We start from the raw sequence: 230686 nt of genomic DNA on the forward strand, positions 1-230686 counted from the left end.
TTTCACTGAATTGGTGCGTGTTAATGTATGAGGACGAAAAGTTGAAAGTGATATTAACTACTTGATTTTTATTCGTATAGTTAACCTGTTTGAGTTCTTATTAAAATACAGAACAACGTACTTTTTTCTTATTTTTGGAACGCCTATTGCACATTGGTGCACATAACAATACAAAAATAAGGAAATTTTATGCATTTAACACCTGAGGAAAAAAGGTGGCTGCCGTGGTTTGGCAAGACAGGTAAACTTGCCATGCGTAAGGCCTGTTGGTTTAACCGTAAACGTAAAGCTTCTCTCGAACAAACTTTTGAAAACATTGCGAACACCCGAGTCAAAATTCTCACAACTTGGGCCGAAAACCAATGGTCATTCCTGCATGATGCTTCGTTGTATTTATCGACCAAGTCTCCCCATGAATATCGGGATACCTTAAACCGATTATTAAACCGTAGTGCTGACTTATCTGAGCTGTTTATTGTCTCTGCACAAGGAGAGATCCTTGAATCCACTTTTCCATCACAGAAAAACAAGAAGGTCGTCTCAACCCAAGCTTTGAACGAAGGTTTAGCTCAGCCATTTTTGCATGGCCCTTACCGCGATTCAGTGACGCTCGCTATCGGTCCATCAAGCTCTCATTTTCATGATGAAGTGACCCTAATGTTCTATCAACCGATCGAATTAGCTGGCGGTGCCAAAGGGTGTTTGTGTGGGCGAATCCCCAATGATGTTATCGGTGACCTGATTCAACGCGAAGCTGGGCATATCTATAGTGAGTCGGGCGACAACTACCTGTTTATGGTCAAACCTCATTTTGACCCTACCATCAAACAAGGTGTTGCGCTTTCACGCTCTCGCTTTGAGGATAACCATTTTTCCCATGGTGAGAACTTGAAGGATGGCGTCAACACCAAATGGGGCGTAGTTAAAGTCAGTCGTCATACCGAATTTGAAATTGTGTTTAATGATCCTGCAACCAACAAGCTTCATCCAGGGGTAAGAGAAACCATTAACAATGGTCACAACTTATACATCGACTATCCGGGGTATTCTGATTACCGCCATATACCTGTGATTGGTAAGGGTGTGACGTTTACTATGCCTGGGTCCAAAGACCGTTGGGGAATGATGTGCGAATCTGATTTAGAAGAGGTTTATCGTCATCGTTCGGTAGCACAAAAACTCAGTCAACAGTTCGCGCTTAGTGTGTTTGGTCCTTTAGTGATTCCTTTTGTTCTTCACCTGTTTTACCCACTAGAAAACGTTCAGCTGATGTCAATTTCGATACTGCTTGGATTAATGGCGATGGGTTTATTCCACTTATTCAGTGCCAAGCCTATGGCGAATAATCTAGAGACGATGACACAGGTTATGCAGGTGCTCGCAGAAGGGGATGGAAACTTAACCCGCCGTTTAGATGCGAGCAAATTTAAGTCTGACGAAACCGGTGATTTGGGACGCTGGACCAACAGTTTTATCGATAGCCTTGAAGGGATTATTCAAGAGCTGGTTTTCGCCAGCAATGAAGTGAAAAACGTGTCGGAATCTATGTTTCGCCGCAGTCAGTTGCTGCTTACCAGCAGTGATATGACCGCCACTTCAATTACGGATATGCTCTCTCTCGCGGGAGTGCAGAGTCAGGAAATCAACAGCGCCAATGACACTGCGACTGAAATGCATGAACTTATGCAGCAAACGGTACATGCCGCGCAGCTTGAGTATCAAAAAGCGGCCGAAAGCGCTCAAGAGATTAAGAATATCGTTCAATCGTCGGCGCATACGGTCAATGAAGTGAACGAGGAGATGCAGAAAATCGGCAATATCGTCTCTGTTATTACCGAGATCACGGCGCAAACCAATTTACTAGCTTTGAATGCTGCTATTGAGGCCGCAAGAGCAGGTGAGCATGGCAGAGGCTTCTCTGTGGTTGCTGATGAGGTACGAGTGTTGGCAAACAAAACCTCTCAAGCCGCGAACAGTATTGGAGAACTGATGACTGCGTTACATACCCAATCAGAGCGAGCAGTGAGTTACATGCAAGAGGGCATTACCAACGTTGAGAACAGCACTCAGGTTGTCGATGAGTCTTCTCGCAGTGAACGCTTACAAACGTCTGTCACTGGATTGTTTACTTTGATTCAAGGCATCGCTCGTAATAGTGAAGAGCACAGACAAACTGCTGATGAAGCGCAATCTACTGTGGTGAAACTGCAAGAGGCTTCTTCACAGTTATCTCGCAGAACAACCTTAATGCAGAACTCGCTTCAGCGATTGGAACAATTGGTTGGGCGGTTTGAAGTTCGCAAAGCGTCATAAAAAAAGGCGGGGTATCCCGCCTTTGCTATTAAATTGGGTGTTGTGTTTTCAGCTCTTTTTGCCATGGCATCGCCAAGGCAGCAAAAATGACCAGAGCATACAGCATTGACCAGCCAAGACAGATAAACACGCCAGTGCAGAGAATCAAAGCAATAACAGCCAGTGCCTTTTGATACCCTTTCAGTAGCTTGTACGCTGCCAACATGGCTAACAAGTAGACTAAGACAAAGACACCATTGGCCAGTTTGAGAAAGAATTCCAAATCCAAATTCGACAGTTGACCGACTACACACGATAGCAGCAATATGCCGCCAATCAGCCAAGTTGCATTGGCTGGAACGCCGCGCTGAGAGAGTTGAGCCAGTGCGCTGTTAGGACGATATTCTCTGGCTTGCGCCCACACCATACGCGATAAACTCTGCGTGTATAGGTTGATACTGGCAAAACATGCAAAGAAGCCGATGATGCTGATTATGATTGCCATACGAGAACCAAAGAGCTTATCACTGAGCCAAGGAATAGAGGCGCTATCAAACTCAGGTGTACCAAAAGCTCCAAACTTCAAGATAATAACTGAACACGCCCAATAGGTTGCACCAGCCACGAAGCATCCGACCAGAATGGCAATCGGGAAATCACGTTGTGGATTTTTGAATTCTTCACCCATATGCGCAAAGGCTTCTATTCCCACAAAACACCAGAACATTACTCCTAGCGCAGCACCAATTGACCAAATGGAATCGATACTCAGTGCTGGCATTACTAAGTCGGTGCTTCCCACGTCTCCAATCCAGAGAAAGGATGCCACTAATGCAAAGATGCTCAATGCGATGGCCGTTTGTAATCGGCCAGAAGATTTTGTCCCTGCTAGGTTTACGCCAATAAGAAGTACTACCGTGAGCACTTGAGCCAAAATGGCATTATTGAACTGAGCAGGTAACAATTGCTGTAAAAAGCCCGCAGCTAAGGCGACAGCCGCGGGTACGCCTACAGGAATGACGCTTACAAATAGCCAGGCAACAGCACGCTCTAATCGGGCGTTATACGCTTTTCGAACGAAGTATGCAGTGCCTCCAGCGCTCGGGTATTTTTTCCCAAGCGCTGCGAAAGTTAAAGCAACAGGGCAAACAGCAACAAACAAGATGAGCCAGGCCCAAAGTGAAAAATGGCCCGCAATTCCGGCTGCAATGGCTGGGATCATAAACAATCCGGTACCCATTAATGTGGTCGATAGCTGACCGATACCAGAAAGCAAAGTGATCTCTTGTTTGAGTTGGTTCATGTTCTCATTCCCTGATTCTTATTATGCCGAAAGCTTACTCAAAACTGAGATGTGATGCATCTGGCAAAACGTTCTGCTTTAGCGTCAAAGTGACACTTTTTCATCGAATTTCCGCCATTTTGACGGTGAAACTCCTTTCATAAAGAGACTTCCCGTTAATTGTCAGTAGTCTAGCCATGCAATTTGTGTCAAATTAGCCATGAATCAACGGGATAAGTTGGTTACTTTTCAACGTTTTTTATTTGAGAAAAAACGTATGAGAAGCGAAAAGAATGGGAATGTACGATGGATAAATTTGACAGACAAATCATAGAGATATTGCAAGGGGATGCGAGAGCATCTGTGAGTGACATTGCCCGCGAAGTGAACCTTTCACGCTCTGCCGTTACGGCACGTATTAAGAAACTTGAACAAGACAAAGTGATTTTGGGCTATCACGCTCAAATCGCAGAGCCAGATCACACCAATAATGTCAGTGCCTATTTTGCGCTAAAATTTGATACCTCTGCGAGCCTACACTCCTGTGAGCTGTATGCTCACAAGATCTATCTGATCCCCGGTGTGAAGTGGTGCCATGCGATTAGTGGCGAAACCGATATGATGCTGTACGTTGAAGTGGAAAGCATGGCGAAGTTAAATGCGATTCGAGATGAATTGCAAAGCTACTCTCAACTGCGTCAATTGATAACGCATACGGTTTTAAAAGAACTGTTTAACACGGCTAAGTAGTTTTTGATGTCACAAATAAATCTCAACTTACTGCGGTCACTGAAGGTGTTGCTTGAAGAGTGTCATGTCAGTCAGGCGGCGACGAAGTTAAATATTACCCAGTCAGCTTTGAGTCGCCAGCTAAGTCAGCTGCGAGAGATGTTTGCTGACCCTTTGTTAGTCAGAGATGGCAACCAGTTAGTGCCCACGCCGAAAGCTGTCAGCTTGCTAAACAAACTAGAGCATTGGTTTGTTGAACTTGATGAACTGATGATTGAAGCAGAATTTGAACCAAGCGCTTGGAAAGGTGAATTTGTTTTCGCCTCCAGTGACTATGTCGCGCAATATCTGCTACCTGAAATGGTTGAAGCCATAACGGTTAAAGCGCCTAAAGTCTCAATTAAATACTGCCTTTGGCAGCCAAGTTTACTTGGAGAAATGGCAAACTCTGAAATTCAGCTCGCTTCCACTATGTCGCCTGAACCGCCTAAGGGCGTTTCTTCGTGGCAAATTGGCGAGGATTATCCGGTTTGCGTGATGAAGCAATCTCATCCGTTGTCAGAAAAAAGCATTTTGAGTGTGGAGGACATTTTAAGCTTTTCACACATCAAAGTGACCGGAGGAGGTGATAAAGACACCTATATCGATCAGGCGCTGGCTGAACTTAATCAGGTCAGGCATATCGGATTAAAAGTCCCGTTTTTTTCTGCAGCATTTCGCTCGTTATCTATGAGTGACTACTTAATGGTTGTTCCTGAGCATATCGCTCGCAACATGAAAAACCATTTTGATGTGGTATTTAAACCGCTACCGGTTAAGACTCCAAAACATAAATATTGGCTTCTTTGGCACCCTAAATTTGATAACGAACCTTCCCACGTCTGGGCTAGACAGCTTGTCTACGACATTATGAATCACTCTGAGTATTCGATAGGTTATGATTCAGAATCATAGCTAGGATGAAAAAAGATGATTTCAAATAATAATAAAAGACGAGTACGGTTAGGAACTAACTAGGAGAGTTCGAATGACAATAACAGTTTGGCTATCACTTTTTACTATTTGTTTGTTGGGGGCTATGTCTCCCGGACCTAGCTTGGCTATGGTTGCAAAGCACAGCCTTGCTGGCGGGCGTCGCAACGGTTTAGCAACGGCGTGGGCTCATGCTTTCGGCATAGGTATTTATGCGTTTATTACATTGATTGGATTGGCAGTGGTTCTTCACCAGTCGCCACTGCTGTTTAAAACCATCAGTTATGCTGGTGCTGGGTATCTGGCTTATTTGGGGTTCAACGCCATTCGCTCTAAAGGTGGTGTAGCAGCGAAGTTAGAATCTGGCGAAACGGTAAGTGCATGGCAATCTGCGCGTGAAGGTTTTTTGATTTCATTATTAAGCCCAAAGATTGCGCTGTTCTTTATCGCATTGTTCAGTCAGTTTGTTGCCGTTGGGCATGAGTTGAGTAGTAAAGCGATCATCGTCGTGACGCCGTTTGTCATTGACGGCTTGTGGTATACCTTTATTACCTTCTTGCTATCAAGCCCACTCATTCTCGACAAGCTACGTTCCAGAGCGGTATTGATTGATCGTTTGTCAGGGATTGTTTTGCTGCTGCTTGCTGCGCGAGTTCTGCTTACGGTGTAAGTTCAGCTCCCGTTATTTTCTAGCCATAAATACAAAGAACCCCTCAATGACGAGGGGTTCTTTGTTAATACTTCGAATGGGTGTTCACTTCTTCAAACTCACCATCGATGGTATTGCCGTAGGTCTGATTGTTCTGAGCCTGATAAAACGGACGACGATGCAGTTGATTTTGCAGTTTTTTGCCAGTGATGAGTGCTGCAATCGTCAATGGAATGACGAGCAACAAACTTAATGTCAGTGCGAAGAATCCAGTTATGAGCGTCAGTACGGTAATAAGAAATCTATTCATTGTCTGCTCCTGTTTTGATTGCCCCCATCTTAGCCCGGCACAGATGAATTAAACATGAACAAGCCATTCAGATAGATGATAAAGGCCCAACCCTTTAGAGAACAAAGGATTGGGCTAGAGTTGAGGAAGTGAGGAAGGTTATTCAGCGCCTACGGTTAACTCAGCACCACTTTTTTCTGTTTTCAAATCGGTCTTACTGTCGAGCAGGAACACTCGATCTGGACTGATTTGTTGTTCTTCCACCAAATACGCTTTGACCGCTTTTGCACGCTCTGCTGCGAGATTACTCAAACTGTTTTTATCGACGTTGGTCGCTTTGACTAACTGATTGTAGAGCCCCATATGAACAACAGTCTCAATTTGTTCTTTGGTCACTTCTGCGCCTTGGGCTTTTTCAGTCAGTTGCTGTTCGACCTTATCTCTTTCTTGGCGTATATCTAACTGCAATTGTTCCTCGGCAAGTTCTTCAAGTGCATCGACTAACGGTGCAGATTCGGTAATGCGGCTGGCACTGAATGGTTCAGGAAGTGTTTCCAGCCCACTATTGGCGAGTAGGGTTTTCTGCACATTCTGTTCAGCCAATGCATAGCTGTCGTCTGGAGCAGAGACAGAGCCTTCGACACTGACTTTAAGAATCGGTCTTTCCTGCAACGCTTGTGCAAGTTTACCTATGCGCTGTTTCTCTTCGTCATCTAAGGTTGCAATACCGGCTTGGAAAGTGACTTGATTCAACTCTTCATCTGTACCGACAAGATCAGCTAACAGTGAGAACGGAGCTGTCACGGCTTTAGTAATGATGTTGGCGAACGCTTTCAAAATCACACTACCAAAACTGAAGTCAGGATCATCCACTTCACCTGACACGTTAACACCCAAATCAATCACGCCGTGGCGATCTTGCAATATCGCAATCGCCAGAGTGATCGGCAGGCTGGTGGCAAGGCTGGAATCACTGGGTTTACCCAGTTGCAGCTGGTCGATAACAAGATGGTTTGTACCTTGAAGCTGGTTGTCATCTAAGCGGTAGTTCAGGTCGAGTGAAAGTTGGCCTTTATCGATGTAATAACCCGCGTAGGTTCCAGAATACGGATTGACGGAAGTCAGCTCAACGCTTCTAAACACTAAGGCAAGATCGAGGTAAGGCTTTTCAATCAGTGGGTTAATTTCACCTTTCAGCGTTACTGGTGCATATTTGTCAATTTTGCCAGCAATATCCACACTAGCTTTCGTTCCCGGAGTCGAAGACAGGTTCTTGATTGAACCTTCGAGTAGCTCAATACCGGAGGCAAAGTTAGGGGTTAGCGAGTTGTCAGCGAAAAACGCCGAGCCGTTGGCAAACTTAATCTGTTGAACTATGACCGACATAGGCTTGCTGCTGTTGCCTTTCGTGGTCACTGTCGCTTTGGTTGTCGCGGCTTTGTCAGTTGTGGCCGTTGAGGTATCACTCTGTTTAGTAACCACAATATCGCCAATGTTGGTGCGCTTATCTTCGGCAATCATTACTTTAGCGTATGGCGCATCGAGCAACACCGTTTTGATGATCAACTGGTTTTGTTTTGAACTAAAACGTAGTGAGTCCACAGACATTTTCTGCCATTTCACCAAAGGTTCTCGCTTGATGGTGTCACGCATCAAAAGATTGTTAACACTGAGCGAGCCGTCGAAATTAATGTCGTCTGCCCCACTGACGTTGTAATTTCCTTTGGTATTGAGTGCGCCTTTGGTTAAGCGAATATTCAGATAAGGGGTGAGATAAGGCTGTAGCTGTGTCAGATCCAGTGAATCAATGGACAAATTGCCATCCACTTTTAGTGCTTTCACATCTACGCTGCCTTGAGTTGCAAAAGAGCCTCTAGCGTTTTCTGGCTGCTGCTTGCTACTTGAGCTCACATTAAGAGTGACGTCATATTCGATAGGTTCGACTAAGTCGCTTTGAATCGTTTTAGTTGTTACTGTCATAGGGTGCACGCGCCAGTGCACATCTTGTGACTGAACTTTTTCCAACACATTGAAGTCCGAATCTGCCATTGAGAATTTCTCAAGTCGAACCTTCCACTGCGGTGTCGTTGATTCTTGGTTTACTGCCTGATTAGCTGAAGTATCCTGTTTAGGCGCAACACCGTTTGTTTGGGTTCTTGGCGTGAACAGTGCGGCTAAATCGAGTCCATTTTTGTCCAACATTGCGTCAAACCATAAGCCTTGCATTGAAATATCAGCGATATTGATCAGTTGTTCATCGCCGGACAGTTGGATATCACTGACAACCAATGAAGGCAGTTTTACCTTTTCAGATTGTTGATCATTAAAAACGAGATTGGAAAGCGAGAACTGTCCGTTCTGAGTTTGGTATGAAAGCGAGTCATTAACTTGTTTTGCATGGTAATTGGTCGAGAAGCTGACTGAACCGTCGCTCAATCGTGCTGCTATCAGTTCCTTTGCGAACGGCCAATATGGCGTTAGCGTCAGATCGCTGAGTGTCACATCACCTTTAATTTCAAATGGAGAAAGCTGAAATTGACCATTGAGAGCGAGCGGGCTTTGATCCGCACTCACTAACGAAAATTGGTATTGGTTAGCGTTTTCGGTCAGATTCAGTTTTCCATCTTGGTTAGCAGGCAGGCTCAGAGCGTAAGCCTGACTATCAATGTTGTTGAGCTTTAGGGAAATCTGTTGGTAATTTAAGTCAGCACCAGTAACGGAGTCTGCAAATCTGGCATCACCATCAGTGATAGCAACAGCGTTAACCTTGAATGCAGGGATCGTATTGGTGGCAGCCTCTTCAGAAGTATTATCTTCAGCTTGTGGTGGATTGTTGCTGGCTAATGTTTCGAGAATATCACTGAAGTTAAACGCATTATGTTCATTTACGCGTTGTACTTGGATTCCAGGCTGGACAAGAAACAGATGGTCTACAGTTGGCTTTAAGCTTAGTAAGCTTTGCCAAAAGTTAACTTCCACTTCCAGCAGTGCAAACTGGGTGAATGCTTGTTGTTGGTTTTGCTCAAGAATGGCGAAATTTTCAATCCGAGCTCTAAGCAGGAAAGGGTTAATCGAGACTCTCTCAAGTTGGACGTTGCGACCTAACAGTTGGCTAAGTTGCTTGGGTGCTTGCGACTGAATAACCGCAGGGGCAATAAGGCCGATAATGACGGCATAAGCCACATAGGTAAGTGCTAGATATGTTGAGGCTCTTAACCACTTCGGTGCCGATTTAAAACGAGCATAAAACACAGATATCGCTTGTTTCATAGATAGTATTAGCCTCTTTCTTGCTTAAGAAAATTCTCCCCAAAATATAGTTCGTTAGTTTAACTATATTTTTCCAAAAGAGTTAAGTTTGCTGGTGCAAATTTGCTTGTAAAACAGATGAAAAAAGCCGCTCATATCAGGGATAGAGCGGCAAAACGGGGGGATGTCATCAGAAGCAGTGGCTAAATGGGTCAGAAACCACTTCGTCAGTATCGGTTATTATTATGTTGTGGAGTCTAATTCTTACTTTTGTGGATATGTTTTGTAGCGCACACCCATCATCTGTTCCATACAATGAACCACTTGGCAGCTATAACCAAACTCATTGTCATACCAAACGTACAGAACGCATCGGTTATCTTGAGCGATGGTCGCAGCTCCGTCGACTACACCAGCGTAGCGTGAACCTACGAGGTCAGACGATACGATCTCTGTTGATTCTGTGTAATCAATTTGCGCTGACAGGGCAGAGTTCAATGCCATCTCTCTTAGATAAGTATTGAGCGCTTCTTTGTCTGTGCTCTTTTCTAAGTTCAGGTTAGCGATCGCCATGGAAACATTTGGCGTAGGAACGCGAATTGAGTTACCAGTAAGTTTACCAGCCAATTCAGGCAGCGCCTTTGCAACGGCTTTTGCAGCACCAGTTTCAGTCAGAACCATGTTCAATGACGCTGAACGACCACGACGTTCGCCGCTGTGGAAGTTGTCGATGAGGTTTTGGTCATTGGTGAATGAGTGCACGGTTTCAATGTGACCAGATACCACACCAAACTTATCATTCATCGCTTTCAGAATTGGTGTGATAGCGTTTGTGGTACAGCTTGCTGCTGAAATAATGGTGTCTTCAGGTTGAATAACGGATTCGTTAACACCGAATACTACGTTTTTAATATCACCTTTGCCCGGAGCTGTTAGCAATACTTTGCTTGCGCCTTTAGAGCTTAAGTGTTTGCTCAACCCTTCGCTGTCACGCCATACACCTGTGTTATCAACAACGAGTGCGTTGTGGATGTCATAACTGGTGTAATCAATCTCTTCAGGGGAGTTGGCATAGATAACTTTAATGAAGTTACCGTTAACAATGAGTGCTTTATGTTCGTTGTCGACAATGATGCTGCCGTTGAACTGGCCATGCACCGAATCTCTTCTTAGCAAGCTTGCGCGCTTTTCCAAATCACCCTGTTTACCACCGCGAACAACAATGGCACGCAGTCTTAGTGGGTAGCCTGGGCCACTTTTTTCAATCAGCAAACGAGCCAGTAATCGACCTATACGGCCAAAACCATAGAGAACCACATCTTTTGGTGTCGTAATCGTAGTGCCGTTTAAGCTACTGAGTAGGGCAGTTTGAAGAAAATCATCTAAGTTGTTTTCATCAGTGTGGTGCTGCCAATACTGGTGACCAAGTTGACCAATATCGATGCGACATGGCGATAAGTCTAAACCAGCTAAGCGCTGCAAAATCGGCATGGTTTGTTCTAGAGAGAGTGCGGTTCCAGTGTATCGGCGGGCAATGCGGTGGGTTTTAATGATGTCGATGGTAGCGGCGTTGATCAGTGTCTTACCATACAAAATAACTTCAACACCTTTTAAACGATAGAGCTGGCCGATTAATGGTGACATCGATTCTGCGATAGTTTGGCTGGTCTGCCAATCGAGTAGATGTTTTTCTGGACTCATTGCTGTAAACCTTTCACGTTATGGTTGAGCTGATACCCACAGTTTTTACTGCGTTTGGTATTGGGGATAAGTATTGTTATTTTTATGTGGCGGGATTGTAATGTCTGATAGGTTATTCTGCTAGAAAAAATAATGCCCATATTTTTAACTGTTAACTCGATCATTAATAGAGCTTTAATGTGCAATTTTAAGTGTTTGTACGTATTGACAGAAAGTGATTAAGGTAACTTATTTCGCGTCTATCTGTATTTATGTCAGATTTCTATTGAGGCAATACAGTTTGGTATTACATAAAAATTGGCTGCATATCATTTTATCTACGCAAAGAGTAAACATTAAAGGGGCGAAATGCCCCTTATGTTGATGATCTGATGGGATATGAATTTATCCGTGAGCGGCCACTTGAGGACGAGGGATTGCGACGTCTTTTCTGCTCGATAAAAGAGCCATAAATTCGTAAGGAGGGACTGGGCGAGAGTACAAATAGCCTTGGTACTCGTCACAGCCTTCGGTTGCCAACAAATAGAGCTGTTCATCATTGACAACGCCTTCAGCCGTGACCACTTTCCCCATATTGTGACCAAGTTGAATGATGGTTCGCACCAGCATGTGGTCATTGTGATTGGAGCAGCACTCATCGATAAATGACTTATCGATTTTCAAAACATCGATGGGGAGTTGTTTTAAGTAATTCAATGAAGAGTAAGCAACACCAAAATCATCAATGGCGACTCGGATACCTAAAGTACGTAAGTCGTGGCATGCATCGACCACTCGCTGTGGTTGCTGCATCAATGTGGTTTCAGTGATTTCCAGCTGTAATAACTGAGGATTGAGCTGGGAGTCTCTCAGTGCTTTGGTCACAACATGGAAGATGTCATCGTAGAGAAATTGCACGGTTGAAACGTTTACCGCGACGCAAATCGGATGGCCGAGTTGATCCCACGCTTTGGCTTGCTGACATGCGGTTTCAATCACCCAGCGTCCGATAGGGATAATTTGTTGGCTGCGTTCAGCAACTCCCACAAACTCGTCGGGAGGAATGATCCCCAAATCAGGATGTTTCCAACGGATTAAGGCTTCAGCCCCATGTACTAAATTGGTTTTGATATCGACTTTAGGTTGGTAATACAACGCCAACTGGCCTTTCTCGATGGCATCGCTCAACTCCCGCTCTATTTGGTAACTACGGACTGTTTCTCCAATCAAGTTCTCATCAAACCATTGAATGCTGTTCTTGCCTGCTTGTTTTGCTCTTTTAAGTGCAATATCGACGTTTCGACACCAGATATCTGTGTCGTATAAAGCGTCATCCAATGAAGCAATACCAACACTGATTGTCATGGTGTAACTGCGCTTGTCGAGATGATAGGCAGATTGACAGGCTTCTAAGATGTAAGTGGCCACTTGCTGAGAGTAAAAGTTTACATCGTACTTATCTTGCAATAGCACCGCGAACTCATCACCACTTAATCGGTAAATGTTGATACGGTTGAAATCCAAGTTGCTTAAGCGCTTTGCGAACTGAATTAACAATAAGTCGCCTTGTTGGTGGCCGAGTGAATCGTTGATCTGTTTGAAGTCATCAAGATCGAGTAACAGCAATGCAAACTTGGTTTTACTCGTTTCTCCCGCAATTTTGGCTATCGATTCTAAATCTTGTTTGAAGGCTTTGCGGTTGGATACTTGTGTCAGGAAATCGGTAAGGCTGTCTTTGCGATAGCGTTCAACTTGTTTGCCCAGTTTTTGTTTGTAGAAAGTGCCGCCAGTAGCAAATATGGCGATAGCGGAGAATTCAATTGACGCTTCGACGAACTCAGGTACCTGTGCACCTGCAACGTGCGGGACGTAAATCCCGAGAATGCTTAATGCGACGAAGATAGGCCACAGTGATCCGGGGAAAATCGCAATATAACAAAGTGGCACTAGTATAAAGGCTTGAGAGAGTACACTGATGTTCAGCGGCTCCAGATAGCTGCCTGCCAGCAGCAGGCCAAACGTCGTTACGGATAGTACGCGTTTAAACCAAATGTTACTCATAAAGTACGCAGCAAGCATACACAATGGATAGATGAAGTAGTAGCGTGCAAAGGTTTGATGTTCGGTTAGTAAGGTGTAGCTCACGGCACTGACTGCGATTAGAAATAAAATCGTAACCAGAAAGTGTTTTTGATCAGGATTGTTGTTCGCAGTTGTAGTGGACTTCATGAATTATCCTTTTACTTTTAATAACCACTAGATAAACGTATATCGGGACTCCTGAATTTCAGTGTAGCCACTGTTAAAGTCGAACATTGAGTTGCATGCAGGAAAAATGTTAATGACAGTTCAAAGTTGCATAGTGGTTTCACTTTTGAGACAAAATTGAGCGCCAAATAAAAAAATAGCCCTCCATCTGGAGGGCTATTTTTTAAGATTCGTTATGAATTTCACTTATTGGTTTTAACTCGTTGAGTGGTAACCAGTTAACCTTGACACCAGCTTGCAAAAACATATCTTGGCTCACCTTAATTTTATCTCCCCAGCGAGAGAGGAAATCCTCGGTCTGCTCCGGGCAGTGAACCGCTGATATACCAGTTTGGATAATCTTGGCTGCGCAGTTTGGACAAGGAAAATGTGTCACGTAAACTTCGCATCCGTCCAAGTCACGTTTAGCAAATAGAATGGCATTTTCTTCAGCGTGTAGAGTTTTGAGATATTTCATATCTCTGTCGTCTGTGTTTGCGCTGTCTGAAATACCATGTGGGTAACCATTAAAGCCCACAGAAACAATTCGATTTTGTTTTGTAATAACTGCCCCTACTTGTGTAGAAGGGTCTTTACTCCAAGAGCCAACAAGTTCTGCCATTTGGTAAAAACGTTGTGACCATTTCGAAATCATAGTGAGGCTTCCTCTGCTAAATCATAATTGATAATTGCGCTAGTTATCTGCTACTTGAAGCTAAGCTGGACGTTGAACAGTGCGCTGCGCTATCTGCTTGTTCTAGTCATCATGGCGACAAGTAGTTTGGTTGTAATAATACCCTGATTTTGTGTCTTTTAGTCTATAAAAAGATAAGAAACTAAAAGCTTCCAAGCCAGTTTGGAGAGGTAAGGCGATTGCACTTTTAAATCGGATGTAGATATCGCTCGTGCTGTTTGTGAGATATCTCTTACAAGACGTGTGAGATATTTGATTTAAATGCTTGAGATTAACGGTCGGCGTTCTTTATAACTTGTTGTAAATACTAATATTTTGTCTTCTATCAATAATCTCGTGAATATATTTGTTGTCCAGCGTACTTGTTACTCAATGCCGATGTCGTAATCTTAAGGTGTTGGCAGGATGCTGGCACGGAAATGGAAAAGCTCACGGATAGAGTATCTTCAGGACGAAGATTCGATTGTTCAGGATGAATAGTCGGCAAGGAAAGCAAAGGATATTAACGTTAAGTTCGAAATAGCTAGGATGGTTGTTTTAGAACGGTTAATAGACAACTTAAGGGACTAAGCGTCTGTCAGGATGACAGATTCAGGACACCGCTAGGATGGCGATGAAATGGAATGCGCTGAAGGAACCAGCAGATTATCAGGGAATAGATGCAGGGAGCACCTATTAGTAGCCGGATTGCTGCGAAGAGAATAGAACCCCGCTAAGTGAAAACTTAGTGGGGTTTTCTTTTTTGGGCATATTTAAAAATATCTTTTATCAAACGTGCCTAAAGTAAATTCTTTGTTGATTTTTATCTTCGACCGTTAAGTCTATTGCGTCTTTTGATGACAAATTTAATAATGTTTGCTCACATCACATAGCGCTGGGTGGAAAGTCCCTCGCTTTGTCGTTACCTATACATTTTGGGTGTCACTTTGGAAAAAACCTCGCTGTTTCTTATCAACACGCTCAAGTATCATCCTGAGCAATATCTGACTATTGGTGAGCTTTTAGAGTTACTTAGACGTCGTTCATATGGCGCACTGCTGATCATGTTGAGTCTGGCAGGACTTATTCCCGGTATTTCCTTCTTTGCGGCTGTCGCCGATTTCTTGCTTGGGTTACAGATTGCGTTGGGTTTCCATGCTCCTCGGCTTCCCAATATCATTCAAAAACAACGTATTCATCGTGAGAAAACGCTTAAGTTCACTCAAGAGGTAATGCCTTGGTTGGAGCGTATGGAAGAATATGTAAAACCGCGTTGGGAACCCCTATCCAGTGCGAATGCCCGCCGAGTGATTGGTGCGATGATTTGTGTGCTCGCCACCATTGCTATCCTACCTCTGCCATTTATTAACTTTTTGCCAAATTTCGCGATTATTTGTCTGGCATTGGGTATTATTGAGCGCGATGGTTTGTGTCTGCTGATCGGTAGCGCGATTGCCCTGATGGCGATGTGGATCAGCCAGATCATGGTGAGAATGGCGTGGAATTCACTGATGTTAGCGTTGTAATATCAGGTTCTGAAACAATAAAGAATGAGTATTAAAATGGAAGCAAAAGTAAAGTGGGTCGAAGATTTTAAGTTTTTAGGCCAATCTAACTCAGGCCATTCTGTTGTGATGGATGGCAATGGCGGTTCTACTGCTCCTAGTCCAATGGAAATGGTTTTGCTTGGGGCGGGTGGTTGCAGTTCTGTTGACGTTGTCGATGGGCTAAAAAAAGCGGAACAGAAAGTGACCGGTTGTGTGGCAAAACTTTCTGCTGAGCGCCGAGACACGGCACCACGCATCTTTACTAAGGTAAATATTCACTTTGTTGTGACGGGTGAAAACCTAGATGCCAAGATTGTTGAGAAAGTGACGGCAGATTCGCTGGAAAAATACTGCTCTGTCTGTCTTATGTTAGGTGAAGCCGTTGATATGACCCACAGTTGGGAAATCGTGGCGGCTTAATTTAAGCGTTATTGTTCAAGAGGCTGGGCCGTCTGCTCGGCCTTTTTTGTGTCTGCTGGAAAAACTCTGTGATGGTTTCTAAGCGGTTGTGTTTTGCTTGGCTATGATTAAAGAACCAATCATTGTTGAAAGATAAACATGGCGTTAAAAGGGACAATTTCAGAATGGTACATAGACAGAGGTTACGGCTATATCATTCCTGATTCAGGGGCGCTGAGGATCAAATTTCTTCTCTCGGAGGTAAAGAACTCAGTCAATATAGGTGAAATAAAACAGCCTGTTCGCTTCGTTATTGCTCAAGATGAAAATGGTAACCGCAGAGCCACTCATGTAGAAGGTGTTCGTTCTTTTCCTTGGGCGACGTTGATTGTTGTCTGGTTTGCCGCAACATTAGGCGGGTGTGTTTATTTTTGGCAGTATCCACTGCCCATTGTCTATTACTACCTCGGCGCTTCTAGCATTGTGCTAGTCGTCTATCTTCTGGATAAGCGCAACCAGAAACGAAACAAGGTTGTGACGGGGGAGTCTGCCTTGCTATTTCTCTCGCTGTTGGGTGGCTGGCCGGGGGCTGTTATCGGACAGTATTCGTTCAATTTACAGCCTAAATCCTTCACGTTTCAGCTGCTGCTTTTCTTTGTCATGTTACTGCATATCGCTTTCTTAGTGTGGAGTCTTACGCCCGAAGGTGGCGTCCAGCTTCGCGAATGGATTCGTTTGTTGTCACAACGTTAAACGAGTTAATGAGGAAATTTATCTTTTACACTTTTCTGTTTTTCACCGAGTAAAAAGGGGTAAGATTCTGATCCTAATCATCGGAGTAGGGTGTAGTAATGACAGAATTAGAAAAGATGGTGAATGGTCTCGATTTTGATAGCTTCGCTCCAGAAATAGTGGAACTCCGTAAAACCACAGCGCAACTTACACTGGACATCAATCAGTGTATTGACCAAGAAGAGCGTCTGTTATTGCAGTCAAAGTTGTTTGGCAAAATTGGCAGAAGCCTTGTTCAGCCACCCTTTCACTGTGAATTTGGCAAAACCATCTCTATTGGTGAAGAGACCTTCATTAATATGAACGTCGTAATGTTGGACAATGCCCCGATCACAATTGGCAATAATGTTTTAATTGGCCCTAACGCTCAGTTTTATACCCCAACTCATCCTTTGGATTACAAGGCGAGAAGACGCTGGGAAACCACTTGCAAACCGATTGTGGTTGAAGACGATGTTTGGGTAGGCGGTAATGTGGTCATTAATCAAGGTGTCACTATCGGTGCACGTTCGGTGATTGCTGCTAATTCTGTTGTCAATAGTGATGTTCCACCCGATACACTGGTGGGCGGTACACCTGCTCGTGTTATTCGCAAGCTGAATGTTGAATCCTAGATTTTGCCTTGGTATTGATGACAGCAAGAACACTGCGCTTGGGTTGAGTGAGGCATACACATCTTCTCTATTTTCACCATATGAATTACAGTGCGAGCTTGATTGGTACTTGGAGAAAGCTTTTGTCTCATCATAAACACACTCTATATGGTATTGCGGCCATTTTACTATGGGCATGCTTGATGGGGTTAACCCGCACTGTCGCTGAACAATTTGGCCCGATTGGTGGCGCAGCACTCATTTACACAGTGGCGTCACTGTTTTTGATGACTGTTATGGGGGTACCTAAACTCAGTTCTTTCTCTCCAAAGTACCTCATTATTGGTGGCGCCTTGTTCGTCAGTTATGAGATTTGTTTAGCGCTTGCACTTGGTATGGCAAATGACCGACATCAAGCGTTGCAAATGGCTGTCGTCAATTATCTTTGGCCTGCGTTAACTGTATTGTTAGCGGTGTTGATCAGCAGAAAGCCGGTTAATATTCTGGTTTATCCAAGTATTGCTTTAGCTTTTATTGGTGTCGCTTGGACAATTACAGGTGATGACGGTCTTTCTGTTTCGGCTATTGCAGCTAACGTTGCGACTAACCCAGTTACCTACTCCATGGCATTTATTGGCGCAATAATTTGGGCGGTTTACTGTAATGTGACCAAGAGTTTAGCCAACGGCCAAAATGCTATCACAGTGTTTTTTATCATGACGGCGATATCACTGTGGGTGAAGTACGCAATTAGTGATGAAAGTGCTTTGCAGTTTACCCTATCGTCAACAATGAACTTAGTGCTCACTGGCATTGTTATGGGGAGTGGCTATGCGTTGTGGAACGTGGCGATTCTGCGTGGAAACATGATGCTTCTGGCTACGCTGTCTTACTTCACCCCCGTGTTTTCGACATTACTTTCGTCTGCCATATTAGGTGTCGCTTTGGGCGTATCTTTCTGGCAAGGGGTAGTGATGGTCACTGTCGGTTCATTGGTCTGCTGGTGGGTGACCCGCAGTAAAAAGAACACCGAATCGAATGAGCCTTTGCTTAGTCAAAAGATTAGTCATGAAAATGAAGCTTAATACAGATTAGATGGTGAGAGATGAATAAAAAGAACCCCCGCAATAGCGAGGGTTCTTTTTTCTGTTCAAGTTAGCTTGCGATGTTCACGCTGAGCTGAAGATTAAACGGCAGCTTGGACAGCTTCTTGTGAAGTGTACGTCGAGTATGCTCAATATCTTCTACAGCAATCACGTTGTCTTCAGATTTGATGTCTACATCAACCCACAACTCACGACCAATTTTGGTTACTGCCGCAAGTTCTACCAATTGTTCCGACTCTTCACCAGCAGCTAGAACTCCTTGGTCGACTTTGTTACAAATCTCTTCACTTGGTGCCATCATGAAAATTTCACGTAGTGAAGACTTCAGCATTTCGAACGGTACTTTTAAGAAGTAGAACGACATTGCCAACATCATCATAGGGTCGGTATAGACCGCGTATTCAGCCAATGGTGATAGAGTCAAGAACCAAGCTAAGATGAAACCAACAGTTACCGCCACACTTAGCAAAGTATCCATTTTCCATTGTTTAACTTCGGCATCGATTAAGTCAGATGCAGTGCGTTTGTGTAGCTTAGTCATGTAAAACCATGCAATACCACAACCAATCACGTTAACAATACCGAATAGAGTCGCAATTGAAACGTCAACCTCACGACCACCAGTAAACATAGCAACCACTGCGCTATATAACGAAGAACACACGACAATTAAAATAACCGCACCTTTAACTGCAATTACCGCAGGCTCAAGAGCCGCGCGACCGAACTGGAATTCGTCATCAGACGGCTTTTGAATATATCGAGAAGCAATTAGCGACAAAATAGTTAACAGTAAGCTGACTAGTGAGTACATACCGTCAAACAAGATAACGAGTGAACTAACCAATAAGCCAACAACTAAACCACCCATAGCAAAGCCCGAAGAAATAAGGGCTGAAAGCGTCAGAATGCGTTTCTCGTTGATGTTTGTTTTAGCACACATAGGGGAAATACCAGTTGAAAATCTGCTGATATTTTGGCTTTTAAATAGGCTTTGACAATGTCTATTTGATTTTTTGAGCGGGCGATAATTGAGCTTTTATAAATTTATTTATATTTTACAATATCTTATGTAATATTTTTGGTGCCATTATTTTTGACACTGACTGGTTTAGTTGCATGAAGGTTAGAAATCAAACAGATAATCACTGATTTTATCTGCCAACCAGACCATCGCTGGGTTTTCAGCGGTTCCTGAGGTGCTGAACATACAGTAGTCTTCTTGGGTCAGCCCGTAGGTATGTTTAATCACGGAAAGGCGTTGCTCGCGAAGATAGTGACGGATCAACGGCTCTGGTAATACGCCCCAAGCGTTTTCAGTCAAGATAGTATTCAGAATGTATTCAAAGCTGGAAAAGCCGATATAACGACGGGAGAAGGGTTCAAGGCTCGGGTTATCTTTTTCATTCAGATATACCATTACTGCCTGCATTGATTTTCGAAGCTCTTCATCCGCCACACGTTTAAGTTTCGCAAGTGGGTGTGTCGCTTTACACACAGACATCATGCGGATCTTACCCAGTGGCTGGTATGTAATTCTTGGGTCGTCTAGTCGTTCGTAATCGACACCGAAGGCAAAATCTACTTGTTGTGTTGCCACCATATTGGCTAGGTCGCCACTGGAAGCCAAAAACAAGTTAAATGAAGTGTTGGGAAACAAGTTGTTCAGCTTGTGCGCGAGATCTTGCCATAGCGAATCAGGCAGAGAGTCATCACGGGCAATCCACATTTCAGCTGCAAACTCACTGGAAACCTGAGAACAGGTGCGACGAATTCGTGTCGCTGTGATCAGGACACTTTCGCAGTCTTTATAAATAGCTTTTCCGGCTTCAGAAAGCGTGACGTTGTTACCCGAACGTTGAAACAATTCAACGCCGAGTTCCTTTTCCAGCGCTTTAATCGACATACTTAACTTGGTTCGGTTGCACTCTAATTGGCGCGCAGCTTCTGAGACAGAGCCGGTATCAGCGATAGTACAAAAAGCTTCAAGTTGCGACAGGTTCATAGTGTGCTCAAGCGAATGAAAGTTAAGGAATCATATACAAAAAATGTCACTCTGCCTATCTGTGGCTGCTTGGATTTAGCCGTCGGCAGCATTTGCTAGTTTCTCCATTATTGAGGCAAAAATAGACAGCCAAATTAAGATTTGCGGAAGAATGTCAATTTCTTCAATAAGATTGCACGCTAACGCTAGGAACTAAACCTCATTTTGGTTTAATCTTGACGTAAATGCCGAAGACACGAAGTAACACGGAGGCCATGATGGCACACGATTGGGACGAATACGCACCTGACTGGGAAAAAGACGAAACGACAACCGTTTTTGCGCAAAACGTATTCCAACAACTTCAAAAATTGATAAACGTAGAAGGGAAGCACGTGCTGGATTTCGGTTGTGGGACAGGTTTGCTCACTCAACTGATTTCTCCATTGGCAAAAGATATCGTCGCATTAGATGGCTCTGAAGCCATGATTGAAGAACTTGATAAGAAAGAATTAAAGAATGTTGAACCCGTTGTTGATCACTTAACCCGTGGTTTGGTTGCTCAACACCCAGCGTTCCGCAAACAATTTGATTTGGTCGTTGCTTCTTCAGTGTGTGGTTTTGTTTCTGATTTCCAAGAAGTTGCGGTGATTATTCACTCTCTACTCGACAAAGATGGGCTTTTTGTTCACTGGGATTGGTTGGTTGACGATGCAGATCCAGAATATGGTTTAAGCCAATCAGACATTGAAAGTGCTCTGTCTAATGCTGGATTCTCCGAAGTGACTACTCGTATTGCTTTTGAAATCAATACGCCTCAGGGATTGAAACCAGTCATCATGGGCGTAGGGCGTAAATAAGCGCAAGCGCAGCTAATTGGTATTCGTTCATCGTTAGAAACCGTAGTGCAGTCACTGCGGTTTTTTTATCCCCTGCTGCTAGGCAAATCGGAGGAATATGAATGTGATTTTAGTTCAGGAACAATTCGTTGATGATTTTGCTTGTTCATCTTTTCTCCTCAGGTTAGATATTTTATTCACTGCAAATGTAATAATTCATCCATTACTCATCTCGCACCGCTCAATTTCGTTCGTTTTAACAACCATTGACGTGTGAAAGTGATTAAAATGCTTCAATTAGTTGCGATTCTGCCGAAATAGGGTGTATAGAATCCAATAGGATAAATAAAACAGAGAACATATGAATATTATTGGTATGGCCATCGGCGCATTAGGCTTGTCTTTCATCCTGATTTTTATATGGATGATTTCTCTTTCAGTTCGAAGAAAAAGGCTGGAAGAAGAAAAGAGAGAGCGAGAAGAAGCCTATCGTAAAGCGCTTGAGCGTACGCGAGAAGAAGAGCGCAAAGAACGTTTGTTTCAAGCGGAATCTGGTCATATTCCAACGATTTTGTATTTAGCAAAAGAAGCGGAAAGAAAGAACCTGAGAGAAGCGCTGTTCTGGTACGAGAAAGCTGCTCAGTTCGACAATATTAATGGTATGCATGGTGTCGTTCGTATCTGCAATAGAATGCGTGACGACATGATTTTGAGGGAAAAAAGTCGCTTCTGGCAGCTGTATATCGATGGTTTAGACGGCGATTTACAAGCCAAATATGAGACGGGGCGTGCGTTTATCTCTGGACGCGGGATTGAAGTGAACGTTGTTAAAGGCTTAGGCATGGTTCAGGAAGCGGCCGAAAGAAAGCATATTGAAGCCATTATCTTCATGGGTGACTGGTGTATTTCCAAAGACAACATTACGCCATCACCGGGCGATTCAACTTACTGGTACTCGAAAGCGGCAAAAAGAAACAGCTTAGAAGGCATGATGAAACTGGGGCTCAACTACCTGAAAGGTGTCGGTGTCCCTGCCAACCATGAAAAGGCTTGTTACTGGTTGGAGCGAGCTTCGGAAAAAGGTCATGCAGAATCAATGTACCACGCAGCAGAAGCATGGGTAGACCGAGGCGCAAACGGCAACTCCATCGCTTACATCTGGTTGTATCTGTCCGCTCACTTCGGTTATGAACCTGCAAGAACACTACGCGATAAAGTGGGTAGCAACATGGGTGTTAACTCGGTTGTCGGGTTACAAGCCTTAGCAAGACCGTTGCAAAAGAAAATCGCAACAGGGAAAGTTAACAAACACTCGATTATTCGCGCTCTGAACAAGCTGTATAAACGTCAAATTCCAGTACCTATGAAAGGTGAAGCTTTGGACGATAGTGAGATTGCAGAAAATGCGAGTGAGATGTTACGTGAGGAATTAGCGGCAATGGACGAGTTTGATGACTTGGGCTTAGAGCTTCAAGAGCAGATTGGAGACGTTGCAGATCCTCAAACTTCAGAGTTGCCTGTAAAACCTGACTTTACTAAGACAACAATGGACAAGCATTCTTAAACACTTCAGCTAACTACCTGAAGAAAGATTTAGAAACAAAAAGGCTCAGAGATATCTCTGAGCCTTTTCAATTATTCGTCCGAAATTAGAAGCCTTTGATGTTTTCTGCTTCTAGCTCGTTAAAGTAACGAACAGTTTTCACTTTCAATTCTTGTGTCGCATGATCATCACACACGATGATTGCTTTTGGATGAAGTTGCAGAGCACTTACTGTCCATAGGTGGTTTACACAACCTTCAACCGCAGCTTCAACTGCCAATGCTTTGTTGTGACCAATCGCTAGGATAAGCAGTTCTTCTGCGTCCAGTAGAGTACCCACACCGATAGTCAGTGCGTATTTTGGCACTTGGCTTACATCACCACCGAAGAAACGAGAGTTTGCAATACGAGTATCTTCAGTCAGTGTTTTGATACGTGTACGTGAAGACAGTGAAGATGCTGGCTCGTTGAATGCGATATGACCATCATTACCTACGCCACCCATGAACAGGTTGATTTTGCCGTAAGATTTGATTTTTTCTTCGTAACGTTTACATACCGCGTCGTGATCATCAGAAGTACCGTCTAGCAAGTTAATGTTTTGCTCTTGGATATCAACGTGGTTGAAGAAATTGGTGTACATGAATGTACGGTAAGATTCAGGGTGATCCGCTGGTAGACCTACATACTCATCCATGTTGAATGTCACAACATGCTTGAAGCTCACTTCACCTGCGTTATAAAGCTCGATTAGGGCTTTGTAAGTTTCAAGAGGAGTACTACCTGTTGGTAGACCTAGAACAAACGGACGTTCTGCAGTTGGTTTAAATGCATTGATACGCTTAACAATGTGCGCCGCTGCCCATTTGCCGACTTGTGCTTTGTTGTTCAGTGGGATAAGTCTCATGTTTCGCCCTTAATATTGGTAATTGTCTTCTCCCCCTCAATGCCTAAAGTGACGTTTGGTTGTCTGCGAACGTTGCCATTCAATCACAACACAGCTTTAAACACCTTGGGTTGCTTTATTAATTTGCATTATAAAATAAGTTTTCCGTATCTGCCATTGTTTTATGTCAAACTTTCATTTCATGGCCCTATTTGTGGCCTTTTAAAGCTAATAATTGTAGATTTGGAAGCGACTTTCTCAGTGTTACATAACTATGACTAAAAACATCACATAACAAAATTCACTTTTAAAATTAAGTGAAATTTTGATTCATAACTCATAGCAAGTTGGCGAAGAGAAAGTTCGTTACCCATAATTATTGTGCAAGGAAAGATTAAGGAGTAAACCAATGAAAAACGAACTTGATCCAACCAAAATACTTCATGCGTATGAGGCAATTATAGAACACGGTACGCCGACCGAGCATGGCAAAATCTATGAGGGTGTAGAGGCTTTTTCTGACTACGATGGATACAGTATTTACTTACGTGGGAATGGGGTAGAGCTCAAAGTTGGATTCCACAACACTTACCATCTCGAGTATGACCAAGAACATTTGAAAGAAACCTTTTTGAAAAAAGTCGCGATGTTAGCCAAGTAGACATGGAAAAGTAAAACACTCGATAGGAGCAGAATGCTTGAGATGTTCTTTGTTGTGATGGAATCTAACAAAATAAGGGGGAATGACTTTCTGAGCTTCAAACCAGATAAAGCGGAAAGCACAACATTGAGAATTTTGAATCTGGCGCAATGCACGACCGTAAAGGTGTTGAATTTGCGTTCATGTCGATAGCTTCAGCACGAGAATGTGCTGAAGCTTTCTATTAACCTTCTTCGGTTAAGCTAGGCTCGTCATCAGTGTCTGTGTAGTCATCTGATGAAGCGTCAAGTTTGTTGCGACCATTCAATGTATGGAAGCGTTTACGACCGCGAGCCAAACGCACGTATTTCAACCATGCTTTTTCGATTTTGCTTGCTGCTAATTCTGGATTATCCAACACTTTTAGAAATTGTTGTTCTTCCGCGTTTTCAGGTTGCAGAGTACCAGCTTCCAAGCCAGAAAGAGTTTCACCGTAAAGTGTTAGGATATCCTCTTCCGCAAGAGTGAAATCACCGGATTTCGCGAATCCGCGTGGGAACTTTTTCGTGTCGTAAAAACGTTTTTTTCCTAAACGAAATGCAGTCTCAAACATATCAACCTCGTGTAAATATGAGCTGCTACTATGTAGCTTTGGTTCACCGCGAAAGTTAGGCGCAAATTATATAAAAGAAAAACAAAAATTTTTTATCGTCATAATTGTACTTCCTTGTTAATCTTCGACTGTAAATTCAGAGGATTCTATATGGACGTAAAAGTCTTTCGTACTTTTCTTGAGTTGGCTCAAGTACGCCATTTTGGCCGTGCTGCTGAAAACCTATATTTAACTCAAGCGGCTGTAAGTGCACGTATTAAACAATTAGAAAGCTATTTCGACACGCAACTTTTCACTCGTGACCGCAACAACATTAAGTTGACGTCAGCAGGGGAGCGTTTGGTCAGTTATGCCGAGGTCATGGTGACGACCTTGCAGCAGGCTAAATTTGAACTTTCTTTAGAAAATGGTCAAGCGTTGCAATTGACGATTGGTGGTACGCCGAACATATGGGATGCGTATCTACAGAACTGTCTGAGTGTCGTAACCGATGCGTTTGGTGGCTACGCATTTATGGCTGAAGTGATGGGGCGTGAACAGCTTAGCCGACAGTTGTTGGAGCGCACATTAGATATGGCCTTTGCTTTTGATCAGATTAAGGCGGAAGAACTGAACTGCAAGAAAGTTGCAGATCTGGTTTTAGTGCTGGTCTCAACACAAAATGACACATTAGAGTCGGTATTTCAGAATCGCTATGTTTACGTCGACTGGGGCTCGCGCTTTGCGGCAGAGCATGCAGACAGACATCCTAAGGCGCCGGCGCCATTTTTACGCACATCAACAGCCCGTATTGCATTAGATTTCATTTTGGAGAAGGGTGGGAGTGCTTACCTTCCAACTTCTATTGTGGAGCCGTTTATCGCTTCCGGTGAGCTCTATTTAATTTCGGGAGTTGAAGAGTGGCATCGACCTGTTTACTTAAGCTACCGCAAAAACAGCTCTACTATAGAAGCAATTGGTCACGTTGAAGAGCTGGTGAAGAAGATTGATCCTCTCACTGCTTATAGTATTCAAAGAGCCGGAGAAGCGAGTTTGTAACTCCGTTTTTGCTTAGTGGATGAATAAACCAAGCGAGTAAATAAAACAAAGGCGAGCATTATCAGAGCTCGCCTTTTTAGTGTTTTGCAATCCGTCGATTACTTAGATGACTTACTTAGTAGACTGTCTACACTCAATTTGCCAGCACCTGAGATAGCTAGAGAAACCGATGCCGCCAGTAGCGCTAAGCCAAATTCGTAACCGCCGTTAGAGAGGAACAAACCGTTACTAATGTGTGTGCTTAGGATTGCGACCACCATGGTGAAAGCAAGAACCGCTGCTGCCGGACGAGTCAGCAAACCGATCAGAATGAACAAGCCGCCAAAGAATTCACCGCTACCTGCAAGGAATGCCATCAGCACGCCAGGTTCTAAACCAATAGATGCCATCCATTGACCTGTGCCCTGAAGGCCGTAGCCACCAAACCAACCGAAAAGTTTTTGAGAGCCGTGCGCCATAAAAATGATGCTAATAGGAAGACGCAAAGCAAGTGGAGCAAATCCAGCATTTGATGCTAGGAGTTTTTTAAGATCTGACATATTTAGATTCCTCAAAGTTCAAAACTTTCGAATAAGTTTTGATGTTGTCTGTAACTGTTGAAATGAAGTTTAGTAGATGATTGTGTATTTGATAATCGCTGTTGATTGACTTTGTTGTTTGAAAAATTCGAATGAACTTTTAGCCTAGTTACGCATCAATGAACAGTTTGTGGAGCATTCAGTTCCGAATATGGCTAGTGTTATGTTGAGAGCATCGTAAACTAATGTTGATTTCAAGATTAAGGATAGTTCATGTCGATAGTAGCGGAAGCCGTTCTAACTCAAGAGCAGTGCCAAAAGGCGCGACTAAGTCGAGACGCTCGTTTTGACGGTCAGTTTTATGTTGCGGTGAAAACCACGGGTATTTTCTGCCGCCCTATCTGTCCGGCTAACTTACCGAAAGAAGAAAATGTCGAGTATTTTCTAAACCAAGCACAGGCGCTTCAGGCGGGATATCGGCCTTGTTTGCGTTGTCGCCCAGACAGTGCGCCAAGCTCTTGGGCTTGGAAGGGGGTGGAAACCACCTTCATTCGCGCTCTATCTATGATTGACAGTGGTGAGCTGCAAAGTCATAAGCTTAGTGAGCTGTCAGATCGTTTAGGAATATCCGATCGTTACTTGCGTCAGCTCTTTCAAACACATCTCGGAATGTCTCCTAAGCAGTATGCGCAGTATCATCAACTGATGTTTGCCAAACAACTGCTACACAACAGCAAAATGTCGATAACCGATATCGGTTTTGCTTGTGGCTTTAACAGCACACGGCGGTTTAATGATGCTTTCAGTAAAGTATTGCAACTGGCGCCTTCTCAGGTACGTAAAGAACGCGCCACAATCACGGCTAAAAATCAGCTCTCACTGGCTTTTAGAGGGCCTTTTGATTGGGCACATATGTTGGCATTTTATCGTCTGAGAGCGATTCAGGAGCTAGAAACGGTTGATGACAACAGCTACGCTCGGCACGTTAGATTGGGCCAAGGAAAGGGCTGGTTTAAAGCTACGAAAAACTCAGAGACACACCTAGATGTTGAGTTTGAACTGGAATCTATGACGGATCTGCGGCAGTTGGTGGTGAAGCTCAGACGTTTGTTTGACTTAGATGTCGATATCGTCGCGGTTGAAACTCAAATAGAGCAGGCTGCTCCGGGGCTAATTAAAACTTCGGGTATTCGAATTCCGGGAGTATGGAATGTATGGGAAGCGGGTGTGAGAGCGATATTAGGTCAGCAGGTTTCGATTAAAGCCGCGATTGGGCAGCTTAATTTGCTGGTTGCTCATCTGAAACAACCAGATGAGAGTGCCGTTTTTCCATCACCTGAGCAGGTAGCCAATGCCGATCTTTCATTTTTGCGTATGCCTCAAAGCCGCAAAGATACCTTGAGTCGCTTTGCTCAATACATGCAAGACAATTTTGATGAAGACGTTGAGCATTGGCTCAAGCTAAAAGGCATCGGCCCATGGACAGTCAGTTATGCACGTCTAAGAGGGTTATCGGACAGCAACTGTTTTCTGGATACTGATCTGGTGGTTAAGAAGGCGCTAGCTGGATACCCGCAACTGAACAAACAACAAGTAGCGCCTTGGGGAAGCTACGCAACTTTTCACTGTTGGAACCAAATAACATGAACTACTACACCTACTATAAAAGCCCGCATGGACAGATGACGATACAAGCCAATGATACAGGCTTGCTCGGCGTTTGGTTTGAAATACAGACCACACAGCCGCAGGAGCTGGGCGCATACAGCGATGATCATGCTATTTTGAATCAAGCTAAGATTCAGCTAGAGGAATATTTTTCAGGCCGTCGCACTCAGTTTGACTTACCACTGGCAGCAAAAGGTACCGATTTTCAGCAGTCGGTTTGGCAAGCGCTCTGCAAAATTCCTTACGGAGAGACTTGGAGCTACCAGCAACTCGCGGATGAAATTGGTAATCCTAATGCGGTGAGGGCAGTCGGTTTAGCCAATGGCAAAAACCCTATTTCGGTCATCGTTCCGTGTCATCGCGTAATTGGTAAGAACGGTAAACTAACAGGCTATGCTGGTGGCGTTGAAACCAAGGAAAAATTGTTGCAGTTAGAACGATCCAAATAACAAGGTGTTCTAACTGCCACAGCGAAGTTCTTTCATTCGTTCAGAAGAAAATATTGAACAGCGAATGGTTAAGCATTAGATGCAAAGTAATACTCGCTGCATAACCTAAGATGATGACAGGTGCCCATTTCAAATGACCAAAGAAGGTATATTGACCATGGGCCGCCCCCATCAGAGCCACGCCAGCCGCAGAGCCAATAGAGAGCAAACTACCACCGACACCAGCGGTTAACGTCACTAGTAACCAGTTGCCCAGTGACATATAGGGCTCCATCGAAAGCACAGCGAACATCACAGGGATGTTATCTATGATCGAAGAGAGAACACCCACAGTTATATTGGCCCACATAGGATCCCACTGGGTATAAATCACTTCTGAAATCATGGTGAGATAGCCCAATAGACTCAGGCCGCCGACACACATGACGACCCCGTAGAAAAACAACAGCGTATCCCATTCTGCTTGTGAAATTCGTCTGAATACGTCAAAAGGCACTACCGAACCAATTCGTTTGAGTGCTGCTTCATCGTTGTTGGCGATTGCCTTAGCGGTTTTCTTCGCCAGAGAACCAGCCAAAGTTTTACGCAAGAAATAGCCGAAAAATTGCAGGTAAGCTAAGCCCATCATCATCCCCATCACTGGTGGGAAGTGGAATAAACTGTGGAAGCTGACCGCTGTGGCAATGGTAAGAACGAACAACAGTATGATGCGTCTAGCTCCCCGTTTTAACTCAACATGTTCATTGACGGTGTCGGGTGTCTCTTTAGGGACGAAGAAAGACATGATTAACGCTGGAACCATGTAGTTGACGATTGAAGGCAGAAACAGATTTAAGAATTGAGAGAAATTGACGTGCCCTGCCTGCCACACCATTAATGTGGTGATATCGCCAAAAGGGCTGAATGCGCCGCCAGCGTTTGCAGCGACAACAATGTTAATACAGGCGATATTGACAAATTGGCGATGATTTCCTCCCACTTTCAAAACCACGGCGCACATCAGAAGCGCCGTGGTCAAGTTGTCAGCAATCGGGGAGATAAAAAAGGCCAGCAAACCCGTGATCCAGAATAGTGTTCGATAGTTGAACCCTTTACTGACCATCCACGCCTTCAATGCATCGAAAAGCCGACGCTCTTCCATTGCACTGATGTAAGTCATCGCGACTAAAAGGAACAGTAACAGCTCTGCGTATTCCAAAAGATTGTATTCGAGCGCTTCACGAGCGATCTCAGTTGCCCCTTGTTGCTGATAAACATAGCCAATCATCGCCCAAATCAGACCCGCGGCAAGCAACACAGGCTTAGATTTTCTGAGCTTCAAATACTCTTCTAGCGTGACCAGAATATAAGCAAATACGAAGATAATGACAGCAGCGTAGCCAAAATAGGAGTGGGTCAAATTCAAACCATGACTAGCGCCACCAGACGCCATGCTTGAGGCAGAAAATAAAAGGGTGAAAAGGGCAAATAGCCAATGGGGCAAGCAACGCATTCTTTTCATTATGGATCCTCGCACTTTTTTACCGCGTTGTTGAAATGTTATGCCTCAGTGTAGAAAGGATTGTATGGCTAGAATGTGAACTCAGTAGATTCTGTTTATAGAGGTGCTTAATTAATAACCGGAGTGTGAAGTTGGGCAAATATTGATGGAATTCAGTGACGTGATAATGAAACAGCCCATCGATGGATGGGCTGATAAGCATTGTCAGTTTAGGTCGTTAATCTGGACTTACCACATGCCCAAAATTTTCCACCATGCGCCACCGACGAAGAAGAAGATCGGGATAACGATGAGTGAGAACACGAAACCAATCTTCCACCAGTTTTGTAGCGAATGGTAACCCGCACCAAACAGAATAGGAGCAGGGCCTGAAGAGTAGTGGGTGGTAGACATGTAAAGGTTACTGAAAATACCCAGAACAATAGCCGCCAGCATTGGTGGAGCACCTGCTGAAATAGCAATGGCTAGGAATGCTGAATACATCGCGCTGATGTGTGCCATTGCACTCGCCATTAAATAGTGGCTGTAGTAGTAAACCAGCAGCAAAATCGCGATGGTAGTGACCCATCCAAAACCAGATAAAGAGCTGCTTACGTAATCGCCAAACCATTTGATAAAGCCAAGGCTGTTCAGTTGCGCAGCCATCATTACCAACACGGCAAACCAAGTAATGGTGTGCCATGCTTCTTTTTCGCCAAGCACTGCATCCCAAGTGATAGTGCGAGTGATCAGCAAGAATACTAGACCTAACAGTGCGGTTACAGTTGCGTGTAAACCTAAAGTCGGACCAAGAACCCAAAGAGTAACCATGCCTAGGAAAGTAATGCCGACCATCCATTCCGCACGACTCATTGCGCCCATATCTGCAAGGTGCTGTTTTGCCAACGCGCGCATTTCTGGTGTTTTCTTCAGCTCTGGTGGGAACACGTAGTACATCACCAGCGGAATCAAGAACAGACATAATGCACTTGGAACGATAGCCGCTAACGCCCATCCACCCCATGTAATTTCAACGCCTTGTTCCTTAGCAAAGTTTGCAGCAAGTGGGTTACCCGCCATAGAAGTGAGGAACATAGCACAGGTGATCGCGTTACATTGGAAGATACATTGAACAAGGAATGCACCAATTTTGTTCTCCGTTCCTTTTTCAGGATCAGAGTCATATGCCGCTGCAACAGAACGGAAGAGAGGAGAGATGATACCGCCACAGCGAGCAGTAGTACTCGGTGTTGCTGGAGCAAAAAGAAGATCCGTCAGGACTAAACCGTAAGCAAGACCCAGCGAGTTGTGGCCCAGCTTCGAGATAAACCAGTAACCGACACGGCGTCCGAAACCTGTGCTGATGAAGCCGCGTGAAATAAAGAATGCCGCTGCAATCATCCAAATAGTCGGGTTGGCGAAACCGCTGAGCGCGGTTTTAATCGGCAGCACACCTAAAACGGTACAAGCGACCAGTCCGATTAAAGCCATTGCACCTAAAGGCAGTGGTGCAAGTATCAGGCTAAGAACGGTTACGACGAAAATAACCATCATTTGCCATGCGTTATCTGTTAAGCCATCTGGTACAGGAACGAACCATAAAATGACGCCGAGTAATGCCAGTAATAGCAATCTTGAGTTGGCTGAAGAAATCATAATTACCTCCTAAGTTTTCGCTATATATATCGCTTCAACAGAGGCATTTACTGTGTAAAATCAATTTCTAGTCATTCGTTTTTTGGTTAACTTCCAGCCTGGGTGTTGGTTCTGGTTTGCCTTGTAAACTGTTTGAAATTAGAAGTTTTAAATTCATAAAAACCATTAACTTCATTGCGGTGAGCTTGCTCGCATTTCTTATTTCAGGCTAATGCGCACGTTTGGCATTTGTTTCAGCGTCTAAGTGGAAAATACAATGACAGTACGCTTTATCTCGGACACATTTACTAAGCATTTATTCTGGTTGCTAAGTGCTGCGTTGTTACTTGTCGCAACTGGCTGGTGGATTTACAGTGCCTATCAACTGCAAGATGTGCTTACTCGCCAAATTTCGCTCCGCGCACAAGTTCAATCTCAGCAGTTGGCCAAAATGCCGAGTTTAATTGCCGCTGTCGAGCAAAACGATTCTCAACAGGTCAGTGCGCTCATTGAGACGTTTGATTCGGTAAGCGATGCGGATTTCATTACAGTGAGCAATCATGAGGGGATTCGATTGGCTCATCCTGTATCTGAGCGAGTTGGATTACCGGTTACGGGTGGTGATATCGATGATGCGCTTCTGCTCGGCAAATCATATCTTTCCTATGCTTCTGGTTCATTAGGACCTTCTGTTCGCTATATTTCTCCTATTTTCAATGCTGACCAACAGATCATCGGCATGATCAAGGTTGGGTATTTACTCAATACATTAGAGATGTGGAACAGCAAACGTCTGGCGGGATTATTGATGTTCGGTCTGTTTATCCTCGTTGTTTCTATTGGCTTAGCGGTGCGTTTCTCCACTTACGTGAAGCAGAACATGCAGCATATGGAGCCGTGGGAGCTAAAACAGACACTGGTGACGCAACAAGGGGTATTGCAAGCAACTCACGAAGGTTTGCTTGCAGTGAACAGCGATGGTCGAGTCTATGTCGCCAATGATTCGGCCAAGAAGCTGCTCGGTATTAACCAGAGAATGTTGACGGCTAACATTGATGACTGGGTGGATGACAGCGCTTTGTTTGCTTTATCCGGTGAAGACTTTCTCGATAGACTGGTGCGGATCAATGGTCAAAACTGCGTTATGACCCGTGTAACCATCCCTATGTCTCGCAGTGGCGAGCAAGGCGCGGTATTTAGTCTCCGTGCGTCAGAAGAGTTGCAAGCGTTATCCGAAACCCTCAGTCAGGTTGGACAATATATAGAGAGCTTAAGAGTGACTCGCCATGAGTATCAGAACAAGCTTTCTATTCTTGCCGGACTATTGCAACTTGGTCAGTATGAGCAAGCGTTGAATGTGGTGTTAAACCAGTCAAGAGCAGATCAACAAGGGCTTGATCAACTCAAGTCGTTTGCTCAATTCCCTCAGCTTTCCGCCTTGTTGCTGGCAAAATTAATCAAAGCAAAAGAGCGCAAGATAGAGCTATTGTTGCCAAATGACGAGCATTGGCAGCAGATGCCAGGCAAACTGACTCAGGATCAGCTTTGTTCCGTGGTGGGTAACTTGTTAGATAACAGCATGGACGCCGTGCAGGGACAAAACAACGGCAGAATCGAGTTGGAAATGTGGCAGTCGTCGTTTGAGTATGGTTTGTCTGTCACAAACAACGGCACTGAGATTACCCAACCTCTGGATGATCTAACCACATTAGGTTACACCACTAAAACGAATTCAAAAGAACACGGAATCGGGCTTTATTTAACACAATCCATCATCGAAGTCGCCAATGGACACATGGAGTTGGACAGTGACGCGCAAGCCACATCATTTACTTTGTATTTTCCCAAGAATAAGGAGGCCGAATGCTGAAAGTCATGATCGTTGAAGATGACAGTGAGATCGCAGCATTACATGCACATTTTATTGCTAAAGAGCCTTCACTGAAACTCGTTGGGATTGCCGTTTCATTTGGTATGGCAAGGGAGATGATGGAAATAGCCAAGCCAGATTTGGTCATCGTTGACAACTATCTGCCTGACGGACGAGGTGTCGATTTGGTTTATGAGTGGCTCAAGCTGGAGCACAAACCAGAGTGTATTTTAATTACCGCCGCCAATGATGCTCAAACGGTCAACTTAGCTCATCGCTATGGAGCGTTCGATTACTTAGTGAAACCGGTCGATTACCAGCGTCTATCTATGAGCCTTAACAAATTTATTCAGGTGCGCCAGCATTTATCTCAAGCTAATAAATTACATCAGAGTGAGTTGGATAGCTTGTTTTATCAAGCGCCAACTGCTCCTGAAGCAAACAACAGCACGGACGAGTTTACTCTGAAGCAGGTTGTTGCTCAGTTTGCTCATGCCCATGTGGAACAAACCGCCAGCAGTGTTGCTGAAATGATGAACATCAGTAAAAGCACGGCCCGACGCTATCTTGATAAAGCGGTTGATCGTGGTGAACTGACGGCATTTTTAGAGCATGGCAAAGTGGGCAGACCGACACGGGTCTATTGCCGACCTATTGGAATCAAGAAGTAATCAGATTCTAAAAGTAATCAACATAACAATAGCCAACAAAAAAGCCCCAAGTGCGAGAGCAACTTGGGGCTTTTTAGATTCACATCAGCTTATCTATGAAGATGAACTTCTTCTTCTTTTTCGCCTGCGTGTGGGTCGTTAAATCTTTCTACATCGAGCGCGTTTTCTGATTTCGCTACGATACAGCTAACACAACAGTCGCCAGTGATGTTTACCGCAGTACGGATCATATCCAGCAGACGGTCAACACCCATGATCAGAGCAATACCTTCCAGTGGCAGACCTACTTGGTTCAGAACCATTGCCAGCATAACCAGACCAACACCCGGAACACCCGCTGTACCGATAGAAGCCAGCGTTGCCGTCAGGATAACGGTTAGGTAATCACCCATAGTCAGGTCGATGTTGAAGGCTTGAGCGATAAACGCTGTCGCGACACCTTGCATGATTGCCGTACCGTCCATGTTGACCGTTGCACCAAGCGGAATCGTGAAAGAAGCCACTTTGTTATCAACACCGAGTCGGTATTTTGCTGTTTCCATCGTTACTGGAATGGTTGCGTTAGATGATGCTGTTGAGAAGGCAAACATCACTGCGTCTTCCATTTTCTTCAGGAAAGTAATTGGGCTTAAACCTGAAAAACTCTTTAGCATCACGCTGTAGGTGACTAGCCCGTGGATGAGCAACGCAGCTGACAGTACGAGGAAGTACTCAGCAAGGTTTACAATCGCACCTAAACCAAGGCCAGTAAACAGCTTCGCCATCAGGAAGAACACACCGTAAGGGGCGATGTTCATCAGCAAAGCGACCAGTTTCATGATCACTTCGTTCAGGTCGTTGAACATTGCTGCCACACGTTCACCAGCTTCGCCAGCTGCACTGATTGCAATACCAAATAACAGTGCAAATACGATGATTTGCAGGGTTTTGCCTTCTGCCATCGAGCTGATTGGGTTGGTTGGGAACATATCAATGATCACTTTACCCAATGATGGCGCTTCAGTTGCAGTAAAGGTGCTCGCAGCCGTCAGATCTGCACCTGCACCTGGTTGGAATACCGTGCCCATGAACAGAGCAAGGGTAATCGCAACTGCGGTGGTAATGATGTAAAACGCGAGCGTTTTACCACCCATGCGGCCTAGTGTAGTGATGTCTTTTAGAGAGCTTGTGCCACAAACCAGTGATACGAACACTAGAGGAACTACAAGCATTTTTAAGCTGGCGATAAAGATTTTGCCACCAACTTCGAACAGTCCGTTGACGATGTATGCGTCGACGAATGTATTGCCTTCAAACAAGGCTCGAATAATGAATCCAGTTAAAATACCAGCAACCATACCGATGATAACTCGGCTGGTTAAGGATAACGGCTTCTTGGTATCCATTGAGAACACTCCTTATAGTTATGCACTTCGATAATCATTTCGAAGAGGGCGGCAGGTTATCAGCCAAGGAGCGAAATCAAAAATCAAAAAAGGGAGTGAAATTTGCGAGTGTGATCACGGTCACTTCGCTGGCGGATGAAATTACTAAGATTTAACAAAAAATTAGAATTTTGAAACAATATTGTTTGCTTTTTGAGCATAAAGTGCAGTTTTTGTAAAATATATGCAATACGTTGTGTGGTATCTGGTGAGGAATTCGGCTTTTGGCTCGCGATATTGGTTGCTTAACTGAGCGAGATAATCTGCATAACTGCTTGAGTCAAATTCAATTTTTGTGAATTGAGCCGGCAAAGAGTCAAGCGAACCGAAGCCCGCTTGACGGCGTAGAGACTAGAGAAGCGGTAGATTAAGGTTGGCAGCGGTTTGTTCACCCATTTTTATTAGCGTATCTAATATGTGTTCACCATCCGCACGCAGCCCATTGTGTTCATATTGATTGGTGATCCACGCTTTGCTGTTTGGAATATGCTTAAGTGTTTCGCGGCTGATATCCATCTCTACAAACATATCATCGGCGTAGACAGCACAGCTCACTGGCACTGAGTTGTTTGCGAGAATTTGCGCATCATAAAGGTTCACCCAGTCTTCTTTTTCTGCCAATAGTTGAGCGGCTTCTTTCAGTGGCTTCAAGTTGGTGTAGCTGTCAAACATCCAAGGAAATACCATTTCTCCAGTAAAGAGGAAAGGTTGCCCAGTTTGATAATTGAACTGAGGGAACTCTTGTCTGACTCGATGCGCAGACCAAAGAGAAGCAAATCCCTGACAGTAAATAGACTCATGCAAAATCGCATAAATAGGATTGGTCTGGAAATTCTGCTCCATCATCATTGCTTGCAGAAATTCGTAACGTAGCGTCTCTTTGCCTTCAACCGTGATAAAGGCATTTTCCAATGTAAAGTAGGTAGGGATGAAGCTATCACTAACACCGAAATTAATCCCAATTTGCTGGAACTGTTCAACGGTAAAACGCTGACCTGTGGGTAGCATAACTTCATGTGTTAACAAGTGATCGGCAATACGTTGGCAGAGCTCTTGTGCTCTAGGAAATTGAGCAAAGAATGCCGCGTTTTTGTCTTGAGTACGCTGATAAGTTGCGCGATAAACATCATCCGCATGGCGCGAAATCGAAGGCACACCACCTGTGATGTATGAGCGCAGTAAACTTTCTGGAAAGAGCGACAGATATGTTAACGAACAGAAACCACCGAAGCTTTGACCTAATATCGCCCACTTATCCACGTTCCACTGCTTACGAATAAATTCTGCATCGCGGACAATATTATCTGCTCTGAAATGGCTGAGATATTGCGCTTGCTGTTCAGGGCTCATTCCTGCCAGTGTCTGATGGTTAATGACACTGCTGTTTCCTGTGCCGCGTTGATCCAGAAGAAGAATGCGAAATTGCTGTAACGCACGTTTCATCCAGCCGCTGGTGGCTGTTGCTCTCGGAGAGGGAAAGCCTGGCCCACCTTGAAAATAAACAAGCCACGGCTTGTGTTGATCATCACCGCGTGCGGATGTCACTGAGCGAGCAAACACTTCAATGGTTTGTTGGTCAGGATGCTGGTAATCAAGCGGAACAGAGAATGTATGCGGAGTGTAGAGAACTCCGTTATCGATAAAGCTATGAGCGTGTAGAGACATGGCTGATGATTTATCCTTTGGATTTGTTTTTGCGCACCTTAGCACAACTCCATCATCGGCATAACCGCTCTCAGATACAATTCGTATCTATTAATGAATATTGTTCAATCACCATCAGCCTAAAAAATAGCGCCAACAGGCGGCTGCCTATATTAGCGGCGCTATTGTGAAAGATTGAACAGTTGCTGTGAATGGAACTACGCCATCTCATGGCTGAATCGGGTCGACTCAAAACGGTTGAGCAAGCGATGAACAAAGTAGGTCACCAGCAGTGTCACCACAATCGCAAACAGAATGCTGCTTACACGGTAGAGAGCGCTGTAAACCAAGTCACCGCCTGGAGAAAGATACTGTCCAAATAAAATCCCAAGCGTAGTTAAGCCGCCAAAGCCTGCACCTGAACCGCTGGATTCTTTTACGTGCATGTAGCTGAAGATCATCGAACCGATCCAAAGCAGAGGAACAACGAAGAGTAGTAAATCTGACCAGTCATACAGCAGTATCTGCCCAAGCAAACCGAAGGTTACGCCCATCAATGTTCCCATCGCACGTTTACGCGCATAACCCATAGCGCCATTCCAGTTCATAGGAAAAAGCAGTAATACCGTTGTAGCTTGCGCGGATAGAGAGTCACTTAAATTGAACACTTGAAAGACAATAAATGACAAGGTGGCAATCGTCGCTCCCATGATCGCTTCGTGGCGCATGCGATGACTTTTCTTCGGTTCCGTTGGTCTTGGTGGTGGCTGTCTTGGCTCAACATCCGGAATCAAAAACGTCATTAAGTACGCGATGACAACGGAAAGCACACTTGCCAGTAAGTTGGTAAAAACTAAATTGTTGATGTCTGTCGTTGGGTAGCTGGCAAAGTGCAGCATGATACTCAAGCTGATGATGCTGTTTGCGCCAAACAGAAACAGGCTGCCCTTAGACATACAAGCAAATTTCACTAAGAACAGACCGAACGCAATGATAGTCATCATGCCCGGATGAGCACCGAACAGTCCGCCCAAAATGCCAATTTCCAAACCACAGACTACTGCCGCCGCGACAAGCTGGCGCGCGGCGTGAGCATTCATTACTGGCACCATACCCAGAAGCAGCATGGGTGTAACAGTGAAGAATACACCGTTATCCCAGCCAAAGATCTTACTGATGGTAAAACCAAGAGTTGCACCAGTGGCAATACGCAGGCACTGTCTGAGGTCGTTCGCAGACAGTGGGTGATCCCATAATCTCATGCCACCTCCTAATTAATAGATATAGTGGAGTGCACTAAGGAAGTGGATTTGTGCTCTCGCTAGTAATGCAAAGAGTGAGTTTTCTGGAATCAACTGTACCGTCGCACGTGCGCCAGAAGGCAATTGCTCTACTAGATTATTATCAATCGCTAAGTGAACGCGCATACGTTGTGCATCACGAACCCAACGGCTGGATGTGGTTGGCGTAGCAAGACTACCGTCAGCGGCGAACTGACCTGCACTCACACCTGCGTCTAATGTGCTGAGCTGAGCTTCAAACACTTGTCCCGGTTTGCTATCGAAAGCAATTAAGGCGCGGCTGTCTGATGCAAAGTGACGTAAGCTTTTTTCACGGAAATCGGCAATCACATCTACTTCATCAGCCACTAGCGCTACTAGTGGGCTACCAGCACTCGCATAAGTACCGTTTTCCAATTGTAGGTTAGTGACAATCCCATCATGTTCAGCAACCACTCGAGTGTATGAAAGGTTTAGCTTAGCTTTATCTAACTGGTTTTGAGCAACGCGAACCCTAACGTTGTTGTCACCGACCTCGCCACGATTAACTTGCAGTTGCTTCAAGCGAGCTTGCGCTGCTGATACGTTCGCTTGTGCGGCAACTGCTGCACTTTGCGCATCATCTTTCAGCTGCTGTGATGTGCCGTTACGAAGGAAAAGAGTATTCAGACGGTTTGCTTCGCGATGTTTTTGTTCTGCAACGATAACGCTTGCTTTCAAATCTGCTTGTGCAGCGGCAATGGATGCGTCTAATTGATCGTTGTTTTGCATGACTTGTTTGAGATTGAGTTCAGCTTGTTCAACCGCTAGTTGGTAAGTTTCAGGGTTGATTTCAAACAGTACATCACCTTTATGCACGGCTTGGTTGTTTTTGACATAGACGTTGGCAATTTGACCGCCGACTTGAGGGGCGATTTTGGTGACGACACGGGTTGCCATTGCTTGGGGTGTCAATGGCATCGTAAGGTCCGCTACGAGAAAATAGGCGAACACAAACACAAACCCGAAGCAGGAGTATTTAATCCAGCGAGCGAATTTTTGATCTGGGGTCATGATTTAAAACTTCTCTTTTATTCTAAGGTTTCTGACTTTTGACTAAGTGCTTCAAGCGCGCTTTGTGAGACTCTGTCGAGTATCGATGAAAGCATTTTTATCTCTTCATCACTGATGTTATTCAGTATCTGGCTACGAACTTCGACGATTTTTTCTTCCATCTGTTTGAGCAGAGATTTTCCGTCTTCGGTCAGTCGTACTATTCGAGCGCGTTTGTCACTTTTACAGCTATAACGAGTGACGAGAGATTGCTCTTCTAATTGATTTAAAGTGCGCATTAATGATGGCAGTTCAATTTCAAGCGCTTCAGCGAGACTCTTCTGACTTACGTTGTCACCTAGACGTCTTAGTTTCCATAAGGCAGTCCAGCGTGGGTGTGTAAGACCGAGCGGAGCTAATTCGCGATCTGCTACCATTTTCCAAAGGCGTGATACGCGGGCTAACTGCTCAGCGAGAGACAATTCTTTGAGGCTTGCAATGTCGTGTACCATGATTAACTCTTATTTACTTAGCGTGCTAAGTAATATAGTTTAGTTAGCACGCTAAGTAAATAGATGTGATGAAAATCACAGTCATTTTTATTTGTGACACATGCTCGCAAGTCTAACTAATTGAAGCGAAGGATAAGGGAACACTTAATTTATCGTCTATTCTTAGAGGGTTACGTAAATTGTTCGGTCGTTAAATCAAACAATTAAAGGCTTTCAACTCTCTAAAGGCATAAGCTTGTGGAAGAACACATTATTATTCTCGTTATCGCATTAGTGATCTTGAGCTATGGATATATTTCAAACTTTCTCGCTCGATACGACATATCAGGCCCCATGGTGTTTACTGGCTTGGGGTTACTGTTCTCACCACTAGGTTTGCATTTTGCTGAACTCAACATTGACGCCAACATGGTGACTGTACTGGTTGAAATTGCCTTAGTTCTGGTGTTGTTCAGTGATGCGGCTTTGTTGGACCTAGGGTTACTAAAACAATCTTGGAAAATCCCTGCTCGGCTTCTATTTATTGGTCTGCCAATCACTGTGGTCGCAGGAACGATAGCGGGCAAAATCATTTTCCCTGATATGCCATTTCTCGATTTACTGCTGCTGGCTTTGATCTTGACGCCAACCGATGCAGCACTTGGTAAGGCTGTTGTCTCTGACCCTATTGTGCCTAAGACCGTACGCTCTACCATCAATGTGGAGAGTGGCTTAAATGATGGAATTATTTTCCCTATTCTGATTACGGTAGTTGCTGCCATCAGTGCGGGCATTAACCATGAACCGCAAGGTAACTGGATGATTTATGTTGCTAAGCAGATTGTCTTCGGTGGATTAGCGGGTGCTGCGATTGGTTATTTGGGCGCGCGAGCACAGCTGCTCTGTTTGAAAAAAGAGTGGATGGTCGAAACTTATCGAAACTTGGTGCCGATAGCGTTAGCCATTCTCGCTTACTACAGCGCTGAAGTGGTTTCTGGTAACGGCTTTATTGCAGCCTTTTTTGCGGGCTTATATGCAGGAAACACCAGTGAGAGTGTCCGAGACCACATTGAAGATTTTGCTGAAAGCGAAGGGGAGTTGTTGGTATTGATCAGCTTCTTTGTTTTTGGTTTTGCCTTTGTGCCAGTCACTTGGGACTACATTTCAGCACCTGTGATTGTTTACGCTTTACTAAGTTTGACTGTCTTGCGAATGCTGCCTGTGATTCTTTGTTTGCTCGGAAGTAAACTTGATTTCTCAACCATGAGCTTTATTGCTTGGTTTGGTCCAAGAGGTATTGCTTCTATATTGTATGCGCTGCTGGTCGCTCATGAATTCGGTTCTATTCAAGGTTATGAGCAGTTGTTCGCGGTTGTGACTTTAACGGTATTAATGAGCATTTTTGCCCACGGTTTTTCTGCTCAGCCGTTGGCGAATTTGTATAGCAAACACATCCAAAAGCCATAGTCGCATCTCAAACAAAGCGGCATGCAAAACAAAGCCGGCTTGATTGCCGGCTTTCATCTCAATAAATCGTGTCTAAAGATGAAGAGATTGATTTATAGGTTTTCACCATAGATATCGAAGCTGAAGTATTTCGCTGCGATCTTATCGTAAGTACCGTTTTGGCGAATTTCGACGATAGCTTGGTTAAACTTTTCTGCCAGCTCTTGGTCCTGTTTACGTAGCGCAAGTGCAGTACCTTCACCGATGTAGGCTTTATCCGTTACCGCTTGGCCTTTGAACTCAAAACCTTTGCCTTCAGCTTTGTCTAGGAAAGCCAGAGATAGCTGATCTGCGTTACCGAACGTTGCGTCTAAACGACCATTTTGCATGTCGATGTACACTTCATCCTGACCTGTGTAACGTTTGATTTCAGCCACTGCGCCAAACTTGTCTGTTACATAGCGGTCATGAATCGTACCTTGCTGAACACCAATCACTTTGTCTTTCATACCAGCTTGATCAATGGTGAAGTCAGCATTTTTCGCTGCCACGAAACGAGCGGGTGTTTGGTAGTACTTGTTTGTGAACAGAACCTTTTTCTTACGGTCGTCTGTGATACGCATTGACGCCATAATCACGTCTGATTTACGAGCAAGCAGGCTAGGGATTAGCGCATCCCAGCTTTGTGAAACCCAAGTACACTCTAGTTTTGCTTGAGCACATAATGCGTCCGCAATTTCAATATCGAAGCCAACAGGCGTGCCGTCTGCATTCTTGTAGTTGAACGGTGGGTAAGTGAAGTCAGAAGCAAGACGTACTTCTTTTGCAAAAGCTGCTGAACCGAACAGTGCTGCACAACAAGCTAAACCTAAAGCTAATTTTTTCATTGGTTAATTCCTTTTATCAATTATCTACGATTGCGTTGGGTAACTGCGGAGCACACTAATCACTTCTTCCATGCTCGATTGGCTACCGATAGTGATTCGTACGCAGTTTCTAAGTGCAGGGTCGTGGCTTTGATTGCGAGTCACAATACCTTGCTTTAGAAGATACGCAAACAAGTCTTCACCTGTATGTGTACGTACTAACACGAAATTGGTGGATGACGGGTAGACGTGAGCAATACATGGTAAGTTGTTTAACTCACTGATGAACCATTCACGGGTACGAATGAGCGTTTGAGTGTTCTCTTTTACCTGTTTTAGACCCGTTTCAGACAGCGCCGTTAATACCACCGTTGCACTTGAATCCGGCATTGGGTAAGGAGGAATAAGCTTAGAGACGAAATCCATCACACTCTTATCGGCGATAATAAAACCGCAACGTACTGCCGCTAAGCCAAAGGCTTTCGATAGAGTGCGAATGACCACTAAGTTAGGATATTGAGCAATCAGACTTGCGGCGTTGTGTTCCATTTCAAATTCGATATAGGCTTCATCAACCACCACGATGGCGTCGTCTTGTGTTCCTTCAAGCACTTTGACGATCTCTGCTTGAGAGATGAGATTACCTGTAGGGTTATTCGGTGAACATAGAAACACCAAATTCGCCTCTTTTGCTGCCTGAATAACACCTTGGCAGTCCAATTCGAAAGCATCACCAACGAGTGGTACTTTGATGGTTTCCATCGCAAGTGCATCCGCACAGAACTCATACATAGCGTAAGTTGGCGGACAAACCACGATCTTATCTTTACCCGGTTGGCAGAAGGTACGAATCAATAGGTCAATAGCTTCATCTGCACCACGTACCGCAAGCACTGGAGCGTCAATCTCCGCGTATTTTTGATAAGCCGAAGCGACATCATGAGGCAGAAAATCAGGGTAGCGGTTGTAGCTTTGCTCCTGATTATCGAACTTGATTGGGAACTCAAGTTCGTTGGCGTTTAACCACACTCGACCTGAGCCACCGATACGTCTTGCTGACTGATAAGGTATTAATTTTTTTATGACCTCTGGTACCAATGAGGCGGCTAGTGAAGACATGGTTGACCTCTCGCTAGTGCTAGTTAGTCGCACTAAGTGATTTTTTATTCGTTAAATTGCATTTAATTTGTTTTTATTTGCAATTCGCTTTTTGTTTTGATTATTCAATCAAAAAGGATTTGTAAAAAGAATCGAAATAAACACATACTAGCCATGATAAAAAATCATAGCTCGAGGTGTGGGATGCATCTTCCATCGACAAAAACATTGCAGGCATTTCTCGCCACAGCAGAACACTTGAACTTTACTAAGGCTGCGCATGCTTTGAACCTGACTCAGGGCGCGATCAGTCGGCAAATTCTTTCATTAGAAGAGTTGTTGGGTGTGAAATTGTTTTTCCGTCATGCAAGGGGATTGTCGCTCACGCAACAAGGGTTGAAGTTTGTTCCTCATGCGGAAGATGTACTGAACCGTCTGCGCTCGGCGATTGAAGAGGTGTCGTCGACACCTTCCACTATAAAACTCAACGCGCCTAGCTGCGTGACATCTTGGTTGTTGCCGAGATTAATGGCTTTTCAGGACGCACACCCTGATATTGATGTGGAGCTGACTTCAACCATTAAGCATCACCTTGAACCGAACTTTAATTTGTTTGATGCAGTGATTATGTACAGCAAAGCGCCCAAGCTTCCTTCCGTGGTGAGCCATCAATTGTTCGAAGAGTGTTTAACGCCTATCTGTCGCCCAGAACTGCTGGATGATTTGGGGCAACAGTTGTCGTTTGATGAATTACCGCGACTGACGTGGTTACATGCTAATACAGAACAAAGTGACTGGAAGTTATGGCTAAACCATATGGATAGAAGAGAGCTGTTTAGCAAAAGTAATCAGCACTTTTCAACCCTTGACCAAACCATGAATGCCGCGCAGCAAGGGTTTGGCATTGCTGTCGGAGACATTACGCTTGCCGAGCAAGATCTTGCTATGCATCGATTAATTAAGCCTTTTGAACAGACAGTACTTTCTGGCCACAGCTATTACTTTTTGTACCCAAAACAGAGTGATAATCCTATGCTAGATACGCTTCAGGATTGGCTCGTTTCTGGCTTTCAACAATCAGTAGCAATCGAAAAGCAGGCGATGGCTGCGAACTAATTTGTTCTGCATCCAATATCGACAGATTCAGAATAGAAACAAAGAAGGAGCCGTTATGGCGCGTCCGAAAATTCCTCGTCAGATTTGTGGTTCTCCAGCTCAAAGCTGTTTTAAACCTAATGGCGTTCCAATGGGAAGTTTAGAAAAGGTTTTTCTTGAAGCTGATGAATTTGAAGCGATTCGGCTGGTGGACTATCAAGGAATGCAACAACAACAGGCAGCCGTTGAGATGGGAGTCTCGCGACAAACGTTGGCCAACTTGGTGAAATCTGCCCGAAAAAAAGTGGCGGATAGCTTACTCAATGGTAAAGCGTTGATGATGAGCCCAGCTGAGTAATTTGGACTCTGTCTAGAGTGTTGCTCTCGCTAGTAGTTATCCCAATACGGCTTGTCACCGTAGAAGCCAGCTAGAAAGTCGATGAAGTGTCGAACTTTGGAAGCAAGGAATTCCCTGTGACTGTACAGCGCATAAAGTCCGAGAGGTTCAATTGGGAAGTTGTCGAGAATCTCCAACTCTCCTGATGCAATAGCAGAGCCGGTCAGAAAAGTAGGCTGAATGGCATAACCACGTCCCAATACCGCTGTTTTGACAATCACATCACCGTTGTTACTAGCGAAATCACTGCGGAAATCATGCACCGATAGGTGTTTCGGCCAGTGGGTAAAAAGACTTCGCGGATCAGAGTACGAAAAACGCAGGTAGTTGAGCTGACATAATTCATCAAAGCTAGTTGGTCTGCCATGTTTATCCCAATAGTTCGGTGCGGCGCAGACGAAGAGGTTAATCGGCGTAATTTTTTTCGCCACAAGCGCTGAGTCCTTGAGATGACCGATACGAAGGGCGATATCAACCCCTTCTTCAAGAATGTCGACTTTCCTGTCCGTTAAAAACAGTTCAACTTTGATCTCAGGGAACTGGGTCTGGAACTGTTCTATAGGGCCGGACAAGTGGTAAACCCCAAACGACATCGGTGCGCTTATTCTCAACGTGCCTGAGACTTGGGTATGCAAGTTAGAAATCGCATTTTCCATATCATCAATATCCATCAATACTTGATGGCAGCGATCGAAATAGGCCTGACCAGCTTCGGTTAGATTTACGCGACGCGTAGTTCGGTTGAGCAACCTTATTTTTAGATCATCTTCCAGTTGCGCGACGTATTTGCTGACCAGTTGTGGCGACAGTTCGAGCTTGTCTGCGGCTTTAACGAAGCTTCCTTCCGATACAACGGTTGTGAAGGCTCTCATAGCAACAATCTTGTCCATATTAACTTCTGCCTGTATTGGAAATGCCACGTTTATAATTAAGCAACACGGCGCTATTTTATCACGCCTGAGTTGATAGGTATATTAGCCTACATAGTCAAGGTGAGCTTAGATTTAAGCCTAACATAGTGTTAAGACAGACATAGTACTAAAACTAAAAACGAAAGCCGCCGAATCAGGAGAAATAAAATGAAATCAACTCAACGTATGCCTGCATTGTTCTTATCACATGGTTCTCCAATGATGGCGCTAGAACATTCGCAAACCACAGAATTTTTTAAAAAGCTTAGCGATAAATTTCCAGAGCCTAAAGCAATCGTGATTTTTTCAGCACATTATGATCGCCGTGGTCCAGTGACAATTACCAGCGGACATACTTTAGGAACAATCCATGACTTCTATGGATTCCCTAAACCGCTTTATGACATCGACTACTCAGCGAAAGGCGCACCTGAACTGGCACAAAAAGCAGCGAAATTACTGCAAGATGCAGGCATAAGTGCTCAACTGGATTCGAACCAAGGGTTGGACCATGGAGCTTGGATACCAATGCTATACATGTATCCACAGAAAAATGTGCCAATCATTCAGGTGTCGATCAATAGCTATATGGATGCGGTTTCTCACTATGAAATAGGTCGTTGGTTGCGTCCACTTCGTGAAGAGGGTGTGCTGTTTGTCGGTTCAGGCGGTATCAGCCATAACTTACGCGAAATTTTTGCACCAGTTCAAGACCCGCATAGAGTAGAGAAGGTGAATCAGTTTACTGGATGGGTGAGTGACCAGCTTGCATCAGGTAATATCAGTGCATTGTTGGACTACTTAAATCAAGCACCACACGCAAGGTTTAATCACCCAACGCCGGATCATTATCTACCTCTGCCTTGTATCTTAGGTACAAGCTATGAAGATGAAATTGGTGAAGTATTGCATCGCGCTATTGATCTAGAAATCTTAGCTCTTGATGCTTACGGTTTTGGTATCGCTGCTTAATCAAATCAATTCAACGCAAAGCAAAGCTCAAGAGAGGGAACTCTTGGGCTTTTTCTATAGGTTTGTTCTATCAAAGTAATAGGATTAATCGGACATATTTCTCATCCCGTATCTGCTAAATTTTGCCCGTTGTTAGGTCGTTAGGGCATTTTTATGCGTTCTTTTTCAATTACAAATCTGGTTCGGGGAAATGCGTTCATAGCCGTTGCCGCTATTGTCGCTTTGTCCATATATCTCTTGTTTACTTTGACTCGCGTGCAGTCTCAGTTTGGTAACGTTGTAGACCGAAATGTCAGTTTGATGACGACGGTTTCCGATCTTCGTTACTACACAGTAACTTATCGTCGTTTTGCGTTGGACTACGGTTTGACTTCGGATGAACAACAGCATAAGCAGATTGTTCATACCATCGGAGTGAATGACAAGAAAGTTAATGATTCCTTTAAACGCATGAAAGCTCTCGCTGATACCAGCGATATTCAGGCCGCAGTGTACGATTTCGAGCGTCGCATTGATGAATACAGAGCAATGCAACAGAATTACATTCGCTTGATAGACCAAGGCCATATAGATGAAGCAAGGCAAGAAATGTTAGGTCCAATGCTTGCTCCGTTTAATGCCATCGTGGATCGTTTAACCCAGCTCCAAAACGATTTGGAACAAGAAGCGAACTTGATTAAACAGAACAAACAAGCAGACATCGAATATGCTCTTCAGTGGTCAGTGATAGCAGCGAGTGTTGTGGTTATTTTGCTGGTGGCATTTAGCTACTACACAGCCAAACGAGTTTTGAACCCACTCAATCGTCTAAAAGCACACATGTCTGTTGTGGGTCAAGGCCAGTTGCATGCCTCGTTGGCAAAGAACGAATTTCATAATGATGAGTTTGGCCAAGCTGCAACTGCATTTAATAGCATGCAACAGAACCTGCTTAATCTCATCATTGCCGTGAAAGAAAGTGTTCATTCACTGGATCTAGTGTCTGAAGAGTTAGCGGCGAAAGTGGCTCATACTCAGCAAAGTGTCGATGCTCAGAAAATCGAGATTGATCAGATCGTCGCTGCATCTCAAGAACTCACTGAGAACACACAATTTATCGACCAAGTCACACAGCAAGCATCAGAAAAGAGTGGAATGGCGAAACAGCAGGCGCAAATTGGTGAAAAGAGCATCGTGAATTCCATCTCGCGCACTGAGAATATGTCGCTCTTGATTGGTCAAACCGGTGAAGTCATTGAAGGGCTTTATCGTGGCAGTTTTGATATCAGTGTGATTTCCGATGTGATTAGCAATATCACCAAACAAACCAACCTACTTGCTTTGAACGCAGCGATTGAAGCGGCTCGAGCAGGCGAGAGTGGTCGAGGTTTTGCGGTGGTGGCAGATCAGGTTCGAGAACTTGCACAGCAAACGCAAAGTTCTATTGATGAAATTGGCGGCATTATTGGCAATTTGCAGTCACAAGCCACCAACGCACAGCAATTAATGAGTCAATGCCAACAACAAATCGGCGTGAGTTTACAGCAAGTGACGGAAGCGGGTGAGTCTTACCATGCCATCGTCAGTGCTGCAGAGGAGATAGCTAATATGGACAGCCAGATCGCAAGGCTTTCACAAGATCAGCAGTTGCTATCGGTGAATGTGAACAACAGTGTTCAAGCGATCAGTCAGTCTTCTTTAGATATTGAGAACATCGCTAGTGAGACTACTGAGACTTACCACGCGGTACAAGCTCAAACAGAACACTTAAAACAGTACATAGGAGCTTTTACCGTTTAAACAGATTTCGTTCCAAACCTGCACTTCTTCCCGAATAAAAGTAAACTTGCCTATTCATTCCGCTTTTATTCGGGCTTTTTCTTGCTCGAATTTATCATGACGTATGAAGTGATCAATTTGTTCTGCAACGCCTGAGCTGTAAATCAAACTGGTGTGAGTGTTTCGTACCAAATGGTGCGCCGTCATTCCCGAAATTTTAGTTTCTTCGACGGTTACTGTTCCATCTGAATGAGCCGCATCTCTCCCCATTAATAATGAACGTACGCCAATGGGAATAGTGCCAGCTAAGCTTCCCAGTTTTTGCGGGAAATCCCATTTATCTTCGTGCTTTTGCAGCCCAAACTTCGCTGAATTTCCCAATAACATACCTAGACCCATCTGCTGAATTTTGCCAACGATAGAAGCGCCATTTATCGGAGACCCCAAGGCGACGACATGGGAAATTAAGTTTGCATCTGGTTTGCGTGAAGCGAGATATCGTTTGATCACCACACCACCCAAACTGTGTCCGACAAGAATATTGATTTGCTTGTGATCGAGCGCTTTGTCAATAGCTGAAAACACTTTGTTTTCATCAATCGCCACGGTGTTATAGCTTACGACTTGGCTTTCATAACCCAGTTTTTCAAGACGTTGGCTAAGTGGCAACATCGCAATACCGTGCATGTACAGCCCGTGAAGAATAATCACTTTCATACGCTATCTCTGAGTTCCTGAATTAGCCGTTCATAATGCAATGAAGTTAATATAATGATGCCGCTACTCATGTCAAAGCCTTGATTTATCGTATCGTCAAATACGATGCGTATATTGCAGTTATTCATATTAAATAAGTATTAGTACTTAATTTATCATTTGTAATGAGAATAAAACTCAGTTAGATTCGCAAGCCTTCTAAATATAAATCAGCTATAAACACAACCCCATGAAGGCTCAATTCAACTACTCTTCTCTTTTTTTAGCGATGTTGCCGGCGGTTTCTTCCCCCGCTTTTTCCGCAGATGACAGCACTCAAAGTACCATTACTGATGAGGCTGAAACGGTGACAGTTTATGGTCGCGCGCTTTCTTTGTATCGTTCACAAGAAACCAGTCTTGCAACCAAAACACCGACGGCGATTGACGATACACCTCAGTCTATTCAGGTTCTTCCACAGCAATTGATCGAAGATCAAGGCGCTCGTCAAATTACGGATTTATACCGTTCAATCAGCGGTGTAAGCCAATACTCTTATTCCGGTGTGACTTTTCGTGGCTTTCGTCAGGATCAAATTCTTTATGATGGTGTGAGAGGGGACCCGTTTAATGGTTTCTCCATTCCACAGCTTTTCAATATTGAGCAAGTGGAAGTATTGAAAGGACCTTCGTCAGCGGTGATGGGAAGTGGTGAGCCTGGTGGTGTGATTAACTATGTGACCAAGAAGCCCACTTACGAGGCTCATCGTCGTGTTTCTGTTACAGCAGGAAATCAAGATTTCGCCAGTGGCAGTGTAGAGCTTTCTGGTCCTGCCAATGAGGATGAAACTCAACGCTACCGTGTCGCGATTTATCAAGATCACGAGAATCCTTCACGCAACAACACCGATGTTCGTAATCGAATTATCGACCTCGGTTATGCGTGGGACTTAGGTGATACCACAACAGTGACAACTCAATTTACAGACATCATTCAACATTACGGTGGTGCTCGTTTAAGGGGCATTCCAACTGATGATGAAGGCAACTTCCTTGCAGATATTAACTGGAACGCTAACGAGGCTTCTGACTATCAAGACCTCGAAGCAAAGGTTTACCAAATTAAAGTTGAGCATGACTTTAATGCTTGGTTAAGTGGCGATATTACGGCTCGCTATTACGAGAATAAAGAGATGCAGAAATACCATGAGCCTATGGGATTGGTGGATACTGACGGTGATGGTGTCTATGACTGGAGTAAGCGCCAGTACCGTGACCAAGTGCGCGAGAACCAAGCGGGTTCTCTGTCTGCTAACTTAGTTGCAGAGTTGGGTAGCCACACTGTGCTGTTTGGTGGCGATTACTATCGACTTAATGAAGATTATGTTTATTACGTTGATAAGAGCGTAACGGGAATCAGCCTGACAGATCCAGAATACGGTGCGGATACTTCGGGTTATACCCTCACGCTGTCAAAGCAGACGGAATCGAGTTCCGAACGTTACGGAGCCTACGTGCAGGATCAATGGCAGCTTACTGAACGTTGGAATGTACTTTCTGGTGTTCGTGTTGACGGATTCAAAGACAAGGTTAACGACCTAGTAGAAAACTCTATCAGTGAGTATCAGGGTTCTGGGCTGTCATACCGTCTTGGCTCGACTTATCAAATCAATTCGAACTTGCACCCTTATGCTGTGGTTGCGACAGGTTTTGTTCCGCAAGATGCCTCTGATCAAGCTGAGTCAAATGGCGGTCCGTTCGATCCTGAAGAGAGCCTGATGTACGAAACTGGTGTACGCAGCTACTGGTTTGACAATGCACTTAATGTCAATTTGGCTCTTTATCACATGGTTAAAGAGAACATTCTTCAAACTGATCCCGATGATGACACTCGTTTGGTCTCTTACGGCAAAGTGCGCAGTCAGGGTGTTGAAGTGGATATGCTGGCGGATATAACCGAAAACTGGACGGCAAACCTGAGCTATGCCTACAACGATACACGTGTGAAACAAGCTTACGATAGCATTACCAACAGTGTTGGTACTCGCTTTGCAAATGCCCCGCATCACCAGTTAGGATTATGGACTCGCTATGACATTACTGTGCTGAATTCATCTGTGGGGTTTGGCGCCGATCATGTGAGCGAGCAATACAACCAGAGCGGTCAGATTGTAAAAGCCTACACAGTATTTGATGCATCATGGCAAACACGCTGGCAGCAGTGGCAGTTCCAGCTCAATGTGAAGAATCTGTTCGATAAAGAATACGCGGTGAGTGGCTTTATCGATCGAACAGGGCATTTCCCAGGCGAGCAGCGCCGTATTTATCTGACGGCTAATTACGAGTTTTAATCTTTGAGAGTCTCGCTGTGCGAGGCTCTTTGTTGTTTTCTGAAAAGGTATTAATGATGAAATGGTGTTCTTGGCTTACGCGCAGTGCTGTATTGGTTAGTTATTGTTTGAGCTTCTTTGCTTCGGCTGTCACCGTGACGGACAGCCACGGTGAATTCTCAATTCAGTCAACGCCACAAAGAATCGTGGCACTTGAGTTCTCATTTGTTGATGCGCTGGTGGCTGTTGATGTAAGCCCAGTGGGTATTGCTGACGATAACGATCCAACCCGATTGCTCCCTGCAGTCAGCGAGAAGCTGGGTGAATGGAAATCGGTAGGTACACGATCTCAACCAAGTTTAGAAGTGATTGCATCCCTCAAACCCGATCTGATCATTGCCGACGTAGACCGACACTCAGCGGTGTATAACGACCTGACAAAAATTGCACCAACACTTTTGCTTCCTTCGCGCCGTGAGACCTATCAAGACAACCTAAAATCCGCGGCGATTATCGGTAAAGTGATTGGTAAAGATGTTGAAATGCAGCAACGTTTGCAACAGCACGCGCAATTGATGCAGGACTATGCAAAACAGCTACACGGGCTTGAGCATGAAACGGTGCAATTTGGTGTTGCACGCGAAAATTATTTCTTTGCACACTCGTCGGAGTCTTACGCGGGTGGTGTGATTCAAGCGCTAGGGTTAAGTTCTCCAGAAGGGTTAAAAAATGAAAACGCTTCTCGCCAAATTAGCCTTGAACAGCTGCTGGCAATTAACCCAAATTATCTGATTGTTGGTGATTACACTCAAAACAGCATCGTAAAACAGTGGCAGAAACAGCCATTGTGGAATGTGCTTAATGCTGTAAAAGCCAAACAAGTTTTTCATGTTGATGGCAACATGTGGGCTCGATGCCGAGGCATTCTTGCTGCGGAATATATGGCAGCAGACTTGTTGAAGTTGGTTAAGTCTTAATGCATGTCAAAATGAGAATAATGAGTGTGGTTACCACGCTCATTGTTGGACTTGTTTTGATGGTTTGGCTTGGTTTATTTAGCTACTCAGCCGTCCCCGTCTCTGCAATGGATGCGATTGCTGGCGTTTGGTCGCCTCAACCTGATGTTATTGCTCATGTCATCGTTCAAGAAATTCGGCTGCCACGAGTGCTTGAGGCTGCCATTGTAGGTGCAAGTCTTTCCTGTGCTGGCACATTGATGCAAGGTTTAACCCGTAATCCGTTGGCGTCTCCGAGTTTGTTTGGCGTGAACGCGGGTGCAGCTTTAGGGATCGCATTGGCGACCACGGTTTTCTCAACGGACATTATTTCAAGCCCAGTTGCCGCGATGGTTGGTGGCCTTGCTGCTTGGGTTCTGGTTATGGTGCTCGGCGGTGCTTGGAAAATGGGTGCCGAGCGAGGTCAATTGGTTTTAGCGGGCATTGCGATATCCGCATTATGTGGTGCATTAACCAAAGCGAGCGTGATTTTGGTAGAGGATCAGGCAGCCAGCGTAATGGTGTGGTTGGCTGGGTCTTTTGCTCATGCGAGCTGGGATACATGGGCATGGAGCTCACCGGTATTGGCTAGCGCCTTAATGCTCAGCTTATTACTTGCGCCCAAAGTGAATTTGTTAGTTATGGGGGATGAGCGAGTAAAGAGCCTTGGCGTGAATCTTAATGTGTTACGTGCGGCGATTGCTCTATCCGTTTTGGTGTTGGTGGGCGTTAGTGTCAGCAGTGTTGGGGCGATTGCTTTCGTCGGCCTTATTGTGCCGCATATCGCCCGCTTGTTGGTTGGTTACGATCATCGAATACTATTGCCTGTGACTATGTTGCTTGGGGCGGTGTTAACTATCGGCGCTGATGTTCTCAGCCGTGCGGTTATCTTTCCAGCCGAAACACCTGCTGGAGCAGTACTCGCTATTATCGGTGCGCCTTGTTTTCTCTATTTAGTAAGGCAGAAGCGATGAATGCAGTTCTACGTACGCAAGTCTTTCTGACCGTTTTTGTTGCTATCGCAATTGTTGCTAACCTGAGTTTTGGTGCGGTTAACTTAGCCTCTCAACAGGTATGGCAAGGGCTATTTTCTGGCAGCGAGCATTACTTCACTATTCACGAATACCGTTTACCACGAACTCTGATTGCCATACTGGTGGGGGCAATGCTTGCAAGTTCTGGTGTGTTGATTCAGGGCGTAATTCGAAACCCGTTAGCGTCGCCAGATATTTTGGGCGTAAGCCACGGAGCAGGGTTGGCTGCGGTGGCTATGATGACGTTGTTTCCGTCGGTTTCTGTCTACTGGTTACCTTTGGCGGCGCTGGTTGGCGGAATAAGTTCTGCGTTCTTACTTGCGTTAGTGTGCGGTGTAAATACCGCGCCTGTTCGCCTAGCAATTACCGGTGTTGCGCTGGCAGCGTTATACAGCAGTGGTATCGATTTTCTGATCCTGACTCAGCCGCTAGAAATCAACAATGCATTGCTTTGGTTGACGGGAAGTTTGTGGGGAAGAAGCTGGGCACAACTTTCGATGATATTGCCATGGCTCGTTCTGGCTCCTGTCGTTTTGTGGTTAAGTCATGCGCTGAACTTACTCTCTCTCGGTGATGAAAGAGCCAGCAACTTAGGTATCTCTGTACCTTGGGTGAGGGCGGGTGCGCTGTTTGTCGCTGTACTCTGGACTTCAGTGTCGGTGGCGGTTTGCGGACCGATTAGCTTTCTTGGTTTAGTTGCTCCGCACTTGGCTCGACAATTGGTGGGAGGGCGACATCAGGCATTGTTGCCAACATCCATGTTAGTCGGCGCGAGTTTGCTTCTTGTTGCGGATTTGGTGGCGCGAACAATCGATCCGCCGATTGAGCTACCTGCAGGCATTATGACGGCGATTATCGGCGCTCCTTACTTCTTATATCTATTAATCAAAATGAGATAACTCATGGCGTTAACGACTGAAAATCTTGTTGTCGGGTACGGCAAAGTTCCAATTGTAAAGGGCGTAAACATAACCGTTCCTGAAGGTAAAATTACCGCTCTGTTGGGGCCAAATGGTTGTGGCAAATCAACCTTGTTGAAGGCGCTTTCGAGAATTTTGTCAGCGCAAAGTGGGGCGGTATTGTGGCACGAAGAGAAGATTGAACAGATATCTTCTCGTCAATTAGCACAGCAATTGGCACTTTTACCTCAATCTCAAGAGCCACCCGAAGGTGTCACTGTTCGTGACGCAGTCTCGTATGGTCGCAGCCCATACACGGGTTTTTGGGGGCAATTGTCTGCACACGATAAAGCGATTGTTGATCAATCAATGAAAGCCACTGGCGTTGAGAGTTTTGCAGAACGAGCGGTTACCGATCTTTCCGGAGGCCAAAGACAACGTGTTTGGCTGGCTATGACGTTAGCGCAAGACACAGACTACATATTGCTTGATGAGCCAACCACTTATCTCGACATGAACCATCAGGTGGAGTTGATGAAGCTGCTGCGTCAGTTGAATCAGCAAGGAAAAACTATCGTGACGGTTTTGCATGATATCAATCAGGCTTGTAGATATTGCGACCATTTAATTGTGATGCAGGAAGGGCAGGTGATCAGCGAAGGAGCACCGGATGTTGTACTTACGTCTGAGTTGCTTGCAAAAGTATTCGAACTGGATGCGCAAATTCATCCATGTCCGATTACTAAGACTCCTATGTGTATTGTCCGTTAACTCTTTGTTTTAGTAGCTCCTTATTCGCTTTCCCTGCGAGGAAAGCGAAGCTTCTCAGCCTCTTAGTTTTCTCTTCCTTCTTTGATTATCCTCCCCTTGTTATTACTCAAAGTATGATGTTTTTTCCACCAGTTGCGTGTGTTATGAGCAGATAACAACAAAGCAATAACAGAGCTAATAACGGGAAGAGAAGGCAATGAACCTGAGACAACAACTGCAAAAAGCGTTTGATGAGAGTGGAGAAAACTTGGTGGTTGGTAGTGAACAGCTCTGCCCTATAGAGCCTTCTGCCCTCGCTGAGATCACCGAAGATTCGCCTCTGGTTGTCAGAGTGATTCGCTCGGGGCTAACCGCTGAAGTCTTTCACCTAAGAATCGATGGTAAAGAGTACAACCTGAAAAAGCGTCGCCAAGTGGCAAAAGTAGCTAACTTAGACGGTCAGTATTCTTTTCTCAACGAAGTTCAGCGACGTAATGACCTACAAAAACTCAAGCAGCAATCAGATACTGCGCAAAGACTTAGCCATATAGTGCCAACGATCTACGCTAACTACCGTCTGGGAATTATTTTGTCGCCGTGGATTGAAGGGCACCATATTCAGCAACTCACGCCGGAATTGATTCAACAGTTGTTCACCACATTGCAGGCGTGTGAAGAACACGGGTTGATGGAATGGGATCTATGCAGTGGTAACTTACTGGTGGATCAACATCAGCAGCTTTGGCTGTTCGACTTCGGCTACATGTACTCGTTTGATCCCAAAGCAGACTTCAACAGCAACGGAACCGCCGACCCTTTATTCCACATGGTTGAACGCTTCGAAACGCGCTTCTTTTTTGGCTGGCTGCTGAAAAATGCTTGTTCTTTGGCTGAGCAACTTGAGCTGTACCGGACGCTGAAACAAAATGCTGTGGAGATTTATCAGCAAAAAATCGAGTGGCTTAAAGCACAACATGCAGAAGCTATAGTGATCAATCATTTTGAAAGTGTTATTGAAAGTTGGCAGAGAGCGTTAGCCAGTGATGATGAACTTTTGCTTCTGTTTCAACTAGAATCTTTCCGCTCTCATGTGCTTGATATTGATGATGACATCGACGGCCAATCTTGTACCGAATTAACCCTGAAACGGATATCTTTGGTGCTTGATGTTCTGGCGAGCGACTTTGATTGTTTGAACAATAACGGTGGTTTGTTTTATGGCAACAAAGGTAAATCACAACAAGCGCTCATTGAGCAATATGAGCAGAAACGAGTGTTGGCAGAGAAATATCAGTTGCGCTAGTGGAAGGATAGAAGAGCATTGAATTTTTGCCGAGAGTTGCTAGTCAATCACTGACGCTTGCGGCGAGCAATGACGAAAAAATTAAGCCTCCAAATTCCATAGGAGGAACTGGAGGCTTAAGAAACTCAATCTGCGTGCAGTTGGGTTGAAATCTTATTTAGTGTACGACTGAGCGATGTTGTCGATACGCTCATTTGCACGTGCAGCTTCTTCTTGAGCTGCCATTGCAGAATCAGATGCTGCGTTCGCTTTTGATGCTAAAGCAGAATGCTCACTCTTAAGTGCTGCAACTTCGTCGTTAAGCTGGCTAACTTGGCTGTTTAGCTCGTCCAATTTTGCTGTTGTTGCTTCGTCAGGACCTGATGCACAACCTGCTAGTAATAGTACAGAAGACGCTGCTGCCGCGATTAACATCTTGTTCATATGAACTCCTTGATTTTATGTAAATATCAAAACGTCCTATACATTCTTTTCCATATAGTGACGAGTTATAGTGTAGACACTATTTTACGCTTCGCCTAATTAGTAAAAGTCAAAATAACCCAAAATAATGTCAATGAATCAAATGATTGTGTGAATTCTTACTGCTAAGAATTACTTTAGCACCATTTCTGACTGTAGTGCATATACTATTTAAGGGTGATGAAGAGAATATTTTCTGTGATCTCTATCTATTAGCGTACTATTCGCGGTATCATACTGCGCTTTGATTTTGACCATTTAGCCACATGTGTTCGGCTACCCCACTGATTTGGAGAATCCTTTGCAGTTTAAAGATTTAGGCTTAGATAATCGCTTATTGAAAAACTTAGCACACTACGATTTCAAACAAGCGACCGAAATCCAGAAGATCGCTATTCCTGTTGCTATTGCAGGAAAAGATGTATTGGCGTCTTCGAAAACTGGTTCCGGTAAAACATTAGCCTTCTTACTTCCTACTCTGCATAAAGCTTTAAAAACAAAGGCTTTTTCAGCAAAAGATCCGCGCGCAGTGATTTTATTGCCAACGCGCGAATTGGCGAAGCAAGTGTATGGTGAACTGCGCGTTATGTTAGGCGGTTTGAGCTACACAGGTACGCTTATTACTGGTGGTGAAAACTTCAACGACCAAGTGAAAGCGCTGAACCGTTACCCACGTTTCATCGTTGCGACTCCTGGCCGTCTTGCGGATCACCTTGAACACCGCTCTTTGTTTTTAGATGGTGTAGATACACTGATTCTTGATGAAGCAGACCGTATGCTTGATCTGGGCTTCGCTCCTCAACTTCGTCACATTCATAAAGCGGCGAAACATCGTCGTCGTCAGACACTGATGTTCTCTGCAACATTGGATCACGCTGAAGTTAACGATATTGCCGCTGAGATGTTAAATGATCCACGTCGTATTTCAGTGGGTGTTTCAAACGAACAGCACAAAGACATTCGTCAGCGTTTCTACTTATGTGATCACCTAGACCACAAAGAAGCGTTACTCGACCGAGTGTTGAACGATTCCGAATATCGTCAGGTTATTATCTTCACCGCAACACGTGCAGATACTGAGCGTTTAACCGATAAGCTGAATGAGAAGAAACTGAAAGCGGTGGCTTTAAGCGGAAGCCTGAATCAGGCGCAGCGTAACACCATCATGAGCCAGTTTGAGCGTTCAGTGTTTAAGATTCTGGTGACTACTGATGTTGCATCTCGCGGTTTGGACATTGCCAACGTGACGCACGTTATCAACTTTGACATGCCAAAACACACCGAAGAATACGTTCACCGCGTGGGACGTACTGGCCGTGCTGGTAATAAAGGGGATGCAATCTCTTTCGTTGGTCCTAAAGACTGGGATAGCTTCAAACGTGTAGAAGCCTTCTTGCAGCAAGACATTCAGTTCGATGAGTTAGAAGGGTTAACCGGCAAGTTTAAGGGTCTTAAACCTAGACAGCCAGTGCGTAAAGCAAATGAACAATCGAACAAGAATGTGAAGTCGCAAGCGAAGAAAGTGGCTAAGAAGCCAGTGAAACGCGATAAGAGCTTCTACCAAAACGTTGCTGTGGGTGACAATGTCTTCATTCCTAAGAAGAAAGTTGCTCCTAAAGTAGACGAAGAATAATCCGTGAGATTATCAGTTAGATAAAAAATGCCGCTTAAACAGCGGCATTTTTGTTTGTGTCACACTCTGTTTTATCACTTTCGACATTCACAATGTCTCTATCTAAAAGCTGGTGAGATAAAAAAGTCCTATTCTTCATTTTCCTTAAGCTTCTCTTAAGTTTACTTATTTAAGCTCTCTCTATAGCTAGCAGAGAGGGCTTCTTGTATGGCAGATTTCTTTCCATCTCACCCATTTAAGCTTGAGATTATCGACCGCATTCATCCGCAACGTAGTGAGATTGAAAACTACATTGCTCAGCGTTATTCCTTGGCATTTGATGCACATTTAAATTCCTTTATGCCCACATTCATGGCTTTGATGGAGGGTGAGGAAATTCGTTCGCTATGCGGTTTCCGTGTTGCCAGCGACGAATCACTATTTCTTGAACAGTATCTAGATGAACCGGCAGATCAGCTTTTGAACAAAGTTTTTCATTGCTCTCTATCTGATCAATCCGCAAATCATCCAGTAGAAAACAGTACTCAACCACGTATCGAGCGCAGCAAGCTTATCGAATTCGGACAGCTTGCTTCATTTTCGAAAGGCTTTTCTACGCTTCATTTTCTTCTGATGACTCAAAAGCTGGTGGAGAGTGGTTATGAATGGTGCATTTTTACCGCCACTGATCCGCTGTATGCCATGATGTCGCGACTCGGTTTGGAAACCACAGTGCTAGCTGAGGCTGACCCTTCAAGAATTCCCGATGCGACCTACACATGGGGCAACTACTACCAACATCAACCGCGTATTGTTGCGGGTAACCTGAAACAGGGGCTCGCGCATCTAGAGGCTCTGTTTGCTGAAAAGGTGTGTCGTACACGTGGAGGTGCACTGTGAATATGATTATTGAATCTCTCATCCGACACTCCATTGATACACCAAACAAAATTGCATTTATTGGCGCTGATGAAGAGATCTCCTATCAAAACTTACTCGTCAGAGTACGTGATGTCGCTGAGTATTTGGTTGAGTATTCACCCAAGTGTATGGCTTTGCGTGCCGAAAATAGCCTCGACTGGGTTATCGCTGATCTTGCTGCGCTGTATGCCGAAATTCCTAATGTTCCAGTCCCGCTGTTTTTTACTCCTGAGCAGGTCGATCATATTTTGGTTGAATCCGGCGCGGATTTATTGGTTGGAGATTGGGATGCCTGGGTTGAGAACACAGCAGAGAATGCACATTCGCTGGATGCGAGATTGGTGGGACACGCCGGAAATCTGAGTATTTGGAAACGTTCAGTTGAGGACGAAAAGCCGCTGCTGACCCATACCGGAAAAATCACGTTTACCTCAGGTTCTACTGGTCACCCGAAAGGGGTCTGTTTGAGCCAGAATCAATTGTCAAAGGTCAGCCGTGCACTGGCTGATACTATCGCTACCGAAGTGAAATGTGAAAAGCATTTGGTGCTTTTACCGCTATCTACGCTGCTGGAAAATATTACAGGTATCTATGTCCCAATCATTATTGGGGCGACGTCTGTCGTGTTGAACGGTGAGGAAGTGGGGTTGAGTGGTTCCAGCAACTTCAATCCTTCTCAGTTTGCTTTGGCGCTGGCGAAGTATCTGCCTAACAGCTTAGTGCTGACCCCAGCTCTGTTGATGGCTTTGATAGAAGTCGTAAAAGCAATGCCGGTGTTAGCGAAAAATCTAGAGTTCGTTGCAGTCGGTGGTGCTCGCGTCTCACCACAGCTTTTAGACATGGCACACAGCTTAGGTATTCCTGCTTTTGAAGGATACGGTCTTTCTGAAAATGCATCTGTCGTCAGTCTCAATACTCCATCGGCTTATAAAGCTGGCACCAGTGGAAAACCACTGCCACATATTGATGTAAAAGTTTCCAATGATGGTGAAATTTACGTTACTGGCTGTGTTGCCTTGGGGTATATCGGTCAGCCTTTTGAGCAGGGCTGGTATGCCACGGGCGACTTAGGTCATCTCGATGAAGACGGTTTCCTTGTTATCAACGGTCGTAAAAAGAATCAAATCATTACTGCATTCGGCCGCAATATTTCACCAGAGTGGGTGGAATCTGAGGCTCAGGCATTTAGGGCGTTGTACGGCATGGTTCTGGTCGGTGACGGCGAAAAATCACTGAGTGCCATCTTAGAAAACCCAAATGTTGAACAAGTGACAGCGGCACTGAAGCAGCTCAATCAACGTCTGCCAGATTACGCTCGTATCCGGACTTTCATTACAGCTCAAGGGCTGAGTTCGATGGCGGGATTTTACACCAGCAATGGTCGCCCAATTCGATCCAAGTTTGAACAGTGGATGCTGAGTAAAACCGATGAAGATGACGGGCGAATCATTACGCCAATTAACGAATAAACGAAAGTCGCCAAATATTTTTGAAGAGAAGAATTACGGAGTAACTACCATGACTGCATTTTTTGAAACCCTGAAAAAAGAAACCCAAGTGGCTCAACAACAAATGTTACAAGCACCGATATTCGCCGCTTGCGCCCGTGGTGAAATTGAACTGGATACTTACGTAAACTTTCTTACTCAGGCGTTCCACCATGTAAAACACACCGTGCCTCTATTAATGGCTTGTGGTGGGCGCTTACCTGAAAAGTACGAGTGGCTACGTCAGGCAATCGGAGAATATATCGAGGAAGAAAAAGGCCATCACGAATGGATCTTAAATGACATCAAGGCATGTGGTGCGGATGCCGACGCAGTGCGAGCAAACTCGGGCAATGGTCGAGTGGGTTCTGCGATTGAGCTGATGGTGGCGTATCTATATAACCAAATCGACCGTGGCAACCCTATCGCTTTCTTCGGCATGGTGTGGGTATTGGAAGGCACCAGTGTGGGTGTCGGTGGTCAAGTCGCAGCTCTGGTCAAACAGACACTCAACCTGCCAGACAACGCAATGAGCTACTTAACGTCACATAGCGTACTGGACCAAGAGCATATCCAATTGTTTGAGAATTTGATGAACCAAATTACCGATGAGAAAGATCAACGAGCGATTATTGATTCATCCAATATGGTGTTCCAGCTATACGGTCAAATGCTGCAAGAGCTGACACCAGCTGCAATGCAAAATGCGGCTTAAGGAACAGTTATGGAACTGCAAGACAAACGTGTATTACTAACTGGTGCTTCAGGCGGGATTGGCAAAGAGATCGCGAAAGCGCTGGAAGCAAAAGGAGCAAAACTGCTTCTGGTTGCGCGTAATGGCAATAAGCTTGAAGCGCTGAAAAACAGCTTAGAGTTTCCTCACCAGCACGAAGTTGTGGCGGCGGACTTGTCTACAGATGAGGGGTTAGAAAAGGTGAAACAAACCTGTTTGAACCTGTCGCATAAAGAACAACGTATCGATGTGCTGATTAACAATGCTGGCAGCAATCAGTTCAGCTTTCTTGCGCAGAGAAGCAGCCCATCAATTGAACTTGAGATGCGTCTGAACCTACTAGTGCCAATGTTGTTGAGCCAATCTGCTCTCTCATGGATTAGTCGTCCGGGCATTATTCTGAATGTCGGCTCAACCTTTGGTTCCATCGGTTTTCCTGGCTACACCACTTATTGTGCGGCGAAGTCAGGGTTGCAGCGCTTTAGTGAAGCGTTGGACAGAGAATTAGACGGTTCAGGCATTCGTACGTTGTATCTTGCGCCACGAGCAACAGATACCACGTTAAACGACCGCTTTGTGAATCAAATGAACCAACAGCTTGGTAATAAAAGTGACTCACCAGAAGTGGTTGCTGGACATGTGGTCGATATTCTGGAAAAAGAGCAAGCGTCACGTTGGATCGGCTGGCCGGAAAAACTGTTTGCTCGTGTTAATCAGATCCTTCCGGGCGTTGTTTCTAAATCCATTCGCAAACAACAAGACATCATTCATCACTTTATTAACCAAGTCCATGGCAAGTAACTGAGGGACGAAATATGAAAGTTTTATTATCAACTTTAGCTGCTACTATCTGTTTTGCTTCCACGTCATCTGCCTTTGCTGCGGGTGCGGACCCGTTAGTCACGATTCAGAAAAAGTGGGCAGTCTGTCAGTATGAGTCGAAAGATACCGATAATCAGATTTACTGCTTAGAAAACTTAATCAAGCGAAACGAAGAAGCATTGAAGCAAGACCCAAACCGTCAAGAGTTAAAAGTGTGGCTGGCAATCAACAAGTCGTCGCTCGCAGGGGCTGATGGAGGTTTAGGGGCTCTTTCGTTGGTGAAAGAAGCGAAAGCACTTTTAGAACAAGTGATTGATAAAGCGCCGGAAACGTTAAATGGTTCAGCGTTTACCAGTTTAGGTTCGCTATACTACAAAGTGCCGGGGTGGCCAATCGGATTCGGTGATGATGAAATGGCTGAGAAAATGCTCCGCAAAGCATTAGAAATTAATCCGGATGGCATCGATCCAAACTATTTTTACGCGGACTTCCTAGCGCAGGATGGACGAAAAAAAGAAGCCATCCAGTATCTAACCAAAGCTCAAAAAGCGCCGCCTCGTGCTGATCGTCCTCTTGCCGATCAAGGGCGTCAGCAAGAAATAGCAAAATTATTAGGAGAACTTCAATAACCATGCGGTTACTTTTAGTTGAAGATGACACGTTACTCGGGCAATCCATGGTGACTTCACTCAGTCGCCATGGATATACCGTGGATTGGGTAGACAGAGGCGGTGGCGTTGAAGTTGCTATGAGAACCGAGCAATTCGCTGCCGTCATTTTGGATCTTACCTTGCCAGATATTGATGGGCTGGTTGTTTTGCGAAACCTGCGCCGAGCTGGCTATACCTTACCGGTGTTAATTCTTACCGCACGTGATGATATTGAAGACAGAGTAAAAGGATTAGATGGCGGAGCCGATGATTACTTGGTGAAGCCATTTGCCCTTGAAGAGTTGATGGCGCGGCTGCGGGTGCTCATTCGTCGTCAATCAGGATATTGTGATGAACGCATCGTTGTTGGACAACTTTCTCTCTCTTTAGCTGAACAAGCCGTTGATTATGATGGAAATAGGCTAAAGTTAACCAATAACGAATTTAAATTGCTCACCGCATTAATGACCCATGCGGGGAGAGTGCTCAGTAAAGACCAGCTACAACAGTCGTTGCACGGTTGGGATGAAGGGGCGAGTGACAATGCCATCGAAGTGCATATTCACAATTTGCGTAAAAAAGTTCCAAATAACCTGATTAAGAATATCCGTGGCGTGGGGTACATCATTGAAAAATAACGTAGAAGAAACTTTTTCTATTAAAAAGCGATTGACGATATCAGTGATCGCGCTTTCATCAGTTTTAATTCTGATTTGTTTGTATTTCAGCTTCTCTTATTCAAAACATGAAATTGAAGAGGTGTACGACGCTCGCCTTGGTCAGTCAGCCAAGATGCTGCTATTGAGTATGCCGATTTCAGAACAACCTATGCAGTCAGGTCAAACGCGTGATTTATTTGATAACTGGATGAAACGCATAGCTCTGCAAGCAAAAGGGGATGACAACCCGACACCATTTGGTCACCCTTATGAGCAACATATTCTGGTTCAGTTTTATATCGCGGGAGAACTCATCTGGAGCTCGATTCCGGAGATCGGCAACCTCAACCATGATCCTAAGTACGCAGGATTTGGCTATATGGATATTGAGAATGAACCGTGGCGATATTTCCAGCTGCCTTTACCAAAGGCGATGAATACTAAGCATGAGTACATTTTTGTCGCTGAGAAAGAGTCGATTCGTGATGAAATGATGTATGAACTGGCGTTGTCTGCTGCTGTGCCGCAATTTGTTTTAATTCCGAGTCTGGCACTACTGATGGTGCTTTTGATTGATAAACATTTTAAGCCAATCACTGAACTTAAGCGGGCGATTGCTCAACGCAGTGCGAATAAGCTAGACAGCATATATGTCGCAAACCCAACGGAGGAGTTGTCCCCTTTAGTTGCCGCCCTCAACACTTTGTTGAGCGAACTGGAGCAAGCTTGGCAAAGGGAAAAGCGCTTTACCCGCATGGCCGCACATGAGTTGAAAACGCCACTGACCATACTACGTCTGAACGCAGAAAACGCTTTGATGAGTCAAAATGAACAACAACTAAAGGCAGATTTAAACAATATTTTGCAAGGCATCGACAGAACTGACCGCATGATTCAGCAGCTTTTGACTCTGGCTAAAGTGGAAAGCATTCATGAAATGAAGTTCTTGGTTACTGATCTATCTAAGCTTTGTCAGTCAGTTATCGCAGAACGCGTCCCGCTTGCTCTTAAGCGTAAGCAGGAAGTGTCGTTTGAAGGTGACGAAATCCAAGTATTAGGTGACGAAGCGTTACTGAGAATGTTGCTAACGAACCTGCTCGATAACGCAATGCGTTACTCGGGGGAGGGTTCTCAGATCAACATAAGACTGGAAGACAAAGAAGAATCGGTGAATGTCTACGTCAGTGATACTGGGAAAAATATCTCTGCCGAAACGCGGGAAAAAATGTTCGATAACTTCTATCGTGCCAACACAGAAAAAGGCGACGGAGCAGGGCTTGGTATGTCGATTACCCGCGATATTGCCAGATTGCATGGAGGAAGCGTTGAGCTGCTTCCACGTGCGGAGAGCCGTAATACGTTTTTGGTTGTACTTCCTAAATAGTGTTCGTGATGTTGCGGCCGTTAAGATTTACGGCCGTAACATCGCATACCGCCATGGCTGGTCATTTCTGCTTGGCTGCCCTGATGCCAAGCGCCATCTTCACTGCCCCAAAATGCAAGATGATACTGTTCGCCATCATCATGCCAGAATCCGATCGGTTGATTGGGAAAACTGTTTCTGCAAATCAATTCGCCTTCAGCAAGAGAGACAGATTCTCCACTTTGGTCAATAACATCAATATCTAACCCCAAAGCCGCACCTTGGCATTCTCCGTTGTAGACAGGTGAGATAGGGTTGCCTAACACGAAGCTGCCAAGAATATCTGAGTCTGCGGACATGACTGACAAGTGCAAATCGGGTTTAACTTGATCGTATATATAATCGAATTGTTTGGCTTCGAGCATTTGCCCAGTTGAGCAGAGCGTTTTGAGAGAAGTTAAAGCGTAAAAATTGCCGGGTGAAAACTCTTTTTGCTCGAGAGTCCGTAAATAATCTGCCGGAGTCGCAAACAGAGTCACCTCTGCCTCCTGAATAAACTCCCATAATGCACTGGGCTGAGGATAAAGCGGATAGCCATCATAAATGACTAAGGTCGCTCCGCTTGCCAGTGCAGAGATATGCCAGTTCCACATCATAGAGTCACATTCTGTGTTGACCAGAACACGATCATCGGGCTGTGTATCGCACTGAAGCTGATGTTCTTTCAAGTGATTGAGAACGGTTCCTCCGACACTGTGAGCAGTGCATCTCGGTGGAGCATCGTCCCTTTCGGAAAACAGTACAAACAGAGGGTCGTTAAAACCAATACGTTCGTAAGTTAAACCGCGAGGAAGGTAACTGGAAAGCAGTGATTGCCAGTCGGAAAAGGTATCATTGAAATTCACGCTGTATTCGCGTTGCTGTAAGTATTCGATTTGGCAGGTGTTTTCTATACTTTCAATCGCTTGAACAATTTTAGAATTGCTCTCTTCCATCAGATGATTACTGCCGTTAAAGCTATAACCGTTACAGCAGAACAAGATTTTGGGTTGAATTTGCTCAAAGCGAGCGATGGTGTCATCAATATCATCTGAAGGGGAAGTTGACGCCCAGATAGCTCCTAAGCTGGTGGTCGCCAGCATCGCCACAACGGTTTCAGGCATATGAGGTAAGCAAGCCGCAACCACATCACCTTTTATCACCCCATTCTGTGTCAGCCATTGCTGAACAATCGATACCTGATCACTGAGCTGCTGCCATGTCAGCTTCTTGCTTTGTCCACTCTCATTTTTAAACCAGATAGCAACGCCTTCCGGCTTTTGGAAAGCATAGGACAGCAAGTTTTCTGCATAATTGAGTTGCGCTTGAGGAAACCAAATCGTATCACGCGCAGGAACAAATTTTTGCCAACGAGCAATGCCTTCACCGTAGATACAGTTACCGCAGAATCCAATCACATCACAGAACTGCCAGATCTCCAGCCAGAACTTCTTCTTATCCGCAACTGACCATTGGTGTAGCTGCTGATAGGTTTCAACCGCTTCACCCTGCATATTAATGTGTTGAATAAACTGCTGAAGATTCGATGTTTGAACTCGCTCTTCACTGGGTATCCACAATGGGGTTTCGTTAGACATAACTCTCTCAGCTATTCAATTTGCTCTGAATAGAGTTTTGACGCAGATCTAGACAAAGTCAAACAACAGCTCACTGATATTTAAGAAAAAAAAGAACGATGGCGTTAGATAGTTTGGCTTGTGTTGGCTAAGGAATGAAGTGGTTGGCCGATTTCAGTAGGGGATAGATAAAAAAAGAGCCAACCGTAATGACTACGATTGGCTGATATAACATGTGAACAAAATATATTCACTAACAACGTCAGTTGGCTAGGTGACCCTCGGCTTAATAAGGGTCGACTAATATAAAGCATATTGCATGCCAACTTATTTGGCATGATATTTGGCTAATAATTAACCTAAATGAGCGTTTTATGAAAGTTTTGCGAAATATTTTTGCATATTGCAAATGCATAATGCAAAAGTTTAGTCAATTTGCTAGTGATAATCTTGATATTAAAACGCTATTTCATTAAATCATCATATTTTTAATTATAGTTAGAATGCTAACTATTGTTTCGTTGTCTTATAAATTTAATTAAATCTAATAAATCATTTTAAAACAGCTAGTTATGGGTTTGTTCTGATCTCCTCTTAATATTTAGGGTTGAAATAATCTTTGGTCTTGTTAGTTTATAAAAGGAATTTGTTTAGAGTTCTAAATGATTATGTGGCGAACAATGATTACAGCAGCACCTTGGGTCGCATACCCAGAAATTATGCAAAATCTTCAGGAAGATTGGGTTTTTAGAATACCCACCGCAAGTGATGGCGCAAAAATACATGAGCTTATCTCTCAGTGTGCGCCGCTTGATGAAAACTCAGCTTATTGCAACTTTCTGCAATCAACGCACTTTCAAAGTACTTGTGTTGTCGCTGAGTGTGACGGTGAGATCGTTGGTTTCGTTTCAGCCTATCGCAAGCCGGATAACCCTAGTGAGTTATTCATTTGGCAAGTCGCTGTGCATGAAAGTGCGCGCGGTAAAGGTCTTGCTTTCCATATGCTGAAAGAGATTCTGACCAGAGATGATCTGCAAGACATCCAAGTGTTGGAAACGACGATTACTAAAGACAACCTCGGGTCATGGAGCCTGTTTAAGAAATTAGACAGAGTGCATGGAGAACGTGGTGAAGTATCCACTTTTCTCGATGAAACCCGTCATTTTGAAGGTAAACACGATACGGAATATTTGTATCGAATTCCTCTAAAGCAGCAGTAGCCAAAGGCTATCACTGCTATTCATTCAAGAATCAATAAAGAAGGTTAAAACGCTACGTTATGGATATCTTTAAGAAAAAAGAATCAAACGTTCAATCTTACGCAAAAAATTTCCCCGTTGTTTTCTCCACTGCTAAAGGCAGTTGGCTCTACACCAAAGATGGTGACGCTTACCTAGATTTCTTAGCGGGTGCCGGTTCACTGAACTATGGGCACAACAACGCCATTTTTAAGATGGCGCTGCTTGAGTACATCGATAAAGATGGCATTACCCATGGTTTAGACATGCACTCAGAAGCGAAAGCTGAATTCTTAAGTGCATTGCAAACTTATATTTTTGAGCCTCGCTCTTTGAACTACAAAGTACAGTTCACTGGCCCTACAGGTACCAATGCCGTAGAAGCGGCAATGAAGCTGGCGCGTAAAGTTACGGGCCGTAGCAATATTATTGCGTTCACCAATGGCTTCCACGGTTGTTCGTATGGTGCACTTGCCGCAACAGGTAACCAACACCATCGTGGTGGCGCTGGCATGGGGCTGTCGGGTGTGACTCGTCTACCTTATGAAGGTTATGCGGATATCGATGGCTTGGCCTTGTTCGAAACCATGTTGTGTGACAACTCATCTGGCTTAGATAAACCTGCGGCTGTTCTGGTTGAAACGGTTCAGGGTGAGGGTGGCTTGAATGCTGCGTCAAATGAGTGGTTACAACGTTTGGCGAAGATTTGTAAAGCACATGATGTGCTGTTGATCGTCGATGACATTCAGGCGGGTTGTGGTCGTACAGGCACCTTCTTTAGTTTTGAGCCTTCGGGCATCCAGCCAGATATTGTTACTTTATCGAAATCTATCGGTGGTTACGGTTTACCTATGGCGGTTGTGCTGTTTAAACCAGAACTAGACCAATGGAAACCAGGTGAACACAACGGCACATTCCGTGGTAATAACCATGCGTTTGTCACCGCTGCAAAAGCGTTAGAAACCTATTGGGCAGATGATGAATTTTCACAGCACATTCAGCAACGTGCTGAGCAGGTAACGCAAGCTATTCAGAAAGCGCTTCGTATGTATCCGACCATGTTTACTTGCTTGAAAGGTCGCGGTCTGATGCAGGGTATTGAGTGTCAGAGCGGTGAGATTTCAGACAAGATTGCCCGCGAATGTTTCCGCTTGGGTATGGTGATTGAAACCGCAGGTCCGGATGACGAAGTAGTGAAATTCTTCTGTCCTCTGACTATCAGTGAGTCTGAGCTTGAACAAGGCTTAACTATTTTTGCTCAAGCGGTTGAAAACATCGCATCTCAATACATTAAAAAAGCGTCATAAGGAAAAGTCATGATTGTAAGAACACTAGATGAATGTCGTCAGAGTGAACGTCGAGTTGTTGCGGAAACTTGGGAGAGTGTACGCATGCTGCTGAAAGATGATCAGATGGGCTTTTCGTTCCACATCACCAACATTTACAAGGGCACTGAAACCCATATTCACTACAAGAATCACCTTGAGTCTGTGTACTGCATGTCGGGTGAAGGTGAAATTGAAGTTGTTGGTGGTGAAACTTATCCGATTAAGCCAGGTACCTTATACATTCTCGATAAGCATGATGAACACTTCTTACGTGCTTATGAAGGCGCAGATATGGTGATGGCGTGTGTGTTTAATCCGCCGTTAACCGGTGCGGAAACCCATGACAAAGACGGTGTTTACCCGATTGTTGAATAACGCAACGCACCTATTCTCCTTCCACAATGCAGGAAGGAGAGAACTCCAAAATAAGAAGTGACTATTAACCCAACGAGAAGAGGAGACATCATGTATTACACCGTAGAGAAAATCGGTGGTACTTCTATGTCTGCGTTTGACGCAGTTCTTGATAATATTCTGCTAAAACCGAGCAATCCATACGGTCGAGTATTTGTTGTATCGGCTTATTCAGGGATGACTGACGCCTTACTGGAGTGCAAACGCACAGGTAAGTCAGGTATCTACAAAATGATCGCCAAACGAGACGACGCTTGGCGCGAGGCAATATACGAACTTGAGCAACGTATGTTGATGATCAATGAGAACTTGTTCGCCGATCCTATGAGTCGATTGCGCGCAGATAAGTTCATCCGCTCTCGAATTTCTGAAGCAGTAAACTGCATCAATAATATTTTAGAAACCTGCCAGTATGGTCAGTTTTCGTTGCGCCATTATTTGCCACAGGTAAGAGAGTTTCTTTCCTCGATTGGTGAGGCGCACAGTGCTTATAACACGGCGTTAAAGCTCAAAACATTAGGTGTGAATGCACGTTTTGTGGATTTGTCGGGTTGGAGCAACGGTGCTCAGGGTTCGCTTGATGAGGTTATTCAAAAAGCGTTTGAAGATATCGATGTGGAAACCGAGCTACCGATTGTGACTGGTTATGCCTACTGTGACGAAGGTCTAATGAAAACTTACGATCGCGGTTACAGCGAAATGACCTTCAGCCGTATTGCGGCACTAACAAATGCAGACCAAGCGATCATCCATAAAGAGTATCACTTAAGTTCAGCAGACCCTCGTGTGGTAGGGCCGGATAAAGTGCGCCCGATGGGACTGACCAACTTTGATGTTGCTGACCAGTTAGCGAACTTAGGAATGGAAGCTATCCACCCGAATGCGGCAGCGGGTCTTCGTAAGCAAGGTATTGAGCTACGAGTTAAGAATACTTTCGAACCGGAACACGGTGGCACACTGATTTCGAACAATCATCAGCCTGAACACAACAAGGTTGAGATCATCGCGGGACGAAATAAAGTGTTTGCTCTGCATATGTTTGATCAAAGCATGGTCGGCAACGTAGATAACGTTAGTTATGATCTGATGGAAATCATCGCTGAAGCCAAAGTCCATTTAGTTGGAAAGGAGATGAATGCCAACTCTATGACTTATTTCCTCAGCGGAAGTTCTGAGAACCTCAATGAGGTACTTTATAAGGCTGAAAAACGTTATCCGAATGCATCGATCTCTGGAAAAATGGTGGCACTGATCTCTGCAATCGGCGCATCAATCAATACCAATGCGGCATTGAGCTTAGGTATGCAAGCGTTAGATAAAGCAGATGTGACACCTATGGCAGCGTACTCATCTATGCGTAACGTTAACGTGCAATTCGTGGTTGAAGATAGTGACTACAACAGCGCCATTTGTGCCTTGCACCAGAAGTTAATCGCTCAGAAAGAAGAGTCAAAAGAAGAGTCGAAACCTTCGGTAAAAGCGGCCTAACGTGTTTATGTAATTAGCTTGTTTAGGTAAAAATACCAATGAAAAAAGGCGTTGAGTGGTCACACTTAACGCCTTTTTAAACACTTGCATTGGTGCTGTTATTCACTCTGGTATAGTTCCAGTGGCAGGCCGTCAGGGTCAGCGAAGAAGGTATACTGCTTGCCCGTAAACTCATCCACTCTTATCGGCTCAACTTCAACGCCTTGCTGTTCAAGCTTCTTCTTGGCGACAGAGACATCATCAACACAGAAGGCAAGATGGCGTAACCCTTGCGCTTCCGGATAGCTTGGTCTTTTTGGCGCGTCAGGAAATGAGAACAACTCAATTTGCGAACCATCTGGCAACGCTAAATCTAGCTTGTAAGAATCTCGCGCTTCTCGGTAATTTTCAGCAATGATTTCTAGCCCGAGCACATCCACATAGAAGGCTTTTGATCGGGGATAGTCAGAGCAAATAATTGCAGCGTGATGAATTCGTTTTAACATGATGTCCTCTTAACTTTTAGCGGTTGAGCTTTGGACGCAAATGTTCAAGTGCGTAATCAATAAAGACTCTCAATCGAGCTGGCATGTATTTGGTTTGCGCATACTGCATCGCAATCGCGCCATGGTAGTTACTCTTAATCGTCCACTCTTGTAACAGTTGTACCACTTCTCCGTTGGCAATCGCATCTTGAACCACAAAGTCATGGAAAATTCCGATACCCAAACCATTTTTTGCGCCGTTTAAACGGATCTGAGATTGGTTAACCGCGAAACGACCCGTTACCGCCACGGTGTGGAATTCGTCATCTTTTAGAAAACTCCAGATATGGTCATGCTCGGTTTCTGCAAGATAGAGACAATCGTGGTTTGAAAGATCCGTTGGATGTTTTGGTGTACCTCTTTGTTTCAGGTATTCAGGGCTGGCACACAACACCAGATTGGTTTTCGCCAATTCTTTGAGTACCAAGTTTTCGTCCGGCTTATCGGTCAGTTTGAATGCCACATCGACATTGTGTTTGAACAGATCGATTTCACCATCTGCGGCGCGAAGTCTGAGTTTGATCTCTGGATACTGTTTCAGAAACGGCACAACCAGTGGTTGCAACACGGAGTTGAGGAACGCCTCTGGCGCGGCCACGGTGAGAGTGCCTGCTGCTTCGGTGTGATCCGAGCTTGAAAGTTCGACCGCTTGCTGCGCAGCATTCATCATCACTAAACATTGGTCATAAATTTTCTGCCCTGCCTGAGTGATGATCAGTTTTCGAGTGGTGCGTTCAAACAGCTTCACCGACAAAGCTTGTTCTAAACGAGTAATCAATTTACTTAACGCGGACGGAGTAACGCCTAACTTGTGAGCAGCAGCGGTAAAACTGCCTTCATTTACAATTAAGATAAATGTCGCTAAATCAGGAAGTAAGGTAATAAGCTTTGGGTTTAGCATGGTGTTTAGGCGTTCAATGATCGTACAAGTGCAGTCGTGATGCGAACTGTACCACAAGAATCAAAAGATCTGTTCGGCTAATTCTAACTTATGAGAAGTAGAAATCGTCTATCTTTACAAAATGTTGTGCTAGGGAAAGCTGGAATGAAGAAAACTGAAAAGCGGTGGTATTCGAGGTTTGTAATGCCACTACACATCCATTTGTCTGTGATGTTTGTAACTGTTGTAGCAGGTTCGTGTTTACTGCAAATATGGGCATCATCGAAAAGTATCGACAACATTATTTTTGAAGCCAATCAAACCCTGTTCGAACAGATAGCCACTACCACAACAGGTGACTTTGAAAAAGTATTTCAACCAGCAATGGACGCAATTAGCACACTAGAACTCACGCCAATTGCAGACCAAAGATTTACCGAAGACAGACTTTCTTATATCGCAATTTTGCAAAAGCTATTGCATACCCAGCCTGGTGTGAATGCCTACTTCGTTGGGTATGAAAATGGTGATGTGATTGCAGCCTTGAAAAATACCCAGTCACCGTGGATGAAAGATATTCCTGTACCGAAAAACGCTGAGCTGTTTGGTGTTGTGTCTTCATTCGAAGACGGTGCCGCAACACTGTTCTTTTTTACTGCAGAAGGTACCGTGATTGGCTCTCAGCTTATTCCCAACAATCACTTAGATTCCCGTAAAGAGACTTGGTATCAAGCGGCAAAGAGCGATGAAATGAGCTTAGCAAGACCGAGATATTTCGATATTCAGCAGCAAATTGGCGTTACTGTACAAAAGAAAGCCGAAACAGGAACCGTCATTGCGGCTGAAATTCTACTGTCTAGCGTATCCAACGTATTAGCAGGCAGTGCGGAAAGCCACCCCTCTACTCGATTATTGTTTGAAAAGAACCAGCGTTATATTTATGCCTTTAGCGAAGGCAGTAACCACAAAATCGCAGTTGATAAGTTGGAAACGATCGATCAGTTACCGTTTCCAAACATCCGAGAAGTAATTCTGGATGAAAGCATGGTGGGCAATGGTTTAAAAACTGAGATAGTCAATGGTGAAAAATGGTTTGGTGAAGTGTTTCCTGTTGCCAAAATAGGCGATAAAGATTTCTACTTACTGTTTGCCATCAAAGAGACAGAGCTGTTAGATAAAGCCGCCGCCATAAGACATCATGCGATAGCAACCGCGTTTATTCTTGCGCTGCTCGTATTGCCGATTGTTTACATCATGGCGCAATTTATTAGCCGTCCTATTCGTTTGGCAACTCAGAATGCTCTAGACATCAGTCACTTCAAGTTTGATGCACCAAACTATAAACCCAGCCGAATCAGAGAGATTGTTGATCTTAGTAAAGCATTAAAAGGGATGAACATTACCATTCGCAACTTCTTTGAACTGACCCGAACCATATCGAAACAGAAAGATTCTGTGAGAATTCAGTCAGTGATTAGTGAAGGTTTGGTGAAAGTAACCAAAGCTCAGGGCGCTTTCTTATCGATATGGAATGATAAGGAGGCTTGCTTAGAAGCTCATATCTATTGGGACAGTAAAACCAAAGATAAGAATGATGTCTCCCTTGCTTATTTGGATAGCAACGAAAAGGTTCTCAGCATTTACTCGCAAGTAAATGGTGAAGAGTATTTGATCTATGAAAACTCGCCTGAGTTCGCGAAGAAGCTCCGTCTGCCAGAAGAGATCTGGTGGCTCATGGTGCCTCTTTATAACCGTGAGCAGGAATGCATTGGATGTCTGAACCTTGCTTATCTGAACGAGCACAAGCAAGCAATATTAGATGAAACACTTCCACTCACTTTGGTGCTAACTGGCTATACCTCGCTTGCTATAGAAACGAAAAAACACTTGAGAGAGCAAAAGGAACTTTTGGAAGCTTTCATTCGTGTCATTGCGGGCGCTATTGATACTAAGTCTCCCTACACGGGAAATCACTGTCAGCGGGTTCCAGTGCTGACAGAACGTTTAGTCACGGCTGCAGCTGAATCGGATTTGCAACCCTTTAAAGATTTTTCGCTCACAGCAGACGAACAGGAAGCGTTGCACATCGCCTCATGGCTGCATGACTGCGGTAAAGTGACAACCCCTGAGTATGTGGTGGATAAATCGACCAAATTGGAAACCATCTACAACCGCATCCATGAAATCAGAACTCGTTTTGAAGTGTTGAAAAGAGACGCACAAATTGACGCTTATCAGTCGGCATTTAGCACCTTACCGAATGAGCAGCAAGCACAGCTGGATGAAAAATGGCGTCAGTTGGATGAAGATTTCGCGTTTATTGCACAAATGAATGAGGGTAATGAGTTTCTCAGTGAAGAGTACCAACAGCGCATTCATGCAATCGCGGGTAAAACTTGGCAACGAACCTTGGATTCAAGATTGGGATTAGGGCAGGAAGAAGCGAAACGTTATAGTGATGAAGACAATAACTTGCCCGTTACTGAATCACTTTTGGTGGATAAGCCGTCGCATCGTATTCCTTGGGAATCGAGCAAAATTCGAGATGCGCGCTTCAAGTTGCAGCCTAAGCAATACAAGAACGATCAGGGTGAGCTTTATAACCTTTGCATTCAACGTGGCACGTTAAACGATGAAGAACGCTTTATCATCAATGACCATATCATCGAAACCATGATGATGCTGGAATCACTGCCATTCCCTAGCACAATGAAAAACATTCCGCTGATTGCTGGTAGTCACCATGAAAAACTGGACGGTAAAGGTTATCCGCAAGGTATTGATGAAAGTGAAATTCCGCTTGCAGGGAAGGCGATGGCGATTGCAGATATCTTTGAAGCACTGACCAGCTCAGATCGGCCATACAAAAAAGCCAAGACCTTGTCAGAGTCGCTCAAAATTATGAGTTTCATGGTCAAAGATAATCACATTGATGCTGATCTGTTTGCCTTGTTCCTTAACTCGGGTATTTACATGGAATACGCCAAACAGTTTTTACAACCTGAGCAGATAGACCAAGTCAACGTGGCGGATTATCTGGCATAATCTAATCAGCCATCGATAAAGTTCTTTCGAACTTATTTCAAAATGCCGATGGATTTAAGTTTGCGATAAAGGGTGTTACGACTGATGCCAAGCATCTTTGATGTTTGGCTGATGTTACCCTGATTAGCTTGGTACGCTTTTAGCAATTTGTCTTCGACGGTGGTTTTTAAATCCACAGCGTCGCCTTCAGATTCAATATCAACAACGCGATTGAGCAAAGATTTGCTGATATGCCCCGGAATATGTTCCAGCCCAAGTTCAGGCTCATCACTGGCCAGTAGACAAGCCACTTTCATCATGTTGTCTAACTCACGAATATTACCCGGCCAATGGTAGCTGGTGAGAAGCTCCATCAGATTGGGCGATAACGACTGAGCTCCAATACGATAAGTTTTGTGAATGCTCTCAATTAGCGCCGCTTTATCTTGTCGCTCGCGTAAAGCGGGTAAATGCAAAATCAAACCATTGAGACGGTAATAGAGATCTTGGCGGAAAGTACCTTCCTCAACCGCTTTTTCTAGGTCTTTATGAGTGGCAGCAATGATCTGAATATCGACCGGATAACTTTGGTTTGAACCGACAGGAATCACTACCTTATCCTGAATTACGTGTAGCAAACGAGACTGCGCTTCTAACGGCATATCTGCAATCTCATCCAAAAACAGAATGCCTTTATCGGCTTGTCGAATCTTTCCTTGGTACCCCTTGCTGTTAGCACCCGTAAAAGCGCCTGCCACATAGCCGAACAGTTCAGATTCAATCAGATCTTTCGGTAAAGCCCCGCAGTTTACGCTGACCAGCGCTTTGTTTTTTCGTGAATTTCGCTGGTGGAGTGCTTTTACAAATTCGCCTTTTCCTACGCCCGTTTCACCGAGGATCATTAATGTAATGTCTTTATCAATCAGCTTGTTGGCCTGCTGCCATGCTTGCTCTATGGTGGTATCGCCAAAATGCAGTTCACAGGAAGCTGTATAAGAGTAGTGAGTCTGGCGAGGTTGGTCGGTTAACGGATGCTTCTCAAACACAAATGGTTTTGGTCGCTGGTTAAACACTTCATCAACCGAATGTCCAACCACAGAGCTTTGCGCCAACAGCTGAGCCGCAATGTGGTTGTGCGCCAGAATTTTTCCACCTTCATCGGCAATAACAATGCCTTGCCAGCCACTGTTAAGCAGCGAGCGTTCACAAGCGAGATCAATTCGGGTTGAGCCTTGAGGAATTTCGCACAGCAGATGATTTTCAATCAGTTGAACCATGTTCTGCACCAGAACCTGCATCGATAAATCGTGTTTTTGCTGTTCACTGGTGATATCAAGAATACCGAGCAACTCTCCCTGATGAGTGAAAATAGGGCATGAAGAACAGCTGATAAAATGGTGTTGCCGAATGTAGTGTTGATTACCAACAACCGTGACCGGGCGGGCTTCCACAATCGCAGTGCCTATCGCATTTGTCCCTTTGAGTTTTTCCTGCCAGCACGCACCGGATTCCAGCGCAATTTCGGTTAAACGCTCCTTAAATCTGGGATGTCCCCAAGTAGAAAGAATCACCCCTTCTTTATCGGTTAACACTAAGTGACTGTCACTGTGCCCACACATTTGATTGAAAAGTGGTACAGCATGCCTTTCAACCGCAGAAATTAATGACGTGGCTAACCATTTGCGCTCTTTGAGCTCGTAATTTGGCAAGCGAATATGCTCAGGACGACTTCTTTGAGTGAGTCCTGCTTCTTCGCTTCGATGCCAAGATGTTGATAGCCAATCTTTAACTGTTTGAATTTGCATAACTGTTCCATGTTGTGACAGTAGCAGTGTGTCATTTTGGGACACTGGAACAATGGGTGGCAGTACCCAAACCGCGATTCCATCGCCACTTAATGCTTGTGATCATTTTGTTAATCATAGCTTTACAACTTATTAACAACAAGCCGGACAAGTTTGGCTTGTGATTTGCGTTAGCACTATCAGCAAGTGTGAATAGCAACACTGCAAACCCTAACGATAACGTGAAAGTAAAGTAACAAGGACTGAACTATGATTTATGCGCAACCAGGAACTGAAAATGCGATTTTTAATTTTAAAAATCAATACGATAACTTTATTGGCGGCGAATGGGTAAAACCGGTTCGAGAAGCATATTTTGCAAACACATCACCGGTTAACGGTAAAGAGTTCTGCCAAGTCTCGCGTTCTAGCGAAGAGGATATCAACCTCGCACTGGATGCTGCACACAAGGTTCGCGCAACGTGGGCAAAAACCAGTGTGACCGAGCGTTCAAATATATTGCTGAAAATCGCAGATCGTATCGAAGAGAATATCGAAAAACTGGCTTACGTTGAGTCTTGGGAAAACGGAAAACCGATTCGTGAAACCTTGGCGGCAGATATTCCTTTGATGGTTGATCATTTCCGTTATTTTGCAGGTTGTATTCGTGCTCAAGAGGGCAGTGCTGCTGAACTTGACGCTACTACAGCGGCGTACCATTTTCCTGAGCCAATTGGTGTAGTAGGGCAGATTATTCCTTGGAACTTCCCAATGCTGATGGCGGCTTGGAAAATTGCGCCAGCAATGGCGGCTGGGTGTTGTGTGGTTCTAAAACCGGCAGAGCAGACGCCAACGTCGATTCTCGTGTTAATGGAAACCATTGGTGACTTAATTCCAGCGGGCGTTGTCAACGTGGTGAACGGCTTTGGTAATGAAGCGGGTCAAGCATTAGCGACCAGCAACCGTATCGCGAAATTGGCATTTACAGGTTCAACCGAAGTGGGTAACCATATTCTGAAATGTGCCGCAGATAACTTGATTCCTTCTACCGTGGAACTTGGCGGTAAGTCACCAAACATCTACTTTGCTGATATTTTCGATCATGAAGATGCGTATCTAGAAAAATGCGTTGAAGGGACGCTATTGGGCTTCTTCAACCAAGGCGAAGTGTGTACTTGTCCTTCTCGTGTTCTAGTCCATGAATCTATCTATGATCGCTTTGTGGCGAAATTGAGTGAGCGTGCAAAAACCATTAAGCAGGGCAACCCGTTAGATACAGATACGCAAGTGGGCGCGCAAGCTTCGCAAGAGCAGTTCGACAAGATCTTGAGCTATTTGGAGATCGGTCGTCAGGAAGGGGCGCAAGTGGTTTTCGGTGGCGATGTGGCAAGCCAGAATGGCGACATCAGTAACGGTTACTACATTCAGCCAACAATGCTGGCGGGCAACAACAGAATGCGTGTCTTCCAGGAAGAGATCTTCGGGCCAGTTATTGCAATCACAACCTTCAAAGATGAAGCTGAAGCGTTAGCTATCGCAAACGACACCGAATACGGCCTAGGTGCTGGTGTGTGGACTCGTGATGCCAACCTTGCGTACCGTATGGGACGTAACATTGAAGCGGGTCGCGTATGGATTAACTGTTACCACGCTTATCCTGCGCACGCAGCGTTCGGTGGTTACAAGAAATCAGGCATTGGTCGTGAGACACATAAAATGATGCTTAACCATTATCAAAACACCAAGAACCTATTGGTGAGCTACGACATCAATCCATTAGGCTTCTTCTAAAAAATAAAACAACGTCAGTTGAAGCGCCCTTCGGGGCGCTTTTTTTATGGATATCAGGCAACGAGGGTTTAATAGCTTCTATTTGTGCCTCATTTTCATGAATGCTTTTCCGCAAAGTAGGATAATCGCTTTTCAACGAGTGGATTACACTTAGGGGATAAATTGTAGCGAGTAACGTTTGGGAAAACGTGCACATTTTTTGTCGCTACTGGCAGTGATTTTTACAGTGTAAATAACCCCCTTATTTATGCTCCGAAAAACGAAGAAGGAAAATGCAATGTCGACTGCTTTTTACCAGCAAATTCGTGACCAGCTTGATGAAGTAAAAGCTGAAGGTCTCTATAAATCAGAACGTATTATTACCTCTCAGCAAAGCGCTTCTGTACACATTTCTACTGGCGAAGATGTTTTAAACTTCTGCGCCAACAACTACCTAGGTCTTGCTAACCACCCTGCGCTAATTGAAGCGGCGAAAGAGGGTATGGACTCTCACGGTTTCGGTATGGCTTCAGTACGCTTTATCTGTGGTACTCAAGATTCACACAAAGCCCTTGAAGAGAAACTATCTACATTTCTAGGCAAAGAAGACACGATTCTTTACACCTCATGTTTCGATGCAAACGCAGGTCTGTTTGAAACTCTGCTTGATAAAGAAGATGCGATCATTTCTGATGCACTGAACCACGCTTCTATCATTGACGGTGTACGTCTATGTAAAGCAATGCGCTTCCGCTACTCGAACAACAACATGCAAGAGCTTGAAGAGCAGCTTATCGAAGCAGATAAAGCGGGCGCTCGTCATAAGCTTATCGTTACTGACGGCGTGTTCTCTATGGATGGCGTAGTCGCTAATCTTCCAGCGATTTGTGACCTTGCTGATAAATACAATGCACTGGTGATGGTTGATGACTCTCACGCTGTTGGCTTTATGGGTGAAAACGGCCGTGGTACGCATGAATACCATAACGTTATCGACCGTATCGACATCATCACAGGTACGCTAGGCAAAGCAATGGGCGGCGCTTCAGGCGGTTACACCTCTGGTAAAAAAGAAGTGATTGACTGGTTGCGTCAGCGTTCTCGTCCGTACCTATTCTCTAACTCTGTTGCTCCTGCAATCGTTTCTGCGTCTCTACGTGTTCTTGATCTGCTTGCAGAAAGTGGTGAACTTCGCGATCGCCTATGGGACAACGCAGCACACTTCCGTTCACGTATGACAGAAGCTGGCTTTACTATGGCTGGCGCTGACCATGCAATCATCCCAATTATGTTGGGTGATGCAAAAGTTGCGGCTGAGTTTGCTGAGCGTTCTCTGGCAAAAGGCATTTACGTTGTTGGTTTCTCATTCCCTGTTGTACCAAAAGGCCAAGCGCGTATTCGTACTCAGATGTCTGCGGCACATACTCGTGAACAATTAGACAAAGCTATCGACGCGTTTATCGAAGTCGGTAAAGAGATGAACATCATCTAAGGATTATTGTTTCCTCCAATCTCGGAGGATTCATTTGGTGAGCATTATGAAAATTAAAGCACTAGCTAAGCTTAAGCCTGAAGAAGGCATTTGGATGACAGAAGTCGAAAAGCCTGAACTAGGTTACAACGACATTCTGATCAAAATTAAGAAAACCGCGATTTGTGGTACGGACGTTCATATTTACAACTGGGACGAATGGTCACAAAAAACTATTCCAGTACCTATGGTTGTTGGACACGAATACGTGGGTGAAGTCGTAGGCATCGGCGAAGGCGTTCGTGGCTTTGAGCTGGGCGATCGCGTGTCTGGCGAAGGTCACATTACTTGTGGTCACTGTCGTAACTGTCGTGGCGGCCGTACTCACCTTTGTCGTAACACGATTGGTGTTGGTGTAAACCGCACTGGTTCTTTCTCAGAATATCTTGTGATCCCAGCGTTTAACGCATTCAAGATCCCAGATGGTATTTCTGATGATTTAGCATCAATCTTCGACCCGTTCGGTAACGCAGTGCACACTGCATTGTCTTTCGATCTTGTTGGTGAAGATGTACTGATCACAGGCGCTGGCCCAATCGGTATCATGGCTGCGGCAGTAGCAAAACACGTAGGCGCACGCCACGTAGTCATTACTGACGTAAACGAATACCGCTTAGAACTTGCTCGTAAGATGGGTGTTACTCGCGCAGTTAACGTTGCTGAGCAGAAGCTAGAAGATGTTATGGCTGAACTGGGCATGACTGAAGGTTTCGACGTAGGTCTTGAAATGTCTGGTGTACCAAGTGCATTCAGATCAATGCTAGACACGATGAACCACGGTGGTCGCATTGCCCTGTTAGGTATTCCACCATCAGATATGGCAATTGACTGGACCAAAGTAATTTTCAAAGGTCTGGTTATCAAAGGTATCTACGGCCGTGAAATGTTCGAAACTTGGTACAAGATGGCAAGCCTGATCCAATCTGGTCTAGATTTGTCACCAATCATCACTCACCACTACAAGGTTGATGATTTCCAAAAAGGCTTCGACGCTATGCGTAGCGGGGCTTCCGGTAAAGTTATCCTTGACTGGGAATAATCAAATATTGATTCTGAAGCGCTCCTGTTGGGGCGCTTTTTGTTTGTGCTTAAAAAATACGAAATGGAAGAAATAGCCCTATTTAGCCCTAAAAAAAGCCCAAATTTCGCCCCAACTTCCTTTTAGTGCATTTTCAGATAACAAAAAACGCCCCAAAGATTTCCTTAGTCTAGGTAGCCAAGTGATCATTTCTTATATCTCTATAAGCTTTAGGAACCCTTTGCTACAAAAAAAGCAGCATCGTTTCTATGTATTAGTCTCAGCAAAAATTCTGGTTTCGCATATTTCATTTGAAAAATCTGGATCAAACATATAAGTTTCTTATACTAATGTTAGAATTCAAAGCGTTATTAAATAAGGGTTAGCACTTGAAAAAGAACGATGAATTGACTCAAGATCTCATCAGTAAAATTCGCCAAGGCATTATCACTGACAAGTTATTATCTGAGCGTGAACTATCCGAGAAATATAAAATTTCTAGGTTTAGTGTTCGGAAATCCCTTGCTAAATTAGAAGCTATTGGTGTGGTAAAATCAAAAGCTGGTTCGGGTTATTTTGTTAACACTTCCATCATCGGTTCATCATTAATATATAACTCTATAACTGAAAATAAATTCTTTGACATCTCTTATAAAAAAATTAAGCTCAATAAGACTCTTCCTACACCACATGAGATGCAAGTGTTTTCTATTAATGATAATGAATATATTTGGAATATAAAAAGACTTAGACTGATAAACGATAAAGTCATCCAAATAGAAACGATGAAGCTTCCTACTAACATGTTTCCTAAAATGGATGAAAAAATCATAGAAAACTCATTTCAGAAACATGTTATTTCATTAGGGCTGAATATTGATAGTTACTTAACGACATATAGAGCTATTAATTTATCAAAAGAAGATTCTGAATTATTCGGATGTAAGCGTTCTAGCGCTGCAATGAACATTACGAATCGTGGTTTTCTTGATTCGGGAGAAGTCTTTGTTGTCAGTGATATTATCGACATCGATTATCAATGTACTTACCACACTCAATTTAACTCAGAAAGCCTTAAATACAGAGATAAAAATGGTCGCTAATAAGCGACCATTTTTATTAAGGTGTATGAATGCTGCCATCGGGTAGTCGACTCTGAGTCCACTCATGTGGTCTATACTCGACTGGAAAATCTTTTGCCGCCTCGATATTAATTTCCACTCCGATACCAATTTCTTCTGATGCATATAAATAGCCATTTTTTGGTTCAGATGCATTAGGAAATACTCTGATAGTGTTTTCACCATAGTGCACATGCTCTTGAATAGCACTATTATGAAGATGTACGTTTAAATGGGTATTTACAGCAGCACCAATAGGCGTCATATCCGGTGGGCAATGCCAAGCAATTCTGACACCAAAGGCTTCGCAGAAGTGGCCAAGCTTCAAAGCAGGAGTGATTCCACCTATTTGAGATACATGACAGCGAATAAAATCAACTCGACGATTTATAATTAAAGATTTCCATTCTTCAGGATTATTAAATAATTCTCCTAATGCTAAAGAGACAGACGACTGATTTCTAATATTATCTAACCATTCCGTTTGATTTATCGGCAAAATGTCTTCAATAAAGTATGGGGAATATTTCTCAACTTCTTTAGAAAATCTTATCGCTTGATTAGGAAACAATCTTTCATGAACGTCATGGAGAATATGAAATCTATTACCATATTTATCACGCAATAACTTAAACATTTTAAGTGTATTATCAATATATTGGTCTTGATCATAATAAGATCCAGGTGTTGGATTCTCTGTTACATGAATATTCTTTGGTACACCACCATAAAAACCTAATTGACAGCGAATATGTTTATATCCTTTTTGTAAATAGGACTCTATTTGCTCATATAAACCGTCCATAGTTTCGCTTGTAGCGTGGGTATATGTTGCTATAGCATCACGAGACTTACCACCAAATAGTTGATGAAGTGGCATACCGGCTAACTTTGCTTTAATATCCCATAAAGCCATATCGATACCGGATATCGCATTATTAATTACTGGGCCGTTCCGCCAATATGCGTTAACCATCATCATTTGCCACAGATCTTCAATATTGTCTGCATTTCTACCAATAATTAAAGGCTTTAAGTATTCATCCACCATCGTCTTTACAGCCAATGGACGTTGTTGGAACGTTGCACAACCAAAACCTTTAATTCCGGATTCAGTTTCAACTATAACTGTAATCAGATTGTGCCTATCGGGTTTGGTTATTATGCACTCAATATTGGATATAATGTTTTTGGTCATATTAAAAGCTCAATCAAGTTCAATCTATTTTTATATAACGCTGAAAAACAGAATATTTCAAGAGCTAAATTTAAGTAAAACACAACTGGTTCGTTTTGAGCCTTCTTTTGCTAAAAAAAACAAACCAATCGCCAAAATAAGTGTATTTTTTAAAAATCCAAATGGTTTGTGTGATTACACTCACTTTTTTAACTCTTATTTTTATAACACCCGTAGGTATGATTACACCAACAAATAACCAAACATCTTGTAGGTACAGTCATGGAAATAACTGAAAACAACAATACGATGGCACCGACTAAATCAGTACATAATCACAGTGAAATGAGTGAACATTTACAATTACTTATAAAAGCTCTAGGTGGACAAGAAAATATTGTAAACATCACTCACTGTATGACTAGGCTGCGCTTTAAGTTGGTAAAGGATGAGTTAGCCAACAAGAGTGAGTTAGAAAAGATAAAGGGCGTCAAAGGCGTCGTTCTTAGCCAAGGTCAAACACAGGTAGTTATCGGTGTGGACGTGGAAAAGTGGTACAACGAACTTTCTGGCATTAGCCAAGTCGATGAAGTTTCTGAAATTGAAAACCGTAAACTGTTTCAGAACGCAATGCGTGTGGTTGCTGGGATCTTTGGACCGGTAGTTCCTGCTATTGCTGGCGCAGGTATGCTGATGGGGTTGCTTTCGGGATTGATTGCAACCAATGTCATCTCTGAAAGTTCAGATACTGTATTCTTTTTTAGATCAATTTCAGTAGCAGTATTCTTCTTTCTACCTATGTTGGTTTCGTTTTCGTCAGCCAAGGTATTCAAAGTAAATGAATACCTTGCTTTGGCTGTAGCTTCTGCAATGCTCGCCCCAAAACTGATAGACAAAGCAGCGATGTTGAAAGCCGCGGGTTCTAGTCCAGAACTCAACGTGTTCGGTATCGTGCCAATTGAACTCATGGGCTATGGTGGTGCAATTGTGCCAGCGATTCTAGCTGTGTGGGTATTATCGAAGATAACACCTCTAGTCGACAGATTAGTTCCTAGTTCAGCTAAACCAGTAATTACACCTCTGCTGGCTTTCGCAGTGACATCTACCGTCGTTCTGTCATTCGTTGCACCTGCCGGTATGTGGGTAAGTAACGGTGCTGGATGGGTAGTGAGTTCTCTTCTTGAAATCTCACCGACTTTGACGGGATTTGTGTTTGGTTTAACTCGACCAATAACCATCGTATTTGGTATTCACCATAGCATGACACCAATCAGCCTGAATAACTTTGCGTTGTATGGTAAAGATTTGCTAATGCCAATCATGTGTTTAGGTAACATGGCGATTGCTGGTGCAACAGTGGCGGTATGGTACAAACAACGTAAACATTCATCAAAAGAGCAGTCATCTATAACAGTAAGCTCTGGGATTACCGCAATTTTGGGAATTACCGAACCAGCTCTGTTTGGTGTACTTACCAAATATACTAAAGCTCTACTGGCTGCGAGTGTTGCAGCTGGGGTCTTCGGTGCAATCTCCGCAACGATTGACACTCATCTAACAACGTACATATTGTCTTCTATATTCAGCGTTCCAGCTTATCTAGCAGGCGGATTACAAAACTTTATCCAAGCTATCTTTGGTATCGTAGGTGTTTTTGTTCTGTCCTTCATACTTACATCTATCGTCGTAAAAACAGAATAATATAGATAGAACTAGCTATTAAAAAGCTCATCACGTTCGTGATGAGCTTTCTACGTCCGCCCCATTTAGTCTAAAGACAAGCCTCAAAAATTGTCCCATAAGGTCATCACTGAAATCTATCTAAACATATTTCTTTTGTCTAAACCTCATGCTTGAGAACTAATCGGTTTATTGGCATTTACTATTTTAGTAATCTAGCGCTAGCTATATCTACTTAAATTATTTAGTCATATCACACTTGAGGTTAACTGGGTTCAGTTCTGCTTTTGGCGTTGAATCGATCTTAGTAGATAGCATTTTGGATTAATTTCTATCTATGGCAGTACGGAATGCGGCATAGATGATACTCATGGCGACCGGATGACTATTCACATACCTACTATTTTTTTAATAATCATCGCAACTGCGGGTACGTTGACGTTATCTGTAGGCTCAGTCACTCGAGCAAAAGAGCAGAAAGAACTGTTGCTATGGACGATAGGTTTAGCACTGCACACTTTGGTTTATATTCTGTTTTTTTTACGAGGACAAATCCCCGCGTTCTTCTCTGTTCTTGTTGCTAATGCTGCGTTATCAGCCAGCTATTCTTTTTTTACTGCTGCGATTGGGGAATTCCTGCATCGCCGAATTTCCAAAGTCTTGTTGGTTGGTCCCCCTTTAGTTTTGGCGGTTATTTTTCCATTTCTCATGGATGACATAAGCGCCCGAATCATCGTTAGCTGCCTAATTTTCAGTATTCAGTGTGCTTGGGCATTGTCTATCTTAATGAATCGTAAAAGGGTTGTTAGTGGGCGAGGCAAATATCTCGTGGTTGCTGGTCTTACGGTCATCATTGCTGTGTTATCGGTGCGAGTTCTCAGCGTCATTATCAAACCAGGTGATATCTCTAGTATGTTGCACCAAACGCCTGTTCAGGTTGCAACCTTCTTTGGTGCATTCATGTCATTAATTCTTTTGTCTAACGGCTTTGTTTTGATGATTAAGGAGCGCGCAGATGAGCACATCCTTCAGATGGCAATGAAAGACCGACTAACAGGAGTATGGAATCGAGTTCGGCTAGAAGAAGAGGCTCCACAGGAGATAGCAAAGCTAGAACGCTATGGGCACCCTACATCACTTCTCATGGTCGATTTAGACCATTTTAAACAAGTGAATGACAAGTATGGGCATGCAACGGGAGACTTGGTGTTAAAGGAATTCTGTGCTGTCGTTCAGTCTTGTATACGAACAACGGATATACTGGCACGCTGGGGTGGGGAAGAGTTTGTTGTCCTGTTGCCTAATAGTGGATTTGCGAGTTCAGCGCCTTTAGCTGAGCGGATTAGGTCGGCTGTCGAAAAACATGAGTTTCCTTATGGGCTGAGTGTTACAACGAGTATTGGTATAGCGAGTTGCCAACCTTCGGATTCTTGGAGTTCATGGTTAGATCGCGCTGACCAAGCGTTATATCGAGCCAAATCGACTGGTCGAAATCGTGTTGAAGTGGAGAATACGCCAACCCAATCCGATACTTCTAAGACCAACATTGTTGAGTTAGTGTGGCGACCTGCTTACGAATCAGGTAATGCAGTGATCGATGCTCAGCACAGAGCGCTACTCGAACATTCGAATATTCTCTTGCAGGCGATTTTGGATAATAGGGATAAATCAGGGATATCCAAGTTAGTGGATTGCCTGATTTCTGCTATAGAGCAGCACTTCAATGATGAAGAAACTATATTGCAAAAGGCCGGATATTTGGACTGCAAGCATCACATCGAACTTCATGCAAAGCTTATAGAGAGAGCTAGACGGCTATCAAAGCTTTTCTTTGATGGTCAAGTCAGCGAAAGTGAACTTCTTCACTTCATCATGTACGAAATGGTCACTCAACACATTCTCATAGAGGATAGAAAATACTTCCCCATGTTGTAACCTCACTCCTCGACAACTTTGTTTTTGAATGGCCCAAATCATGGGGTAGTTCACTCATGTCTAGCTTGTTGTATATCCGCAACTTATCGACGAGATAACCTTCCTCCCCGCGCTTCACATCATCTGTTTTTCTTAAAGACCTACATCCTTGTCAGATGCCGCTTAAATAAGCACGAAGTGGTTTTGTCTGACCGCTTGGTGATTTATTGTTCAATGATTGGGGCGATAACACTAATAGGTTTAACTATGTCTGTGTATTCAATTAGTTATGGAACAAAGTCGAATGAGCAGGCTAAAGCTGTGATTGAAGAGGTATTAAATGGCTCTAAGGCGGTTCAACTCAACGAAGAGTGTTGGTTTTTAGACACAGCACTTTCCAAAACTGAAGTGATAGATAAGTTATATCGCCGAACTCGATGAACCTTTTTGTACCGTTACTCGGTTATGTTTCGGTGATTGGCTGCAAAAAGCCTATACAACTGAAGTGATTACATGGCTGACCCACCCTGTAAGAAGTTGGTGGTAAGGGAAGAGTTAACTATTCACGTTTAAGGCAACGGTTGTTTTCCTCATATTGTGCTGTTGAATAGCACCGTTACTTAATGTTTTATCTCTCTGTTTTTATAGTGGTTTTTATGGGAAATAACATTCGAAAGTTGATAGTTGAGAGGCTCATGTTAAGCAATGTTGAGCTTTCTGGTTTGTTTGATGGTAAAGGCTTTAACCATGAGCAACTGAGACGATTGTTTCCTATGCTTTCCACTAAACTTCTACGCCAGTCTGATAAATTTATGAGTATCATGATAGCGGAGGCGGACGCTAGTGCCTGCCAAAGAATATGTGCTTCAAAAGCGTATAAAGAGTTTATTTCTACGGCTTCTAATCGCGAATTATGCGAGCAAATTGATCTATCATTAAAGCGCTGTGAAATGAGTCTGGAGCAGTGCTATAAAGTCGTCAAAGATATTCTTCCGTCTGAGATTGAACTTCATGAACAAATCGATCCTCAAGGGAAACTTTTTCTAAAGAACATCACCATTTCTTATGTGCTTAATTCATTACTTCATTTGTTGCTTGAGAATGATCCTTATATCACGGTCACTTGGGGCCCTTATATCGGACCTGATGATTCAGAGATTAGGCCTGAATGGTTTGGTAAATCGTTATTTTTAAATCACGCACAGTCCAATGGCTTTGATGTGGGCAATGGATTGGAGTATGGAACATTTGAATGCTACACCAATCAAGTTAATCAGAAGCTAATTAATGAGTTAAAGAATTCGTTATGCCTCTCTATATATCAAAAGTTAAAGCGGCGACTGTTTTAACTCTCTTGTATGCTTTATTTATTATTTATTATTTATTTTCAATTGGTTATGTTTAAAAAACAAAAACCTAGAGTAAGTGGGTTTATGACCCATAACACACCAAAAGCGTCAAATAGAACCTATCATTTTAGTAACAGTTTACTTTGTAGCGCCTTTGTTGAACTAAGCATTGTTTAACTTAGCAGGGAGCTAAAAGGAGTGTTCTCATGTTACCAAAACAAACTCGCTTAGGAATGTTACTCGCTGCACTGATAATTACAGGATGCGATATGTCATTTAGACCTATGTATTCTGGGAGCGATAAATCTATTACTTATCCTACAAACGGTGAGCAAATTTATTTCACCGGAAGAAACAAAGACGGGCGCCAGCTAGCCAACCTAGGCGGGAATATGCACGCGCGGATGCACTTAGTCGCCTGTGCTGATTGTCATGGTTTGCAGCGCGAAGGTGGTCTAAGAATGTACCCAACATTTTGGCTTGTTGCTCCGTCTTTAACCAGTGAAAGCTTGTTTGGTGACCACCATGGCGATCATGATGACCATCAGGCTTATACGCGAGAGAGTCTCAAAAAAGCCATAACTAGCGGGATTGAGCCGTCTGGCGAAGAATTGGATCCAAGGATGCCTCGTTGGGTGATGAGTGACGTCGACTTGAACGACTTGGTCGAGTATTTAGCTAACGATGAGTCTCATCATTAATCCAAGACGTAGCGGGACCACTAAAGAATATGGCTTATTACTAGTGTCGCTTTAAGTGCTTTTGGCTGATTTTATCGTGGTTCGAATGACTTGTTTGTTTGGGCTAAGATGCAGATGATTGCTTGTCTTTATTTTCTGCGGTATCTGAACCCTAAGTGGCTATAAGTATTGGGGTAAAAATATAGGTAAGAACGGCTGCACAAACCAAGGGAAAGATGATAGCCAGAATGCTGACGATGACCGAGTTATCGATACCCGTTGGTGGCTCAATCTGAACGATGAGAAATAATCCAGGCATTCCTAGGGAATACACTTTGGCTTAAAAATAAGCCACGACGCTGAACCCAATTGCAACGGATAAACAGCCAAAAATAAATGGCCACTTGAGAGGGAGGTTAATGCCGTAAATGGCCGGTTCTGTCACACCAAACACAGCGGTAAGCGCTGCTGTTCCTGCATAGTTTTTCGTTGATGAAATAGATACTTTTCGAGATTCACACCGACACACGCTAGATATAAATGATGTAGTGTAAATTTAGGTGTATGAAATCCTAATTACTAGTTGGTAGGATATTGAAATGAATTTTATCTCTGTTTGGCTACCGCACTATATCGTTCACTAAAATGAACCACATAGAGCAGTAGTGAGGGACCTAAATACGAAACGCTAGGCCAGGTAGAATACTGAGCTGAGCGATATTGATTGCGGTGAGTTATCTGGGTTGGTCGCCATGATGTCTTGCATATAAGACCACCATTTTTTGCAAATTGCTGTATCAGCAACTTGGAGCCAACGCTCCTCGCTCTCAATTTCGACATACCCAAACAACTGATTGGTATCTTCATGAAGAAAAATCGAATAGTTGTGACTACCGTGACTTTTCAGTATATCGACCAACTCTGGCCAAATCTCGTCATGTCGTTTTTTGTATTCTGCTTTACAGTCTTCATTTAGCTGCATGACAAAGCCTTTGCGAATTAGATTATTCACGAGTTTACTCTCCTATGCTCTATCACTGGGTGTGATGTGTTTTGCTGCTGATAGTCACTCCTTTTTCGCTACCGTATTGATTAGGTAGAAACTCAATAGGTGCAGTAACTGCACCTATAAAGGAGTTGTTTTTTGGGGATGAAACAAACTTAAATAGTTCGATATTTAAGAGTTATAAGTTAAATACGCGTTTCAGTATTTCCATGTTTTCTTTGGTAACACCTTCTGGCTCATAACCTGCTGATGTGCACATTAGGTACAGCTTTGCCCCTTTGTTTGCTACATCAATGTAGTCGAATGCTTGTAGTACGTCTGCACCTGATGCGGTTGCGCCGTGTTTTTCCCAAATCGCTACGTCATTAACGAGCAGTGCGGCTGTAGTCCCGTCAGCTAACTCTTCTGATGAAGGCAGGCAGTAAGGAATCATTCCGATACCGCGAGGTACGAAGGCGCGCACTTCTGGCAACATTTTCCAGCACGTGTGAGTGAATAGCTCACTGCTTTTTGAGATATCAGGATGATGAGACAGTGCAATCAGCTCTAGCGGGTGAGTGTGAACCACTGATCTATGGTCAGAGCCTGCTTTTCTTTTCTCAACCAGAATTTTAATGTGGCTGATAAATTCAGAAGTTGGAGCAAAATCTGCGCTTGCTTTACCACCCCAAAGAATTTGATAGCCGTTCGCTTCTGCGTTGATTTGAAGTACACAACCTGCATATTGAGGCTCACGAAGTTCGCGAATACGTTGACCAGTACCTTTTACGTAATAGATGCGACCCGCACTTTCCATCGGTAGTTGAAGTGGTAGTGCTTTCACTGGCACATCTACCGTTGGAATCTCGTCGAATAGGTCTGTTACATCAACGGAGATATTGCCACCGTTACGCTCTGCCCATTCACGTTGCCACAGATATTGAGAAACTTCGCTGACTTTCTCGATTTCGCACATTACTGCGTCGTTTAGTTGAATCATTTTTTGTACCTTATGTGTTTAACTAAACCAGCCAGATATACTCTTCCTACTTGAAGCCGCAGTTGTGTTGTCTACGTTCGTTCACCCCAATCACATAGTTATCTATGCTCATGGGGATTCACTCACTTGCCGCCTACCTGCAACTCCAAGTAGTTTGAGTATCTAAAATCTGACTTGTCTGTTATTGAGCAATTTGTATTAACGAGTAGCCAGAATGGTTGCTTCGTAGTCTTTGACGTCGTTGATCCAGTCAAAGCCCACAGGTACTTCGTTTTGTAGACAGTGGTAATCCCAAACCGCTGCCCAAGGCAGAGAATGAGCTTCCTCAATCAAACCAAGGCGAGAGGTGTAGTCGAACGCTTGCTCTGCTGCTTTTAGTTGGTCAACAGGTTCTAGCAGTGCTTTCAGTAGTGCTTTTTGTGCGTTGCGAGTACCGATAACCCATGCTGCGATGCGGTTGATAGAAGCATCGAAGAAGTCCAAACCAATCGCTACGCGATCAAGCAGTTTGTTGCGTACGATTTCGCGCATGATGGCTTGAGTTTCGTCATCGAAAGACACTACGTGGTCAGAGTCCCAACGAACTGGGCGAGTCACGTGCAGTTGTATGTCGTTAACATATAGTGATACTGCACTGATTTTATCGCTGATAACTTCAGTTGGGTGGAAGTGACCTGCGTCTAGGCAAAGTGCTGTTCCACGAGTTGCCGCGTAAGCTAGGTAAAACTCGTTGCTACCCACTGTGTAAGCTTCTACGCCGATACCGAACACTTTGCTCTCAACTGCGTCTTTGTGGAATGCAGGGTCGATTTTCTCAGCCAGTGCTTTATCCAAAGAGTCAGCCAGACGTGCGCGTGGCGATAGGCGGTCTACCGGTTGGTCTTTCATGCCATCTGGGATCCAGATGTTCATAAATGACGTTGTACCCAGTTCACGACCAAAGTATTCAGAAACCTTACGGCTTGCTTTTACGTGTTCAATCCAGAACTGGCGGATCTCTTCATTTGGATGAGAAAGTGTTAAGCCATCACTTGCTTTCGGATGTGAAAACAGAGTTGGGTTGAAATCTAAACCAAGGTTTTTCTCTTTTGCCCACTCAACCCAACGAGCAAAGTGCTCAGGTTTGATTTGGTCACGTTCTACGAATTCATCAGCATCAATGTAAATCGCATGCAGGTTTACGCGTTTTTTACCCGGGATCAGTGAGAAGGCTTTCTCCATATCGGCACGCAGTTGTGCTGGCGTTTTTGCCGCACCAGGGTAGTTACCCGTTGCTTGGATGCCGCCACTTAGCGTGGTCTCTGGCGATTCAAACCCACGCACGTCATCGCCTTGCCAGCAGTGCATTGAAATAGGCGTCTGGTTTAGTTGCTCTAGAGCTTTATCTGCATCTACACCGTATTTTTTGAAAACTGACTTTGCTTGCTCGTAAGCTGCAATGATTTGCTCTTTGCTCATTGTGTTTACCTTATTTAATAATCTGCTGGAACTGGGATTTGATTTGTTCTAATCCCTCAATTGGGTTGGCTGAAAAATGTTTCACATCAGAAGAGGCATCAATAATTTGGCGACCTTCTTCCAACGAGTGAATAACGTCACAAGCAATGAACTGGTTGATAACATTGCCCAGTGCGGATGCTTCGGTTGGTTCTGTTGAAACTGGAATTTGGCATACGTCAGCGCATAGCTGGTTAAGGAACTTATCCTGAGTACCGCCACCGACAATGCGCAGTTCTTTGATCTCTTTACCTGTCACTTCTGCCAGTTCAGAAAGCACTTTGTCGTAAGCCAAAACTAAGCTGTCGTAGATACAGCGAATCACTTCAGACAAGCTTTCTGGCGCTTCGAGATCGCGTTTTTTGAACCAGTTTTTAATCGCTTGCGTCATTGACGCTGGGTTTAAGAAGTCGTTGTCATTTGGGTTAACAATGTACTTAAACGGCTGTGCTTGGCGCGCCAATGCAGCGATATCAGGGAAGGTGAGGGATGGATTTTCCGCTTTAATACGTTGGATTAACCACAATCCCATGATGTTTTTCAGAACGCGATAACGTCCATCCACACCACCTTCATTAGTAAGGTTGTATTGGTAAGCCAGATCACCTGTATAGGGTTCTAAGCTTTCAATGCCGACCAATGACCAAGTACCTGAACTTAGGTAAGCCATGTTTTCATGGGCAATAGGGGTTGCTGCAACCGCTGACGCGGTATCGTGGCTGGCGACTGAACAAACTGGGATTTGCACATCACCAACGTGGTACTGACCGACAATGCGGTTTGGCATTGTCGGTGGCAGGAACCAATCCATTTTCGCGCCACATGCTTTGATAAGTTCGCTGTTCCAAACTTTCTCTTTGCAATCCAAAAGTTGGCTGGTGGAAGCATTGGTATACTCGCAATGCTTAACGCCAGAGAGTTTGTAGTTGAGGTAATCAGGAATGAACAGCAGGGTATCAATTTCACCGAACCATTCAGGCTTCTGATCTGAAATCGCTTTTAACTGGTTAATGGTGTTGAACGATAAGAACTGAATACCAGTAGTGCGGTAAATGTCTTGCAGTGACAACTGGCTGTCTGCCAACAGTTTGTCTTGTACGCCTTCTGTACGAGCATCGCGATAGCTAACAAATTCACCTAGGTGTTTGCCGAATTTGTCGAGTAGAACAAAGTCCACGCCCCATGTATCAATACCTAACGAACAGACTTCGATACCCGTTGCGATAACCTTATTAATCCCGACCTTGATCTCTTCTAAGATTGAGTACAGATCCCAGCATGACTCATTGCCATGAACCACCTGTTGATTTTGGAAACGGTGGAACTCTTCCAAACGAATCTTTCCGCTCTCTAGATATCCAACCATAACACGTCCACTTGATGCGCCTAGGTCGATCGCGATTACTGCTTTCATAATGCTTAATACCTCTGAATATTTAGGAGTATTAAAGCGGGTTTCAAATTAAAAAAACTTCAAAATTCAGCCAGTGAAAAATGAGGTAAGGAGTTTTTGCAAAGAAAAGAAAGCTTCAATTCAAAAAATTTAAAGTTGCTTGAAAATATCGGCCGATATTCTTGAAGTCGCTATTTAAGGCATAACAAAGGTTTTGATGGCTATATAAAAGGCAATTTGAACCCTGGCATTTGGATTTTGATTAAAAAACCAAAAGTGTGACCCTTCACCGTGAGGGTATGACGAATTAGACGGTCAAAAATTAAAGGTGGCGAAATTTTAAAGGTGACTCGTTTTTGAAAGCGCCATGATAGACCCATCAAATAACAACGCTGCCAAACAGTGTTATCGATAAACCAATAACAAGCATAACAATCAACTTGGAGGATATTATGTCCCGACTCTACAACCCGATTACTAAAGCGCTACTTGCTTCTGCCATGTTACTACCATTCGGTGCACACGCTGCAACTGTGCTAAAAATGGCCTACGCAGACAACAGCCAGCCTGTAAAAGATGCTCTTCAGTACATCGGTGAAGCAGTGGCTAAAAAAACCAACGGTGAAGTAACGATTCAATACTTCCCTGATAGTCAACTAGGTGGCGAACGCGAGTTGGTTGAAATGACTCAAGTTGGCGCAATCGATATGACCAAAGTGTCTTCTGGTCTACTTGAGAGCTTCTCTCCACTTTACGGTGTTTTCTCACTACCTTACCTTTTCGAAAACCAAGACAGCTTCTACCGTGTGATGGATAACAAAGACATCATGAAAACGGTATACCAATCAACAGAAGCTCAAGGATTCGCTGGTGTGGGTTGGTACGACTCAGGTGCGCGTAGCTTCTACATGAGCAAAGGCCCTGTGAAAACTCTTGCTGACCTTAAAGGTAAGAAAATCCGTGTAATGCAGAGTGAAACGTCGATTGAAACTATGAAACTTTTAGGCGCTTCTCCAATCGCAATGAGCCAAGCAGAAGTGTATACCTCACTTCAACAAGGCATTCTTGATGGCGCAGAAAACAACGAATTCGCTATCACTATCGCGCGTCACGGTGAAGTAGCGAAATTTTACAGCTACGACATGCACACTCGCATTCCAGACGTAGTGATCATGAGTAACGTAACTAAGAGCAAGCTCACACCAGATCAACTAACCGCACTTCAAGAAGCAATCGATGAGTCAATCGAACTTGAGAAGAAACTATGGAAAGAAGAGATGGTTAAGACTCAAGAGCTAGCGAAGAAAGAGTTCGGTGTTGAGTTCTTTGATATCGACCAAGCACCTTTCAAAGCTGCAGTTCAACCAATTTATGAAAAGCTGAAAGGCAAACCTCAAGTGTACGCACTGTATGAGCAAATCAATAAAGTTGAACAAGCAAAATAGTAGTAACAAAGGATAGAAGCCCTCGGGCTTCTATCTCGATTGATTGGTCGAGGTTCCCATGAAAATTATAAGAAAGTGGCTTGATAGAACCATTGAAGTGTTTGCCTGCGCGGTAACGACGATGATGGTATTGGTGGCTTGCTGGCAGGTAATTAGCCGCTATGTTTTTAACGACCCGAGTACCTTCTCTGAAGAGCTACTTCGATTTTCGTTAGTATGGTTATCTGTGATTGGCTTGGCTTATGTAGCCGGTAAATCAGAACACATCGCCCTCACACTGTTCTTAGATAAGTTTCCTAAAAACTTAGTGAAATACTGGAATATGTTAATCCAGGTCGTATTCATCCTTTTTGCCATCTACATCATGATCATTGGTGGCTGGAAGGTTTCAAGCAACGCCATGATGCAAGTTTCCCCAGTTCTACAACTGTCCATGGGGAAGGTTTACTACGCACTGCCTCTGTCTGGCGTGCTCATTATTGTCTACAGCGTAATGAACATCGTCGATCTGTTTAAAGCGCAACCGGTTAAAGCCAGTGACAACGATAAAGGTTCTTTAGTAGGAGATAAACAGTATGACTGATCCAATTACTGCTGCCAGTATCATGATCGGGGTGTTCGTACTTTTACTGGTGTTAGGTACCCCAATTGGTTTGTGTATCGTTATCGCATCAGGCGCAACAGTCATGTTGGTGCTGCCATTTGATATTGCGATGTTCACAACCGCTCAGAAAATGTTTTCAAGTTTAGATAGCTTTGCACTGCTTGCTGTACCGTTCTTCGTTCTCTCTGGTGTGATAATGAATAATGGTGGCATAGCGACCCGTTTGGTGAACTTCGCCAAGCTGTTTACTGGTCGAATTCCAGGTTCTCTTTCTTACACTAACATCGCGGGCAATATGCTTTTCGGCGCGGTTTCGGGTTCTGCGATAGCAGCGTCAACCTCTATCGGTGGTGTGATGATCCCAATGAGTGCGAAAGAAGGTTACAACCGCAGTTTCGCTTCAGCGGTAAACATTGCATCGGCGCCGACGGGTATGTTGATTCCACCAACGACGGCATTCATTCTTTATGCGCTGGCGAGTGGCGGTACATCCATTGCGGCACTATTTGCTGGTGGTTTGGTCGCGGGTAGCTTGTGGGGCGTAGGCTGTATGGTTATCACCTACATCGTCGCTAAGCGTAACAACTACACCAACTTCTTTACGCTGCAAAAAGGCATGGCGTTAAAAGTGACTCGCGAAGCTCTGCCAAGTTTGCTACTGGTAGTGATTATCGTGGGCGGTATTGTTAAAGGTATCTTCACGGCGATTGAAGCATCAGCCATTGCGGTTGTGTACACCGCGTACTTGACGCTTATTCTCTACAAAACAATCTCTGTACGTGACATGCCAAAAATCATCATTCAGACCTTTGTCATGACAGGTGTGATCATGTTCCTGCTGGCGACATCATCTGCAATGTCATTTGCGATGTCTATGACAGGTATTCCAGCGGCACTGAGTAAGTTAATTCTTGGTATCTCTGATAGCCCTGCGATCATCATGTTGGTTATCACACTGTTTATTCTGATTGTTGGTGCCTTCATGGATATCGGCCCTGCAATTTTGATTTTCACACCAATTCTTCTTCCTATCGTGCAGAAAATTGGCGTTGACCCAGTACACTTCGGCATCTTAATCGTATTCAACCTAGCGATTGGTACCATTACACCGCCTGTAGGTAGCGGCTTGTATGTGGGGGCGAGTGTAGGGCAAGTGAAAGTGGAAGATGTGATTAAACCACTGATTCCGTTCTATATTGCGATCATTTGTGTACTGATGCTAATTACTTATATCCCTGAACTAACTCTATTTTTACCAAGACTACTTGGTGTTATGTAATCGAATTTAAGGACTCTTATTATTATGAAAATCTTTCCTGTAAAACATAGCGCTTTGCTTCGTCGCGTAGAACGCACTCATCCACGCAGCGTTGTGGTCGATAAAATTGAAAGCCTAATCAATAACCTCATCAACATTCACGATGAAACGGGTGAGTTCCTGCTTCACCTTGACGATGGACGTACTATTGATACTAAAGGTTGGGCTGGTTGGGAGTGGACGCACGGTATTGGTCTTTACGGTATGTACAAGTACTACCAACAAACCAATGACCAGAGTGTAGTGAACATCATTGATGAATGGTTTGAAGACCGTTTCTCTGAAGAGCAAGCAACTAAAAACGTGAACACGGTATGTCCGTTTTTAACTTTGGCTTACCGTTATGAAGAAACAAAAGACCAATCTCTAGTCCCTTACTTAGAAACATGGGCAGACTACGTGATGTACCAAATGCCGAAAACTAAGAGCGGCGGTATTCAGCACATTGTTTATAACAGCGAAAACCACGAGCAAATGTGGGATGACACACTGATGATGAGTGTTATGCCGTTAACTAAGATTGGTTTGTTGCTGAACCGCCCTGAATACATTGAAGAAGCGAAATACCAGTTCCTAACGCACATTCAATACTTAACAGATCGCGAAACAGGTGCATGGTTCCATGGTTGGACATTCGACGGTAACCACAACTTTGCGAATGCTCGTTGGGCTCGCGGTAACAGCTGGGTAACGATTGTTATTCCTGATTTCCTTGAGCTTTTAGATCTACCAGAGCACGATGCATTCCGTCGTCACTTGGTTCACATCCTAGAGCGTCAAATTGAGGTGCTTGCGAAATACCAACAAGCGAATGGCTTGTGGTGCACACTGTTGGATGATGAATCTTCATATGTTGAAGCATCCGCAACGGCTGGTTTTGCATACGGCATTTTGAAAGCGGTACGTAAGCGCTATATCGATCCAAAATACGCAGAAATGGCTTACAAAGCAGTGGATGCGTTAATCACAGATTACATCAATGAATCCGGCGAGCTAGTGAATGTTTCGTTCGGTACTGCGATGGGGCAGGACTTGGATTACTACCGTACAATTCCATTGACTTCAATGCCTTACGGCCAGTCTATGGCAATTCTATGTTTGTCTGAATACCTACGTACTTATCTGTAATTAAAATCTATCCTCCCGTTTAATTTGGTAGTGGAAGTTTGCCCCATTGTTCTGATGGGGCTTTTTTAATGTGTGAGTCGTCCGACATTTGATTAGGACAGATTGCACAGAAATCACACATTTTATATCAGTTTATTGCACCTCTTTGGATGCAGTCTCAATATGAACTTGGTGTTCAATGGAGGTAAAACAATGTTTCAACTTAGTGGTGAAGAGTTTTTTAAGCACTCTGACTCTGCAGTTTGCACTGAAGTTCGCGCACCTCAAGCGGATTATCCTGAGCATTCTCATGACTTCCACGAATTGATCATTGTGACTAAGGGAGCAGGGCAGCATATCTTGAATGATACGCCCACCAACTTGGCGCAAAACTACATTTGCTACATCACACCTAGCGATCGTCATATGTATGAGCAAGTCGAAAACCTGCATCTAACCAATATTCTGTTTAAGAAAAATCGTCTCTCATACAGTCCGATTTTGAAGAACTTCTTGCCTAACGAAAGTTCTGACTCGAAGAGCTGGTTTATCACTAATCAGACCATGTCCAAAGTTGAGCAAATATTGCAGCAATTGGATCACGAGTCTCGTTCGAATACGGTGGAATCGCGTCTGATGATGGAAGTGTTGTTTCAACACCTAGTGGTTGAAATTTCCCGTGGGCGTCTGACATCACAATCCAATGATGTGAACGACAATATCATTCTTAAAGTGATTGACTGGTTACAAAGAAACTACAGTGAAGATGTCTGTATCAACGAGATTTCAGACAAATTTAAGATTTCTTCTCGTTCATTGAGCCGAAAAATAAAGCAAGTGACCAATCTGTCCTTTAACAACTATGTGCATCGTGTGCGGATTAATAATGCGATGGATCTGCTGCAAAGTACGGACAAATCAATTACTGATATCGCGTTTGAAGTGGGCTACAAAGACAGCAACTATTTCAGCACTAAGTTTAAACGCTTTACTAAAAAGACACCGTCCCAGTATCGTTAATGCGTCAGTATTTAAGCTGCTGAAAAAACTAAGATTGTCATTCTATTACTAACAGATCCCAATGATTAAAATCTACAGAGTAAGACGCTCTCTGCTTATCGAACTACTGCAAGTTGGCATTATAGAAATCGTTGATTTTAACGTTCAAAGACCTTATCAAGTTTAAGCGCACAAAAGAAACCAATATCCTTTTGTGCGCTTTGGCTTTAGGGGTTAGATCTTAAAGCGTCCTATTTGTTTTTCTAGCTGAACAACCAAGTCACGGAGCGTATGGGCTTCGTTTTCACCTTCTGCTGCGTCTTGTGCTAGGCCGTTACTGAGTTCACGAACAGACTCTGTGTTTGTGTTGATTTCAGAGGTAACGAGCGATTGCTCTTCTGCGGCAGATGCGATTTGTGTTGCCATATCACTGATCATGCTTATTGCTTGGCTAATTTGCTGGAGCTGGTCACCCATATGCTGAACGTCATCAACGCTGGTTGTCACTAACGAGTGACTATGAGTCATTGCTGATACCGCTTCGCCAGTCACTTTCTGTAATCCTTCAATTTTTGATTGGATCTCTTCTGTTGACTGATGTGTTCTTTGCGACAAAACACGTACTTCATCGGCAACCACAGCAAAGCCTCGTCCATGTTCTCCCGCTCGAGCTGCTTCTATCGCTGCGTTAAGAGCGAGTAGGTTAGTTTGTTCTGCAATCGATCGGATGGTGGAAAGAATGGTTGAGATTTCTTGAGTGTGATTCTCCAACTCACCAATGATTTTGGTGGAGTTGTTGAGCTCTGATGCCAATTGGTTAATTGAATCAATGCTTTTTTGCATCTGTTCATAACCCGCTTGCCCAAGTGTGACCGATTCATTGGCATTTTTCGCCGTACTTTCTGCGTTATTGGCGATTTCAGCGGTTGCTGCAGCCATCTCTGTCACTGCCGTTGCTACCATAGTGATTTCGTCTTGCTGCATACTGACTCGTGAACTACGAGTTGATGCAGATTTCGCAGATAGATCAGCATTTCGGTTGATGGATAAGGTGATATCGCGAACGTTCACCATAATGGTGTGTAAGCTGCCAACAAACTGGTTAAATTTCTCAGCTAAGATTCCCACTTCATCGTTGCTCCTCACCTCAAGTCTTTGAGTGAGATCGCCGTTACCTTCTGCGATGTCAGTTAGCGCTTTAGTGATATGAGACAAGCCTTGAAGCTGTTTGGAGACAACTGTTGATGCCACTATACCTAGAACAATAAGAATACCTGCGGCAATCAGTAACTGATTGAGCAAGGTAGCAAAAATGGGTTCTTCTAGAGTTTTCTTGTCTAAAACAACAACCAGCATCCAATCCGTATTCTCAATCGATTTACTGGCGATGATTTTTGCTCGGTCATCTAATTGAATTTCAAATTGCGAACGGTTGTCTGAAGAGTTCTTTAGTTGTTGCCATGTCAGGTCTGGATGAATATCCGCAATCGGTTTTAACACCAGATCAGCGTTGTTGTGCGCAACAATATTACCTTTAGAGTTCACTAAGAAAGCGTAGCCATTGCCGGGAACGGATATCGATAAAACATCCTTCGCCAGCTTATCTAGCGCTAAGTTAGAACCGACTACGCCAATAATGTTTCCATTAACCGTTACAGGAGAGGCGAGTGTCACCACTAAAGCTTTCATCGTGACGCTGACGTATGGGTCTGTGGTAACGGGTTTCTTCTCCTGCATGGCTAATTTATACCAATCGCGCACTCGAGGATCGTAACCCGCTTTATTAAGCGAGGGATCTTGCCTGAACATTTCGCCTTGTTCGTTGCCGTAATAGCTGAGGCCAAAGCTACCTGAAGTCATCAATTGTCGCAGATGAGGAACCAAATCTAAGTCTGGGTTAGCTTCAATCTCTTTTTTCATGCCTTCAACAGCGAGCTGTTTGTCATGAAACCAAACACCAATGCCGCTGCTGTATGCCTTAAGTGTGTTGTGACTTTCACTGTAAATGTTTTTCCAACTTTCTTCTTTGCTGGACTGATAACTCACGATAACCAAAGCGATAGCAGTAATGGCAATAGCAATCAGTGTTGATACCAAGACCTTTGTTTTTAACGTCAGACTCATAGGTTTTATCCCTTCCAATGCTTAGTCTAAATAATCATTTGTTCTAATGATTGTTTAAACTATAACAACTGCGTGAAAGATATATGTTGCATGTGTCTAACTATTGGTCGCTCTTGCTGTGGCTTTTATTCGTTTTTGTGCGCTCAAATTACTTCCTGCCTAAGCGGTGTTCGGTCTAATAATGTGACGAGTGGCATATGATTTTATGGCTCTGCGAAAGAGTTTGAATATAAAGAGATGGCAAGCTAAAGAATAAATGCGGATTACAGATAAGTGCGGATCGTCATCCATTCAACGAAGTTATTCATGAGACAAGTTGAATCTAGTGAGAGCATGGACTTAGCTTAAAGCGCTGGAGAACGGGGTTATTAAATAGAAAGTATTATATTGTTCGGTGAAACAATAGAGGGAATTAGATGCTATTTTTTGTAAAAAGGTAAATCCACCATTGTCGGGGGGAACAATGATGGATTTAGTTTAGAGATTATTATTTTTAGAGAACATTTTTTAAATGTTCAGGTGTACATATTCAATAAATATACGGATTAATGACTCAGCCCATAATTTATTTTAAATAATGGGTTATTAGAATCATGCGGATTAGCAGGGTCTTGTGATAAAACAGACTGCATAGTTCTTGGAAGTTCGAATGGTGTTTTGGCAGTATAATTTTCATTCGAGGTTAATCGTTCAAATAATACTTCGTCACTAACACCAAAGTTGGCAATTAACGCATCTGCATCTTCTAGCACATTGGTCATAATGGCAGGACGATCGAGGTAAATAGTGACAATAGTTGGTACATGTTTCGTCGCTTCTTTAATCGCTAAGTAATCCTTGTTATCAGGTTTGAAATCTAGTGCACCTTCATTATGTTTTTTACCAAAGTAATAATTATTGTGAGGTCTTTCAAAAGGTGTCGTTGCTCTTATAAGGGCAATATCTGCTTCTGTTAATTGCTCAACAACGTTAAAACCAGATTTCTCTGCAACTTCTTTGTTCACACCATGCAACCAAACTTTCAGGCCAGTTTTGATTGGTAGAATCTTGTCGTTTTTCAGTAGTACCAGTGACTTAAATTGAGCAACATTGGCTAAAGCAGAAAACTCTTCGTTACCAACGATATCATCTGCCTTTTTCGCATCGACGTAAGGGTTTTCGAACAAGCCGACTTTGAATTTTTGTTCCAACAAACGTTGAACTGAATCATCCAAACGACTTTCGGTTATTTTTTTATTGTTGAAAGCATTTACGATTATGTCTGAGTCAACAACACCGCCAAACTGGTCTACGCCGGCTTCTATTGCTTTCACAAAACGATCTTCAACTGAGAGATCTTCAACACCCCAAGGCATACCCCTAGGAAGTACTTTCTCTCCTTCTTTAAAACCGTTGATACAGTCTTCTTGACAGTCTCTTGTTATTAGCCAATCGCTCAAGATAACGCCTTTGAAACCATAGGTATCTCGCAATAGGTCTTGCAGTAGGAAGCGACTATAGCCTCCGCCAACTTGCGGGATTTCTTTGCCATTGTGTGTGGCTCCCTGCAATATTGAATATGTTGGCATGATGCCCGCCGGGCTAGCTTTAAATGCTTCTACAAATGGCGCGATATGGGTATCTAATGACGTTGAAGTAAAATCTGCAAATTTTCCGTATGAGTTGTGGCTATCCCATCCGTCCTTTGCTGCGCCATATCCAACCCAATGTTTCAGTATCGTGATAACACTGTCTTTATTAATACCTTCCGAGCCAGACTGCATGCCAGCGATATAGCTTCGCGTCATGTTGCCAACCACTTTAGGGTCTTCGCCAAAAGTACCGCTAATGCGAGGCCAGCGAGGTTCACTAGCGAGATCTGCTTGAGGAGATAAAGCTTCTGTTATACCTACTGCACGGTATTCTTGACGTACTACATTCGCGTATTTTTCTGTTAGCGCTTCGTCGTTAATTGCTGCGATACCAAGCGTTTCAGGCCACTTACTGAATTTCCCAGAAGCGATAGAGGCTCCCTCAAGATACTGGAATGAGTTTCGCGGGTCTGAACTAATCGTAATTGGAATCCCTAAGCGAGTCGCTTCTGCGATCTTCTGTAGTATGTTGTTTTGTTCCGCCAAATGGCTAGGGACATCCCCTTTAAGCCGAGTGATGAAATAGGAAACATGATTATTTTTAATCAATGCCTTGGCTTTCTCTTGATCGTAGCTTGAACCGCGTCCTAAAATTCCTGAGCTTGGAGCAGAACCGTGCATCATCAGCCCAGCTTTTTCCTCTACAGTCATTAAAGATACTAGATTTCTAGCTCGCTCTTCTGGAGTGAGACGCCAGTCTTCATATAAATCCAGTTTTCCATTTTTATTTAAATCTTTAAAAGACTTACCATCGACGTTTAGAGTTTTTACAGTGTCGCTTGCCAAATCCACATCCATATTAGCGAATGAAATCATTGGAAACATAGCTAACGCTATAGAAGTTCTAAGTAGAATCTTATGCTTAATAATATCCATGCTGCATATCTCGGGGTTATTAATTCGCTAATAAATGTATATATGAAATTAATTAGAGAATAGAAATAATTAATTTGTATTATTAGAATTGTGAAGGACGTTTAATTATGATGAGTATATAAAAAATCAATATACAGATTTGAATTTTTATATATAACAGATTTTATATATTATTTTATTCATATTTTTAGTTCTGAAAATAAAGGGTTTTTAAATTTATTGATAACAAAAAACAAAATGCATATACACCAAATGGAGTATATGCATAATTGAAAATATTTATCTTCTTTCTTTAAATTATTCGTTCATATGCTGAATGATACTGTTAGATAACTTTGTCAATGCATCTGCTCTTTGCTGGTCAAGCTCAAACGATGCATTTAGTCGAATGCAATGATTGTATTGTTCGGTTAAATCAAACATTTTGCCAGGAGCTATGCTGACATTGGCTTTTAACATGTCTTGGTATATCTGCATCGCATCAATATTTTTAGGCAGCTCTAACCAGAGAAAATATCCGCCTTTTTGGTTTACCACTTTCACACTCTTAGGTAGCAGTGTGCTAAGAAAATCCGCCATTTTGCTTTTACGTTCATGGAGTTTTTTACGTAGTTGCTTGAGGTGCGATTCATAATTGCGGCTGGTTAAGTAGTGAACCAGAGCCATTTGTATGGGGGCACTAGTTGCTAAGGTACTCATGAGCTGTAATTTCTGAATGTCGAAAGATCTTTTTCCGGCAACCACCCAGCCAATACGCAGACCGGCTACCAGAGATTTTGAGAACGAAGAACACAACATAATGTTCCCAGATTGGTCATACATTTTCATTGAGCTAACAGGCTCATTTCCTTCATATAATTCGCTATACACATCATCTTCAATTAACGCGACGTTGTAGCGTTGCAACAGCTCTACAATTTGCTTTTTCTTTTCATCTGACAATGTAAAACCGAGAGGATTCTGATGATTGGACATCAGCCAGCACGCTTTAACATCATGAGTTTGTAAGGCTCGTTCTAACGAATCGATATCAATACCTGTTGTGGGGGCTGTGCGCACGGAAAGTGCTTTTAGGCCAAGACGTTGTAATGATTGCAAGGCACCATAAAAGGTCGGCGACTCTACCACTACGCAATCGCCCGGTTTGGTACAGGCCTGTAAGCTCAAGTTTAAGGCTTCCAATGCGCCAGCCGTAATGACGATTTCATCCGGTGATATTTCAATTCCCCTTGTGGTGTAACGCTTGGCAATGATTGAACGCAATTGTTCATTGCCGGGTGGGAGGTTGTTAAATGCACTTGAAATAGGCATGTTGCGAGCCGCCGCAGCTAACGCCCGATTGATGTGATAGCGTGGATATAAATCTGGACTAGGGTAAGCAAAACCGAAATTAACCATCAATGGGTTTTTTCCGGCTTGAAGAATCTCGAATATAAACTCGTTCACATCAACATTCTCAGTTCTGGAGACTGCCACCTGAGCAATTTGCTGCTTTTTGAAACGAGGTGCGACTTTATACCCAGAGCGAGCTTGAGAGGTAATCCAGCCTTGTGACTCCAACAGTTGGTATGCGTGTAAAACGGTCATTAAACTCATTCCTGAGTGTTCAGACTGTTTTCTTAGTGAAGGCAGTTTATCGCCGGGGTTCCAGATCCCAGACTGAATCTGTCGTTTGAGTTGATCTACTAAATTCTGATACTTAGCCAAATTAGCCCCCGATTGAACGATTAACAACGGCTAAATAATAACACTTATTAAATAAATCTGTTATACAATAGTCGTTGTTTTTTGTATCTACTGCCTCTTGGCTTGAGCCTTTATTATCACTTCCATAAATACTTATTAAGCTCAAAGGAAGTTTATGTTTGGTCTCGACGCCTTTATGCTGGCAAGGATACAGTTTGCCTTTACTGTATCCTTCCACATTATTTTCCCCGCCATCACTATAGGTTTAGCCACCTATCTGGCTGTGCTTGAAGGATTATGGCTCAAAACTCGCAATCCTGATTACAAAACGCTTTACCATTTTTGGTCCAAAATTTTTGCAGTCAACTTTGGTATGGGTGTTGTGTCAGGCTTGGTAATGGCATACCAGTTTGGGACTAACTGGAGTGGCTTCTCTGACTTCGCTGGAAGCATCACAGGGCCGCTGTTGACTTATGAAGTCTTAACCGCTTTCTTCCTAGAAGCGGGTTTTCTTGGTGTGATGCTTTTTGGTTGGAATCGTGTTGGAGAAAAACTGCACTTCTTTGCCACATCCATGGTGGCGTTGGGGACAATCATCTCTACGTTCTGGATCCTAGCTTCAAACAGTTGGATGCAAACACCTCAAGGTTATGAAATCGTGGACGGACGCATTGTCCCTGTCGATTGGTTTGCGGTCATATTCAACCCTTCATTCCCTTACCGCCTTGTGCATATGGGAATCGCGGCATTTCTGAGCACGGCTTTGTTCGTTGGTTCATCAGCAGCTTGGCACTTACTGAAAGGCAATCACAGTTCTGCAGTGAAAAAAATGTTCTCCATGGCGCTGTGGATGCTGTTGATTGTTGCACCTATTCAAGCGGTTGTCGGCGATGCGCACGGTTTAAATACCTTAGAGTATCAAGCCGCTAAAATCGCAGCAATTGAAGGGCATTGGTCAAACGAAGATGGTGAACCGACACCATTAATTCTGTTTGGCATGCCAAATATGGAAGACGAGAGAACCGATTACGCGTTAGAGATCCCCGTATTGGGCAGCTTGATTCTTCGTCATAGCCTGACAGAGCCGATTCCTGCACTGAAAGATTTTCCCAAAGATGAGCGACCCAATTCTCTGGTGGTTTTCTGGTCGTTCAGAATTATGGTTGCTCTTGGCATGCTTATGATTCTTCAGGGTTTCTATGGGCTATGGCTACGTCGTAAAAATTCACTGTATACCCAAAGTTGGTACCTAAAATTTTCACTATTAATGGGACCTAGCGGACTTATTGCCATTCTTGCCGGATGGTTTACCACAGAAGTGGGGCGTCAGCCTTGGGTGGTATACGGATTACAGCGAACTCGTGATGCCGTCTCTGCACATGGAGATCTGCAAATGAGCATCAGCTTAATTTGTTTCTTTGTGGTTTACAGCTCGGTGTTTGGTTTCGGTTACTACTACATGATCAGACAAATCAAGCAAGGTCCTGATGCCGTCGATCATGAAGCGCACGAAATGAACACTATTTCTGGCCGTATTTAACGTCACAAGATTACAACGAAGGTAATAGATATGCATTTTGACTTATCCGTGATTTGGTTTGCGATCATCGTGTTTGCCACGCTGATGTACATTGTGATGGATGGCTTTGATTTAGGCATTGGTATCCTGATGCCGTTCATCAAAAATGAAAAACATAAAGATGTAATGGTCAATACCGTTGCGCCGGTGTGGGATGGTAACGAAACGTGGATTGTTCTTGGTGGCGCTGCACTTTTTGGCGCATTCCCGTTAGCTTACTCGGTGATCATCGAAGCGTTAACCGTTCCACTGACACTCATGCTCGTCGCTTTGATCTTCCGTGGCGTTGCATTTGAGTTTCGTTTTAAAGCTTTGGAGAACCATCTTAAGTTTTGGGATCGTTCATTTATGCTCGGCTCTATCTTTACCACGTTTTTTCAAGGGATTGTTGTGGGGGCCGTCATTCAAGGTTTTAACGTTGAAAACCGAACGTTTGTTGGCGGGCAATTGGATTGGATAGCTCCATTCCCACTGTTTTGTGGCTTCGCACTCATCGCGACATACGCCTTGTTGGGTAGCACTTGGTTGATTATGAAAACCGAGGGTGAGCTGCAACAAAGCATGTTTCGCTTTGCCAATAAAACACTGCTTTTCATGGTCGCTGCGCTGATCATTATTAGCGCGTGGACGCCACTTGCATTCCCATTTGTAGCTGAACGTTGGTTTTCGATTCCTAACTTGTACTACTTACTTCCTGTGCCTGTGATTACCACTCTGGCGTGTTTGAAAATTACTAATTCGTTGAAAAAACGCAGAGAGCGCAGCCCGTTTATTATGGCGTTAATCATAGTGATTCTTGGGTTTGCAGGGCTTGGGATCAGTATCTGGCCAAATATTGTTCCTCCTAGCATTTCTATTTGGGATGCGGCATCTCCTGAAATCAGCCAGAGCTTTATGTTGTTTGGTGCCGTGCTGATTTTGCCTGTGATTCTTGCCTACACATTCTGGAGCTACTACGTATTTTCTGGAAAGGTAAAAGAAGGTGAATCCTACCACTAAGTAAATATTTGAGGGCAACTTATGAATATTAAACGAGGAATAGAACAATGGGTCTGGATGATCGGTATCTGGGCAGCGAGTGTTATTGCACTTGGTATTGTTTCTATAGGGTTCCGCTTCCTGATGACAATGGCGGGTTTTAAATCTTAAACAGTTTGTGTTGAGTTTAGATGTCTTTATCTAACCCTAGGCCAATTTGGACGCTAGGGTTTTTTTTGGCTTCAACTTTTTAAACCGATACTCAATTCACGACTTATTTAACAGCGTATAAAACCCTGAATAAACACGGGTGAACGTGGTAAACCAGCATGCTGCACCAAAGGCGTAGGCGATGATGGCGAAATGTTGAGGGAGTAGGCAAAAAGCGATAAAGCAGAAGATGGTTTCTGTACCTTCGGTTAGCCCGCTCATGTAATAAAGTGACTTATTCTTATATACCGGATTGTCGATTCCCTGTTTGCTTGCCATGATGGCAAACGCTAGGAAGCTAGAGCCTGTTCCGACAAAAGAGAAGATCAAAAATGCACCAGCAATGGCATTTTGTTCAGGGTTAGCAAGTACAAAACCGAATGGAATCAGAGAATAAAACAGGAAATCCAAACAGATATCGAGAAAGCCGCCAGCATCGCTAATGCCCTGAATACGCGCTAACGCGCCGTCGAGTCCGTCGCATAGGCGATTTAAACAGATAAGCACCAGTGCTAGGTAATACTGCTCTAACGCCAGTGCAGGTAGAGCAAGAAAGCCAAGAGCAAAACCAAACAGAGTCGTTTGGTTAGCCGTAATCCCTATGCTGTCTAACAGTTTTGCGCTTTGCGCTAATGGCCAGCGAATGGCTTTGATACTGAATCTATCGAGCATAATTGTCCTCCCAAGGCCATGTGATGCAGCGACTGCCCTGCGGAACATCTTCTTCATCATGAGTCACCATGAGTGCCGGAATGTTCGCTTCCTTGAGTTGGTCTTCTACCTGCGTTCTAAATTGCTGGCGCAGATCTTTATCCAGCTTGCTGTAGGGTTCATCAAGCAGAGCAACTTTTGGTTTGGCAAGCAACATGCGCGTGAGCGCTATCCGTGCACGCTGACCACCGGATATTTGGTCTGGAAAAGAGTCCGCCAGTGACATTAAAGAAATTTCTTTCAATGCAGTTATCGCTTGCTCTTTTCGTTGTGTTCCTTTGATGGAATCCGGCAGAGCAAAGGCTAAGTTCTCCCAAACGGTTAAGTGAGGAAAAAGCAGGTCGTCTTGAAACAAGATGCCAACCTGACGTTTATGAGCAGGTTGTCCATCCAACGGTGTACCATCAAGCTTGATGCTGCCTGTGTACTGGAATTCTTGTGATAAATGACCGGCAATAGCATCAAGCAGAGTGGATTTACCGCATCCGCTTGGGCCCATGAGGGTAACAATTTCACCTTTCTCAACGGTCAGGTTAAATGCAGTAAACAATGCTTCACCATCATTTTTACGGATGGCGAGGTTTTCGAGACAAAGACTCATTGGTCAGTAAACCTTTAATAGACAACCTACGATACTTGCCGTGTGTACGGCTAAGTAAAATGGAAAATGAGAAAAACAATAACGGCAGCAATGCTTGGCAAATGGCATAGATGGCTGAAACACGGCGGTCAAGCCCACTAGAAAGCGCAACCGCTTCAGTGGTTACCGTGCTGATTCGCCCTGCTCCGAGGATTAGAGTTGGTAAATACTGAGCCAAGCTGACACTTACACCAACAGCCCAAGCGAAGGTTACTGCAGGCAGAAGAAGTGGCAGTTTGACGCCAAGCCAAGCCTGAACGGGTGTTTTCCCAAGGCTCAGTGCAATTCGCGTTAAGCCATTATCAAAGCTGCGCCATGGCCCATCAAGCGATAAATAAACATAGGGAAAAGCAAAGAAAATATGCGCCCAGCAAACCCAAAACAGATATAGCTCACTATTGATGTACAGCGTGGCGATTTGAATGCCAAACAGAATAGATAACTGAGGAATCAACATTGGAATCGCGATGATGTAGCTGGGTAGCTGAATTCGAAAACGCAAACGGTACTCATGGGCGATGAGCGCAAGAATAAGCGCAATGGTGGCGCTTACGATTGCGATGATAATGCTTTGAGTTAATGTGTCCGCAATACCTTGTGATTCATATTGCCAGAAACGAGTCGTGTACTGGCTTGGCAGCAGATCAGGAAAACGCCAGCGTTGCGCGAAGCTCCAGATGATCATCAATGGAATCATCACAACCGCTAGTGTTGTGGTGACATAAAACAGCGCTTTGCCGGGTAAAGGTAATCCTGTTCTTCCCGAAAATTGCCAATGTTTATATCCTTTGGTTGCAACCCATTCCACTAAGCGTGTAAATCCAAGCAGCAAACTGGCAACAAGGAACAGAATCACCGCGCCAGCGGCTGCTCGGGGAAGTAATGACAGATCAGGGTCGCTAAACCATTGCCATACTAATACGGAGAAGGCTGGCGGGTTGGTTGGGCCAATAATCAACGCGACATCCACCACGGATACGCTATAGGCGATAACCGCAAACATTGGGAAGCGAAGCTTTGCTAGCCATTGAGGAAGTATTGCTTTCCACCAACATTGAGTTGAACTGTAACCGAGCGAATGGCTGATTTTTTCGATTTGATCGACTTTTAACTGTTGAAGAATAGGAATGCTCATCAGCAGCAAAAAAGGCACTTCTTTCAACGTTAGCATTAAGGTTAAACCCAACGCATACGGGTCTTTGACCAGCAGAGCTAAGCTATCTACATCCGTATTATTGAGGTCGTAACCAAACATCTCATACACAACGCGAGCTCCCATGCCTGTGGGAGCAAAAAGGAAAGCAAAACCAATGGCAAATGCCACATGGGGCATTGCCAATAGAGGTGAGAGCGAAACTTCTATTTTGCGCCAAAGTTTCGTATTCCAGCACGATTGAAGAATGGCAAAGGTTATCAGGCAGGCTAAGTAACTACTCACCACGGCTGAGCCAAGAGTTAAAGCCAGCGATAGCCAGACACCATGCCAGTCAAACACCTCAGCAAAACCAGCGATGGAAAAGGCAGACAACCCAATCGCTGGAATATAGCCAAACGCCGACACGACCACGCCGAGTAACCCCGGAATGGTCGGTAAGACACAGACAGCGATAATGACTAAATATAAAACGCGTAACATGGGTGAGTCTTAGTTTCCGTAACGTTTAAGCCACTCTTTCTCAAGTGCCACTTGCCAGCTTGGGTGAGGCTCGGCGATCGATTTGAACTGCTTAGTATTTTTTGCACTACCTGTTAAGTATTGGCTACTTAATACAGATGGATCTCCCCATATGGTTAATTCTCCTTTACGAGACTGTGCTTCAGGACTTAACAGAAAGTTAATTGCTACTTTTGCGCCCGCACTTGCATTCGCGTTCCAAGGAATCGCTAGGAAGTGAATATTAGAAAGTGCACCTGAATCTAAGGCATACACATTGGTGCTTTCAGATAATTTGCCGCTGGCTTGAGCGGAATAGACGGCATTTGGGTTGAAAGTGATCGTTAGGTCAATCTGTCCGTCATCCAGCAGTTGAAGCATTTCGCTGCTGCCAGAAGGGAACTGTTGACCACCACGCCATGCTACCGGATGAAATTCATCCAAGTAGTTCCATAAAGGCTGAGTCACCATAGCAAAGCTGGCTTCATCAACGGGTTTCATCAAAGAAGGATCGTTGTTGGTCAGTTCAATCAAGAGCGATTTTAAAAAGCTGGTACCGTGAAACTCTGGCGGGCGAGGGTAGCTTAAACGATTTGGGAACGCTTTCGCATAGCTCAGCATCTCCTGAAAAGATTTTGGAGGATTGTTGAGCTTAGCTTTATCGTAAATATAGACCAGTTGACCCACACCCCAAGGCGCTTCTAGTCCTTCAGTCGGTACTGAAAAATCTTTATCGACAGGAAGTGACTTATCGACATACTGCCAGCTCGGTAAATCTTGCACAAATGGGCCATACAGCAATCCGCCATCTTTCATCGATTTGAAGTTTTCGCCGTTGATCCAAACCATATCGACACTGCCACCCGTGTTTTTGTCGGCGGCTTTTTCCGCCAGCAGGCGAGTCGTTGTTTCTGAAATGTCGGTCACTTTCACGTGTTTAAGCGTGACGTTGTAGCGGGCTTTGAGTTCATTGGCTGCCCATTGAATGTATCGGTTGATCTCTTGGCTTCCGCCCCAAGCATGGAAGTAAACAGTTTCGCCATTCGCTTCTTGCTCTACTGTTTTCCAGTCTTCTGCGAGTGCAGATGCGGTAAAGAGAGATGCGAAAATACCTAAAGTAGTGAGTAGCTTTTTCATAAATGATCCGTGTTTATTGAAACGAGTCGGCGCAACCTTCACTGCGACGTCTTTCCTTTAGAGTGGTTATCCAAAAGCTCATTTACTTTGAAATCTATAATAATTTCAGAGTATTAAATGTTATCCGTGTAAACAATTATAGGTGCCAACAGAAATTTGTCGCACCTAAATATGTGGTGAGTTGATATAGACCGAGCAAGTTGACATTTTCTTCCACGACAAGTCGCGAAAAATATCAATAGACCGCTAAATATCGGGGAAGCGGGGGGGACTATCTCAGTAGCTGTCCATTTGCGCTGTCAGCTTCAGCAGATAATCTTCAGCGGGGAGTGGCTTTGAATAATAGAAGCCTTGGATATAACGTACTCCTAGCCCTCGTAGGTGCTCGACTTGTTCATGAGTTTCTACGCCTTCTGCGATAACTCGCATTTTGAGCTGCTTTGCCAGTTTAATCATCGAAGTGATGACGGAATCGATGGCTGAGTTTTGAGAAAGGCTCTTGATGAACACCTGATCGATTTTGATGATATCGAAGGCGTGTTGATGAATGAAGTTTAAGCCGGAGTAACCTGTGCCAAAATCGTCCATCGCGATCTTGAATCCAAGCTGTTTGAGATGACCAAGGTTGTTTCTTACGACCTCTAATTCTTCAGGTGAAAAATCGTTATCCTCGGTGATTTCGAGTAGTAATAGAGGAAGAATATCAGGGTTTTTCTTGGCGTATTTTTCAAGGTAATCGACGAATTTGGCTTTGATGATCAGCGTGCGACTGACATTGATACTGATGTATTGGTTCTGAACCAGATGAGGGTTCAAGTTGACGAATTCCGTGACAAGTTTGAACACCTGATGAGTGATCTGCTCGATGACCTGAATCCGTTCTGCCAGCGGTATAAAAATGGTTGGTGAAATGGCGCCATGATCGGGATTGTTCCAACGGATCAGTGCTTCACTACCGACAATTTTCGGTTCGTGGATATCGACGATAGGTTGAAAATTCAGCTCTAACTCGTGGTTGTTAATCGCCTCTTTAAGCGAGAAAGCGAGGCTGTTTCGCGTCAGTTTATAGTTACGAATAGCCTGATACAGAACCGCAATGGCGCTCGCAAGCAATATGACTCGCCATATGTGCTGCCCGAAATTGGTGAAGTAAGAGTGTGGCGTGAGATGAATAGTCAGTGAAATAGGGTAGCGTTCAGATTTAAAGTTGTAAGAACGGTATGCTTGATTCTCTGAGCCGGTTTTGTGCTCAAGCGAGTGTTGCAGAATGTTGACCTGATAGTCGTAATACTGCTGTTCAAATTTTGGTGTAATCAGCTCTAAAAAAAGGTTCGGCGGCAATAACGCGTTGATTCCACTTAGATCTTCATTCGCTGAATAAATGAAAATCGCCTTATCATGACTGCGAGATTCAGAGAGTGCGATGGTTGTAAGCGTTGGTGTCTGATTGATTTGCTTTAGCGCAGCTTTCCCAACGTCAAAGCGTGTTTTCCCTTCACTACTCGAACAATAAACCTGCCCATTTTCATCAAATAAAGACACTTCTTTCGCCTTGGGAGACTGAAAAACATACTGACGTAATCGCTGCGTATCCTCGACGCTGCAAGTGCTGCTGACATGGCGATTCAATTCAGCCAATTCGCTGGTGGTGTTATCTATGTAATTTTCCAAAGTAGCAATCGCGCTAGAGCCTAACGACATCGCATTTGTGCTGGTGTCATAGATGTTTTTGATCGCAGACAAAGTAAAAACGATGGCGAAGATAATAAGCACAGGTGTAATGACACTTAACCGGTCTAATAGATGTTGCCGAGAAGGTATTGGTGACGTTTCACTCAGAGCGGTATTGTCCATGGCGAATATTGGCTACTACTGGAATTGGGTGTTGATTGAGTTATCACTATATGTGATCCAAGCCTGTGAGTTAACGCCTTACTAGACATAAATGTGTGTTAAAAATGAGACAAATACAAAGCAGTTATTCAAATGTAAATAAGCTAACTCTTTCATTCTAGGAAAGTGATAAATAAAAAAGGCATGGGTATGAACCCATGCCTTAACTTACGCATTTTATATCGTTTAACCGATAATCATTTTGCCTAGTACATAGCCCAAACAGCTTGCACTGATAACACCTATTAAACCAACTGACATGAATGAGTGGTTGAAATACCACTTACCGATTTTCGTTGTACCTGTACTATCGAAGTTCACTGTTGCGATGTCTGATGGATAGTTCGGAATGAAGAAGTAACCGTACAATGCTGGCATCAAACCAATCAGTAGCGCAGGCTCTAATCCCAGACCTAAACCTACTGGTAGCATCATACGTGCAACCGCTGCTTGAGAGTTAACCACTACGGATACGATGAATAGCGCTAGCGCAAATGTCCATGGATAGTTGGTTACCATCTCCACAATACCGGACTTAAACTGAGGCATTGCGTATTGGAAATAAGTGTCAGACATCCATGCGATACCGAAGATCGCAATCGCCGCAACCATACCAGACTTAAACACTACGCCATTAGGCACGCCACGAGGGTCAGTTTTAGTTGCCAGTAAAATGATACCGCCGAAGCAGAGCATCATCATTTGAATCACAACCGCCATGCTGATTGGTTTTGCACCTTCGCCAATGGTTCTGATTTCTGGAACCATTGCAATCAAGACAATTACTAATAGTGAAAGGATAAACAGCAATACAGAGTTACGAGCTGCCGCTGGTAGCGTTTCATCAAGTGAAGTCGCGGTGGTATTAAGAATTTTGTCGCGCCATACCGGATCAGCCAAACGTTCTTGGTAGTCTGGATCATCTTCAAGCTCTTTACCGCGTCTTAGGCTGTACAGAGACATCAACAGAGTACCAAACAAGGTCGCAGGCACAGTGACCATCAGAATTGAAACGAGAGTGATGCTGTGGTTGATATCTGATAGTTGTGCAAGGTAATACACCACTGCCGCTGAAATTGGTGATGCCGTAATCGCAATTTGAGAAGCAACAGATGCCGCTGCCATAGGTCGTTCAGGACGGATACCATTTTTTAGTGCCACATCGCCGATAATTGGCATGATGGAATACACCGCATGACCCGTACCTAACATGAAGGTCATTGTGTAAGTCACAAATGGGGCAATCAAGGTGACACGTTTCGGGTTTTTACGCAGTAGACGTTCAGCCACTTGAAGCATGTATTTGAGACCGCCCGCCGCTTCAAGAATCGAAGCACAGGTAACCACTGCCAAAATGATAAGCATAACGGTGATAGGTGGCGAAGTCGGTGGCATTTTGAAGACGAAGACTTCAATAACCAGACCGATACCGGATACAACCCCTAATCCTATACCGCCATAACGTGAACCGATGTATAACATCAGCAACAGGAACATAAATTCGACATATAACATATCGGCGCTCTCTAAAATTGACTTTTGAATGGCTACATTGTGTAACCAAATGTAATCAAAGTATGGAGTGCCGTTCACAGAAAAGTGTGCTCAAGTATTTGAATTATATGAATCTGATGTGGAGCACATTATTAGTCATAGAAGTGATGAATAGATAAATGAAGTGTTATTGGAATGTATTGTAATCTCTTAAGGGATGTAAAAAAGCCAAGCAATTTGCTTGGCTTTTTGCACGATTATTGAGCAATTTGTTAGTCGTAAATCGTTGGGATAGGCTGACGCTTATGTTGCGTTGCTTTATAGATGGCCACCAAACGGTCAGAAGCTTCTTTAGATACGGGTTTACCTTCCAAGAAATCATCGATTTGGTCGTAAGTCAGATTCAGTGCATCTTCATCCGCTTTTTGTGGCGCAAGCTCTTCCAAATCCGCGGTAGGTGTTTTGTGAACCAATAAATCAGGCGCACCAAGGGCCGCTGCTACTTGACGAACTTGACGTTTACTTAAGCCGAAAAGTGGTGCCATGTCGCATGCACCGTCACCAAACTTGGTGTAGAAACCAGTGATGTTTTCTGCTGAATGGTCAGTACCTAATACTAAGCCGCCGACGTAGCCTGCGATTTCATATTGAGCCACCATGCGAGCACGTGCTTTTACGTTACCTTTTACAAAATCAAGCTTCTCTGCGTTAGCCGGAAGAAGGCCAGTATGTGCTAAAGCTTCATGAGAAGCTGCATGCAAACCGTCTACACCCGCTTTAATGTTCACTGAAACAGAGTGCGTTGGTTTGATAAAAGATAAAGCCAGTTGTGCTTCGTCTTCGTCTTTTTGAACGCCGTATGGCAAACGCACAGCGATAAACTGGTAATCATTCGAGTTGCTTTCTTTATTCAGCGCTTCAACAGCAAGCTGAGCCAAACGTCCGCAAGTTGTAGAGTCGATACCACCACTGATACCAAGTACCAGAGATTTGCAGCCAGACTCTAGTAGTTTACGTTTTAGAAAAGCGACACGACGTTCGATTTCGAACTCTGGATCGATGCTAGGAAGTACTCGCATCTCATCTCGAATCATTTGTTCCATTGGGTTTCCTTTTCCTGCAAGCATTAACAAACTTTCGTAGTATCATACCTCAATCATGCAATTAGAAAACCGAGAATAGAGATTTCATTCTTAGTAGAGGTGAAGATGGAAAAAATTGCTGTGTTTGGCAGTGCATTTAATCCACCGAGTTTGGGACACAAAAGTGTCATTGATTCTTTGGATCACTTTGACCGCATTTTACTGGTACCAAGTATTTCCCATGCCTGGGGCAAGGAAATGTTGGACTACGATATCCGTTGCCAATTGATCGAAGCCTTCATTAACGATATTGGTTCTAGCAAAGTGGAGCTGTGCAAAATCGAACAGGAGTTGGTTACGCCGGGTAACAGCGTCACAACTTATGCAGTTTTGACAAAAGTTGAAGAAATCTTTCCGCATGCTGACATCACGTTTGTGATTGGTCCTGATAATTTGCTCAACTTCGACAAGTTCTACAAATCCTCCGAGATTTTGCAGCGCTGGTCGATCATGGTTTGTCCGGAAAGAATACCTGTTCGTAGTACTGAGATAAGACGTCGATTGTCAGATAACTCTGAAATTAGCGGTTTAACGACCCCAAGCGTTGAAGGGTTATTGAAGCGTTTAAAAGTCTATTAGAAAATCAGCGCTCCAAGAGGTCGGAGCTGCTGTTTAATGAAATCTTTTGCTGCATGCATAATGCTGTTACTGGTTTCAAATTTGGCGAGTGCATGCGAATCTTTTGTGTATAAAGAACCATCGCACAAACCTTTTGAAACTGTAGAGCTATCAGACAGTCGCGTACTTTGTATTTCGTTTATCCACGGTTTGGAGTATGCGTCTAACAAACTCTTTGAATTAGATTTTTTTAAAGATAAAGAAATCATTAATGACTACTGGGGACAGTGGGGATTCGAACAAGAAGATGAACCGTTGTTTACCCATAAGATTGCCCAAAGTTACATCGGTGTCGGTGTATGGATGCCCACAAAGCTTTTGAAAGAGCAGGCAGAGATGACAACGGAAGAGTGGTTAAAAAGCCATGGTTTATTGCTGAGTTTAGGCTTTGGCAGTAAGAAAAAAGGCGAACCACGCATGCGAATGGATTATCGTTGGCATGAAGACTACGAAGTCGATCTAATGATGCACATAGAAGTGCCATTTTAATTTAGAGTTTACGAAAAAGAGTCATCCTAGGATGACTCTTTTTTATATCTGGTTAAGCTAAATCCGCTTAAATAAAATCCGTTTAAACCAAATGTTGCTATGTGAGTTTGAACTCGGCGAGTTGCTGTTTCACTGAGTCTGCTTCTTTGTGATAGCTGCTTACTATTTCGTTTAACTGAGTCGCAAGTGCGCCCGTGTTTTGCGCAATCTCTGCCAGCACATCAACATCGCGGTCTACGGCTTCACTTGCCTTAGATTGTTCAACTGTCGAATTAGCAATACTGGTAATGTGAGTGTTCACTTCCTCAATCACGCTTTCCAGCTCAGCGACACTGGTGTTTACCGTTGAAACGGATTCGAAAGTGGTGTGAGTCGCCTGACGGCTCTTCTCCATATAGCTCACAGCCGTATTGGTGTTGCTCGACATGTTACTCAATAGCTGACTGATGTGTTCGGTGGCTTCTTTGCTTCGTTGCGCCAAATCGCGAACTTCTGAAGAAACAACCGCAAAACCTCTGCCGTGCTCGCCAGCCCGTGCAGCTTCGATAGCAGCGTTAAGCGCAAGCAGGTTTGTTTGCTCTGAAATGCCGCTGATGGTATCGACGATCTTACTCACGCTCATGGCGTCTTTTTCTAGGTTTTGCATACAGATCTGAGTTTGTTCAATTTGCTCAACCAACGCCTCTACTGCTTTAAACGAAGACTGACTTTGGTTTTGGCAAGTGACGACTTTCTGAGTCATCGTGTTGGTTTCATCAAGTGCACGCTCAGACGATTGTGCAATTTCTACGCTCGATTGAGACAACTCAGTCATTGCCGCAGCAATGTTGTCACATTTGGCAGTGGTTGCCTGACTGCTTTGCGAAAGATCTTTGGAGCTCTGAATGATCAGTTTCAAACGTTCAGCACTATGATCGTTGGCATCGGTAACGTCGCTTAATAGATTACGAATGCTGGTGGTTAAGCCATTCACACTTTGAGATATATGCGAAATTTCATCTTGTCCGTCTGATGCCAGCGACACACTCAAGTCCCTGTTGCTGGACATCAGCGCCAGTTTCTTAGTCAGGCTTCCCACTCGGGCTCTTAGAGTGTGTACCGATGTGTAGAGGCCGAATACCAAAATAAACCCAATAATAATGCTCAGAGCAATAATGATGGTTTCGTTGGTTTTGGCTTGCGTCGATTGTTGATTTGATATCGCCATCATCTGGCCTTGGATGGTGTTTCTTAATTGGTTTATCAAACCAATTCGCTCTGTTGCAGCACCAAACCACTCCGTTGGTTTAGGTCCTTGTAAGTTATCCAGTTGATTGGCCTGACTCAGATAGCTTTGTTGAATTTGTTCTACATTTTTCCAAATAGGCGAGTTTTTGGCATCACTGAGTTGCTGAATAAACTCAGAAGGCATCGTCAGTAATGCTGAGCGCTCGGCGTATTTACCTGAGGAGATATAGTCACTAATGGCGGTATATTGAGCGGCATTCGATTTTTGGCTGGCAAACGCTCCGTTCAGCGCACCACGCACTTGTCCTGCTCGTTCTTTCATTATGACTACTGAAATCAGTGAGCTACCTAGCTCGGATACGTTGGCGTCATCAATCGTTCCCAGCAGCACTCGCGCATTATCAATTGCGAGCTGGTTAAGATTCGAATAATAAGCAAAAGGTGAGATTTTAGGCTGAAGCGCATCCACCTGCTTTCGAACTTCAGTCAATGATTGAAGCTGGGTGTTTATGTCGGATTTAATCTTGTCAGTGAGGGCTTTTGCAATGTAAGTCGGATTGAAATTTTGCAGGGCTTTAACGTGCGTGTCGGACTGAACTCGCTGCTTGTTCAACGCTTCAACTTGAGCTCCTTGGCCTTTTGAGCCTAAAACGCCAGCGGTCAATCCACGTTCGACTGCCAAGTTATGAGCGAGATTATCGTATAAAAGTATGAGTTGGACTGTCTCTTGATCATGCTCAGCAATACTTACGCGTTTATTTAAATCGAGAATGTTCGACACGGCTAATGTTAACGCTATGAGTATTGGGACCCCAGCTATAACGGTTACTACTAGGTACAAAGGAAAAAGTCTTAGCAGTTTTTTCATTGTATTACCTTAGAAATATAGAGTTTCAACTGACTGAACTTATTATTTTAGATGAAGGTAAAATAATTGCTGTGCACTCACGTGCATTTATACAGCTGTACGGTAAAAATTAGAGGTTGGAGCTGAATGATGTTCAGCAAAAAAGTGCCATAGGTAACATTGCGACTATATGGAATGTGCTACGCTAAACTTGCATTTAGAAATAATTATAATGAGGCTGTAAATGGATTTATTTGCTGACATGCGTGGCAGCTCGGTGTCTGAGAAAAAAGAGCCCCAACTGGTTGTTAAAACGTGGAAAGTTTTATTGGTGGATGATGACCAAGAAATGCATCAAGTCACCAGATTAGCCCTCAGTGGTTTCTTGTTTCAGGATCGCCCACTTGAATTAATTTCAGCCTTATCTGGCGATGAAGCACGTAAAGTCATGGAAGAGCGTGACGATGTGGCTTTAGCTTTGATCGACGTGGTAATGGAAAGTGAACACGCAGGCCTCGAATTAGTTCGTTACATCCGTGAACATCTCAATAATAAAATGACTCGTCTGGTATTAAGGACGGGGCAGGCGGGTCAAGCACCGGAAGATAAAGTTATTCAAGAATATGAGATTGATGACTACAAAGAGAAAACCGAGCTGACCACGCAGAAGCTACGTACGCTGCTTTACTCAATGCTCAGATCCTATCGGGATTTATGCCTGATTGAAGAACAAAAACAAGGGCTTAGCCGTGTTATTGAAGCGTCGGCCAAGGTGCAAAACACCACCACCCTTAAAACCTACGCCTCCTCCGTTCTCAGTCAAATGACCTCTTTGTTGAAACTTAATGCTTCGGCTTTCTACTGTATCGTTAAACCTCGTAGTGCAGGAGAAGAAGCTCGCCCGTTTACATTGGCTGCGACCGGCGAGTACGTCGACTGCTACCAAGATTGTGCGTTCGATGTGTTACCTCAAGATGTTGTAAAACGTTGCCTTAAAGTGCTGGAAACTAAGCAGTCTGAAGATTTCGGCAAAGCTTATATTTGTTATCTTCACGATGAGCGGGGTGCTGATAACCTCCTCTATGTGAATCTGAATGAAGAATTGTCGGAACTGGATAAACAGCTGCTGCAAATTTATATGTACAACATAGGGTTAACCTTCGAAAAAATTAACCTTATGGAAGATCTCAAAGAGACATCTAAAGAGTTGGTGTACAACTTGGCGAACGCAGTCGAAGCGCGCAGCAAAGAAACCGGGGCACATGTGCAAAGGGTCTCTCTGTTCTGTGAAAAGCTTGCGCTCTTATATGGTTTGTCTGAGTCCGAAGCCACGCTCATTCGCAATGCTTCGCCATTGCATGATGTCGGCAAAGTGGCTATTCCCGATAGCATCTTACATAAGCCCGGAAAACTGAATGCTGAAGAATGGGCAGAGATGCAAAAGCATGTTGAATATGGCGTTGATATTCTGAGTAAGTCGAAACGACCATTGATGGTAGTGGCGAAAGAGATAGCTGCAACACACCATGAGAAATGGAATGGAGAAGGTTACCCTAAACAGCTTAAAGGTGAAGACATTCCGATTTGTGGACGCATAACTGCGTTGGCGGATGTGTTTGACGCGCTGGGCGCGAAGCGGGTTTACAAAGAAGCATGGTCAGATGAAGAGATTAAGCGCGAGTTGCTGGCGCAAAGAGGCCAGCATTTTGAACCTAAACTGGTCGATCTTCTCCTCGATAACTGGGATGCATTCGTAGAAATAAGATCGACCTGGCCGGATTAATCTTTCGATTCCTGAATCAGGACTTTGGGCATGGTAAAGGTATAGTGCACGCCTTGCCCAATGTCAGATTCAAAATGAAGATCGCCTTTAAGCTTCTTCTTCAACAGATTAAAGACTAAGTTTAACCCCAGTCCCGAGCCGCCCACGCCCCGTTTAGTTGTGAAGAAAGGTTCGAAAATCTTCTGATGCAACTCAGGGGCAACACCACAGCCGTTGTCCCGATACTCCAAAACGATGTTGTCATCCTGTTCGTAGAAATGAATAACAATGCTTGGTTGCGAAACGTCTTTAAAGGCGTGGTTCAGGCTATTCATAATCAAGTTAGTCAGAATTTGCGTCATCACGCCGGGTAGGCTGGTCATCATCAACTGCTCATTACCTTGAATTTGAGGCTCAACCGGTATTTTCCTCGTTTCTGAATGCAAGCTAGCTATCAGAGCCTCAATAACCTGATGGATTCGGAACTGACTGCGTTGCTCAGATACTTGATCCACCGCGGTTTGTTTGAAGTCTCTGACCAATTTGGCTGCTCGATTCAGGTTACTCTCTAACAGGGTACTGCTGTCTGCGAGACGTTGCATTAGTTCGCTAAACTGAGTACTGGTCAGGGTTTGCGAGGCGAATGCTGAGTTTAATTCATTTTTCACTTCCTGAATCACAGAGGTGGCAGTGACTGCAATCCCTAGCGGTGTATTTACTTCATGTGCTACGCCTGCGACAAGGCCACCCAAAGCCGCCAGTTTTTCAGATTCGATTAATTGGTCTTGTGTGCGTTGAAGGTGTTCCATGCTTTGTTTCAGGTCACTAGTTCGCTCGTCTACGGTTTTTTCCAAGTTGAAGTTGAGCGTTTGTAACTCTAACTGAGTTGATTTGAGCTGAGTAATGTTGATGGTAGTGCCGCGATAACCGATAAACCGGTCATTTTCATAACGGGCAATTCCCTGAAACATCATGTAGATATCATAGCCATCAATTTTAAGGTGCTGTTCACATTTGGAAAAATCTTGCTTAGTTTCTAAAGCGCGAAGCAGCTCTGTGACATCAACAAACCATGGGATCTGAGCGAATGTCGGGCGAGTAAACTCATCAATTTCCAGCATCTCACGCATAGGTTCAGAGATGTAAGTCAGATACCCTTCCATGTTGGTTTCCCACAACCAGTCTGAGGACACCTGGGTAAAATCGGCAAAGCGTTCTTGCTCGAACTTAATATTGCGATAAAGAGTCGTCACATTACTGGTGATGGCATTGGTCTCTTCGGCCAGCCAATCCAGCTCATCGTCTTTTTCCATGATCCATTTTTTGTGTTCCAGTGAGAGCTTTTCTGCAGGATGACGAGGGTTATATTTACGCAAATATTGAGCAACAGAAAAAATTCGGCGGTTGATGCTTTCATGGAAGACCATGAGTATCACAGCACAAACAAACAAGGTTTTAGCCGCATTCACTAGCAGCGTGATGATGAACTGCTTGATGAGGTCGTTGTAAATTTCTTGTGCGCTCGACTCGATGTGAATGGTGCCAAGCTCCTCCATTTGGTTGCTATCTTGATTGATGTGATACAAAGGGTAGGTGCTGGTGACTACACTACCGACAACGGGCGTTCCCGCTTCAAACTTGTATTTGCCTGATTCTATTCGCAGGTAATTCAGTTTGGGCAGCTCTACTAGGCTATCCAAACGTTGTTGTAGCAACACCAAATCGTAATCCCATAAGGATGCGGAAAGCAGTTCGGAGTGGATGATCTCAATCTCATGATGTCGCTGGTCAACATCATTAAATTCGCTTTTGTAGTCAAAGTAGGTCTGCGCCAAAGTCGCAACCAGTGTTACAGCACCGCTGAGCAAAACTAAGATAATGATAATTCTTCGGCCAATACGGCTATAAAACGGGTTGTTGTCACTTTCGATGAACTGCCGGCTCTTATTCATTAAGCATTCCCTTTCTACTTGAAGTCCGATCTACCTAAAGTTGCAGTAGTTTTATTTTGAGTTTTTAACTAAAGGATGATCCCAGTATAGAAGGTCTGACTCTGGTAATTGGCGAAGTTCGTCTAAACTTAAAAAATTATAAGATATGAAGGCGTTAACTATGTTTCGAATTGCACTGCTTCTCAGCTTGTTATCGTCGCCTGTAATGGCAGCCAACATTTTGGTGATAGAAAGCTATCATGCTGGATTTGGCTGGGATGCGGGGTACAGGCAGGGACTGAATGAAAGCTTAGCTTCCGATCATCAACTGACTTTTTTTGAAATGGACACTAAACGTGTTCCAAGTAAGGAATATGAACACAGAGCGGAGCTCGCTCATCAAGCTTATCTAGAATTGAAACCGGACTTAGTGGTCATCGGTGATGACAATGCATTGAGTTATATGTTGCCTAAGTTGTATCAGGAACCCATTCCTATTGTGTTTTTGGGCATTAACTCCAACCCCAGAGAACTGCTGACCAAGTATTCGGGGAAAGCGGGAGTTACAGGTATTCTTGAGCGGCCTTTTTATACGAAAACCATGGCAGGTGTTGGCGAAGTATTAGACAGTCCAACAACGAATCCTAAGGTGCTGGTGATGTTTGATTCGGGCAATACTTCAAAAATCGCAGTACGAACCATAGAAAATCAAACGGCACTAATTAAGCAGAATCTGAGCATTGATACTCAGGTACAAACCTTTTCGACAGAAAGAGAGTGGCGTGATGCCGTGCTGAACGCTAAAAGCAATGGCGTAAGCGCGATTTTGGTTGGGCTATTTCAAACTCTTGTAGATAGTAATGGCGAGAGTGTCCCGTCCGAAGAGCTGCTGGACTGGACATCCAAAAACAGCGAAGTGCCTTTGTTCGGTTTCTGGGATTTCTCGATAGGTAAAGGCAAAGCGGCTGGCGGTGCGATATTGGATGGCCGCTCTCAAGGCATACAAGCGGGTAATATAGCGCGTGAGATCTTAGATAAAGGTTTAGACGCCAGCACTTTCCCGATTCAAGCCGGTCATCAAGGGATGGAAATTTACAGCGCAGAAGAATTTAAGCGCTGGGGACTTACGCCTCCTAATGGTTGGAAAGCGGTAGACTGGTAGTGTTTAAACAGCCGTTATGAGTTAAGTGGGTTTGCATCAAGGCCGTTTTTCATTAGACTGCCTTTTGTTTTTTAGACAGAACGTTAACTAGATACCACTTTTAACTGGATAGAACGAAACATATGGAAATTGCAGCCCTAATTGAAAAGTTAACCCTACAGCCAGAGCAAGTAGAGTTTCAGGAAGTCATCGCAACCATCGATGAGAATTTTGAATTCACGCCAACCGCATTCGTTAATGGCGAAACAGTCAATGCTGAGAATCAAAATAACGGTTCGTGCAAAATTTTTGCTTTTGCGCAGTTGCAAGAACTGTCAGTGGAACAAACACTGACGTGCTTTGGTGATTTCTATCGTAAAGATGTACTAGAAAATCCAGATAACGATGACCATCAAAATATCCGTAATTTCATTCGTTTTGGCTGGGCAGGTGTGAAATTTTCTGGTCAGGCATTGTCAGCGAAATAATCGATACGTCCATTGAAGCTTTAGCAAAAGCAAAGTTTTCAATACGAGTTTAAATACTAAGAGCAGCGACAAACCGCTGCTCTTTTTGATCGAGCTTTCTTTTTGAACGAACTTGCTATCGATTCTTCTACCGTTCTTTTCAGTCACTCAAACAAGACAGGTAAAACCCATTTTGCTGCTTGATTTACCTCAAGACTCAACATATCATTTAAATCTAAATGATAATTATTATTAATTGAGGTTTTCATGATGTTCTCTTTCTTCGCGACGTTTTTCTTCATGCTTCTTTTAGGTAAAAAAGTACTTGTGCCTTACCTGTCCATACTGAGTCTTGCGCTGCTTTTGGTGATAATTCACTTTGTGATTGATGTTGATACCATTCCTGTGTTGATCACTCTGTTTGTTGCAGCCCCATTGCTGATTCATTTCCGTTATTCTGCTTTAACCCATCCCGCGTTTGTGGTTTGCGTGCTTGCGCCGTCACTTTTGATGTATTCATTGGGCGCATAGTTCCAGCAATGACGTCATTTTCTGTCAAAATACCGGATATCATACGTAAATTGTACAAACACTAACCAAACACTCCTCAAGTTTTATTTGTGAATACCGTTAACCTTTAATTAACGTTATAGTCTCAAAAAAGTTGTACAGGAGCTCAAGGATGAAGCTAACGATTTCGGGGAAGTTGCAGTTAAGTTTTTTGCTTTTAGCCGTATTATTTACGGTTTCTGCGGTCGTAACCTACCGAAATGTCTCAGTATTAGAGACTCATACCAATTCACTTCTTCAGTCTGATTTGCCAACCGTTGATACCTCGCGAGCGATTCAGCAATCTATTCAGGCAACACTTTCTACTGTTCGCGCCTATATGCTATTGGGAAGTGATGAGCAGACGGGTGAAAACCTCAAAACTAAAATCAATACGATAATTTCTCAGACAGATGAATCCCTGCCAGTTTTAGAAACGCTCATTCAACAGCAGGACTACCAGAATGTAGTTATGCATTGGAATGAAGTGAAAGCCTCGGTAAACAAAATCGTCGAGATGACTCATACACCTGAGAACTTGCCTGCACATAATCTGTTCACCAGTGAAGCGGCGCCAATTGCTGAAGTGGCATTGGATCAGATTCAAGGGCTGCTGAATGCGGAATCTTCAAACAAAGAGGGTGAAGAGCGCAAGCGTCTGTTTAAAGTCTATGCCGACAGCTATAACTCGCTGGCAAATGCGCTTTCTGCCATGCGTGATTTTCTTTTGTACGGCGATCCTGACTATCTGACAAAGTATCAAGATTTTATCAAAGCCCATAAGCAGTCTGTGAGTGAGATAGAAAGTAAGATCGATTTGTTGAACGAAGATGACAAGTCACTTTGGGAACTGTTTAAAGAGATGCAGCAGTTGTATTTTCCGCTGGCTGATCAAACCATTGCGCTTCGTCAGTCGCCAGATTGGAACCTAGTTAACCAAGAGATGGCGAATGTTCTGGTGCCTGCCGCTGAACAGTTGGATATCAGTTTGGAAGCGGTGGTCGCGGCTCAGCAAAGCAAAGCGGATAAGAGTGGTGAAGGTATCAATCAATCGGTTCACCAGGTTCTGACGATTCTGGTGGTGGCGCTGATCTTAGTGGTGATTGCATCGCTGGTGGTTTCAACCTACATGGGACGCAGCATTGGCCGCCGTGTGGCGCAAATTTCAAAACGAGCACAGCTGATTGCTTCTGGCGATGTTTCCCAACAACCATTGGAAGTGAAAGGAAGCGATGAGTTGTCAGCATTAACCGTTTCAATCAACAGCATGAATCGCGCTTTATCGGATATCGTTAAAGGTGTGACAGATAAAGCGGGGCAGGTGAATGACAGTATGCAAGCGTTACTCACATCCAGCCAGCAAACCCTTAGCCAAGTGAAAAATCAGGAACAGAGTATCGAGCAAATGGAGACGGAGCTGGAAGATGTCGCTCAGTCAACGCAACATACGCTTGATCAGGCGCAGCGTTCGGTAGAAACCCTGTCGGACAGTCAACACGAGTTAACTTTAGGACGTGAGTCGCTTGAGCAAAACAAAGCGACCATGGCTTCTTTGCACAAAACGATTGAAGTCACCAGCGAGCTGGTTGCGAAGTTGAATCTCGAAAGCCAAGCGATTGGTAAAGTCACCGAAGTGATTGAAGGATTAGCCGAGCAGACCAACTTACTGGCGCTTAACGCAGCGATTGAAGCGGCGAGAGCCGGTGATGCGGGCAGAGGTTTTGCCGTGGTTGCTGATGAGGTTCGCATGCTGGCGTCTCGCACGACTAAGTCAACCACCGAAATCAATAGTATTGTTAATGCAATTCAGAGTGCGACTGGGTCTGTAGTGAAAGAAATTCAACGCAGTCAGGAGATGGCTGAACAAGGTTCAGAACACATTGAAGAAGCGGTGATCAAGCTGGTTAACTCTACCGATCAAATTTCTGCTCTGAATGAACAAATGTTACAGTTAGCGGCTGCGGCTAATCAGCAATCTGAAGCAACGCGTTTGATTACCGAACATATGCAGAACGTGTCGACTTCGATGAAAGATGTGGATTCCATCAGCCAGAATGCAAACAAAACATCACTGCAAATTCGGGATCGTGTAACCGAATTAAATAGCGAAATGGCTCAATTTAAACTGCACTAATATTGTGGTTTTTATATTCTGCGCTCAAAACTTCTGTAGAGCGCAGAATGCAAACTTAGATCCTCTCACAAGCTATATACAGCAAGCACTTTTGTCCTATATGTGATCATTGCAGCCTCACAAAATTCGTGGTTAATTATCGTTTTTGTCGTTATAGGATTGCGTGTTTTATGTGCCGTTGGCTCGCGTATCAGGGAAGCCCTATCTATTTAGATGAGCTTATTTTCCACCCTGAACACTCTCTTGTTCATCAAAGTATCGAAGCTCGAAAAACGGTTACCCGAGTCAATGCTGACGGGTTTGGATTAGGCTGGTATACCGAGCGTTCTACACCGGGGCAGTTTCATGAAGTGTTACCAGCATGGGGCGATGAGAACTTGCGCTCTCTAGCGCATCATATTCGCTCGCACCGATTTATGGCCCATGTACGTTCGTCTACGGGGAGTCGCGTTTCACGTAGCAACTGTCATCCATTTATCATCGATAATTGGATGTTTTTGCATAACGGACAGATTGGCGAATTTGCCAAGGTGAAATACTCGTTAGAGCACATGTTGCCGGAAGAAATCTATATTAAGCAGCATGGCAGCACTGACAGTGAGTTAATCTTTTTGTTGATGATTATGAATGGCTTGTTTGAACAGCCTGTGGCAGCCATTCGTAAAACGATCTACGACATTGAGCAAACGATGGCCAAAAAAGGGGTAACCGAACCTTTTAAAGCTTCCATTTGTGTCTCAGATGGCGAGCAATTCTGGTTGGTTCGCTATAGCTCGGATCAACAACCACCAACGGTATTCGTAAAGAAGCAAGGCGAAGATATCATTCTAGCGTCAGAGCCTCTGGCAAATGAACCCGGTTGGGAGAGCGTAGCGCCTCAAACCATTACCCATGTTTTGGGTAATCATTGTCAAAGCTACCAAATTTAATTCCTCATTTTCAAAGGGTTCCGCTCAAGCATTTCTTGAAGGAACCCTTTTCATCGCTACTTTTTTGAAGTTGTTCTAAAGCTCATTTCACGTCCTTTTTGTCTCTGTGATTACAGTTGCCAATCAATCTTTTGAACGTTATAGTTCGGTGCAAATAAAAATGATTATCAATAATCTTCGCAATTAAAAAGGAACCCGAATGAAAAAGCGTATCAGTTTGGCTACTGTTGGCATTCTCCTATCTATGACGGCACACGCCGAATCAGTAACTGTTGAACACAGCATGGGTAAAACCACGCTAGAGCAGAATCCTCAACGAGTAGTTGTTATTGGGCTGGGCGTATTGGATGCCGTAGACACGTTTGGTATTGAGCCGATTGCGATCTCTAAAGTGCCACAAATTCCTAACTACTTGGAAAAATACAAAGCAGAAAAATATGGCGCTGCGGGTTCATTGTTTGAACCGGATTTTGAAAAAATCTACACACTTAAACCAGATCTGATTCTGATTGGCCCTCGTGCAGCAAAGAGTTATGGCGAGCTAACTAAAATAGCACCAACGATTGTGTTTGCCGTGGATGCTAACAAAGGCTACTGGCAAAGCACTCAGGAGCAATGGAAAAACCTAGGTAAAGTGTTCAACATCGAAAACAAAGTCGATGAAAAAATTGACCAACTTGATAAGAAGTTCCAAGCGGTACGTGCCTACAACCAAAACCACAATTTGGATGCGATGACGGTAATGACCAACGGTGGCAACATTACGGCATTTGGCGCGGATTCACGTTTTTCTTCTATTTATCAAGATTTTGGCTTCAAAGAGACCGTTCCAACCAAAAAGAACAGCAGCCACGGAGACTTGGTTTCCTACGAGTTTATCCGTGAAAACGACCCGAAAGTGTTGCTGGTTATCGACCGTAACAAGCTGACCAACCCAAATGATGATCAGGGCAGCAAAGAGTTTTACAACGACTTAATCAAAACGACTCAAGCGTACAAAAACAACAGTATTGCGTTTCTTGATTTGAATGCATGGTATCTGTCTATTGCTGGTGTGAAAGCCACGGAGCAGATGATCTCTGATATGGAAAAATCTGTTGGTCTTTAGTCTGACTCAGCGTCATTTTTAAACTATAAGAGAGGCGGCTTCTTTACCTTAATATGGTTATGGGAGCATGCCTCATAGCTGAGGTTAACTTTGAAAAGGTTATTGCTTGCTTTAATGTTGGTTAGCGTTGCATCACTGTTTGTGGGCGTCGGTAACCTCTCTCTCACTTCTCTTCTCAATCATGATCCTATGTCATGGCAGTTACTATGGACGAGCCGCTTACCTCGTTTACTTGCTATTCTATTGGCGGGCGCAGGTCTGAGTATCGCTGGTTTGATCATGCAACAGGTGAGTCAAAATCGTTTTGCTGCGCCTTCCACATCGGGAACTATCGAGTGCGCCATGTTGGGGTATGTGTTGAGCTTGGTCTTATTTGGTAATGGCACACATTTGTGGCTCATTTTTTCAGTGGCTATGTTCGGTACGTTGGTTTTCGTCTGGTTTATCCAGAGTATTCAGTTCAAGAACGCCATTTTTGTTCCTTTAATCGGTATCGTATTTGGCAATGTCGTGGATTCAACTGCCACTTTTGTCGCCTACAAATACGATGCAATCCAAAACCTATCTGCATGGAAAGTAGCGAATTTTGCCAACATTCTGCAAGGTGACTTTGAACTGCTTTATATCGCTATTCCTATTGCGGTGTTTAGTTACTTATATGCGGCGCGTATTTCTGCGGTCGGTATGGGCAAAGAGTTTGCTGTAAACCTTGGTTTGAACTACAACCAGGTGCTGGTGATCGGGGTTTGTCTGGTATCGGTGTTGTCTGCCAGTGTTGTCATGATTGTGGGTGAACTTCCGTTCCTTGGGTTAATTGTGCCGAACGTGGTGAGCCATTTCTATGGCGACAATCTTCGGGCAAACATTCCGCGCACCGCTGCTTTCGGCGCGCTTCTGGTGTTGCTGTGCGATTTGGCTGGCCGAGTGATTATTTTCCCCTATGAAGTGCCGATTTCTATGATCATCAGTATGTTGGGTGGCATCGCGTTTATTCTGCTGATTACAAAAGGTATGCGTCATGCAGGATAGAATTAAATTAGCCTTATTGATTTTAGTGTCGATGGTATTTATTGGATTGTTTATTGGTTTGGGTTTAACCGCTGACAATTACCAGTATTTTCTTTCGCGCCGAGTACCCAAAGTGTTGGCGATAGTGATAGCTGGTATTGCGATTGCTCAGTCTTCACTGGCTTTCCAGACCATTACTCATAACCGGATATTAACGCCAAGCATAATGGGTTTTGATTCCCTCTATTTGCTGACTCAAACCTGCATTGTGGTTGCATTTGGCGGCTTAAGTAGCTTTATCTTGAATGCGTATTTGAACTTCTCATTGTCTGTGTCAGTGATGCTGCTTTTTTCCAGTTTGCTGTTTGCTTTCTATTTCCGTAAAGAGAATCAGAGCCTGATGATGTTGCTGCTATTGGGCGTCATTTTTGGACAGCTATTTTCCAACATCGCTTCATTTTTCATTATGTTGATGGACCCGAACGATTTCGCCTCTTTGCAAGTCACGATGTTCGCCAGTTTCAACAATGTGAATGTTGATCTGGTGTACTTTGCCACACCTTTGCTCATTCTGGCTTCGGTTGCGCTGTTTAGTATGAACCGGATTTTGGATGTGTTCTGGCTCGATAAGGACAACGCCATCAGCCTTGGTGTAGATGTGCGTAAAATGACGCGCAATGTTCTCTTGTTAAGTGCTTTCTTGATTTCGATCTCGACAGCTCTGGTTGGCCCCATCATGTTCTTTGGTTTACTTGTAACCAACCTGACTCGTGAGTGGTTCAAAGCTTATCAGCACCGAGTGCTGCTTCTGGCCTGTTCTGCAATGTCGGTTGCTGCGCTGTTAGCGGGGCAATGGATGGTCGAGAAAGTGTTCCATTTCAGTACCACCTTAAGTGTCATCATTAACTTTATTGGCGGTATCTATTTCCTTTCACTCTTAATTCGTAACAAAGTGGTTTAGCAATGATCAAATTGAAAAATCTGACCAAAATGTTTGGTCAACAAACGGTAGTCAACGCTGCGAGTACTCAATTTGAGAAAGGGAAAGTTACCTCAATTATTGGCCCTAATGGTGCAGGGAAAAGTACGCTGCTATCGATGGCAAGCCGGTTAATCAATCGTGATGCAGGTGAAGTCTGGATAGATAACCGAGAGCTGGTGGATTGGGATACCAAAGCATTGGCTAAAAAGCTTTCTGTATTGCGTCAAGCGAACAGCTTAACCATGCGTTTCACTGTTCGGGAACTGGTTTCGTTTGGACGTTTTCCTTACTCAAAAGGCAAACTGACTCAAGACGACCAGCAAGTGATTGATCAGTCTATTGAGTATCTGGACTTGTCTGATATCGAACACAAATATCTTGATGAACTCAGCGGTGGTCAGCGTCAACTTGCGTTTATTGCCATGGTAATTGCTCAGGATACAGACTATGTCTTCTTGGATGAGCCGCTCAACAACCTCGATATTAAGCACTCACTGCAAATCATGTCGACTATTCAGCGTCTCGCGCATGAATTGGACAAAGCGGTTGTTGTGGTTATCCATGACATCAACTTTGCTTCCTGCTATTCCGACCGGATTATCGCGATGAAAAAAGGTGAGATGGTGGCATCAGGCAGTGTTGAAGAGGTCATCCAAGCGCAGGTGTTGAGTAATATCTACGAAACACCATTTAGGGTGGTAAAAATGGAAGGCAAACTGATGTGCCTGTATCACACTTAACAACGTCATTCTTCTATTCTGTCTTATTTTGCATAAAAGCCTGCGGTGATTCACCAAAGGCTTTCTTGAATGCCGCTGAAAAGTTTGACGGATGATGATAACCCGCCTCATATGCGGCTTCGGTAATGCTGCAATACCCTTTTCCCAAGTGCTTTCTAGCGATATGTAAACGACGGTCACGAGTATAGCTTGCCACTGTCATACCAAGTTGCTGTTTAAACTTGCTTTGTAAGCTTGAAACACTCATCGCCATCTGTTGAGCCAGCTTCTCTAGCCGGATATCTTCTGATAGATGCTGTTCAATGTAATGTATCGCTTTGCCGATGGAATCATTATAGGTGGAGCAGCAAGCAGGGGATTCAGAAGTGGGTTTGTCGGCGAGCTGTTCAATACACATCTGAATCAATGCAAAACTGCTGGCTTCGAGCTGAATATAATCGTTGAGTGTTTTAGGTGCAGACAGGGAAAGTACCTTCTTTGTTGCCTCAAGCATCTCGCCGGTAAAATTTACCATTGCTGCTGCTTTATGGGTGGAGACAAACTGACTTGCAGGGCATGCCTCTTTGATTCGATTTACTATCCATTGCGGTGATATGACTAAGTTGAGTTTTACGATATGACTTCCTTTGACTAAGCGGCGATGGAAGTTACAAGGTTGCGCCAAATTGACGATAAGAGCTTGAGGCTCAGCGCTGGCGTCTAAGGTGAACTCTAAATCGTCGTAACCAAATTGCAGGTTTCCTTCAATGAGCAAGGTGATGATAGTCGAAGCTTCACTGGTACAAACAACCTGCGAGTCTTGTAACTCATAGCTGGCTCCGCCGTGAAGGGAAAATATGCCTTCACAGGTATGGCTGATAAATTCTCCTCGCGCTAGTGAGAGTGGGGAATTCTTACGCTGTGTCACTATGGTTTGTTGTTCGCTATCTCGAATCTTCTGAGTCAGAACGACTTTCGTTCCGGGCTGGCTTTTTGCAGTTACATTCGTTTCCATCATCAATTCTCATAACTGTTATGCGATTTTGCATAAGCTATTCAGGTTCCTACTTTACCGCATACATATTAACATTATTGATAACGATTATCATTTGTATTTTATACATAAGTGAAAGGAACTAAAGGATATGTATCCGAATAAGAAGTCAGTGGTATGTTTGGCGATTACATCTGTGTTGAGCGGAGGAGTATTCGCCCAGCAGGAAGAGTCTCCGCAAGAACAGGTTGTTGTCTGGGGCACAAAAGTATCGAGTAATTCCGAATCTCTAACGACCGATGATCTTTCGGTTAAACAAGCGGATCATATGTCCGACTTGTTACGTGATATTCCCGGTGTCGATGTTGGCGGGACGCACTCGGTAAACCAACGTATCAATATTCGTGGGTTGGGTGAAAGTGACCTAGATATCCGTTTAGATGGTGCTTCGCAACATGCGAACATGTTCCATCATATCGGCAGCCTGACTTTAAACCCTGATATTCTCAAATCAGCAGATATCCAAGTCGGTAATAACTCAGTGGTCTCTGGCGGTCTAGGTGGTGCTGTTTATTTCGAAACCAAAAACGCCAAAGATCTGCTTCGCTATGACGAGTCATTTGGGGCGCGAGTATTTGCAGGTTATGCGTCTAACGCAAACCAACAGGGTTCTGTCACCGTCTATGGTCAATTAAGCGATAAGGTTGATGCCATGATTTATGGGCAGCAAATTTCGCGTGACAACTTTGAAGATGGCAAAGGTGATGAAACCATCGGAGCGGATGGAGATACATACAACGTGCTGGGTAAAATTGGTTTCGAACCTGCGTTGGGGCATCGATTCCAGCTTTCCTATGATGTGTACCGCGACAAAGGTGATTACAGCCCTCGTCCAGATATGGCCGGTAGTGCCAACCTTACATTAACGGGTGATGAGCTTGTACCGACTAAGTACGATCGCGACACTATTACTGGCTCTTATGAACTGGACACCGAACATCACAAAGGAAAAATTACGCTGTATAGCAGCGAAACAGAAATTGATCGTGATGAATCTGTGATTACCAGCCGCTGGGCTACTGTACGCCATTCAAGAAACACCGCAACCAACAGAAATATTGGTGCAAACATAAAATTCCAATCAGATTACCAAGTCGCAAGCCTAAATAACCAAGTGACCTACGGTGCTGATTATATCGATCAGACCAGTGAGAGTGCCTACGGTGGCTCTAAATTTATGGAAGAGTCGGCAATATCAACAGCCTTGTTTGCGGAAAATAAACTCTATGTGACAGATGCTTGGTCTGTTACTGCAGGCTTGCGTTTTGACGATTTTGAGCGCAAAGCGGTAACTTCTGACAACAGTTTTGATGATGTGACTTGGTCTTTAGGAACCGAGTGGGACGTAACCAAAGACTGGACTTTATTTGCCAACGCTCGTTCTTTGTTCAAAGGGCCTGAGTTATTGGAAACTTTTGTCAGATATCAGGATGTGGCGTACTTAGCGGATGATATTAAAGCGGAAACGGGCTTGAATACTCAAGCAGGTGTAAGGTTCGACAAGAAATTGAACGATCACTTCTTGGGCATGAACATTACGCTATTTAAGACGCAAATTGATGACTACATCTCAACAGATTGGGATAACGCTACCAGTACTTATAGGATCCGCAATGCTGGTGATATGGAAATCAAAGGTCTGGAGGTCAGCGCGACATACGCTTACGACATGTTTAGCTCCAAGCTATCTTATGCGCGCTCTGAAGCGAATGATGTCACGAATGGTGGTCCAATGCCTAATTCATATGGTTCAAGCGCTGACATGGGCGATAGCTTTGCTCTTACTTTAGGTTATCAAGCAGATTCTATTGATACGATGTTCGGTTGGACGTCGATTGTTGTTCTTGATGAAGATAACGTGATGACAGGCGCAGACATCAAACAAGGCTACGACGTACACAACATGCATGCACAGTGGATCCCTCATCAAATCCCTGATTTGATCGTAACTGTGGGTATTGAAAACATCTTCGATGAGCTTTACGTCTCTCACGCATCACGTCTGGGAACAGCGCGTGGCGCGACCACGGATGATTATGAACCTGGAAGAAGCTATAAGATTTCGGCGGCTTATCAGTTCTAACGACGTCCTACCACTTAAGTACTAAATGTAACTAATAGCATATCGACTTAAGTGCACTAACAAAATAATAGGCTAGGTAATTCAACCGCTTACAAGCAATTGTAGGCGGTTTTTTCGTTCAGTGGTCTATAGTTGGTGTGAGGCGCAAATTAAATATTTCGTTAGGTAAAAGAAATGAGTTTTTGCGAGAGATCAATAAAAAACGCGAGAATGACACCAAAAAATTAAAACAAAGTTGAAAGATTCAAAAATTATTGAATAATGGTTGCAAACAAATACACGAAGTTTAAGCTTCGTACTCATTGTCGGATACAGGAAAGAGCCCCATGTCGAACTCGTATGTGTTGGTTATCAACTCTGGTAGCTCCTCACTAAAATTTGCAGTCATAGATTCAAACAACGGTGAAGCGTTAGTTACAGGTTTAGGGGAATGCTTCGGTCTTCCTGAAGCAGTTCTAGGTTGGAAATATCAGGGAGAGAAAACCGAAGAGGCAATTACTGCTCCGGACAATCATCACCAACACGCCATTAATCGTATTGTAGGTTTGATGGAAAGCTTGGGATTTACGAAAGACTTGGTTGCAGTAGGTCATCGTATCGTTCATGGAGGTGAGAAATTCACTTCAACGGTTCGCATCGATGATGAAGTACTGACTGAAATTGAAAACTTGTCGGATCTAGCACCGCTCCACAACCCGGCAGGCGCAAAAGGCATTCGTGCTGCAATGCAAGCTTTCCCAAGCCTTCCTCAATTTGCTGTATTCGACACCGCATTCCACCAAACAATGCCGCAAAAAGCATTCACTGGTGCAATTTCTCATGAACTGTATGAGAAATACGGCATTCGTCGATACGGCTTCCATGGCACTAGTCATTACTTTGTTAGCCGTGAAGCAGCAAAAATGCTGGATAAATCGATTGATGAATCAAACTTCATCACGGTTCACCTCGGTAACGGCGCATCAGTGTGTGCGATTCGTAACGGTAAATCAGTCGATACATCAATGGGCTTCACCCCATTGGCTGGCCTAATGATGGGTACGCGTTCGGGCGACCTTGACCCAGGCATTATCGAGTTCCTGTTGAAGAAAGGCTGGACTCAAGAAGAAGTCTTCAACACGCTGAACAAGAAATCAGGTTTCTTAGGTGTGTCTGGCTTAACTTCTGACGCTCGTGGCATTTTAGAAGCGATGGCGAAAGGTCACGAAGGTGCGAAACTCGCATTTGAAGTGTTCACTTACCGCGTAGCTAAGTACATCGGTTCATACCTGATCCCATTAGACAGCTTAGATGCAATCATCTTCACTGGTGGTATCGGTGAGAACTCACTGGATATTCGTCGCGAGATCTTAAGCAATCTTAAACTATTAGGCTTTGTTGAAGACGAGAAAGGCAATGAAGCGGCTCGTTTTGGTAACGCAGGTATCATCGGTAAATCTGAACTGCTAAATGCAGTAGCGATGGTGGTTCCAACCAACGAAGAATTTGTCATTGCTCAACAGTCGGTTGAATTGCTGTAGTAACATCACAACCCTATTGTTAAAAGCGAGCTCAGTGCTCGCTTTTTTGTTCTTTATGTTGGATAGACCCTCGCTAAGCCGCGTATGGCGACACACCTATTACCAACTTCACTGACTTCAGCAATACCCCTAAGTTATCAATGTTAGTGTTGACTTGTTTATGCCCCAAACAAGTTAGATGTCTCGCCAAGCATTAGGCAATTTGGCGAGCGGTTTGCATAATTGTACTAATGTGAATTTGGCATGGTTCCGAGTTAACTTGATTCTTCTGCTTGTGCACATGTATTTAGCGTTTCAACACTTTCATTATCCAAATTATTTAAGCGATACTTAAATTTTTCATTCAATTCAGCAAGTGTCATTCTTTCAAGCTGGGATATAAACACATGTCGAGACATCTCTAACGCCTTGTTCAGAGACTCGTCTGCAATCTGCTGTACTAAACATGTCGAGTTTTCGGCTTCGCTTGATATTGCAAATAATCGAGGCATCCCCAAAGCTTCGTAAAGCCCAAGTAGTGTAATTTCATCTAGGCGTTTCGTTAATATCCAGCCTCCATGATGGCCTTTGTTTGACATGACATAACCTTTGTTACGTAGCCCTGACATTGTTCTTCGAATTACAGATGAATTTGTGTTTAGCATCTTAGCTAAAACTTCTGAGGTTAAAGGTTGCTGCGTATCATGCATATGTAATAAGGCATGGATAACTCTCGATAGCCTAGAATCTGTTCGCATCGTCGACTCCTTTTTATGTTGCTTTTAAAGATACATGAAAATAGAATGCTTATCACGATACATTTGAAGTTACATGAATAAGCTATGAAGAACGAACAATACCCACCAAACAGATGGCACGCACTTTTCTTTTTATTGCTTGCTAACTTCCTTAACATTTTGGATGTGACTATCGTCAATGTCGCAATTCCGCGTATTTACGACGACATGGGAATTTCACATTCTCAAGCACAATGGATATCAATCATATACTTGATAAGTTTTGCTGCTTTCTTACTTCCTTTTGGAAAGTGCGGGGACATGTACGGCAAAGTAAGATTTTTCAAAATGGGGTTAATTGCTTTTGTTGTGACATCGTTGATATGTGCAATATCGCCTAACATCGAGATATTGATGTTCAGCAGGCTGTTTCAAGGTCTTGCAAGCGCGATGATGGTCCCACAGGTGTTAGCCATTGCAGTATCAATGTTTCCTGTCGATGAAAAAACAAAGATGTTTGGGTATGTGGGAATTGTAGGAAGCTTAGCATCAATACTTGGTCCCATCGTTGGGGGAGCGTTGATTTCGCTCAATCTATTGAGTCTTGATTGGCGAATCATCTTTGCCATTAATATACCTATTGGAGCAATAGCCTATTGGGGTGCGAAAAAAAATTTGGACAGTGAAGTGGAAACTCAGAAGCAACGAATAGATTGGATTGGGAATAGTCTAATTATATTCATCAGTATTTCCCTTATCGTACCGCTCATTGAAGGCTACAGCTTGGGTTGGCAACCGTGGTTACTGATTATGTTGGCAATGTCTCTACCTAGTATTTGGGGGCTTAACTGTTGGTTAAAGAGCCCTACAGCAGATAGTAGCCAAACCAAATTAATCTCAATTAGCCTATACAAAAACCATATATTCACAAACCAAGCTTTCTTTATGATGTTATTTGGTGCAACGACTCCGGGCTTGTTCTTTGTTCTTGCATATTACATTCAGGGGGTTCTAGGCTTTAGTCCATTTGAATCAGGAGTCGTGACTTTGGCATTCCCTTTAGGGGTTCTTATTTCTTCATCAGTACTAAAAAGCAGCCCTATTTCATGGCAACGCTACAGAGTCGTAGGTGGTTGTTTCAGCCTGACTATTGCATGGTCAATGCTCTATTTTACTGTTAACTATGTTTCTGCATTTGATGAGCTATATTGGGTTTCGTTTCCTTTATTCATTGGGGGAATTGGAATGGGAAGTGCAATAATTGCATTATTTCAGAGCATTATGAGCAATGTAGATAGGGAAGACTCTGGTACTGCTTCTGGTGCAATGCAAGCATTACAACATATCGGCATGGCAATAGGTATTGGTATAGCTGGGCAGATTTATTTCATTTCGTTGGATTTGTATGAAGTTCCAGTGTTAGCGATGAAAAACTGCGTGTTATACAGTGCTATTATGCTTGCTGGATTTTCGATGAAGTCTCTTTACGATCTCATTCGAGTAGATAATCAATGTCACTGATTTTGTAAAAAGTAGGAACCCGGAACTCTTCTCTATAAGTATTTGAGAAATAAATGACTTCTAGTATTAGAAATCCGAGTATTAGATCAACAAGCCTAAAACGTTTTTGTCCATTTAAGAGCGGTTATACGGCTTAGGAGCCAATGTTATATGAATCAAGATGAACTCAAAGCTGTTTTTGATAAACAGGCTACAAGCTATGAAGAGCAGCAAAAGAAGCTGGCGCCTGTTCATGATGGTCTTTACTCTCAACTCGAATGGATTTTATCGGAGTTACCGCGCGCTGCCCGAATTCTTTGTGTTGGCCTAGGTGTTGGTGTTGAACTTTCTTATTTGGCTAGCAGGTTCCCAGACTGGAGATTTACTGCTGTTGAACCTTCTGGCGCGATGCTCGATGTATGCCGCCAAAGAGCAGAGAAAGAAGGTTACATTTCTCGCTGTACGTTTCACGAGGGGTATGTGGAATCATTGCCAGATATTGAGCAGCACGACGCGGGTACTTGTTTTATGGTTTCACAATTTATCCTCGACAATGAGGCGCGTTCAAACTTTTTCCGAGCCATATCAGAAAGATTGAAACACAACGCTATCTTGGTTAGTGCTGATCTTTCTTCATCTGTCGGAACACCGGAGTATGACGCCTTGCTCAAGGTATGGGTGAGTATGCTTCATGCTGCAAACGTCCCCAAGGATGCGATAGAAAAAACACATTCTGCATGGGCAAAAGACGTAGCGATTTTGCCCCCTGATGAGGTTAAGTCAATTATAAAAAATGGTGGTTTTGGCTCACCTGTCCAGTTTTACCAGGCTGGGTTTGTTCATGCTTGGTTCTCTAAGTGTTCGCCAATCACTTCCGTATAGCAAAGCTGTTAAATTCGCTCCCTACAGTCGCCGGAAGCTCGCAAGCTCGCGCCGTATATGGCAGTGTTAACCCATAGAAATTTTTATCCGAAACTCACCTGATACAACCGATGACCTAAAACGCTTTTGTCCAAATTCTCGTTAGTAGGTGCGATACTAATAGAAACCCAACCAACAAAGAATTTGTTATTGCTCAACAGTCGGTTGAATTGCTGTAGTAACAATCAAAACCATATTGCTAAAAGCGAGCTCAGTGCTCGCTTTTTTTCGTTTTGAGTTTGGTTAAATCATTACGCCCTAGCAGTTACGAGAACTGGGCAGTAGGGCGTTGACCGAGACAATTAAAGTAGAAAGGTAACAAAGATGAATATGAAAAAGTTTTCGGACCTCGTTGGGCTTTCGTCTTACACGCTTCGATACTATGAAAAAATTGGTTTACTCAAACATGTGCAAAGAAATAGCAGTGGTCACCGTGTCTACTCAAATCGGGATATTGATTGGATCAACTTTATTAAACGACTGAAAGACACGGGAATGCCATTAGAAGAAATTCAAAAATATGCGTCATTGAGGGATATAGGTGCTCAAACCAGAGCAGATCGCCAAGCACTACTAGAGAAACACCGAGAAAAACTGAAACAACATATCCAGCAACAGGTCGAGCATCTGGACGCATTAGAAGTAAAAATTGATTTATACAAAAGTGGGAAAGTGAGTTGACTTAGAGTGAACTCTAACTTGTAAGGTGTGCTGGTAGTCATTTATAGGAGCACACAAAATGGAAAATCAACGATTTAATTCTGGGTTAGAACAGTTATCAAAAATTGATGGTGAGGCTGGTCAAAAAGTTATAGAAAGCCTGCGTGACATATGCCCTGATTTAGCCAAATTCACCATTGAATACCCGTTTGGTGATATTTATACCCGTCAGGGCTTAGACCTGAAATCAAGAGAGATCGCGACTGTTTCTGCATTGACTGCGATGGGGAATTGTACGCCACAGCTAAAAGTACATTTGCACGCTGCCCTTAACGTTGGTTGTACAGAGGAAGAGCTGAAAGAAGTAATAATACAAATGTCAGTCTATGCTGGGTTCCCAGCAGCATTAAATGGAATGTTTGCTTTTAAAGAAGTGCTATCTGAACGAAGCAATTAGCTATTTAGGTCGATAGGGCAGCGTAACCTGAAGCTGCCCGACAACTTTCCAGAGCGATGCGGTGCTTAATCGCTAAAGCTCATTACTTTGAAGCTCCGACGTTGAATGCAGATTTAATCGGTCATCGCTTACCATGTTGTTTTCTAGTTCATGGATGGTGGCAATTCGAAAACGCTTTTCTAATGCCAACTTCTCATATTCAGTCAGGTAAATGTCACTGTGAATGTGTTCAGCCATCATTTTGATGATTAAGCGGTTGTTTGAGAACAAGCCTTGAGTTTCTTCACGATGGGAGAACATCATCGCTTGTTTCATGTCTACCACCAGCATAAAACGGTGAGAAGGATAGCGCTGTTCAGGGTTTTCTGAGCGAGAATAGTGTTCAACTTTTGGGTGTGGCAAATCTAAGCGATTAAAAGAGAACACAATCACCCGTACTCCGCGTTCTATGGCTTGGCAGATCTCGTCTGCAATCAATTCGAGATGAAAATCCGTATTAAGATAAACTTCCATTTGCGCCAGATTGAGCATTTCCCTAGCTTTCTGAATCAGATTTTCAAACCCTGTAACGTTATAGATAAATTCTTTCTCTTCCTGCAGCATCATGCGTGAAAGCTCTTTCTTCAGGATGTGAATGTTCTTTATCGTTTTTTTCTCAATCTGACTGAATATCAGATCCGGAGATTTGGCTTCATATTCTTTGGTATCTCCGTCGGACATAAAGATACAACCGTTCTTGTACAGGTTATCAATCGACGAATAAACAGATGAACGAGAGAGGGAAATCTCTTTGGCTATTTTATAACCGCTGGATCGGCCATTTTTAAGCAAGTTGATATAAACCAAAGCATCAGTTTTCGTAAAGCCAAAGTCCATCAGTTTTGTTACCAGCTCGGTCACGGGAGTTCCTCGGTAATTGTTCACGCAAAATTTCCTGTCAAGGTTACCATTCCTTATGCAATGAATGTAGATGATTGTGCACAATTTACGGTACACATTGAGATAGCGCCCTGAGCAAAACCATACTCGTTGTTATGCAGACAAATAATCTCCGGCAGAGAGTCATACTGGCAGTAGCGGGTTAAGGTGCTTTTCAGTGTCAGAGCCAAGTCTGGGTGCGAAGTTAGACTACCGCTCAGTACCAGAAGTTTGGGCTTGAAGCGAATAATGGCGTCAGAGAGGGCTCTTGCGAGTTGATCAATCCAGATGCGATAGACCCGAGTTGACCAATTGTGGTTCTCTTCAATACCGTGGATGATGTCGTTGGCATCACGATGCTGCAGCGAGAGCTGATGATATTGACGCTCTATCCCTTCCCTTGAAAGATATTGACGAACGCATTCATCACTTCCACAGCTGCACAATGGCGTCAAACCATCGACTAAGCTTTGATAGCCTTTCAGTGGCTTATGCGCCCAGCCCAAGTCGAGCACATTGAGGTATGGCCTGGTTGGGCAAATTTGGTCAGTGACGCACAGCTCGCAACCATCATCCAGTATCGCGCTGAGCACATTTCCCACGGGGAGTGTTTGTAGTTGTGACAAAGCAATCACCGCCGGGTCGAACAACTGATACGGGATGGGTAGTTGTTTTGCTAACCATTGAGACAACGACTCTTTAGCATTGGATGATTGCTGTTGTCCTAGCCAACAGTCTGGCATCAGATTAATGCCGACCAACGTGAGTGGTCCGAACATACGTTGTATGCTTGTCACCATGTTGGAGATGAGCGCAGCGGTTTGCTGCGCATTCACAGGCGTCTTGAGCTGATTGCGATAGTGGGACTTGTCATTGTCGTCAATGACAACGCCCCATATCCACTTTGAGTCAACAGACAGACCAAGCTTCATAGCTGTTCCTGAGTGACAACATCGCGTATCTCATAGCCAAATGGTGACAAAGTGAGTTGAAGTCCGTTGGCACTGCATTGCACTTCTTCATCACTGTTGTTGAGTACAATTTGTAGAGCTCCTTTTCTGAAAGCGACCACATGTGGGTGATCGATATCTAACCATTCAAGATAAGGTTGGTTGCACTCTGGGTAAGTCTGGCGAAGCCTAATCAGCTTTTGTATAAAGGTTCTGAAATCGAGATCTTGCTTATCTTCATCCCAAATCATGCATTTGCGATTAAGCTCAAGTCCCATTCCTTTTTGTCCATCCATGCCAATTTCGCCGCCATAGTAGATACACGGTGAACCGACTTGGGTAAACATGAACAAATACGAAAGTTTTGCTTTGCGCTTATCGTTACCACACAGGCTCATTAGGCGAGTAGTGTCGTGGCTTTCCAACAGGTTAAACATCGCCTCGTTGACATTCCTTGGGTAGGAAAGGTAAGAGCGAGTTACCGCATTCATAAAGCTTGTTTTATCATCGAGCCCAAGAGCGAAAAAGTCGGTAATGGCTTGAGTTAACGGGTAATTCATCAGCGAGTCGTATTGATCACCTCGTAGCCACGGGATTCCCTCATGCCAGATTTCGCCAAGGATGTAGCAATCTGGCTTAATGCCTTTCACTAAACGTCGAAAATCGCGCCAGAACTCGTGATCAACTTCATTGGCGACATCCAAGCGCCAGCCATCAATATCGAACTTCTGTACCCAGTGTCGCGCAACGTCCAATAGATATGCACGGCATTCTGGATTCTCGGTATTGAGTTTGGGCATTTCCGATACGTTGGCGAATGTTTCGTAGTTAAGGTTGTCAAAATCCCACTCAGATTTTGGCTTATCCGGATACACGGGGAACTGCTTTATCCAGAACCAATCGGCGTAGCGAGATTGTTCGCCTTTTTCAATCACGTCCAGCCAAAGTGGAGATTGATGACCGATGTGATTGAATACCGCATCCAACATCACTTTCATCCCACGACGATGGGCTTCTTGTACTAAGGCACGAAAAGCTTCGTTACCACCAAAATGTGGGTCGACATTGTAATAATCGACGGTGTCGTATTTGTGGTTGGCATTTGCTGTGAAAATTGGACAGAAATATAGCCCGTTGATACCGAGTTCCTGCAAATAATCCAATTTCTCAATTACGCCCCACAAGTCGCCACCCATAAAGTTGTCACTAGTGGGCGTACTTCCCCAAGGTTGTACATTGGCTGGGGAAATGTCCGGACGACCATTATAGAAACGTTCTGGAAAGATTTGATACCAGATGGTGTTGCGAACCCATTCAGGTGTTTTCAGCACATCTTTCGGGTTGATATAAGGGAAGCAGAAAAAGTTGCTCAAGTTGCTCAACTCAACTTCTGCGCGTTGCTCGTCTTGAATATCAACACAACGCCTTTCGCCAAACAGCAATTTCTCACCATCTTTTCCATACAGAATAAAGCCATAGCGAGTGCGTTTTTTCGGTGGTGCGAAAGTAGCAAACCAATGATCATGGTGTTCGCTTTGTCCTTCCAATTGCATTGGAACTTCTGTTCCTCCAGTCCAGCCGTGCGCATCGCTTCCACCTAAGTTTCCGCCGTCTAAACCGCCTTCAGCCCAAGTATAAGGGTCGCCTATCCACAGTGTTACGCGATCAACTTCGCCTTTCGCACTGCGAAAACGAATGTGAAGGGTATCGTTGTCATAGGCGTAACTGTCTGCACTCTTCGCCAAGTGAGTTAATGAGCTTCTTGTAATCATGATGGTTCCTGATAATTATTCTTTTACCGCGCCACTGACTAAGCCAGTTGTAATGTGTTTTTGTGTGGCGACAAACAGTAAGGTGATCGGTATAGCAACTAGCAGTGAGCCGGCGGCAAATAGGGTGAAGTTTTCCGCTGAGTTAGAGGTGATCCAACTGAAGATACCGATCGCTAAGGTCATTTTCTCTTCACTGCGTAAAATCAGCGTCGGAAGGATGAAATCCATCCATGGCCCAGTAAATGAAACCAAGGCAACAAACACTAAAATGGGTCTGGCCAGTGGCAAGATGATCTCTAGGAAGATGGTCATATGGCCTGCGCCATCAATTTTCGCCGCTTCATCCAGCGATGTAGGGATGGCGTCAAAGTAGCCTTTCACCAGCCAAGTCATAAACGGTAGTGAGCCGGTAACATAGACAAACAACAAGCCAATATAGGTATCAATTAAGCCCATTTTCGACAGCAAGATATAAATAGCTGTCATCGACAAAAAGGCTGGAAACATCTGAAGTACCAAGATGCTCATCAATACATTGCGTTTTCCCTGAAAACGGTAACGGGAAAAGACAAATGCCGTCATGGTGACCACCACAAGTGAGATCAACATATTCGCAGTGGCGAGTAGAAAAGTGTTTTTGTACCACTGCAAATAAGGTGTGTCTTTAAACAGCGCTTTGTAGTGATCTAGCGTAAATGCGAACTCGCCAAATGAGGAGCTAAACAGGTTGTTACCGGGTTTAAAAGAGGCGAGCACCGTCCAGATTACAGGCCCAAGCACTATAATTGCGTTGGCTGCGAGGAACAGATAGACGATGACGGTTGCCAGTTTGCTGAGTAGTTTATCCATGATTACATTCCTACATCGTCTTTAAAGGATTTCATGCGGCGGAACTGCCAGATAGCGATGCCAGACAAGAACAAGAAAATAACAATCGAAATCACCGAAGCGATTTGGTATTGCTGGAAGTCCAGCGTCAGTTTGTAAATCCAAGTGATCAGAATGTCGGTATGACCGGCGAAACGATATTCCGGATTGATTGGTCCACCACCAGTGAGCAAGAAAATTGCACCGAAGTTGTTAAAGTTGTGGGCAAACGTCATCACCAGAGAAGGTGCGACTTGATGCAAAACCATCGGTAGCGTGATCTCTCGAAACTGCTGGAATTTGCTCGCGCCATCCACTTCACTTGCTTCGTATAGATCACGAGGAATATTGGTTAATGCACCGGAAATCAGCAACATAAAGTAAGGTGCGCCGACCCAAACACTCACGGCAATGACTGCCAGTTTTGCGATATGCGGATCAGACAGAAAGGCGACAGATTCGAATCCCCAAGCATTAAGTGCGGCGTTGACCGGACCGATGCCGTTGAGCAGCAAGCGAAACATCAGCAAGGTAACAAACGCTGGAATGGCATAAGGCAAGATAAAGACAAAACGCCACAACTTCTTCGCTTTGATATTGCGATTTTCCAGTGCCAAAGCGAGAACAAAACCAAAGCCGCAGGTACAAACAGTTGCTGCAATTGCCCAAGTGACGGTCCAAGTCGCCACACCAATAAAGGTGCTCGACCATATTTTCAGCTCAAACAGAGTAAGGAAGTTTTTAAATCCTACCCAGTCGACCAGATTTTTCGGTGGAATATGGTGTGGTGCCGAGTAGTTGGTGAAAGAGACCAACACAGTGATCGCAATCGGCATGATAATGAAAGCGATACTGGCAATAAACGCAGGCGACAAAACGATAAAGGCGAATTTCTCGTCGTAGATTGCTTTGAATTGCTGACGCAGGTTCAACCTGCAAAGCTCGCAATGTTGCGCCTGTCGAACATTCGTTACGTACGCGATAATTGCCAGGAAAAGGAACAAAACGGCTATTACCCCTTCCACCAGCAAAAAGATTGAGTTGTCCCCTTGAATGACTTTAAAGCCTTGGCGAGTTTGTGCCACGTCGCCAAGTGAGACTAACCCCTTGATCGCGTTAGCTAAATCAGGCAAGAAGAGAATAAAAAGGCATTGGATGGCGAGGAAAACCCCGCCAGTAACCCAATGTTTATGCGCCAGTTGTGTTGCCCCCATGATAAGCAAGGAGGCTGGCACTTTCGGCGCTTTGACAGTTTGCGACAACAACATAACTACTCCTGAAACGCGATCTGCTCTTCAATGATCGCTTTGGCGTGATCAAGTACCTGTTTTGGCGATTGATCATTGACCCACATTGCTGTGATGGCGCTGGCCATTGGAGACCATAAGTAACCCATCTCAGGAATTGATGGCATAGCGTCTGAATGGAAGCCTTGAGCGATAATTGCGTATGTCGCTTCATCCGCATCGACAATGATCTTTTCCATCAAGTCCTGTACTGGTGGAATCGATTTGGTCATCTCATAGCGTTTCATCAACATCTTGTCTGAAGATAAGTAGTCAGCAAACAACTGCGCCGCTTTCGGGTAGTCGCTGTACGCAGACACAACGGCCAGACGTACGGTTGAGAATGTTCTCGGTTGTTTACCTTCGAAAGTCGGAATAGGCACTACACCGTAATTTACGCCACTGTTGTCATAACCCTGAATTGCCCAAGGTCCATCAATGATCGCGGCTACTTTACCTTCACCAAATAGGCCCCGGCGAACTTGCGGGTTACGCATATCGACAGGGTTGGAGTTGTTCGCCGCTTTCAGCGTTTTCATCGCTGACATACCTTGCTGAGCGAGCGGTGAATCAATGCCAAGATCTTTGGCGTCAGTGCCACCCTTACCAAATTCATAAGCGCCATACAGGGTTAAGAACATGCGCGATTCGTAGTAATTTTGAATATCCCAAAGCAGTGCATATTTGTTCTCTTTGGCATTATTGAAGTGTTTGCCAAAATCGATTATTTCTTCAAAAGTTTTAGGCGCGTTTGGCAGCAAGTTTTTGTTGTAGAACAGTGCTAAAGTCGCATAGCTGACAGGAAAACCATAGCTGGTGCCTGCATATTTGGCCGCAGAGGTTGCGTTCGGCAAGAATGTTGACTGAATACGCTCGGCGGAAACGAGGTTTTCCATCGCGCCGCCTGCAACAACCAAACGACCAAGTAAATCGTGTTCGATTTCAGCGATGTCAGCAACTCGAGCTGAGCCACCATCTTGAATCATGCGTGATGCTGAGTCGATTGGAGCTAAACCACGAAATGAAAACTCCACTTTATAACCGAAATCTTTGTTGAATGACTCCGCAGCGTATTTCATGTAATCCAGTGTTGTGGTGTCCGTCCATATCAGCAGGTTTGAACCAGGTTCTGGCTGAATATCTTCAGCGAAAGTAACAGCTGGCAGACTAACGAACGTAGCGATTATCGCTGCTTTTATCCATGTCTTTTTCATCGTGATAGCTCTGTAGTAGTTCATAATATACTACTAGGTTAAATCTACCTCTTTTTAAGTCAACTACTATCCAATTAATTTTGATATTAAGTGTGATGATAATCAACAAATGTAGCTGTGGTAAGTGTTTTTGGTAATGCATTTAGATGTGTTTGGGGAAGTTTTTGTCTAGAGCAAAAAGCGTACACAACTAGAATGAGTCTTCGCCTGTTAAATATAAAAGTGTGATAAATGTCACCTAAATGAGCTGGTGAGAGTGATGGGAGTCTCATTTGAATAAAAGTGATGAGGAAAAACAAATCAACATGCAGAAGAATAAGTAGGCGTTCACAGTGAACTACTAAATATTCATTTTAATTATATCTACGATTTACAACCAAGAGGTTGATAAGGACCTATCGTGAAAAGAACGTTAATTTCCGTCTCCGTAGCGGCGGCGCTTGCTTTATCTTTCCCTACACTAGCAGCTAGTGAGCGTGGCTTGGATGCCGATGTTGGTTTCCTTGACGAAGCAATGCAGTTTGGTGGCCATGTTGGTACTTCACTCGAATACGAGGACAAAGTGACTGATGGTTTCAACGGCGTTAAGAAAAAGGAGAGAACAACAACCCATGAAGTATTCGGCGTGTACTACAACAATGCGCGTTGGAATCTCAGTGCGTTGTATGGTCTCAAACTAGAAAACCGAGAGCAAAAAGAGCCAAGCTATTTCGAAAATGAAGACGGCATTAAGCAACTTTTCTCACTTAACAAGGGCTTTGATTTAGGCAATGGTTGGGCAACGGGTGCCATCTATGAGCTGGAATATACGCGTAGTAAAGTCTTTTCACCTTATGTTAGCGGCCTGCGTAAATCGCTTGCAGAGCACAGCTTCCGTCCTTATCTGACTTACTTCAGCAACGAGAATAACTGGGGTTTCTATTCAAACCTAGAGTATCTATATAGTGCAGAAGACAAAAGCGAATGGGGTGAGCGTACTGAAGAAGGTTATAGCTTACTCTTCAAGCCTTATAAGCGCTTTGGTAACTGGGAATTGGGTGTCGAGTTGTACTACCAAATCAAAGACAACGAAGATCACCAAACCAGTGGTGCTATCAATGAAATCAGTGATTTCACAGAGAAATACATCGAACCTATTGTGCAATATAGCTTTGATGATGCCGGTGTGCTTTATGCGCGCGTTCGTGTTGGTGAAAACGAAACTCGCAATGCTTCTAACAGTGGCGGTGGTAACGCTGACGTCGATTACTTCAAAGACATTCGTAAAGCAACCTTGGGTTATGAACAAGCTGTTGGTGATAGTTGGTTGCTAAAAGGCGAGTATGAGTACGCGAATGAAGTAGAAGAAAAAAGTAAACTGGCTGGATGGGAAGCGAAGAATGAAAGTGAGCTAAAACAGCACACGGTTTATCTTCAAGCTTTATACCGTTTCTAACCCGAGTTAAGAGGTCAACATGCTGAGTGTTTCAGAAATTGCGCAAAGTTTATCAGGTCGAATTGAGGGGGATGGCTCACTAGTGGTGGACACCATACGTCCTGTTGTCAGTGATGTAGAGGGTGGACTCGCCGTTGTGTTTGCCCGATCTGATCTTAAACAGCTTTCTGAAACCTCAGCGGAAGTGCTGGTGGGGCCTGCGGCGATTTTGCAAAGCCCCGCCAAAGCACACATTGTGATTGATCATTTAGATGTAGAGAAAATCAATCAGCTTTTACGCTATTACAAAGTGCATAAATACCAACTGTTTGACCAAGGAAATACCTCGACCGTTGATGGGGTTTACATTGGCAAACATTGTCAGATAGGGCAGAACTGCCATTTCATGCCCGGAGTACGCATCATGAATGGCGTGACGATTGGTAACAATGTAGCAATTCATGCCAATACTGTGATCAAAGAAGGAACCGTGATCGGCAACAACGTCATTATCGATTCCAATAACTCAATAGGTAACTACAGCTTTGAATATATGTCTGGCAAAGATGGCAGCTATCAACGTGTGGAAAGTATTGGCCGAGTCATCATTGAGGATGATGTCGAGATTGGCTGTAACAACACCATTGACCGCGGCACTCTAGGTGACACTGTAATTGGTAAAGGCAGCAAAATAGACAATCAAGTGCAAATTGGTCACGACTGCCGCATTGGGAAACATTGTTTGATCATCTCTCAATGTGGCTTCGCCGGACACACCGTGCTGGGCGATCACGTAGTGGTACATGGACAAGTTGGCACTGCTGGACACATTAATATCGGTAGCCACTCGGTGATTAAGGCTAAGTCAGGCGTGAGCCACTCTTGCCCTCCAGGTAGCGATCTGTTTGGTTACCCAGCTAAAGAGTCCAAAGCGTATTACCGTAATCTTGCGGTGCTGAACAAACTGACTCAGCACTATGAGCAATTGAAAACGTCACAACCAGAGCAAAAGCGCTGGCTTGCCCGACTGTTTGAAAAGAGATCGGCCTAACAAGCGAATTAACCGACACGCGGAGCAGGCAAGCCGGTCTCCGCTGGATGAAACGAGAACGAAATAATCAAGGATTTGTTATGAAACATACACTTTTGATTGCTGCGACCGCAACAGCTTTACTGGCAGGTTGTGCCAGCACCACTGAACAATCTCAGCCTGCTGCGACCAATGCCGATGCACGTTTTTCTGACTGTAATTTACCGACGCTGGAAGACGACCGTGGTCCAATCAAGCCGTCACTGTTTGTGGTAGGCACCTTCCCTGAAGGTCAATGGATTCACCTAGATACTCACAAAATGGGTTACAAAGGCGATGGAATCTATCAAGTGGTCTCGGACGAACAAGCGGGTAATGTCAGTTTGCAATTTGCCACGATGAGCTGGACGCCTCAGTTTACAGCAGCAGGTATGTCGATGACCGTGGGACAAGTGAATGAGTTAAAACGTGGTGGATTTGCGAAAAACACCGTAGTGAGTTTGCCTAAAGATGGCAAGTATGTGTGGACCATTCAGCTTGCACCGGACAAAGCACCACTATTTGCTATGGTTAGCGAATGTAAGTAGTTAAGAAAACATACAGTTGGCAGCCGTAACGGTATTCGGCTGCCTGATTTACCCAGACAGATTGCCAACCAGTCTGCCTCGGTAAATTGAGGATCATTTTTATACCCTTTTGGTAAGTGGAGAGATTCATGGCGACGGTTAGTTTGCGTAAAGTAGAAAAAAAATATGACAACGGTTTTAAAGCTGTCCATGGCATCGATTTGGATATTCGCGAAGGCGAATTTATGGTGTTTGTCGGGCCGTCGGGTTGCGCGAAATCAACCACCTTGCGCATGATTGCTGGTCTGGAAAGTATCACTGGTGGCGAGATTCGCATTGGCAATAGAGTGGTGAATGATTTACCGCCGAAAGATCGCGGCATTGCGATGGTGTTTCAGAACTATGCGCTCTACCCACACAAAACCGTGTTCGACAACATGGCGTTTGGCCTGAAAATGCAAAAGCGGCCGAAAGATGAGATTAAGCGTCGTGTCGAAGAAGCAGCGGAAAAACTGGAGATCAAAGAACTGCTGCATCGTAAGCCGAAGGAAATGTCCGGAGGTCAGCGTCAGCGTGTTGCGGTTGGACGTGCAATTGTGCGTAAACCAGAAGTGTTCCTGTTTGATGAGCCGTTATCGAATCTTGACGCTAAATTGCGTGTGTCGATGCGAGTTAAAATTGCTCAGTTGCACCAATCATTGAAAGAAGAAGGCACTCCCGCCACCATGATTTACGTCACGCACGATCAAACCGAGGCTTTGACGCTTGGCGATCGCATCTGCGTACTTAATCAAGGCAAAATCATGCAGGTGGATACGCCTACTAACCTCTACAACTACCCAGCCAACAAGTTTGTGGCGAGTTTTATCGGCTCACCCGCGATGAATTTGATTGATACCGTGATCCGGGAAGAAAACGGACAGCTTTACATCGAAATTGGCTCGGGTATTCGCATGTTTATTCCAGTAGAAAAACAGGAAGCATTGAGAGAATACGTGGATAAACCAGTGTGCTTCGGCATTCGCCCAGAACACATTGGTGTTGCTGACGCTGGCGACACCATTAACGCCTTTGAAGGTGTTTTGACGGTGGTGGAAAATATGGGGAATGAGAAGTACCTCTACTTCAAAGTAGGAGGGAAAGAAGTGATAGCGCGCGTTAATGATCAAACCATCACCACCGCAGATATTGGCAAGCCGATGCGCTTCAATCTCAACACTGCCTTCTGTCATATCTTCGATTTCTACAGTGAAAAGAACTTAACCAACAACCGGGAATGAATCCCGGTTAATTTTCACAAACCACGGGGGAGTCTCCAATGAAAAAACGCACTTTGCTTTGCAGTGCGCTGCTGGCTGCTATTGCCGCAAATGGACTGATGTTTAGCCCAACAACTTACGCTGCGACCAGTGCTGATACGGAAACTGGCACTTATCTCGATTTTCGCAAAGAAACGATTTACTTTGTTTTTCTAGATCGTTTCAGCGATGGCGATGCAAGCAACAACACGGGCAACAACCCAGCGACTTACGATCCGAATAACTTGAAAAAGTATGTTGGGGGAGACCTTCGTGGCTTAATTGACAAACTGCCGTATTTAAAATCACTTGGTGTAACCGCGATTTGGATTACTCCGCCAGTGGATAACGCCGATAATATCGATGCCAATGGCGGGGCTGGTTATCACGGATACTGGGGACGTGATTTCTTCCGTGTGGATGAGCACTTCGGCACCTTGGATGATTTCAAAGAACTGACCAGCAAAATGCACAGCGCAGAATACAATATGAAGCTGGTTCTCGACTATGCACCTAACCATTCCAATGGGAACGATGAAAACGAATACGGCGCTTTATATCGTGATGGGCAATTTATCACGGACTACAACAGCGATGTCGCGGCAGGCACTGACTGGTATCACCACAACGGTGGTGTGACCAACTGGAACGATTGGTATCAAGTACGCAATTTTAATTTGTTCAACCTCTCTGACTTCAACCAATCGAATACCAATGTGTATCAATACTTGCTTGATGGCTCTAAATTTTGGATCGATGCAGGGGTAGATGCGATAAGAATTGATGCGATCAAACACATGGATAAGTCGTTTATTCAGCAATGGACGACGGACATCTATGATTACAGTAAGAGCCTTGGTCGTGATGGCTTTTACTTTTTCGGAGAATGGTTTGGTGCTAGCGCTAACACCACCACGGGTATTGACGGTTACGCGATAGATTACGCTAACACTTCCGGTTCAGCGCTGCTTGACTTCGGTTTTCGCGATACTTTAGAGCGAGTGTTGGCAAACCGTGTCGGCAATAGTATGAAAACGCTAAATAGCTACTTGGAAACGCGTAAATCAGTTTTCACCAGTGACGATTGGCAAGTGGTGTTTATGGATAACCACGATATGGCGCGTATCTCAACTGCGTTGCGTTCTAGTGCCTCCACGTTTGGCCCTGGTAACAACGAGGCGGGCGGCAACCAGAGTGAAGCGTTTGCCCAGCAGCGGGTTAACTTAGGGCTAGTGGCGACTATGACAGTACGTGGTATCCCAGCTATTTACTATGGTACCGAACACTATTCGGCAGACTTTACCCAGAACGCTTTTGGTCAAGTAGGCAGTGACCCGTACAATCGTGAGAAAATGCCAAGCTTTAGCCAAGACACACAAGCGTTTAAGATCATCCAAGCATTGACTTATCTACGCCAAAATAGTCTAGCGATTCAACGCGGTAGCTACACGCAGCGATGGGTTGATGACGATGTGTTGGTCTATGAGCGCCAAGAAGGAGAGGATGTTGTGACTGTCGCACTTAATCGCGGCTCAGCAACATCAGTTACTGTAGGTAACTTGGCACTTAGTGATGGCAGCCACACCAGTTTAATTGGTGATGACATTGTAAACGTGAGCGGTGGCGAAGCGACTTTCCATTTGGCCCAAAACCAAGCGGTGGTGCTGCATGGCAGTGGTGGCGGTAGCGTCGACCCGACATTGAAAACCGTCGCGTTCACATGCTACAACGGCTACACCAATCTTGGTCAAAGTGTTTATGCCGTTGGCAGTGTTGCACAGTTAGGCGGTTGGGCTCCGGCAGGCGCGGTTAAGCTCGACCCTGCACAGTATCCAACTTGGAGTGCAACCATTGATGTACCAGCAGCGCAAAACATCGAGTGGAAGTGTCTAAAAAGGGATGAAACCAACCCTGAGTTGAACGTAGTTTGGCAATCAGGGGGTAATAACCAACTTGATAGCAACGCTAATGCAACCCAAGGCTCTTTCTAATTTTAGTTCGAAGATATGAACTAAAATTGCGCGAATAGCTGCTGTTAAAACTAAACGTCCCCACGGTTTATGTATCTTGGGGACGTTTTTCATTGGATTTATCTAACCCGCTTTTCTAATCAACCATCTTTCCTATCAATTCTTATAGAGCTTTCACCATAGATGCTTGTTTTGAGGTTGATGACCGACCAATAAACATAAAGTGATCTCAGGACATACTAGAATTACGGTATACAAAAACCGATTTCAGGTTAATTCAAGGATGTATTATGAATAAGAAATATCGAATTGAGAAAGATAGTATGGGGGAAGTTAACGTTCCTTCTGATGCCCTCTATCAGGCTCAAACACAAAGAGCCATCGATAACTTCAACATCAGTGAGCATAAGATGCCTAAAGACTTGATTGTGGCGTTAGCTTATATCAAACAGGCGGCAGCAAAGACAAACGCCAAGTTAGGCACATTAAACAGCCACGTCGCTGATGCAATAATTAAAGCTGCGCAAAGCGTTATTGATGGTCAGCATCATGACCAGTTTCCGATTGATCTCTTTCAGACTGGTTCAGGCACCAGTACAAATATGAATGCCAATGAAGTACTGGCGACTCTGGCAAGCCAAATATTGAACGAGAAAGTAAGCCCCAACGACCACGTTAATATGGGGCAAAGCAGTAATGATGCGATTCCAACTTCCATTCAAGTGAGTGCTGTCATCACATGTGAGAAATTGTTGATTCCGGCACTCACTCATTTAGCTGAAACACTCAGAAGCAAACAGAACGAACTGGACGGGATTGTTAAAACGGGCAGAACGCATCTAATGGACGCGATGCCAATAACGTTTAGTCAGGAACTAAGTGGCTGGGAAGCACAAATACAACATGCTTCGCAGTCAATTATCTCAGCTTTGGAATCGGTAAGAGCACTTGGGCAGGGAGGAACCGCAGTAGGGACGGGTATCAATGCTCATACAAGCTTTTCTACAGATTTCTGTCATAACTTAAGTCAGATTAGTGGCTTATCCTTTAACCCAAGTGACAACTTCTATTTTAATTTGAGCTGTCAGGATTCAATTGTATCTCTATCTGGTCAGTTAAAGACGCTGGCTGTTGCCTTGATGAAAATATCCAATGATTTACGTTGGATGAATTCAGGTCCGCTTGCTGGGCTAGGTGAAATTGAGCTGGAAGCTTTACAACCGGGATCATCAATCATGCCGGGCAAAGTAAACCCAGTGATCCCCGAAGCCGTAGCAATGGCATCGGCACAGGTAATAGGCAACGATACAACCATTACAGTTGCCGGTCAGTCAGGCAACTTCCAGCTTAATGTTATGTTGCCCGTCATTGCTTACAACCTGCTTGAATCGATACATTTGCTCACCAATTCATGCATTTCACTGGCAGATAAAGCGATTAAGCCGTTCAAAGTGTGTCAGGAAAATATTGATAAGGCTCTTGCCAAAAATCCAATCCTTATTACCGCGTTAAATCCGGTGGTGGGTTATTTGAAAGCAGCCGAAATAGCGAAAAAAGCCTATAAGGAGGGCAGAGCTGTCATTGATGTCGCGGAAGAAGAAACCGATTTGAGCCGTGAAGAATTAGAGCACTATCTTGATCCTAAAACATTAACGAGTGCCGGTCTTGTATAAACGAAACTGCGGGACAGAATAACTGTGCCCGTAGCGTAAAAATAGTTCTCTGAATATTAATAAGCTTTTGAATTCATTGACGGATTTATTAAGGATTCAGTTAGTCTCGCAACATAATGTCGAGCTGATCCACTACCTCTGCCCAGTCGGCATCTTGTTCGATAGCTTGTTTCAAAAAATCCGATTGTGACCTTGTCCAAAAACTCGCTTTATGTATTGGAGTTGAATCTCGGGTATGCCGGTGGTTCTTCACGAACTCTTTGATTTCTTTAGGTGAATGCCCTAAACCAAGCTGCTTAAATAGCTCCGGCATACCGTGTTGATATATTTCCATTATCGACCACCTCAATAGCGTTTACTTACCTAAAGTATATACGCTACTCAGAAATTGATACGGCAAGCCAAATGCGAGAGTTTTCTCTCGTCTACTCAACAGTTCTTAACCTTGACTGCCATTCAGATCTTTTATTTCAATCAGCGAACAATTCACCAGACAAATTGATGCATAAATGTGAAATTTGTCACGATAGCGTAAATATTATTTGACGTTGCCATGTAAAGGAATAGAGTGAAATCGATTTCACTTTGCGAATGGATTGCGATTTTATGTTTGATTTGAGCATCATTTATAAGTACTTGGGTTCGTTTATTGATGGCTTCGAAATCACAGCTTCAGTAAGTGCTTTGTCGATTATTGGTAGTTTCCTTGTTGGGCTAATGGTTATGTTTGCTTGCGTTAGTAGCAACAAACTGGTCAGCAACATTGGATACGCCTATATCAATTGTTTTCGAAATATCCCGTTTATCGTTCAGGTATTCTTTATTTTTTACGGACTTCCTGAGTTAGGGATATTTATAGACCCATACACAACCGGAGTCTTAGCTTTATCCATAGCAGTCGGAGCCTATTGTGCTGATGTGCTAAGAGCTAGCGTATTGCAAGTTGATAATGAAGTAATAGAAGCAGCACAGTCTTTTGGCTTATCAAGAAAGTTAATTTACCAAAAAATAGTTCTTCCTATTGCGTTACGAAATTCTATAAGACCATTAGGTTCAATTTTTATAAATTTAATATTGACGACTTCAATATTATCCACAGTTACATTGAATGAACTAACAGGTGCAGCAAAAATAATAGCGGCAGAGACATTTCGGCCATTCGAAGTCTATTTTTTCTTACTGCTATTTTATTGTGTTTTAACATATATATTGTCATTTTTGATATCTAGAGTTCACGCAAGATTAAATAGACACTTTGTTACGGAGAACTGATTATGTCTAATAATGGATTTGTGCCATATGATTTGATTGTACTCCTAAAAGGGATAGGCGTATCCCTAGAAGTTTTTATAATATCAAGTGTTATTGGGGTAATATTGGGTTGTTTGCTTGGATTAGCACGGCATTATAGAGTCACTATTATTGGTTCTATATCAACGTTTATTAGTGAGTTTTTAAAAAACTCACCAGTGATTGTGCAGTTATTTTTAATTTACTTTGGCCTTCCTATTTTTCTTGGTATTGATATGGATGCGCGACAGGCTGCGACGATCACACTCTCAGGAAATACAGCCGCGTTTATTTCTGTGATTGTAGTGTCAGCACTCGCCTCTATAGATAAGGGGCAGATTGAAGCCGCTAGAGTGTTTGGCCTTTCAGAATGGAAAATTCTAACCAAAATTGTTACTCCTCAGGCATTGTTGGTAGCAATAGCACCACTAGTAGGATTGGCTGTTAACCAGCTACAAGTAACGTCATTAATTTCAGTCATTGGAGTTATGGATATTACTAAAGTTGGTCAAATACTAAATCAACGAACATGGCAGCCTTTTTTGGTGTGGCCTGTTATTGGAATAACATATTTTATTTTGTCCTGGGTGTTATCTAAAGCTGGGTTACTTCTAGAAAACCGTTTAAAGAAACATCAAAGTTGGGTCAGCATTTAAGGATAAACAATGATTTCGATTAATAACGTTCAGAAGAGTTTTGGTAATACAGTAATACTTGATGGCGTGTCTCTAACTATTAATAAAGGTGATGTTGTCTCTATTCTTGGAGCAAGTGGTTCTGGGAAGTCTACACTGATTCGTTGTATTAATGGATTAGAAAGATTAAATGGTGGAGATATTAAAGTTGGTGAGAATTCTGTAAAAAACAAAGTTGAACTCAATGAAATAAGAAAAAAAGTTTCAACCGTATTTCAACACTTTAATTTATATCCACACCTTACTGTATTGGACAATATAACTTTAGCGCCGATTGAAGTCTTAGGGTGGGAGAAAAGCAAAGCAATAACCAAAGCTACTGAATTGCTTAATTTGGTTGGCTTACAGGATAAATCTGATTCTTATCCATCACAATTATCTGGCGGGCAAAAGCAGCGTATTGGAATCTGTCGTGCATTAGCTATGGAGCCTGAATGTTTGCTGCTGGATGAAGTAACAAGTGCTCTTGATCCAGAGATGACTTCTGAAGTTCTCGATGTACTGGCTGATCTAGCTAGGAGTGGAACAACTTTGATTTTTGTCACCCACGAAATAGCGTTTGCTCGAAAAATATCAAACCGAATTGTTTTCCTCGATGAGGGAAAAGTAAGAGCAGATATGGAGAAAGAGCAATTTTTCTCAAACGACGGTGGAAGGCAAGATCCCCGTATAAAAAGATTCTTAGACAAAATGGATAGTAAATAATGATTGTTCTCTCTAATTCTGAAGCTTGGCCTGGCATTCAAGATACCGCTGATATGTTGGATCGCGGCGAAAATGGCCTAGACGCAATTATTTACGGCATAGAAAAGGTAGAGGCCGAGCCCAAAGTTCGTAGCGTAGGTTTTGGTGGTTGGCCAAATCTATTAGGTGACATGGAATTCGACGGTGCAGTCATGGATGGGGACGATCTCAGGACTGGCGCAGTGGGTGCAGTTAAAGATCACTTCCATGTCACTCGCGTGGCGAGAAAAGTAATGGAAGAACTGAACCATGAAATCCTTGTCGGTGAAGGCGCTACTCGTTTTGCTTATGAGATGGGTTTTAAATGCAGTTCTCCATTAATGGAGGAATCGAAAGAGGTTTGGTTTAAAAAACTGCAGGAAATCACTAACGAGCAGAATCCAGACATGTCTACTCGACCTTTAGCAAAGTTAAACACATTAATCACGGACCCAGAAAAAGTTCGAGACACAACGGTTTTCCTTACCAAGGATAAAAACAACAGTATCTATTCGGCTACCAGTACATCTGGATGGGCATGGAAATACCCAGGTCGTTTAGGTGACTCTCCTATTGTTGGTGCTGGATTTTACGCCGACAGTCGTTTTGGTGCAGCGGCATGTACGCATACCGGAGAGATGACTATTCGAGCTAACACTTCTTACTCAATTGTTATGGCAATGAGACTTGGATATTCGTTGCATGAAGCTGTTGATATGGCTATCGCTGAACTGAAATCGCTTAAAGGAGGATTCTTAGCTGGCGTTGTTATCCACGCAATTGATAAAGATGATAATTATCGAGTGGTCAATGTTGGATGCGAAGAAGAGATTAAATACTGGGTATACAAAACAGGAATGGAGCGTCCGCAACTTTGTGTGGCGGAAAAATGTTAACAATGGAGTAACTATATGAAATTCAGAAATATAGCATCTACAATTCTTTGTAGTGTTTTGGCACTTAGCACAGCAAACGCTGTGGCTGGCAAATTGGAAGATATCCAGGAGCGCGGATATATCAAAATAGGTGTTTCTTTAGGTGGTGAACCTATCGGGTTTCGCGATCTAAAGAATGAACCTGCTGGATATGATGTGGACTTGGCGTATCGCTTAGCTGAAAAGTTAGGCGTAGAACCGCGATTCACTGATGTTCATGGGGATGCGCGAGTTTCAATGCTCTTCTCTGATCAATTGGACGCGGTGATCGGTAATATGTCTGCCACTTTAGCTCGTGCTAAATCTGTTAACTTTACCATCCCATATAACCGTGCGGGTCTGCGAATTGTTGCTCAAAAAAGATTGAATATTAAGTCGCTTGAAGATCTCAATGGGAAGAAAGTTGTTGTAGGCCGCGGCTCGACAGGCGAAGCATTTTTGAAGCGTGCGGTACCTGGTGCTGAACTGGTCTACACAGATAACTTTGCTCCTGATGGAGTATTGTTGTTACGTCAAGGCCGTGTTGACGCAGGTATTGAAGATAGCTCATTGGTTGATTACCTTGCCACGAAAGATGACAAGTTAGTAACTCTAGAAGGGCTTTACTCAAACGATCCTATCGCGATTGGTATTCGTAAAGGCGACCCTGAATTTTTACGTTGGATGGACATGTTTGTCTCTGACTACATTAATTCTGGAGACTATGAAAAAGCTTACCGTAAATGGTGGGGCGAAGATGCAAATGCTCCAACATTAACGGGTTCATGGTAATCCTTTAACCCTTTAGATATTTGCCCCTTCACACAATTCCTCCCCCTTTGTGGGAGGGGCAAATTTTTTATATCAACTTAGGATGAGTTAACGGTGAACGGAATTACGGTAGAAGTTTGTGTTGATAATCTACAGTCTTTAGAAACAGCGATTGATGCTGGTGCTGATAGAATTGAGCTATGTAGCTCCTTATTACTGGGAGGTATAACACCAACGTATGGATTAACAACAATTTCGGTAAATGCGCAAATTCCCATTTATGCGATGGTACGTCCTAGAAGCGGAGACTTCCTATTTAGCAATAATGAAATTGCCATGATGTGCGATGAAATCCAGTTCTTTCGTGATGTGGGTGTCGAGGGCGTAGTGATTGGCGCTCTAACTCAGAATGCAGAGATAAATGTACAGGCTGTAAGAAAGTGGGTTAACAGTGCGAGTAACATGGGTATTACTTTTCACCGTGCATTCGATTTAGTTGAAGACCCGATAACGTCAATGGAAACACTCATTGACTTAGGTTGTCAGAGAATACTGACATCCGGAGGTTGTGCCACAGCGTTCGAAGGAATACCTCGTATAAAAGAACTCGTCAGTAAAGCTAATAACAGAATTTCTATCATGCCGGGGTGTGGCGTTAATAATACGAACGTAAAACATATAATTGAATCAACAGGCGCGACTGAGATACATTTGTCAGGGAAAAAGTCAGTGCCTAGTCTAATGAAACGTTCAAAACATTCTGCGACCATGGGAAGTAATTCGGAGAACGATAACTTCTTAGAGGTAACTGATTTCCACATAATTAAAGATGTAGTGACACAACTTAATGAGAACTAAACCTGCTGTACCAACTTTAGATGATGTTGCCAAGTTAGCTGGAGTGTCTAAATCTGCGGCTTCGCGAGCGCTTTCTGGTAAAAATCGCCCGATAGCCTCAGATAAAAAAGCCCGAATTCTACAAGCTGCTGAAGAGTTAGGATATGTAGCCAATCCATTTGCTCAAAGTTTAAGGGAAAGTTCAACAGGACTTGTCGCGATTGTTGTTAACCACATTGCAGACCTTAGTGACCTGACACTTTTTGATTCACTAATTCAAGCAATCCAAAGTTTGGGCAAGCAAGCACTATTTATACGTCTACGCTCAGAAGATGATATAGCCGAAATTAAGAGAAATCCGTTTGTACATAGAGTGGATGCGGCATTAATTTTTTCCGATTTAATTGAGCCTGAAGAAGCACCGACGTTATTTTTTACTGACAAAGTGATCATGCTAAATGGGAAAAAAGCGGATACAGGTTTATCAGTAACTATCAATGAAGAATTGGGGATAGAAAAAGCCGTTGCTTGTGCCAATCATCATCACGTTACTAAAGCCATATTGTTATGTGGTCGTAAAACCTCAGTGACAGAACGGCAAAGAATCGAGAGTTATCATAAGTTCATGGAGCGCTTCAATATTGACTCCATTCATGTTGCATTTTGTGATTACTCTTATGAATCTGCATTTAATCATCTACAAAATCAGACGTACTCCGATACGAGTAATCTAGGAATTTTTTGTACTTCAGATGCAATGGCTATGGCGGCAGTAGATTTCTCCCGCTCTAAATACCCAGAGTTAATACAAAGAAAAGTGATTTATGGTTTTGATAACACTCCATTTTCTCAAATGGGGGGATATTGTTTTTCAACGATTGGGTATAGCAAAGATGAATTTATTGAAATGATCCTTAAGCTATTAAATAAAAAGTCATTTAAGCAAACTAGGTCAAGACATTTATCCGTAGATACTGAGTTCTATGAAAGATAACGGTTCTATTTGAGTTACTCCCTTCTATACAGACTAGTGTTTAGCATCTTAGTCTTGAAGTTCAGAAAAGACATAGGTCTAACATTTAGCTGTATGGCAATTTAGAAAGGCAGAGTCGTTGATTCTGCCTTTTGCCTATCTAGTCATTTCTAGCTAAAAAGCACTGCCCATTGTGTTCTAGTCCACGCTTTACACCACACCTGTTTATCAATAATTGACCAACTTTTGTTAATGGATAAATATGTCCTTAGTTTGATATGGGATGCTATACCGAAGCTGGGATTTGCTTTCGAGTAATTAGTAAACGGGAGGTGAGATGCAAAACGGTAAGTTGATCTGGCATGTTGCGTGTGACGAATCAGGCGTGGATGGTCAGATATATTATGGTTTTGGTTCTGGAGAAAAATAAATGGAATTAAATTCATTGCTACTATTTGTGGTCGCTTGTCTGGCTATCAACATGATACCTGGGCCAGACGTTATCTACATCGTTTCCAATACAATGAAAGGTAAGTTAGCAACAGGGTTTAAAGCTGCAATGGGGTTGGGTGTGGGCTACTTTGTTCATACACTCGCCGCGTGTTTAGGTTTATCTGCAATAATCCTCAGCTCTGCTGTCGCCTTTAGTGCGGTAAAATGGCTGGGCGCTGCTTACTTAGTCTATTTAGGTGTTCAGTCGCTAATTTCAATGTGGCGCGGTGAGAGCAAATTGGAGGTTAGTGAGAATGTTGAACGCAATAAAAATGTGTTTGTACAGGGGGTTATTGTTAGTGTCTTGAACCCGAAGGTCGCGCTATTCTTCCTTTCATTCCTGCCTCAATTTATCGATACATCAGCAGGCGCTGCATCAATGCAACTACTAGTGCTTGGTTTGGTGTTCAGTGCATTAGCTACGCTGTGTAACATTCTATACGCTTCCGTTGGTAGCTGGGTATTTAGCCGTCCAAACTCTCAGCGATATTCACGAGCACTTGAGGGAGTCTCTGGAGTCCTGCTTATTGGGCTAGCAAGTAAAGTGGCTATTAGTGATCGTTAGGTATTTTTGAACTAAACCCAAACCGATAACCCATAAAAAAGCGAGCCTTGGCGGCTCGCTTTTTACTTCCAGCTTAACCAGTCACTCTTGAAAGTGGTGAAGGGGTATCACTAATAGCGAATTAATCCAGATAGGGTTTAATGGTTTGGATTGAGCCGTCTGCATTGTGATGAAGCTCGGTCATTTTGATGCTTCTCAAGTGAGTCTGACCGCCAGATAACGTGCTGTCATGGTAAAACAAGTACCATTTGCCTTGATACTGAACAATCGAGTGGTGAGTTGTCCAGCCTAGTACGGGATCAAGAATCACGCCTTGATATTTAAATGGCCCATATGGTGAATCACTTGTCGCGTAGACAATCTTGTGTGTATCTCCCGTGGAGTACGAGAGGTAGTAAACATTGTTATGCTTATGAACCCAAGGGCCTTCAAAATAGCGACGTTCTGTATCACCTGCTTTTAGCGGCTCACCGTTTTCATCAACGATTAGTACGTCTCTTGGTTGCTCTTCTAAACTCACCATATCTTTGGCTAACTTTGCCATTTTAGGCATTAGAGAAGCTTGGTCATCTGCAGGGTAGTTGTCTTCACCATATTCACCTTGAGTCCAACGTTGCAGTTGTCCTCCCCAGATTCCACCGAAGTACAAATAGTAATCTTGGTTGTCTTGGTATACCGCAGGGTCAATACTGAAGGTGCCTTCAATATGCGTTTCTTCTGCTTTGAAAGGACCTGCTGGAGAATCCGATACGGCTGCGCCTATATGAAAAACACCTTGCGCATTTTTAGCTGGGAAATATAGGTAATATTTGCCATCTTTTTCAGCTGCATCGGGTGCCCACATTTGTCGTTCTGCCCACTTTACATCTTTCACATCCAAAGCAAGGCCGTGGTCTGTCACTTCTTCTAAAGACTCATCAAGAGAGAATACGTGGTAGTCAGACATATCAAAATGATCGCCATCGTCATTAAGTGGCTGATCGGTTTCAACGTCATGGGAAGGGTAGACGTAGATACGGTCATTAAACACATGGGCTGATGGGTCGGCCGTGTACATGTGCTTTACCAGCGGAGGCGATATCGGTTTTAGCGAGTTGGCTCGGGCAAGATCAAGTTGAGTAATGCGTTCGGCATCGCTCAGTTCAGGATGTTCTACTGTTTGGTCCGTCATGAATTGGTTTCTCTTATTGGAATTGATAAAAAATACCATGAGATGACGAGTCTGAGCTGCAAAAATTCATCTCAGACCGTCTTAATCAGGCGTTACAGTTACTTGTAAATGAAACCGTTAACGATATTTTCTAAGTACTCTTGGCGGCCAGATACTTTTTCTGGAGCAATAGAGTTTTCAACAGCGTAGTTTGCCACCGCTTCTAAAGACATATCGCCAGAAAGTATTTTCTTACCAAGATCCGTGTTCCAGCCCGCATAGCGTTGAGCGATGTTCTTAGATAAGAGATCATTTTCAATCATATCTGCCGCACGCTCTAGTGACAGAGCCATAGTGTCCATACCGCCAATATGACCGTGGAAGAAGTCTGCTAAATCTGTCGAAGGGCGGCGTAGTCGTGCATCGAAGTTGAAGCCACCTGTAGTGAAACCGCCAGCCTTTAGGATTTCATACATCACCAAAGTGTTTTCTTCGACACTGTTCGGGAACTGGTCTGTATCCCAACCAAGTTGAGGGTCGCCTCGGTTTGCATCAATAGAACCAAAGATGCCTAGCGATGTTGCAGTGGCAACTTCATGTTGGAAACTATGGCCAGCAAGCGTTGCGTGGTTTGCTTCAATGTTAACTTTGATTTCTTTCTCTAATCCAAATTGCTTCAGGAAGCCATAAACGGTAGCAGTGTCGTAGTCATACTGATGCTTGGTTGGTTCTTGAGGTTTTGGTTCGATGAGAATAGAGCCTTTGAAGCCAATCTTATGTTTGTGTTCAACCACCATTTGCATCAAGCGACCAAGTTGCTCGCGTTCTTGACGAAGGTCGGTGTTGAGAAGAGTTTCATAGCCTTCGCGACCACCCCACAATACGTAGTTTTCACCACCTAGTCGTTGAGTTGCGCCCATTGCATTGAAGATTTGAGCCGCTGCATACGCGAATACTTTCGGATCAGGGTTTGAACCCGCACCCGCCATATAGCGAGGGTTGGAGAATGCGTTAGCCGTTCCCCACAACAGTTTGATCCCTGTCTCTTCTTGTTTGCGTTCTAGTACGTCGACCATTGTTTGGAAGTTATTGACGTATTCTTTCAGTGAATTACCTTCAGGAGCTACATCAACATCATGGAAGCAGTAGTATGGAGCGCCGAGTTTTGTGAAAAATTCAAATGCAGCGTCTGCTTTTACATAAGCAGCTTCCATTGAGTTTGAACTCTTTAACCATTCATGTTCAAAGGTTCCAGTACCAAAAACATCCGAGCCGCCCCAGCCAAAGTTGTGCCAGTAAGCCACAGCGAATCTAAGGTGTTCTTGCATGCTTTTTCCAAGAACCATCTTATTCGCATCATAATGGCGAAATGCTAACGGATTAGTCGAATTTTTTCCTTCGAACTGGATTTTATTTATACCTTTAAAGTATTCAGTCATTGCGTAATTCCAATAGTTTCATATGGGCTTTATTCTCTGACAAAGTTAAAGGTTTTGTTTTTTCTATCAATTATGTTTTTTAATACTGCTATTCCTCTATTTTACAAGTGTGTTAGATATCCCAGAAATACCATTAATTCATCTCTAATATGCACGTAACTCATTGATTTGATGATGTTGAACTAAAGATTTTTTCTGTGCTGTTCACATAAGTGAAATATCGTAAAAGCATTACTAATTTGTGCGAATTGATTATATTTTTGTGGGTGAACAAAATATTTATTGGTGAAAATGTATCCTGGAGTAAATATAAAAATGAATATGACCAATACCGATAAATTATCTATAAAGGAAAAGGTCGCCTACGGATTAGGCGACACGGGATGTAATTTTGTATGGCAAACTGTCATGCTTTTTTTAGCTTACTTCTATACCGACATTTATGGTCTATCCCCAGCGCACATGGGGACTATGTTTCTGATCGTTCGTTTTATTGATGCCGTCACTGATCCTGTTATGGGTTCTATCGTTGACAGAACTCAGTCAAAACATGGGCGTTACAGACCCTATCTGTTATGGATGGCTGTGCCTTTTGGCGCTGCTTGTATGTTCGCTTTCTTCACGCCTAATTTTGGCGAAGTGGGTAAAATCGTATACGCATACGCGTCCTATATCTTCCTGACGTTAATGTATACCGCTATCAATGTCCCTTACTGTGCAATGGCAAATGCTATGACGAATGATTCTGCAGAGCGCACGTCATTACAGTCTTACCGTTTTGCTTTAAGTACGGCTGGTGGCCTTGTTGTTGCTATGGTGGCATTACCACTGGTAGAAATCATTGGTCAAGGTGATGAGCAAAAAGGTTACCTTGGTGCCATGGCTATTATGGGTATTGGCGCAATTGCGTTGTTCTTCTTTAGTTTCTCAAACACCAAAGAGCGTTATGTACCTCAAGAAGAAAAACAGTCTGTATTTAAAGATCTAAAATTGCTGGCGAAGAATAGCCAATGGAGAGTGTTGTTCGTTGTTAACGTAGTTCTGCTGACGGGCGTTGTACTTAAAGGCGCATCAACAATGTATTACGTGAAAATTGTGATGGGCAGAGCTGACTTGGCAACCACTTTCATGGTTTGTGGCATGCTGGCAAACATCGTTGGCGCTATATTATCTGCTCCGCTGTTAGGCAAGTATGACAAGCCAACGGTCTACAAAATTCTTATTGTGATATCCGGCATTCTTTCTGCGATGATTTACTTGGTTGAACCATCAAATATCGTAGCGGTTTTCTCATTAGTAATTTTGCTCGGCATAGTACAGATGGCAACTACGCCAATTCTGTGGAGTATGATGTCTGACGTTGTTGATTACGAGAAAACGCGCAGCAATCGTTCACTGAGTGGAATGGTGTTTTCAACCAACTTGTTCGCTATCAAACTTGGTATTGCTATTGGCGGAGCAGGCGTGGGTTGGATTCTTGCTTGGGCTGGCTATCAAGGTGGTGCAGAAGTGCAAACTGATGAAGCGGTTAATGCCATCAATCTTCTGTTTACCGTGCTACCTGGTGTGTTCTTTGCGTCGCTAGCGGTGTTTATGTTGTTCTATAAACTCGACAACAAAAAGTTGGGTGAAATAAAACAAGAGTTGGTAAAACAACAAGAGAAAGAGCAACCAGCTACTTTTGTCCCTGAAATTAAAGAGCAAGAAGCTCTCGCATAATTCATCGGAGTTGCACTCTTTTTACAACAAATAAGAAAGCCCCTGATTTCAGGGGCTTTCTCTTATCATTGACCTTAATTATCCATCGAGAATATTAAGGCTTGTAGATGATCACTGACTCATTTTGGTCACTGGTAAATATCACGCTGGCTTTCTTCTTAGCGAGTTCAATTTCACATTGTGTTTGTGTACATGAGCCTCCAGATTCAGACCATGTTCCTGAAATATTTGCACCGGAGCTATATGAGACTCTAGCAATCCAAGTTTTACCCATACTAATACTTTCTGTCACGATTGCAGGAGATTCGCTGACATTGACAGTATTCTCATACACATCCACGGCTCCCTTATCATCAGTAACGGTGAGAGTCACGTAATAGGATGCGTAAGCACCGTAAACATGAACGACAATATCACCAGACCCAAATGAAGAATCGTCAAAATTCCACTCGTAAGAGACAATCGTACCGTCACTATCCGTTGAAGCAGAAGCATCAAAGGTACAGGTAAGATCGGTACAGTTTGCATTGAATTGAGCCGCTGGTGGAGAGTTCTCATTACTACTATTAACATCAATTAATGTTGGTACAAAATCGGCACTTTGAATATCGAGTAGAGGCTCTTTGACACCGTCGGGGCTGGTATCTACCCAGCTACTATTTCCCTTTGTGATAAGGATATTTTCGATTTGAGTTGGTTCATTTTCCTTGCTGGCTAATAGGGCAGCTGCACCGGCAACATGGGGGGATGCCATTGATGTTCCGCTAATCGTACCGTAGCTTCCTTTTTCAATTGGGTAAGTTGAGGTAATACATACACCAGGGGCGGCGATGTCTACAGATGCTCCCCAATTACTAAAATTGGCTAAAGTATCATCTTCGTCTGATCGACATGTAGCAGAGCCATAGCCGCCTTCTAGTCCATCGAAATCAGCCAGAGCGGAAACTGTAAATGCAAACGGGGCGTTTGCTGGGGTAAAGTCTGCGCTATCGGCATTTGAGTTCCCTGCCGCTACGACAACAAATACACCTGCTTCAAAGGCTGTTTTAATGGCGCTATCCATTGCGTTGCTTTGTCCGCTGCCGCCTAAACTCATATTAATAACTTCGATATTGCCCTGTTTTACCACCCAGTCGATACCAGCAATGATTCCAGCAAGCGAACCTGAACCCGCTGAATCCAAAACTTTAACCGCCCACAAACGTACTCCTGGCGCGACACCGACAACTCCAAAATCATTATCTAAGGCACCAATGGTTCCTGCGACGTGTGTACCGTGGTAGTGGTCGTCATCATAGCTTTTGGTTTCATCGCAATAGTAAGTTCGATTCCATGGAGATTTCCCTGAGTAACTTAGACAGTTCGCACCGCCAACCACGTTAAGGTCTGGGTGGTCAATATCAATCCCCGTATCAAGTACCGCGACATCTGCATCTACATGTTGATCATCGGTATTGTTGATGCTCAGAGTTACGTCGTTTGCGAAAATTCGCTCAACACCAGTGGGGAATGTTTGCGCAAATGCTGTTATCGGTAGGTCTTGTTCCACATACAGCACATTAGGGTTGTTTAGAATTCCTCTTAACGCTTGCTCTGGAATTGAAATAGAAAAACCTCGTATGGCATTTTCATAAATATAGCCAACACGACCATTTGCTTGCTGTGCAATGTCACTAGCCACTGCAGAAGGAATCGTACTTGGCTTGAGTACAACAATATATTTGTTTAAAACGTCGGCATTTTGAGCATAGCTCGTTGATATAAAGAAGGTTGTTAGCATTAAAAGCAAAACATTGCGCATGATATTCATGACCGCTCACCTTAAACGTCTTTTAAATGTTACTGATAGTATAGTTAATAAGTGTGAGGTTGGTCTTAATACTAAAGTGTTGCTTTGGGAGTGAACGAATTAAAAAGCGAGCCGCTTAGGGCTCGCTTGGAGAGTAGAATACTGACTCTGAAGAGAACTTAGAACTTGTCTACTTTGAAGAACAGCGTTTCACCACTGCTGTCGTCTACACCGTCATTGTCGGTAACTGCATAACCCTGACCGGATGCATCGATAGTGAAACCTTCGATTTTATCGACCACATAGCCTTTCGCTGCTTTTAGTTCAGGCAGGAAATCGTGAACCAAGGTTTTGCTTACCGTTGGTAACTGAGAGCCTAATGGCGCTGGTTTTAACTCTGAAAGTGCAACCTTATAAAGACGTTTGACTTTCGCATCGCTATCCAACTGATTATCACGCTCAACAATGTATGCGTTGTCTCCGTAGATAGTGATTTCAGACAGACCAATCCAACCTTTTTGCGCGCTTTCTAATGGATATCTGACCGCGCCCCATTGTTTGGTTTTGGTGTTGTAGGAAAGCAATTTGACGGTATTTTTCTCATCATCTTTCCAAGGTCGTTGAATCGCGACCCATAAAGAATCACCCTGAATAGCGATACCCTCAGCGCCAAATCGTTCTTGATGTTGAAGCAACTCAGCAGGGAAAGGAACGGTTTGGTCAATTGCACCGCGTTTGGTTACGTGTAGAAGTTGATGCGGAACGGATTTTTCAGCGTTACCTTCAGAAGCGAGCCAGAATCCGCCTTGTGGGTCAACGGCAATACCCTCTAAGTCAAGTTTTTCTGCGGCTCTGCCGCCATGAGTGATAATGATTTTGTCTTTAATCAGCGCAGGAGACTGTGTGGCATCAATAGTAAATATAGCGGGTTGAGCAGAGTAAAAACTGTCACTGATGGCATAGAGTGTGCCTGCTTGGTTTAAATCTGCCGCCAGCCCCGACAGTGCTCCCCAGCCAATAGGACGATTGTTGTTGTCCATTGTGGATTGAATCATAGGGTAGGTCGGTGCTGTTTTCGTCCATTGATAAATCATCACATGAGAGCGGGCACCTTTGTCTTTCACCATGTCTTCTTCGTTTGCAGTCGCAATCAGACCTCGTTTTGGAATCGCAATTGCGGATTCAGGTGCGATGCCAGAAGGCAGCATTTGAACAAGTTCTGGATCGGCTCCAGTATCACGATAGACACCCATAATTGAGCCACGTTCAGACATAACAAAAATGTACGTATCATTGCCGAATTTTGCTACTTCAATCCCTTCTGGCTCAGCGCCTTTTTTACCTGAACGTTTTTCTGGGTAATGACCTGTTTTGACCACTTCGTATTCAAAACTCGCTCCGCTTTCAAACAGAACTTCGCCTTGTTTATTGAAAATGGTAAAGCCGCGAGCACCGCCTTTGTAATCGCCTTCGTTCGCTATTACGAAACGGTCATTGTCTAGCCATTTTACTGAATCGGGTTCTCTACGTACGTTCGTTAGCGATTGGTTGAAAGTCAGTGCGCCATCTTTCTTGGTATCAATATTGTTGAGATCAACGGTGCCTGCCGAGAAATGATGGATGATCTTGCCAGATTCCGCATCAATGATGGCGATGTGGTTGTTTTCCTGAAGTGTCAGCGCTATTTCATTGTTATCGTTGAAAGCGACAAATTCCGGCTCAGGATCGGTGGGTGCAATTTCTGTGATACCCGTTAAATCCACTTTTTTGATGCTCGCGCAATCAAGTTTGTTGTTTGTGATCGGAACAATCGAAAGATAACCCGCAGGCATTTGTGGCAATTCGCCATCGTTAAGTTCTTCGTCACGCTCATTCTCTATCGCAACAGCAACAAAACGCCCATCTTTTGATACAGCCACAGAATCAGGCTGTCCGCCCAAATCACACTTTTGAATCAGTTTATGACTCGCGATAGAAACAGCGGCCAGATAACCAGAAGGTTCGGTGTAACTTTTCGAAGTGTTGACACCCGCAATCACCATTTTGCCGATTGCTGCGACTGATGTTGGTTCACCTTGTAAATCAAGGAACCCCGCAGCTAAAGGCTGATTTGGGTTTTTAATGTCGATGAAACCAATACCACCCATCGGGCTGTCAGAATAGATCAAGGTATTGCCATCTTCCGATGCGGTTATGATCTCTGATGAAGTCACCGATGATTTCGCTTTACCTGCGGGGATGTTGTCCGCTACCGCAAACGTCGCGATACGTTGAAATGATTCTGCATGCGCAAAAGATGAAGCTGCTGCAATCGTTGCCGCAAGTAATGTGGTTTTTAAATGTTTGACTTCCATGCCTTATTCCTAGTTATTTAAGACTTAGCCGAACACGCTAGATGGCTGATATGTCAGTTGCATGAGAGATTTATGTCGTTATGTTTACAACGTTTGAAACTGCAGCACCATGTCTAATTTATAACTGGGATTGAAGAATGTGGGGCACAGTGAAACTATGCCCTTCGTATCAGAAATTAAAGAATCATACCGCCTGAAGCCTCAATTCGTTGCCCTGTTACCCAGTCAAAACCTTCGCTAAACATTGATGAAATGATTTTTCCAATATCGTCAGCTTCACCGACACGTCCGAGAGCGGTAACCGATGACACCATCGCTTGTGCCTGTTGATTGTCACGAATCGCACCGCCTCTAAAATCGGTTGCGATAGCCCCCGGAGCAAGGGTGTTCACTCGAATGTTTTTTGTCGCAAACTCTTTCGCCATATAGCGAGTCATTACTTCCACAGCACCTTTAGCCATGGCATAGGCCGCAGATCCGGGGAAAGAAAATCGCGTTAAGCCAGAAGATACATTCACGATATGGCCGCCAGATTTGATTAGCGGAAGCATCTTTTGTGTGAAAACAAACGGGCCTTTCACATGGGTGTTAAACATTTCTTCGAGATCTTCAATACTCGTTTCTTCGATGGTGGCATGCAAACCAGTACCCGCATTGTTTAGTAAATAATCGATATCAGAACGCGCAAACTGCTCTTGTAGGATCTTTGAAAGGGAACTTTCAAATGTAGAGAACGATGCGGTGTCACGTATATCACATTGTAAGGCTACTGCTTTTTGTCCCATGCGTTGGATTTCGGCAACGACATCCAGCGCTGCTTGTTGGTTACTGTGATAGGTGAAAATGATATCGACCTTGTTCTCTGCCAATTTAAGCGCAGCGCTTTTGCCTAAACCACGGCTACCACCAGTTATCAGTGCAATTTTGTTCATGTTTTTACCTTTTGAGTTCAGTTGTTGGGTTCGTTTATAAGTTACACCTACGTATTGGATTGAAAAATAATGGTAATCAGACAACACTGTTCGTATCACGTGAACAATAACCAGTGGGTAAATAAGGCTGATGGATAAGATAGAAACGATGAAGCGTTTTATTGCTGTTGCTCAAACTGGCAGCTTTACTCAGGCTTCCAATCAACTTGGCGTGCCGAAATCAGCGATTTCCATGTCGGTTAGCCGTTTGGAAGAGCATCTACAGACGAGGTTATTGAGACGAAGTACGAGGCAAGTTTCTTTAACAGAGGCTGGCGAACGCTATTTGTCTCAAAGTCAGAGACTGATTGACGAGCTAGAAGGGTTAGAGAATCAGTTTCAACGTGAAAGTAATGAACTGAGCGGTGTGATAAAAGTGGATATGCCAAGCCGTTTCTTTTCTACTGTCGTTGCTCCCAATCTTCATCAATGGTTCGAACTTCACCCGAAAACTCAGCTGAGATTAGTCGGTGCAGACTATCGAATTGATCTAATCAAAGAGCGCATCGACTGTGTGATTCGTGGTGGAGTATTGGAAGACAGCAATTTGATTGCGCGGCATTTGGGCGACATTGAAATGATTAACTGTGTTAGTCCTAGTTATGTTGAGAGATATGGGTTGCCAACTCAATTGAATCAGCTTGATCAGCATTTTGTCGTGGATTACGCGCCTGAGCAGAGTGCACAACAGAGTGGTTTTGAGTACGTCAAAAATAACAAATCGCATTTTGTGTCAACCAAGAGCCTTATCTCGGTAAGTACAACAGATGCCTATCTGTCTGCGTGTCTTAATGGTTTGGGTATTATCCAATTACCTAAATGGGGAGTTCAGGAGCAAATCGCCAGAGGGGAGTTGATTGAAGTACTGAGTGATTATGTCTGTATGCCGATGCCAATGTCGGTGCTCTACGAATCCCGACACCAGCAACCAAGAAGAATACGAGAGTTTATTGACTGGATAAGCCATTTATTTGCGCGATTTAGAAACAATCAACCAGATACAAAGTTGTAATCTTTAGAACATTCTTTTAACTCATGGTTTATATTGATAAATTAGACAAAACACCGAACAGCCAAGACACAGAGCAATATAGTGACTTTATGAAAATATTTAGTAATTTTGACGCAGGCAACATTGAAGTTATCAACGCTGAAAATCGTGAAGATATTCAATTGTCGATTAAACGTGATAACGAGACTGAAATTGCTCAATGGTTTTTCTTTCGAGTAGAAAGTGAAGCAAACACAGAGCATAAGTTCCGCATAATGAACCTTGCAAAATCGGCTTATCCAGAAGGCTGGGACGGTTACGATGTGGTGGCTTCTTATGATCGTGAAGAGTGGTTCCGTGTGCCTGCTTCTTACGACGGCGACAACCTGAGTTTTTCGATTCTGCCAGAGTACGATTCGATCTATTTCGCCTATTTTGCGCCGTACAGCTATGAACGTCATTTGGACTTGTTGCATCAAGCTCAAATGCACCCGCAAACCAAACTTCAAACGCTAGGTCAAACACTGGATAACCGTGACATCAGCCTGCTAACGATTGGTGAACCAAGTTCTGAGAAGAAAAACATCTGGATTACTGCACGTCAGCATCCGGGTGAAACCATGGCTGAATGGTTTGTGGAAGGTTTGCTGCAACGCCTGCTCGATAACACTGACACAGTCGCGAATGCTCTGCTTGAAAAAGCGGTGTTCTACATTGTGCCAAACATGAACCCAGATGGCAGCGTTCGTGGTCACCTGAGAACTAATGCGATTGGCATTAACCTTAACCGTGAATGGCAATCACCGTCATTAGAGAAAAGCCCTGAGGTTTACTACGTTCGTCAGCGAATGATCGAAACTGGTGTGGATATGTTCCTTGATATTCACGGTGACGAAGCAATCCCTTATAACTTTGTGGCTGGTGCAGAAGGTGTTCCAAGTTACAACGAGAAAATGGCTAACCTTGAAGCTCTGTTTAAGCAAGCGTTAACCTTTATCACACCTGAGTTTCAGGATGAATTTGGTTACGATAAAGATGAACCGGGTAAAGCAAATCTGACCGTTGGTTCGAACTGGGTTGCCGAAGAATTTAAGTGCTTGTCTTACACCTTAGAGATGCCGTTCAAAGATCATAGCTGTCATCCTGATGAGCTTTATGGCTGGTCTCCTGAGCGCAGTGTGGCCTTTGGTCAAGATGTACTGGCCGCTATTCCTGCGGTCATTGACCACTTGTAAGGTACAAACCGTAACCAGTAAAAGGCACGACAGTTCTCTGGCGTGCCTTTGTTGTATTTGGTGGAAATGCAGAAGTTGGATTAAGTCAATTAATTGATTTTGGTGGAGACTCGGTTTTTACCTCGGCGCTTCGCGTCATAAAGTGCAAGGTCAGCGCGATGGTAAATGTCTTCCATCCCCGTATCACTTTCAGCGAAATAACTTAGACCGATACTGATGGAGACTCGTGTATCGGAAAGCTCTTCGTGTAACAGTGTGTTGGATACCGCATCTACCAGTCGCTCTGCAAACGCGACTGGAGAAATCTCGTCAGTATGCTTGAGAATAATGCCAAACTCATCGCCACCGAGCCGGCCAATGGCGTCAGTTTTACGCACTTTGAGTTTACATATCTCTGCGACTTTACGGATCGCTTCATCGCCTAGGCTGTGCCCGTAGGAGTCATTAATCCGTTTGAAATTATCGATATCGACGACTAGGAAGCAGTAGTTTTCATGGTAACGCTTGAACGCATAAAACGCGTCGTTAAGCGTTTCAAACAGCTTTCTTCGATTGAGTGTTTTGGATAAATCATCCACTTCAGATTGATAAAGCAGTTGCTGCTGAATATGGTATCGAGCGGTAATATTGCGAGCTACCCACACCACCGCTCTTTCACCATAGCGTAATGATTTTAGAGGGCTGACACGTCCTTCAAAACGCAGTTCCCCAATCGGGCCCGTTGCTTCATCGACCGTATCTACATCATCTGCTGATAATGAATATTCGAAAACCTTTACGCAATCGCAATCAAGCGTTTCTTTAATTCGATCTTTAAACCAAGATGCCTTTTCTGCTGGAAGAACATTGTCGAGGGTTAGTCCTTTTAAAGATGAGCCGTCATGGTAAAGATCGGAGTTTTCACCACCAAATATCGCCGCATAGCGACCAGATTCAGTGAGAACAAAAACCAAATCAGGCAGAGCCGAAATTACCGCAGCGTATTCTTCGCATTCATAACACTGTCTATCCGTATGTTCTACTTTCACGTAGTTCCAACCCTTTCCAATAGGCCTAATCATAGGCTGAACCACTCACATTCATAACAAAAGTGGCACAACTGTTGATATTTTAGCTCATGTTTTTAAAGTCTAAGGGTGATCTATACGTGATTTACACATACTGGCGAATCTAACCAGAATTTGTTTCGCCTGCTCTGTTTCAGCGACCTGTTCTAGCTTGCTTGTGTAGCTATCGACAATCGCTTCTTTCAAACCTTCGACAGAATCTCGCATGATGTCGCTGGTAAATTCTGGATGGAATTGCACGCCCCAAGTGCAACTGCCAGCTCGGAAGGCATGGTGTTCATCCAAATCACTTCTGGCTAGACAAACAGCGTTCGGTGGAAGCTGCTGCACCGATTGGAAATGTACTGTTTGAGCTGCAAAGTTTGCTGGGAGTGACTCAAACAAAGGGTCATTACTTGCGCTCGGTAAACGCTCCAACTCTACCGTTCCAATTTCCAGACCTTTCGGGTTATAACCCACAGCACCACCAAGAGCTTGGGCGATTAATTGGTGACCAAAGCAAATGCCAAGAAGAGGAATTCTCTTTTCAGTGAGGGCAATGATGTCGTCTGACAGTTTCAGCATCCAATCGGTCTTTTCCGTCACCATAGAAAGTGAACCCATGATGATGACACCTGCCAAAGAATCATAAGCAGGTAAAGCGTTGCGAGTACCATCTAGGAAAGTCACAGGGATATTGACCTCACTGATGGCTCTTTGTGCCCAGTGTTCAAAATCACCGTATTTCTTGAGTTGTTGCTCAGGAGCCTGACCAACATTAATTATCAGTAACGTTTTCATAAATTCCTTTTTCTGACTTCCTGCTACTTTGGCTAATTTAGTGAAAACGAAATGTGAGTTCAATCGCTATTTGTTGCGCTTAAGAAAAGGACAGCGGGAACTAACTTATAGCAAATTTTTAGTTGCATATTACTTCGTCATCGATAATATAGCTGTTTAGACGGCTATACGTCTCTATGTTTAGGTAAGGAATAAATAAAATGAACGGATATAAAAAACTCTCTCAGTTGGGCTTAGTAGCATCGTTGGTTTTCGGCTTAGCAGCTTGTGGTCAGAAAGAGAGTGATGAAATCTCTGTTGGCGCAACAGTTGGCCCTCACGCGCAGGTAGTGGAAGCGGTTGCAAAAGAGGCAGCTAAGCAAGGTTTAAAAGTAAAAGTGGTCGAGTTTTCTGACTACATTACGCCAAACGCGGCATTGGAAGATGGCAGCATTGATTTGAACAGCTATCAGCATCTTCCTTTCCTAAACAACTACAACAATAGTCAAGGTTCTCACCTTGTTTCTATTGGCGAATCTATCCTGATGCGTATGGGTATTTATTCGAATAAATACAAATCGTTAGAAGAGTTGCCAGAGAACGCGCGTATTGCCATTCCAAATGATCCAACCAACGGTGGTCGTGGCTTACTGCTGTTTGCTGACGCTGGTTTGATTACCTTGAAAGCGGATGCTGGCTTTAAAGCGACGTTAAACGATATCGTTGAAAACCCGAAAAACTTCGAGTTCTTGGAAGTGGATGCGGCGCAACTTCCACGTACTTTGGATGACGTTGATGCTGCGGCTATTACGATGAACTACGTAATGTCTGCGGGTCTTGATCCTAAGAAACAAGGTATCTACCTAGAATCGAGGCAAGCACCTCTAGCGGTGATGGTGATTGCAAGCCGTGAGAAAGACAAAGATAACGAAGCGTACAAAAAGTTCGTAGAAATCTACCAGTCACAAGCGATTCGTGACTTCATGCAACAAACCTTCAATGGCACGATTGAACCTGCGTTCTAATTGCCCGGATTCCCGTAGCAACGTCTGTTGCTGCGGGAAGTCAAACCTCCACTTCGGTTATTCCTCTCTGCCTATATAATTTCTTCTCCCTTGCAATAATTTATTGTTATAACTAAAAATTCGTAAAAGACTTTATCTGCAATAATTTGCCCCTATATCTTAAGAAGTCGTAAATCGAATACGTAAACCAAGAGAAGGATCAACCATGGCAAGTGAATATATCCCACCAAGAGTCTGGACAATGGACAGCGAAAATGGTGGTCAATGGGCGAGTATCAACCGACCGGATTCAGGTGCTCGTTTTGAAAGAGAACTTCCAGTGGGCTCTCACCCAATTCAACTTTACTCAATGGGCACACCTAATGGTCAGAAGGTGACCATCATGCTTGAGGAGCTACTTGCTCTGGGTGTGAAAGAAGCTGAGTACGATGCATTTTTGATTCGAATTGGCGAAAGTGACCAGTTCAGTTCCGGCTTTGTTGCGGTAAACCCGAACTCAAAAATTCCTGCAATGGTTGATCGTTCAGGTGATGAACCTGTCAACGTGTTCGAATCCGGGAATATTTTGTTCTATCTTGCTGAGAAGTTCGGCCATTTCCTACCTAAAGAAGGAGCGGCACGAGCTGAAGTAATGAACTGGTTGTTCTGGCTTCAAGGCTCAGCACCTTATCTTGGTGGTGGCTTTGGTCACTTCTACGCGTATGCGCCAGAGAAATTTGAATACCCGATTAACCGCTTTGCAATGGAAGCGAAACGTCAGCTTGATGTGCTCGATAAGCAACTGGCAAAACATACCTTTATTGCTGGTGAAGAAATCAGTATTGCTGATATCGCGATCTGGCCTTGGTACGGCAACCTAGCACTAGGCAAAGCATACAATGCTGGCGAGTTTTTAGATGTTGAGTCTTATAAGCACGTTCAGCGTTGGGCGAAAATGATGTTAGAACGCCCTGCGGTTCAACGTGGTCGAATTGTAAACCGCACTTTTGGTGAAGAGTGGGAACAAGTCGCAGAGCGCCACAGCGCAGCAGACATTGACGCGGTATTGAGTAAGCAGCCTAAGTAACCATTTCAGTGTTGATAAACAAAAGGGAGAGTCTGTAGAGGCTCTCCCTTTTTTGCATGATTACTGTGTGTATAAATCACGTTAGATTCGGTTTTCACCAGTGCTATAAGCGATGATCTGACTTATCTCGCTTAGGCTACGTCCGGATTCTTCACGCCATTGGCAGAATGCCTGATTGGCTGCGGTCATGGCTCGTTTGGTTGTCTTCGCGCTATCAATAACGCCAGTGTTACGAAGGTATGCTTCAACATCTGTAGAGAAGATAAAAGTATCCGCCCCCATCGTACGCAGTGTGTATGGCCCCGTGTTGCCACCTAGGCGGTCACCGTGTTTTTTCATGTGTTCCCAAAGACCGGTAATGTTATCTAGCGGCCAGTTTGCCACCATTTCACTGAAAGAACCGTGCTCGGCTCGGGCTTCATAAATCATGCGGGCATTGCGCGGAATCGACATCACTTTGACTAAATGGCGAATGATGCGCGGATCTTGCGCTCTTTCTTCCCACACTTCGTCAGACAGCATCAACAGAGGTTCAATTTTGAAGCCAAAGAAAAGCTCTTCGAAGTTTGGCCATTTCTTTCTCACCACATCCCAAGAGATACCCGATTGAAACACTTTCATGCTGAACGCAGATAACCAACGGTCTTCAGGTATCGCAGCAAGTTCAGTTTTACTTAATGGCGTGCTAAGCAGTTTTTCTAATTGGTCTTCGCCACCTTTACGATCGACGGCTCGTTGATAAATAGATGAAAATTTTTCGACTGTCATGTTTGAAGGCTCTTGTTTAGTTTTAGAAATAAATACTAGCAAAGGGATAAACGATCGGCACGCGAAAGAAGGATAGGGCGTGTTGCGAGTCATTTTAAAAATTTTGAAATCAGACCATAGTTTTAGCTATCGATTGGAATACTATCTATGGTAAGCTGGCGCTAAATTGGTATAACAAGTGGTTTAAGAGATTAATATGGAACCGAATATTAAGCTTTATCAAAAAATCGCCAATCACTTTAAAACGGAAATCTTTAATGGCGTTTACAAGGTTGGGGATATGCTTCCTGCTGAACGAGTGATCGCTGAACAGATGGAAGTGAGTCGAACCGTGATTCGTGAAGCAATGATAATGCTTGAAGTGGAAGGCTACGTTGAGGTGCGTAAAGGCTCGGGTATTCGAGTGATTAACACGCAGGTTGATAATGTAGTACCGGACATCGCGCAGGCGGTGGGCGATTTAGGTTTCATGCTCACTTGTGGTCCGTTTGAACTGCTACAGGCTCGTCAGTTATTTGAAAGCAATATCGCTGAATTTGCCGCGACTCAAGCGACCAAACAAGATCTGGTTGCTCTGATGAAGATTCAAGAACAAGCGAAGCAAGACGATTACTCGCGTGATTCCTACTGGGATATTGAATTTCATATTCAGATGGCTCGCTGTACACAAAACTCAGTCGTGGTACATATTGCGGAGATGTTGTCGAAACATCGTGAAAACAACCCATATTGGAAGAAGCTTCACGAGCACATTGAAGACAATAAGATTCGCAGCTGGTGCAGCGATCATGATGAAATTGTAAAAGCGTTAATCAAGCGAGATGCGGTAGCTGCACGTCAGGCTGCTTGGCAGCACATTGAAAATACTAAGATCATGCTGTTTGATGCTTCAAATGATGATTACGACCGTTTCTTGTTCTCAGAAAGTCCGATTACGACGTCATAGAAGTCGCGTTATTTCACAGTAAACGCAATAAAAGAACTGAAAAACAAAGGCTACCCGAAGGTAGCCTTTTGTGTCTTTCGACACATCTTATTAAAGCGTTACACCGCTTTTGAATACGGCGATTTCTCGGAACTCATTGATTTCATTGCGAGTTGGCTCACCATTTACGAAGCTGGTGACCTTGTCGACAAACTCTTCAAGCAAGGTATCCATTGAGGTGCCTTCTACTAGCGTACCGGCATTAAAGTCAATCCAGTGTGGCTTGCGGCGGGCTAAGTCACTGTTGGTTGCCAGTTTCAAAGTCGGTACCGGGCCGCCATAAGGTGTGCCACGACCAGTACTGAACAGCACCATATGACAACCAGCCATCGCAAGAGCCGAGGTCGCGATAGCATCGTTACCCGGCGCACTTAGTAGGTTTAGACCTGGTTTGGTCAAGCGTTCACCGTATTTCAAGACATCCATTACCTGACTTGAGCCAGCCTTTTGCGTACAACCCAAAGATTTCTCTTCTAAAGTTGAAATGCCGCCTGCCTTGTTACCCGGAGATGGATTTTCATAAATAGGCTGTTTGTGATCGATAAAATACTGTTTGAAGTTATTGATCATGGATACGGTATCGTCGAACACGCTTCTATCTGCGCAGCGGCTCATCAGGATATGCTCTGCACCAAACATCTCTGGCACTTCAGTCAGTACTGTGGTGCCGCCATGTGTGACAAGGTAATCCGAGAAACGGCCAAGCAGAGGGTTAGCAGTGATGCCAGAGAAGCCATCAGATCCGCCACACTCTAAACCAAAACGAACTTCGCTCAGGTTGCCTGCAACTCGCTGGTCTTTAGACATCACTTCATACAGCTTTTTCATCAGCTCAACGCCGTATTCCACTTCATCATCTTGCTTTTGACAGATCATGAACTGAACACGTTGTTCGTCGTATTCACCGAGTGTGTCTTTAAACGCGTTCACTTGGTTGTTTTCACACCCTAATCCCACCACTAAAACACCGCCAGAGTTAGGGTGCTTTACTAAGTTCTGCAGCAGAATTTTAGTGTTGTTGTGGTCATCACCAAGCTGTGAACAGCCATATTGGTGAGTGAACACTTGCACGCCATCGATAGCTGACATGTCGACTTCAGACTCAAACTGCTTTTTCATCATGTTAGCCATAGCGTTTACACAGCCAACGGTTGGGATGATCCAAAGCTCGTTACGAATACCGACATCACCATTCGCACGACGGTAGATGTTTACTGGCTTGTTCTCCAATGTGCTATGTACGTTTTGGAATTCAGGCTGGTATTGGTATTCGTTTAAATCATTCAAGTTGGTACGAATGTTATCCTGATAAACACGGTAGCCTAGCTCTATGGTTTGCAAAGCATGTCCGATAGGGCAACCATATTTAATTATCTGGTCATTTTGAGCAAAAGTTTGCAGCGCCACTTTGTGTGCCTGAGGAATGTCCTCTTGCAACGTTATTTCCTGCTCGTCCACAACTAATGTTGTGCCAGCACTTAAGTCTTTTAATGCAACTGCAACATTGTCGGCTGGATGTATTTTGATAAGAGAGTTCATGCTATTTCCTTAGCAGCGATTTAACGCTCGTCGCATGCCCACTAGGCAAATTTGTTCGACGTACGCGGTTACGCATTCTGTCAGTCCCGGCACCTGATTGAGGTTTTGTCCCCAGTGCACAGAATTACCCAACACGGCTTCAACTAACGCGTCATAGCTTTGCTCCCCTGATGACACCTTAGGCCACTCGACAGCGAAGAAATCTAGCCATGGTTGGTCGTCATTAAGAGGGTAGTTTCCGTCCTCACGTTCGCCGCGATAGAAGGTAATTAACGCTGCGAGTGCAAAGCTCATGTGACGAGGTAAATGTTCGGTCTTTTGTTGATACGCGAGTAACTGCGGCAAAATTCGGGTTTTGAATTTTGTCATACCATTAAGCGAAATAGATAACAGCAGGTGCTTGATGTAAGGGTTCTTAAAGCGATACTCCACATCCTGAGCAAAAGTTTGCAGTTCATCTTTTGGCAGTGAAAGAGTAGGGATGATCTCAGAGAACATCAGTTCTTTGAGATAAGTTGCCATCTGTTCGTCAGCCATGCTTTCACCAACCGTATCAATACCAGATTGGAATGCCACTGGTACAAGAGCGGTATGCGCTCCGTTAAGAATCGCGACTTTACGTTCTTTATATGGCTTTATGTCATCAACAATTTTAATGTTAAGCGATTGCTCCGCGCTGAGTTGATCCAGACACAGTGCTTGGTTTAACCATTGTGGACCTTGAATAACAAACAGATAGAAGTTCTCGGCACTGACCATAAAGGTATCTTTGTAGCCTAGCTCCGCTTCCAGCGTGCTCACTTCATCTTTTGGATAGCCAGTAACGATACGGTCTACCAAGGTTGAGCAGAATGTATTTGCGGCTTCTACCCAATGTTTAAATTCAACAGGAAGAGCCCAAGCCTCAATGTAGCGCCCGATAATTTCTTTCAAGCATTCGCCGTTGTAATCAATGAGTTCACAAGGAACAATGATCCAACCTTTGTCTTCATCGGCTTCAAAGTGGTTGTAGCGTTCCCACAGCATACGCGTCAGCTTGGCTGGATAGCTGCTTGGTGGCAAATCATCAAGCTGATCGCTTTCCACAAATGCAATTCCCGCTTCCGTTGTGTTTGAGAACACAAATTGAATGTCTGGGTTACGAGCAAGTTCAAGAATGGTTTGGAAATCTTGGTAAGCAGACAGCTCTTCGTTCACAGAGTAGATAACTCGTGATTGAGAGAGCGCTTGGCCTGTTTCATCCAGACCACGAATCAAAGTGGTATACACACCTTGTTGAGTGTTGAGACTTGGCGGGAAATCGGTATCGATTGGACGAATAATGCTAACACCAGCATTGAGATCTGTGTGTTCGTTGAGTTGGTCAATTTGCCAGTCTAAAAAAGCGCGTAAAAAATTACCTTCGCCAAATTGAATGATCTTGGTTGGGTAAGAAGGGCCGGGAAAGGTATCTCGGTTTAGCTGTTTCATAAAAGTTACCTATCGATAGGCTGCGGCTGAAGGTCGGTGAAGAACATATTTGTCAATTGCTCTTCACCAATAAGCAACAGCCGCAGAGTGTCAGATTATTTAGCAGTAATACCGAAATAGTTTTTCGCGTTGTAATAACAGATATCGCGAACCATACGGCTAAGTAGTTCGAAGTCCGCAGGTGCTTCACCATCTTCAACCCATTTGCCAATCATTTGGCAAAGGATACGGCGGAAGTACTCGTGTCGGGTGTATGACAAGAAGCTACGGCTATCGGTTAACATTCCGACAAAGCGGCTTAATAGACCAAGCTGTGCAAGCTGAGTCATTTGACGCTCCATGCCGTCTTTTTGGTCGTTGAACCACCAACCAGAACCAAATTGGATCTTGCCAGCGATACTGCCGTCCTGGAAGTTGCCACACATGGTTGCCAGAACTTCGTTGTCACGTGGGTTTAGACCGTAAAGAATGGTTTTCGGTAATGCATTGTCGCGGTCAAGCGCATCAAGCAGACGTGATAAAGGCAAGGCAACTAAACCATCATGGATAGAGTCAAAACCTGTGTCTGGACCAAGAAGCTTGAACATACGCTGATTGTTATTACGCAGAGCGCCAATATGGTATTGCTGAACCCAGCCGCGTTTCGCGTACTCTTTACCTAGGTATACCAATACTGCCGTTTTGAACTGTGCAGTTTCAAATTCGGAGACTGTTCCGCCGCTTAGACGTTTGCTGAGAATCGCATCCAACTCTTGCTCGGTTGAATCTTCATAGCAGACCGTATCTAGAGCGTGGTCTGATATACAACAGCCGTGATCTGCAAAGTGCTGTAGACGTTTATCTAAAGCGGAGCACAAATCTGCAAAGCGAGAGATTTCAACATCCGCAGCTTTTGATAACGCCTCTATATAAGCAGGGAAGGTATCCTGATGAATGTTGAATGCTTTGTCAGGACGCCAGCTTGGAAGCATTTGTACTGGGAAGTCTTTGTCTTCTGCTACTTTTTTATGTGCCGCGAGGTCATCGATTGGGTCATCGGTTGTACCCACCATTTCCACATTCATCTTTTGCATGATCGAACGAGCAGAGAACTCAGGTGTTGCTAGCATCTTATTGGTTTCGTTCCACACACGTTCTGCGGTGTTTTCATTTAAAACAATGTCAGAGATACCAAACGGACGGCGTAGCTCTAAATGCGCCCAATGATAAATTGGGTTACCAATGGTATAGGGAACCGTGCGTGCGAATGCCAAGAATTTCTCTTTATCTGATGCATCACCCGTACAGAAACGCTCATCTACACCATTAATACGCATTGCACGCCATTTATAGTGGTCTCCACGAAGCCAGATATCGGTTAAGTTTTGAAATTTGTAATCTTCAGAAACCTGATGCGGTAGCAGGTGGCAGTGGTAGTCGATGATAGGTAAATCGGCTGCGACTTCATGATAAAGGCGTTTAGCGAAATCGCTGTGGAGTAAAAAATCCTCCGAAAGAAAAGATGTCATACAAGTAATCCTTATGTGTTCTACCATTTGTGTGTGATATTAAACTCAAAAAAGCCAAAGAAACACGATTTAAGTAGAGTTTTGATTGAAATTTAAACTGAATTTGAGTGATTTTTGTCAAAAGTTTAAAGGTGATCATACTTTAAGTAAAAAAATGAAAGCCCGTTTTGTTTTATGATCTAGACCAATTTTTTATTGTTATACCAAATGTAGGATTACTTCGTCATCGGAATTACCGATGATTAAGTTTACGAATAACGAATTGTGATGATTGCAAGCGACACACGTTGTTCAGGGAAACGTCGCCAACTGAACGGGAATGTAATGGATTATTTGTTCAGTCCGGAGGCACAAAAAACTAATTAGAGATTAATTACTATGATAATTAAGTCTATCAACTCTTTTATTAACAGCTTACTGCGTGTTGTTTTGAGCATGTTTATGACCGTAATGATTGTTGCGGTTGTTTGGCAAGTATTTACTCGCTTTGTCTTACAAGATCCTTCTGCCTTTACAGATGAACTTTCACGTTACTTGTTAATTTGGATTGGTGTGTTAGGTGGAGCTTACACCTTCGCAATCAAACGTCATTTAGCGTTGGAACTTTTAGCGCCAAGATTGAGCCACAACGGGCAATTGGTGTTAGGGATCATTATCAACCTAATCATTATTGCTTTCGCTGCTGTCGCCTTTATTTATGGCGGTACTGCTCTGGTAACAAACACACTTAAACATGGTCAGATCTCGCCAGGGATCGTGATTGGTGGTCACCACTTATTGATTGGTTATGTTTATGTTGTTGTACCACTTGCTGGCTACATTATTTCTTACTTCGGTACTGTCGATGTTATTGCTTCAGTTATTTCGCTTGTGAATAAAGAAGAGCGAGTGACAGCAGAAGGATATTCAAAATGACTCTGATTGATTTACTGTTTTCTCAGGACTTTTTGGCGAACGCTCCTGATGCATTTTACGATTTCTTTCCTGCGGTAGTGTTGTTCGGCGTATTGGGTGTTTTGCTGATTATTGGTGTACCTATTGCCTTTGCTATCGGTATTGCTGCACTACTTACTGTTTTTATTGATTTCCCTGTGGAACAAGTAACCATTCTGGTTTCTCAGAAATTGGCGAACGGTTTGGACAACTTCGGTCTGCTCGCTCTGCCATTCTTCATCGTGGCCGGTAACTTGATGAACCGTGGTGGTCTTGCTTCACGTTTGATTAACTTTGCAATGATCTTTGGTGGCCGTTTACCGGGTTCACTGTCGCATGTAAACGTGATGGCGAACATGTTGTTCGGTTCTTTGTCAGGCTCTGCTGCTGCCTCTGCGGCTGCGGTAGGCGGTATCATGAAACCGCTGCAAGAGAAGCACAAATACCCAATGGATTTCTCAACTGCGGTTAACGTGGCGTCTTGTCCATCTGGTCTTCTCATTCCGCCATCGAACATTCTGATTTTGTTCGCATTGGTGAGTAGCACTTCTGTGCAGTACCTTTTCATTGCGGGTTATATCCCAGGCATCTTAATGGGCTTGAGCGTAATGATTGGTATTTTCTTACTTGGAAAACGTTACAACATTCCTCGTGAGAAAATTATTTCAACAGAGAAGAAACGCAAAGTTATCTGGGATGCTATTCCAAGTTTGACCCTGGTTATCATCATCATGGGTGGTATCTTGGGCGGCATCTTCACCGCAACTGAAGCCTCTGCTATAGCCGTTGTCTACGCTCTTATCCTTGGTTTTGCTTATCGCGAACTGAAAATGAGCGACATGTTCCCAGTGCTTGTGGACAGTGTGATCACTACTTCTATCGTATTACTGATGGTGGCGACATCTTCTGCAATGTCATGGGCGATGGCGAATGCGGATATTCCAACTTATATCGCTGAGTTTGTGCTTGAAACTTCGACTAACCCAATCATGGTTATTCTTTTGATGAACGTGATTTTGTTGGTAGTTGGTACCTTCATGGACATGACGCCAGCAGTACTGATTTTTACACCTATTTTCTTACCAATTGCTATCACGCTTGGTATCGACCCGATTCACTTTGGGATCATCTTAGTATTCAACTTATGTATCGGTATCTGTACACCACCTGTGGGCACTGCCTTGTTTGTTGGTTGTAGTGTTACAGGCACCAAGTTGGGCGCTGTTGTTCCTAAGTTGGCACCGCTATTCGTCCTCATGGTTATCACGTTGACGATAGTGACCTTGTTCCCTTCACTTTCATTATGGCTACCGGAACTAGCTGGTTATAAACCTCAATAATTGATAGGACTATAAAATGAAAACAACAAATAAACTTTTACTTGCTTGTACTCTTTCTGCACTGATGGCCGGCAACGTTTATGCAGCGACTGTTAAGCTAGCTCATGCGTTACCAACAGAGCACCCAGTTCACGCATCTTTGGATTGGTTTGCTGCCAAAGTGTCTAAAGAAACGAAAATGCGCGTAAAAGTGTATCCAAACGGTACTCTAGGTAATGAAACTGAACTACTGCAAATGGTACAAGGTGGCACTATCGGCTTCACTAAGGTGAGTGCTGCACCACTGACTGCATTCGCGTCAGATTACAAACTACTTTCTCTGCCTTACCTATACCGTGATCGCGCACAATACGATGCTGTACTTCAAGGTCCTATTGGTGAGCAAATCCTGATGTCTTCTAAAGACTCTGGCTTTATCGGTCTTGCATTCCTAGATGCAGGTGCACGTAGCTTCTACACCGACAAACCAATTCGTACTCCAGAAGATTTGAAAGGTCTGAAAATCCGTGTACAAAACTCAGCGCTTTCTATTGATACTATCAAAGCGTTAGGCGGTACTCCGGTTCCACTACCATACGGTGAGCTTTACTCTGCATTGCAACAAGGTGTTGTTGATGGTGCGGAGAACAACATTCCGTCTTACTACTCTTCTCGTCACTACGAAGTGAAGAAAACATTCTCTTACGACAAGCACACTATGGTTCCTGACGTACTAGTAGTGTCAACAGGCGTATGGGATAGCCTATCTGCAGAAGACCAAGCGAAAATTCGTGAAATCGCGAAAGAGACGGTTAAGCAGCAAGACACTAACTGGGCAAACTACGTAGAAAAAGCGAAAGCGGAACTGGTTAATCAAAACGTAACGTTTGTTGAAAGTGATATTCCTAAGTTCCAAGAAGCGGTTAAGCCTGTGTATGAAAAATTCCGTAAGGAAAACCCAGACCTAGTACCTCTTCTAGACAAGATTCAATCTATGTAATTAGAGATGTCTCTATAGCGCGGGGAAATCTCCCTGCGCTATGAGTCACTTTCTCACGCAAAATTTCCTACGCAACGAGTTCGTTTTGCGTCTACTAACATCATTTGGTTCTAATAATTATGAGATTAAGTCAAGCTCACTTATCTGCGGCTAATGCCCTAGTTCAGCCCAACGAAAATAACAAGAATGCAAAAGTTGGGATTGTACATTTGGGCTTTGGCGCTTTTCACCGCGCTCATCAGGCACTCATTACAGATACTGTGATAAAAGAAATTGGCGGTAACTGGAAAATTGTCGGTGTGACTTGGAGCGATGCTGGTTTACAGAAAGAGTTGATCGCACAAGACAGCCTCTATTCGGTCGGTGTCGGATACAACGATCAATTAGATATCAACATTGTTGGCTCTATTGAAACTGTGTTGATGTCAGCTCAGACAGAGCAAGTATTAAGTTATATGTGTGACCCAGAGGTGAAAATCGTCTCGCTGACCGTCACAGAAAAGGGCTATTGCCACAACCCTGCAACAGGTGATTTAGACCTTTCACATCCGCTGATTCAGCATGATTTAGAAAATATTGATACACCAAAATCTGCGATCGGATTCTTGGTCTCAGCTATGCGTTGTCGTTACCTAAAAGGCATTCAACCGTTTACACCGTTGACTTGTGACAACTTGCCTGAAAACGGCCATGTATTAGAAAAAGTGGTGTTGCAGTTTGCTAAGCATCTGGATGCTGAGCTGTACCAATGGATTAAAGAGCAAATTACTTTCCCTTGTACCATGGTCGATCGCATTGTTCCTCGTACCACGGAAAACGATATTGCTCGTGTTGAGAAAGTTTTAGGCTTAGAAGACAAAGCCAGCGTGATTACCGAACCTTTTTTACAGTGGGTAATTGAAGACAAATTTGTCAATGAACGCCCTGCGTGGGAAAAGACGTCGATTGCCAATGTTGAGGTAACGGACAACGTTGTGCCGTTTGAAGAAATGAAACTGCGTCTGCTTAACGGTACTCATTCAACGATGGCTTATCTTGGTTATTTGTCTGGTTATGAAACCATTGCGGAAACCATCCAAGACCCGAATTTTAAAACCTTTGTTCGCTATCTGATGGACGAAGAAATTACGCCATCGCTAAGCATTGAAGGCATTGACCTCGATAAGTACAAAGATCAATTGATCGAGCGTTACGAGAACAAAGGTCTGCAACACAGAACATGGCAGATTGCAATGGACGGAACGCAGAAGATCCCACAACGTTTCTTACAAACCATTTGCTATTCATTAAACAACGGCATTTCAATCAAAGGCTTATGCCTAGCGTTGGCGGGCTGGATTCGTTATGTGAGCGGTGTTAATGAACAAGGGCAGGAGATTGATGTTCAAGATCCGCTCAAACAGCAGCTTGCTCAAGTTTGGCAGCAAGCTGGTTCAGATTTAGAAAAAGCCTTAGATGGCTTCTTATCTCTTCGCAGTGTCTTTGAACAAGATCTAGCGACTAATCAAACATTTAGAGTAGAGCTGCAAGCCGCGTTAGAAACACTGTTTGCAAACGGTGCCAAAGCATCGGTAGCCAGCTTCGTAGCACAGAGGAAATAATAGATGAAAATGACATTCCGTTGGTACGGAGAAGGTAACGACAAAGTTACTCTCGGCAACATTAAACAGATCCCTGGTGTAGAAGGTATCGTCTGGTCACTGCATGATATGGCTGCGGGTGAGCTGTGGAGCGAAGAGCGTATCGCGAAAGAAAAAGCGATCATCGAAGCTGCGGGTTTTCATATTGATGTCGTTGAGAGTGTCAACGTTCACGAAGATATCAAACTTGGTTTGCCAACTCGTGACAAATACATCGAGAACTATAAAGAAACACTGCGTCGTCTAGCGAAAGTGGGCGTAAAAGTGGTGTGTTACAACTTTATGCCAGTGTTTGACTGGACTCGTACAGAGCTCTACAAAGAGATGGAAGACGGTTCGAATGCACTTTTCTTCGAGAAGAGCAAAATCGAAAATATCGATCCAATCGAGTTGATTGAAAAACTGTCGACCAACGTTGACGTGACTATGCCGGGTTGGGAGCCAGAGCGCTTAGCTCGTTTGAAGGAAACCTTTAAGCTGTACGAGAACTTTACTGCTGAAGATTTGTGGCGCAACCTGCAGTACTTCCTTGAACAAGTGATTCCAGTGTGTGAGGAAGTGGGCATTAAGATGGGTATTCACCCTGATGATCCTGCATTCCCAATTTTTGGTTTACCACGTTTGATCATCAATAAAGAGAATATTGGCCGTTTCCTTAACCTAGTTGACAGCCCATACAACGGCTTGAGCTTGTGTACTGGTTCTTTAGGTTCAGCAAATAACGATATTCCAGATATTATCGATGCGTACCATGACCGTATTCATTTCATGCACATCCGTAACGTAAAACGTTATGACAACGGTGATTTCATTGAAGCGTCACATCGTGCTTGTGACGGTTCGGTTGATACCGTAAAAGTGGTTCAGACTCTGCATAAACACGGCTACGACGGTTACGTGCGTCCTGACCATGGTCGTCATATCTGGGGTGAAGAAAAGTGGGCGCGTCCAGGCTACGGGCTTTACGACCGTGCACTAGGCATTATGTATATTCTTGGTGTTTGGGACAGCGTGGAAAAGAACGCTAAATCTTAAGAAAGGGAACAGACAGTAATTCGATGATTGTCTGTTTTGCAAGTGTGTCATTTCACTCGATGTGAAATACTAGCGGTGAAATGACACCTTGTTTGGGTTATCTGAACTCAAGCAAACCATCAAAACTCTCCAATAGAACCTTAATCTTAACTGCATCTGTGATGTGCTTTTTTGTTTCCAGCTTCGAGTTAGAAAGCTTAGGGAAACATTGCATGCAATCGTAGAGCAGTACTTATCAACGATTCGTTTTCTCGATATTTCTCAGTGTCTCTGTGATTGACTCAGAATTAGAAGTTAACCCAAGTTTGGCTTAGTAATAGTACAGTCAGTGATGAAACTGAGAATAGCGCTAAAATGCTGCCAAGTTCACGAACGTTGCTTAGTAACGATTTCTTTTTATCAAACATGATGTCACCTTTTTTATTAACAGTTTAACGAGATATTGGTCACACTTTACTCCGTTAAATGACATAGATCAATAAAACATGTAGTTATTTTTAATCATTTTCTCAGTATTTAAGATTTTAATATCAGATGGTGTAATTAAATTACATTGAGCGGCGTGTTGTGTGCGAAAGATAAAGAAAAACAGCCTGATAGTTCAACTAACAGGCTGTTTAAAATAATTAGGAAAATGATGGGCTTAGCGAGTATGACGAGAGAATAGCATGCTCTTCACATAAGAACGTTTGGTCCAGTGGGTCATAAAGATGACGGCACTGATGTGAATCGCTACTGCGAACATAGTAAGGTTCGCAAACAGTTCATGAACTTGTTCTACCCACTCTTCACCCCAGAACATATCTAACTGAGTCGACCAGCCTGATACGCCAGTAATGATTAGTAATGTCCACATCACCCATATCATTACTGCACCAGCAGGGTTGTGACCTTGATGCTCATCTGACTTAGTTTGTAAGACTTGCTGTAAGTGTTCCACAGCCTGAGACACTGACGGTTTGAATGCGGATAAACGTGCAGGAGACTGAGTTATTAAGCCCCACACAAGCCGAATGGCTAGCGCTGCCAGAACGATGTACCCCACCCATTCGTGCGTCTCACTACCTTCTTCAGTGACAAAGTAATTCGCAGCAAACATCGCGGCTACTGTCCAGTGAGTAAGACGTACAACAATGTCCCAAACGTAAGGTTTAGTCATCTTCTTCCTCTTTAACTTTGCTCATATCCACTGGGTTGAAATAGATTTCAGTCTTCTTCCCTTTGGCGTTATAGCCATACAACTCATAACAGCCAGTGCTGGTCTTTTTAAATTTCTTAATTTTGTATCCCATATCCTGAACTTGCTGTTTAGCTTGGTCAAAAGACATCCATTTAGATTCAGGTTCTTTGGTACAAACAGGGTCAGCCATTGCTAATGAGGATGCAGCCATTAACGTTACGAATAAACCAGAACGAAGCATTGCGTTAGTAGTCATGTTCTCTCCTAGAGAATCTCGGTTAACGATCAAGGCTAAGTTTGGAGAAGAATTCTTAAGGAATGCTTAAGAGTTCCTCAGTAAGCTTCATTCACACGTCAAAGGTGGGCTAGATCTAATATCGGTACAATTTTTATCTTAAATTTTTGTATCAGCTATTCTTAATTTGTTTGCTAACAATGCAGAGGTGTCTATGAACTGGTTGGGAAACCTAACAATCACCAAGAAACTGATCGGACTGATTGTCACGTTATTGGCTTTGACCTTAATCGTTTCTTCTTATGCGGTCATCAAGATGGAACGTGTTGCCAAAGAAATTGAAGGTATTGCCCATGAAAATTTACCTCTTGTAAAGCTGGCAAGTAATATCACCATAAAACAGTTGGAAGGCGCTGTTTTGTTAGAGAAGGCTTTTCGATTAGCGGAAATTCCTTCGGGAGAAAACCAGCAGGCTATGGCTAAGTTTGTTTCCCAAGTCAGGCAATCATCTACCTATTTTGACGAGGAAATCGTCAATGCTAAGTCACTTCTTATCGAAGCAAAAAAACAGGCAGTTACAAGCAAGCAAGTTAACCATCTTACTCAATTAACGAGTAATTTGGCTCAGCTCGAAGAACATCACAAAGGCTATGAGAAAACCTTGTTTTCTATTTTGGATGCATTGGAAGAGAAACAAAACAGTGAGGCAATGGCCTCAGTCGTTCATCAATTTGAACAGAGTCAACAGCTACTCAACAAAGAGCTGGCCAATTTTTTAGTCGGTTTAGAAAATGCTACAGAGAATGCTGTATTGGTGACGGAAGAGGAAGAGCACGAAGCCTTGATTGGTATGGCGACGCTCTCTATCGCATCGATTATTTTTGGTTTAACTGTCGGCATACTGTTTAGTCGCAGAATTGTCAGTTCCATGAGCCGGGCGCGAAATGTTGCCGCGAGTATGGCGCAAGGTAACTTTGATCAGATGATTGAAGTGAAGTCGAATGATGAAATTGGTCAACTGATGTCGAGTATGAATGTGATGGCTAGTTCATTAAGTAAGATGATCGGAGAGGTTATGAGCCGAACCGATGCAATTGCAGCAACAGTGACGCAGTTGTCGGCTGTGGCAGAGAGTAATCGGCAGGCAATGCAAGTTCAGCAAGAAAACACCGAACAAGTCGCGTCAGCCATGACTGAAATGGCCGCAACCATCACTGAGGTGGCGAGTAATGCGGATAGCGCAGCATTTGCTACGTCTCGCGCTGAAACCAATGTCAAAGAAGGCTGTTCAACGATTGATATGACACAAGAGCTATCCGCTATGCTGGTGGAGCAAGCAAGTCAATCGCAGAACATGATTCTTGATTTAAAGAACAGCACGCAAAAAATACAAGATTTCGTCAAAGTCGTGGATGGAATCTCAGAGCAGACCAACTTACTTGCCCTAAATGCTGCAATAGAATCCGCGCGGGCAGGGGAGCAAGGTCGTGGGTTCGCTGTTGTCGCTGATGAAGTTCGGGCTCTTGCATCTCGCAGCCAACAAGCCACAAACGAAATAGGCAACTTGATTGAAATGCTAGTTAAGAGTTCAGATCATGCCCATAACGCGATGAACCAGAGCAACGAAAAAGTGCATCAAACTTCCGAATGTATTCAACAAGCAAGGAATCAGTTGAACCACATTGCTACCGCATTGGCTGAACTATCGGAATCCAACACTCAGGTTGCAGCCGCTAGCGAAGAACAAGCGGTTACTGCGGACCAAATAAGCCAGAACTTAATAGGAATTAAAGATTCCGGAGATCGGGTGTTACAAAGTACGGAAGAAACAGCGATGGCTAGTGAAGGATTAGCTGTACAGGCAAATGCGTTGCGAACGCTGATGTCCGCTTTCCAAGTAAGAACGGAATGCGCCTCTTAGTTGCTTGTTGAATGTAAGCTCAATACTCATAAGCATACTTCTGCAACCTGAGCCGTTGTGCCTTTAACTTGAGTCTAACTTATTGGTGGCGCTGGTTTATGACTGAACTGCATCTGCTCAAATCGAATCAATATGGCTATAGCGCAGAAGAGGAAGAGATCCTTGAACAGATATCATTGCCTCTGAACCGCTGCAATGTACCGTCTAAACTTTTGGCGAGTTTGAGTTATCAACAAACCCCCATTTTGTTGCAAATTGATGGTTTACATCTCTGGTACCCCACACTACATGAGTTGTTGCAACAGGCTGGCAATTACGAACAAAGAGCCAAGAACTTCATAAACTTCATGTCTCAACACTTTCATCTCTCTTGTATGGATGAGAGTGCGAATGAGTATATAGACCCTCCACCAAGGCAAAAGCTTAACTATCGCCGGCTAGTATTAGGCTGGTTGTTTGATTCTGACAATGAACAGGGAGCCGCTTGGCGAAGTTGGGTAGAGTCCAGATTTGGTCTGCTTACCAGCTTTCATAAAGTGTCACTGCATGGCCCCGACACTCCTGAGTATTTAGATTTCAGGAAGGTGTGTTCTCGCGCCACTTATAACACCAATGAGCTCTATGCCCAGCTCGATCTGTTGTATTTCTTTTGCCAACAAGAACTTGGTTTACGCTATCAGGGGGCAGAGTGCTTAACTTTGTACCGAGGATGTTGTGAACAGCCGGAGTACATAATTAATGGCGAAAATGTGAAACTGTTTAATAACTTGAGTTCGTTCACTGCGGACCCGGAAAGTGCCCTACGTTTCGGGTCAAAAGTGTTTGCGGTGTCTGTTCCTCTCTACAAAATCGTTTACTTCGATTCTCTGTTGCCTTGCAGTCTGCAAGGGGAGCAAGAGTTTATGGTTTTAGGAGGGCTTTACAGGATTGATCGTCGGACTTTATAAAAGTGGCACGTAATGTGTGAGCCGCTATACAAAATTCCAATCACACTTGGTCAATATGTAAGCGGTTATCTAAAGTAATATTACTGATTGAAAAATAAAGAATTTGGAATTCTGACAATTTTATTAACTGGAGCAATTGTTCTAATGACATAAATCCTAATAAAATAATGTTTTATTGGGTAAGTGATTGTATTTTAAGCAATATGATTCGTTCGGAATACGCATGTACGCTCGAAAGTTATTGCGGATTATTGTGAAGTGCTTCAAAATTAACGAATTAGTATTTCTTCTTAGTTAAGAATGAGGTTTTGATGAAAGTTGCGGATATTTTTAAACATCATGCTGAGAACTTAGTTAAGCATAATGAGTTTAAACAATTGATGCCTCCAACAGTGCGTGAGTACTGGGGAGAGTTATTGGATAAAACCAATAGCCGCCAGCTTTTTTCATGGGTGAAGGATTTTCACCAGCCAGCAAATGAAGATGTTCCTGTTGTTGAACCTATCGTATTAAAACCAGAAGCTCGGGCGGTATATAACCAACTTGAGTCGAAGTTAGGTGAAGTTATCCATACAGGGGATTGGTTATTGGTTGATCAGAACAGAATCAATCAGTTTGGCGCAATTACGGAAGATATGCAGTGGATTCATACGGATCCTGAAAGAGCTCAAGCAGAGTCACCATTTAAAACCACTATCGCACACGGTTTTCTTACATTAGCACTATTGCCTAAATTGACGGACAGCGTTGATGAAGACAAATTGCTATTTCCGACCGCGAAAATGATGGTGAACATTGGCTTAAACTCAGTGCGTTTCCCTTATCCAATAAAAGTAGATAGCCGTGTAAGAGCGGTAAGCACATTGTCAAAAGTAACGCCAATCAAGAAAGGTTTAGAGATTGAGCGTGAAATCAAAGTTGAAATTGAAGGTGTTCGCCGCCCAGGTTGTGTCGTAACATCTGTTATTCAATTGCATTTTTAACACATTGATTTTTTTAAAAAAGGAGAGCATCAGCTCTCCTTTTTTTGTCGTACTTACTTGTATTTCGTTGTTGGAATATATCCATACTCTTCAATCAATTTTTTCACTCTGTCTGACTGAATAAATCTGAACAGCTCTTTAGTTTCTTGCTTATCTTTCTCTGGGTAGTGGAGTAGCAAGAATGGACGAGAAAGTTGATATTCGTGGTTAGCAATAGTTTCTGGAGTTGCTTCGACGCCTTCAAACTTAATTGCTTTGATTGAACGGTCAACTGAGCCAGTAGAAATAAAACCAATCGCTTGTGAGTTATGGTTTACCAGCGTTTTCACCATGCTGTTGCTATTGACGACCAGATTGTTTGGGCTGATGTCTGAAACCAATCTGTCTTTAATTACCTTGGTGAGTCCAAGCAGGCTTTCAAAACTAAAGCGTGAACCAGAAGACGCTTCGCGTGTTACCACCGCAATTTTTTGATCGTTGCCACCCACTTGTTTCCAGTTGGTAATTTTGCCTTTGTAGATGTCGTATAGCTGCTCACGGGTTAAGTTCGCGATTGGGTTGGATTGGTTAACGACAACGGCCAGACCATCAAATGCAATGACGAATGTCTGTAATGACTCTTCTACTTCATCGTCCGTCAGGTAACGAGAACTCATCGCTACGTCTGCAACGCCTTTCTTTAGCAATGTAATACCAGCGGTAGAACCCACACCTTGAACCGCAATATAGGTATCTTTGTGGCTAGCGTTATATTCTTCTGCAATCACATCCATGATGCGTGCAACAGAGGTCGATCCAGAAACGTTGATTTCGCTAGCATGTGCGAAAGAGGTAACTAGAAAAAGCGAGCAAAGAGTGGCTAGCGCAACTCGAAACATAATGGAACTCCAAGCAAAAATAAGTACAGATTCAGCGGCACATCATATTGCGAATAAATGACAGTTTTATGAAAGTGTTTGATAGTACGCATAGAAATATAGGCGGAATATCTCTAGTGTGACGTTGAGTCTGTTTATCTTTGAAGTTTAGTTTTGTTCGCATTATAAATATTCTTTTCACAGCAAAAAGCCGTAAAAGGATAAACAGAGCCTATTGAGTTATACTGAGTTAACTTTAAGAGACTTGGATTGACTGGCTCTTAATGCTGTATTCGGTCACAAGATAATGGGGTATCCAAGGTCATGACGGTCGTAAACTTGTTACAGCGTCAAATTGAACGCAGGGCAGAACTTGTGTGCCATAGCCGCAATCGCAGTCTTCCTGTGGATTTAGGAAAATCGAGTTTTGAACCGATAGATAATGGTGTTCAGTTTATACAACAGCACTACAAGCTGGACTCTGTGCATAGTGAGTACTCAAGTCCGGTTGCTCGTATCGTTTGGGATGCAGATAAACGCCATTGGGAGCTTTATATCCCGACCCGAGAGGATAATAGTGAAATGTGGGTTCCTTACCCGTTTCTCTCCAAAAGCTCTGATTTAACGGCAGTGATGCGTGAAATTGAAAAAGATCCGAAATCCTACTTCTGGTCGTAAATTGAGTCAGTGTGTTGAATAAAAAAGGCATTCCAATGGAATGCCTTTTCTGTTTGAAGCAAATGAAGTTGCGAAACTTATTGTTCCGCACTCTCTTCTTGGCTTATTTCCGTCTGCTGAGTGTTCTCAGTTTGCGCTTCAACTTCTGGTTGTGGCTCATCGGCAAATACCTGTGTTGGCTTGGCGACAATGCTGCGGTTTTCTTGACTGACATCTGTCAGTACCACTTCAAGCGTATCACCTAAACGGTATACCACTTCTTTATCGATGGTGATAATGCCTTGGTCACCGTTGCAATCTAAACGTTCTTTGTTTGCAAGGATTAATGAAGCAGGGATGAACGCCGCTGCGCCATTTTCGAGTAAACGCACACGAGCACCAGCACGATTAATATCAAAGATCTCTGCGTTAAACAGGGTTTGCTTGCTTGGCTCTTCTGCAAGAGTTCTTGCGTACAACCAATCAGCAACGTTACGCTCTGCAATCTTGTGATGTTTGCGATGCAGCGCAAGCTCTTCGCCTACGGTTTCATCTGGCTGCTGCACAGGCTCTTTATTCAAGATGTGTGCTTTAAGCATGCGGTGGTTAATCATGTCACCGTACTTACGAATTGGAGAAGTCCAAGTCGCATAAACCTCTAAGCCCATAGCGTAATGAGGAAGTGGCTGGTTACCAATTTCACTGTAGCTTTGACATTTACGGATGCGGTTATCCAAGTAAGAAGTTTCCTGATCGCACAACCAACGACGAAGCGCAGCAAAACCTTCAAGTGTTGCTAGGCTTTCTGCATCGCACTGAGCACCGTTCGCGGTCATCAGCTCAACTACATCGGCCATCTTGTCAGCTTTAAAGCCTGCATGAGTGTTAAAGACGCCTGCATTAAAGGTTGATTGAAGGACTTTACCTGCACAAATATTTGCCGTGATCATCGCCTCTTCAACAAGGCGGTTTGCTGTGCGGCGCATATCAGCATGAATGGCGATAACGTCGTTATCTTCGCTCAGTTCGAAACGGTAATCAGGGCGGTCTGGGAACACTACCGCATTTTTCTCACGCCAGTTTGCACGAGCTTGAGAGAATTCATACAAGGTGCGCACAACATCGGCGATAACATCTGTCGGTTGCCAATCTTGTGAAGAACTGTTTTCCAACCAGTCAGATACGTGGTCGTAAACGAGACGAGCATGTGACTGAATGTTCGCAGCAAAGAAGCGAATGTCGTCCGCAATAACACCGTCTGCGCTTACTGTGACAGTACAGCAAAGGGCAGGGCGCACTTGATTTTCAATCAGAGAACATAAGTCATCAGCTAAATCTCGCGGCAACATCGGGATATTGCGACCCGGTAAATAGATAGTGAAACCACGCTCACGTGCCACTTTATCCATCTCATCATCAGGGGTGATGTAGGCGGTAGGGTCTGCAATCGCAATGGTTAGCTCAAAGTTACCGTTATCCAGTTTTTTTGCGTATAGCGCATCGTCCATGTCTTTGGTTGATGCGCCATCAATGGTCACAAACGGGATATGGGTTAAGTCACAACGCTCAAGGTCGGCATCATCTTTAAGCTGCCAGTTCTCGATACCTGCAGGTTCACTGTTAGGCAGATCATTTTCGGCCAACGTTACCCACCAAGGTGCGATTTTATCGTCAGAATCCGTAATTTTTTCTGAGATTTCTGCGAGAAAGTTGTCTTCGCCTTTTAGAGGGTGACGAACGAGATGGGCAACAACCCAGTCACCTTCTTGGAAGTGTTCCGGATTCAACCCTTTTTTAACTTTTGCTTTTAGTGGCAGTTTTTTCAGTTGAGGATGATCAGGTGCAACGTTGAGTTTGCCCTTGAATAACTTTACTCGGCCAATAAAGCGAGTCAGAGATTGTTCGACAAGTTCTTGTGGTTCTGCAACTTCCCGCTCTTTTTCGGTGCGGATAATGGCAATCACTTTGTCTCCGTGCATACATTTCTTCATGTACGGAGGTGGAATAAAGAAACTGTTTTTACTATCGACTTCTAAGAATCCAAAACCTTTATCGGTGGCTTTAATCACACCTTCTTTCTTTGGCAGGTTTTCTTGAATTTGTTGCTTTAGTTGAGCAAGTAACGGGTTGTCTTGGAACATGTCTTCTATTTCTAGCTTAGTGAATTGCGCACACTATAATCATTACAGGCAATGATTACTACCCAGCGAAGACCTTTCTCAGGCAATTTGACCAATGCTATTTGTACGTTTGTTGGTGCAAATTGCTTACTAATAAAAGGGTTGGAACGGGGCTTTGATGATTTTTTATCCTTTAAGAGAATAAATTGTGATGAATTTCAATTTTTTCTAGCTTTTTTTATGCTTTTAAGGAATAATCCGCCTCCCTTATATGTCCCTAGTGGCTTGATGCGTTACAAAACTTATCCGTATCTGAACGGAATCAGACAATCGCAGGATTGGTTGGAAATGGTGGAGCACATGGGACCTTGGTTATTTATTATTTTAGTGGGATCCCCATGTCTGATACTGTGATTCAATTCAGTGACTTAGCACTTAACAGTGCTGTTCTTTCTGCCCTTAACTCAATGGGCTTCGTTTCTCCAACTCCAATCCAAGCTGCTGCTATTCCTTTCCTTTTGGAAGGTCGTGACGCACTAGGTAAAGCGCAAACGGGTACAGGTAAAACTGCTGCATTCTCGTTACCGCTACTAAACAAAATTGATTTATCTCAGCATAAACCTCAAGCAATCATCATGGCTCCAACTCGTGAGCTAGCGATTCAGGTTGCTGCTGAAATTAAAAACTTAGGTCAAAATATCACTGGCCTTAAAGTTCTAGAAATCTACGGTGGTGCATCTATCGTTGATCAAATGCGTTCTCTACGTTCAGGTGCTCACATTGTTGTTGGTACTCCTGGTCGTGTGAAAGACTTGATCACTCGTGAGCGCCTACACCTAGACGAATGTCATACTTTCGTTCTTGATGAAGCAGACGAAATGTTGAAGATGGGCTTTGTTGACGACGTTACTTGGATCATGGAGCAAGCTCCTGAATCTGCGCAACGCGTACTGTTCTCTGCAACTATGCCTCCAATGGTTAAAACCATTGTTGACCGCTTCTTACGTGATCCTGCTCGTGTAGACGTTGCTGGTTCAAACCAAACTGTTGCGAAAGTAGAACAGCAATTCTGGGTTGTAAAAGGCGTAGAGAAAGACGAAGCGATGAGCCGTCTGCTTGAAACTGAAGAAACTGATGCGTCAATCGTATTCGTTCGTACTCGTCAAGATACTGAGCGTCTTGCAGACTGGTTAAGCTCTCGTGGCTTCAAAGCTGCTGCACTGCACGGTGATATTCCTCAGTCTCTACGTGAGCGTACTGTTGACCACATCAAACAAGGTGTTATTGATATTCTTGTTGCAACTGACGTTGTTGCGCGTGGTCTTGATGTGCCACGAATCACTCACGTATTTAACTACGATATTCCATTCGATGTTGAGTCGTACATACACCGTATCGGTCGTACAGGTCGCGCTGGCCGTAAAGGTAAAGCGATCCTGTTAGTTCGTACTAACCAACTTCGCATGCTTCGCACTATTGAGCGCGTTACTCGTTCATCAATGGAAGAAATTCAACTTCCACACCGTGATCAAGTAGCAGAAGCTCGTCTTTCTCTACTTGCTGCTGAGCTAGCGGCTGAGAAAGAAAACAACACAGTTCTTGATAAGTTTGCAGAACTAGTAGAGAAGCTACAAGCGTCTCTAGAAATGGATGCTGCAACACTATGTGCAATCTTGTTGAAACGTCAACAAGGTAAGCGTCCACTGTTCTACACTGGTGAAGATCCAATGATCGCAGCAGTAGAGCGTGATAAGCAACGTCGTCGTGACCGTCGTGATGATCGCGGTGAGCGTAGCGAAGGTGGTCGTCGTGAATTCGGTAGCCGTGACAACGCTGATTGGGAAACTTACCAACTTCAGGTTGGTCGTGACCAAGGCGTACAAGTTAAAGACATCGTTGGTGCTCTTGCAAACGAACTAGGTCTAACCAAAGGTTCTATCGGTGCGATTAAACTGGCTCAAGGTCATACATTTGTTCAGCTTCCTAAGACTATGTCTTCTGAAGTAACTGGCAAACTACGTAAACTGCGTATCCGTCAAAAAGAAGTGGGTGCGGTAGTGTGTGATTTTGATGATTTCCGCGAATCTCGTGGTCGTCGTGAAGGCGGACGTCGTGAAGGTGGTAACCGTGACGGTGGCTTCCGTGGTAACCGTGATGGCGCACCTCGTCGTGAAGGTGGTTTCCGTGGTAACCGCGAAGGTGGCAGCCGTGAAGGTGGTGAGCGTCGTTTCGACCGTAACCGTGGTGGCGACAACCGTGGTAACTACCGTGGTGAACGTGGTCACAGCCGTCGTAGCCAAGAAGCTTAATTGACTGCTGCTAAAGCTTGATTGAGTAAACCCATGGTGAAAACCATGGGTTTCTTTTTTTGATTGGGTTAATAAACTCAGTCTAATCAGGCTTGAACGTAATGATTGCTTGAGATTTCACCCATATCCGTTAGAATGCTCAGCTCGTGTTAACGATAGTGCATCCGTATTTGCGCTTTGAGTTAATGCGTTAAGAAATGATTTATCGAGTGCTTGTTTTTTATCATTCTGATTTTTAAGCACAATATTTAAACAAGTGTTGCTTGGTGTGCAACACCACTGTAAGGACAATTCATGCCTATTATTACTCTTCCTGACGGTAGCCAACGTCAATTTGATAACCCAATTTCTACAATGGATGTCGCTCTATCTATCGGCCCTGGTCTTGCTAAAGCAACGATTGCAGGTCGCGTTGATGGCGTTCGTGTTGATGCTTGCGATTTGATCGAAAACGATGCAAGCCTTGAAATCATCACGGTTAAAGACGAAGTTGATGGCCTAGAAATTGTTCGTCACTCTTGTGCTCACTTGCTTGGTCATGCTCTTAAGCAGCTATACCCAGAAGCAAAAATGGCGATTGGTCCTACGATCGATAACGGTTTCTACTACGATATCGATGTAGAACAACCTCTATCTCAAGAAGATTTAGAGAAGATCGAAGCTCGCATGCAAGATTTGGCGAAAACCAAATATCAAGTTGTGAAAAAGAACGTTAGCTGGCAGGAAGCTCGCGATACATTTGAATCTCGTCAAGAACCATACAAGATGGAAATCTTGGATGAGAACGTATCTCGCGATGATCGTCCAGGTCTTTATCACCATGAAGAATACATCGACATGTGTCGTGGTCCACACGTACCGCACATGGGCTTCTGTCAACACTTCAAACTGTTGAACGTTGCAGGCGCATACTGGCGCGGTAACAGCGACAACAAGATGCTACAACGTATCTACGGTACAGCTTTCCACGATAAGAAAGCACTTAAGGCTCACCTAACTCGCCTTGAAGAAGCGGCGAAGCGTGACCACCGTAAACTGGGTAAGCAACTTGACTTGTTCCACATGCAGCAAGAAGCTCCGGGTATGGTGTTCTGGCACCACAATGGTTGGTCAGTATTCCGTGATCTAGAAGTATTCATCCGTCAAAAACTGACTGAATACGGTTACCAAGAAGTGAAAGGTCCACTCATGATGGATCGCGTTCTTTGGGAACGCTCTGGTCACTGGGACAAATACGCAGACGCAATGTTCACAACCTCTTCTGAGAACCGTGAATACGCGATTAAACCAATGAACTGTCCTGGTCACGTTCAAATCTTTAACCAAGGTTTGAAATCATACCGTGATCTGCCATTACGTATGGCTGAGTTCGGTTCATGTCACCGTAACGAACCATCAGGTTCTCTACACGGTATCATGCGTGTTCGTGGCTTCACTCAGGATGATGCTCACATCTTCTGTACTGAAGACCAAATTCAGCAAGAAGTAACATCGTGCATTAAGATGGTATATGACACATATACTACTTTTGGCTTCGATAACATTGCAGTAAAACTTTCTACACGTCCTGAACAACGTGTAGGTAGCGATGAAATTTGGGATCGCTCTGAAGAAGCACTAAAACTTTCACTTGAAGCTATGGGCATTGCTTATGAGATTCAAGAAGGTGAAGGTGCGTTCTACGGTCCGAAAATTGAGTTCACGCTACACGACTGTCTAGATCGCGCGTGGCAGTGTGGTACTGTTCAGCTTGATTTCAACCTACCTTCTCGCCTAGGTGCGACATATGTAGGTGAAAATAATGAGCGTTTAGTGCCTGTAATGATTCACCGCGCTATTTTAGGCTCTCTTGAGCGCTTCATCGGTATTCTTATTGAAGAGTACGCTGGTTTCTTCCCAACTTGGTTGGCGCCAGAACAGGCTGTTGTCATGAATATTACTGACAAACAAGCTGATTACGCTCAAGAAGTAGCACAAAAGCTACAAAAAAGTGGCATTAGAGCAAAAGCGGACTTGAGAAATGAGAAGATAGGCTTTAAAATCCGCGAACACACTTTGAAGCGTGTACCGTATATGCTTGTTTGTGGCGACCAAGAAATGGAAGCTGGCGAAATTGCAGTACGTACTCGTAAGGGCAAAGACCTAGGCAAATTTAAGTTGGATGACTTTATTTCATACATCCACGCCGAAGTTGAAAGCCGTAAGCTTAATCTGGAGGAATAAACTATTAAAGGCGGAAGACGTGGCCAAGTTCCGGCCAAGCAAAACCAGCACCGTTTAAACGGTGAAATTCGTGGCGTTCGTGAAGTTCGTTTAACAGGCGCTGATGGTGAATCAGTTGGCGTTGTGTCAATCCAAGAAGCACTAGCTGCTGCCGAAGAAGCTGGTATGGATCTCGTAGAGATCAGCCCTAACGCCGAGCCACCAGTTTGTCGTGTGATGGACTATGGCAAGTTCCTCTTCGAGAAGAGTAAAGCTGCGAAAGAGCAGAAGAAGAAGCAAAAGCAGATCCAGATTAAGGAAGTAAAATTCCGTCCTGGGACTGATATCGGAGACTATCAGGTAAAACTACGCAACCTGACCGGTTTCCTTGAAGAAGGCAACAAAGTGAAGGTAACAATTCGCTTCCGTGGCCGAGAAATGGCTCACCAAGAGATCGGTGTTGACGTTCTAAATCGTTTGAAAGAGGACACTGCAGAATTTGCTGTTGTTGAATCTTTCCCAACGAGAATTGAAGGTCGCCAAATGATCATGGTGCTTGCCCCTAAGAAGAAGTAATTAACGGCTTACAAGTAATGAACCTAGCCGCGTCCCTTTCAAGTAAAGGCACAAGGCTGGGTTTTATTCGCCCTAATTACGTTGTTTATTAAACTACTACAATGCGGAGTTATTCATCATGCCTAAGATGAAAAACAACAAAGGTGCTGCTAAGCGTTTCAAGAAAACTGCTGGTGGTATTAAATACAAGCACGCGACTAAACGTCACATCCTGACTAAGCGTACTACTAAGAACAAGCGTCAACTACGTCCAAATGCAATCCTTCCTAAATGTGAAGTGGCTGCAGTACTACGTATGTTGCCATACGCTTAATTCTTTTTAGTTTATTTATCGTTTAGTTTAGGAGAAGCATAATGCCTCGCGTAAAACGTGGTGTACAAGCTCGTGCACGTCATAAGAAAGTTCTAAAACAAGCTAAAGGTTACTACGGAGCACGTTCACGTGTTTACCGCGTAGCTTTCCAAGCTGTTACAAAAGCTGGTCAATACGCATACCGTGACCGTCGCGCTAAGAAACGTCAATTCCGTCAACTATGGATTGCACGTATCAATGCGGCATCTCGTCAAAATGGTCTATCTTACAGCCGTTTCATCAACGGTCTTAAGAAAGCATCTATCGAGATCGACCGTAAGATCCTTGCGGACATCGCAGTATTCGACAAAGCAGCATTTACTGTTTTAGTTGAAAAAGCGAAAGCTGCTCTTTAATTAGCAGTCAAGTTTTGAAAAAGGAGAGCATTAGCTCTCCTTTTTTTATGTCTGAAATTTGTACTTGTATAAAATTTTTGTCGTGTTATTAGTATGTTAAATACTACCGATGGGTAGCTAGTGCCTTTTTGCAAACGTTGATGAGGAAGAATAATGGAATATTCATTGAGAAAAGCAGTTGAAACGGATGTTGATTTCCTGCTCGAGCTACGTGAAACCACCATGGGTCAATACTTAAGAGAAGTGGGAATGCCCACGGGCAGAGAAGCTTATCTTGAAAGAGTTCATTACGCCTTTGACCAAGCTCAAATCATCGTTATCAATGACGCTCCTGCTGGTTTGTTTAAAGCTCAATTCAACCCAGATATTAACGAGTGGTATCTGGTTCAGATCCAACTTCACCCTGATTATCAAAGCAAAGGCATCGCGAATCGTCTTATTTCAAATTTGATTAGTAAAGCTGATGCATCAGGTTCAACGGTGGGTTTAAGTGTTGTCAAAACGAATCCGGCGCAACGACTCTATTCGAGACTTGGATTTGAGCGAGTAGGGGAAACCGATTTCGAGTACTTGATGCAATATACCCCTGCAAAAACAGCGTAAAGAATGACTCATATTGACCCTGTGACGCATTTGTCTCACACAAACTGACACTATGGAGAAATGTGTGATTACCATTCGAGACTACCGAGAACAAGATGCTCTGACGCTTTGGGCTATCCATCACTACACGATCCGTAACATCAATGTGCGTGACTATTCTCAGGCACAAATCGAAGCGTGGGCTCCAGATAATTTCGACCTCAATGTGTGGCAGAAGCGAGTGGATGCTTTGAACCCGTTTGTTGCGACGATAGATGGTGTCATCGTGGGTTACACCGACTTGCAACTGGATGGATTAATCGACCATTTTTTCTGCCATCATGAGTATCAGGGCAGAGGGATTGGTAAGGCTCTGATGAATCATGTCTTTAGTGTGGGAAAACAGAAAGATATCAAACACTTCTATTCTCACGTTAGTATTACTGCTCGCCCATTTTACGAACACATGGGATTTTCCGTTGCGAAAGAGCAACTGATGGAAGTGCGCGGCCAAAGACTCAAGAACTTCCTAATGATTAAAAACGTCGATTAAAAATTACTCTTACTTCTTTCACCTCTTTTTAGTTGAGTACAGTGAATTATGGATAGCAGAAGCCAGTTGTTTCTAGAACAGTACCTAAACTCTTTGCCTGTCGAGATAGCGCAGCAATACACCTCTTTTAGTTCTGATTATTTTTGCGCCGATGAATACAACGCGAATGTCTGTGCGGATTTGATTCTCAAGGGAGAAAAGACGGCATCTTGCAGCATGGATTACTGGTATAGCCACAAAGGTGAAACTATGCCTGAAACAGGGCATCTTCTGGTGGTAACAGACTGGCAAGGCGAGCCTAAATGCATCGTTGAAATAACATCAGTTGAGAAATGCCGATATAAAGATGTCACGCAAGAGTTGGCTGCTGCGGAAGGAGAAGGAGATAAAACACTGACTTGGTGGCGTCAAGCTCACTGGCGATTCTTCTCTTTGGAATGTGAAGAATTAGGCATTGAACCAACTGAAGACATGCTGCTGGTCTTGGAGCGTTTTAAGGTTGTTTATTCTTAACAACCCTAAGCGTCAGTCGATAACCCGTTCGGGCCACAGGGTGGTAATGGCCTTGAGTAAAATAAGGAGCGAGTAGTGAAAATAGCCATACTTGATGATTATCAGAATGTGGTTAAAGCGTTGGATTGCTTTAACTTACTCGCTAATCATGAAGTAACCGTTTTTACACAGACGTACTCTGAATCGGAGCTTGTCGCAAAGTTGACCGATGTCGAGGCGATTGTTCTTATTCGTGAACGCACTGTGATCACAGAGTCTCTGCTCAGGCAGCTACCCAATTTGAAGTTGATTAGCCAGACCGGAAAAGTCAGCAATCATATTGACCCGAATTTGTGCGCCAAGTTTGGTGTTGAAGTGTTAGAAGGGAGAGGTTCTCCTATCGCACCTTCTGAGCTTTGCTGGGCGCTCATAATGGCCGCATCAAGGCACATACCGACTTATACACGCAACTTGCACAATAACGTGTGGCAAAGTTCAGACAGTTTGGGTTTAGGTAGAACCTTAAAAGGTTTGAAACTGGGTATCTGGGGGTATGGCAATATTGGGCAGCGCATCGCTCAGTATGCCAAGGCGTTTGAAATGTCTGTACAGGTATGGGGAAGTGAGAAGTCGCGTCAACTCGCCATCGAACATGGCTTCGAAGCAGCAGAAACGAAACAAGCATTCTTCGCTGAATCGGATATCGTTTCTCTTCACTTACGACTCAATGATGCCACCCGATTCTGTGTTACCGCGGACGATCTTAAACGGATGAAGCCTGATTCGTTATTTGTGAACATCAGCCGAGCCGAACTCGTAGCAGATTCAGCCTTGTATAACGAATTACTATCAGTTCCGACCAAGCGAGCTGCGGTCGATGTGTTTAATCTCGAACCTGCACTTCCTGATAATGAGCCTCTGTTGACTCTGCCTAACGTCACCGCCACTCCGCATTTGGGCTATGTCGAGAAAAACAGCTATGAGCTCTATTTCCGTCTCGCTTTTGAAAACATCCTAAACTTTGTGAAAGATCGAGCGGAAATGAATTAACCACCATTGACGTTTAGCTACTACCAGCATTATTGAGAAAAGGAACATAAATTGCCTCATTGTATTATTGAACACTCTGCAACTATTCCAAATGGCGAACTGAATCAGAAAGTATTTGCTGGTGCGATGGCGTCGAATCTTTTTGCGCCTGATGGTAGTGATATTAAAGTTCGCAGTATTGCCTATGAGCACTATCAAACGGGTTCAAAGCGTGAAGACTTCATTCACGTGACAATACGTATACTCTCTGGGAGAAATGAAGAGAGTAAGATGAAGCTGTCGCATTCTGTGTTAGAGCAGTTAAAGTCTTTATCGCTTTCTGAGGCCTCTTTGACGGTAGAGATCGTTGATATAGACAGAGGCAGCTACGCTAAGTGTTTAGTGTAACTGGGTATTGAGAATTATCAGGAGGTTATATGACTGAAGCAAAGACAAAAATGTACCAAGGTTCATGCTTATGTTCGGCGGTGAAATTTGAACTCATCGGGGAATTTCAGTCATTTTTCCTCTGTCATTGTTCACGCTGCCAAAAAGATACAGGATCCGCGCATGCTGCAAACTTGTTCGCGCCTTCAGCTAAGTTGGTTTGGACGCAGGGAGAAAACGATGTGAAAACGTATCTTCATCCCAACACCAGACACGCCAAAAGTTTCTGCCAACACTGCGGTTCAGCATTACCTATGGTAGCGCACAGCATCAAGAGTGTCGTCGTTCCCGCTGGGAGTTTAGATGAGGCACCGTCCATATTGCCGACAGCAAAAATCTTTGTTGGCAGTTGTGCAACTTGGTCTAAAGACCTTTCAGACATTCCATCGTTTGAAACACTCCCTAACGCTTAATCACACAGAAAGACACAGTAGGATGTTATGTCTAAAGTCGTTTTAAAAGGTTTCATCCTTGTTCCTGAAGCGGATTTGGATGCCGTTAAACAAGAACTGATCAATCACAAAAGGCTAACGTTGCAAGAACAAGGGTGTTTAGTCTTTGATGTGGTTGAAAATACCGATAACCCGTTAAGGTTTGATGTTTATGAAGAGTTTTTAGACAAAGCTTCATTTGAACAACATCAGCAGCGTGTTAAAGCGTCTTATTGGGGCGAAGTGACGCGAAATGTCGAGCGTTACTATGAGATTGTTGAATAATTTTTCGGGGAACTCTGAGATAGATAAGGTCTTGTTTGACCTTTCTGTTAAACTGCCCCTCCCATTTTTCTGTTATTGAGATACACCAAATGAGCCAACCGCAAGCTAACAATCCATTACACGGTCTAACCCTAGAGAAAATTCTCACTCAGTTGGTCGAACACTATGGCTGGGAAGGTTTAGATGCTGAGATTCATTTGAACTGTTTTTACAACGATCCTTCCATCAAATCATCTCTGAAATTTTTACGTCGCACTCAGTGGGCGAGAGACAAGGTAGAAGCCCTTTATATTCGAACCTTCTGTTAAGGTCTTTGTTGAACCAACAGCCGAAAATACTATGTCAAATAAGTAAGATTTGTTTTAAATTGAGCAAAATTTGTTTATCAGTTGAAGTGCAGATTAACAATCAAACGACGTCACGGAGGACGTATGCTCATTCGCAAAGTATCGAATTCAGATATTGATCCAATTGTACGGATCTATAATCACTACATTGCTACCACTACCATATCTTTCGAAGAACAACCCGTAAGTACCGAAGAGATGACCAACCGCGTAGAAAGCGTGATGAGTCTGGGGCTGCCTTGGATTGTCTTAGAACAAGACGGTGAAGTAAGAGGTTATGCTTACGCTAACCAGTGGAAAGCCCGCAGTGCATATCGTTATACCGTTGAACCCTCAATCTACGTTGCTCATGAAATGACAGGTAAAGGCGTTGGTCGTGCACTTTATGGTGAGTTATTGGAAATGTTAAAGGGCGCAGGTTACAAGAATGCGGTCGGTACGATTGCTTTGCCTAACCAATCAAGTGTGGCTTTGCATGAGCGCATGGGGTTTAAGAAAGTAGGCGAGTTCAACAATATTGGATTTAAGTTTGAACAGCCGATCTCGGTTGGTTATTGGCAGTTAGAACTCAATAGCTAGCTCGACAACCGAATAGCTGAAGATACCCTCGGTTGTTATTGACCACAGCGTTATGCTGGGTGTTATTTGTTGAGCCTGTGGCTCTCATTGTTTAAAATGGCCTACTTTTTTTATATCAGGTCATAAAAATGAGCGAAAACAACTCTAAACCAGCTTTACCAGATCATCTATCAGGCAATCCACGCAGCCCACATTTCGTTGCTGAGTGTTTTGAACACCATATTGGTATTCGTCTTAACGGTAAAGAGCGTACTGATGTTGAAGAGTACTGCATCAGTGAAGGTTGGGTAAAAATTCCTTCACCAAAAGCAAAAGACCGTTGGGGTAACCCAATGCTAATCACTCTAAAAGGTGAAGTAGAAGCTTTCTACAAGTAAGCCGCTCTTATCTTTGGCGAGCCATTACGAATCGCCATTTGAATTCGATACATAGGGTGCATGCTCTATGTATCTTTCCTCTCAGTTTTTCATTTTCCAATTAACCTCCAGTGCAAACACTGCTTTTTGTGAATTGCTGTTGTGACATTGTCACTTCGAAATCGATGCTACCTCCAAATGATAGTCGTGTTTATTTGCCCAACTAACTAAAGCAATCCCAACCATTATTTATATCGCTGATCTTCAACTGTAATTTTCAACGAGTTTCCCTTGCTGGCACTTCCTGAAATCCAATAGAGTGCTAGGCTTAAATAAAGTATTGAATCAAGCTATTGCCGATTGTTGTTTGACAATATGCCGTGATAACAAGCAACGATTTGAGGAAGGGATAACAATGAAACAACATGAGAAAATCAATTACGTTGAATATGCAGCGAAAGATTTAGTCGCCACTAAGACTTTTTTCTCTATGGTTTTCGGTTGGGAGTTTATTGATTACGGGCCAGACTACGCTGCGTTTTCAGACCAAGGGATTGATGGTGGCTTTTACAAAGCAGATGCTTGTAGCCAAAGTGCTAATGGTGGTGCGCTGCTGATCTTCTACAGTGCCAACATTGAGGAGACATTAGAGAAAGTACTGCTCAATGGGGGAGATATCGTGCGTCCTATCTTTGAGTTTCCCGGAGGTTGCCGTTTTCACTTTACAGAACCTAGTGGCAATGAGTTTGCTGTTTGGTCTGAAGGTTTAGGCGAACAATAACGGCTAAACGCTGGCAGTGAAGTCATGTACAAATGATTGGTTTTACCACAGCAGGGACAAGCCACGGGGCAGGAAACTATCTCTTCGACGTCTTATGAATAACGGTAAATCAACAGGTTAATTTATTTTCTTGTTGAATCTTTGTTGCATAACTATTACGTTCAGTAAACGATGATGTTCTCACTCCAAAGAGAGAGCATCTGTCTTGATTACAAGAAGTAAAAGGGTCAGGGATAGTTGTGGTAACGATTGAAAAATACAGCCCAATCAGGGAAGAAGAAGCCAGTCTGTTGAGTGTTCTAAGCGACCAAGCACAATTTACGGTCAGCAATGTTCCCCAAGTGGTTAAAGACTTAAAAGAGTCTGAACATCCCCACCTTATTATTTTTGAAGGTAAAGCGGTCGGCTTCTTTTTGCTCGATCTGAATTACTCTGAGAAATATCAGTTTGGACAGCACAAGGCGATAGGCGTAAGAGCGTTGCTGGTTGACCAGAAATATCAAGGTAAAGGTATTGCGACCCAAGCCATTAAAGCGTTACCAAGCTATGTGACAGAGCACTATCCCGACTATGAAGTCATGCAGTTAACGGTAAATTGCCGCAACAAGGCTGCTTATGCGTGTTATTTGAAATGTGGTTTTGTGGATAGTGGTGAGTTGTATACGGGCGGACCTGTAGGTCCACAAAACATCATGCAAAGAGAGTTGTAGATTTTGTCGACTACCGATAGTAGCAATACCCCCGCATCACCTTGTATTCGTCAATGTTGTTTGGATGAACAAGATGTTTGTGTTGGGTGTTTTCGGACTATAGAAGAAATCATTCATTGGAGTGCGTCTTCAGACGCAGAAAAAACTCAGATTATAGAGCGATGTAAACAGAGAAAAGAGCAGCGCAAACGTTGTTAATTAAAGAGAGTGTTGGAGTAATTATGACCGTTGAAATTCGAAGGGCTGAGCCATCAGATGCAAGAGCCATCAAACAAATTTATGAATGTAAAAATGCCTATTCGAGTACACTCCAACTCCCTCATCCATCGCTGACTTTGTGGGAAAAGCGTACGACGGATGTGCCAGACAATGTTTTTGTTTATGTTGCGTTAGTGGATGGAGAAATTGTTGGCAACTTGGGTTTTGAAGTTTGCACCAGCCCACGCAGGCGTCATGTGGCTTCTCTGGGTATGGGAGTGAAAGACGATGTTCAAGGCCGTGGCGTTGGTAGCGCTTTGCTTGCCACTGTGATTGATCTGGCAGACAACTGGCTGAATCTAAAACGGATCGAACTGACGGTATACAGTGACAATGTTCGGGCGATTAACCTGTATAAGAAATTTGGTTTTGCTGTTGAAGGTGAGTCGAAGGCGTATGCATTTCGCAATGGTGAATACGTCTCTGCCTATCATATGGCGCGAGTATTAGATTGATTGTGAGGATGTATGATGATCACCCTACGAGAAATGGATATTTCTGATTATCAAGCCGTAATCGAGTTATGGGGACAAACCGATAATTTGTCACTCAGAGACGCAGATTCTGAGCAAAACATCGCGGCGTATTTAGAGCGAAATCCTGCACTCAGCTTTGTCGCTCTTGATGGCGACATCGTTGTTGGTGCAGTGTTAGTCGGTACCGATGGCCGCCGTGGATATTTACAACACCTAGCGGTTGACGATCGCTATCGTGGGCAGAGAATTGGACAGGGGTTGGTTGACCAATCCATTCGCGCATTGGCGGCGCTCGGTATCTCGAAAACCCATTTATTTGTCTTGAATGAAAATCACAGTGCCAAAGGTTTCTACGACAAACTGGGTTGGTATCCGCGCAATGAGATAACTATGTATTCGTTTAATAGTTCAGACAACTTAAACGTCTAGCCAATATCCGCTCGAGCTGAAATAAAAACGGCGCTAGTAGCGCCGTTTTTAATGCTGTCGAACTTATTACAACTGCCGTGATTACCACATCAAGTCATCAGGTACGACGAAATCTGCATACGGATCGTCTTCTGCTGGAATATCCGCTTCAAGTGCTTTTTGTTCGATGACAGTGTTGTCGTCACGCATGGCGATTTTATTTGCCACGCCACTTGGAATCACTGCGTAAGTCTCTTCATAACGAGCAATCGCGACAATACCTTTGATCAGTTGATCGCGGATCAGTGATGTGACATACAGAGACTTCACAAGCGTTCCGTCAGTGAAGTTGTACTTGATATCGCCATCAGCAATATCAATTTTGTTCATTTCTACTAACTGCTTAATTTGAGCACGGATTTCTTTGCTTAGACGCTGCTCTTTCTGTTGCAGGCTCAGTTCCTTATCACGTTCTAGCTGAGCGCGTTTGTTCTCTTCAACCGCAGCTTTAACCTCACGCGCCTGCACACGAGATTTCTTCGAACCTTTTTTTGCTTTTTTTAATTTTTTCTCATTAACCAAGCCAGCTTTTAGCATCTGTTCTTGGAGAGTTAGCTTTGCCATCGATATGTCCAGTTCCTCAAATTTGTGCCATTTTAGCGGCTCAGGCCAAGCAAATAAAGCATCGACTGACATTGTTAGCTTTTAGCGTCAACTGAGTGAATGGCGTCGCCTCCCAATACCGCATCTTATTGTTCGAGATGTGATATTTATGCATTGCGAGTCCATGCACTGGGCGTTATATTCAAATTTTGGCTCGTACCATTTAATAAATTTCCACGTGGATCTGAGATATGGAATTAGAGTTATTAGAAGAAAAACATTTCCAATCACTTTTTGAGTTTGAGAAAAGCAACCGTGACTGGTTTGAGCAATTTGTGCCTCCAAGACCATCAAGTTATGACAGCTTTGCCAGCTTTCGCGATATTACGAATAGCTTGATTGAACAGCATGAAGAAGGCACTGGGTTCTTTTATGTGGTGGTTGAAGATGGTGAGGTGATTGCCCGCGCAAACATGATCGATGTAACGGATGACGAATGCGAAATTGGTTATCGGGTTTGCCAAAATTGGAGTGGTAAAGGCGTAGCCAGCTTTGCAGTGAAACAACTGATTGAGATTGCCCGTGATGAGTTGGATCTCCGCTTGCTGACAGCAAAAGCCGCTACCAATAATCCCGCTTCGATGCGTGTACTTGAAAAAGCGGAGTTTGTTCGAGTAGGACAAGAGAAAAATGCGTTTGTGCTTAATGGTAAAACGTTGTCTCTTGCCTGTTATGAGAAAACCCTAAACTAACCAGTTCCATTTTTTTCAACACGGTGGCTGTATATGGATTATTCAGCCACTTGATCTTGAGAGTATTCCAACTTCACTTCCGAATAAGCATCGATGATGTGCTGCACATCTGCTGAGTTACCGCTTTGCATGCGGCGATAGTGGTTTAATGTAGCTCGAAGGTATTTGCCTGCTGATGCGGCTTGTTGTTCACTGTTGCAATGCCAAATACGGCTGCCTGTTATCGTGACGGGTATTCTTTCTGCCGCTTTGGTTGAGACGTATATGATTTCGTAGAAACGGCTATTTTCTTCAAGCAACACTTCATCTATCAGTCCGAAATCGAGCTCAATCAGTTTTTGCCGTAAGGCGAACTGGTGATGGACAGGGCACAGCAAGAAGTCGATTGTTAGATTTGAATACTGACGGCGTATTTCACTGATGAAGTGCATCATTAAATCACCACCCACACCGGCAATAATTATCAGATGTTTACCTGAGTATTCTTCTAGAGGCAATTTGGCGACATCTAAGCAGTGGGTATGCCATTTAGATGATGAATGGGCGTAAAAGCGCTGCAGTTTACTTTCTACCTCTGACATTAGGCTTGGGACAATATCCACAAAATGAATATTGGCTGCCGCCTGTCTGTTTAGTAAGGAAGCGCCAAGAAAACCGTGGTCACAACAGCAATCCCAAATATGGTCGTAAGATGCCATGATCATCTGGTCAATTTGTTTGAGTCGTTTGCTGAGTTTCAATCAATGTACCTAAAACCTGTTTCAACGGGCGCATTCTAGAGGTTTTTCATCAGTTAGAAAACCGATAACAAGGTATTGAGTACAGGGTAGGTATGTGAAAATAGGACGAAGCTAATTCGGGGCATCTGTTGGCCCCGAAATCAATCTTTGAAGGTTATTCGAGTTCGACTGGTGGACGGAAGACCATCTCATGCATCACCACATCTTCTGGAAGTTCTAAGATCTGGTTGATGGTGTAGGCCACACTCTTCGCACTCATATATTGAGGGCGTTCCACTTCGCGGAAGTTAGTGTCCGTACCGCCTGGAAATAACGTTGTTACTTTAATGCCATGTGGCTGCGCTTCTTTCATTAAAATCGAACTGAAACCCGCAAAGCCTTGTTTCATCGCAGTGTAGACGCTCATGGTTTCGTTGGCGCGTTTTGCCACTGTGCTGACGACATTAATAATGAATCCCTTCTTCAACGGTTTCATTACGGTCAACGCTTCTCGGCTCAACAGAGCAGGAGCACGCAGATTCACAGCATACTGGTGATCAAACTCTTCCAGAGTGAACTCTTCAATGGCACATTTTCTCGAGTTCATCCCTGCGTTGTTGATAAGCACGTCCAGTTTGCCTAACTGATGATAGGCTTTGTTAAACATCTCAACTGTTTGTGTTGCACAACTTAAGTCCGCTTCAATAGTGAAGCATTGAGTTTCCGTTTGTAACTCGGCGAGTTTGTCGGTGTTTCTGCCAGTCGCAACAATCTTATGGCCTTTCGAAGCCAGCAGTTTTGTGAGTTCATAGCCGATGCCGCTCGTCGCTCCGGTGATTAGGATATTCATAGCTATTCGCTTTTATAGACAAGGTGGGTGATGTATAGATAGTGTCAGCATCCGGCTTCTTCGTAAAGAGAGATACGTACCGTAACAAAGTGATTGTGGTGTGAAATTAAGGGTACTGCGCGAAAATGTATATGGTTGAAGTCCTGTTTAGTAAGGAATACGATGGTTGAGCTCTCAACTCAATGATTTGACGAATGATTAACTCATATTTAAGCCGTAACAATAAAAGGAGCACACAATGAAAACCATAGGAATGTTGGGTGGAATGTCGTGGGAATCGACAGTGAGCTACTACAAAGCGATTAATGAAGGTGTAAAGCAGGCGCTGGGTGGATTGCACTCTGCGAAGATAGCGCTTTACAGTGTTAATTTCGAAGAAATTGAGAAATTACAACGAGTTGGCGATTGGGATCAAGCGGGTGCTATTTTAGGTAATGCGGCCAAATCCATACAGGCAGGCGGCGCAGATTTTTTACTCATTTGTACTAACACCATGCACAAAGTGCTTCCGCAAATAGAAGAGCAAATCGACATTCCTGTTCTTCATATTGCTGACGCGACGGCGAACAAGCTTATCGAAGATGGTATTTCAAAAGTAGGCTTGCTTGGTACAGCCTTTACTATGGAACAGGATTTCTACAAACGTAGGATCAGCGAAAAATTTGGTATTGAAGTTATCGTACCTGAACATGAAGAACGTGAAGTCGTACACCGAGTAATTTATGATGAGTTGTGTCAGGGACAGATCCTTTCCGAATCCAGAGAGCAATACATCAACATCATTGACAATTTACGTCGTGCAGGAGCCGAAGCGGTAATTCTGGGTTGCACAGAAATTGCTCTGTTAGTTGAACAACAACACACACAAGTAAAGCTGTACGACACGACAAAAATTCACGCTGAAGAAGCCGTGAAGCTCGCTCTTTCCAACTAAATTATTCCCATCCAAGTCGCCGGCGTTACGTCATCTTGGAGTTGTTTGGGACAAGAGGATGTAAATACAAAACTATGTTTGAAGGTTCTTCTAGGTATAGTTTGCCTAACATTATCGTCATTGCATTGATGTCGGCGTCGATTGGGCTGTTGTCTTCTATACCTCTCGCTGAGCTTTTTATCTCAGCAGCGGCAATTATTATTTTAAGAAAGCGCTTTGATGTGCAAATCGTCATTCCAAATTCACTTTTGATGTTTATCCAAGTGATATTAGGTATCAGTGTTGGCGCGACGATCTCCTTAGGCGAACTTTCCCATACCTTGAATCCAGCGGTGATTCTAGGTTTAGTGATCTGCTTGATATTACAAACAAGCTGTAGCTATTGGTGGCTTCACCATAAAGAAAAATGGAACCCGTTTGAATCCTTACTGGGTGCTGTTCCCGGTGCCATGGCCGCCATTTTGGTCATTAGCGAGTCGGGAAACAAGCCGTCACCAAGAGTGGTGTACTCTCACTCGGTTCGTTTGATCATATTGATTGTTTTAGCGGGCTTTATTTCAAACACTACGGTTAATGTAGCGATTGAACATACCATGATTGGCTGGCAACAGTGGGCGTTGCTTATGGGCGTCATTGCCGTCAGTATGATTTGCGGTAAGCTTTCGCTACGATTCGGTATACCAGCACCGTATATGATTGCATCGCTAGTGATTGCTGCTTTTTGTAACAGCTATGTCACGACGATAGATTTATCTGTGCCGTCGTTCATCGTCATCTTTGCCACGGGATTGCTCGGCTCATTGATTGGCGCTCGTTTAGCTGAAACCACTTTACGTGAGGCGATGTCCTATTCAAAGGCGGGTGTGTTTGTCACCATCATTGGTCTGCTTGTTGCAGCAGTGACGTCTTATATTGCATCGCATCTGTTAGGCTTAAGCTGGGTAGTTGTGCTGTTGGCTTGGGTGCCGGGCAGTGTGGAAGCCATGACGGCGGTTGCCCTGCTGCTTGGGTTGGAACCTGCGTTCGTCATGGTAAATCATGCGATTCGATTGTTACTTCTTTATACCTTGCCTGTTGTGTTGAAAAACCGATTGGAGCAGCTAAGAGAACAGCAGTAGTGCTTTGAACACTATTGTGGGACTTAAAGAGTTCGGATGTAAAAAAGCCCGCTATTACTAGCGGGCTTTTGCTTGTATAGCGCTAAATTATTTAGCGAATACGTCTTTAAAATCACGCTTCAGGATTGGGTCACGGCGAGCTTTCTTAAGCTGTTTCGCCATATCTTTCACACAATCGTAAAGAACTTTGTCAAGCAACTGAGCGCGGTACTGTTCTTTGTCTTCTTCTGTCATATCTTTTGGTAGTTGAATGCTTGGAAATTCTTCCATCACATTGATACCAGCAAACGCTTGGCTAACAGAAATAAGTGCATGAAACTGCTCAAAATTGTCCAAAATGTTTTGCGCACTCGCTGGAAGTTCATCCCAAGCTTCACGAACTGCTTCTTCAGAAACTTCGTGAATAGATGTCACCATTTGGTACATCTCTTCAGGTACTTGGTCGAATTCGATTACTTGGCGTAACTCTGGAGAGATGGCTTCTAAGTCCACTGTCGTTACTTCGTTTTGAGTTGTCTCAGACATGAAAAAATTCTCGGTAAGAAAAACTGTAATGCTAGAAATTTTAGGTGAAATGTCAACATAAGCTTTTCATTATTAAGCGGTGAAAGGCTATGAAAGTTATGCTATACGTAACTATATGATTGTAATAGAACGAGAATAGCATGGTAGCTTCCGGTTCCTCGATGCGAATTTTGTTGGTTGATGATGTGCAACTAGACAGAATGCAGTTGGCGATTCGCCTAAAACAACTTGGTCATAACGTCGAAAGTGTTTCCAGCGGACGCGAAGCCTTATCGCTTTACCCTCAGTTTGATCCTGAATTGGTACTGATGGACATCTCAATGCCGGAAATGGATGGTTTTCAACTTTCACGGGAAATTCGCTCAAATTACCCTAATGACTGGATTCCAATTATATTTCTTAGTGGACATGATGAACCCGCTATCATTGCTCAAGCGATAGAAGCTGGTGGGGATGATTACCTGACTAAGCCAGTGAATAAGCTGGTTCTTAACTCTAAACTTCTGGCTATGCAGCGCATTGCCAACATGAGAAGGGAACTGAAACGCACCAGTGCGAAGTTAGAAGAACTCAACCGAGTACTGCAACATCAAGCCAATGAAGATGGTTTGACTCAGGTATTTAACCGCCGCTTTATGGATGAAAAACTCAAAGAGATGATCTCTTGGCATGGCCGCCATGTTGGTTCTTTTACGGTAATTCTGTTTGATGTCGACCAGTTTAAGCCGTTTAACGACAATTATGGTCATATAGAAGGGGATCGCTGCCTGTACACCATTGCGCAAGTTGCCAATAAATTGTTTTGCCGCAGTGGTGAGTATGTTGGTCGTTATGGTGGTGAGGAGTTTGTGGTTATGCTTTCCCACAATGACGAGTGTGAAACTGCAGCTGAACGAATTCAAAATGCGATTAATGGCCTGCGTTACCCACATGCGTTCAGTACCGTCTCCAATTTTGTGACAGTTTCTCAAGGGGTAGTCTCTGTGAATCCAACGGGCAGAGAAACTTTGTCAGATATCTATGAAGCGGTAGACAAAGCCTTGTATCAAGCCAAAACACAAGGCCGAAACCGTTATGTGGTCAAGCAAGTAATTAACGATTAATGCCCCTAGGACTTATAGCTCGCTAGTTTTAGTTTAATGTTTTGTCGCAACGCTTTGTGGGCTGGATTCTTCAGCTCTCTTTTGTGATACACCAAGTGATAGGGCGCGAGGTCTGTTTTGATAGGGCACTCTAGAACTTGCAGATCCAATTTGTCTGCCCACTTTTGTGCAAAAGACTGATTCACAAAGGCCAGTGCGTCGCTTTGTGAGGCATGAAGGATAAGCCCTGCAATAGAACCACTGATGATGTTGGTTTTTCTTTCTTCAATAGGTTCTTGAGCAATCTGTTCGAATCCGCGCAGATTTTCCCACATAGCGGAATTAAGTACGTGAAGCTCCTGATAGTACTCCTGCTTGGTTATAGAACCTTTGATTCGTGGATGTTTTTTTCGACAAACCACCACGAGAGCTTCCCGATGCACTTCCTCAATCACGAAAGAACTGTCTTTCATCAAAATAGTGTCAATGATGAGATCGGCTTTTTGCTGACGCATGTGTTCAAACAAGACATTTTTATCTTGTGGAGATTCCGTAAAAGTAATGTTTTCCATTGGCCAGAGGCAGTGCAGTATTGCTTCATTACAGTACACATTAAAGTGCTCGCGCATATGCATGGCATTTTCGATGATGTCTAAAGCTTGACGGAAAAATGGGATCAGTTGATAACCTTTGGTTGTCAGCTCTATTCCTCGGCCATTTTTAACAAAGAGTGTTTGCCCGTACTCTTTCTCTAGCCTTTTTATCGCAGAACTGACAGCTGGTTGAGTTAGACCCATCTGTTCCGCCGCCTTAGTGTAAGAAAGATTTTCAGTAACAACTAAAAATGTACGTACTAAATTGAGGTCCATAATTCAACTATGTATAAATTCAATTTATGGATTATAAAACAAAAGGTGGATTGTTCCACGTTTAAATTCAGCTTAGTCTACATTTGATATGTGCATGTTTGAATAGATATTTCTAAATCACTAACCGTCAAATGGAGTCTTTATGAGTACAGGTGCTAAAAAGCGCTCAAGCAAGTTGCTGCTAAATGCATGTACACTTGCAATTGGAGCTGCTTCCGCAACCGCTTACGCGGCAGAAAAGCCAAACATTTTAGTTATCTTTGGTGATGATGTTGGTTACTGGAACTTAAGTTCTTACAACCAAGGTATGTTGGGCTACACAACTCCTAACATCGACAGCATCGCAAAAGATGGTGCGAAGTTTACTAACTTCTATGCTCAGCAAAGTTCTACTGCGGGTCGTAGTGCCTTCATTACAGGTCAAATGCCGAAGCGTACAGGCTTAAGTAAAGTGGGTATGCCAGGGGCAAAAGAAGGTATTTCTGAGAAAGATCCAACGATTGCTACGATCCTGAGAGATATGGGCTATGCAACCGGTCAATTTGGTAAAAACCACTTAGGTGACCGAGATGAACACTTGCCAACTAACCACGGCTTTGATGAGTTCTTTGGTAACCTTTATCACTTGAACGCAGAAGAAGAACCAGAAAATGTGGATTACCCGCAAGATCCTGAGTTTAAGAAGAAGTTTGGTCCTCGTGGTGTGATTCATTCATACGCTGACGGTAAGATTGAAGATACTGGGGCTCTGACTCGTAAGCGCATGGAAAATGTGGATGGTGAGTTCCTTGAAGCTGCTGAAGGCTTTATGGAGAAACAGGTAAAAGCGAAGAAACCGTTCTTTACATGGTTTAACACCACTCGTATGCACAACTTTACTCACCTTCCAGATGAGTACAAAGGTGCTACTGGCCATGGCTTCTATGCTGATGGTGTGAAACAGCATGATGACCAAATTGGTCAAATTCTGCAGAAAGTTAAAGATCTAGGTATCGAAGACAACACTATCATCGTATATACCACTGATAACGGCCCTATGATCAACCTATGGCCAGAAGCGGGTATGAGTCCATTCCGTAGTGAGAAAAATACGGGTTGGGAAGGCGGTTTCCGTGTTCCAATGATGATTAAATGGCCTGGTCACATTAAAGCGGGTCAGACTCTAAATGGTATGACGTCACTAGAAGATTTCTTCCCTACATTAGTCGCTGCTGCTGGTAACGACAAAGTGAAAGACGAGCTTCTAAAAGGTAAGAAAGCAGATGGTAAGTCATACAAGGTTCACCTAGATGGTTATAACCAACTTCCTTACTGGACAGGTAAGTCTGAAGAATCAGCACGTAACGAATTCTTCTACTGGAGTGATGATGGTGACTTATTTGCTTTACGCCAAGGCAAAATGAAGTTCCACTTCAATATCCAAGAGAACGAAACTGGGCTAGCAATCTGGCAAAAACCGCTGACTAAGTTACGTGTTCCACAGATGTACGATCTAAGTATTGACCCATTTGAGCGTGGTGATACAGGTATTGGCTATGGCCAATGGATGTATGAGCGTTCATTCTTGATGGGACCAGCTGCAGCTAAAGTGGCTGAGATGATGGAAACGTTCAAAGAATTCCCACCACGTATGGAAGCGGGTTCTTTCGTTCCAAAATAACCTAATTGGTTGAAATTTAATGGTGGCGCTCTACGGAGCGCCCTATTTTGAAATAAGGACGTATAAATGACAAAAACCTCAATGCGCGCTTCAACAATGCTGGATGTGGTAGCGTTAAAGTCAGCGTATAAAGATTTAAGTGATAAACCTCAATACCAACGTCGTTTTCACGTGATGGCAAAACCGGGCGGCGCGAAATGTAACATTGACTGCCAATATTGCTTTTACTTGCACAAAGAAGATCTGCTGCATCAGCCAAAACAACCCAAAATGGATGATGAAACTTTAGAAGCCTTTGTGAAGAGCTATATTGAGAGTCAAGATGGCGAAGAAATCGTCTTTTCTTGGCAGGGTGGGGAGCCGACTTTACTTGGTCTGGACTATTTCCGCCAAATCGTATCTTTGCAAAAGAAATATCAACCGCAAGGTATTCGTATCGAGAATGACCTGCAAACCAACGGCATTTTGCTCAATGATGAATGGTGTGAGTTTCTTGCGCAGAACAACTTCCTTGTCGGGCTTTCAATCGATGGTCCGGAAGAGATCCACAATAAATATCGCGTCACACGCAGCGGTAAACCGACCTTTCATTTGGTGATGAACGCCGTTGAGAAAATGAAACAACACGGCGTGCGTTTCAATGCGCTGGTTACCGTGAACAACCACAACGTTAAATATCCGCTCGAAGTGTACCGTTTCCTTACTCAGGAACTGGGTGTTACCTATATTCAGTACAATCCCGTTGTTGAACCAAGCGATTTTAAAACTACGGCGCCACAGTTCTGGAATGAGAGCATGATTCCAGCGGTAGGCAGTGAACTGGCTAAGCCGGGACACCCTATGTCGGTGGTTACGGACTGGTCTGTAGATGCTGACGACTGGGGGCGGTTCCTGATTGCGACGTTTGAAGAGTGGGTGAACAACGACCTTGGTCGAGTGTTGGTTAACCTGTTTGAAACAGCTGTTGCTCAAGTGATGGGCAAACCTTCTCAGTTGTGCATTACCGCGGAATTCTGTGGTAAGGGGCTGGCTATTGAACACAATGGTGATGTGTTTAGCTGTGACCATTATGTTTACCCAGAATACAAACTTGCCAACGTTAAAGAACGCCCGTTGAATGAGATGGCTTTCTCTGTTCGACAACAAGCCTTTGGCACCGCAAAACGTGACTCTTTGCCTAAATATTGTAAAGAGTGTCCATACCTGAAATTGTGTTGGGGTGAATGTCCGAAAAACCGTCTGTTAAAAACGCCTGACGGCGAAGAGGGGCTAAACTATCTATGCCCTGGTATTAAGGCCTTCTTTGACTACTCACTACCGATCTTAACGGGCATTTCTGTCTTACTTGGGCAAAACAACAAATAGATTGAACAACATATTGGCTTGGACAAAACGACTTAGTAGGAAACAACAATGGCAGCAACTGACGATATGACTAATCAAGCCCACTCTGATGTGGTGACATTATTAAATTATTTAGATTCACAAGTTGTTGGTCAGAAATCGGTCGTCAAAGGAATTCTGCTTGGTCTGTTGAGCAGCGGGCACGTTCTGCTGGAAGGTTTACCGGGAACCGCGAAAACTCGTTCCGTTAAAGCTCTGGCGAATGCCCTGTCTATTTCATTTGGTCGAATCCAGTTCACACCCGATTTGCTGCCTTCTGACGTAACAGGCACTGAGGTACTGCAAGAATCAGAAGGTAAATCTTCACTGCATTTTCAACCGGGACCAGTGTTTAACCAGATTGTTCTGGCGGATGAAATTAACCGAGCACCTGCCAAAGTTCAGGCAGCACTGCTTGAAGCAATGGCAGAAGGCACCATTACGGTTGCAGGTGAGACTCACTCCTTACCTGAATTGTTCATGGTTCTGGCTACCCAAAACCCAATAGAGCAAGAAGGTACGTATCCTCTGCCTGAAGCTCAGATGGACCGTTTCCTGCTCAAAGTGTGTGTCGATTACCCAACCCACGGTGCTGAACGCGATATCATTCGTTTAGTGCGTCAGGAAGAGGCGGGAGAGTGGTTTTCTTCAGGCATGGAACGAGTCTCTATCGACCCTGCATGTATTACTCAGGCACGAAAAGAAATTACGAAAATTGAGCTTTCCGAGCTGGTGGAAACCTATATCGTCAATTTGGTGATGGCGACACGTGAGCTGGAGCAGTATCCAGAGTCTAAGTTGTCTAACTGGCTTGCGATAGGTGCAAGCCCTCGTGCTTCGATTGCTTTAGACAAATGTTCACGAGCACTGGCTTGGTTAGAAGGCCGTGACCATGTGATTGTAGATGACGTTCGAGCCGTGGCACCGATGGTGATGGGGCACAGACTGAGCTTGTCTTATGAGGCACTCGCCGATGGTGTCAGTCAGCAAGATTTGGTGATGGAATTATTGGACGTCGTCAATATTGGGTAATTGATATGGATGATAAGCAAGAACGCTTAGACCCACGTATTTACGTTGACATCAAACAGCTCAATCGTACGCAAAGCCACGTAACCAGCATTAATTTATTGGGTGCTCGTTACTCACGCGCGCAAATGTCAGGCCGCTATCATTCCCATGCTCGCGGCCGAGGTCTGAATTTTGAAGAGTTACGTCACTACCAAAAAGGTGACGACATTCGTCAGATGGACTGGAAAGTGACCCAACGAACGGGCAAGCCGCACGTCCGTAGTTATACCGAAGAGAAAGATCGTCAAATTATCCTCTGTGTTGATCAACGCAGCGCTATGTACTTTGGTTCGGTAAGTCATATGAAGTCTGTGGTTGCAGCTGAAATTGCAGCACTGATGGGTTGGATGGCGTTAGCACAGAATGACCGTGTGGGTTTTCTCATTTGTGACCATCAAAGATTCCACTGGCGTTCTGCTAAACGCGGCGGTAAATCGTATCTGCTTGGTCTGAACGATCTGGTGCAAGCTAATCATAAGCTTAATGTCGACGTGCAAAACTCTGCCACTGTCGGTATGAGCCATTGGCTCAAAGCGCTACAGGCGAAAAAATTAAAATCAGCCACGTTCATCATCATCAGCGACTTTACCGATGCGGATGACCAGACACTTCGCCAACTGCAATATTTGCATCAACACAACGATGTAATCAGTGTCTTTGTCTCTGATCCTTTAGAGTCGTCTATGCCTACTCACAGCTCGGGTTCACCTTGGGTTATCGGTGATGGCGAATATCAGTTTGCTTTGGAGCAAGGAAAACAGAGCGAAAAGGCTTACGAAACTCTGCAACAACGTCATGAAGAAAAGCGAGCACAGCTGAAAAAGCTAATGGCTGCCCAAAAACTGCCATGTATAGAAATTGGTACTCATGGTGACCACTTTGTCGAGCTCGCCAAATATCTGGAGGTGATGAAATGATCCCTAAGCCGCCAGACAGCTACATGTTAAGAAACATTCGCGATGTTGAGTTGCCGGAAGTATTCAGTTGGTTTCCTCAGACGATAGGCTGGAAAATCGTCTTTACCTTGATCCTGTTATACGCCACTTATCGTATTTATCGTTATGCAAAGCACTGGTGGAACAACCGTTATCGTCAGGAAGCGATAGCCGCACTTTTGTCTCTCACTCCTGATGACGCCAATTGGCCCTATCAAATGGTTAAGATAATGAAAGCTGTAATGGTGTATCTGGACAAAAGAAACGCAGCTTTGTATGGGGTTAAATTACTGTCTCAAATGGATTACTTAGCTACAGATAGCTCGTCTGAAAAACACAGTTCTGATAGGTCACAAGCGAATTTCCAACATGATGATGTATATCTTCAATGGTTGGCTTGCGTCGAAAACTCCAAGTTGGAAAAGCCGGATTTTGACCGTTTGCGCAGTGGCTTAGTTGTTTGGCTCAAAACGCATCAAGTGATATCGGAAGGTGAGCATGAGTAGTATTGAATTTGCGCACCCTTGGAACTTTTTATTGTTGCCACTTCCTTTGCTGGTGTACTGGTTGGTACCGGCTTATCACAGCCGTGAAAGTGCAATTAAAGTGCCTTTCTTTTCTCAGATCCTTGAAGCGTTAAACGAATCACCGAAAGAAGCGGCAGGTTTGCTTACTTCCCAATGGTGGCAAAAAGCCACGCTGTTTATTTCATGGTTATTGATTGTGACGGCTTTGGCTCATCCAAGTGTTTTGGGAGAAGTTCAGACCAGAGAAGAGTTTGGCCGTGATGTTATGGTGGTGGTCGATTTGTCCGGTTCGATGGCAGAACAAGATTTTACAACAGACGGAAAAAGCTTAACGCGTTTGCAAGCAGCAAAACAGGTATTGAAAGAGTTTGTGGCTAACCGAGAAGGTGACCGTTTTGGTTTGATTTTGTTTGGAGATTCTGCATTTGTACAAACGCCATTTACCGCAGACCGATCCGTGTGGCTGAGTTTACTTAACGAATCCGATGTCGCCATGGCAGGACAGAGCACTAACCTTGGTGATGCAATGGGGCTTGGTATTAAAGTGTTTGAGCAGAACCGAGATCCAGAACAGCAAAAAGTAATGATTGTACTGACTGACGGCAATGATACAGGCAGTTTTGTTGAACCTATTGATGCAGCCAAGATCGCTGCGGCTAAAGGCATTAAAATCTACATGATTGCAATGGGTAATCCTGAAACTGTCGGTGAACAACCGTTGGATATGGACGTGATAGAACGGGTATCCGCTCTGACCAAAGCACGCTCGTTTACCGCAATTGATCAACAAGCATTAAGTGATGCCTACAAGCTGATTGATGAACTGGAACCACAAACTTACAGCATGGCGACCTATCGTCCTAAAATCAGTCTTCATCATTATCTGGTTATTGCTTTAGTGGTCATGCATCTGTTGGTGTTTGGCGCTCTCACCATCAAACGTATTCGAGAGGTGCCAAATGAGTGATTGGCAGCTTGAATGGCAATATCTTTTGCAGTTTCATTTTTTACGCCCTTGGTGGTTACTGGCCTTGATACCATTGGCAGTGATTTTCTATTTGCGTTGGAAGGTGAGCTCTGATGAAAACCGCTTTGCTTTTTTTCCACCTCATCTACGCAATGCCTTAACCGTGCAACGTTCAGGCTGGACAAATCAACTGCCGCTCAAAATGCTTATGCTGTTGCTTGTCCTGTCTGTTCTGATCTGTGCTGGCCCAGCATGGCAAAGACAAGCTTCTCCATTTGGTGAAGATTCCGCGTCGCTGATGATTCTGCTTGATAATAGCGAAAGCATGCAGCAGAAAGATGTGGCACCGAGCAGGTTGGAGCGAGCAAAACACAAGATCACTGATCTAACTGAGCTGCGTGCTGGTGGTAAGACAGGACTGATGGTGTATGCGGGCAGCTCTCATGTGGCGATGCCGCTTACCAAAGATAATCAGGTGATATTTCCATATTTGTCGGCGTTAAACCCAGAGATCATGCCACTTGCAGGGAAAGCTCCTCAAACCGCGTTACCTTTGTTAACACAGCAGATTGAGGCCAATAAAGGCAACTCAATCTTATTAGTGACGGATGGCGTTGATGCCAATGCAGTCAATGAATTTGAACGCTATTTTGAAACTCAGCCTTATCAGCTACTCATTCTTGCAATAGGTAATTCGGATATTACCGTTGATTCACCAATGGATTTGGCGTCTTTGCGCACACTGGCAACAAAGACCAATGGCAAGCTGATTGAAATGAGCATTGATGAAACAGACGTAACGCAGCTTAATAGCCAAATAGAACGCTTTATGCTGATTAACAGTGATTCATCGATGCCGTGGCAAGATGAAGGTTATCGCCTGTTATATCCACTCGTATTGCTGATGTTGCTGTGGTTCCGTAAAGGCTGGCTGGTGAAGTGGAGCTTGGTTTTGGTAGTGAGTATGCCCTCACTTATGCCAAACGCTGCGAACGCTGCGGGTATGGTATCGAGCAAAACAGAATCGACAGTTGCTACAGAGCAAGCGACGTTATGGGACAAAACCGAACAGTGGTGGATGGATTTATGGCTAACGCCTGATCAACAAGCGCAGAGATTGTTTAATCGAGGAGATTACAAGCAAGCGGCTGCTCACTATCAAAAGCCTCTGAACAAAGGCATTGCATACTACTACGCGGGTGAGTTCAAACTGGCGCATTCTGCATTTATGCAAGATAACACCCCACAAGGGCTTTATTACGCGGCTAGTGCATTAGCCAGACAACGCGAGTACGTAGCAGCTCGTGCTCTGTTAAGGCAATTAAACGAGCTGTCCGATCTCGATAGCGTTTTGCAACA

The 230686-nt window shown here is 43.8% G+C and carries 209 protein-coding genes and 1 pseudogene (1 of these 210 only partly in view); 136 read left to right on the forward strand and 74 right to left on the reverse strand.

Features of this window, described 5'->3' with window-relative positions:
• The first annotated feature begins 189 nt into the window (after positions 1-189).
• The gene (locus HKI82_RS02165) at positions 190-2313 is read left to right on the forward strand and encodes a methyl-accepting chemotaxis protein (protein ID WP_171137058.1); all 2124 of its coding nucleotides are present in this window, start codon (positions 190-192) and stop codon (positions 2311-2313) included.
• 28 nt (positions 2314-2341) lie between these two features.
• Here the strand turns inward: HKI82_RS02165 and yjeH are convergent, their stop codons facing one another.
• Positions 2342-3595 carry an L-methionine/branched-chain amino acid transporter gene (gene yjeH, locus HKI82_RS02170; RefSeq protein WP_171137059.1) on the reverse strand — a complete coding sequence of 418 codons (1254 nt, stop codon included), beginning with the start codon at positions 3593-3595 and terminating at the stop codon, positions 2342-2344.
• A gap of 285 nt (positions 3596-3880) precedes the next feature.
• Here yjeH and HKI82_RS02175 point away from each other — a divergent pair, with 285 nt between their 5' ends.
• From HKI82_RS02175 to HKI82_RS02185, 3 genes are all read left to right on the forward strand, one after another.
• On the forward strand, positions 3881-4324 hold the full coding sequence (locus HKI82_RS02175; protein ID WP_042479640.1) for an Lrp/AsnC family transcriptional regulator: 444 nt from the start codon (positions 3881-3883) through the stop codon (positions 4322-4324).
• Between the two features lie 3 nt (positions 4325-4327).
• Positions 4328-5257, forward strand: a complete 930-nt coding sequence (locus HKI82_RS02180; RefSeq protein WP_171137060.1) for a LysR family transcriptional regulator — start codon at positions 4328-4330, stop codon at positions 5255-5257.
• A 73-nt stretch (positions 5258-5330) separates the two neighbouring features.
• The gene (locus tag HKI82_RS02185) at positions 5331-5945 is read left to right on the forward strand and encodes a LysE family translocator (RefSeq protein ID WP_042479644.1); all 615 of its coding nucleotides are present in this window, start codon (positions 5331-5333) and stop codon (positions 5943-5945) included.
• Between the two features lie 64 nt (positions 5946-6009).
• On the opposite strand, the gene HKI82_RS02190 is transcribed toward HKI82_RS02185, so the two are convergent.
• The 5 genes from HKI82_RS02190 to HKI82_RS02210 all read right to left on the reverse strand — a co-directional run bounded on the left by HKI82_RS02190 (position 6010) and on the right by HKI82_RS02210 (position 14044).
• Positions 6010-6234 carry an FxsA family protein gene (locus HKI82_RS02190; protein WP_042479645.1) on the reverse strand — a complete coding sequence of 75 codons (225 nt, stop codon included), beginning with the start codon at positions 6232-6234 and terminating at the stop codon, positions 6010-6012.
• Positions 6235-6372: 138 nt separating this feature from the next.
• Positions 6373-9483 carry a DUF748 domain-containing protein gene (locus HKI82_RS02195; protein WP_102939800.1) on the reverse strand — a complete coding sequence of 1037 codons (3111 nt, stop codon included), beginning with the start codon at positions 9481-9483 and terminating at the stop codon, positions 6373-6375.
• A gap of 243 nt (positions 9484-9726) precedes the next feature.
• Positions 9727-11163, reverse strand: a complete 1437-nt coding sequence (locus HKI82_RS02200; protein WP_102939799.1) for a glyceraldehyde-3-phosphate dehydrogenase — start codon at positions 11161-11163, stop codon at positions 9727-9729.
• Positions 11164-11547: 384 nt separating this feature from the next.
• Positions 11548-13371 (reverse strand): putative bifunctional diguanylate cyclase/phosphodiesterase, encoded by a 1824-nt coding sequence (locus HKI82_RS02205; protein ID WP_102939798.1) that lies wholly within the window; start codon positions 13369-13371, stop codon positions 11548-11550.
• Between the two features lie 202 nt (positions 13372-13573).
• Entirely contained in the window at positions 13574-14044 is a 471-nt protein-coding gene (locus HKI82_RS02210) for a dCMP deaminase family protein (protein WP_042479650.1), read from the reverse strand.
• A gap of 965 nt (positions 14045-15009) precedes the next feature.
• Between HKI82_RS02210 and HKI82_RS02215 the strand changes: the two genes are divergently transcribed.
• From HKI82_RS02215 to HKI82_RS02230, 4 genes are all read left to right on the forward strand, one after another.
• The gene (locus HKI82_RS02215) at positions 15010-15588 is read left to right on the forward strand and encodes an exopolysaccharide biosynthesis protein (RefSeq protein ID WP_240956630.1); all 579 of its coding nucleotides are present in this window, start codon (positions 15010-15012) and stop codon (positions 15586-15588) included.
• Positions 15589-15624: 36 nt separating this feature from the next.
• Positions 15625-16029, forward strand: a complete 405-nt coding sequence (locus HKI82_RS02220) for an OsmC family protein (RefSeq protein ID WP_102939796.1) — start codon at positions 15625-15627, stop codon at positions 16027-16029.
• A gap of 138 nt (positions 16030-16167) precedes the next feature.
• Positions 16168-16761, forward strand: coding sequence for a DUF1294 domain-containing protein (locus HKI82_RS02225; protein ID WP_102939795.1), 594 nt, complete (start codon positions 16168-16170; stop codon positions 16759-16761).
• A 98-nt stretch (positions 16762-16859) separates the two neighbouring features.
• Positions 16860-17414, forward strand: a complete 555-nt coding sequence (locus HKI82_RS02230; protein WP_102939794.1) for a sugar O-acetyltransferase — start codon at positions 16860-16862, stop codon at positions 17412-17414.
• On the opposite strand, the gene HKI82_RS02235 is transcribed toward HKI82_RS02230, so the two are convergent.
• Positions 17411-17548 carry a hypothetical protein gene (locus HKI82_RS02235; protein ID WP_171137061.1) on the reverse strand — a complete coding sequence of 46 codons (138 nt, stop codon included), beginning with the start codon at positions 17546-17548 and terminating at the stop codon, positions 17411-17413. The two genes, HKI82_RS02230 and HKI82_RS02235, sit on opposite strands and share 4 nt — an antisense overlap.
• Between HKI82_RS02235 and yddG the strand changes: the two genes are divergently transcribed.
• Positions 17537-18478, forward strand: coding sequence for an aromatic amino acid DMT transporter YddG (gene yddG / locus HKI82_RS02240; RefSeq protein WP_171137062.1), 942 nt, complete (start codon positions 17537-17539; stop codon positions 18476-18478). The two genes, HKI82_RS02235 and yddG, sit on opposite strands and share 12 nt — an antisense overlap.
• 70 nt (positions 18479-18548) lie before the next feature.
• On the opposite strand, the gene HKI82_RS02245 is transcribed toward yddG, so the two are convergent.
• Both HKI82_RS02245 and HKI82_RS02250 read right to left on the reverse strand, forming a co-directional pair.
• Positions 18549-19442, reverse strand: coding sequence for a cation diffusion facilitator family transporter (locus tag HKI82_RS02245; RefSeq protein WP_102939793.1), 894 nt, complete (start codon positions 19440-19442; stop codon positions 18549-18551).
• 183 nt (positions 19443-19625) lie between these two features.
• Positions 19626-20504 (reverse strand): LysR family transcriptional regulator, encoded by an 879-nt coding sequence (locus HKI82_RS02250; protein WP_042479662.1) that lies wholly within the window; start codon positions 20502-20504, stop codon positions 19626-19628.
• A gap of 257 nt (positions 20505-20761) precedes the next feature.
• On the opposite strand from HKI82_RS02250, the gene HKI82_RS02255 reads away from it, so the two are divergent.
• Together HKI82_RS02255 and HKI82_RS02260 are read left to right on the forward strand one after the other, a co-directional pair.
• Complete coding sequence (locus tag HKI82_RS02255) at positions 20762-21343, forward strand: class I SAM-dependent DNA methyltransferase (RefSeq protein WP_102939792.1); 582 nt, start codon at positions 20762-20764, stop codon at positions 21341-21343.
• 340 nt (positions 21344-21683) lie between these two features.
• A complete protein-coding gene (locus HKI82_RS02260; protein ID WP_102939791.1) occupies positions 21684-22886 on the forward strand; it encodes a tetratricopeptide repeat protein in 1203 nt (400 codons plus the stop codon).
• Positions 22887-22971: 85 nt separating this feature from the next.
• Here the strand turns inward: HKI82_RS02260 and nagB are convergent, their stop codons facing one another.
• A complete protein-coding gene (gene nagB / locus HKI82_RS02265) occupies positions 22972-23772 on the reverse strand; it encodes a glucosamine-6-phosphate deaminase (protein ID WP_102939790.1) in 801 nt (266 codons plus the stop codon).
• A 388-nt stretch (positions 23773-24160) separates the two neighbouring features.
• Between nagB and HKI82_RS02270 the strand changes: the two genes are divergently transcribed.
• Positions 24161-24412: a DUF3081 domain-containing protein gene (locus HKI82_RS02270; RefSeq protein WP_102939789.1), complete on the forward strand. Its 252-nt coding sequence runs from the start codon at positions 24161-24163 to the stop codon at positions 24410-24412.
• Between the two features lie 223 nt (positions 24413-24635).
• Here HKI82_RS02270 and HKI82_RS02275 read toward each other — a convergent pair whose 3' ends face one another.
• Positions 24636-25004, reverse strand: a complete 369-nt coding sequence (locus HKI82_RS02275; RefSeq protein WP_042479670.1) for a MaoP family protein — start codon at positions 25002-25004, stop codon at positions 24636-24638.
• A 150-nt stretch (positions 25005-25154) separates the two neighbouring features.
• Between HKI82_RS02275 and HKI82_RS02280 the strand changes: the two genes are divergently transcribed.
• A complete protein-coding gene (locus tag HKI82_RS02280) occupies positions 25155-26042 on the forward strand; it encodes a LysR family transcriptional regulator (protein WP_102939788.1) in 888 nt (295 codons plus the stop codon).
• Positions 26043-26140: 98 nt separating this feature from the next.
• Here the strand turns inward: HKI82_RS02280 and HKI82_RS02285 are convergent, their stop codons facing one another.
• A complete protein-coding gene (locus HKI82_RS02285) occupies positions 26141-26581 on the reverse strand; it encodes a DoxX family protein (protein ID WP_171137063.1) in 441 nt (146 codons plus the stop codon).
• Between the two features lie 252 nt (positions 26582-26833).
• On the opposite strand from HKI82_RS02285, the gene HKI82_RS02290 reads away from it, so the two are divergent.
• Together HKI82_RS02290 and HKI82_RS02295 are read left to right on the forward strand one after the other, a co-directional pair.
• Positions 26834-28207, forward strand: a complete 1374-nt coding sequence (locus tag HKI82_RS02290) for a DNA-3-methyladenine glycosylase 2 family protein (protein WP_171137064.1) — start codon at positions 26834-26836, stop codon at positions 28205-28207.
• The gene (locus HKI82_RS02295; RefSeq protein ID WP_171137065.1) at positions 28204-28677 is read left to right on the forward strand and encodes a methylated-DNA--[protein]-cysteine S-methyltransferase; all 474 of its coding nucleotides are present in this window, start codon (positions 28204-28206) and stop codon (positions 28675-28677) included. Before HKI82_RS02290 ends, HKI82_RS02295 begins: the two co-directional genes overlap by 4 nt.
• A 40-nt stretch (positions 28678-28717) precedes the next feature.
• Here the strand turns inward: HKI82_RS02295 and nhaD are convergent, their stop codons facing one another.
• Together nhaD and HKI82_RS02305 are read right to left on the reverse strand one after the other, a co-directional pair.
• Positions 28718-30169 (reverse strand): sodium:proton antiporter NhaD, encoded by a 1452-nt coding sequence (nhaD, locus tag HKI82_RS02300; RefSeq protein ID WP_171137209.1) that lies wholly within the window; start codon positions 30167-30169, stop codon positions 28718-28720.
• Between the two features lie 237 nt (positions 30170-30406).
• Positions 30407-31813, reverse strand: a complete 1407-nt coding sequence (locus HKI82_RS02305; protein WP_171137066.1) for an anion permease — start codon at positions 31811-31813, stop codon at positions 30407-30409.
• 256 nt (positions 31814-32069) lie between these two features.
• Here HKI82_RS02305 and HKI82_RS02310 point away from each other — a divergent pair, with 256 nt between their 5' ends.
• Together HKI82_RS02310 and HKI82_RS02315 are read left to right on the forward strand one after the other, a co-directional pair.
• Positions 32070-33662: an ATP-binding protein gene (locus HKI82_RS02310; protein WP_171137067.1), complete on the forward strand. Its 1593-nt coding sequence runs from the start codon at positions 32070-32072 to the stop codon at positions 33660-33662.
• Entirely contained in the window at positions 33656-34333 is a 678-nt protein-coding gene (locus HKI82_RS02315) for a response regulator (protein ID WP_171137068.1), read from the forward strand. Before HKI82_RS02310 ends, HKI82_RS02315 begins: the two co-directional genes overlap by 7 nt.
• 89 nt (positions 34334-34422) lie before the next feature.
• Here HKI82_RS02315 and HKI82_RS02320 read toward each other — a convergent pair whose 3' ends face one another.
• From HKI82_RS02320 to slyA, 5 genes are all read right to left on the reverse strand, one after another.
• Positions 34423-35718 carry a dicarboxylate/amino acid:cation symporter gene (locus HKI82_RS02320; protein ID WP_171137069.1) on the reverse strand — a complete coding sequence of 432 codons (1296 nt, stop codon included), beginning with the start codon at positions 35716-35718 and terminating at the stop codon, positions 34423-34425.
• Positions 35719-36108: 390 nt separating this feature from the next.
• Positions 36109-37422, reverse strand: a complete 1314-nt coding sequence (locus HKI82_RS02325; protein ID WP_171137070.1) for an alpha/beta fold hydrolase — start codon at positions 37420-37422, stop codon at positions 36109-36111.
• Positions 37423-37619: 197 nt separating this feature from the next.
• Entirely contained in the window at positions 37620-38663 is a 1044-nt protein-coding gene (locus HKI82_RS02330) for a DUF2955 domain-containing protein (protein ID WP_171137071.1), read from the reverse strand.
• Between the two features lie 12 nt (positions 38664-38675).
• On the reverse strand, positions 38676-39734 hold the full coding sequence (locus tag HKI82_RS02335; RefSeq protein WP_171137072.1) for an HlyD family secretion protein: 1059 nt from the start codon (positions 39732-39734) through the stop codon (positions 38676-38678).
• Positions 39735-39751: 17 nt separating this feature from the next.
• Complete coding sequence (gene slyA / locus HKI82_RS02340) at positions 39752-40225, reverse strand: transcriptional regulator SlyA (protein ID WP_171137073.1); 474 nt, start codon at positions 40223-40225, stop codon at positions 39752-39754.
• A gap of 237 nt (positions 40226-40462) precedes the next feature.
• Here slyA and HKI82_RS02345 point away from each other — a divergent pair, with 237 nt between their 5' ends.
• Positions 40463-41671 (forward strand): cation:proton antiporter, encoded by a 1209-nt coding sequence (locus HKI82_RS02345; protein ID WP_171137074.1) that lies wholly within the window; start codon positions 40463-40465, stop codon positions 41669-41671.
• Between the two features lie 92 nt (positions 41672-41763).
• Here HKI82_RS02345 and HKI82_RS02350 read toward each other — a convergent pair whose 3' ends face one another.
• Both HKI82_RS02350 and hisC read right to left on the reverse strand, forming a co-directional pair.
• Positions 41764-42537, reverse strand: a complete 774-nt coding sequence (locus tag HKI82_RS02350; protein ID WP_171137075.1) for an ABC transporter substrate-binding protein — start codon at positions 42535-42537, stop codon at positions 41764-41766.
• A gap of 24 nt (positions 42538-42561) precedes the next feature.
• Positions 42562-43635 carry a histidinol-phosphate transaminase gene (gene hisC / locus HKI82_RS02355; RefSeq protein ID WP_171137076.1) on the reverse strand — a complete coding sequence of 358 codons (1074 nt, stop codon included), beginning with the start codon at positions 43633-43635 and terminating at the stop codon, positions 42562-42564.
• Positions 43636-43818: 183 nt separating this feature from the next.
• Here hisC and HKI82_RS02360 point away from each other — a divergent pair, with 183 nt between their 5' ends.
• The gene (locus HKI82_RS02360) at positions 43819-44730 is read left to right on the forward strand and encodes a LysR substrate-binding domain-containing protein (RefSeq protein ID WP_102939776.1); all 912 of its coding nucleotides are present in this window, start codon (positions 43819-43821) and stop codon (positions 44728-44730) included.
• 55 nt (positions 44731-44785) lie between these two features.
• Positions 44786-45067, forward strand: a complete 282-nt coding sequence (locus HKI82_RS02365) for a DUF134 domain-containing protein (RefSeq protein ID WP_042479696.1) — start codon at positions 44786-44788, stop codon at positions 45065-45067.
• Between the two features lie 29 nt (positions 45068-45096).
• Here the strand turns inward: HKI82_RS02365 and HKI82_RS02370 are convergent, their stop codons facing one another.
• The gene (locus HKI82_RS02370; RefSeq protein WP_102939775.1) at positions 45097-45996 is read right to left on the reverse strand and encodes a LysR family transcriptional regulator; all 900 of its coding nucleotides are present in this window, start codon (positions 45994-45996) and stop codon (positions 45097-45099) included.
• A 189-nt stretch (positions 45997-46185) separates the two neighbouring features.
• Between HKI82_RS02370 and HKI82_RS02375 the strand changes: the two genes are divergently transcribed.
• Positions 46186-46989 carry a DODA-type extradiol aromatic ring-opening family dioxygenase gene (locus HKI82_RS02375; protein ID WP_171137077.1) on the forward strand — a complete coding sequence of 268 codons (804 nt, stop codon included), beginning with the start codon at positions 46186-46188 and terminating at the stop codon, positions 46987-46989.
• Between the two features lie 153 nt (positions 46990-47142).
• Positions 47143-48768, forward strand: a complete 1626-nt coding sequence (locus HKI82_RS02380; RefSeq protein WP_171137078.1) for a methyl-accepting chemotaxis protein — start codon at positions 47143-47145, stop codon at positions 48766-48768.
• Positions 48769-48822: 54 nt separating this feature from the next.
• On the opposite strand, the gene HKI82_RS02385 is transcribed toward HKI82_RS02380, so the two are convergent.
• Positions 48823-49464, reverse strand: coding sequence for a lipase family alpha/beta hydrolase (locus tag HKI82_RS02385; RefSeq protein WP_102939772.1), 642 nt, complete (start codon positions 49462-49464; stop codon positions 48823-48825).
• Positions 49465-49693: 229 nt separating this feature from the next.
• Between HKI82_RS02385 and HKI82_RS02390 the strand changes: the two genes are divergently transcribed.
• From HKI82_RS02390 to HKI82_RS02415, 6 genes are all read left to right on the forward strand, one after another.
• The gene (locus HKI82_RS02390; RefSeq protein WP_171137079.1) at positions 49694-51793 is read left to right on the forward strand and encodes a TonB-dependent siderophore receptor; all 2100 of its coding nucleotides are present in this window, start codon (positions 49694-49696) and stop codon (positions 51791-51793) included.
• Positions 51794-51849: 56 nt separating this feature from the next.
• On the forward strand, positions 51850-52749 hold the full coding sequence (locus tag HKI82_RS02395; RefSeq protein ID WP_171137210.1) for a Fe(3+) dicitrate ABC transporter substrate-binding protein: 900 nt from the start codon (positions 51850-51852) through the stop codon (positions 52747-52749).
• Positions 52750-52769: 20 nt separating this feature from the next.
• Positions 52770-53741, forward strand: coding sequence for an iron chelate uptake ABC transporter family permease subunit (locus HKI82_RS02400; protein WP_240956631.1), 972 nt, complete (start codon positions 52770-52772; stop codon positions 53739-53741).
• Positions 53738-54700 carry a Fe(3+) dicitrate ABC transporter permease subunit FecD gene (gene fecD, locus HKI82_RS02405; protein WP_171137081.1) on the forward strand — a complete coding sequence of 321 codons (963 nt, stop codon included), beginning with the start codon at positions 53738-53740 and terminating at the stop codon, positions 54698-54700. Before HKI82_RS02400 ends, fecD begins: the two co-directional genes overlap by 4 nt.
• Before the next feature lie 3 nt (positions 54701-54703).
• The gene (fecE, locus tag HKI82_RS02410; RefSeq protein WP_171137082.1) at positions 54704-55471 is read left to right on the forward strand and encodes a Fe(3+) dicitrate ABC transporter ATP-binding protein FecE; all 768 of its coding nucleotides are present in this window, start codon (positions 54704-54706) and stop codon (positions 55469-55471) included.
• Positions 55472-55667: 196 nt separating this feature from the next.
• Complete coding sequence (locus tag HKI82_RS02415) at positions 55668-56753, forward strand: AarF/UbiB family protein (RefSeq protein WP_171137083.1); 1086 nt, start codon at positions 55668-55670, stop codon at positions 56751-56753.
• A 153-nt stretch (positions 56754-56906) separates the two neighbouring features.
• Here the strand turns inward: HKI82_RS02415 and HKI82_RS02420 are convergent, their stop codons facing one another.
• Positions 56907-57176: an Lpp/OprI family alanine-zipper lipoprotein gene (locus HKI82_RS02420; RefSeq protein WP_102939765.1), complete on the reverse strand. Its 270-nt coding sequence runs from the start codon at positions 57174-57176 to the stop codon at positions 56907-56909.
• A 328-nt stretch (positions 57177-57504) separates the two neighbouring features.
• On the opposite strand from HKI82_RS02420, the gene HKI82_RS02425 reads away from it, so the two are divergent.
• The 8 genes from HKI82_RS02425 (at position 57505) to HKI82_RS02460 (ending at position 65483) form a co-directional block, all read left to right on the forward strand.
• Positions 57505-58848 (forward strand): DEAD/DEAH box helicase, encoded by a 1344-nt coding sequence (locus tag HKI82_RS02425; RefSeq protein ID WP_171137211.1) that lies wholly within the window; start codon positions 57505-57507, stop codon positions 58846-58848.
• A 207-nt stretch (positions 58849-59055) separates the two neighbouring features.
• Positions 59056-59727 (forward strand): thermostable hemolysin, encoded by a 672-nt coding sequence (locus HKI82_RS02430; protein ID WP_171137084.1) that lies wholly within the window; start codon positions 59056-59058, stop codon positions 59725-59727.
• A gap of 2 nt (positions 59728-59729) precedes the next feature.
• Positions 59730-61217, forward strand: coding sequence for an AMP-binding protein (locus HKI82_RS02435; protein ID WP_206361795.1), 1488 nt, complete (start codon positions 59730-59732; stop codon positions 61215-61217).
• A 49-nt stretch (positions 61218-61266) separates the two neighbouring features.
• Complete coding sequence (locus HKI82_RS02440; RefSeq protein WP_171137086.1) at positions 61267-61950, forward strand: iron-containing redox enzyme family protein; 684 nt, start codon at positions 61267-61269, stop codon at positions 61948-61950.
• Between the two features lie 9 nt (positions 61951-61959).
• Positions 61960-62769 carry an SDR family oxidoreductase gene (locus HKI82_RS02445; RefSeq protein WP_171137087.1) on the forward strand — a complete coding sequence of 270 codons (810 nt, stop codon included), beginning with the start codon at positions 61960-61962 and terminating at the stop codon, positions 62767-62769.
• A gap of 14 nt (positions 62770-62783) precedes the next feature.
• On the forward strand, positions 62784-63419 hold the full coding sequence (locus tag HKI82_RS02450) for a tetratricopeptide repeat protein (protein WP_171137088.1): 636 nt from the start codon (positions 62784-62786) through the stop codon (positions 63417-63419).
• A 2-nt stretch (positions 63420-63421) separates the two neighbouring features.
• Positions 63422-64078 (forward strand): response regulator, encoded by a 657-nt coding sequence (locus HKI82_RS02455; RefSeq protein WP_102939759.1) that lies wholly within the window; start codon positions 63422-63424, stop codon positions 64076-64078.
• Entirely contained in the window at positions 64068-65483 is a 1416-nt protein-coding gene (locus HKI82_RS02460) for an ATP-binding protein (protein WP_171137089.1), read from the forward strand. The genes HKI82_RS02455 and HKI82_RS02460 overlap by 11 nt, the downstream gene beginning before the upstream one ends.
• Before the next feature lie 29 nt (positions 65484-65512).
• Here HKI82_RS02460 and HKI82_RS02465 read toward each other — a convergent pair.
• Positions 65513-67099: pseudogene (locus HKI82_RS02465) on the reverse strand (AMP-binding protein); the annotation flags it as partial.
• A 647-nt stretch (positions 67100-67746) separates the two neighbouring features.
• On the opposite strand from HKI82_RS02465, the gene ectA reads away from it, so the two are divergent.
• From ectA to HKI82_RS02485, 4 genes are all read left to right on the forward strand, one after another.
• Positions 67747-68298 (forward strand): diaminobutyrate acetyltransferase, encoded by a 552-nt coding sequence (gene ectA / locus HKI82_RS02470; RefSeq protein ID WP_112404150.1) that lies wholly within the window; start codon positions 67747-67749, stop codon positions 68296-68298.
• Positions 68299-68357: 59 nt separating this feature from the next.
• Positions 68358-69623: a diaminobutyrate--2-oxoglutarate transaminase gene (ectB, locus tag HKI82_RS02475; protein ID WP_171137091.1), complete on the forward strand. Its 1266-nt coding sequence runs from the start codon at positions 68358-68360 to the stop codon at positions 69621-69623.
• A 9-nt stretch (positions 69624-69632) separates the two neighbouring features.
• A complete protein-coding gene (locus HKI82_RS02480) occupies positions 69633-70019 on the forward strand; it encodes an ectoine synthase (protein ID WP_042479723.1) in 387 nt (128 codons plus the stop codon).
• Positions 70020-70109: 90 nt separating this feature from the next.
• Complete coding sequence (locus HKI82_RS02485) at positions 70110-71546, forward strand: aspartate kinase (protein WP_102967444.1); 1437 nt, start codon at positions 70110-70112, stop codon at positions 71544-71546.
• A 98-nt stretch (positions 71547-71644) separates the two neighbouring features.
• Here HKI82_RS02485 and gloA2 read toward each other — a convergent pair whose 3' ends face one another.
• The gene (gloA2, locus tag HKI82_RS02490) at positions 71645-72031 is read right to left on the reverse strand and encodes an SMU1112c/YaeR family gloxylase I-like metalloprotein (RefSeq protein ID WP_171137092.1); all 387 of its coding nucleotides are present in this window, start codon (positions 72029-72031) and stop codon (positions 71645-71647) included.
• Between the two features lie 16 nt (positions 72032-72047).
• The gene (locus tag HKI82_RS02495) at positions 72048-72971 is read right to left on the reverse strand and encodes a LysR family transcriptional regulator (protein WP_171137093.1); all 924 of its coding nucleotides are present in this window, start codon (positions 72969-72971) and stop codon (positions 72048-72050) included.
• A 183-nt stretch (positions 72972-73154) separates the two neighbouring features.
• Between HKI82_RS02495 and HKI82_RS02500 the strand changes: the two genes are divergently transcribed.
• The gene (locus tag HKI82_RS02500) at positions 73155-75995 is read left to right on the forward strand and encodes an HD-GYP domain-containing protein (RefSeq protein WP_171137094.1); all 2841 of its coding nucleotides are present in this window, start codon (positions 73155-73157) and stop codon (positions 75993-75995) included.
• Positions 75996-76027: 32 nt separating this feature from the next.
• Here the strand turns inward: HKI82_RS02500 and HKI82_RS02505 are convergent, their stop codons facing one another.
• The gene (locus HKI82_RS02505; RefSeq protein ID WP_171137095.1) at positions 76028-77779 is read right to left on the reverse strand and encodes a sigma-54-dependent Fis family transcriptional regulator; all 1752 of its coding nucleotides are present in this window, start codon (positions 77777-77779) and stop codon (positions 76028-76030) included.
• 249 nt (positions 77780-78028) lie between these two features.
• Here HKI82_RS02505 and exaC point away from each other — a divergent pair, with 249 nt between their 5' ends.
• From exaC to HKI82_RS02525, 4 genes are all read left to right on the forward strand, one after another.
• Complete coding sequence (exaC, locus tag HKI82_RS02510; RefSeq protein WP_171137096.1) at positions 78029-79549, forward strand: acetaldehyde dehydrogenase ExaC; 1521 nt, start codon at positions 78029-78031, stop codon at positions 79547-79549.
• A gap of 277 nt (positions 79550-79826) precedes the next feature.
• Positions 79827-81020, forward strand: a complete 1194-nt coding sequence (locus HKI82_RS02515; RefSeq protein WP_171137097.1) for a glycine C-acetyltransferase — start codon at positions 79827-79829, stop codon at positions 81018-81020.
• Positions 81021-81066: 46 nt separating this feature from the next.
• On the forward strand, positions 81067-82098 hold the full coding sequence (gene tdh / locus HKI82_RS02520) for an L-threonine 3-dehydrogenase (protein ID WP_206361778.1): 1032 nt from the start codon (positions 81067-81069) through the stop codon (positions 82096-82098).
• 368 nt (positions 82099-82466) lie between these two features.
• Positions 82467-83180, forward strand: coding sequence for a GntR family transcriptional regulator (locus HKI82_RS02525; RefSeq protein ID WP_171137098.1), 714 nt, complete (start codon positions 82467-82469; stop codon positions 83178-83180).
• Between the two features lie 16 nt (positions 83181-83196).
• Here HKI82_RS02525 and HKI82_RS02530 read toward each other — a convergent pair whose 3' ends face one another.
• A complete protein-coding gene (locus HKI82_RS02530) occupies positions 83197-84396 on the reverse strand; it encodes an enolase C-terminal domain-like protein (protein ID WP_171137099.1) in 1200 nt (399 codons plus the stop codon).
• A 288-nt stretch (positions 84397-84684) separates the two neighbouring features.
• Here HKI82_RS02530 and HKI82_RS02535 point away from each other — a divergent pair, with 288 nt between their 5' ends.
• The 5 genes from HKI82_RS02535 to HKI82_RS02555 all read left to right on the forward strand — a co-directional run bounded on the left by HKI82_RS02535 (position 84685) and on the right by HKI82_RS02555 (position 90019).
• Positions 84685-86076 carry a PTS transporter subunit EIIC gene (locus tag HKI82_RS02535; protein ID WP_240956640.1) on the forward strand — a complete coding sequence of 464 codons (1392 nt, stop codon included), beginning with the start codon at positions 84685-84687 and terminating at the stop codon, positions 86074-86076.
• 360 nt (positions 86077-86436) lie between these two features.
• Positions 86437-87990, forward strand: coding sequence for a diguanylate cyclase (locus tag HKI82_RS02540; RefSeq protein ID WP_171137101.1), 1554 nt, complete (start codon positions 86437-86439; stop codon positions 87988-87990).
• 246 nt (positions 87991-88236) lie between these two features.
• On the forward strand, positions 88237-88410 hold the full coding sequence (locus HKI82_RS02545) for a hypothetical protein (protein WP_171137102.1): 174 nt from the start codon (positions 88237-88239) through the stop codon (positions 88408-88410).
• 215 nt (positions 88411-88625) lie between these two features.
• Positions 88626-89318 carry a hypothetical protein gene (locus HKI82_RS02550; protein WP_171137103.1) on the forward strand — a complete coding sequence of 231 codons (693 nt, stop codon included), beginning with the start codon at positions 88626-88628 and terminating at the stop codon, positions 89316-89318.
• A 206-nt stretch (positions 89319-89524) separates the two neighbouring features.
• Complete coding sequence (locus tag HKI82_RS02555; RefSeq protein WP_171137104.1) at positions 89525-90019, forward strand: c-type cytochrome; 495 nt, start codon at positions 89525-89527, stop codon at positions 90017-90019.
• A gap of 667 nt (positions 90020-90686) precedes the next feature.
• Here the strand turns inward: HKI82_RS02555 and rhaM are convergent.
• The 4 genes from rhaM to rhaB all read right to left on the reverse strand — a co-directional run bounded on the left by rhaM (position 90687) and on the right by rhaB (position 94894).
• Positions 90687-91010, reverse strand: a complete 324-nt coding sequence (gene rhaM / locus HKI82_RS02560; RefSeq protein WP_171137105.1) for an L-rhamnose mutarotase — start codon at positions 91008-91010, stop codon at positions 90687-90689.
• 172 nt (positions 91011-91182) lie between these two features.
• On the reverse strand, positions 91183-91983 hold the full coding sequence (gene rhaD, locus HKI82_RS02565; protein ID WP_171137106.1) for a rhamnulose-1-phosphate aldolase: 801 nt from the start codon (positions 91981-91983) through the stop codon (positions 91183-91185).
• A gap of 198 nt (positions 91984-92181) precedes the next feature.
• Positions 92182-93441, reverse strand: a complete 1260-nt coding sequence (locus HKI82_RS02570; protein WP_171137107.1) for an L-rhamnose isomerase — start codon at positions 93439-93441, stop codon at positions 92182-92184.
• A gap of 10 nt (positions 93442-93451) precedes the next feature.
• Positions 93452-94894 carry a rhamnulokinase gene (gene rhaB / locus HKI82_RS02575; RefSeq protein WP_206361779.1) on the reverse strand — a complete coding sequence of 481 codons (1443 nt, stop codon included), beginning with the start codon at positions 94892-94894 and terminating at the stop codon, positions 93452-93454.
• 431 nt (positions 94895-95325) lie between these two features.
• Between rhaB and HKI82_RS02580 the strand changes: the two genes are divergently transcribed.
• The 5 genes from HKI82_RS02580 (at position 95326) to HKI82_RS02600 (ending at position 100367) form a co-directional block, all read left to right on the forward strand.
• Positions 95326-96318 carry a TRAP transporter substrate-binding protein gene (locus HKI82_RS02580; RefSeq protein ID WP_171137108.1) on the forward strand — a complete coding sequence of 331 codons (993 nt, stop codon included), beginning with the start codon at positions 95326-95328 and terminating at the stop codon, positions 96316-96318.
• A 58-nt stretch (positions 96319-96376) separates the two neighbouring features.
• Complete coding sequence (locus HKI82_RS02585; protein ID WP_020328037.1) at positions 96377-96901, forward strand: TRAP transporter small permease; 525 nt, start codon at positions 96377-96379, stop codon at positions 96899-96901.
• Positions 96894-98201 (forward strand): TRAP transporter large permease, encoded by a 1308-nt coding sequence (locus tag HKI82_RS02590; RefSeq protein ID WP_171137109.1) that lies wholly within the window; start codon positions 96894-96896, stop codon positions 98199-98201. Before HKI82_RS02585 ends, HKI82_RS02590 begins: the two co-directional genes overlap by 8 nt.
• 24 nt (positions 98202-98225) lie before the next feature.
• Positions 98226-99368 carry a beta-galactosidase BglB gene (gene bglB / locus HKI82_RS02595; RefSeq protein ID WP_171137110.1) on the forward strand — a complete coding sequence of 381 codons (1143 nt, stop codon included), beginning with the start codon at positions 98226-98228 and terminating at the stop codon, positions 99366-99368.
• A gap of 192 nt (positions 99369-99560) precedes the next feature.
• Entirely contained in the window at positions 99561-100367 is an 807-nt protein-coding gene (locus HKI82_RS02600) for a helix-turn-helix domain-containing protein (protein WP_102955500.1), read from the forward strand.
• Positions 100368-100580: 213 nt separating this feature from the next.
• Here the strand turns inward: HKI82_RS02600 and HKI82_RS02605 are convergent, their stop codons facing one another.
• The 3 genes from HKI82_RS02605 to HKI82_RS02615 form a co-directional block, all read right to left on the reverse strand.
• Entirely contained in the window at positions 100581-102470 is a 1890-nt protein-coding gene (locus HKI82_RS02605) for a methyl-accepting chemotaxis protein (protein WP_171137111.1), read from the reverse strand.
• Positions 102471-103015: 545 nt separating this feature from the next.
• A complete protein-coding gene (locus HKI82_RS02610) occupies positions 103016-104926 on the reverse strand; it encodes a glycoside hydrolase family 3 protein (RefSeq protein WP_240956632.1) in 1911 nt (636 codons plus the stop codon).
• Between the two features lie 348 nt (positions 104927-105274).
• Positions 105275-106684, reverse strand: a complete 1410-nt coding sequence (locus HKI82_RS02615) for an aminotransferase-like domain-containing protein (RefSeq protein ID WP_171137112.1) — start codon at positions 106682-106684, stop codon at positions 105275-105277.
• 154 nt (positions 106685-106838) lie between these two features.
• Between HKI82_RS02615 and HKI82_RS02620 the strand changes: the two genes are divergently transcribed.
• The 3 genes from HKI82_RS02620 to HKI82_RS02630 are packed head-to-tail and all read left to right on the forward strand — an operon-like array spanning position 106839 to position 109391.
• Complete coding sequence (locus HKI82_RS02620) at positions 106839-108203, forward strand: cytochrome ubiquinol oxidase subunit I (RefSeq protein WP_171137113.1); 1365 nt, start codon at positions 106839-106841, stop codon at positions 108201-108203.
• Between the two features lie 30 nt (positions 108204-108233).
• Positions 108234-109241 (forward strand): cytochrome d ubiquinol oxidase subunit II, encoded by a 1008-nt coding sequence (gene cydB, locus HKI82_RS02625; RefSeq protein WP_171137114.1) that lies wholly within the window; start codon positions 108234-108236, stop codon positions 109239-109241.
• A 21-nt stretch (positions 109242-109262) separates the two neighbouring features.
• Entirely contained in the window at positions 109263-109391 is a 129-nt protein-coding gene (locus HKI82_RS02630) for a DUF2474 domain-containing protein (protein ID WP_102939687.1), read from the forward strand.
• Between the two features lie 96 nt (positions 109392-109487).
• Here the strand turns inward: HKI82_RS02630 and HKI82_RS02635 are convergent, their stop codons facing one another.
• The 7 genes from HKI82_RS02635 to nadE all read right to left on the reverse strand — a co-directional run bounded on the left by HKI82_RS02635 (position 109488) and on the right by nadE (position 118062).
• Entirely contained in the window at positions 109488-110102 is a 615-nt protein-coding gene (locus tag HKI82_RS02635) for a CDP-alcohol phosphatidyltransferase family protein (protein WP_102939686.1), read from the reverse strand.
• Positions 110092-110742 (reverse strand): ATP-binding cassette domain-containing protein, encoded by a 651-nt coding sequence (locus HKI82_RS02640; protein ID WP_171137115.1) that lies wholly within the window; start codon positions 110740-110742, stop codon positions 110092-110094. Before HKI82_RS02640 ends, HKI82_RS02635 begins: the two co-directional genes overlap by 11 nt.
• The gene (locus HKI82_RS02645) at positions 110708-112417 is read right to left on the reverse strand and encodes an ABC transporter permease (RefSeq protein ID WP_171137116.1); all 1710 of its coding nucleotides are present in this window, start codon (positions 112415-112417) and stop codon (positions 110708-110710) included. The genes HKI82_RS02640 and HKI82_RS02645 overlap by 35 nt, the downstream gene beginning before the upstream one ends.
• A 9-nt stretch (positions 112418-112426) precedes the next feature.
• Positions 112427-113572, reverse strand: coding sequence for an ABC transporter substrate-binding protein (locus HKI82_RS02650; RefSeq protein WP_171137117.1), 1146 nt, complete (start codon positions 113570-113572; stop codon positions 112427-112429).
• A 276-nt stretch (positions 113573-113848) separates the two neighbouring features.
• Complete coding sequence (locus HKI82_RS02655) at positions 113849-115426, reverse strand: EAL domain-containing protein (protein WP_171137118.1); 1578 nt, start codon at positions 115424-115426, stop codon at positions 113849-113851.
• A 225-nt stretch (positions 115427-115651) separates the two neighbouring features.
• Positions 115652-116980 carry an anaerobic C4-dicarboxylate transporter gene (locus tag HKI82_RS02660; protein WP_102939681.1) on the reverse strand — a complete coding sequence of 443 codons (1329 nt, stop codon included), beginning with the start codon at positions 116978-116980 and terminating at the stop codon, positions 115652-115654.
• A gap of 251 nt (positions 116981-117231) precedes the next feature.
• Positions 117232-118062, reverse strand: a complete 831-nt coding sequence (gene nadE, locus HKI82_RS02665) for an ammonia-dependent NAD(+) synthetase (protein ID WP_102939680.1) — start codon at positions 118060-118062, stop codon at positions 117232-117234.
• 105 nt (positions 118063-118167) lie between these two features.
• Here nadE and HKI82_RS02670 point away from each other — a divergent pair, with 105 nt between their 5' ends.
• Both HKI82_RS02670 and HKI82_RS02675 read left to right on the forward strand, forming a co-directional pair.
• The gene (locus tag HKI82_RS02670) at positions 118168-118680 is read left to right on the forward strand and encodes a nicotinate-nicotinamide nucleotide adenylyltransferase (protein ID WP_102939679.1); all 513 of its coding nucleotides are present in this window, start codon (positions 118168-118170) and stop codon (positions 118678-118680) included.
• Positions 118681-118785: 105 nt separating this feature from the next.
• Complete coding sequence (locus HKI82_RS02675) at positions 118786-119208, forward strand: hypothetical protein (RefSeq protein WP_171137119.1); 423 nt, start codon at positions 118786-118788, stop codon at positions 119206-119208.
• Between the two features lie 97 nt (positions 119209-119305).
• On the opposite strand, the gene HKI82_RS02680 is transcribed toward HKI82_RS02675, so the two are convergent.
• Positions 119306-121303 (reverse strand): methyl-accepting chemotaxis protein, encoded by a 1998-nt coding sequence (locus HKI82_RS02680; protein ID WP_171137120.1) that lies wholly within the window; start codon positions 121301-121303, stop codon positions 119306-119308.
• 223 nt (positions 121304-121526) lie between these two features.
• Between HKI82_RS02680 and HKI82_RS02685 the strand changes: the two genes are divergently transcribed.
• Positions 121527-123065, forward strand: a complete 1539-nt coding sequence (locus HKI82_RS02685) for a DUF3369 domain-containing protein (RefSeq protein WP_171137121.1) — start codon at positions 121527-121529, stop codon at positions 123063-123065.
• On the opposite strand, the gene HKI82_RS02690 is transcribed toward HKI82_RS02685, so the two are convergent.
• The gene (locus tag HKI82_RS02690) at positions 123062-124996 is read right to left on the reverse strand and encodes a PAS domain-containing sensor histidine kinase (protein ID WP_171137122.1); all 1935 of its coding nucleotides are present in this window, start codon (positions 124994-124996) and stop codon (positions 123062-123064) included. The two genes, HKI82_RS02685 and HKI82_RS02690, sit on opposite strands and share 4 nt — an antisense overlap.
• 160 nt (positions 124997-125156) lie before the next feature.
• Between HKI82_RS02690 and HKI82_RS02695 the strand changes: the two genes are divergently transcribed.
• From HKI82_RS02695 to vctC, 9 genes are all read left to right on the forward strand, one after another.
• Positions 125157-126137 carry an ABC transporter substrate-binding protein gene (locus HKI82_RS02695; protein ID WP_171137123.1) on the forward strand — a complete coding sequence of 327 codons (981 nt, stop codon included), beginning with the start codon at positions 125157-125159 and terminating at the stop codon, positions 126135-126137.
• A gap of 122 nt (positions 126138-126259) precedes the next feature.
• Complete coding sequence (locus HKI82_RS02700; RefSeq protein WP_171137124.1) at positions 126260-126604, forward strand: HopJ type III effector protein; 345 nt, start codon at positions 126260-126262, stop codon at positions 126602-126604.
• 246 nt (positions 126605-126850) lie between these two features.
• The gene (locus HKI82_RS02705) at positions 126851-127114 is read left to right on the forward strand and encodes a hypothetical protein (protein WP_102939672.1); all 264 of its coding nucleotides are present in this window, start codon (positions 126851-126853) and stop codon (positions 127112-127114) included.
• A 151-nt stretch (positions 127115-127265) separates the two neighbouring features.
• Positions 127266-129266: a HAMP domain-containing methyl-accepting chemotaxis protein gene (locus tag HKI82_RS02710; RefSeq protein ID WP_102939671.1), complete on the forward strand. Its 2001-nt coding sequence runs from the start codon at positions 127266-127268 to the stop codon at positions 129264-129266.
• Between the two features lie 170 nt (positions 129267-129436).
• The gene (locus HKI82_RS02715) at positions 129437-130195 is read left to right on the forward strand and encodes a class II glutamine amidotransferase (RefSeq protein WP_171137125.1); all 759 of its coding nucleotides are present in this window, start codon (positions 129437-129439) and stop codon (positions 130193-130195) included.
• Positions 130196-130394: 199 nt separating this feature from the next.
• Positions 130395-131303: a siderophore ABC transporter substrate-binding protein gene (locus HKI82_RS02720; protein WP_171137126.1), complete on the forward strand. Its 909-nt coding sequence runs from the start codon at positions 130395-130397 to the stop codon at positions 131301-131303.
• A gap of 90 nt (positions 131304-131393) precedes the next feature.
• Complete coding sequence (vctD, locus tag HKI82_RS02725) at positions 131394-132332, forward strand: iron chelate uptake ABC transporter permease subunit VctD (protein ID WP_171137127.1); 939 nt, start codon at positions 131394-131396, stop codon at positions 132330-132332.
• Complete coding sequence (vctG, locus tag HKI82_RS02730) at positions 132322-133272, forward strand: iron chelate uptake ABC transporter permease subunit VctG (RefSeq protein ID WP_102939667.1); 951 nt, start codon at positions 132322-132324, stop codon at positions 133270-133272. The genes vctD and vctG overlap by 11 nt, the downstream gene beginning before the upstream one ends.
• A gap of 2 nt (positions 133273-133274) precedes the next feature.
• On the forward strand, positions 133275-134033 hold the full coding sequence (gene vctC / locus HKI82_RS02735; RefSeq protein ID WP_171137128.1) for an iron chelate ABC transporter ATP-binding protein VctC: 759 nt from the start codon (positions 133275-133277) through the stop codon (positions 134031-134033).
• A 13-nt stretch (positions 134034-134046) separates the two neighbouring features.
• Here the strand turns inward: vctC and HKI82_RS02740 are convergent, their stop codons facing one another.
• Positions 134047-135030, reverse strand: a complete 984-nt coding sequence (locus HKI82_RS02740) for an AraC family transcriptional regulator (protein WP_171137129.1) — start codon at positions 135028-135030, stop codon at positions 134047-134049.
• Between the two features lie 127 nt (positions 135031-135157).
• Between HKI82_RS02740 and HKI82_RS02745 the strand changes: the two genes are divergently transcribed.
• Both HKI82_RS02745 and HKI82_RS02750 read left to right on the forward strand, forming a co-directional pair.
• A complete protein-coding gene (locus HKI82_RS02745) occupies positions 135158-137149 on the forward strand; it encodes a TonB-dependent siderophore receptor (protein ID WP_171137130.1) in 1992 nt (663 codons plus the stop codon).
• A gap of 326 nt (positions 137150-137475) precedes the next feature.
• Positions 137476-138669 carry an acetate/propionate family kinase gene (locus HKI82_RS02750; RefSeq protein WP_102939664.1) on the forward strand — a complete coding sequence of 398 codons (1194 nt, stop codon included), beginning with the start codon at positions 137476-137478 and terminating at the stop codon, positions 138667-138669.
• 254 nt (positions 138670-138923) lie between these two features.
• Here HKI82_RS02750 and HKI82_RS02755 read toward each other — a convergent pair whose 3' ends face one another.
• Positions 138924-139406 (reverse strand): RrF2 family transcriptional regulator, encoded by a 483-nt coding sequence (locus HKI82_RS02755; protein ID WP_171137131.1) that lies wholly within the window; start codon positions 139404-139406, stop codon positions 138924-138926.
• 84 nt (positions 139407-139490) lie between these two features.
• On the opposite strand from HKI82_RS02755, the gene HKI82_RS02760 reads away from it, so the two are divergent.
• The 4 genes from HKI82_RS02760 (at position 139491) to HKI82_RS02775 (ending at position 142923) form a co-directional block, all read left to right on the forward strand.
• A complete protein-coding gene (locus HKI82_RS02760) occupies positions 139491-140906 on the forward strand; it encodes an MFS transporter (protein ID WP_171137132.1) in 1416 nt (471 codons plus the stop codon).
• 150 nt (positions 140907-141056) lie between these two features.
• Entirely contained in the window at positions 141057-141767 is a 711-nt protein-coding gene (locus HKI82_RS02765; RefSeq protein ID WP_171137133.1) for a class I SAM-dependent methyltransferase, read from the forward strand.
• Positions 141768-142130: 363 nt separating this feature from the next.
• Positions 142131-142487, forward strand: coding sequence for a MerR family transcriptional regulator (locus HKI82_RS02770; RefSeq protein WP_042490410.1), 357 nt, complete (start codon positions 142131-142133; stop codon positions 142485-142487).
• A gap of 58 nt (positions 142488-142545) precedes the next feature.
• Positions 142546-142923, forward strand: a complete 378-nt coding sequence (locus HKI82_RS02775; protein WP_102939663.1) for a carboxymuconolactone decarboxylase family protein — start codon at positions 142546-142548, stop codon at positions 142921-142923.
• A gap of 72 nt (positions 142924-142995) precedes the next feature.
• On the opposite strand, the gene HKI82_RS02780 is transcribed toward HKI82_RS02775, so the two are convergent.
• Genes HKI82_RS02780 through HKI82_RS02805 form a run of 6 tightly spaced genes read right to left on the reverse strand, consistent with a single transcriptional unit; the run spans position 142996 to position 149930 of the window.
• Positions 142996-143823 (reverse strand): TrmB family transcriptional regulator, encoded by an 828-nt coding sequence (locus HKI82_RS02780; RefSeq protein ID WP_171137134.1) that lies wholly within the window; start codon positions 143821-143823, stop codon positions 142996-142998.
• Positions 143824-143876: 53 nt separating this feature from the next.
• Positions 143877-144773, reverse strand: coding sequence for an ROK family protein (locus HKI82_RS02785; protein ID WP_102939661.1), 897 nt, complete (start codon positions 144771-144773; stop codon positions 143877-143879).
• A complete protein-coding gene (locus HKI82_RS02790) occupies positions 144770-146563 on the reverse strand; it encodes a glycoside hydrolase family 13 protein (RefSeq protein WP_171137135.1) in 1794 nt (597 codons plus the stop codon). The genes HKI82_RS02785 and HKI82_RS02790 overlap by 4 nt, the downstream gene beginning before the upstream one ends.
• Positions 146564-146578: 15 nt before the next feature.
• Positions 146579-147412 carry a sugar ABC transporter permease gene (locus HKI82_RS02795; protein WP_102939659.1) on the reverse strand — a complete coding sequence of 278 codons (834 nt, stop codon included), beginning with the start codon at positions 147410-147412 and terminating at the stop codon, positions 146579-146581.
• 2 nt (positions 147413-147414) lie between these two features.
• A complete protein-coding gene (locus HKI82_RS02800; RefSeq protein ID WP_102939658.1) occupies positions 147415-148698 on the reverse strand; it encodes a carbohydrate ABC transporter permease in 1284 nt (427 codons plus the stop codon).
• Positions 148699-148700: 2 nt separating this feature from the next.
• The gene (locus tag HKI82_RS02805; protein WP_102940030.1) at positions 148701-149930 is read right to left on the reverse strand and encodes a sugar ABC transporter substrate-binding protein; all 1230 of its coding nucleotides are present in this window, start codon (positions 149928-149930) and stop codon (positions 148701-148703) included.
• A 400-nt stretch (positions 149931-150330) separates the two neighbouring features.
• Here HKI82_RS02805 and HKI82_RS02810 point away from each other — a divergent pair, with 400 nt between their 5' ends.
• From HKI82_RS02810 to HKI82_RS02835, 6 genes are all read left to right on the forward strand, one after another.
• Positions 150331-151365, forward strand: a complete 1035-nt coding sequence (locus HKI82_RS02810; protein ID WP_102939657.1) for a porin — start codon at positions 150331-150333, stop codon at positions 151363-151365.
• A gap of 19 nt (positions 151366-151384) precedes the next feature.
• On the forward strand, positions 151385-152395 hold the full coding sequence (gene lpxD, locus HKI82_RS02815) for a UDP-3-O-(3-hydroxymyristoyl)glucosamine N-acyltransferase (protein WP_102965720.1): 1011 nt from the start codon (positions 151385-151387) through the stop codon (positions 152393-152395).
• An 80-nt stretch (positions 152396-152475) separates the two neighbouring features.
• A complete protein-coding gene (locus HKI82_RS02820; protein ID WP_102939655.1) occupies positions 152476-152961 on the forward strand; it encodes a glycosidase in 486 nt (161 codons plus the stop codon).
• A gap of 128 nt (positions 152962-153089) precedes the next feature.
• Positions 153090-154220, forward strand: coding sequence for an ABC transporter ATP-binding protein (locus HKI82_RS02825; RefSeq protein ID WP_042481527.1), 1131 nt, complete (start codon positions 153090-153092; stop codon positions 154218-154220).
• A 38-nt stretch (positions 154221-154258) separates the two neighbouring features.
• Positions 154259-156229 carry an alpha-amylase family glycosyl hydrolase gene (locus tag HKI82_RS02830; RefSeq protein ID WP_171137136.1) on the forward strand — a complete coding sequence of 657 codons (1971 nt, stop codon included), beginning with the start codon at positions 154259-154261 and terminating at the stop codon, positions 156227-156229.
• 269 nt (positions 156230-156498) lie between these two features.
• Positions 156499-157881, forward strand: coding sequence for a class II fumarate hydratase (locus tag HKI82_RS02835; RefSeq protein WP_171137137.1), 1383 nt, complete (start codon positions 156499-156501; stop codon positions 157879-157881).
• Between the two features lie 100 nt (positions 157882-157981).
• On the opposite strand, the gene HKI82_RS02840 is transcribed toward HKI82_RS02835, so the two are convergent.
• A complete protein-coding gene (locus HKI82_RS02840) occupies positions 157982-158215 on the reverse strand; it encodes a DUF2789 domain-containing protein (protein ID WP_171137138.1) in 234 nt (77 codons plus the stop codon).
• Positions 158216-158487: 272 nt separating this feature from the next.
• On the opposite strand from HKI82_RS02840, the gene HKI82_RS02845 reads away from it, so the two are divergent.
• The 8 genes from HKI82_RS02845 (at position 158488) to HKI82_RS02880 (ending at position 165141) form a co-directional block, all read left to right on the forward strand.
• A complete protein-coding gene (locus HKI82_RS02845; protein ID WP_102940029.1) occupies positions 158488-159153 on the forward strand; it encodes an amino acid ABC transporter permease in 666 nt (221 codons plus the stop codon).
• 2 nt (positions 159154-159155) lie between these two features.
• Positions 159156-159827 carry an amino acid ABC transporter permease gene (locus HKI82_RS02850; protein WP_102939651.1) on the forward strand — a complete coding sequence of 224 codons (672 nt, stop codon included), beginning with the start codon at positions 159156-159158 and terminating at the stop codon, positions 159825-159827.
• 9 nt (positions 159828-159836) lie between these two features.
• A complete protein-coding gene (locus HKI82_RS02855; RefSeq protein ID WP_171137139.1) occupies positions 159837-160571 on the forward strand; it encodes an amino acid ABC transporter ATP-binding protein in 735 nt (244 codons plus the stop codon).
• Complete coding sequence (locus HKI82_RS02860; RefSeq protein WP_102939649.1) at positions 160571-161485, forward strand: glycosylasparaginase; 915 nt, start codon at positions 160571-160573, stop codon at positions 161483-161485. Before HKI82_RS02855 ends, HKI82_RS02860 begins: the two co-directional genes overlap by 1 nt.
• A gap of 15 nt (positions 161486-161500) precedes the next feature.
• On the forward strand, positions 161501-162295 hold the full coding sequence (locus HKI82_RS02865) for a transporter substrate-binding domain-containing protein (protein WP_102962159.1): 795 nt from the start codon (positions 161501-161503) through the stop codon (positions 162293-162295).
• A 93-nt stretch (positions 162296-162388) separates the two neighbouring features.
• A complete protein-coding gene (locus HKI82_RS02870) occupies positions 162389-163132 on the forward strand; it encodes a copper homeostasis protein CutC (protein ID WP_261881176.1) in 744 nt (247 codons plus the stop codon).
• Positions 163122-164105 carry a LacI family DNA-binding transcriptional regulator gene (locus HKI82_RS02875; RefSeq protein ID WP_102962158.1) on the forward strand — a complete coding sequence of 328 codons (984 nt, stop codon included), beginning with the start codon at positions 163122-163124 and terminating at the stop codon, positions 164103-164105. Before HKI82_RS02870 ends, HKI82_RS02875 begins: the two co-directional genes overlap by 11 nt.
• A 409-nt stretch (positions 164106-164514) precedes the next feature.
• Positions 164515-165141 carry a LysE family translocator gene (locus HKI82_RS02880; protein ID WP_171137140.1) on the forward strand — a complete coding sequence of 209 codons (627 nt, stop codon included), beginning with the start codon at positions 164515-164517 and terminating at the stop codon, positions 165139-165141.
• A gap of 121 nt (positions 165142-165262) precedes the next feature.
• Here HKI82_RS02880 and HKI82_RS02885 read toward each other — a convergent pair whose 3' ends face one another.
• Together HKI82_RS02885 and xylA are read right to left on the reverse strand one after the other, a co-directional pair.
• Positions 165263-166312: a glycoside hydrolase family 43 protein gene (locus HKI82_RS02885; protein WP_171137141.1), complete on the reverse strand. Its 1050-nt coding sequence runs from the start codon at positions 166310-166312 to the stop codon at positions 165263-165265.
• A 98-nt stretch (positions 166313-166410) separates the two neighbouring features.
• Complete coding sequence (gene xylA / locus HKI82_RS02890) at positions 166411-167730, reverse strand: xylose isomerase (protein WP_171137142.1); 1320 nt, start codon at positions 167728-167730, stop codon at positions 166411-166413.
• Between the two features lie 321 nt (positions 167731-168051).
• Between xylA and HKI82_RS02895 the strand changes: the two genes are divergently transcribed.
• Positions 168052-169449 (forward strand): glycoside-pentoside-hexuronide (GPH):cation symporter, encoded by a 1398-nt coding sequence (locus tag HKI82_RS02895; protein ID WP_206361798.1) that lies wholly within the window; start codon positions 168052-168054, stop codon positions 169447-169449.
• 94 nt (positions 169450-169543) lie between these two features.
• Here HKI82_RS02895 and HKI82_RS02900 read toward each other — a convergent pair whose 3' ends face one another.
• The 3 genes from HKI82_RS02900 to HKI82_RS02910 form a co-directional block, all read right to left on the reverse strand.
• Positions 169544-171259, reverse strand: a complete 1716-nt coding sequence (locus tag HKI82_RS02900) for a S8 family serine peptidase (RefSeq protein ID WP_102939642.1) — start codon at positions 171257-171259, stop codon at positions 169544-169546.
• A 158-nt stretch (positions 171260-171417) separates the two neighbouring features.
• Entirely contained in the window at positions 171418-173592 is a 2175-nt protein-coding gene (locus HKI82_RS02905; protein WP_102939641.1) for an esterase-like activity of phytase family protein, read from the reverse strand.
• A gap of 176 nt (positions 173593-173768) precedes the next feature.
• Positions 173769-174524, reverse strand: a complete 756-nt coding sequence (locus HKI82_RS02910) for an SDR family NAD(P)-dependent oxidoreductase (RefSeq protein WP_102939640.1) — start codon at positions 174522-174524, stop codon at positions 173769-173771.
• Positions 174525-174654: 130 nt separating this feature from the next.
• Here HKI82_RS02910 and HKI82_RS02915 point away from each other — a divergent pair, with 130 nt between their 5' ends.
• Together HKI82_RS02915 and HKI82_RS02920 are read left to right on the forward strand one after the other, a co-directional pair.
• Positions 174655-175575, forward strand: a complete 921-nt coding sequence (locus tag HKI82_RS02915; RefSeq protein ID WP_102939639.1) for a LysR family transcriptional regulator — start codon at positions 174655-174657, stop codon at positions 175573-175575.
• 89 nt (positions 175576-175664) lie between these two features.
• A complete protein-coding gene (locus HKI82_RS02920; RefSeq protein WP_171137143.1) occupies positions 175665-176789 on the forward strand; it encodes a M14 family metallopeptidase in 1125 nt (374 codons plus the stop codon).
• Between the two features lie 89 nt (positions 176790-176878).
• Here HKI82_RS02920 and HKI82_RS02925 read toward each other — a convergent pair whose 3' ends face one another.
• Both HKI82_RS02925 and HKI82_RS02930 read right to left on the reverse strand, forming a co-directional pair.
• Positions 176879-177817, reverse strand: coding sequence for a GGDEF domain-containing protein (locus HKI82_RS02925; protein ID WP_258004185.1), 939 nt, complete (start codon positions 177815-177817; stop codon positions 176879-176881).
• 102 nt (positions 177818-177919) lie between these two features.
• A complete protein-coding gene (locus HKI82_RS02930) occupies positions 177920-178636 on the reverse strand; it encodes a glutamine amidotransferase (RefSeq protein WP_171137144.1) in 717 nt (238 codons plus the stop codon).
• 200 nt (positions 178637-178836) lie between these two features.
• Here HKI82_RS02930 and HKI82_RS02935 point away from each other — a divergent pair, with 200 nt between their 5' ends.
• Complete coding sequence (locus HKI82_RS02935) at positions 178837-179640, forward strand: MetQ/NlpA family ABC transporter substrate-binding protein (RefSeq protein ID WP_171137145.1); 804 nt, start codon at positions 178837-178839, stop codon at positions 179638-179640.
• A 205-nt stretch (positions 179641-179845) separates the two neighbouring features.
• A complete protein-coding gene (yghU, locus tag HKI82_RS02940; RefSeq protein WP_102939636.1) occupies positions 179846-180706 on the forward strand; it encodes a glutathione-dependent disulfide-bond oxidoreductase in 861 nt (286 codons plus the stop codon).
• Positions 180707-180787: 81 nt separating this feature from the next.
• On the opposite strand, the gene HKI82_RS02945 is transcribed toward yghU, so the two are convergent.
• Entirely contained in the window at positions 180788-181474 is a 687-nt protein-coding gene (locus HKI82_RS02945; RefSeq protein WP_171137146.1) for a DNA-3-methyladenine glycosylase I, read from the reverse strand.
• Positions 181475-181670: 196 nt separating this feature from the next.
• Between HKI82_RS02945 and HKI82_RS02950 the strand changes: the two genes are divergently transcribed.
• A complete protein-coding gene (locus tag HKI82_RS02950; RefSeq protein ID WP_171137147.1) occupies positions 181671-182420 on the forward strand; it encodes a GntR family transcriptional regulator in 750 nt (249 codons plus the stop codon).
• A 90-nt stretch (positions 182421-182510) separates the two neighbouring features.
• Here the strand turns inward: HKI82_RS02950 and HKI82_RS02955 are convergent, their stop codons facing one another.
• The 3 genes from HKI82_RS02955 to uxaC form a co-directional block, all read right to left on the reverse strand.
• Positions 182511-183998: a UxaA family hydrolase gene (locus tag HKI82_RS02955; protein WP_171137148.1), complete on the reverse strand. Its 1488-nt coding sequence runs from the start codon at positions 183996-183998 to the stop codon at positions 182511-182513.
• Positions 183999-184007: 9 nt separating this feature from the next.
• A complete protein-coding gene (locus HKI82_RS02960) occupies positions 184008-185468 on the reverse strand; it encodes a tagaturonate reductase (protein WP_171137149.1) in 1461 nt (486 codons plus the stop codon).
• A 95-nt stretch (positions 185469-185563) separates the two neighbouring features.
• Entirely contained in the window at positions 185564-186976 is a 1413-nt protein-coding gene (uxaC, locus tag HKI82_RS02965; protein ID WP_171137150.1) for a glucuronate isomerase, read from the reverse strand.
• Positions 186977-187417: 441 nt separating this feature from the next.
• Here uxaC and HKI82_RS02970 point away from each other — a divergent pair, with 441 nt between their 5' ends.
• From HKI82_RS02970 to uxuA, 5 genes are all read left to right on the forward strand, one after another.
• A complete protein-coding gene (locus tag HKI82_RS02970; RefSeq protein ID WP_240956633.1) occupies positions 187418-187891 on the forward strand; it encodes a TRAP transporter small permease in 474 nt (157 codons plus the stop codon).
• Positions 187888-189249 carry a TRAP transporter large permease gene (locus HKI82_RS02975; RefSeq protein ID WP_102939630.1) on the forward strand — a complete coding sequence of 454 codons (1362 nt, stop codon included), beginning with the start codon at positions 187888-187890 and terminating at the stop codon, positions 189247-189249. Before HKI82_RS02970 ends, HKI82_RS02975 begins: the two co-directional genes overlap by 4 nt.
• A gap of 16 nt (positions 189250-189265) precedes the next feature.
• Positions 189266-190228 (forward strand): TRAP transporter substrate-binding protein, encoded by a 963-nt coding sequence (locus HKI82_RS02980; RefSeq protein ID WP_102939629.1) that lies wholly within the window; start codon positions 189266-189268, stop codon positions 190226-190228.
• Between the two features lie 119 nt (positions 190229-190347).
• Positions 190348-191829, forward strand: a complete 1482-nt coding sequence (locus HKI82_RS02985; protein ID WP_171137152.1) for a mannitol dehydrogenase family protein — start codon at positions 190348-190350, stop codon at positions 191827-191829.
• Between the two features lie 3 nt (positions 191830-191832).
• Complete coding sequence (uxuA, locus tag HKI82_RS02990; protein ID WP_102939627.1) at positions 191833-192903, forward strand: mannonate dehydratase; 1071 nt, start codon at positions 191833-191835, stop codon at positions 192901-192903.
• A 643-nt stretch (positions 192904-193546) separates the two neighbouring features.
• Here uxuA and HKI82_RS02995 read toward each other — a convergent pair.
• Positions 193547-194062, reverse strand: a complete 516-nt coding sequence (locus tag HKI82_RS02995) for a cytochrome b/b6 domain-containing protein (protein WP_102939626.1) — start codon at positions 194060-194062, stop codon at positions 193547-193549.
• Positions 194055-194339 carry a PepSY domain-containing protein gene (locus tag HKI82_RS03000; protein ID WP_171137153.1) on the reverse strand — a complete coding sequence of 95 codons (285 nt, stop codon included), beginning with the start codon at positions 194337-194339 and terminating at the stop codon, positions 194055-194057. The genes HKI82_RS02995 and HKI82_RS03000 overlap by 8 nt, the downstream gene beginning before the upstream one ends.
• A gap of 193 nt (positions 194340-194532) precedes the next feature.
• Between HKI82_RS03000 and HKI82_RS03005 the strand changes: the two genes are divergently transcribed.
• From HKI82_RS03005 to HKI82_RS03015, 3 genes are all read left to right on the forward strand, one after another.
• A complete protein-coding gene (locus HKI82_RS03005; RefSeq protein ID WP_171137154.1) occupies positions 194533-196239 on the forward strand; it encodes a methyl-accepting chemotaxis protein in 1707 nt (568 codons plus the stop codon).
• A 98-nt stretch (positions 196240-196337) separates the two neighbouring features.
• Positions 196338-197186, forward strand: a complete 849-nt coding sequence (locus tag HKI82_RS03010) for an NAD(+)--dinitrogen-reductase ADP-D-ribosyltransferase (protein WP_171137155.1) — start codon at positions 196338-196340, stop codon at positions 197184-197186.
• A gap of 311 nt (positions 197187-197497) precedes the next feature.
• Entirely contained in the window at positions 197498-198169 is a 672-nt protein-coding gene (locus HKI82_RS03015; protein ID WP_171137156.1) for a MaoC family dehydratase, read from the forward strand.
• Between the two features lie 53 nt (positions 198170-198222).
• On the opposite strand, the gene HKI82_RS03020 is transcribed toward HKI82_RS03015, so the two are convergent.
• Positions 198223-199047: a phosphate ABC transporter substrate-binding protein gene (locus tag HKI82_RS03020; protein ID WP_171137157.1), complete on the reverse strand. Its 825-nt coding sequence runs from the start codon at positions 199045-199047 to the stop codon at positions 198223-198225.
• 303 nt (positions 199048-199350) lie between these two features.
• On the opposite strand from HKI82_RS03020, the gene HKI82_RS03025 reads away from it, so the two are divergent.
• Complete coding sequence (locus tag HKI82_RS03025) at positions 199351-199704, forward strand: DUF3024 domain-containing protein (protein ID WP_102939621.1); 354 nt, start codon at positions 199351-199353, stop codon at positions 199702-199704.
• Positions 199705-199781: 77 nt separating this feature from the next.
• Here the strand turns inward: HKI82_RS03025 and rnb are convergent, their stop codons facing one another.
• Complete coding sequence (rnb, locus tag HKI82_RS03030; protein WP_102939620.1) at positions 199782-201824, reverse strand: exoribonuclease II; 2043 nt, start codon at positions 201822-201824, stop codon at positions 199782-199784.
• Between the two features lie 377 nt (positions 201825-202201).
• Between rnb and HKI82_RS03035 the strand changes: the two genes are divergently transcribed.
• From HKI82_RS03035 to HKI82_RS03130, 20 genes are all read left to right on the forward strand, one after another.
• Positions 202202-204112, forward strand: a complete 1911-nt coding sequence (locus HKI82_RS03035) for a DEAD/DEAH box helicase (protein WP_171137158.1) — start codon at positions 202202-202204, stop codon at positions 204110-204112.
• A 294-nt stretch (positions 204113-204406) separates the two neighbouring features.
• Entirely contained in the window at positions 204407-206335 is a 1929-nt protein-coding gene (gene thrS, locus HKI82_RS03040) for a threonine--tRNA ligase (protein WP_102939618.1), read from the forward strand.
• A 3-nt stretch (positions 206336-206338) separates the two neighbouring features.
• On the forward strand, positions 206339-206890 hold the full coding sequence (gene infC, locus HKI82_RS03045; protein ID WP_102939617.1) for a translation initiation factor IF-3: 552 nt from the start codon (positions 206339-206341) through the stop codon (positions 206888-206890).
• A gap of 118 nt (positions 206891-207008) precedes the next feature.
• Complete coding sequence (gene rpmI, locus HKI82_RS03050; protein ID WP_042485685.1) at positions 207009-207203, forward strand: 50S ribosomal protein L35; 195 nt, start codon at positions 207009-207011, stop codon at positions 207201-207203.
• Between the two features lie 41 nt (positions 207204-207244).
• Positions 207245-207598: a 50S ribosomal protein L20 gene (gene rplT / locus HKI82_RS03055; protein ID WP_102939616.1), complete on the forward strand. Its 354-nt coding sequence runs from the start codon at positions 207245-207247 to the stop codon at positions 207596-207598.
• Positions 207599-207751: 153 nt separating this feature from the next.
• The gene (locus HKI82_RS03060) at positions 207752-208201 is read left to right on the forward strand and encodes a GNAT family N-acetyltransferase (protein ID WP_171137159.1); all 450 of its coding nucleotides are present in this window, start codon (positions 207752-207754) and stop codon (positions 208199-208201) included.
• Between the two features lie 64 nt (positions 208202-208265).
• Positions 208266-208733 carry a GNAT family N-acetyltransferase gene (locus HKI82_RS03065; RefSeq protein WP_171137160.1) on the forward strand — a complete coding sequence of 156 codons (468 nt, stop codon included), beginning with the start codon at positions 208266-208268 and terminating at the stop codon, positions 208731-208733.
• A 48-nt stretch (positions 208734-208781) separates the two neighbouring features.
• Positions 208782-209246 carry an ASCH domain-containing protein gene (locus tag HKI82_RS03070; RefSeq protein ID WP_171137161.1) on the forward strand — a complete coding sequence of 155 codons (465 nt, stop codon included), beginning with the start codon at positions 208782-208784 and terminating at the stop codon, positions 209244-209246.
• A 75-nt stretch (positions 209247-209321) separates the two neighbouring features.
• Positions 209322-210275 (forward strand): D-2-hydroxyacid dehydrogenase family protein, encoded by a 954-nt coding sequence (locus tag HKI82_RS03075; RefSeq protein ID WP_171137162.1) that lies wholly within the window; start codon positions 209322-209324, stop codon positions 210273-210275.
• A gap of 51 nt (positions 210276-210326) precedes the next feature.
• Entirely contained in the window at positions 210327-210662 is a 336-nt protein-coding gene (locus HKI82_RS03080) for a 5-carboxymethyl-2-hydroxymuconate Delta-isomerase (protein WP_171137163.1), read from the forward strand.
• A 29-nt stretch (positions 210663-210691) separates the two neighbouring features.
• Positions 210692-211114, forward strand: a complete 423-nt coding sequence (locus HKI82_RS03085; protein WP_171137164.1) for a GFA family protein — start codon at positions 210692-210694, stop codon at positions 211112-211114.
• A gap of 27 nt (positions 211115-211141) precedes the next feature.
• On the forward strand, positions 211142-211417 hold the full coding sequence (locus HKI82_RS03090; protein WP_171137165.1) for a putative quinol monooxygenase: 276 nt from the start codon (positions 211142-211144) through the stop codon (positions 211415-211417).
• An 89-nt stretch (positions 211418-211506) separates the two neighbouring features.
• Positions 211507-211725, forward strand: a complete 219-nt coding sequence (locus HKI82_RS03095; RefSeq protein ID WP_102939608.1) for a VF530 family protein — start codon at positions 211507-211509, stop codon at positions 211723-211725.
• Between the two features lie 123 nt (positions 211726-211848).
• Positions 211849-212343: an arsinothricin resistance N-acetyltransferase ArsN1 family B gene (locus HKI82_RS03100; protein WP_171137166.1), complete on the forward strand. Its 495-nt coding sequence runs from the start codon at positions 211849-211851 to the stop codon at positions 212341-212343.
• A gap of 128 nt (positions 212344-212471) precedes the next feature.
• A complete protein-coding gene (locus HKI82_RS03105) occupies positions 212472-212720 on the forward strand; it encodes a DUF3297 family protein (protein ID WP_042485816.1) in 249 nt (82 codons plus the stop codon).
• A gap of 394 nt (positions 212721-213114) precedes the next feature.
• On the forward strand, positions 213115-213480 hold the full coding sequence (locus HKI82_RS03110) for a VOC family protein (protein ID WP_171137167.1): 366 nt from the start codon (positions 213115-213117) through the stop codon (positions 213478-213480).
• 239 nt (positions 213481-213719) lie between these two features.
• Positions 213720-214190, forward strand: a complete 471-nt coding sequence (locus tag HKI82_RS03115; protein ID WP_171137168.1) for a GNAT family N-acetyltransferase — start codon at positions 213720-213722, stop codon at positions 214188-214190.
• A gap of 3 nt (positions 214191-214193) precedes the next feature.
• A complete protein-coding gene (locus tag HKI82_RS03120) occupies positions 214194-214388 on the forward strand; it encodes a DUF1289 domain-containing protein (protein ID WP_206361781.1) in 195 nt (64 codons plus the stop codon).
• 23 nt (positions 214389-214411) lie between these two features.
• A complete protein-coding gene (locus tag HKI82_RS03125) occupies positions 214412-214903 on the forward strand; it encodes a GNAT family N-acetyltransferase (RefSeq protein ID WP_171137169.1) in 492 nt (163 codons plus the stop codon).
• Positions 214904-214918: 15 nt separating this feature from the next.
• Complete coding sequence (locus HKI82_RS03130; protein ID WP_171137216.1) at positions 214919-215353, forward strand: GNAT family N-acetyltransferase; 435 nt, start codon at positions 214919-214921, stop codon at positions 215351-215353.
• Between the two features lie 81 nt (positions 215354-215434).
• Here HKI82_RS03130 and HKI82_RS03135 read toward each other — a convergent pair whose 3' ends face one another.
• Complete coding sequence (locus HKI82_RS03135) at positions 215435-215956, reverse strand: DUF2058 domain-containing protein (RefSeq protein ID WP_171137170.1); 522 nt, start codon at positions 215954-215956, stop codon at positions 215435-215437.
• Between the two features lie 230 nt (positions 215957-216186).
• Between HKI82_RS03135 and HKI82_RS03140 the strand changes: the two genes are divergently transcribed.
• Complete coding sequence (locus HKI82_RS03140; protein WP_171137171.1) at positions 216187-216687, forward strand: GNAT family N-acetyltransferase; 501 nt, start codon at positions 216187-216189, stop codon at positions 216685-216687.
• Between the two features lie 38 nt (positions 216688-216725).
• Here HKI82_RS03140 and HKI82_RS03145 read toward each other — a convergent pair whose 3' ends face one another.
• Complete coding sequence (locus HKI82_RS03145) at positions 216726-217427, reverse strand: tRNA (adenine(22)-N(1))-methyltransferase (protein WP_171137172.1); 702 nt, start codon at positions 217425-217427, stop codon at positions 216726-216728.
• Positions 217428-217581: 154 nt separating this feature from the next.
• Complete coding sequence (locus HKI82_RS03150) at positions 217582-218256, reverse strand: SDR family oxidoreductase (RefSeq protein ID WP_171137173.1); 675 nt, start codon at positions 218254-218256, stop codon at positions 217582-217584.
• 238 nt (positions 218257-218494) lie between these two features.
• On the opposite strand from HKI82_RS03150, the gene HKI82_RS03155 reads away from it, so the two are divergent.
• Positions 218495-219190 carry an aspartate/glutamate racemase family protein gene (locus HKI82_RS03155; RefSeq protein WP_102939598.1) on the forward strand — a complete coding sequence of 232 codons (696 nt, stop codon included), beginning with the start codon at positions 218495-218497 and terminating at the stop codon, positions 219188-219190.
• A 74-nt stretch (positions 219191-219264) separates the two neighbouring features.
• Positions 219265-220308, forward strand: a complete 1044-nt coding sequence (locus HKI82_RS03160) for an AbrB family transcriptional regulator (protein WP_171137174.1) — start codon at positions 219265-219267, stop codon at positions 220306-220308.
• An 87-nt stretch (positions 220309-220395) separates the two neighbouring features.
• Here HKI82_RS03160 and HKI82_RS03165 read toward each other — a convergent pair whose 3' ends face one another.
• The gene (locus HKI82_RS03165) at positions 220396-220833 is read right to left on the reverse strand and encodes a DUF3069 domain-containing protein (protein ID WP_042485846.1); all 438 of its coding nucleotides are present in this window, start codon (positions 220831-220833) and stop codon (positions 220396-220398) included.
• A 140-nt stretch (positions 220834-220973) separates the two neighbouring features.
• Between HKI82_RS03165 and HKI82_RS03170 the strand changes: the two genes are divergently transcribed.
• Positions 220974-221936, forward strand: coding sequence for a GGDEF domain-containing response regulator (locus tag HKI82_RS03170; RefSeq protein ID WP_102939596.1), 963 nt, complete (start codon positions 220974-220976; stop codon positions 221934-221936).
• Between the two features lie 5 nt (positions 221937-221941).
• On the opposite strand, the gene HKI82_RS03175 is transcribed toward HKI82_RS03170, so the two are convergent.
• The gene (locus tag HKI82_RS03175) at positions 221942-222784 is read right to left on the reverse strand and encodes a LysR family transcriptional regulator (RefSeq protein ID WP_102939595.1); all 843 of its coding nucleotides are present in this window, start codon (positions 222782-222784) and stop codon (positions 221942-221944) included.
• Between the two features lie 142 nt (positions 222785-222926).
• Here HKI82_RS03175 and HKI82_RS03180 point away from each other — a divergent pair, with 142 nt between their 5' ends.
• The 7 genes from HKI82_RS03180 to HKI82_RS03210 form a co-directional block, all read left to right on the forward strand.
• Positions 222927-224444, forward strand: a complete 1518-nt coding sequence (locus tag HKI82_RS03180) for an arylsulfatase (RefSeq protein WP_171137175.1) — start codon at positions 222927-222929, stop codon at positions 224442-224444.
• 66 nt (positions 224445-224510) lie between these two features.
• Positions 224511-225809 carry an anaerobic sulfatase maturase gene (locus HKI82_RS03185; RefSeq protein WP_171137176.1) on the forward strand — a complete coding sequence of 433 codons (1299 nt, stop codon included), beginning with the start codon at positions 224511-224513 and terminating at the stop codon, positions 225807-225809.
• 66 nt (positions 225810-225875) lie between these two features.
• Positions 225876-226859 carry an AAA family ATPase gene (locus HKI82_RS03190; RefSeq protein ID WP_171137217.1) on the forward strand — a complete coding sequence of 328 codons (984 nt, stop codon included), beginning with the start codon at positions 225876-225878 and terminating at the stop codon, positions 226857-226859.
• Between the two features lie 5 nt (positions 226860-226864).
• Positions 226865-227815, forward strand: a complete 951-nt coding sequence (locus tag HKI82_RS03195) for a DUF58 domain-containing protein (RefSeq protein WP_171137177.1) — start codon at positions 226865-226867, stop codon at positions 227813-227815.
• Positions 227812-228339, forward strand: coding sequence for a DUF4381 domain-containing protein (locus HKI82_RS03200; protein ID WP_171137178.1), 528 nt, complete (start codon positions 227812-227814; stop codon positions 228337-228339). The genes HKI82_RS03195 and HKI82_RS03200 overlap by 4 nt, the downstream gene beginning before the upstream one ends.
• A complete protein-coding gene (locus HKI82_RS03205; RefSeq protein ID WP_171137179.1) occupies positions 228332-229327 on the forward strand; it encodes a VWA domain-containing protein in 996 nt (331 codons plus the stop codon). The genes HKI82_RS03200 and HKI82_RS03205 overlap by 8 nt, the downstream gene beginning before the upstream one ends.
• Positions 229320-230686, forward strand: partial view of a VWA domain-containing protein gene (locus HKI82_RS03210; RefSeq protein WP_171137180.1) — the 5' portion only. The gene runs 343 nt beyond the window's last position; only the first 1367 of its 1710 coding nucleotides appear in the window; the start codon lies at positions 229320-229322; the stop codon falls past the right edge of the window. Before HKI82_RS03205 ends, HKI82_RS03210 begins: the two co-directional genes overlap by 8 nt.

Origin of the sequence: Vibrio plantisponsor (genome assembly GCF_013041605.1) — a bacterium.
GTDB lineage: Bacteria > Pseudomonadota > Gammaproteobacteria > Enterobacterales > Vibrionaceae > Vibrio > Vibrio plantisponsor.

Bases quoted from the DNA above. Each gene is read 5' to 3' on its own strand.
- HKI82_RS02165 (WP_171137058.1), top strand. From the start codon at position 190: ATGCATTTAACACCTGAGGAAAAAAGGTGGCTGCCGTGGTTTGGCAAG.
- yjeH (WP_171137059.1), bottom strand. From the start codon at position 3,595: ATGAACCAACTCAAACAAGAGATCACTTTGCTTTCTGGTATCGGTCAG.
- HKI82_RS02175 (WP_042479640.1), top strand. From the start codon at position 3,881: ATGGATAAATTTGACAGACAAATCATAGAGATATTGCAAGGGGATGCG.
- HKI82_RS02185 (WP_042479644.1), top strand. From the start codon at position 5,331: ATGACAATAACAGTTTGGCTATCACTTTTTACTATTTGTTTGTTGGGG.
- HKI82_RS02190 (WP_042479645.1), bottom strand. From the start codon at position 6,234: ATGAATAGATTTCTTATTACCGTACTGACGCTCATAACTGGATTCTTC.
- HKI82_RS02195 (WP_102939800.1), bottom strand. From the start codon at position 9,483: ATGAAACAAGCGATATCTGTGTTTTATGCTCGTTTTAAATCGGCACCG.
- HKI82_RS02200 (WP_102939799.1), bottom strand. From the start codon at position 11,163: ATGAGTCCAGAAAAACATCTACTCGATTGGCAGACCAGCCAAACTATC.
- HKI82_RS02205 (WP_102939798.1), bottom strand. From the start codon at position 13,371: ATGAAGTCCACTACAACTGCGAACAACAATCCTGATCAAAAACACTTT.
- HKI82_RS02210 (WP_042479650.1), bottom strand. From the start codon at position 14,044: ATGATTTCGAAATGGTCACAACGTTTTTACCAAATGGCAGAACTTGTT.
- HKI82_RS02220 (WP_102939796.1), top strand. From the start codon at position 15,625: ATGGAAGCAAAAGTAAAGTGGGTCGAAGATTTTAAGTTTTTAGGCCAA.
- HKI82_RS02225 (WP_102939795.1), top strand. From the start codon at position 16,168: ATGGCGTTAAAAGGGACAATTTCAGAATGGTACATAGACAGAGGTTAC.
- HKI82_RS02230 (WP_102939794.1), top strand. From the start codon at position 16,860: ATGACAGAATTAGAAAAGATGGTGAATGGTCTCGATTTTGATAGCTTC.
- HKI82_RS02235 (WP_171137061.1), bottom strand. From the start codon at position 17,548: ATGATGAGACAAAAGCTTTCTCCAAGTACCAATCAAGCTCGCACTGTA.
- HKI82_RS02245 (WP_102939793.1), bottom strand. From the start codon at position 19,442: ATGTGTGCTAAAACAAACATCAACGAGAAACGCATTCTGACGCTTTCA.
- HKI82_RS02250 (WP_042479662.1), bottom strand. From the start codon at position 20,504: ATGAACCTGTCGCAACTTGAAGCTTTTTGTACTATCGCTGATACCGGC.
- HKI82_RS02255 (WP_102939792.1), top strand. From the start codon at position 20,762: ATGGCACACGATTGGGACGAATACGCACCTGACTGGGAAAAAGACGAA.
- HKI82_RS02260 (WP_102939791.1), top strand. From the start codon at position 21,684: ATGAATATTATTGGTATGGCCATCGGCGCATTAGGCTTGTCTTTCATC.
- nagB (WP_102939790.1), bottom strand. From the start codon at position 23,772: ATGAGACTTATCCCACTGAACAACAAAGCACAAGTCGGCAAATGGGCA.
- HKI82_RS02270 (WP_102939789.1), top strand. From the start codon at position 24,161: ATGAAAAACGAACTTGATCCAACCAAAATACTTCATGCGTATGAGGCA.
- HKI82_RS02275 (WP_042479670.1), bottom strand. From the start codon at position 25,004: ATGTTTGAGACTGCATTTCGTTTAGGAAAAAAACGTTTTTACGACACG.
- HKI82_RS02280 (WP_102939788.1), top strand. From the start codon at position 25,155: ATGGACGTAAAAGTCTTTCGTACTTTTCTTGAGTTGGCTCAAGTACGC.
- HKI82_RS02285 (WP_171137063.1), bottom strand. From the start codon at position 26,581: ATGTCAGATCTTAAAAAACTCCTAGCATCAAATGCTGGATTTGCTCCA.
- HKI82_RS02290 (WP_171137064.1), top strand. From the start codon at position 26,834: ATGTCGATAGTAGCGGAAGCCGTTCTAACTCAAGAGCAGTGCCAAAAG.
- HKI82_RS02295 (WP_171137065.1), top strand. From the start codon at position 28,204: ATGAACTACTACACCTACTATAAAAGCCCGCATGGACAGATGACGATA.
- nhaD (WP_171137209.1), bottom strand. From the start codon at position 30,169: ATGCGTTGCTTGCCCCATTGGCTATTTGCCCTTTTCACCCTTTTATTT.
- HKI82_RS02305 (WP_171137066.1), bottom strand. From the start codon at position 31,813: ATGATTTCTTCAGCCAACTCAAGATTGCTATTACTGGCATTACTCGGC.
- HKI82_RS02310 (WP_171137067.1), top strand. From the start codon at position 32,070: ATGACAGTACGCTTTATCTCGGACACATTTACTAAGCATTTATTCTGG.
- HKI82_RS02315 (WP_171137068.1), top strand. From the start codon at position 33,656: ATGCTGAAAGTCATGATCGTTGAAGATGACAGTGAGATCGCAGCATTA.
- HKI82_RS02320 (WP_171137069.1), bottom strand. From the start codon at position 35,718: ATGGATACCAAGAAGCCGTTATCCTTAACCAGCCGAGTTATCATCGGT.
- HKI82_RS02325 (WP_171137070.1), bottom strand. From the start codon at position 37,422: ATGTCTCTACACGCTCATAGCTTTATCGATAACGGAGTTCTCTACACT.
- HKI82_RS02330 (WP_171137071.1), bottom strand. From the start codon at position 38,663: ATGAGATTATGGGATCACCCACTGTCTGCGAACGACCTCAGACAGTGC.
- HKI82_RS02335 (WP_171137072.1), bottom strand. From the start codon at position 39,734: ATGACCCCAGATCAAAAATTCGCTCGCTGGATTAAATACTCCTGCTTC.
- slyA (WP_171137073.1), bottom strand. From the start codon at position 40,225: ATGGTACACGACATTGCAAGCCTCAAAGAATTGTCTCTCGCTGAGCAG.
- HKI82_RS02350 (WP_171137075.1), bottom strand. From the start codon at position 42,537: ATGAAAAAATTAGCTTTAGGTTTAGCTTGTTGTGCAGCACTGTTCGGT.
- hisC (WP_171137076.1), bottom strand. From the start codon at position 43,635: ATGTCTTCACTAGCCGCCTCATTGGTACCAGAGGTCATAAAAAAATTA.
- HKI82_RS02360 (WP_102939776.1), top strand. From the start codon at position 43,819: ATGCATCTTCCATCGACAAAAACATTGCAGGCATTTCTCGCCACAGCA.
- HKI82_RS02365 (WP_042479696.1), top strand. From the start codon at position 44,786: ATGGCGCGTCCGAAAATTCCTCGTCAGATTTGTGGTTCTCCAGCTCAA.
- HKI82_RS02370 (WP_102939775.1), bottom strand. From the start codon at position 45,996: ATGGACAAGATTGTTGCTATGAGAGCCTTCACAACCGTTGTATCGGAA.
- HKI82_RS02375 (WP_171137077.1), top strand. From the start codon at position 46,186: ATGAAATCAACTCAACGTATGCCTGCATTGTTCTTATCACATGGTTCT.
- HKI82_RS02380 (WP_171137078.1), top strand. From the start codon at position 47,143: ATGCGTTCTTTTTCAATTACAAATCTGGTTCGGGGAAATGCGTTCATA.
- HKI82_RS02385 (WP_102939772.1), bottom strand. From the start codon at position 49,464: ATGAAAGTGATTATTCTTCACGGGCTGTACATGCACGGTATTGCGATG.
- HKI82_RS02390 (WP_171137079.1), top strand. From the start codon at position 49,694: ATGAAGGCTCAATTCAACTACTCTTCTCTTTTTTTAGCGATGTTGCCG.
- HKI82_RS02395 (WP_171137210.1), top strand. From the start codon at position 51,850: ATGAAATGGTGTTCTTGGCTTACGCGCAGTGCTGTATTGGTTAGTTAT.
- HKI82_RS02400 (WP_240956631.1), top strand. From the start codon at position 52,770: ATGAGTGTGGTTACCACGCTCATTGTTGGACTTGTTTTGATGGTTTGG.
- fecD (WP_171137081.1), top strand. From the start codon at position 53,738: ATGAATGCAGTTCTACGTACGCAAGTCTTTCTGACCGTTTTTGTTGCT.
- fecE (WP_171137082.1), top strand. From the start codon at position 54,704: ATGGCGTTAACGACTGAAAATCTTGTTGTCGGGTACGGCAAAGTTCCA.
- HKI82_RS02415 (WP_171137083.1), top strand. From the start codon at position 55,668: ATGAACCTGAGACAACAACTGCAAAAAGCGTTTGATGAGAGTGGAGAA.
- HKI82_RS02420 (WP_102939765.1), bottom strand. From the start codon at position 57,176: ATGAACAAGATGTTAATCGCGGCAGCAGCGTCTTCTGTACTATTACTA.
- HKI82_RS02430 (WP_171137084.1), top strand. From the start codon at position 59,056: ATGGCAGATTTCTTTCCATCTCACCCATTTAAGCTTGAGATTATCGAC.
- HKI82_RS02435 (WP_206361795.1), top strand. From the start codon at position 59,730: ATGATTATTGAATCTCTCATCCGACACTCCATTGATACACCAAACAAA.
- HKI82_RS02440 (WP_171137086.1), top strand. From the start codon at position 61,267: ATGACTGCATTTTTTGAAACCCTGAAAAAAGAAACCCAAGTGGCTCAA.
- HKI82_RS02445 (WP_171137087.1), top strand. From the start codon at position 61,960: ATGGAACTGCAAGACAAACGTGTATTACTAACTGGTGCTTCAGGCGGG.
- HKI82_RS02450 (WP_171137088.1), top strand. From the start codon at position 62,784: ATGAAAGTTTTATTATCAACTTTAGCTGCTACTATCTGTTTTGCTTCC.
- HKI82_RS02455 (WP_102939759.1), top strand. From the start codon at position 63,422: ATGCGGTTACTTTTAGTTGAAGATGACACGTTACTCGGGCAATCCATG.
- ectA (WP_112404150.1), top strand. From the start codon at position 67,747: ATGTGGCGAACAATGATTACAGCAGCACCTTGGGTCGCATACCCAGAA.
- ectB (WP_171137091.1), top strand. From the start codon at position 68,358: ATGGATATCTTTAAGAAAAAAGAATCAAACGTTCAATCTTACGCAAAA.
- HKI82_RS02480 (WP_042479723.1), top strand. From the start codon at position 69,633: ATGATTGTAAGAACACTAGATGAATGTCGTCAGAGTGAACGTCGAGTT.
- HKI82_RS02485 (WP_102967444.1), top strand. From the start codon at position 70,110: ATGTATTACACCGTAGAGAAAATCGGTGGTACTTCTATGTCTGCGTTT.
- gloA2 (WP_171137092.1), bottom strand. From the start codon at position 72,031: ATGTTAAAACGAATTCATCACGCTGCAATTATTTGCTCTGACTATCCC.
- HKI82_RS02495 (WP_171137093.1), bottom strand. From the start codon at position 72,971: ATGCTAAACCCAAAGCTTATTACCTTACTTCCTGATTTAGCGACATTT.
- HKI82_RS02500 (WP_171137094.1), top strand. From the start codon at position 73,155: ATGCCACTACACATCCATTTGTCTGTGATGTTTGTAACTGTTGTAGCA.
- HKI82_RS02505 (WP_171137095.1), bottom strand. From the start codon at position 77,779: ATGCAAATTCAAACAGTTAAAGATTGGCTATCAACATCTTGGCATCGA.
- exaC (WP_171137096.1), top strand. From the start codon at position 78,029: ATGATTTATGCGCAACCAGGAACTGAAAATGCGATTTTTAATTTTAAA.
- HKI82_RS02515 (WP_171137097.1), top strand. From the start codon at position 79,827: ATGTCGACTGCTTTTTACCAGCAAATTCGTGACCAGCTTGATGAAGTA.
- tdh (WP_206361778.1), top strand. From the start codon at position 81,067: ATGAAAATTAAAGCACTAGCTAAGCTTAAGCCTGAAGAAGGCATTTGG.
- HKI82_RS02530 (WP_171137099.1), bottom strand. From the start codon at position 84,396: ATGACCAAAAACATTATATCCAATATTGAGTGCATAATAACCAAACCC.
- HKI82_RS02535 (WP_240956640.1), top strand. From the start codon at position 84,685: ATGGCACCGACTAAATCAGTACATAATCACAGTGAAATGAGTGAACAT.
- HKI82_RS02540 (WP_171137101.1), top strand. From the start codon at position 86,437: ATGACTATTCACATACCTACTATTTTTTTAATAATCATCGCAACTGCG.
- HKI82_RS02545 (WP_171137102.1), top strand. From the start codon at position 88,237: ATGTCTGTGTATTCAATTAGTTATGGAACAAAGTCGAATGAGCAGGCT.
- HKI82_RS02550 (WP_171137103.1), top strand. From the start codon at position 88,626: ATGGGAAATAACATTCGAAAGTTGATAGTTGAGAGGCTCATGTTAAGC.
- HKI82_RS02555 (WP_171137104.1), top strand. From the start codon at position 89,525: ATGTTACCAAAACAAACTCGCTTAGGAATGTTACTCGCTGCACTGATA.
- rhaD (WP_171137106.1), bottom strand. From the start codon at position 91,983: ATGATTCAACTAAACGACGCAGTAATGTGCGAAATCGAGAAAGTCAGC.
- HKI82_RS02570 (WP_171137107.1), bottom strand. From the start codon at position 93,441: ATGAGCAAAGAGCAAATCATTGCAGCTTACGAGCAAGCAAAGTCAGTT.
- rhaB (WP_206361779.1), bottom strand. From the start codon at position 94,894: ATGAAAGCAGTAATCGCGATCGACCTAGGCGCATCAAGTGGACGTGTT.
- HKI82_RS02580 (WP_171137108.1), top strand. From the start codon at position 95,326: ATGTCCCGACTCTACAACCCGATTACTAAAGCGCTACTTGCTTCTGCC.
- HKI82_RS02585 (WP_020328037.1), top strand. From the start codon at position 96,377: ATGAAAATTATAAGAAAGTGGCTTGATAGAACCATTGAAGTGTTTGCC.
- HKI82_RS02590 (WP_171137109.1), top strand. From the start codon at position 96,894: ATGACTGATCCAATTACTGCTGCCAGTATCATGATCGGGGTGTTCGTA.
- bglB (WP_171137110.1), top strand. From the start codon at position 98,226: ATGAAAATCTTTCCTGTAAAACATAGCGCTTTGCTTCGTCGCGTAGAA.
- HKI82_RS02600 (WP_102955500.1), top strand. From the start codon at position 99,561: ATGTTTCAACTTAGTGGTGAAGAGTTTTTTAAGCACTCTGACTCTGCA.
- HKI82_RS02605 (WP_171137111.1), bottom strand. From the start codon at position 102,470: ATGAGTCTGACGTTAAAAACAAAGGTCTTGGTATCAACACTGATTGCT.
- HKI82_RS02610 (WP_240956632.1), bottom strand. From the start codon at position 104,926: ATGTTTCCAATGATTTCATTCGCTAATATGGATGTGGATTTGGCAAGC.
- HKI82_RS02620 (WP_171137113.1), top strand. From the start codon at position 106,839: ATGTTTGGTCTCGACGCCTTTATGCTGGCAAGGATACAGTTTGCCTTT.
- cydB (WP_171137114.1), top strand. From the start codon at position 108,234: ATGCATTTTGACTTATCCGTGATTTGGTTTGCGATCATCGTGTTTGCC.
- HKI82_RS02630 (WP_102939687.1), top strand. From the start codon at position 109,263: ATGAATATTAAACGAGGAATAGAACAATGGGTCTGGATGATCGGTATC.
- HKI82_RS02635 (WP_102939686.1), bottom strand. From the start codon at position 110,102: ATGCTCGATAGATTCAGTATCAAAGCCATTCGCTGGCCATTAGCGCAA.
- HKI82_RS02640 (WP_171137115.1), bottom strand. From the start codon at position 110,742: ATGAGTCTTTGTCTCGAAAACCTCGCCATCCGTAAAAATGATGGTGAA.
- HKI82_RS02645 (WP_171137116.1), bottom strand. From the start codon at position 112,417: ATGTTACGCGTTTTATATTTAGTCATTATCGCTGTCTGTGTCTTACCG.
- HKI82_RS02650 (WP_171137117.1), bottom strand. From the start codon at position 113,572: ATGAAAAAGCTACTCACTACTTTAGGTATTTTCGCATCTCTCTTTACC.
- HKI82_RS02655 (WP_171137118.1), bottom strand. From the start codon at position 115,426: ATGGACAATACCGCTCTGAGTGAAACGTCACCAATACCTTCTCGGCAA.
- HKI82_RS02660 (WP_102939681.1), bottom strand. From the start codon at position 116,980: ATGTTATATGTCGAATTTATGTTCCTGTTGCTGATGTTATACATCGGT.
- nadE (WP_102939680.1), bottom strand. From the start codon at position 118,062: ATGGAACAAATGATTCGAGATGAGATGCGAGTACTTCCTAGCATCGAT.
- HKI82_RS02670 (WP_102939679.1), top strand. From the start codon at position 118,168: ATGGAAAAAATTGCTGTGTTTGGCAGTGCATTTAATCCACCGAGTTTG.
- HKI82_RS02680 (WP_171137120.1), bottom strand. From the start codon at position 121,303: ATGAAAAAACTGCTAAGACTTTTTCCTTTGTACCTAGTAGTAACCGTT.
- HKI82_RS02685 (WP_171137121.1), top strand. From the start codon at position 121,527: ATGGATTTATTTGCTGACATGCGTGGCAGCTCGGTGTCTGAGAAAAAA.
- HKI82_RS02690 (WP_171137122.1), bottom strand. From the start codon at position 124,996: ATGAATAAGAGCCGGCAGTTCATCGAAAGTGACAACAACCCGTTTTAT.
- HKI82_RS02695 (WP_171137123.1), top strand. From the start codon at position 125,157: ATGTTTCGAATTGCACTGCTTCTCAGCTTGTTATCGTCGCCTGTAATG.
- HKI82_RS02700 (WP_171137124.1), top strand. From the start codon at position 126,260: ATGGAAATTGCAGCCCTAATTGAAAAGTTAACCCTACAGCCAGAGCAA.
- HKI82_RS02705 (WP_102939672.1), top strand. From the start codon at position 126,851: ATGATGTTCTCTTTCTTCGCGACGTTTTTCTTCATGCTTCTTTTAGGT.
- HKI82_RS02710 (WP_102939671.1), top strand. From the start codon at position 127,266: ATGAAGCTAACGATTTCGGGGAAGTTGCAGTTAAGTTTTTTGCTTTTA.
- HKI82_RS02715 (WP_171137125.1), top strand. From the start codon at position 129,437: ATGTGCCGTTGGCTCGCGTATCAGGGAAGCCCTATCTATTTAGATGAG.
- HKI82_RS02720 (WP_171137126.1), top strand. From the start codon at position 130,395: ATGAAAAAGCGTATCAGTTTGGCTACTGTTGGCATTCTCCTATCTATG.
- vctG (WP_102939667.1), top strand. From the start codon at position 132,322: ATGCAGGATAGAATTAAATTAGCCTTATTGATTTTAGTGTCGATGGTA.
- vctC (WP_171137128.1), top strand. From the start codon at position 133,275: ATGATCAAATTGAAAAATCTGACCAAAATGTTTGGTCAACAAACGGTA.
- HKI82_RS02740 (WP_171137129.1), bottom strand. From the start codon at position 135,030: ATGATGGAAACGAATGTAACTGCAAAAAGCCAGCCCGGAACGAAAGTC.
- HKI82_RS02745 (WP_171137130.1), top strand. From the start codon at position 135,158: ATGTATCCGAATAAGAAGTCAGTGGTATGTTTGGCGATTACATCTGTG.
- HKI82_RS02750 (WP_102939664.1), top strand. From the start codon at position 137,476: ATGTCGAACTCGTATGTGTTGGTTATCAACTCTGGTAGCTCCTCACTA.
- HKI82_RS02755 (WP_171137131.1), bottom strand. From the start codon at position 139,406: ATGCGAACAGATTCTAGGCTATCGAGAGTTATCCATGCCTTATTACAT.
- HKI82_RS02760 (WP_171137132.1), top strand. From the start codon at position 139,491: ATGAAGAACGAACAATACCCACCAAACAGATGGCACGCACTTTTCTTT.
- HKI82_RS02765 (WP_171137133.1), top strand. From the start codon at position 141,057: ATGAATCAAGATGAACTCAAAGCTGTTTTTGATAAACAGGCTACAAGC.
- HKI82_RS02770 (WP_042490410.1), top strand. From the start codon at position 142,131: ATGAATATGAAAAAGTTTTCGGACCTCGTTGGGCTTTCGTCTTACACG.
- HKI82_RS02775 (WP_102939663.1), top strand. From the start codon at position 142,546: ATGGAAAATCAACGATTTAATTCTGGGTTAGAACAGTTATCAAAAATT.
- HKI82_RS02785 (WP_102939661.1), bottom strand. From the start codon at position 144,773: ATGAAGCTTGGTCTGTCTGTTGACTCAAAGTGGATATGGGGCGTTGTC.
- HKI82_RS02790 (WP_171137135.1), bottom strand. From the start codon at position 146,563: ATGATTACAAGAAGCTCATTAACTCACTTGGCGAAGAGTGCAGACAGT.
- HKI82_RS02795 (WP_102939659.1), bottom strand. From the start codon at position 147,412: ATGGATAAACTACTCAGCAAACTGGCAACCGTCATCGTCTATCTGTTC.
- HKI82_RS02800 (WP_102939658.1), bottom strand. From the start codon at position 148,698: ATGTTGTTGTCGCAAACTGTCAAAGCGCCGAAAGTGCCAGCCTCCTTG.
- HKI82_RS02805 (WP_102940030.1), bottom strand. From the start codon at position 149,930: ATGAAAAAGACATGGATAAAAGCAGCGATAATCGCTACGTTCGTTAGT.
- lpxD (WP_102965720.1), top strand. From the start codon at position 151,385: ATGCTGAGTGTTTCAGAAATTGCGCAAAGTTTATCAGGTCGAATTGAG.
- HKI82_RS02820 (WP_102939655.1), top strand. From the start codon at position 152,476: ATGAAACATACACTTTTGATTGCTGCGACCGCAACAGCTTTACTGGCA.
- HKI82_RS02825 (WP_042481527.1), top strand. From the start codon at position 153,090: ATGGCGACGGTTAGTTTGCGTAAAGTAGAAAAAAAATATGACAACGGT.
- HKI82_RS02830 (WP_171137136.1), top strand. From the start codon at position 154,259: ATGAAAAAACGCACTTTGCTTTGCAGTGCGCTGCTGGCTGCTATTGCC.
- HKI82_RS02835 (WP_171137137.1), top strand. From the start codon at position 156,499: ATGAATAAGAAATATCGAATTGAGAAAGATAGTATGGGGGAAGTTAAC.
- HKI82_RS02840 (WP_171137138.1), bottom strand. From the start codon at position 158,215: ATGGAAATATATCAACACGGTATGCCGGAGCTATTTAAGCAGCTTGGT.
- HKI82_RS02845 (WP_102940029.1), top strand. From the start codon at position 158,488: ATGTTTGATTTGAGCATCATTTATAAGTACTTGGGTTCGTTTATTGAT.
- HKI82_RS02850 (WP_102939651.1), top strand. From the start codon at position 159,156: ATGTCTAATAATGGATTTGTGCCATATGATTTGATTGTACTCCTAAAA.
- HKI82_RS02855 (WP_171137139.1), top strand. From the start codon at position 159,837: ATGATTTCGATTAATAACGTTCAGAAGAGTTTTGGTAATACAGTAATA.
- HKI82_RS02860 (WP_102939649.1), top strand. From the start codon at position 160,571: ATGATTGTTCTCTCTAATTCTGAAGCTTGGCCTGGCATTCAAGATACC.
- HKI82_RS02865 (WP_102962159.1), top strand. From the start codon at position 161,501: ATGAAATTCAGAAATATAGCATCTACAATTCTTTGTAGTGTTTTGGCA.
- HKI82_RS02875 (WP_102962158.1), top strand. From the start codon at position 163,122: ATGAGAACTAAACCTGCTGTACCAACTTTAGATGATGTTGCCAAGTTA.
- HKI82_RS02880 (WP_171137140.1), top strand. From the start codon at position 164,515: ATGGAATTAAATTCATTGCTACTATTTGTGGTCGCTTGTCTGGCTATC.
- HKI82_RS02885 (WP_171137141.1), bottom strand. From the start codon at position 166,312: ATGACGGACCAAACAGTAGAACATCCTGAACTGAGCGATGCCGAACGC.
- xylA (WP_171137142.1), bottom strand. From the start codon at position 167,730: ATGACTGAATACTTTAAAGGTATAAATAAAATCCAGTTCGAAGGAAAA.
- HKI82_RS02895 (WP_206361798.1), top strand. From the start codon at position 168,052: ATGACCAATACCGATAAATTATCTATAAAGGAAAAGGTCGCCTACGGA.
- HKI82_RS02900 (WP_102939642.1), bottom strand. From the start codon at position 171,259: ATGAATATCATGCGCAATGTTTTGCTTTTAATGCTAACAACCTTCTTT.
- HKI82_RS02905 (WP_102939641.1), bottom strand. From the start codon at position 173,592: ATGGAAGTCAAACATTTAAAAACCACATTACTTGCGGCAACGATTGCA.
- HKI82_RS02910 (WP_102939640.1), bottom strand. From the start codon at position 174,524: ATGAACAAAATTGCACTGATAACTGGTGGTAGCCGTGGTTTAGGCAAA.
- HKI82_RS02915 (WP_102939639.1), top strand. From the start codon at position 174,655: ATGGATAAGATAGAAACGATGAAGCGTTTTATTGCTGTTGCTCAAACT.
- HKI82_RS02920 (WP_171137143.1), top strand. From the start codon at position 175,665: ATGAAAATATTTAGTAATTTTGACGCAGGCAACATTGAAGTTATCAAC.
- HKI82_RS02930 (WP_171137144.1), bottom strand. From the start codon at position 178,636: ATGAAAACGTTACTGATAATTAATGTTGGTCAGGCTCCTGAGCAACAA.
- HKI82_RS02935 (WP_171137145.1), top strand. From the start codon at position 178,837: ATGAACGGATATAAAAAACTCTCTCAGTTGGGCTTAGTAGCATCGTTG.
- yghU (WP_102939636.1), top strand. From the start codon at position 179,846: ATGGCAAGTGAATATATCCCACCAAGAGTCTGGACAATGGACAGCGAA.
- HKI82_RS02945 (WP_171137146.1), bottom strand. From the start codon at position 181,474: ATGACAGTCGAAAAATTTTCATCTATTTATCAACGAGCCGTCGATCGT.
- HKI82_RS02950 (WP_171137147.1), top strand. From the start codon at position 181,671: ATGGAACCGAATATTAAGCTTTATCAAAAAATCGCCAATCACTTTAAA.
- HKI82_RS02955 (WP_171137148.1), bottom strand. From the start codon at position 183,998: ATGAACTCTCTTATCAAAATACATCCAGCCGACAATGTTGCAGTTGCA.
- HKI82_RS02960 (WP_171137149.1), bottom strand. From the start codon at position 185,468: ATGAAACAGCTAAACCGAGATACCTTTCCCGGCCCTTCTTACCCAACC.
- uxaC (WP_171137150.1), bottom strand. From the start codon at position 186,976: ATGACATCTTTTCTTTCGGAGGATTTTTTACTCCACAGCGATTTCGCT.
- HKI82_RS02970 (WP_240956633.1), top strand. From the start codon at position 187,418: ATGACCGTAATGATTGTTGCGGTTGTTTGGCAAGTATTTACTCGCTTT.
- HKI82_RS02975 (WP_102939630.1), top strand. From the start codon at position 187,888: ATGACTCTGATTGATTTACTGTTTTCTCAGGACTTTTTGGCGAACGCT.
- HKI82_RS02980 (WP_102939629.1), top strand. From the start codon at position 189,266: ATGAAAACAACAAATAAACTTTTACTTGCTTGTACTCTTTCTGCACTG.
- HKI82_RS02985 (WP_171137152.1), top strand. From the start codon at position 190,348: ATGAGATTAAGTCAAGCTCACTTATCTGCGGCTAATGCCCTAGTTCAG.
- uxuA (WP_102939627.1), top strand. From the start codon at position 191,833: ATGAAAATGACATTCCGTTGGTACGGAGAAGGTAACGACAAAGTTACT.
- HKI82_RS02995 (WP_102939626.1), bottom strand. From the start codon at position 194,062: ATGACTAAACCTTACGTTTGGGACATTGTTGTACGTCTTACTCACTGG.
- HKI82_RS03000 (WP_171137153.1), bottom strand. From the start codon at position 194,339: ATGACTACTAACGCAATGCTTCGTTCTGGTTTATTCGTAACGTTAATG.
- HKI82_RS03005 (WP_171137154.1), top strand. From the start codon at position 194,533: ATGAACTGGTTGGGAAACCTAACAATCACCAAGAAACTGATCGGACTG.
- HKI82_RS03010 (WP_171137155.1), top strand. From the start codon at position 196,338: ATGACTGAACTGCATCTGCTCAAATCGAATCAATATGGCTATAGCGCA.
- HKI82_RS03015 (WP_171137156.1), top strand. From the start codon at position 197,498: ATGAAAGTTGCGGATATTTTTAAACATCATGCTGAGAACTTAGTTAAG.
- HKI82_RS03020 (WP_171137157.1), bottom strand. From the start codon at position 199,047: ATGTTTCGAGTTGCGCTAGCCACTCTTTGCTCGCTTTTTCTAGTTACC.
- HKI82_RS03025 (WP_102939621.1), top strand. From the start codon at position 199,351: ATGACGGTCGTAAACTTGTTACAGCGTCAAATTGAACGCAGGGCAGAA.
- rnb (WP_102939620.1), bottom strand. From the start codon at position 201,824: ATGTTCCAAGACAACCCGTTACTTGCTCAACTAAAGCAACAAATTCAA.
- HKI82_RS03035 (WP_171137158.1), top strand. From the start codon at position 202,202: ATGTCTGATACTGTGATTCAATTCAGTGACTTAGCACTTAACAGTGCT.
- thrS (WP_102939618.1), top strand. From the start codon at position 204,407: ATGCCTATTATTACTCTTCCTGACGGTAGCCAACGTCAATTTGATAAC.
- rpmI (WP_042485685.1), top strand. From the start codon at position 207,009: ATGCCTAAGATGAAAAACAACAAAGGTGCTGCTAAGCGTTTCAAGAAA.
- rplT (WP_102939616.1), top strand. From the start codon at position 207,245: ATGCCTCGCGTAAAACGTGGTGTACAAGCTCGTGCACGTCATAAGAAA.
- HKI82_RS03060 (WP_171137159.1), top strand. From the start codon at position 207,752: ATGGAATATTCATTGAGAAAAGCAGTTGAAACGGATGTTGATTTCCTG.
- HKI82_RS03070 (WP_171137161.1), top strand. From the start codon at position 208,782: ATGGATAGCAGAAGCCAGTTGTTTCTAGAACAGTACCTAAACTCTTTG.
- HKI82_RS03085 (WP_171137164.1), top strand. From the start codon at position 210,692: ATGACTGAAGCAAAGACAAAAATGTACCAAGGTTCATGCTTATGTTCG.
- HKI82_RS03090 (WP_171137165.1), top strand. From the start codon at position 211,142: ATGTCTAAAGTCGTTTTAAAAGGTTTCATCCTTGTTCCTGAAGCGGAT.
- HKI82_RS03095 (WP_102939608.1), top strand. From the start codon at position 211,507: ATGAGCCAACCGCAAGCTAACAATCCATTACACGGTCTAACCCTAGAG.
- HKI82_RS03100 (WP_171137166.1), top strand. From the start codon at position 211,849: ATGCTCATTCGCAAAGTATCGAATTCAGATATTGATCCAATTGTACGG.
- HKI82_RS03105 (WP_042485816.1), top strand. From the start codon at position 212,472: ATGAGCGAAAACAACTCTAAACCAGCTTTACCAGATCATCTATCAGGC.
- HKI82_RS03110 (WP_171137167.1), top strand. From the start codon at position 213,115: ATGAAACAACATGAGAAAATCAATTACGTTGAATATGCAGCGAAAGAT.
- HKI82_RS03125 (WP_171137169.1), top strand. From the start codon at position 214,412: ATGACCGTTGAAATTCGAAGGGCTGAGCCATCAGATGCAAGAGCCATC.
- HKI82_RS03130 (WP_171137216.1), top strand. From the start codon at position 214,919: ATGATCACCCTACGAGAAATGGATATTTCTGATTATCAAGCCGTAATC.
- HKI82_RS03135 (WP_171137170.1), bottom strand. From the start codon at position 215,956: ATGGCAAAGCTAACTCTCCAAGAACAGATGCTAAAAGCTGGCTTGGTT.
- HKI82_RS03140 (WP_171137171.1), top strand. From the start codon at position 216,187: ATGGAATTAGAGTTATTAGAAGAAAAACATTTCCAATCACTTTTTGAG.
- HKI82_RS03150 (WP_171137173.1), bottom strand. From the start codon at position 218,256: ATGAATATCCTAATCACCGGAGCGACGAGCGGCATCGGCTATGAACTC.
- HKI82_RS03155 (WP_102939598.1), top strand. From the start codon at position 218,495: ATGAAAACCATAGGAATGTTGGGTGGAATGTCGTGGGAATCGACAGTG.
- HKI82_RS03160 (WP_171137174.1), top strand. From the start codon at position 219,265: ATGTTTGAAGGTTCTTCTAGGTATAGTTTGCCTAACATTATCGTCATT.
- HKI82_RS03165 (WP_042485846.1), bottom strand. From the start codon at position 220,833: ATGTCTGAGACAACTCAAAACGAAGTAACGACAGTGGACTTAGAAGCC.
- HKI82_RS03170 (WP_102939596.1), top strand. From the start codon at position 220,974: ATGGTAGCTTCCGGTTCCTCGATGCGAATTTTGTTGGTTGATGATGTG.
- HKI82_RS03175 (WP_102939595.1), bottom strand. From the start codon at position 222,784: ATGGACCTCAATTTAGTACGTACATTTTTAGTTGTTACTGAAAATCTT.
- HKI82_RS03180 (WP_171137175.1), top strand. From the start codon at position 222,927: ATGAGTACAGGTGCTAAAAAGCGCTCAAGCAAGTTGCTGCTAAATGCA.
- HKI82_RS03185 (WP_171137176.1), top strand. From the start codon at position 224,511: ATGACAAAAACCTCAATGCGCGCTTCAACAATGCTGGATGTGGTAGCG.
- HKI82_RS03190 (WP_171137217.1), top strand. From the start codon at position 225,876: ATGACTAATCAAGCCCACTCTGATGTGGTGACATTATTAAATTATTTA.
- HKI82_RS03195 (WP_171137177.1), top strand. From the start codon at position 226,865: ATGGATGATAAGCAAGAACGCTTAGACCCACGTATTTACGTTGACATC.
- HKI82_RS03200 (WP_171137178.1), top strand. From the start codon at position 227,812: ATGATCCCTAAGCCGCCAGACAGCTACATGTTAAGAAACATTCGCGAT.
- HKI82_RS03205 (WP_171137179.1), top strand. From the start codon at position 228,332: ATGAGTAGTATTGAATTTGCGCACCCTTGGAACTTTTTATTGTTGCCA.